Annotated in this window: 206 protein-coding genes, 1 tRNA gene and 5 pseudogenes (1 of these 212 only partly in view); 124 read left to right on the top strand and 88 right to left on the bottom strand. The window is 66.4% G+C overall.

The window, feature by feature from the left end:
• From ctaD to THIX_RS04605, 4 genes and pseudogenes are all read right to left on the bottom strand, one after another.
• Positions 1-236 carry the 5' portion of a cytochrome c oxidase subunit I gene (gene ctaD / locus THIX_RS04620; RefSeq protein WP_112485268.1) on the bottom strand. 1393 nt of this gene lie to the left of the window's left edge, so 236 of the gene's 1629 nt are visible here — the first part of the coding sequence; its start codon is at positions 234-236; its stop codon lies beyond the left edge, outside the window.
• 89 nt (positions 237-325) lie between these two features.
• Positions 326-1162, bottom strand: a pseudogene (gene coxB / locus THIX_RS04615) (cytochrome c oxidase subunit II); the annotation flags it as partial.
• Between the two features lie 42 nt (positions 1163-1204).
• Entirely contained in the window at positions 1205-1699 is a 495-nt protein-coding gene (locus tag THIX_RS04610; protein ID WP_146748444.1) for a DUF2244 domain-containing protein, read from the bottom strand.
• Positions 1700-2031: 332 nt separating this feature from the next.
• A complete protein-coding gene (locus THIX_RS04605) occupies positions 2032-2835 on the bottom strand; it encodes a methyltransferase domain-containing protein (RefSeq protein ID WP_233224398.1) in 804 nt (267 codons plus the stop codon).
• A 245-nt stretch (positions 2836-3080) separates the two neighbouring features.
• Between THIX_RS04605 and THIX_RS04600 the strand changes: the two genes are divergently transcribed.
• A complete protein-coding gene (locus THIX_RS04600) occupies positions 3081-3797 on the top strand; it encodes a ComF family protein (RefSeq protein ID WP_112485264.1) in 717 nt (238 codons plus the stop codon).
• Positions 3798-3835: 38 nt separating this feature from the next.
• Positions 3836-4312: a tRNA (cytidine(34)-2'-O)-methyltransferase gene (locus THIX_RS04595; RefSeq protein WP_112485263.1), complete on the top strand. Its 477-nt coding sequence runs from the start codon at positions 3836-3838 to the stop codon at positions 4310-4312.
• Positions 4313-4345: 33 nt separating this feature from the next.
• Here THIX_RS04595 and THIX_RS04590 read toward each other — a convergent pair whose 3' ends face one another.
• The 10 genes from THIX_RS04590 to argB all read right to left on the bottom strand — a co-directional run bounded on the left by THIX_RS04590 (position 4346) and on the right by argB (position 15116).
• Complete coding sequence (locus THIX_RS04590; protein ID WP_112488166.1) at positions 4346-5110, bottom strand: enoyl-CoA hydratase; 765 nt, start codon at positions 5108-5110, stop codon at positions 4346-4348.
• A 75-nt stretch (positions 5111-5185) separates the two neighbouring features.
• Complete coding sequence (locus THIX_RS04585; protein WP_112485262.1) at positions 5186-6415, bottom strand: acetyl-CoA C-acyltransferase; 1230 nt, start codon at positions 6413-6415, stop codon at positions 5186-5188.
• Between the two features lie 36 nt (positions 6416-6451).
• On the bottom strand, positions 6452-6877 hold the full coding sequence (locus THIX_RS04580) for a PaaI family thioesterase (RefSeq protein WP_112485261.1): 426 nt from the start codon (positions 6875-6877) through the stop codon (positions 6452-6454).
• An 18-nt stretch (positions 6878-6895) separates the two neighbouring features.
• Positions 6896-9292: a 3-hydroxyacyl-CoA dehydrogenase/enoyl-CoA hydratase family protein gene (locus THIX_RS04575; RefSeq protein ID WP_112485260.1), complete on the bottom strand. Its 2397-nt coding sequence runs from the start codon at positions 9290-9292 to the stop codon at positions 6896-6898.
• A gap of 49 nt (positions 9293-9341) precedes the next feature.
• A complete protein-coding gene (locus THIX_RS04570; RefSeq protein WP_112485259.1) occupies positions 9342-11141 on the bottom strand; it encodes an acyl-CoA dehydrogenase C-terminal domain-containing protein in 1800 nt (599 codons plus the stop codon).
• A gap of 50 nt (positions 11142-11191) precedes the next feature.
• The gene (locus THIX_RS04565; RefSeq protein WP_112485258.1) at positions 11192-11920 is read right to left on the bottom strand and encodes a TetR/AcrR family transcriptional regulator; all 729 of its coding nucleotides are present in this window, start codon (positions 11918-11920) and stop codon (positions 11192-11194) included.
• A 176-nt stretch (positions 11921-12096) separates the two neighbouring features.
• Positions 12097-12741 carry a nucleoid occlusion factor SlmA gene (gene slmA / locus THIX_RS04560; RefSeq protein WP_112488165.1) on the bottom strand — a complete coding sequence of 215 codons (645 nt, stop codon included), beginning with the start codon at positions 12739-12741 and terminating at the stop codon, positions 12097-12099.
• Positions 12711-13427: a pyrimidine 5'-nucleotidase gene (locus THIX_RS04555; protein WP_112488164.1), complete on the bottom strand. Its 717-nt coding sequence runs from the start codon at positions 13425-13427 to the stop codon at positions 12711-12713. Before THIX_RS04555 ends, slmA begins: the two co-directional genes overlap by 31 nt.
• Entirely contained in the window at positions 13417-14142 is a 726-nt protein-coding gene (locus THIX_RS04550) for a diphthine--ammonia ligase (RefSeq protein ID WP_233224397.1), read from the bottom strand. Before THIX_RS04550 ends, THIX_RS04555 begins: the two co-directional genes overlap by 11 nt.
• Before the next feature lie 59 nt (positions 14143-14201).
• Positions 14202-15116 (bottom strand): acetylglutamate kinase, encoded by a 915-nt coding sequence (argB, locus tag THIX_RS04545; RefSeq protein WP_112485257.1) that lies wholly within the window; start codon positions 15114-15116, stop codon positions 14202-14204.
• A 137-nt stretch (positions 15117-15253) separates the two neighbouring features.
• Here argB and THIX_RS04540 point away from each other — a divergent pair, with 137 nt between their 5' ends.
• The 6 genes from THIX_RS04540 to THIX_RS04515 all read left to right on the top strand — a co-directional run bounded on the left by THIX_RS04540 (position 15254) and on the right by THIX_RS04515 (position 20363).
• Positions 15254-15658 (top strand): hypothetical protein, encoded by a 405-nt coding sequence (locus THIX_RS04540; RefSeq protein WP_112485256.1) that lies wholly within the window; start codon positions 15254-15256, stop codon positions 15656-15658.
• A gap of 74 nt (positions 15659-15732) precedes the next feature.
• Positions 15733-17277: a TolC family protein gene (locus THIX_RS04535; RefSeq protein ID WP_233224396.1), complete on the top strand. Its 1545-nt coding sequence runs from the start codon at positions 15733-15735 to the stop codon at positions 17275-17277.
• Between the two features lie 26 nt (positions 17278-17303).
• Entirely contained in the window at positions 17304-18671 is a 1368-nt protein-coding gene (locus THIX_RS04530) for a multicopper oxidase family protein (protein WP_112485255.1), read from the top strand.
• Between the two features lie 110 nt (positions 18672-18781).
• A complete protein-coding gene (locus THIX_RS04525; protein WP_112485254.1) occupies positions 18782-19189 on the top strand; it encodes a copper-binding protein in 408 nt (135 codons plus the stop codon).
• 55 nt (positions 19190-19244) lie between these two features.
• Positions 19245-19892: a DUF1345 domain-containing protein gene (locus tag THIX_RS04520; protein ID WP_112485253.1), complete on the top strand. Its 648-nt coding sequence runs from the start codon at positions 19245-19247 to the stop codon at positions 19890-19892.
• Positions 19893-20039: 147 nt separating this feature from the next.
• The gene (locus tag THIX_RS04515; protein ID WP_112488161.1) at positions 20040-20363 is read left to right on the top strand and encodes a hypothetical protein; all 324 of its coding nucleotides are present in this window, start codon (positions 20040-20042) and stop codon (positions 20361-20363) included.
• Positions 20364-20431: 68 nt separating this feature from the next.
• Here THIX_RS04515 and THIX_RS04510 read toward each other — a convergent pair whose 3' ends face one another.
• The 4 genes from THIX_RS04510 to edd form a co-directional block, all read right to left on the bottom strand.
• A complete protein-coding gene (locus THIX_RS04510) occupies positions 20432-22555 on the bottom strand; it encodes a diguanylate cyclase domain-containing protein (RefSeq protein ID WP_112485252.1) in 2124 nt (707 codons plus the stop codon).
• Positions 22556-22756: 201 nt separating this feature from the next.
• Complete coding sequence (locus THIX_RS04505) at positions 22757-23116, bottom strand: hypothetical protein (RefSeq protein WP_112485250.1); 360 nt, start codon at positions 23114-23116, stop codon at positions 22757-22759.
• Positions 23113-23751 (bottom strand): bifunctional 4-hydroxy-2-oxoglutarate aldolase/2-dehydro-3-deoxy-phosphogluconate aldolase, encoded by a 639-nt coding sequence (gene eda / locus THIX_RS04500; RefSeq protein ID WP_112485248.1) that lies wholly within the window; start codon positions 23749-23751, stop codon positions 23113-23115. The genes THIX_RS04505 and eda overlap by 4 nt, the downstream gene beginning before the upstream one ends.
• Before the next feature lie 16 nt (positions 23752-23767).
• Entirely contained in the window at positions 23768-25615 is a 1848-nt protein-coding gene (gene edd, locus THIX_RS04495) for a phosphogluconate dehydratase (protein WP_112488160.1), read from the bottom strand.
• A 292-nt stretch (positions 25616-25907) separates the two neighbouring features.
• Between edd and zwf the strand changes: the two genes are divergently transcribed.
• The 5 genes from zwf to pgi are packed head-to-tail and all read left to right on the top strand — an operon-like array spanning position 25908 to position 31620.
• Complete coding sequence (gene zwf, locus THIX_RS04490; protein ID WP_112485246.1) at positions 25908-27368, top strand: glucose-6-phosphate dehydrogenase; 1461 nt, start codon at positions 25908-25910, stop codon at positions 27366-27368.
• Positions 27355-28083, top strand: a complete 729-nt coding sequence (gene pgl / locus THIX_RS04485) for a 6-phosphogluconolactonase (protein WP_112485244.1) — start codon at positions 27355-27357, stop codon at positions 28081-28083. The genes zwf and pgl overlap by 14 nt, the downstream gene beginning before the upstream one ends.
• Positions 28064-29065, top strand: coding sequence for a glucokinase (locus tag THIX_RS04480; RefSeq protein WP_112485242.1), 1002 nt, complete (start codon positions 28064-28066; stop codon positions 29063-29065). Before pgl ends, THIX_RS04480 begins: the two co-directional genes overlap by 20 nt.
• Positions 29058-29900: an SIS domain-containing protein gene (locus THIX_RS04475; RefSeq protein WP_112485240.1), complete on the top strand. Its 843-nt coding sequence runs from the start codon at positions 29058-29060 to the stop codon at positions 29898-29900. Before THIX_RS04480 ends, THIX_RS04475 begins: the two co-directional genes overlap by 8 nt.
• Before the next feature lie 55 nt (positions 29901-29955).
• Positions 29956-31620: a glucose-6-phosphate isomerase gene (pgi, locus tag THIX_RS04470; RefSeq protein ID WP_112485239.1), complete on the top strand. Its 1665-nt coding sequence runs from the start codon at positions 29956-29958 to the stop codon at positions 31618-31620.
• A 66-nt stretch (positions 31621-31686) separates the two neighbouring features.
• Here pgi and THIX_RS04465 read toward each other — a convergent pair whose 3' ends face one another.
• The gene (locus THIX_RS04465) at positions 31687-32589 is read right to left on the bottom strand and encodes a LysR family transcriptional regulator (protein WP_112485237.1); all 903 of its coding nucleotides are present in this window, start codon (positions 32587-32589) and stop codon (positions 31687-31689) included.
• Between the two features lie 206 nt (positions 32590-32795).
• On the opposite strand from THIX_RS04465, the gene tcuA reads away from it, so the two are divergent.
• The 9 genes from tcuA to THIX_RS04425 all read left to right on the top strand — a co-directional run bounded on the left by tcuA (position 32796) and on the right by THIX_RS04425 (position 43387).
• The gene (gene tcuA / locus THIX_RS04460) at positions 32796-34199 is read left to right on the top strand and encodes an FAD-dependent tricarballylate dehydrogenase TcuA (RefSeq protein WP_112485235.1); all 1404 of its coding nucleotides are present in this window, start codon (positions 32796-32798) and stop codon (positions 34197-34199) included.
• A complete protein-coding gene (gene tcuB / locus THIX_RS04455) occupies positions 34186-35370 on the top strand; it encodes a tricarballylate utilization 4Fe-4S protein TcuB (RefSeq protein WP_112485233.1) in 1185 nt (394 codons plus the stop codon). Before tcuA ends, tcuB begins: the two co-directional genes overlap by 14 nt.
• 191 nt (positions 35371-35561) lie before the next feature.
• The gene (locus THIX_RS04450; protein ID WP_112485232.1) at positions 35562-36866 is read left to right on the top strand and encodes an MFS transporter; all 1305 of its coding nucleotides are present in this window, start codon (positions 35562-35564) and stop codon (positions 36864-36866) included.
• 196 nt (positions 36867-37062) lie between these two features.
• A complete protein-coding gene (locus THIX_RS24755) occupies positions 37063-37545 on the top strand; it encodes a hypothetical protein (protein ID WP_199195233.1) in 483 nt (160 codons plus the stop codon).
• A 14-nt stretch (positions 37546-37559) separates the two neighbouring features.
• Entirely contained in the window at positions 37560-39194 is a 1635-nt protein-coding gene (locus THIX_RS04440; RefSeq protein WP_112485230.1) for a GMC family oxidoreductase, read from the top strand.
• A gap of 101 nt (positions 39195-39295) precedes the next feature.
• A complete protein-coding gene (locus THIX_RS23965) occupies positions 39296-39874 on the top strand; it encodes a hypothetical protein (RefSeq protein ID WP_233224395.1) in 579 nt (192 codons plus the stop codon).
• Entirely contained in the window at positions 39841-41016 is a 1176-nt protein-coding gene (locus THIX_RS04435; protein ID WP_233224394.1) for an aldehyde dehydrogenase family protein, read from the top strand. Before THIX_RS23965 ends, THIX_RS04435 begins: the two co-directional genes overlap by 34 nt.
• Before the next feature lie 101 nt (positions 41017-41117).
• Positions 41118-41798 carry a TetR/AcrR family transcriptional regulator gene (locus tag THIX_RS04430; RefSeq protein WP_158540797.1) on the top strand — a complete coding sequence of 227 codons (681 nt, stop codon included), beginning with the start codon at positions 41118-41120 and terminating at the stop codon, positions 41796-41798.
• A gap of 209 nt (positions 41799-42007) precedes the next feature.
• Positions 42008-43387 (top strand): FAD-containing oxidoreductase, encoded by a 1380-nt coding sequence (locus tag THIX_RS04425; protein ID WP_112488159.1) that lies wholly within the window; start codon positions 42008-42010, stop codon positions 43385-43387.
• Between the two features lie 33 nt (positions 43388-43420).
• Here THIX_RS04425 and selD read toward each other — a convergent pair whose 3' ends face one another.
• A complete protein-coding gene (gene selD / locus THIX_RS04420; protein ID WP_112485226.1) occupies positions 43421-44485 on the bottom strand; it encodes a selenide, water dikinase SelD in 1065 nt (354 codons plus the stop codon).
• Complete coding sequence (senB, locus tag THIX_RS04415) at positions 44482-45462, bottom strand: selenoneine biosynthesis selenosugar synthase SenB (protein WP_112485224.1); 981 nt, start codon at positions 45460-45462, stop codon at positions 44482-44484. The genes selD and senB overlap by 4 nt, the downstream gene beginning before the upstream one ends.
• A gap of 12 nt (positions 45463-45474) precedes the next feature.
• On the opposite strand from senB, the gene senA reads away from it, so the two are divergent.
• The 4 genes from senA to THIX_RS04395 all read left to right on the top strand — a co-directional run bounded on the left by senA (position 45475) and on the right by THIX_RS04395 (position 48708).
• A complete protein-coding gene (gene senA, locus THIX_RS04410) occupies positions 45475-46680 on the top strand; it encodes a selenoneine synthase SenA (RefSeq protein ID WP_233224393.1) in 1206 nt (401 codons plus the stop codon).
• A 54-nt stretch (positions 46681-46734) separates the two neighbouring features.
• The gene (locus THIX_RS04405) at positions 46735-46905 is read left to right on the top strand and encodes a hypothetical protein (RefSeq protein ID WP_233224392.1); all 171 of its coding nucleotides are present in this window, start codon (positions 46735-46737) and stop codon (positions 46903-46905) included.
• A gap of 118 nt (positions 46906-47023) precedes the next feature.
• Positions 47024-47950 carry an ABC transporter ATP-binding protein gene (locus tag THIX_RS04400; RefSeq protein ID WP_112488158.1) on the top strand — a complete coding sequence of 309 codons (927 nt, stop codon included), beginning with the start codon at positions 47024-47026 and terminating at the stop codon, positions 47948-47950.
• Positions 47947-48708, top strand: coding sequence for an ABC transporter permease (locus THIX_RS04395; protein WP_112485218.1), 762 nt, complete (start codon positions 47947-47949; stop codon positions 48706-48708). Before THIX_RS04400 ends, THIX_RS04395 begins: the two co-directional genes overlap by 4 nt.
• A 707-nt stretch (positions 48709-49415) precedes the next feature.
• Here THIX_RS04395 and THIX_RS04390 read toward each other — a convergent pair.
• From THIX_RS04390 to THIX_RS04370, 6 genes and pseudogenes are all read right to left on the bottom strand, one after another.
• Positions 49416-49640: pseudogene (locus THIX_RS04390) on the bottom strand (type II toxin-antitoxin system RelE/ParE family toxin); the annotation flags it as partial.
• A gap of 291 nt (positions 49641-49931) precedes the next feature.
• Complete coding sequence (locus THIX_RS04385; protein ID WP_112485216.1) at positions 49932-50288, bottom strand: DUF86 domain-containing protein; 357 nt, start codon at positions 50286-50288, stop codon at positions 49932-49934.
• Positions 50285-50574 (bottom strand): annotated as a pseudogene (locus THIX_RS04380) (nucleotidyltransferase family protein). Before THIX_RS04380 ends, THIX_RS04385 begins: the two are co-directional and overlap by 4 nt.
• Positions 50575-50583: 9 nt before the next feature.
• A complete protein-coding gene (locus tag THIX_RS23680; protein WP_233224391.1) occupies positions 50584-50724 on the bottom strand; it encodes a hypothetical protein in 141 nt (46 codons plus the stop codon).
• Between the two features lie 7 nt (positions 50725-50731).
• On the bottom strand, positions 50732-51757 hold the full coding sequence (locus tag THIX_RS04375; RefSeq protein ID WP_112488156.1) for an IS30 family transposase: 1026 nt from the start codon (positions 51755-51757) through the stop codon (positions 50732-50734).
• Between the two features lie 318 nt (positions 51758-52075).
• A complete protein-coding gene (locus THIX_RS04370; protein WP_086558171.1) occupies positions 52076-53437 on the bottom strand; it encodes an IS1380-like element ISCARN34 family transposase in 1362 nt (453 codons plus the stop codon).
• 117 nt (positions 53438-53554) lie between these two features.
• Between THIX_RS04370 and THIX_RS04365 the strand changes: the two are divergent.
• The 5 genes and pseudogenes from THIX_RS04365 to THIX_RS04345 form a co-directional block, all read left to right on the top strand.
• Positions 53555-55152: pseudogene (locus THIX_RS04365) on the top strand (catalase); the annotation flags it as partial.
• Between the two features lie 151 nt (positions 55153-55303).
• Positions 55304-56659 (top strand): IS1182-like element ISThsp16 family transposase, encoded by a 1356-nt coding sequence (locus tag THIX_RS04360; protein WP_112484377.1) that lies wholly within the window; start codon positions 55304-55306, stop codon positions 56657-56659.
• 219 nt (positions 56660-56878) lie between these two features.
• Positions 56879-58240, top strand: coding sequence for an IS1380-like element ISCARN34 family transposase (locus tag THIX_RS04355; RefSeq protein WP_086558171.1), 1362 nt, complete (start codon positions 56879-56881; stop codon positions 58238-58240).
• Positions 58241-58628: 388 nt separating this feature from the next.
• Complete coding sequence (locus THIX_RS04350) at positions 58629-60029, top strand: NRAMP family divalent metal transporter (protein WP_371412874.1); 1401 nt, start codon at positions 58629-58631, stop codon at positions 60027-60029.
• Positions 60030-60081: 52 nt separating this feature from the next.
• Entirely contained in the window at positions 60082-60777 is a 696-nt protein-coding gene (locus THIX_RS04345; RefSeq protein WP_112485209.1) for a VIT family protein, read from the top strand.
• 166 nt (positions 60778-60943) lie between these two features.
• Here THIX_RS04345 and THIX_RS04340 read toward each other — a convergent pair whose 3' ends face one another.
• The 6 genes from THIX_RS04340 to THIX_RS04315 form a co-directional block, all read right to left on the bottom strand.
• On the bottom strand, positions 60944-61903 hold the full coding sequence (locus tag THIX_RS04340) for a cation diffusion facilitator family transporter (protein ID WP_112485207.1): 960 nt from the start codon (positions 61901-61903) through the stop codon (positions 60944-60946).
• Between the two features lie 436 nt (positions 61904-62339).
• Positions 62340-64148 (bottom strand): glutamine--fructose-6-phosphate transaminase (isomerizing), encoded by a 1809-nt coding sequence (gene glmS / locus THIX_RS04335; RefSeq protein ID WP_112485205.1) that lies wholly within the window; start codon positions 64146-64148, stop codon positions 62340-62342.
• Between the two features lie 3 nt (positions 64149-64151).
• Positions 64152-65558, bottom strand: coding sequence for a bifunctional UDP-N-acetylglucosamine diphosphorylase/glucosamine-1-phosphate N-acetyltransferase GlmU (gene glmU, locus THIX_RS04330; protein WP_199195232.1), 1407 nt, complete (start codon positions 65556-65558; stop codon positions 64152-64154).
• 184 nt (positions 65559-65742) lie between these two features.
• Positions 65743-66540, bottom strand: coding sequence for a hypothetical protein (locus THIX_RS04325; RefSeq protein ID WP_112485203.1), 798 nt, complete (start codon positions 66538-66540; stop codon positions 65743-65745).
• Between the two features lie 187 nt (positions 66541-66727).
• Complete coding sequence (gene cydB / locus THIX_RS04320; RefSeq protein WP_112488154.1) at positions 66728-67753, bottom strand: cytochrome d ubiquinol oxidase subunit II; 1026 nt, start codon at positions 67751-67753, stop codon at positions 66728-66730.
• 94 nt (positions 67754-67847) lie between these two features.
• Complete coding sequence (locus THIX_RS04315; protein WP_112485201.1) at positions 67848-69245, bottom strand: cytochrome ubiquinol oxidase subunit I; 1398 nt, start codon at positions 69243-69245, stop codon at positions 67848-67850.
• A gap of 282 nt (positions 69246-69527) precedes the next feature.
• Between THIX_RS04315 and THIX_RS22870 the strand changes: the two genes are divergently transcribed.
• The 4 genes from THIX_RS22870 (at position 69528) to ubiA (ending at position 72821) form a co-directional block, all read left to right on the top strand.
• Complete coding sequence (locus THIX_RS22870; RefSeq protein WP_146748443.1) at positions 69528-69710, top strand: hypothetical protein; 183 nt, start codon at positions 69528-69530, stop codon at positions 69708-69710.
• A gap of 269 nt (positions 69711-69979) precedes the next feature.
• Positions 69980-71281 (top strand): MFS transporter, encoded by a 1302-nt coding sequence (locus THIX_RS04310; protein ID WP_112485199.1) that lies wholly within the window; start codon positions 69980-69982, stop codon positions 71279-71281.
• Between the two features lie 106 nt (positions 71282-71387).
• The gene (locus tag THIX_RS04305; RefSeq protein WP_112485196.1) at positions 71388-71909 is read left to right on the top strand and encodes a Dps family protein; all 522 of its coding nucleotides are present in this window, start codon (positions 71388-71390) and stop codon (positions 71907-71909) included.
• A 54-nt stretch (positions 71910-71963) separates the two neighbouring features.
• On the top strand, positions 71964-72821 hold the full coding sequence (ubiA, locus tag THIX_RS04300; protein WP_112485194.1) for a 4-hydroxybenzoate octaprenyltransferase: 858 nt from the start codon (positions 71964-71966) through the stop codon (positions 72819-72821).
• A gap of 160 nt (positions 72822-72981) precedes the next feature.
• Here the strand turns inward: ubiA and THIX_RS04295 are convergent, their stop codons facing one another.
• The 4 genes from THIX_RS04295 to THIX_RS04280 all read right to left on the bottom strand — a co-directional run bounded on the left by THIX_RS04295 (position 72982) and on the right by THIX_RS04280 (position 77416).
• A complete protein-coding gene (locus THIX_RS04295) occupies positions 72982-74274 on the bottom strand; it encodes a Glu/Leu/Phe/Val dehydrogenase (protein ID WP_112485192.1) in 1293 nt (430 codons plus the stop codon).
• Positions 74275-74481: 207 nt separating this feature from the next.
• Positions 74482-75468, bottom strand: coding sequence for an aldo/keto reductase (locus THIX_RS04290; protein ID WP_112488153.1), 987 nt, complete (start codon positions 75466-75468; stop codon positions 74482-74484).
• A 359-nt stretch (positions 75469-75827) separates the two neighbouring features.
• Positions 75828-76298 carry a pilin gene (locus tag THIX_RS04285; protein ID WP_112485191.1) on the bottom strand — a complete coding sequence of 157 codons (471 nt, stop codon included), beginning with the start codon at positions 76296-76298 and terminating at the stop codon, positions 75828-75830.
• 221 nt (positions 76299-76519) lie between these two features.
• The gene (locus THIX_RS04280; RefSeq protein ID WP_371412873.1) at positions 76520-77416 is read right to left on the bottom strand and encodes an alpha/beta hydrolase; all 897 of its coding nucleotides are present in this window, start codon (positions 77414-77416) and stop codon (positions 76520-76522) included.
• A 188-nt stretch (positions 77417-77604) separates the two neighbouring features.
• Between THIX_RS04280 and THIX_RS04275 the strand changes: the two genes are divergently transcribed.
• The 3 genes from THIX_RS04275 to THIX_RS04265 all read left to right on the top strand — a co-directional run bounded on the left by THIX_RS04275 (position 77605) and on the right by THIX_RS04265 (position 79859).
• A complete protein-coding gene (locus THIX_RS04275) occupies positions 77605-78009 on the top strand; it encodes a MerR family DNA-binding transcriptional regulator (RefSeq protein WP_112485189.1) in 405 nt (134 codons plus the stop codon).
• A gap of 121 nt (positions 78010-78130) precedes the next feature.
• Positions 78131-78610, top strand: coding sequence for a PaaI family thioesterase (locus THIX_RS04270; protein ID WP_112485186.1), 480 nt, complete (start codon positions 78131-78133; stop codon positions 78608-78610).
• 70 nt (positions 78611-78680) lie between these two features.
• The gene (locus THIX_RS04265; RefSeq protein WP_112485184.1) at positions 78681-79859 is read left to right on the top strand and encodes an isovaleryl-CoA dehydrogenase; all 1179 of its coding nucleotides are present in this window, start codon (positions 78681-78683) and stop codon (positions 79857-79859) included.
• Between the two features lie 28 nt (positions 79860-79887).
• Here the strand turns inward: THIX_RS04265 and THIX_RS04260 are convergent, their stop codons facing one another.
• Positions 79888-81051, bottom strand: a complete 1164-nt coding sequence (locus tag THIX_RS04260; RefSeq protein ID WP_112485182.1) for an alanine--glyoxylate aminotransferase family protein — start codon at positions 81049-81051, stop codon at positions 79888-79890.
• Between the two features lie 236 nt (positions 81052-81287).
• Between THIX_RS04260 and aceK the strand changes: the two genes are divergently transcribed.
• The 25 genes from aceK (at position 81288) to THIX_RS04140 (ending at position 104584) form a co-directional block, all read left to right on the top strand.
• On the top strand, positions 81288-83108 hold the full coding sequence (gene aceK / locus THIX_RS04255; protein ID WP_112485180.1) for a bifunctional isocitrate dehydrogenase kinase/phosphatase: 1821 nt from the start codon (positions 81288-81290) through the stop codon (positions 83106-83108).
• Positions 83105-84349 carry an acetyl-CoA C-acyltransferase gene (locus THIX_RS04250; protein ID WP_112485178.1) on the top strand — a complete coding sequence of 415 codons (1245 nt, stop codon included), beginning with the start codon at positions 83105-83107 and terminating at the stop codon, positions 84347-84349. Before aceK ends, THIX_RS04250 begins: the two co-directional genes overlap by 4 nt.
• Complete coding sequence (locus THIX_RS04245) at positions 84346-84726, top strand: RidA family protein (protein WP_112485176.1); 381 nt, start codon at positions 84346-84348, stop codon at positions 84724-84726. Before THIX_RS04250 ends, THIX_RS04245 begins: the two co-directional genes overlap by 4 nt.
• Position 84727: 1 nt before the next feature.
• A complete protein-coding gene (locus THIX_RS04240; protein WP_112485174.1) occupies positions 84728-85936 on the top strand; it encodes an acyl-CoA dehydrogenase family protein in 1209 nt (402 codons plus the stop codon).
• A 32-nt stretch (positions 85937-85968) separates the two neighbouring features.
• On the top strand, positions 85969-86571 hold the full coding sequence (locus THIX_RS04235) for a 2-hydroxychromene-2-carboxylate isomerase (protein ID WP_112485172.1): 603 nt from the start codon (positions 85969-85971) through the stop codon (positions 86569-86571).
• Between the two features lie 61 nt (positions 86572-86632).
• Entirely contained in the window at positions 86633-88330 is a 1698-nt protein-coding gene (locus THIX_RS04230) for an AMP-binding protein (RefSeq protein ID WP_112488151.1), read from the top strand.
• 95 nt (positions 88331-88425) lie between these two features.
• The gene (locus THIX_RS04225; RefSeq protein ID WP_112485170.1) at positions 88426-90039 is read left to right on the top strand and encodes a carboxyl transferase domain-containing protein; all 1614 of its coding nucleotides are present in this window, start codon (positions 88426-88428) and stop codon (positions 90037-90039) included.
• A gap of 45 nt (positions 90040-90084) precedes the next feature.
• Positions 90085-90339 (top strand): type II toxin-antitoxin system VapB family antitoxin, encoded by a 255-nt coding sequence (locus THIX_RS04220; protein ID WP_112485168.1) that lies wholly within the window; start codon positions 90085-90087, stop codon positions 90337-90339.
• The gene (locus tag THIX_RS04215; RefSeq protein ID WP_112485166.1) at positions 90336-90734 is read left to right on the top strand and encodes a PIN domain nuclease; all 399 of its coding nucleotides are present in this window, start codon (positions 90336-90338) and stop codon (positions 90732-90734) included. The genes THIX_RS04220 and THIX_RS04215 overlap by 4 nt, the downstream gene beginning before the upstream one ends.
• Before the next feature lie 40 nt (positions 90735-90774).
• Positions 90775-91065, top strand: a complete 291-nt coding sequence (locus THIX_RS04210) for a YciI family protein (RefSeq protein ID WP_112485164.1) — start codon at positions 90775-90777, stop codon at positions 91063-91065.
• 44 nt (positions 91066-91109) lie between these two features.
• On the top strand, positions 91110-91646 hold the full coding sequence (locus THIX_RS04205; RefSeq protein WP_112485162.1) for a DinB family protein: 537 nt from the start codon (positions 91110-91112) through the stop codon (positions 91644-91646).
• Entirely contained in the window at positions 91643-92437 is a 795-nt protein-coding gene (locus tag THIX_RS04200) for an enoyl-CoA hydratase-related protein (protein ID WP_112485160.1), read from the top strand. Before THIX_RS04205 ends, THIX_RS04200 begins: the two co-directional genes overlap by 4 nt.
• Before the next feature lie 19 nt (positions 92438-92456).
• The gene (gene bioB, locus THIX_RS04195) at positions 92457-93473 is read left to right on the top strand and encodes a biotin synthase BioB (protein ID WP_112485158.1); all 1017 of its coding nucleotides are present in this window, start codon (positions 92457-92459) and stop codon (positions 93471-93473) included.
• A gap of 29 nt (positions 93474-93502) precedes the next feature.
• The gene (locus THIX_RS04190; RefSeq protein ID WP_112488150.1) at positions 93503-94207 is read left to right on the top strand and encodes a DUF4126 domain-containing protein; all 705 of its coding nucleotides are present in this window, start codon (positions 93503-93505) and stop codon (positions 94205-94207) included.
• 58 nt (positions 94208-94265) lie between these two features.
• Positions 94266-94403: a hypothetical protein gene (locus THIX_RS23310; RefSeq protein ID WP_158540796.1), complete on the top strand. Its 138-nt coding sequence runs from the start codon at positions 94266-94268 to the stop codon at positions 94401-94403.
• Position 94404: 1 nt separating this feature from the next.
• Entirely contained in the window at positions 94405-96519 is a 2115-nt protein-coding gene (locus tag THIX_RS04185; protein ID WP_112485156.1) for a biotin carboxylase N-terminal domain-containing protein, read from the top strand.
• 37 nt (positions 96520-96556) lie between these two features.
• Complete coding sequence (locus THIX_RS04180) at positions 96557-97507, top strand: glyoxylate/hydroxypyruvate reductase A (protein ID WP_112485154.1); 951 nt, start codon at positions 96557-96559, stop codon at positions 97505-97507.
• Positions 97508-97567: 60 nt separating this feature from the next.
• Positions 97568-98527 (top strand): hydroxymethylglutaryl-CoA lyase, encoded by a 960-nt coding sequence (locus THIX_RS04175; RefSeq protein WP_112488149.1) that lies wholly within the window; start codon positions 97568-97570, stop codon positions 98525-98527.
• A 116-nt stretch (positions 98528-98643) separates the two neighbouring features.
• Positions 98644-99159 carry a YbaK/EbsC family protein gene (locus THIX_RS04170; RefSeq protein WP_112488148.1) on the top strand — a complete coding sequence of 172 codons (516 nt, stop codon included), beginning with the start codon at positions 98644-98646 and terminating at the stop codon, positions 99157-99159.
• A 57-nt stretch (positions 99160-99216) separates the two neighbouring features.
• The gene (locus tag THIX_RS04165) at positions 99217-99453 is read left to right on the top strand and encodes a DUF1289 domain-containing protein (protein ID WP_112485152.1); all 237 of its coding nucleotides are present in this window, start codon (positions 99217-99219) and stop codon (positions 99451-99453) included.
• A gap of 60 nt (positions 99454-99513) precedes the next feature.
• The gene (gene dusB, locus THIX_RS04160; RefSeq protein ID WP_112485150.1) at positions 99514-100569 is read left to right on the top strand and encodes a tRNA dihydrouridine synthase DusB; all 1056 of its coding nucleotides are present in this window, start codon (positions 99514-99516) and stop codon (positions 100567-100569) included.
• On the top strand, positions 100569-100808 hold the full coding sequence (locus THIX_RS04155) for a helix-turn-helix domain-containing protein (protein WP_112485148.1): 240 nt from the start codon (positions 100569-100571) through the stop codon (positions 100806-100808). The genes dusB and THIX_RS04155 overlap by 1 nt, the downstream gene beginning before the upstream one ends.
• A gap of 195 nt (positions 100809-101003) precedes the next feature.
• Complete coding sequence (gene purH / locus THIX_RS04150) at positions 101004-102584, top strand: bifunctional phosphoribosylaminoimidazolecarboxamide formyltransferase/IMP cyclohydrolase (protein ID WP_112485146.1); 1581 nt, start codon at positions 101004-101006, stop codon at positions 102582-102584.
• 40 nt (positions 102585-102624) lie between these two features.
• Positions 102625-103215, top strand: a complete 591-nt coding sequence (gene ruvC / locus THIX_RS04145; RefSeq protein ID WP_112485144.1) for a crossover junction endodeoxyribonuclease RuvC — start codon at positions 102625-102627, stop codon at positions 103213-103215.
• A 205-nt stretch (positions 103216-103420) separates the two neighbouring features.
• Entirely contained in the window at positions 103421-104584 is a 1164-nt protein-coding gene (locus THIX_RS04140; protein WP_233224389.1) for a branched-chain amino acid ABC transporter substrate-binding protein, read from the top strand.
• 213 nt (positions 104585-104797) lie between these two features.
• Here the strand turns inward: THIX_RS04140 and THIX_RS04135 are convergent, their stop codons facing one another.
• From THIX_RS04135 to THIX_RS04095, 9 genes are all read right to left on the bottom strand, one after another.
• Positions 104798-105226: a F0F1 ATP synthase subunit epsilon gene (locus tag THIX_RS04135; protein WP_112485142.1), complete on the bottom strand. Its 429-nt coding sequence runs from the start codon at positions 105224-105226 to the stop codon at positions 104798-104800.
• Between the two features lie 80 nt (positions 105227-105306).
• Positions 105307-106722, bottom strand: coding sequence for a F0F1 ATP synthase subunit beta (gene atpD, locus THIX_RS04130; protein ID WP_112485140.1), 1416 nt, complete (start codon positions 106720-106722; stop codon positions 105307-105309).
• Between the two features lie 36 nt (positions 106723-106758).
• The gene (gene atpG / locus THIX_RS04125; protein ID WP_112485138.1) at positions 106759-107637 is read right to left on the bottom strand and encodes a F0F1 ATP synthase subunit gamma; all 879 of its coding nucleotides are present in this window, start codon (positions 107635-107637) and stop codon (positions 106759-106761) included.
• A gap of 128 nt (positions 107638-107765) precedes the next feature.
• On the bottom strand, positions 107766-109322 hold the full coding sequence (gene atpA / locus THIX_RS04120) for a F0F1 ATP synthase subunit alpha (protein ID WP_112485136.1): 1557 nt from the start codon (positions 109320-109322) through the stop codon (positions 107766-107768).
• 49 nt (positions 109323-109371) lie between these two features.
• Entirely contained in the window at positions 109372-109917 is a 546-nt protein-coding gene (locus tag THIX_RS04115) for a F0F1 ATP synthase subunit delta (RefSeq protein ID WP_112485134.1), read from the bottom strand.
• A gap of 12 nt (positions 109918-109929) precedes the next feature.
• Positions 109930-110400, bottom strand: a complete 471-nt coding sequence (locus THIX_RS04110) for a F0F1 ATP synthase subunit B (RefSeq protein ID WP_112485132.1) — start codon at positions 110398-110400, stop codon at positions 109930-109932.
• Between the two features lie 46 nt (positions 110401-110446).
• A complete protein-coding gene (gene atpE, locus THIX_RS04105; RefSeq protein WP_013107156.1) occupies positions 110447-110695 on the bottom strand; it encodes a F0F1 ATP synthase subunit C in 249 nt (82 codons plus the stop codon).
• Between the two features lie 61 nt (positions 110696-110756).
• Positions 110757-111617, bottom strand: coding sequence for a F0F1 ATP synthase subunit A (gene atpB, locus THIX_RS04100; protein ID WP_112485130.1), 861 nt, complete (start codon positions 111615-111617; stop codon positions 110757-110759).
• A gap of 60 nt (positions 111618-111677) precedes the next feature.
• The gene (locus THIX_RS04095; protein ID WP_233224709.1) at positions 111678-112073 is read right to left on the bottom strand and encodes an ATP synthase subunit I; all 396 of its coding nucleotides are present in this window, start codon (positions 112071-112073) and stop codon (positions 111678-111680) included.
• 511 nt (positions 112074-112584) lie between these two features.
• Here THIX_RS04095 and THIX_RS04090 point away from each other — a divergent pair.
• Positions 112585-113031 carry a CopD family protein gene (locus THIX_RS04090; RefSeq protein ID WP_112485127.1) on the top strand — a complete coding sequence of 149 codons (447 nt, stop codon included), beginning with the start codon at positions 112585-112587 and terminating at the stop codon, positions 113029-113031.
• Here the strand turns inward: THIX_RS04090 and hemB are convergent.
• Entirely contained in the window at positions 113015-114055 is a 1041-nt protein-coding gene (gene hemB / locus THIX_RS04085) for a porphobilinogen synthase (RefSeq protein WP_112485125.1), read from the bottom strand. The genes THIX_RS04090 and hemB overlap by 17 nt on opposite strands.
• A gap of 297 nt (positions 114056-114352) precedes the next feature.
• Between hemB and THIX_RS04080 the strand changes: the two genes are divergently transcribed.
• The 5 genes from THIX_RS04080 (at position 114353) to THIX_RS04060 (ending at position 118466) form a co-directional block, all read left to right on the top strand.
• On the top strand, positions 114353-114793 hold the full coding sequence (locus THIX_RS04080) for a CopD family protein (RefSeq protein ID WP_112485123.1): 441 nt from the start codon (positions 114353-114355) through the stop codon (positions 114791-114793).
• An 11-nt stretch (positions 114794-114804) separates the two neighbouring features.
• On the top strand, positions 114805-115938 hold the full coding sequence (locus tag THIX_RS04075) for a VanZ family protein (RefSeq protein WP_233224388.1): 1134 nt from the start codon (positions 114805-114807) through the stop codon (positions 115936-115938).
• 12 nt (positions 115939-115950) lie between these two features.
• Complete coding sequence (locus THIX_RS04070) at positions 115951-116292, top strand: ferredoxin (RefSeq protein ID WP_112485121.1); 342 nt, start codon at positions 115951-115953, stop codon at positions 116290-116292.
• Entirely contained in the window at positions 116289-116972 is a 684-nt protein-coding gene (locus THIX_RS04065; protein ID WP_112485119.1) for an alpha/beta hydrolase, read from the top strand. Before THIX_RS04070 ends, THIX_RS04065 begins: the two co-directional genes overlap by 4 nt.
• Before the next feature lie 258 nt (positions 116973-117230).
• Positions 117231-118466: a D-alanyl-D-alanine carboxypeptidase family protein gene (locus THIX_RS04060; RefSeq protein ID WP_112488145.1), complete on the top strand. Its 1236-nt coding sequence runs from the start codon at positions 117231-117233 to the stop codon at positions 118464-118466.
• Between the two features lie 72 nt (positions 118467-118538).
• On the opposite strand, the gene miaB is transcribed toward THIX_RS04060, so the two are convergent.
• The 4 genes from miaB to rfbA form a co-directional block, all read right to left on the bottom strand.
• The gene (gene miaB, locus THIX_RS04055) at positions 118539-119891 is read right to left on the bottom strand and encodes a tRNA (N6-isopentenyl adenosine(37)-C2)-methylthiotransferase MiaB (RefSeq protein ID WP_112485117.1); all 1353 of its coding nucleotides are present in this window, start codon (positions 119889-119891) and stop codon (positions 118539-118541) included.
• 96 nt (positions 119892-119987) lie between these two features.
• Complete coding sequence (locus tag THIX_RS04050; protein WP_112485115.1) at positions 119988-120377, bottom strand: hypothetical protein; 390 nt, start codon at positions 120375-120377, stop codon at positions 119988-119990.
• Between the two features lie 133 nt (positions 120378-120510).
• Positions 120511-121080 (bottom strand): dTDP-4-dehydrorhamnose 3,5-epimerase, encoded by a 570-nt coding sequence (rfbC, locus tag THIX_RS04045; protein WP_112485112.1) that lies wholly within the window; start codon positions 121078-121080, stop codon positions 120511-120513.
• A gap of 31 nt (positions 121081-121111) precedes the next feature.
• Positions 121112-122005 carry a glucose-1-phosphate thymidylyltransferase RfbA gene (gene rfbA / locus THIX_RS04040; protein ID WP_112485109.1) on the bottom strand — a complete coding sequence of 298 codons (894 nt, stop codon included), beginning with the start codon at positions 122003-122005 and terminating at the stop codon, positions 121112-121114.
• 604 nt (positions 122006-122609) lie between these two features.
• On the opposite strand from rfbA, the gene THIX_RS04035 reads away from it, so the two are divergent.
• Positions 122610-123587, top strand: coding sequence for a serine/threonine protein kinase (locus THIX_RS04035; RefSeq protein WP_112485107.1), 978 nt, complete (start codon positions 122610-122612; stop codon positions 123585-123587).
• Positions 123588-123697: 110 nt separating this feature from the next.
• On the opposite strand, the gene THIX_RS04030 is transcribed toward THIX_RS04035, so the two are convergent.
• The 3 genes from THIX_RS04030 to THIX_RS04020 form a co-directional block, all read right to left on the bottom strand.
• A tRNA-Met gene (locus THIX_RS04030) sits at positions 123698-123774 on the bottom strand.
• Positions 123775-123848: 74 nt separating this feature from the next.
• Positions 123849-124625 (bottom strand): enoyl-CoA hydratase, encoded by a 777-nt coding sequence (locus THIX_RS04025; RefSeq protein ID WP_112485105.1) that lies wholly within the window; start codon positions 124623-124625, stop codon positions 123849-123851.
• 205 nt (positions 124626-124830) lie between these two features.
• Positions 124831-126690, bottom strand: a complete 1860-nt coding sequence (locus tag THIX_RS04020) for a M61 family metallopeptidase (RefSeq protein WP_112488144.1) — start codon at positions 126688-126690, stop codon at positions 124831-124833.
• Positions 126691-126948: 258 nt separating this feature from the next.
• Between THIX_RS04020 and THIX_RS04015 the strand changes: the two genes are divergently transcribed.
• The 6 genes from THIX_RS04015 (at position 126949) to THIX_RS03990 (ending at position 135266) form a co-directional block, all read left to right on the top strand.
• The gene (locus THIX_RS04015; RefSeq protein ID WP_112485102.1) at positions 126949-127734 is read left to right on the top strand and encodes an EAL domain-containing protein; all 786 of its coding nucleotides are present in this window, start codon (positions 126949-126951) and stop codon (positions 127732-127734) included.
• A 418-nt stretch (positions 127735-128152) separates the two neighbouring features.
• Positions 128153-129460 (top strand): TolC family protein, encoded by a 1308-nt coding sequence (locus THIX_RS04010; protein ID WP_031407551.1) that lies wholly within the window; start codon positions 128153-128155, stop codon positions 129458-129460.
• Positions 129457-131052 carry an efflux RND transporter periplasmic adaptor subunit gene (locus THIX_RS04005; protein ID WP_112485100.1) on the top strand — a complete coding sequence of 532 codons (1596 nt, stop codon included), beginning with the start codon at positions 129457-129459 and terminating at the stop codon, positions 131050-131052. Before THIX_RS04010 ends, THIX_RS04005 begins: the two co-directional genes overlap by 4 nt.
• Positions 131049-134186, top strand: coding sequence for an efflux RND transporter permease subunit (locus THIX_RS04000; RefSeq protein ID WP_112485098.1), 3138 nt, complete (start codon positions 131049-131051; stop codon positions 134184-134186). The genes THIX_RS04005 and THIX_RS04000 overlap by 4 nt, the downstream gene beginning before the upstream one ends.
• 177 nt (positions 134187-134363) lie before the next feature.
• Positions 134364-134906, top strand: coding sequence for a hypothetical protein (locus THIX_RS03995; RefSeq protein ID WP_112485096.1), 543 nt, complete (start codon positions 134364-134366; stop codon positions 134904-134906).
• Between the two features lie 156 nt (positions 134907-135062).
• Positions 135063-135266 carry a hypothetical protein gene (locus THIX_RS03990; protein WP_112485093.1) on the top strand — a complete coding sequence of 68 codons (204 nt, stop codon included), beginning with the start codon at positions 135063-135065 and terminating at the stop codon, positions 135264-135266.
• A 283-nt stretch (positions 135267-135549) separates the two neighbouring features.
• On the opposite strand, the gene THIX_RS03985 is transcribed toward THIX_RS03990, so the two are convergent.
• A complete protein-coding gene (locus THIX_RS03985; protein WP_112485091.1) occupies positions 135550-136269 on the bottom strand; it encodes a DsbC family protein in 720 nt (239 codons plus the stop codon).
• 144 nt (positions 136270-136413) lie between these two features.
• Positions 136414-137610, bottom strand: coding sequence for an FAD-dependent monooxygenase (locus THIX_RS03980; RefSeq protein WP_233224387.1), 1197 nt, complete (start codon positions 137608-137610; stop codon positions 136414-136416).
• 106 nt (positions 137611-137716) lie between these two features.
• On the opposite strand from THIX_RS03980, the gene THIX_RS03975 reads away from it, so the two are divergent.
• Positions 137717-140200 carry an AsmA family protein gene (locus THIX_RS03975; RefSeq protein WP_158540794.1) on the top strand — a complete coding sequence of 828 codons (2484 nt, stop codon included), beginning with the start codon at positions 137717-137719 and terminating at the stop codon, positions 140198-140200.
• 95 nt (positions 140201-140295) lie between these two features.
• Here the strand turns inward: THIX_RS03975 and THIX_RS03970 are convergent, their stop codons facing one another.
• From THIX_RS03970 to THIX_RS03950, 5 genes are all read right to left on the bottom strand, one after another.
• The gene (locus THIX_RS03970; protein WP_112485087.1) at positions 140296-140997 is read right to left on the bottom strand and encodes an ABC transporter ATP-binding protein; all 702 of its coding nucleotides are present in this window, start codon (positions 140995-140997) and stop codon (positions 140296-140298) included.
• 5 nt (positions 140998-141002) lie between these two features.
• A complete protein-coding gene (locus THIX_RS03965) occupies positions 141003-141743 on the bottom strand; it encodes an ABC transporter ATP-binding protein (protein ID WP_112485085.1) in 741 nt (246 codons plus the stop codon).
• Positions 141733-142692 (bottom strand): branched-chain amino acid ABC transporter permease, encoded by a 960-nt coding sequence (locus THIX_RS03960; RefSeq protein WP_233224386.1) that lies wholly within the window; start codon positions 142690-142692, stop codon positions 141733-141735. The genes THIX_RS03965 and THIX_RS03960 overlap by 11 nt, the downstream gene beginning before the upstream one ends.
• A gap of 10 nt (positions 142693-142702) precedes the next feature.
• Entirely contained in the window at positions 142703-143584 is an 882-nt protein-coding gene (locus THIX_RS03955; protein ID WP_112485083.1) for a branched-chain amino acid ABC transporter permease, read from the bottom strand.
• A gap of 137 nt (positions 143585-143721) precedes the next feature.
• The gene (locus THIX_RS03950; protein WP_112485081.1) at positions 143722-144963 is read right to left on the bottom strand and encodes an amino acid ABC transporter substrate-binding protein; all 1242 of its coding nucleotides are present in this window, start codon (positions 144961-144963) and stop codon (positions 143722-143724) included.
• A 522-nt stretch (positions 144964-145485) separates the two neighbouring features.
• Between THIX_RS03950 and THIX_RS03945 the strand changes: the two genes are divergently transcribed.
• From THIX_RS03945 to THIX_RS03915, 7 genes are all read left to right on the top strand, one after another.
• Complete coding sequence (locus tag THIX_RS03945) at positions 145486-146727, top strand: GTP cyclohydrolase II (protein ID WP_112488141.1); 1242 nt, start codon at positions 145486-145488, stop codon at positions 146725-146727.
• Positions 146724-148265 carry a DUF1688 family protein gene (locus THIX_RS03940; protein ID WP_112485079.1) on the top strand — a complete coding sequence of 514 codons (1542 nt, stop codon included), beginning with the start codon at positions 146724-146726 and terminating at the stop codon, positions 148263-148265. The genes THIX_RS03945 and THIX_RS03940 overlap by 4 nt, the downstream gene beginning before the upstream one ends.
• Before the next feature lie 59 nt (positions 148266-148324).
• Positions 148325-148960 (top strand): uracil phosphoribosyltransferase, encoded by a 636-nt coding sequence (upp, locus tag THIX_RS03935; RefSeq protein ID WP_112485077.1) that lies wholly within the window; start codon positions 148325-148327, stop codon positions 148958-148960.
• A complete protein-coding gene (locus tag THIX_RS03930; RefSeq protein WP_112485075.1) occupies positions 148960-149751 on the top strand; it encodes a TetR/AcrR family transcriptional regulator in 792 nt (263 codons plus the stop codon). The genes upp and THIX_RS03930 overlap by 1 nt, the downstream gene beginning before the upstream one ends.
• A gap of 57 nt (positions 149752-149808) precedes the next feature.
• Positions 149809-151083 carry an amidohydrolase family protein gene (locus THIX_RS03925; protein ID WP_112485074.1) on the top strand — a complete coding sequence of 425 codons (1275 nt, stop codon included), beginning with the start codon at positions 149809-149811 and terminating at the stop codon, positions 151081-151083.
• Between the two features lie 245 nt (positions 151084-151328).
• Positions 151329-152753: a cytosine permease gene (locus THIX_RS03920; protein WP_158540793.1), complete on the top strand. Its 1425-nt coding sequence runs from the start codon at positions 151329-151331 to the stop codon at positions 152751-152753.
• A gap of 136 nt (positions 152754-152889) precedes the next feature.
• Positions 152890-154212: a solute carrier family 23 protein gene (locus tag THIX_RS03915; protein ID WP_112485072.1), complete on the top strand. Its 1323-nt coding sequence runs from the start codon at positions 152890-152892 to the stop codon at positions 154210-154212.
• Between the two features lies 1 nt (position 154213).
• Here THIX_RS03915 and THIX_RS03910 read toward each other — a convergent pair whose 3' ends face one another.
• Positions 154214-154495, bottom strand: a complete 282-nt coding sequence (locus THIX_RS03910) for a hypothetical protein (RefSeq protein ID WP_112485071.1) — start codon at positions 154493-154495, stop codon at positions 154214-154216.
• 187 nt (positions 154496-154682) lie between these two features.
• On the opposite strand from THIX_RS03910, the gene ychF reads away from it, so the two are divergent.
• The gene (gene ychF / locus THIX_RS03905; protein ID WP_112485070.1) at positions 154683-155774 is read left to right on the top strand and encodes a redox-regulated ATPase YchF; all 1092 of its coding nucleotides are present in this window, start codon (positions 154683-154685) and stop codon (positions 155772-155774) included.
• A gap of 175 nt (positions 155775-155949) precedes the next feature.
• On the opposite strand, the gene THIX_RS03900 is transcribed toward ychF, so the two are convergent.
• On the bottom strand, positions 155950-157275 hold the full coding sequence (locus THIX_RS03900; protein WP_086558138.1) for an IS110-like element ISCARN20 family transposase: 1326 nt from the start codon (positions 157273-157275) through the stop codon (positions 155950-155952).
• Between the two features lie 545 nt (positions 157276-157820).
• On the opposite strand from THIX_RS03900, the gene THIX_RS03895 reads away from it, so the two are divergent.
• On the top strand, positions 157821-158030 hold the full coding sequence (locus tag THIX_RS03895) for a cold-shock protein (protein ID WP_112488140.1): 210 nt from the start codon (positions 157821-157823) through the stop codon (positions 158028-158030).
• Between the two features lie 122 nt (positions 158031-158152).
• Here the strand turns inward: THIX_RS03895 and THIX_RS03890 are convergent, their stop codons facing one another.
• Positions 158153-158857 (bottom strand): fumarylacetoacetate hydrolase family protein, encoded by a 705-nt coding sequence (locus THIX_RS03890; RefSeq protein ID WP_112488139.1) that lies wholly within the window; start codon positions 158855-158857, stop codon positions 158153-158155.
• A gap of 424 nt (positions 158858-159281) precedes the next feature.
• Here THIX_RS03890 and rarD point away from each other — a divergent pair, with 424 nt between their 5' ends.
• Positions 159282-160163 (top strand): EamA family transporter RarD, encoded by an 882-nt coding sequence (gene rarD, locus THIX_RS03880; protein WP_112485068.1) that lies wholly within the window; start codon positions 159282-159284, stop codon positions 160161-160163.
• A gap of 17 nt (positions 160164-160180) precedes the next feature.
• Here the strand turns inward: rarD and THIX_RS03875 are convergent, their stop codons facing one another.
• A complete protein-coding gene (locus THIX_RS03875) occupies positions 160181-160453 on the bottom strand; it encodes a hypothetical protein (RefSeq protein WP_146748441.1) in 273 nt (90 codons plus the stop codon).
• 174 nt (positions 160454-160627) lie between these two features.
• On the opposite strand from THIX_RS03875, the gene hemA reads away from it, so the two are divergent.
• The 7 genes from hemA (at position 160628) to THIX_RS03840 (ending at position 168331) form a co-directional block, all read left to right on the top strand.
• Positions 160628-161965 (top strand): glutamyl-tRNA reductase, encoded by a 1338-nt coding sequence (gene hemA, locus THIX_RS03870; RefSeq protein WP_112485064.1) that lies wholly within the window; start codon positions 160628-160630, stop codon positions 161963-161965.
• Between the two features lie 88 nt (positions 161966-162053).
• A complete protein-coding gene (gene prfA, locus THIX_RS03865) occupies positions 162054-163133 on the top strand; it encodes a peptide chain release factor 1 (protein WP_112485062.1) in 1080 nt (359 codons plus the stop codon).
• 76 nt (positions 163134-163209) lie between these two features.
• Positions 163210-164127: a peptide chain release factor N(5)-glutamine methyltransferase gene (prmC, locus tag THIX_RS03860; protein WP_371412872.1), complete on the top strand. Its 918-nt coding sequence runs from the start codon at positions 163210-163212 to the stop codon at positions 164125-164127.
• The gene (grxD, locus tag THIX_RS03855) at positions 164115-164429 is read left to right on the top strand and encodes a Grx4 family monothiol glutaredoxin (protein ID WP_112485060.1); all 315 of its coding nucleotides are present in this window, start codon (positions 164115-164117) and stop codon (positions 164427-164429) included. Before prmC ends, grxD begins: the two co-directional genes overlap by 13 nt.
• Positions 164430-164455: 26 nt before the next feature.
• Positions 164456-165061: a UbiX family flavin prenyltransferase gene (locus THIX_RS03850; protein ID WP_233224385.1), complete on the top strand. Its 606-nt coding sequence runs from the start codon at positions 164456-164458 to the stop codon at positions 165059-165061.
• Between the two features lie 63 nt (positions 165062-165124).
• Positions 165125-166279: a carbohydrate porin gene (locus THIX_RS03845; protein WP_158540790.1), complete on the top strand. Its 1155-nt coding sequence runs from the start codon at positions 165125-165127 to the stop codon at positions 166277-166279.
• A gap of 279 nt (positions 166280-166558) precedes the next feature.
• On the top strand, positions 166559-168331 hold the full coding sequence (locus THIX_RS03840; protein ID WP_112485056.1) for an alkaline phosphatase family protein: 1773 nt from the start codon (positions 166559-166561) through the stop codon (positions 168329-168331).
• 104 nt (positions 168332-168435) lie between these two features.
• On the opposite strand, the gene THIX_RS03835 is transcribed toward THIX_RS03840, so the two are convergent.
• The gene (locus THIX_RS03835; RefSeq protein WP_146748440.1) at positions 168436-170562 is read right to left on the bottom strand and encodes a DUF6600 domain-containing protein; all 2127 of its coding nucleotides are present in this window, start codon (positions 170560-170562) and stop codon (positions 168436-168438) included.
• A 299-nt stretch (positions 170563-170861) separates the two neighbouring features.
• On the opposite strand from THIX_RS03835, the gene THIX_RS03830 reads away from it, so the two are divergent.
• From THIX_RS03830 to THIX_RS23730, 10 genes are all read left to right on the top strand, one after another.
• Positions 170862-171722 carry a helix-turn-helix domain-containing protein gene (locus tag THIX_RS03830; RefSeq protein ID WP_112485052.1) on the top strand — a complete coding sequence of 287 codons (861 nt, stop codon included), beginning with the start codon at positions 170862-170864 and terminating at the stop codon, positions 171720-171722.
• A 245-nt stretch (positions 171723-171967) separates the two neighbouring features.
• Entirely contained in the window at positions 171968-174346 is a 2379-nt protein-coding gene (locus tag THIX_RS03825) for a TonB-dependent receptor (protein WP_112485050.1), read from the top strand.
• Between the two features lie 126 nt (positions 174347-174472).
• Positions 174473-175204 carry a MotA/TolQ/ExbB proton channel family protein gene (locus THIX_RS03820; protein ID WP_112485048.1) on the top strand — a complete coding sequence of 244 codons (732 nt, stop codon included), beginning with the start codon at positions 174473-174475 and terminating at the stop codon, positions 175202-175204.
• Between the two features lie 150 nt (positions 175205-175354).
• Complete coding sequence (locus THIX_RS03815) at positions 175355-175762, top strand: biopolymer transporter ExbD (RefSeq protein ID WP_112485045.1); 408 nt, start codon at positions 175355-175357, stop codon at positions 175760-175762.
• On the top strand, positions 175759-176517 hold the full coding sequence (locus THIX_RS03810) for an energy transducer TonB (RefSeq protein ID WP_112485043.1): 759 nt from the start codon (positions 175759-175761) through the stop codon (positions 176515-176517). The genes THIX_RS03815 and THIX_RS03810 overlap by 4 nt, the downstream gene beginning before the upstream one ends.
• Positions 176518-176522: 5 nt before the next feature.
• The gene (locus THIX_RS03805) at positions 176523-177566 is read left to right on the top strand and encodes an ABC transporter substrate-binding protein (RefSeq protein ID WP_233224384.1); all 1044 of its coding nucleotides are present in this window, start codon (positions 176523-176525) and stop codon (positions 177564-177566) included.
• 33 nt (positions 177567-177599) lie between these two features.
• Positions 177600-179327 carry an iron ABC transporter permease gene (locus THIX_RS03800; protein ID WP_112485041.1) on the top strand — a complete coding sequence of 576 codons (1728 nt, stop codon included), beginning with the start codon at positions 177600-177602 and terminating at the stop codon, positions 179325-179327.
• A gap of 3 nt (positions 179328-179330) precedes the next feature.
• Positions 179331-180437 carry an ABC transporter ATP-binding protein gene (locus tag THIX_RS03795; protein ID WP_112485039.1) on the top strand — a complete coding sequence of 369 codons (1107 nt, stop codon included), beginning with the start codon at positions 179331-179333 and terminating at the stop codon, positions 180435-180437.
• On the top strand, positions 180434-181177 hold the full coding sequence (locus THIX_RS03790; protein WP_112485037.1) for a COG4280 domain-containing protein: 744 nt from the start codon (positions 180434-180436) through the stop codon (positions 181175-181177). Before THIX_RS03795 ends, THIX_RS03790 begins: the two co-directional genes overlap by 4 nt.
• The gene (locus tag THIX_RS23730; protein ID WP_199195230.1) at positions 181174-181335 is read left to right on the top strand and encodes a hypothetical protein; all 162 of its coding nucleotides are present in this window, start codon (positions 181174-181176) and stop codon (positions 181333-181335) included. The genes THIX_RS03790 and THIX_RS23730 overlap by 4 nt, the downstream gene beginning before the upstream one ends.
• Positions 181336-181546: 211 nt before the next feature.
• Here the strand turns inward: THIX_RS23730 and THIX_RS23675 are convergent, their stop codons facing one another.
• Entirely contained in the window at positions 181547-181882 is a 336-nt protein-coding gene (locus tag THIX_RS23675) for a hypothetical protein (RefSeq protein WP_162497972.1), read from the bottom strand.
• Positions 181883-182278: 396 nt separating this feature from the next.
• On the bottom strand, positions 182279-184264 hold the full coding sequence (locus THIX_RS03780) for a PhoX family phosphatase (protein ID WP_112485035.1): 1986 nt from the start codon (positions 184262-184264) through the stop codon (positions 182279-182281).
• A gap of 262 nt (positions 184265-184526) precedes the next feature.
• Here THIX_RS03780 and THIX_RS03775 point away from each other — a divergent pair, with 262 nt between their 5' ends.
• Positions 184527-185366: a DUF3014 domain-containing protein gene (locus THIX_RS03775; protein WP_112485033.1), complete on the top strand. Its 840-nt coding sequence runs from the start codon at positions 184527-184529 to the stop codon at positions 185364-185366.
• Positions 185367-185445: 79 nt separating this feature from the next.
• Here the strand turns inward: THIX_RS03775 and THIX_RS03770 are convergent, their stop codons facing one another.
• A complete protein-coding gene (locus THIX_RS03770; RefSeq protein ID WP_233224383.1) occupies positions 185446-186108 on the bottom strand; it encodes an OmpA family protein in 663 nt (220 codons plus the stop codon).
• 158 nt (positions 186109-186266) lie between these two features.
• Between THIX_RS03770 and THIX_RS03765 the strand changes: the two genes are divergently transcribed.
• The 6 genes from THIX_RS03765 (at position 186267) to THIX_RS03740 (ending at position 191937) form a co-directional block, all read left to right on the top strand.
• Positions 186267-187106, top strand: a complete 840-nt coding sequence (locus tag THIX_RS03765) for a ferritin-like domain-containing protein (protein ID WP_112485029.1) — start codon at positions 186267-186269, stop codon at positions 187104-187106.
• Positions 187107-187378: 272 nt separating this feature from the next.
• A complete protein-coding gene (locus tag THIX_RS03760; RefSeq protein WP_112485027.1) occupies positions 187379-187855 on the top strand; it encodes a 4Fe-4S dicluster domain-containing protein in 477 nt (158 codons plus the stop codon).
• An 11-nt stretch (positions 187856-187866) separates the two neighbouring features.
• Positions 187867-189714 carry an aldehyde ferredoxin oxidoreductase family protein gene (locus THIX_RS03755; RefSeq protein WP_112485025.1) on the top strand — a complete coding sequence of 616 codons (1848 nt, stop codon included), beginning with the start codon at positions 187867-187869 and terminating at the stop codon, positions 189712-189714.
• A 110-nt stretch (positions 189715-189824) separates the two neighbouring features.
• Positions 189825-191108, top strand: coding sequence for an NAD(P)/FAD-dependent oxidoreductase (locus tag THIX_RS03750; RefSeq protein WP_112485023.1), 1284 nt, complete (start codon positions 189825-189827; stop codon positions 191106-191108).
• A 95-nt stretch (positions 191109-191203) separates the two neighbouring features.
• Complete coding sequence (locus THIX_RS03745) at positions 191204-191536, top strand: MoaD/ThiS family protein (RefSeq protein ID WP_371412871.1); 333 nt, start codon at positions 191204-191206, stop codon at positions 191534-191536.
• A 92-nt stretch (positions 191537-191628) separates the two neighbouring features.
• Positions 191629-191937 (top strand): hypothetical protein, encoded by a 309-nt coding sequence (locus THIX_RS03740; RefSeq protein ID WP_112485021.1) that lies wholly within the window; start codon positions 191629-191631, stop codon positions 191935-191937.
• Between the two features lie 40 nt (positions 191938-191977).
• On the opposite strand, the gene THIX_RS03735 is transcribed toward THIX_RS03740, so the two are convergent.
• Genes THIX_RS03735 through THIX_RS03725 form a run of 3 tightly spaced genes read right to left on the bottom strand, consistent with a single transcriptional unit; the run spans position 191978 to position 196364 of the window.
• Positions 191978-193147, bottom strand: coding sequence for a galactosyldiacylglycerol synthase (locus THIX_RS03735; protein ID WP_112485019.1), 1170 nt, complete (start codon positions 193145-193147; stop codon positions 191978-191980).
• A 49-nt stretch (positions 193148-193196) separates the two neighbouring features.
• Positions 193197-194603, bottom strand: a complete 1407-nt coding sequence (locus THIX_RS03730) for an AAA-associated domain-containing protein (protein WP_233224382.1) — start codon at positions 194601-194603, stop codon at positions 193197-193199.
• Between the two features lie 48 nt (positions 194604-194651).
• The gene (locus THIX_RS03725; RefSeq protein ID WP_112488134.1) at positions 194652-196364 is read right to left on the bottom strand and encodes an ABC transporter permease subunit; all 1713 of its coding nucleotides are present in this window, start codon (positions 196362-196364) and stop codon (positions 194652-194654) included.
• Between the two features lie 265 nt (positions 196365-196629).
• Between THIX_RS03725 and THIX_RS03720 the strand changes: the two genes are divergently transcribed.
• From THIX_RS03720 to THIX_RS03710, 3 genes are all read left to right on the top strand, one after another.
• A complete protein-coding gene (locus tag THIX_RS03720; RefSeq protein ID WP_112485018.1) occupies positions 196630-197541 on the top strand; it encodes a cation diffusion facilitator family transporter in 912 nt (303 codons plus the stop codon).
• Between the two features lie 248 nt (positions 197542-197789).
• Entirely contained in the window at positions 197790-198422 is a 633-nt protein-coding gene (locus THIX_RS03715; RefSeq protein WP_112485016.1) for a YbhB/YbcL family Raf kinase inhibitor-like protein, read from the top strand.
• Positions 198423-198503: 81 nt separating this feature from the next.
• Positions 198504-198767, top strand: a complete 264-nt coding sequence (locus tag THIX_RS03710) for a hypothetical protein (protein ID WP_112485014.1) — start codon at positions 198504-198506, stop codon at positions 198765-198767.
• A gap of 16 nt (positions 198768-198783) precedes the next feature.
• Here the strand turns inward: THIX_RS03710 and THIX_RS03705 are convergent, their stop codons facing one another.
• Positions 198784-199131: a cytochrome c gene (locus THIX_RS03705; protein WP_233224381.1), complete on the bottom strand. Its 348-nt coding sequence runs from the start codon at positions 199129-199131 to the stop codon at positions 198784-198786.
• 14 nt (positions 199132-199145) lie between these two features.
• Entirely contained in the window at positions 199146-200387 is a 1242-nt protein-coding gene (locus tag THIX_RS03700) for a molybdopterin-dependent oxidoreductase (RefSeq protein ID WP_112488133.1), read from the bottom strand.
• A 361-nt stretch (positions 200388-200748) separates the two neighbouring features.
• Between THIX_RS03700 and THIX_RS03695 the strand changes: the two genes are divergently transcribed.
• From THIX_RS03695 to THIX_RS03675, 5 genes are all read left to right on the top strand, one after another.
• Positions 200749-201579 (top strand): glycerophosphodiester phosphodiesterase family protein, encoded by an 831-nt coding sequence (locus tag THIX_RS03695; protein ID WP_112485012.1) that lies wholly within the window; start codon positions 200749-200751, stop codon positions 201577-201579.
• The gene (locus THIX_RS03690; protein WP_112485010.1) at positions 201576-202343 is read left to right on the top strand and encodes a 5'-methylthioadenosine/adenosylhomocysteine nucleosidase; all 768 of its coding nucleotides are present in this window, start codon (positions 201576-201578) and stop codon (positions 202341-202343) included. Before THIX_RS03695 ends, THIX_RS03690 begins: the two co-directional genes overlap by 4 nt.
• A gap of 96 nt (positions 202344-202439) precedes the next feature.
• A complete protein-coding gene (locus THIX_RS03685; RefSeq protein ID WP_112485008.1) occupies positions 202440-203135 on the top strand; it encodes an ABC transporter permease in 696 nt (231 codons plus the stop codon).
• Between the two features lie 70 nt (positions 203136-203205).
• Complete coding sequence (locus tag THIX_RS03680) at positions 203206-203946, top strand: ATP-binding cassette domain-containing protein (RefSeq protein ID WP_112485006.1); 741 nt, start codon at positions 203206-203208, stop codon at positions 203944-203946.
• Positions 203910-204767: an extracellular solute-binding protein gene (locus THIX_RS03675; protein WP_112485004.1), complete on the top strand. Its 858-nt coding sequence runs from the start codon at positions 203910-203912 to the stop codon at positions 204765-204767. The genes THIX_RS03680 and THIX_RS03675 overlap by 37 nt, the downstream gene beginning before the upstream one ends.
• Before the next feature lie 37 nt (positions 204768-204804).
• Here the strand turns inward: THIX_RS03675 and THIX_RS03670 are convergent, their stop codons facing one another.
• Positions 204805-206082 carry a class I SAM-dependent RNA methyltransferase gene (locus THIX_RS03670; RefSeq protein WP_112485002.1) on the bottom strand — a complete coding sequence of 426 codons (1278 nt, stop codon included), beginning with the start codon at positions 206080-206082 and terminating at the stop codon, positions 204805-204807.
• A gap of 489 nt (positions 206083-206571) precedes the next feature.
• Here THIX_RS03670 and THIX_RS03665 point away from each other — a divergent pair, with 489 nt between their 5' ends.
• Positions 206572-207480, top strand: coding sequence for a hypothetical protein (locus THIX_RS03665; protein ID WP_112485000.1), 909 nt, complete (start codon positions 206572-206574; stop codon positions 207478-207480).
• Positions 207481-207691: 211 nt separating this feature from the next.
• Here THIX_RS03665 and THIX_RS03660 read toward each other — a convergent pair whose 3' ends face one another.
• The 7 genes from THIX_RS03660 to THIX_RS03630 all read right to left on the bottom strand — a co-directional run bounded on the left by THIX_RS03660 (position 207692) and on the right by THIX_RS03630 (position 214915).
• The gene (locus tag THIX_RS03660) at positions 207692-208198 is read right to left on the bottom strand and encodes a hypothetical protein (RefSeq protein WP_112484998.1); all 507 of its coding nucleotides are present in this window, start codon (positions 208196-208198) and stop codon (positions 207692-207694) included.
• Positions 208195-209127 (bottom strand): hypothetical protein, encoded by a 933-nt coding sequence (locus THIX_RS03655; RefSeq protein WP_112484996.1) that lies wholly within the window; start codon positions 209125-209127, stop codon positions 208195-208197. Before THIX_RS03655 ends, THIX_RS03660 begins: the two co-directional genes overlap by 4 nt.
• A 70-nt stretch (positions 209128-209197) precedes the next feature.
• Complete coding sequence (gene gshB / locus THIX_RS03650; RefSeq protein WP_112484994.1) at positions 209198-210172, bottom strand: glutathione synthase; 975 nt, start codon at positions 210170-210172, stop codon at positions 209198-209200.
• Positions 210173-210427: 255 nt separating this feature from the next.
• Complete coding sequence (gene gshA, locus THIX_RS03645) at positions 210428-211720, bottom strand: glutamate--cysteine ligase (protein WP_112484992.1); 1293 nt, start codon at positions 211718-211720, stop codon at positions 210428-210430.
• A gap of 231 nt (positions 211721-211951) precedes the next feature.
• Positions 211952-213352, bottom strand: a complete 1401-nt coding sequence (locus THIX_RS03640) for an ammonium transporter (protein ID WP_112484990.1) — start codon at positions 213350-213352, stop codon at positions 211952-211954.
• 28 nt (positions 213353-213380) lie between these two features.
• On the bottom strand, positions 213381-213719 hold the full coding sequence (locus tag THIX_RS03635) for a P-II family nitrogen regulator (RefSeq protein ID WP_112484988.1): 339 nt from the start codon (positions 213717-213719) through the stop codon (positions 213381-213383).
• 35 nt (positions 213720-213754) lie between these two features.
• Positions 213755-214915: an outer membrane beta-barrel protein gene (locus tag THIX_RS03630; protein WP_112484985.1), complete on the bottom strand. Its 1161-nt coding sequence runs from the start codon at positions 214913-214915 to the stop codon at positions 213755-213757.
• Positions 214916-215417: 502 nt separating this feature from the next.
• Between THIX_RS03630 and THIX_RS03625 the strand changes: the two genes are divergently transcribed.
• Entirely contained in the window at positions 215418-215765 is a 348-nt protein-coding gene (locus tag THIX_RS03625; RefSeq protein ID WP_112488132.1) for an accessory factor UbiK family protein, read from the top strand.
• 3 nt (positions 215766-215768) lie between these two features.
• Positions 215769-217302: pseudogene (locus THIX_RS03620) on the top strand (YifB family Mg chelatase-like AAA ATPase).
• A 140-nt stretch (positions 217303-217442) separates the two neighbouring features.
• Here the strand turns inward: THIX_RS03620 and THIX_RS03615 are convergent.
• Positions 217443-218249 carry a glycine zipper 2TM domain-containing protein gene (locus THIX_RS03615; protein ID WP_112484983.1) on the bottom strand — a complete coding sequence of 269 codons (807 nt, stop codon included), beginning with the start codon at positions 218247-218249 and terminating at the stop codon, positions 217443-217445.
• Between the two features lie 253 nt (positions 218250-218502).
• On the bottom strand, positions 218503-219645 hold the full coding sequence (gene ald, locus THIX_RS03610) for an alanine dehydrogenase (RefSeq protein WP_112488131.1): 1143 nt from the start codon (positions 219643-219645) through the stop codon (positions 218503-218505).
• A gap of 182 nt (positions 219646-219827) precedes the next feature.
• On the opposite strand from ald, the gene THIX_RS03605 reads away from it, so the two are divergent.
• Complete coding sequence (locus THIX_RS03605) at positions 219828-220289, top strand: Lrp/AsnC family transcriptional regulator (protein ID WP_112488130.1); 462 nt, start codon at positions 219828-219830, stop codon at positions 220287-220289.
• Between the two features lie 92 nt (positions 220290-220381).
• Here the strand turns inward: THIX_RS03605 and THIX_RS03600 are convergent, their stop codons facing one another.
• The 3 genes from THIX_RS03600 to THIX_RS24555 form a co-directional block, all read right to left on the bottom strand.
• Positions 220382-220849, bottom strand: coding sequence for a hypothetical protein (locus THIX_RS03600; RefSeq protein ID WP_146748438.1), 468 nt, complete (start codon positions 220847-220849; stop codon positions 220382-220384).
• 209 nt (positions 220850-221058) lie between these two features.
• A complete protein-coding gene (locus tag THIX_RS03595; RefSeq protein WP_112484979.1) occupies positions 221059-222258 on the bottom strand; it encodes an ammonium transporter in 1200 nt (399 codons plus the stop codon).
• A gap of 518 nt (positions 222259-222776) precedes the next feature.
• Complete coding sequence (locus tag THIX_RS24555) at positions 222777-222902, bottom strand: hypothetical protein (RefSeq protein WP_256359955.1); 126 nt, start codon at positions 222900-222902, stop codon at positions 222777-222779.
• Between the two features lie 235 nt (positions 222903-223137).
• Here THIX_RS24555 and THIX_RS03590 point away from each other — a divergent pair, with 235 nt between their 5' ends.
• Positions 223138-224493 (top strand): IS1182-like element ISThsp16 family transposase, encoded by a 1356-nt coding sequence (locus THIX_RS03590; RefSeq protein WP_112484377.1) that lies wholly within the window; start codon positions 223138-223140, stop codon positions 224491-224493.
• The last annotated feature ends 172 nt before the right edge of the window (positions 224494-224665 follow it).

The raw sequence follows: 224665 nt of genomic DNA, 5'->3' as shown, positions 1-224665 counted from the left end.
AACGACAGAAACAACTGGGGATTCAGGAACTGAATCCCCGGCTTGAAGAGTTCTGCGCGGATGCCCATCGCCAGAATGCCGCCCTCGAACAGCATGAACAGCGCGAACACCAGATACATCGTGCCGATGTCTTTGTGGTTGGTGGAGAACACCCATCTGCGCCACCCGTGCGGATGGTCATGGGCATGATCCCCGCCGTGGGCTGGGGCATGGACTGGATCAAGCACTGCGCTCATGCTGCACACTCCTAGCAAAAATACATTAATTATTAAGATCGTTATTGGGTCAAGACGGCTAAATCGGGCGACGCTCAACTTGTCGCGCCTGACGGCGCCAGCGCTCCGCCATCTTTCTTCAACTTGGCTTGCTCGGTTTTGACCCATGCCGCGTAATCCGGCAGGGATACAACCTTGACCACGATCGGCATGAAGGCATGGCCTTTGCCGCAAACCTGGGCGCATTGGCCGTAGTAAGTGCCCACTTGATCGGCCTTGAACCAGGTTTCACGAATAAAGCCGGGGATGGCGTCCATCTGCACCCCGAACGATGGCACATACCAACCATGCAAGACATCCATGGATGTGGTGAGAATGCGAATCTTCTGGTTGACTGGCACAACCAAGTCATGGTCAACAGCCAGGAGGTAGTTGTTGGGCTTGGGGGCGTTGCCGTAGATTTCCGACATCGGGGTGGTGAGCGTGGAATAAAACGAAATGCCCTTGCCGGGGCCGTCGACATAGTCGTAGCCCCACTTCCACTGATAACCCGTCACTTTGATGGTGAGATACGAATCGGAGACGTTTTGCTGCGCCACCACGGTCTTGGTCGCGGGGATGACCATGGCGATCACGATCAGCAGCGGAACGATGGTCCAGGCGATTTCGACTGTGGTGCTTTCGTGGAATTGGGAAGCCACGGCCCCCTTGGATTTGCGGTGCTTGAACACCGAATAGAACATCACACCGAAGACGAGGACACCGATGGCCAGGCAGATGAGCATGACCATGTAGTTGAGGTCGCGCTCGTCACGCGCGATGCTGGTGACGGGATGCTGGAAATCGATGCCGTTGACTTGCGGACCGCCCGGCAGGCTTTGATCGGCAAAGGCCGTGGAGACGAACAGGGCCGAGGCCGCAGTCAGGTAGTACTTCAACTGTTTCATCTTGGATGTCACCTAGTTTTGAAATGGTTCGAGCAGTTTGGCTCAAACTGCCAGCAATGCACGGCGCAAATCGCGAGCCAATTTCTCGCGCCGATCGGGCCGGGTGTAGCGGCCCATGAAAGCCTGCTTGCCCGACCCTGAAATTTCGACCATGCCCTTCTCGTTCACCACAATTCTCGCCCACCGCGGGTTGAACTCGGCCCGCTCGACGCGGCCGGCATTCTCCCACTCCACCACCAGCGACTGCGCCGATACCGTCACCCGTTCGCGATCCGCCGCGTGGCGCGCATAGACATACAACGCCGCGCCAAACGCCAATAGCTCCAACACCGTAAACGGCGGCACCAATGTCGCGCCGCCTTCCCAGCACATCAGCGCCACGAATGACGAGACGAGCGCCAGGGAGACAAAAAAACCGAGCAACTGCTTGGGACTGATCGAACAGTTGCGCTTGAACAGCCACACCAGCGCACCATCTTGCTCAGATGGTGCGCCGAGCAGGCCGAAATCGAGGGTGCTCACCAACTGCGCAGCCATGTGGATCACCTCGTTTCGCTTGCAGACGCCGAAAAACTGCAACCTCTTTCTAGGTATTGATCTTGCTCAACACCAATCCAGCACAAACGTATTAGCGTCGAATTATAGAGATGGAGCCCTGCCATGGCGGGGGGTATGGGGTCATTTGCACTGATTTTGCTCACAATCAACACCGCTCGCCACTCATCACGTTCCTCAGATACAACAATCTTGCGCGTACAGAGGCAAAGCACGTCATTTGCCACCGCCTCGCATCATGCCAGCAAGGCACCAGCCCGGCTTCGGGAATTTCCCCGTATTGACGCCAAGCAGAAGGCCAACATTGGTGCCGATCAGCGTTTGCGCCCGGTCGCCCGCAATTGCTCCAGTGGGAAGCTGGCCACACCCGCGCGAACTGGTTGGGTTGCGGGTTTGAATGCATGACCGTAGACCAGCTCGAAACTGAGCACGACTTCTGTGCGACCCGCCGCTTGCGCCTGGTTGAGCAGCGCATGCTGCAAGGCTTGCCACTGCCGGGGCGTACGCAAACCATGCGCAACGGCCGCGTGTACCGGCCTTCCCAACTCGGCGAGTTCGGCCAGCGCGTCTTTGGGGCTGGCATAGCGCAGATGCAGCATCTCCATGTCCATCACGGGTTCTGCGAAGCCTTGGTGCACCAGCATGTCACCCAAGTCATGCATGTCGGGGTATGCGGGTGGGATAACGCCTAGATCGCGGCATTCCGCTCGTCGCAATTCGCGCAGCGTGTCAGGCCCGAACGTGGTGAACATCAACACACCGTCCGGCAGCAAAGCGCGATGCCAGGCGGCGAACATGGCGTCCAGTTCGGCAACCCAAGGCAAGGCAAGGTTGGACCACAGCATCTGCGCGGCAGGAAGTACTGTCTGCGCGCCAATCGGCCCCGACAATGGCGCCGCGATCACCTGGGTTCGGCCTTGACCACGCAGGCCGCGCAGCCAGCTTCGACCCGCATAGGCCTTGCGCGCCGCATCGGCCAGCAACGCCGATGGCTCCACTCCGACGATCTGCGCTTGAGCGTATTGCTGACGCAGCAAGGCAAGGCCATCGCCCCAGGCGCAGCCCATGTCGAACACGGACTGGGGTTGCAACTTGAGCAGCGGCAAGCGCTCAGCCATGCGGCGAGCGGCCTCTTGCCAGATGAAGGGCGCTGGCCTGCGGGCCAGCCGATCCCGCGCGGAAACTGTGCCAGGCTGCAGGCCCTGGACCGGCGCAGTGGGAGGCGTGGACATATGGCTCGCTGAAGCTTTGAAGTGATGAACGCCCCAGAAGTCCGCAAGCGGACGCCTCCGAGGGGGTCCAGGAAACGCGGGAACGACCCGGCGTTTCCTGGAGAGATCTGGGTGCGCAATATAGTTCGCGTATGCCAACGACGCCCGCCTCGCTGCTGGAACGCATGGGCGCAGCCCTGCGTCCGGCGGGTTTGTGCGAGCTCTGCGCCCTGCCCTCGCGCCAGACGCTGTGCAAACCCTGCACGGGCCAATACCTCGGTGGCATCGAGCCACGCTGCAGCCATTGCGGCCTTGCGCTGGCAGCGGGTGGCTTCACCTGCGGTGCCTGCCTGCGATCGCCTCCGCCCTACATCCGCACCTTGACCCTGGGCGACTATGGCGTGCCCATCGACCGCTTGATTCAGCGCCTGAAATTCGGCAACGAGCCGGCCATCGGCCATTGGCTGGGCCAACTGCTCGCCGCGCACTGGCGTGCCGCTGGCCACCCCCTGCCCGGCCTTGTGCTGCCCATCCCCTTGTCGCCCTCGCGGCTGCAGCAGCGCGGCTACAACCAGGCATGGGAAATGGCGCGCACTTTCGCTCGGGAGCTTCGCGTCGCGGCGCGCAGCGACGTCTTGATGCGCGTGCGCGAGATGCCACCGCAAAGCAGCCTGCCGCTGGCGCTTAGGACCAAGAACGTGCGTGGCGTCTTCGCCGCACCAGGCCGATTGAAAGCTCAACATGTGGTGCTGATCGACGACGTGATGACCACCGGCAGCACGCTGGGTGAAGCCGCCTCGGTGCTGCAGCGCGCAGGGGCAGCAGAGGTCAGCGTGGCTGTCGCCTTGCGGACGCCGCCACCGGGCTGAGCGTCGCCCACCGCTGCAACCCTGTCCCTTGCGCCCTCATGTTCAACATCGTCCTCGTCCATCCCGAAATTCCACCCAACACCGGCAACGTCATCCGCCTGGCGGCGAACACCGGATGCGCGTTGCATCTGGTCGAGCCGCTCGGCTTCTCGCTGGACGACAAGCGATTGCGGCGCGCCGGTCTGGACTATCACGAATACGCCGAGTTGCGCGTGCATCGCGATTGGGCCGCACTGCGGCACAGCGCACATGACCAAGCTGATGCGCCACGCATGTTCGCCTTCACCAAGTTCGCCGGCACGCGGCTTGGGCAGGCCAGCTTCCAGCCCGGCGATTGGCTGGTGTTCGGCGCGGAGACCGCCGGGTTGTCCGCCGAGGTGCTGGACGACTTCGCGCCGCCGCAGCGTCTGCGCCTGCCGATGCGCCCGGGGCAGCGCAGCCTGAATCTGTCGAATGCGGTCGCGGTAGGGGTGTTCGAGGCCTGGCGGCAATGTGGTTACGCAGGTGGTGGCTGACCACGGTCAGCGCAACAGCACCAACCACAAGCGTCAGAGCCCGGAGAAATCCGGCTTGCGCTTGGCCAAAAAAGCGCCGAATGCTTCTTTCGCTGCCGGGCCCTTGAGCAAGCGCTCGAAGTGGGCCGCCTCTTCAGTGATCATGGCATGCACCGCTGCGCGCTGCGGCTGGCGCAGCAGGGTTTTGGTGACCATCAACGAAGCCAGCGGCTTGGCCGCGAGCTTGCGCGCTTGTTGCAAGGCGAAGACGTTGACCTCGGACGGCGGCAGCACGCGGTTGACCAAACCCAGTTCCTGCGCCTCGTCGGCCGTGAACGGCTCGCCGAACAGCAGCTTTTCGTTTGCCGCCGCATGGCCGATGCGCAGCGGCAGCAGCAGGCTGGACGCGGCCTCGGGGCACAGACCCAGGTTGACGAAAGGCAGCGAGAACAGTGCGTTGTCACCTGCGTAGACCAGGTCGCAATGCAGCAGCAAGGTGGTACCGATGCCCACGGCAGGCCCGCAGACGGCGGCAAGGGCAGGCTTGGGAAAGTCGGCGATGGCGCGCAGGAAACGGAACACGGGCGCCTCCATGCTGGCGGGCGGGCGCTGCAGGAACTCGCTCACATCGTTGCCGGCGGTGAACAGGCTCTCCTGGCCCTGGATGACCAGCACCCGGGTTTGCACGTCGCCGGCGGCCTGCTCCAGTTGGTCGGCGAGCGCGGCGTACATCGCGCTGGTGAGCGCATTCTTTTTCTCGACCCGGTTGAAGGTCAGGCTCAGCACGCCATGCTCAAGATAGGCGAGGATTTCGGACATGGCGGCCGCTCCGGATGGATGGTTGTTGAAGGCATTGATGTTGCGCAAGGCTGCGGGCACAGGCCCTGCCGAGGCTCAGACCAGCTCGAAAATGCCGGCCGCGCCCTGGCCGGTACCCACGCACATGGTCACCATGCCGTACTTCAGCTTGTGCCGGCGCATGCCGTAAATGGCGGTGGCCGCGCGGATGGCGCCGGTGGCACCGAGCGGGTGGCCAAGGGCGATGGCGCCGCCCAGTGGGTTGACCTTGGCCGGGTCCAGCCCGCAGGTGTTGATGACGGCGAGGGACTGCGCGGCGAAGGCTTCGTTCAGTTCGATCCAGCCGATGTCGCCGAGCTTGAGCCCGCCGACCTTGAGCGCTGCGGGAATGGCTTCGATCGGACCGATGCCCATGATCTCGGGCGGCACGCCGCGCGAGGCAAAGCTGACGAAGCGCGCCAGCGGCTGCAGGTTGTAGCGCTTGACCGCCGCTTCGGACGCCAGGATGAGGGCGCCGGCGCCGTCCGACGTTTGCGAGCTGTTGCCCGCCGTGACGCTACCCATGCCGGTGGCTTTGCCCGTGGGGTCTTTGGGCGCGGCGAAGGCCGGGCGCAGCTTGGCGAGGGCTTCGAGCGAGGTGTCGGCGCGCGGGCCTTCATCCAGGTTGACGGTGCGGCGGCGCTCGACCACTTTGCCGCTGGCCAGGTCGGGTTGGCGGTCGATTATGTCGATCGGCACGATCTCGTCGCTGAACTCGCCTGCGGCAAACGCCGCCATCGCACGCTGGTGCGATTGCAGCGCGAACGCGTCCTGCTGCTCGCGACTCACCTTCCACTGCTGCGCCACTTTCTCCGCGGTCAGGCCCATGCCGTAGGCAATGCCGAGGTTCTCGTCGCGGGCGAACACCAGTGGATTGAACGAGGGTTTGTTGCCGCTCATGGGCACCATGCTCATGCTTTCGGCGCCGCCAGCCAGCATGACGTCGGCCTCGCCGACGCGAATGCGGTCGGCCGCCATCTGGATGGCGGTGACGCCGGATGCGCAGAAGCGGTTGACCGTGACCCCGCCGACCGAATTCGGCAGGCCGGCCAGCAGCGCGGTGATGCGCGCCATGTTCAGACCCTGCTCGCCCTCGGGCATGGCACAGCCGATGATGGCGTCTTCGATGGCGGCCGGATCCAGCCCCGGCGCCTGCTTGAGCGCGGCGTGGATGGCGGCGATCAGCAGATCTTCCGGGCGGGTGTTGCGGAACATGCCGCGATGCGATTTGCCAATGGGCGTGCGCGCGGCGGCGACGATGTAAGCGTCTTGAACTTGGCGGGACATAGGGGTCTCCTGATTCGGCTACGGGTTCGATCTGGCTCAGCCCCGCTTGCGCGGTTCAGCCAGGTGGGTGATGGTTCCTTGGGCGGCGGCACACAGCTTGCGCTGCGCTCCCTGCGCGGCAAAAATCTCGCAACGAACAACAGCCTGGCTGCGCCCGGCATGCACCACGCTGGCTTCGGCGCAAAGCCGCTCGCCAAGCGCGGGACGCAAATAATTGATCTTGAACTCCGAGGTCACGACCGCGGACCCAAGCGCGCTGCCGCCGGCGAAGGTGAGGGCGTTATCGGCCAAGTAGCACAGCACGCCGCCATGGGCAAAGCCGTTCTGCTGCAGCAACTCGGGGCGCAGCGGCAATTCGAGGATGGCGCGGTTGGCTTCATAGGCAACAAGCTCCGCGCCCATCAGCGCACTGAAAGGCTGCTGCGCCAGCACGGCGCGGCCAAGATCGAGCATGGTGTTCATCGCACGGCGTCCAGGGGCTCAGTTGCGCACCGGCTTGCCGGTTTGCAACATGCCCATGATGCGTTCCTGGGTCTTGGGGTTGTCGAGCAGGGCACAGAAGCGTTCGCGCTCCAGGCGCATCAGCCAGGCTTCGTCGACCACGCTGCCGGCATCGACCTCGCCACCGCACATCACCTCGGCCACGGCGGCTCCGAGGGCGAAGTCGTGGGCGCTGATCTGGCCGCCGTCGCGCATGTTCACGAGCTGGCTCTTGATGGTGGCGGTGCCGCTGCGCCCGGCCACGGTGATGCGCGCCGCAAGCGGCGGGCGCCAGCCGCTGTCGGCCAGCGCACGCGCCTGCGAGCAGGCCACGTGCAGCAGTTCGTCCTTGTGCAGCACGATCACGTCCTCCGGCAGCAGATAGCCCATCTGCCGCGCCTCGATGGCCGACTTGGACACCGCCGCCATGGCCGGCTGCATGTACAGCGCCTTGAGGAAGGCCAGCACGTCGGCGCTGCCGCCATTGGCCTGCGCCAGCTCACTGGCTCGACGGGCGAGATACGTGAGTCCCCCGCCGCCCGGAATCAGGCCCACGCCCACTTCCACCAGGCCGACATAGCTTTCCAGCGCCGCCACGCGGCGCGCGGTGTAGGCGGCCAGCTCGCAGCCACCGCCCAGCGCCAGGCCGCGCACCGCGGCCACCACCGGCACCTGGGCATAGCGCAGGCGCAGTATCACGTCCTGCAGCTTCTTTTCCTCGGGCTCGATGGCCTTGGAGCCACCGGCCATGAAGGCCGGCAACATGGCTTGCAGATCGGCGCCGGCGGAGAAAGGTTCGGCGGTTTGCCACACCACCAGGCCGGCAAAGCGAAGCTCGGCTTCCTCCACCGCCTTGTGCAAACCGGCCACCACACCGGGACCGATGGTGTGCATCTTGGTTTTGAAGCTGGCCACCAGCACGTCGTCGAAACCGGGCGCCGTCCACAGGCGGATGGATTCATCCTCGAACACCGTGGCACCCGCCTTGGCAGGATCACTCGCGGCCTCGCCGAGCACGGTTTGCGGAAACAGCTGCCGCGCCATCACCGGCAATTCGCGGCGCGGCTTGTAGCGGCCTTCGGCGGCCGACCACGAACCCTCGGGCTTGTGCACGGCATCGATCTGCGCCACCCAGGCCGGCAGCGGCGCGCTGCACAGCGCGCGGCCGGCGGCGATGTCCTCGGCGATCCAGTCGGCGATCTGCTTCCAGCCGCCTGCCTGCCAACTCTCGAACGGACCTTCGTTCCAGCCGAAGCCCCAGCGGATGGCGAAGTCCAGGTCGCGGGCGTTGTCGGCCACCGCGCCCAGATGCACGGCGATGTAATGCCACACATCGCGGAACACGGCCCAGAGGAATTGCGCATGTGGGTTGGTCGATTCGCGCAGCAGTTTGAAGCGCTCGGCCGCGGGTTTTTTCAGCATGCGCGCGACGATCTCATCGGCCTTGCCGCCACCCGCCACATAGTCGCCGCCCTTGGGGTCGAAGCGCAGGATGTCGCGGCCCACTTTCTTGTAGAAACCGGCGCCGGTTTTTTGCCCCAGCGCGCCCTTGTCCACCAGGGCCTTGAGCGCCGGCGGCGTGGCGTAGAGCGCGGCGAACGGGTCTTTGTCCGCAGGCAGGGTGTCGGCCATGGTCTTGATCACATGGCCCATGGTGTCCAGGCCGACGACGTCGGCGGTGCGGAAGGTGGCGCTCTTGGCGCGGCCGAGTTTGCTGCCGGTGAGGTCGTCGACCACGTCGAAACTCAGGCCGTAGTGCTCGGCCTCGTGCATCACCGCCAGGATGGAAAACACACCGACGCGGTTGGCCACGAAGTTGGGCGTGTCCAGCGCCCGCACCACGCTCTTGCCCAGGGTGGTGGTGAGGAAGGCTTCGAGCTGGTCCAGCACCTCCGGCGCGGTGGCCGGCGTGGGGATGAGTTCGACCAGCGGCATGTAGCGCGGCGGGTTGAAGAAGTGCACGCCGCAAAAGCGCGCGCGCAAGTCCGCATCGAAGCCTTCGCTCAAGGCCGTGATCGACAGGCCCGAGGTGTTGCTGGCGAACAAGGCGTGCGGTGCCAGATGCGGCGTGACCTTTTTGTACAGGTCGTGCTTCCAGTCCATGCGCTCGGCGATGGCTTCGATCACCAGATCGCAACCCGCCAGCAGCGGCAGGTCGGTTTCGTAATTGGCGGTGCGAAGCTGCACGGCGTCGTCATTCAGGCCGAACGGAGCCGGACTGAGCTTTTTCAGATTGGCCACGGCCTTGTCGGCGATGGCGTTCCTCGAACCGTCCTTGGCGGGCAGGTCGAACAAGATGACGGGCACGCGGGCATTGATGCAATGGGCGGCAATTTGCGCGCCCATGACGCCGGCGCCCAATACGGCGACCTGGCGAATCGGGAATCGGGAAGTCATGTCGGGTCCTTGGTTTGGGTATATGGAGTCGCTGGATGCGAGGCAAGGTTCAGGCGAACACCGCCTCGGTATCCATCAAGGCTTTGGCGCCGCTGCGCGCCATGCGGATGGCGGCGGCCGATTCTGGGTAAAGCCTGGCGAAGTAGAACCGCGCGGTCTGCAGCTTGGCCTGGTAGAAGATCTGGTCTGCTGCGCCCTGCGCCAGTTTGTCTTGCGCGGCCTTCGCCATGCGGGCGAAACCGTAGGCGAACACCAGATGCCCGACCACGCGCAGATAGGGCACGGCGGCAGCGCCCACTTCCTCGCGGTTCTGCATCGACTTCATCGCCAGTTCCATGGCGAGCTTCTGCACCTTGTCGCCCAGGTCGGCCAGGGGGTTGACGAACTCCTGCATCGCCTCGCTCACGCCTTCGGCCTCGACAAAAGCGGCGACGATCTTGCCGAACTTCTTGAGCTTGGCGCCGTTGTCCATCAGCACCTTGCGGCCAATCAGGTCGAGCGCCTGAATGGTGTTGGTACCTTCGTAAATCATGTTGATGCGGGCGTCGCGCACATATTGCTCCATCCCCCATTCGTGGATGTAGCCATGGCCGCCGAACACCTGCATGCACTCGTTGGTGGCGGCAAAACCGTTGTCGGTGATGAAGGCCTTGACGATGGGCGTCAGCAGCGCGACCAGGTCGTCGGCATCCTTGCGCACGTCCTCGTCCGGGTGCAGGTGGGCCTGGTCGAGCATCAGCGCCACCCAGTAGGCGAGGAAGCGCCCGCCCTCGGCCCAGGCGCGGGCCGTGAGCAGCATGCGGCGCACATCGGGGTGAACGATGATGGGATCGGCCGGCTGCTCCGGCGCTTTCGGGCCGGTGAGCGAGCGCATCTGCAGGCGGTCTTTCGCGTAGGCCAGGGCGTTCTGGTAAGCCACCTCGGTCAGGCCCAGCGACTGCATGCCCACACCCAGGCGCGCGCCGTTCATCATCACGAACATGGCCGCCAGGCCTTTGTTGGGCTCGCCCACCAGCCAGCCGGTGGCGCCGTCCAGCGTGATCTGGCAGGTGGAGTTGCCGTGAATGCCCATCTTGTGCTCGATGCCGGAGCAGAAAATGCCGTTGCCCTGGCCCTTGTTGCCGCTGGCATCGGGCAGGAATTTGGGCACGACGAACAGCGAAATGCCTTTGCTGCCTTCGGGCGCGCCGGGCAGCTTGGCCAGCACCATGTGGATGATGTTCTCGGCCAGATCGTGCTCGCCGCTGGAGATGAAAATCTTCTGCCCCGCGAGCTTGTAGCTGCCGCCGTCCTGCGGCTCGGCCTTGGTGCGAATGAGGCCCAGATCGGTGCCGCAATGCGGCTCGGTGAGGCACATGGTGCCAGTCCACTGGCCCGATGCGAGCTTGGGCAGGTACAGGTCTTTCTGCGCCTTGCTGCCATGCGCGGAAAGCAACTCCACCACGCCTTGCGTCAGGCCGGGGTACATGGTCCAGGCCTGGTTGGCGGCGTTCTCCATTTCGTGCACGGCACTGCCCACCAGATGCGGCAGACCCTGGCCGCCATATTCGGGCGCCGCGGTCAGCAGCGGCCAGCCGGCTTCCACATACTGGGCCCACGCCTCCTTGTAGCCCTTGGGCGTGGTGACGGCGTGGGTGGCTGGGTCGTAATGGCAGCCCTCGCTGTCGCCACTCAGGTTGATGGGAAACAGCACTTCGGCGCAGAACTTGCCAGCTTCCTCGCAGACCTGGTTGATGAGGTCGGCATCGACATCGGCATGGGCGGGAAGTTCGCGCAGCGCGGGCACGACATCGAGCACTTCGTGCATGACGAACTGCATGTCGCGCAGCGGTGGGGTGTATTGGGGCATGGTGGTCTCCTGGAATGGGTATGGGTTGTGGGCGCGCGGATGGCGGCGTTTCAGTCGCCGCCGCCGGAGAGGGTTTGCAACAGCTTCATACCGGTCGGGGTGGCATATTGGCCGATCAGCCGCTGGTAGCCTTGCTGCGCCAGTTCGACGCAACCGTGCGCTCGCAACAGCCGCGAATCGTGGTGCAGTGCGAGGATTTGGCCGTGCAGTTCGAACGTCAGCAACTGCGCCGGAGTCTTGGCCTGCAGATGCCCGACCTCGATGGCTTGCAGCACCGCGCGCAACAGGGCGTCGTGCCAGGTCTGCACCATCAGCACCAGGGCGTCGCGTACCGGGCCGGGCCGGTCGTCGAACTCGACGGCGCCGGAAATGTAGATGCAGCCGGTTTCCACCTCGCGGCTGACCTGCTGCACCCAGCGGTCGAACAACATATGCAGTCGCGGAAGGCCGCGCGGCTGCTCCAGCGCAGGGTAGAACACCTCGGCCTCGAACAGGCTGTGGTAGCGGCGAATGACGGAAATCTGCAGCTCTTCGCGCGAGCCGAAATGGGCGAATACACCGGACTTGCTCATGTCCATGCGGTCTGCGAGCATGCCGATGGACAGCCCTTCCAGGCCGATGCGCCCTGCCATTTGCAGCGCGCAATCGAGAATCGCCTGACGGGTCTGGCGGCCCTTGCCCGGCAACTCGGCAGGCTCGCCAGAGCTTGGGGCGACGACCCGCGTGGCGGCAGCAAGCCTTGGGGCGGATCTGACGGCGGATGCAGGTTTACGGGGCATGGCGGCTTGGCTTCAAAAATCGAACGATCGTACTATTTCTGAAACCGCTGGTTTTGTCAACACAAACCTGCGCCCGAACCGGGCTTGGCCGCCTGCGCACGGGCCAGCGCACCGGGCGGCTGACGCCACGATGCGGTGCAAAGGATGTCAGGAATGCGGCAGCATGCCGCAAGTCCTCACGCCAGCAGAACGCCGATGGCGCGCTCGACGCCGCCTGCAGTCAGCCGGCCGGGGCCGTTGCGCGTGAACTGCAGCAGACAGCCGCAGACATAGATGGCCAAGAGCTGGGCGCGCTGCGCAGGGTCGAAGCCTGAGGCCAAGCCTCCCTGCTCCACCGCCAGCTTCAGGCTCTGCCGCAAGGCGGCTTCGACACGCTCGAAAAACTGGTTCATGCGCAGTTGCAATCGCGCGTGTTCGCCAACCAGCGCATCGCCGGCCATGACGCGGCAGAGGCCGGCGTTTTTCTCGGCGAAACCCAGCAAGGCCTGGACGATGCGAGCCGCCTGCTGGGCGCCGGATTCCTGCTGCTGCGTGATCTGGTTGATCAGGCCGAACACGCTGCGTTCGATGAACTCGATCAGCGCCTCGAACATTTGCGCCTTGCTGGCGAAATGGCGGTACAGCGCCGCTTCGGAAACCTGCAGGCGCTGCGCCAGCGCGGCGGTGGTGATGCGCTCCGTACCCGGCTCCTCCAGCATGCCGGCGAGGCATTGGAGGATTTGCTCGCGCCGCTCGCCGGGCTTGGGGCGCTTGCGCGGCTGCGCCGAAGCCGCCAGCGCAGGAGCGGAATTCAACGCGAGATCAAGGAACGCAGACGCCATAGTGAGCCGATTCTCGCACGCACATAGGCTGGGCGGCCATGGCGTGCCCTCGGCTTGGCCGCCGCATGGGGCTGGCGGCGCAGCGCACGGTGGTCGTAGCGCGTGAACCATGCGCCGCGCAGGCCCAGGCGCCGTGCGGACTTGAGGTGCTGCAAAGTATCTTCCACCAGCACGCATTGCGCCGGGCGCAGCTGGTGGCGCCGCAGCACATGGCGCAGCATGCGGGCGTCGGGCTTGGGACGCAGGCGCCCGAACTGGCGCATGTCCTCGATGCTGATGACGCCCTCGAACAACTTGAGCAGCTTGAGCTGGCGCAGCACCCGCAGGGCATAGTCGCGCGGCGCATTGGTCAGCACCCATTTGCGCCCCGGCAGACGGCGAAGAGCCGCACGCTGGCTGGGATCGGCGCGCAGCATGCGGGGCAGCTCGGGGAAGCGATGGGTCTCGGCCAGGAAATGCGCGGCCTTCACGCCATGCTCGTGCATCAAGCCCAGCAGCGTGGCGCCATAGCGCTGCCAGAAATGACTGCGAATGCGGTCGGCCTCGGCCGGGTCGACGCCGAGGCGGCGCTGGATATAAGCGGTCATCTCGGCGTTCATCAGCGGGAACACCTGCCACGAGGCATCGTGCAGGGTGTTGTCCATGTCGAACAACCATGCCGGTGCATGGCTGGCATCACGCCGCATCGGCGCACTCCAGGCGGGCGAAAACATAGCGTCCGCCACCAAAGCGCGCCGGTGCGAAGTGCGGTTCGACGGCGGCGACCGCATGGGCCACGGCCTGGGCAAATCCAGGCCCGTCGAACACGAAGGTGTGGAACTCGCCGTTCTCGCCGCAGGCATCCACGCCCGGCGGCAGCGCGTCGATGAATGCGGTGTCGAACAATCGGCCGCAAAAACTGTCGGGCAGGTGGCGGCTGTCGACGCAGACCACACGGGCGCTGTAGCCCAGGGCGATGAACTCGCGTGCCAGCTCCGACCTCGGACGGCCCCACAGGGGCAGCTCGGCGCGCAGCCCGGCAGCGGCGCAGACCTGCTCCTCCCAATCGCGGTGCGGCTGCAGGTCGATGTCGCCAAACACCGCAGCCAGCGCGCCGCGACCGGCCAGTTCACGCAGCTTGGCGGCGAACACGGCCTGATAGTCGTCCCAGTTCGCGCTGGGCGCCACCAGCTCCAGCCCGAGCGCCACGGCCTGCGCCTGCATCAGCTCCAGAGGCACGCCATGGCTGCGCAGGCGCTCGCCGGATTCGTCGAGCATGGCCAGGAGCCAGCGCACGTCGAGCCCAGCCGCGCGCGCCTGGCGCAAGGCGAGCATCGAATCCTTGCCGCCGCTCCAGGAGGCCAGCGCAGCGCCGCTTGCGGTGGCCTTCGGGCGCTCAAGCAGGCGCCGGGCCGCTCCCAAGCTTGCTCGACCCCCTCGGGGGGCGGGCGCCGCTTGCGGTGACCTGGAGGCCATCACCATCAATGCGAGCGGATCATGGTGCCGAAAGCCTGCTCGGTGAGGATTTCGAGCAGCATGGCGTGGGGGATGCGGCCGTCAATGATGTGCACCGAGTTCACGCCCGAGCGTGCGGCGTCGAGCGCCGAAGCGATCTTGGGCAGCATGCCGCCGGAGATGGTGCCGTCGGCGAACATCTCGTCGATCTCGCGCGCCGTCAGGTCGGTCAGCAGTTCGCCCTGCTTGTTGAGCACGCCGGGGGTGTTGGTCAGCAGCACCAGCTTCTCGGCCTTGAGCACCTCGGCCAGCTTGCCGGCCACCACGTCGGCGTTGATGTTGTAGTTCTCGTTGTTCTGGCCGAAGCCCAGCGGCGAGATCACCGGAATGAACTGATCGTCCTGCAGCGCCTTGACCACCGCCGGGTCGATGGACTCGATCTCGCCGACCTGGCCGACATCGTGTTCGAGTTCGGGGTTGTCGCGGTCGCGCATGCGCAGCTTGCGCGCCTGGATCAGGCCGCCGTCGCGGCCGGTCAGGCCCACGGCCTTGCCGCCGGCGACGTTGATCAGGCCGACGATGTCCTGCTGCACCTGTCCGGCCAAGACCCACTCGACCACTTCCATGGTCTCCTCGTCGGTCACGCGCATGCCTTGAATGAAGGTGCCCTTCTTGCCGATCTTGGCCAGCGCCTCGTCGATCTGCGGGCCGCCGCCGTGCACCACCACCGGGTTCATGCCCACCAGCTTGAGCAGCACCACGTCCTCGGCGAAATCCTGCTGCAGCCCGGCGTCGGTCATGGCGTTGCCACCGTATTTGATGACGATGGTCTTGCCATGGAATTTGCGAATGTAGGGTAGCGCCTGGGCCAGGATCTCGGCCTTGTCGCGCGGGGAGATATGCGTCAACTCGGGCGTGGCATGCGGGTGTTGGTCGGACATGGCGGGTGGTCTGCGGTTGGAGCGTGCGGTCGGGGCGTGGGGTCAGTGGACGCATTCAACACTGAAAGCGGGCGAGCGCATTTTAGGAAGACCCGCGCAGGTTCAGGGTTGGATGGATGATTGTTAAACTTTGTTGCATGAAGACTTGGTCTCGCGTTCTGCTCATCATCATGCTCGCCCTGCTGCCACTGCGCGGCTGGGCGCAAGCCGTGATGCTCGCGGACGGCGAGCCGCTGGCGCCGACCCTGGTGTCGGCGCCAGCGCAGGGCATGGCCGACATGGCCATGGACATGGGCATGCACGATCACGCCGCGATGGCAGCCTCGCAAGACATGGGCAGCCAGCCGCCCGCAAGCGACGCCGACCGCGGTTGCAGCGACCACGCGCACCAACTCTGCGTGGTCTGCGGCATGGCCGCGGCCAGCCTGCCAGCCCCCTTCACGCCCCACCCTGGCCAGGTGCAACAGCTCTGCCCCATGGCAGCTTCCAGCGGCTGGCACAGCGCCGAAGCCCGCGCGCTGCTGCGTCCCCCTCGCCTGTAAACCTCGCGCTGGCGCGCGGCTTGGCGTACCCGAAGCCTTGTGCACCGGGGTTGCCCCAGCCCACAGCACAGTACATGCAAGCCCGGTGCCGCCAAGCGCAGCACCATATCCAGGCCCAGCCGCGTGCGCCCAAGCCGGCCACGCTGCAATGCGAGGTTTTCATGCAATACCCCGTCTTTCACGTTCCCTTGTTCGCCGTGCTGTCGCGTACGGCGCGAACCACGCTGCCCTTCGGCGCCTTGCTGCTCGCCGCGTGCGCACCGCTGCAAACGCAGAACAATCTGCGCGCGGCCAACGCCATCGCCCAACCGCACACCGGCCAGACCGTGGAGTTGCAAACCACGGCCGACGCGCACGCCGAGGCCCAGCGCCGGATCGACGCGCTGCTGGGCAAACCGCTATCCGCCGACGACGCCGTGCGCGTCGCCCTGCTCGGCAGCCCGGCGTTGCAGGCGCTGATCGCGCAGACGCAGGCGGACTCTGCCGCATCCACCCAGTCCGCAAGGCTGAGCAACCCGGTGTTCGGCTTCGAGCGCCTGCTGATTGGCGGTGGCGGGGTGGAAATCACCCGCAGCCTGAGCATCGGCCTGCTCGACCTGCTCACCTTCCCGAGCCGTTCGCGCATCGACTCGGCGCGGCAGGAGCAACTGCGTCTCACGCTTGCCAGCGAGGTGCTGCGCACCGCAGCGCAAGCGCGCATGGCCTGGGTGCGCGCGGTTGCCGCGCAGCAAAGCGCCGCCTACAACCGCGATGTGGAAGACGCCGCGCAGGCCACCGCCACCCTGGCCGCACGCATGCAGCAAGCGGGCAATTCCACGAAGCTCGATGCCGCACAGCAGGCGCTGTTCGCTGCCGATAGCCGCCAGCAGAGCAACCGCGCCGAGCTAGCCACGACCCAAAGCCGCGAGGCCCTGGTGCGGGCGCTGGGCTTGTCGCCCGAGCAAGCCGCACGCCTTGCCTTGCCCGCGCAACTGCCCGCGGTGCCGCGGCAACTTCCAGCCGCCAGCGCAAGGCCGCTGCAAACCGCCCTCGACACCCGGCTGGACGTGCAGCTCGCTCGCGCCGACTACACGGCCACTGCATTGGCGGCGGGCCTGGTGCGCAACACCAGCCTGATCGACCATGTGGAACTGGGCGGGGTGCACAAGACCTACAGCGACGCCGCGCCGCAAAACGGTTTCGACCTCATCCTGCCGCTGCCGCTGTTCGACCTGGGTGATGCCCGCCGCAGCGCTGCCGCCGACCGTGCGCTGGCGGCGCGCAACCGTGCCATCGCCACGGCGCAAAACGCCGCCTCGCAATTGCGCGAGACCGATGCCGCGCTGCGCCATGCCTGGCAGCAGCAGGACATCAGCCGCCAGCAGATCGTGCCGCTGGCGCAGTCCGTGCTCGACGAAAACCAGCTTCGCTACAACGGCATGTTGATCGGCGTGTTCCAACTCGTCGCCGCCGCCGCAGCGCAGGCACAGGCGGTGCGCGGGGGCATAGCCGCGCAGCGCGATTACTGGCTGGCCGATGCCGGCTGGCAGGCGGCGCAACTCGGCGTCGACGTGGGGCTGTCCGCTGCGCTCGACAACCCGTCCGCCAGCGCCGCCTCGCCTTCCGCCGCAGGCCACTGAGCCGCGCACCCCACAAGGAAACCACCATGAATACCCGACGCAACTTCCTCGGCGCCGCCGCAGCGCTCGTCGCCGCGAGCGCTGCCAGCCGCAATGCCCTGGCGACCGCGCCCGAGCCCTACAGCCAGACCAGCGCCGACACGGCAGCGCCCCGGCATCCGCAAGCCGGACGCCCCTACAACCCGGTCGTCACGCTCAACGGCTGGAGCCTGCCCTTCCGCATGAACAACGGCGTGAAGGAATTCCACCTCGTGACCGAACCGGTGGTGCGCGAAATCGCCCCCGGCATGACGGCCAAGCTGTGGGGCTACAACGGCTCCAGCCCCGGCCCGACGATCGAGGCCGTCGAGGGTGACCGCGTGCGCATCTTCGTCACCAACAGACTGCCCGAACACACCTCGGTGCACTGGCACGGCATCCTGCTGCCCAACGGCATGGACGGCGTCGGCGGACTCAACCAGCCGCAGATCAAGCCCGGCCAGACCTTCGTCTACGAGTTCGTGCTCAAGCACCCCGGCACCTTCATGTACCACCCGCACGCCGACGAGATGGTGCAGATGGCGATGGGGGCGATGGGTTTCCTCGTCGTCCACCCGAAAAATCCGCGCTTCATGCCGGTGGACCGCGACTACGTGTTCCTCATCAACGCCTACGACATCGACCCCGGCAGCAGCGTGCCGCGCATCAGCACCATGCTGGACTTCAATCTGTGGACCTGGAACAGCCGCGCCTTCCCCGGCATCGCGCCGCTGGTGGCGCGCACCGGCGACCGCGTGCGCATCCGCATGGGCAACCTCACCATGACCAATCACCCCATCCATCTGCACGGCCATGCCTTCGAGGTGGCCGGCACCGACGGCGGCTGGGTGCCCAAGGGCGCGCGCTGGCCTGAGGTGACGGTGGACATCGCCGTGGGCCAGATGCGCGCCATCGAATTCATCGCCGACAACCCCGGCGACTGGGCCTTCCACTGCCACAAGTCGCACCACACCATGAACGCCATGGGCCACAGCGTGCCCACCATGATCGGCGTCCAGCAGGACGACCTCGCCCCCAAGCTGCAAAAGCTGCTTCCCGACTACATGCCGATGGGCTCGAACGGCATGGCCGAAATGACCGAGATGGAGATGCCCCTGCCGGACAACACCCTGCCGATGATGACGGGGCGCGGCCCTTACGGCTCGGTCGAGATGGGCGGCATGTTCAGCGTGCTCAAGGTGCGCGACAACCTTGCGCCCGGCAGCTACAAAGACCCCGGCTGGTACCGGATGCCTCCGGGGACGCAGGCGCATGCGGTCAGTACCGATATTCCTTCAGCCGCCACCGACCCGAGCGAACCCCGATCCACTCCCGACACATTACAGGTGCGCAAGCCCATGCAGCATCAACACTGACCCCCCAACCCTCCCCACCTGTGGGGGAGGTGTTTCGCCCCCTCCCCACAGGTGGGGAGGGTTGGGGTGGGGAAGCCTCCACCTCGCTCAAACCTCAACCGGAGATCACCATGAAGACCACCGTTCAAACCCTCGCCGTCCTCGCCTTTGCCGCAGCACTGGCCACTTCCGCACTGGCCACTGGCAGCCATGCCGACCACGACCACTCCACCCCTGAAGGCATGGCGCAGCACATGCAGATGATGCAGAGCATGCCCGGCATGCAAGCCGCCTCGCCAACGGCGACCGCCGGGCAGCACGAAACCGATGGCGTGGTGCGCAAGATCGATGTCGCTGCGGGCAAGATCACCCTGCGCCACGGCCCCATTCCCAATCTCGGCATGGGCGCCATGACCATGACCTATCAAGTCAAGGACAAGGCCATGCTCGACGGGCTGAAGGACGGCGACGCGGTGCGCTTCACCGCCGAGCGAATCGACGGTGTCTACACCGTCACGCGTCTCGAACGCGCTCGTTGAGCCAGGCCCGCCCTGCTCCGTAGGCTGCCAGCCGGTGCCCACCTACACTGCAGCCATGCCACGCTTCACACGCCTGCCGATGGTCTTGCTCAGCCGCCCGCGCCTCGGTGCGGCGCTCGTGCTGGGGTTGTCGCTGTTCGTCGCACTCGACACCACGCTGACGACAGGGCACGCCCTGTTGCTGGCGTTCGACCTTGCCTGCGCCGCCTACCTGGGGGCGATTGCGCTGATGATGTCGCGCACCACCCCCGAGGCCATGCGACGGCGCGCCGAGTTGCAGACCGAGGGCCGCTGGACTGTGCTGGTGTTCAGCCTGCTGATCTCGGCCGTCGTGCTGCTCTCGCTCAAGACCGAGTTGCTGGCCAGCAAGCACAACTCGCCGCTGGATTTGCTGCTGGCCGGCGTCAGCATCGTGCTGGCGTGGATGTTTTTCAGCGCGGTGTTCACCCAGGACTACGCCCATGGCGACCACCGCGGCCGCCTGCAAGGCAAACCCTGCCTGCAATTCCCTGGAGACGCCGAGCCGGATTATTGGGACTACCTCTATTTCGCGATGAATCTGAGCATGGCGTTCCAGACCTCGGACGTCAACATTCTCGACCGCTCGCTGCGCCGCGTGGCGCTGCTGCATGGTGTGGTGGCGTTTTTTTTCAATGTGTTCATCGTCGCCCTGATGGTCAACGTGGTCGCAGGGGTGCTGTAGGGAAACGGAGGAAGATCGGCAAATTCGCGAAAAAATCGTCAAGAATGCTTGATGATGATTGAATTTTCAGCCCCCTATCTTTTAATCTTCAGTTCCGGCTCGGTTTTGAGCCTGAACCCAAGTCCCGAGCTCCATCAGGAGGAATCCATGCAATACAAAATGCTGGCCATCGCGGCCGTCGTCATGTCGCTGAGCGCGTGCCAAAAGGCTGAGCAGGCCGCCAGTTCCGCAGCCAGCGCGGCCAAAGGCGCCGCCTCGGCTGCCACCAATGCCGCGGCCAATGCAGCGAGCAACGCCGGCGCCGCCATGAACCACGCGGCCAGCGCCGCCAAGTCCGGCGCGGCAAATGCCGCCAGCGCCGCCCAAAGCGCGGCTTCAAGCGCCATGGGTGCAGCGAAAGACGCCGCCAACAGCGCCATGGGGGCCGCCAAGGATGCCGCGCAGAAAGCCAAGGACGCGGTGAAGAACTGAGTTTCTTCCGGCTCCAAACGGCGGACTTGGTCCGCCGTTTTTTTGCCCGTAGCCAGCATGCCCCAGCCTCAGGTTTGGCCCAGTGGGCGCGTGGGCACGGCGTCGGCATCATCCATCGCCGCTGGCGCTTCGGTCGCCTGCAGCGCGAGGGGCAGGTCCAGGGCGTCATCGCAGGCATGGCTCGGGATGTCGGCGCCGAACATGGTCCAGGCGAACTTGCGTGTGGCCTTGTTGCGCTTGCTGCGATAGAGCGCCCGGTCGGCCAGCATCAGCAGCGCTTCCATGCTCTGCGGTGTTGCACCCAGCCAGACGATGCCCAGGCTGAGCCCGGGAGTGACGACGCCGGATCCGGCAAGTTGCAATGGCCGCTGCACCTGGTCGATCAGGCGGCGCAAAGCGGGGTCGATGTCGGCGGATTCGCGCACCGGGGCGAAGGCGATCACGAATTCGTCGCCACCCAGGCGCACCAGATAGTCTTCCGGACGCAGCGCATGGCGCATGCGCTGCGCCACCTCGCGCAAGAACACATCGCCAGCCTGATGGCCGAAGCGGTCGTTGACCTGCTTGAAATCGTCGAGATCGACCAGCGCCAAGGCGTAGCGCCCAGATGTCCCGGGCCGGGCCCAGCCGGACAGAAATTCGGTTAGGGCGGCGCGGTTGGGCAGGCCTGTGAGCATGTCGTGCAAGGCCCGGTGTCGCTGGCTGTCGCGCTCGTTTGCCAGGGTTTCGCGCAGGCGCAGATTGTCGAGCACCAACTCGATCTGCTGTCGCAAGCGCCAGGCGCCGCGCTGGGTCGCGCGTTGGCGCTCGCTGCCACGGCCGAGCCTGGGAACGCCCTGCAAAACCAGTACGGCCCAGGGTGTTTGCTGCATGCTCACCGGCAGCGCCAAGCCCTCCTCGGGCGTGGCGCCAAGGGCTAGCACCTCTTGCTGCCGGGAATGCAAGGCCAGGGGCAGACATGGCAGTGGCAGTGCCGCCAGGCGCGGCGGCCCCGCATGGGCGAGCACGGCCATGTCGCCCACCTCGTCCACACGCAACAGCCACGCCGAACTGCACAGCCCATGTTCGAGCAGGCTTGCACAAAGCAGGCGCGGCAGATCCTGCAGGCTTTCCGACTTGAGGCCGGCACGCACGACGGCGCTGTAGGTACGGTCCCAGACGGAGCGCACGCGCAACGCCCGCATCATGCTGGCGGCCTGGAAGAAGACACTCCAGGCGAGCACCAGCATCGCCAGGGCCGCAAACCACTGCAGGCGGGTATTGCGCCACAAGGCGATCCATAAATCGCGCTGGGGAATGGTGACGAAGGCCGTGATGCCGAAGGCTCCAACCCGGTGCCAGGCCAGATTGCGCAGCATTTTGTCGGCCGAGACCAAACCACGAACGAAGCCTTGTTGCGCCGCCGGCTCTTGCCGCAAAGTTCGCGCCAGGACGCCTTGACGCGGCTTGCTGTAATCGCCGGGTTGCCGCGCTTCGGCCACCAGCGGGCAGCGCAGCAGCATGACGCCGTCATTGCGGATCCATCCTGCGGCGAAGCCGGGCCACTGCTTGTCTTGCTCCTGACTCAGTTTTTCCACCATGCTGGCCTGGGGCGAAAAATCCATGATCAACTCGATGGTGCCGATGAGCCTTCCCTGCGCATCGCGCACCGGCAAACGCAAGGGCACATGCCAGAGCGTGCTGCCTTCAAGATGCTGCATCGCGCCCACCTCCAGTTGGCCATTCCGCAGGCCGACCATGGCGCGGGCCGCGCCAGGCTCGCGGTGCCGTACCCCTCCAGGTTCGTCGCTCGCCAGCACTTGGCCCTGCGCGCCCAGTATCCGTGTGAACAACACGCGCGGCGGGCTCAGATCGTCATAGGCATCCAGCCACAAGTCGAGCGCGGAAGGGCTGGGTTGGAGCAACTCAGGCTGCGCGCCCAGCCCTTTGGCCAGCAAGTCGCCATATTGCTGCGCCCGGGAAAAATCCTTCTTCATCAACTCGGCCAGCAGCAGGGCATTGGCCTGCAATTGCCCGTTCACTTCGGCTTGTGTGCGGCGCTCGATCTGGAGGGTTGCCCACGCCGTGTAGAGCAAAACCAGCAGGGTGAACGCAACCATCCACAGGCGCAAGCGCCACACCCCCGAGGGAGTCAGTTGGCGCGGCGCAAGAGCGGCAGCGGGTGCTGGCATGAATGAGTGGGCTTCTGGCATGAATGAGTGGGCTTGGCGCGAAGCGCATTGGCTCAAGCATACATAGACCCCATTCGAAAACCCGGCGATCCTGGAAACGCTGTGCCGGCGCAACGTTTCCTGATGACAACGGGCGCGGAATCCGCGCCCGTTCGCGCTCACTGGCCTCGTGACGGCCCTTTGTGACGGCCCCGATGGGCCGTCGATGGGTCGAGAGGGAGGTCAAGCAGGTGCGCGCGTCATGCCGCGATGCGCCTGGGCGAACGCGGCGAAGCCCAGCATGAACAGTCGCAGTTGCTCGCGGACGTTGGCGTCGGACAGCGTGGCGTCTGGCGCGGACACGCTTGGTGCGCGTGGCACCAGCAGGCGGCCTTCGCTCCAGACTCGGCCCAGGCTGCGGGCGTAGTCGCGCCGGGCCTGCAGCCACGCACCTTCGGAGTTGAGCAGCACGCCGTCCATGTCGAAGACGACGGCGCGGATGGTCGTGTCGACCTCGGCGTGCGCCTGGGCCGCTCCGGGCGCCTCTTGCGCGCCCTCCGGGAGAGGGGTGCCTCGGTCCGGGTCGCAGGGCTGCGTGCTCATGCCGCCGCGTGCCTGCCGCCCAGCGCAGAGGCGGCGCGGGCCATCGCGGTGATGCGCGCCCAGTCGCGCGCAGCCAGCGCCTCTTCGGGCACCAGCCAGGAACCACCGACGCACGCCACATTGGGCAGGGCGAGATAGTCGGGGGCGTTGCCCGCGTGGATGCCGCCGGTGGGGCAGAAACGCAACTCGGGCAGCGGCCCGTGGAGCGATTTGAGCAGCGCCCGGCCGCCGGCCGCCTCGGCGGGAAAGAACTTGAGCGCGGAGAAACCCGCCTCGCGCGCGCGCATGGCTTCGCTGACGGTCGCCACGCCGGGGAGGAAGGGAACGGACGCAGCCCGCACCGCCGCGGCGAGATCCCGGGTCAGCCCGGGGCTGACGCCGAACTGCGCCCCGGCGTCGCGCGCTTGCTCCCACTGCGTGCGGTCGAGCACCGTGCCCGCGCCCACCCAGGCGTCGGGGACGGCGTCGCGCATGCGGCGAATGGCGGCCAGCGCCGCCGGTGTGCGCAGCGTGACTTCGAGGGAGCGGATGCCGCCCGCCACGAGTGCCGCGGCCAGATCGGCGGCGAGGCCGGCGTCGTGGACCACGATGACCGGCATCACCGGGCTGAGGTGCAGGATTCCGAGTGCGTCCATCTTGGGTCTCCCGGGCTCAGGCCGCATGCCAGTCGGGGTGGCGAAAGCTCGCCGCACCCTGCTCGGCGCCGTCCACCGCGTCGCGGAACACGGAGAACAATTCGCGGCCCACGCCGAACTGGTTGCCGCGCAGGCTCGCCACGGCGGGCGGGCGCGCCGCCCACTCGGCCTCGGGCACCTCGGCACGCAGGACGCCATGCACGGCGTCCACGGTCATCATGTCGCCGTCGCGCACCTTGGCCAGCGGGCCGCCGCTGGCGGCCTCGGGCGTGATGTGGATGGCTGCAGGCACCTTGCCCGAGGCGCCGGACATGCGGCCGTCGGTCACCAGCGCGACCTGGAAGCCGCGATCCTGCAAGACCGCCAGCGTGGGCGTGAGCTTGTGCAGCTCGGGCATGCCGTTGGCGTGCGGCCCCTGGAAACGGATGACGGCGACCAGATCGCCCGTCAGCTCGCCGCGCTTGAAGGCGCCGAGCAGCGCGTCCTGGCCGTCGAACACGCGAGCCGGCGCCGTGACCACGCGGTGTTCCGGCTTGACGGCCGACACCTTGATCACCGCCCGACCGAGATTGCCCTGCAGCAGCTTGAGGCCGCCGTCGGTGCTGAACGGATCGGACGCCGGGCGCACCACGCTGACATCGCGCGACGCGGTCTCGACCGCGCGCCATTGCACCTGGCCGTCGATGAGGAAAGGCTCCTCGGTGTAGCGACGCAGGCCGGGGCCGGCCACGGTGCGCACGTCTTCGTGCAGCAAGCCGGCGTCCAGCAATTCGCGGATGACGAAGGCCACGCCGCCCGCAGCCTGGAAGTGGTTCACATCGGCCTTGCCATTGGGATAGACGTGCGCCAGCAGCGGCACGACGGCGGACAGGTCGTCGAAGTCGGTCCAGTCGATGGCAATGCCGGCCGCGCGGGCAATGGCCACCAGATGAATGGTGTGGTTGGTGGAGCCGCCGGTGGCGAGCAGGCCGACGATGGCGTTGACCACCGCGCGCTCATCCACCAGTTCTCCGATCGGCATGGGCTCGGCGCCCACGGCCGAAATACGCACCGCCCGTTGCGCCGCCGCGCGGGTGAGCGCCTCGCGCAGGGGCGTGCCCGGGTGGACAAAGGCCGCGCCCGGCAGATGCAGGCCCATGATCTCCATGAGCATCTGATTGGAGTTGGCGGTGCCGTAGAAGGTGCAGGTGCCGGGCCCGTGGTAGGACTGCGTCTCGGCTTCCAGCAGCGCGTCGCGGCCGATCTTGCCTTCGGCGTAAAGTTCGCGGATATGCGCTTTTTCGCTGTTGGACATGCCCGTGGTCATGGGGCCGCCCGGCACGAAGATGCCCGGCAGATGGCCGAAGGCCAGCGCGCCGATGAGCAGCCCCGGGACGATTTTGTCGCACACGCCCAGATACAACCCGGCGTCGAACATCTGGTGGCTCAAGGCGACCGCGGTGGCCATGGCGATGACGTCGCGCGAAAACAGCGACAGCTCCATGCCCGTCTGTCCCTGGGTCACGCCATCGCACATCGCCGGCACGCCGCCGGCGAACTGCGCGCTGGCGCCCACTTCGACCGCTGCCTGCTTGATCCAGGCCGGAAACTCCGCCAGCGGCTGGTGCGCCGAAAGCATGTCGTTGTAGGCGGAGACGATGGCCAGGTTGGGGGGCGACTCGGGCTTGAGCTCGCGCAGCACGATTTTCTCGCGCCCCGGCATGGCCGCCATGGCGTGGGCGAGGTTGGTGCAGGACAGCTGGCTGCGCTCCACCCTGTGCTGGCCGGCTGCGCGTATGCGCTGCAGATAGGCGGCGCGAGGCCCGGCACTGCGGGAAACGATGCGGTCGGTGACGCGCGTGAGAACGGGATTCAAGGGCGACATGGGCATTTCGAATGAAGAGCTTCAAATGTAATATTGTTACGTTCAGGCGATACTATCCCTCACCTGGCCCGAGCGCAAGCGGAAGATCACTCGCATGGATCCGCAGCGCGGCGGGGCGGAGCATCCCCGGGGCGGGTCGATGCCGCTTGCCTATGGCATACCCATCCCATGCGCGCAGGCGAGACCATCCGAGGCCAGGCCGTCGTCCAAGCGCGGGGACATTGACCGAAGGTAATTTAGCTACATACCATATGCACTCGACAAGACAGAAAGCCAACCAGGAGACGCCATCATGACCACTTCCCCCCCCTTCGACATCGTGCTGTTCGGCGGCACTGGGGACCTGGTCATGCGCAAGCTGCTGCCAGCGCTCTATCAGGCGCACAAGGCGGGCCTGCTGCATCCACTGGGGCGCATCCTGGCCCTGGGCCGCAAGGACGCCGACCGCGCCGCTTACCTGGCGCAGATGGAGGCGCAGGCGCGGCCGCATGTGCAGGCCGACTTCGATGCCGCCGTCTGGGGCACATTCGCCGAGCGCATCCTCTATTGCAAGCTCGACGCCGAGCAGCCGGCCGATTTCGACGCCTTGGCGCAGGCGCTCGCCGGCAACGGTGGCCGCATCACCGTGTGCTACCTCGCCACCGCGCCGGCGCTGTTCACCGGCATCTGCGCCCAGCTCGCGCGCGTGGGGCTCAACCACCCCGGCGTGCGCGTCGTGCTGGAAAAACCGCTGGGCCGCGACCTGGCCTCGTCCAACGCCATCAACGCCGAGGTGGGGCGGCACTTCGCAGAAGACCAGCTCTACCGCATCGACCACTACCTGGGCAAGGAGTCGGTGCAGAACCTCATGGCGATCCGCTTCGGCAACACCCTGTTCGAGCCGCTGTGGCGCCGCGAATGGGTGGACAACGTGCAGATCACCATTGCCGAGGACCTCGGCGTGGAAGGCCGCGGCGAGTTCTACGACAAAACCGGCGCGCTGCGCGACATGGTGCAAAGCCACCTGCTGCAACTGCTGTGCATGGTGGCCATGGAGCCGCCGGCCACGCTCGAGGCCAATGCCATCCGCGACGAGAAGCTCAAGGTGCTCAACGCGCTCAAGCCCTTCAGCGAATCCGATGTCGCGACCAACTCCGTGCGCGGGCAGTACCGTGCCGGCGCCATCGGAGGCCAGCCCGTCGTCGGTTACCTGGATGAGGCCCGCATCGCTCCGGGCAGCCGCACCGAGACCTTCACCGCCATCAAGGCCGAGATCGCCAACTGGCGCTGGGCAGGGGTGCCCTTCTTTTTGCGCACCGGCAAGCGCATGCCCGAGCGCCTGGCCGAAGTGGTCATCAGCTTCCGCAAGGTGCCGCTGGCGCTGTTTCCCGGGCCGAGCATGGAGCGCGCGTCGAACCGACTGGTCATCCAACTCCAGCCCGACGAGAGCATCCAGCTCTATTTCCTCGCCAAGGAGGCTGGCGACGGCATGCGACTGCAGCCCACCTATCTGAACCTGGACTTCGACGCCACGTCGCAGCACCGCCGCGCCGACGCCTACGAGCGTCTGTTGCTCGATGTCATCCGCGGCAACCTCGGCCTTTTCATGCGGCGCGACGAACTCGAAGCCGCCTGGCACTGGGTGGAGCCCATACTCGCCGGCTGGAACAACAGCACCCTGCCACCCAAGCCCTACACCGCGGGGACCTGGGGTCCTGCAGCCTCCAGCGCCCTGCTCTCGCGTGACGGCGTGGCCTGGCATGAAGAACTCTGACGCACCCTTCGAGACCTGCGCCGACGCCGCGGACCTCGCCGCGCGGCTGGCCCGAGACCTGGCCGGCGTGCTGCGCGACGCGCTCGCAGCACGCGGCAGCGCGGTGCTGGCGGTGTCGGGCGGACGTTCGCCGGTGCCCTTGTTTCACGCCCTGGCGGCGCTGCCGCTGGACTGGGCGCGGATCACCGTCACCCTGGTGGACGAGCGCTTCGTGCCGCCAGACCACGCCGACAGCAACGCCGCGCTGGTCCGCGCGCACCTGCTGCAAGGCAACGCCGCGGCGGCGCACTTCTCGCCACTGGTCGGGGCCGACGACTTTGCCGCTGTCGCCACGCAAGCCGACACCGAGCGTGCGCTCGCGGCAGCCGTGGCCCGCGCCAACCGCGACGCGCTGCCCATTGACGTTGCCGTGCTCGGCATGGGCGATGACGGCCACACCGCCTCGCTGTTTTCCGGTGCGCCCGAAATCGCGGCGGGACTGAACCCTCGCAACCCCATGGATTGGCTCGCCGTCCATCCCCCGGCCGCACCCCATCGACGCATCAGCCTCACCCTCGCCGCGCTGCTGCGCGTCGGCCATCTGCGCCTGGCCATCTCGGGCGCGACCAAGCGCGCGGTCTACGCGGCGGCCCTGCAGGCGCGGCGCGACGACCTGCCTTTGAGCGCCCTGCTCCATCCACCACACGCCCATTTCCATGTCTACTGGAGCCCTTGACCCCGCACCCCGGCTGATCGCCGACATCGGCGGCACCAATGCCCGGTTCGCCCTGCAGACCCCGCAGGGGCTGGAGGACATCCGCGTGATGGCCTGCGCCGATCACCCCACGCTGGTGGACGCGCTGCGCAGCTACCTGGCCGCCGTCGGCAACCCGGCGGTGCGCCACGTCGCCATCGGCATCGCCAACCCGGTCTACGGCGACCAGATCCGCATGACCAACCACCACTGGGCGTTCTCGACCGAGCAGACGCGGCGCGATCTTGGGCTGGACACCCTCCTGGTGCTGAACGATTTTGCCGTGCTTGCCCGCGCGCTGCCGGTTCTGCCGGCCAACGAATTGACGCAGGTCGGCGGCACGACCGCCGTGCCCGGTGCGCCGCTGGGGCTGCTGGGCGCGGGCACAGGACTGGGCGTATCGGGCCTGGTTCCCACGGGCGCCGGCCGCTGGGTGCCGCTGGCTGGTGAGGGCGGGCACGTGAGCCTCGCATCGTTCGACGAGCGCGAGGTGGAGGTGTGGCGGCTGGCGCGGGCGCGCTACGGCGGGCATGTCTCGGCCGAGCGCGTGCTCTCCGGACCGGGGCTGGAATTCCTGCACCAGGCGCTATGCAGCCTGGCGGGCGAGGCGCCCGCAGCGCGCAGCGCCGCTGACATCAGCCGCCTCGGCCTGGACGGCAGCGACCCGCGCTGCGGCGAGACGCTGGACCTGTTCTGCGCCCTGCTGGGGACCGTGGCCTCCGACCTGGCCGTGACCCTGGGCGCGCGCGGTGGCATCTACATCGGCGGCGGAATCGTGCCACGGCTGGGCGACTACTTCGCCCGTTCCCCATTTCGCGCGCGCTTCGAGAACAAGGGCCGCACCTCGGCGTATCTGGCGGACATCCCGGTGTGGGTCATCCGCAGTCCGTGGCCCGCGCTGCTGGGCGCAGCGGCGGCGCTCGATCAGCATCTCGAACCGCCGGGGGAGTCGCGCCATGCTTGAGCGCATTCGCAACCAGATGCCGCAGCTCTCCGCAGCCGAGCGCCGCGTGGCGCAGTCGCTGCTCGAGCGGCCCAACGACTTCATCCAGGCCGCAGTGGCCGACATCGCCCGCGACGTGGGCGTGAGCCAGCCCACGGTCATTCGCTTCGCCCGCTCGGTCGGCTGTACCGGGCTGCAGGACCTCAAGCTCAAGCTCGCCGGCAGCCTGGTTGGCGGCATACCCTATGTGCATGCCAGCGTGGGCCCCAAAGACTCCACGGCCGTGCTCGCCGCCAAGGTGTTCGACAACGCCATTTCGGCGCTGCTGAACTGCCGCAACGCGGTCAGCCCCGCGTCGCTGGACCAGGCCATCCGCCTGCTGGCCGGGGCGCGCCGGCTGGAGTTCTATGGCCTGGGCAACTCGGGCATCATTGCCGCCGACGCGCAGCACAAGTTCTTCCGCTACGGCACGCCTGCCGTGGCCTATGCCGACCCGCATATCCAGGCCATGGCCGCCACCCTATTGGGACCGCAGGACGTGCTGGTGGCCATTTCCAACTCCGGACGCACCAACGAGTTGCTCGACGCCGTGGACATCGCCCTGCGCGGCGGCTGCAAGGTGGTGGCCATCACCTCCACGGGCTCGCCGCTGGCGCGGCTGGCCAGCGTGGCCCTGCTCGCCGACGCGCAGGAAGACGCCGAGTTCTTCAGCCCCATGCTGACGCGGCTGTTGCACCTCACCCTCATCGACGTGCTCGCCGTGGGCGTGGCGCTGCGCCGTGGGCCTGAACTCGTCGCCCTGCTGGAAAAAACCAAACGCAGCCTGAAGAGCCATCGCCGGCGCAGCGAGAGCTGACCCCCTCGCGCCCTCGCCCGCCTGCGCGCACACCACAGCCTTTCCACTCCATCCCATGCCCACACTCACCCAACTTCCCGCCTGGCGCGCGCTCTGGAAGCATTTCACCCGCGCTCGCGACTGGTCGATGCGCGAGCTGTTCGACACCGATCCCGAACGCGCGCAGCGCTACTGGCTGGAACAGGACGGCCTGATCCTCGACTATTCCAAGAACCGCCTCACCGACCAGACGCTCACGCTGCTGCTGCAGCTCGCCCGCGAAGCCGGCGTGCCCGAGCTCATCGAGGCGATGTTCCGCGGCGACAAGATCAACGTCACCGAAGACCGTGCGGTGCTGCACGTCGCGCTGCGCAACCACGCGGGCACGCCCATTCTGGTCGATGGCGAGGACGTGATGCCCAAGGTGAACGCGGTGCTCGACCGCATGGCGCGCTTCTCACGCGCGGTGCGCTCGGGCGACTGGGTGGGCTACACCAACCAGCCCATCACCGACATCGTCAGCATCGGCATCGGCGGTTCCGACCTCGGGCCGCTGATGGTGTGCGAGGCGCTCAAGCCCTACGCCCATCCGCGCCTGGCCATGCACTTCGTCTCCAACGTCGACAGCTCGCTGCTCAAGGAAACGCTCAAGCGCGTGCATCCCGAAACCACGCTGTTCATCATCGAGTCCAAGACCTTCACCACCAGCGAAACCCTCACCAACGCCCATACCGCGCGCGACTGGTTCCTGAGCAGCACCGGCGGCGCCGGCAAAGTGGCGCGGCACTTCGTCGCCGTGTCCACCAATCGCAAGGCGGTGGCAGACTTCGGCATCGACCCCGCGCACATGTTCGAGTTCTGGGACTGGGTGGGCGGTCGCTACAGTCTGTGGTCGGCCATCGGCCTGCCCATCATGCTCTGCCTGGGCGAGGAGAACTTCCACGCCCTGCTCGACGGCGCGCACGGCATGGACACGCACTTCCGCACGGCGCCGCTGGAAACCAATATGCCGGTGCTGCTCGGGCTGGTGGGCATCTGGTACATCAACTTCTTCGGCGGTGGCAGCCACGTCATCGCGCCCTACGACCAGTACCTGCACCGCTTCCCTGCCTTCATTCAGCAGCTCGACATGGAGTCCAACGGCAAGCAGAGCACCCGCGACGGCAGGCCGGTGGACTACGAGACCGCGCCCATCATCTGGGGCGGCACCGGCATCAACGGCCAGCACGCCTTCTTCCAACTGCTGCACCAGGGCACTCACATCGCGCCCATCGACCTCATCGCCTCGCTCGACGGCCGCGGCTCGCTGCCCGGCCACCACGAAATCCTGCTCGGCAATATGTTCGCGCAAGCCGAAGCCTTCCTGCGCGGCAAGACGCTTGACGAAGCCCGCGCCGAACTGCGCGCAGCAGGGCTTGACGCCGCCGCCGTACGGGCGCTCGCGCCGTTCAAGGTGTTCGATGGCAACCGCCCGACGAACACCCTGCTGCTGCAGCGCCTGGATCCGCGCTGCCTGGGCGCGCTGATCGCGCTGTATGAACACAAAGTCTTCGTCCAAGGCGCGATCTGGGGCCTGAACTCCTTCGACCAGTGGGGCGTGGAGCTCGGCAAGCAGCTCGCCCAGACCATCGTCGGCGAACTCAGCGGCGAATCGGTCCCCGTCCCACACGACAGCTCTACCGCACGGCTCATCGCCCTCTACCGGCAAAAGAACCTCGACGGTGAACCCTCGGTGGAATGACCCGGGGCACGGGCCATCCGCAGCCACCAGCGCCTGGTCGCAGGGCACGACTCGGACGAGAGCCGGTCAGGGGTGAGCTGGCGCAACCGTGTCGAAAAGCTCGAACAATTGCTGCGCGCCTGGGGAAAGACGGCGACCGCGGCGACTGATCAGTCCCATCTTGCGCGTCACGGTGGGCTCAAGCAGCGCAATACCAACGAGCAGGGGATGGTCAGGGCCGGGCATCGCCATCGCTGGCACGGCGGCAATGCCGAGGCCTGCCTCAACGAGGCCGAGCAGCGTGGTGCCGCTCTGCGTTTCGTAGGTGATCTCCGGCCGCACCTCGACACCAGCGAGCGCCTGGTCGAGCAGCAGCCTGTTGCCCGAGGTGCGGGCGACGGCAATGAAGTCATAAGGAGCGAGCTGCGCCCAGGTGACGCGGGGCAGCTTCGCAATCGGATGATCGCGCCTGCATACCGCCACGAAACGCTCCTCGATAAGCGGCTTGAAATCGATGTCGCTTTCGTGCGCGCCCAGGAAGCTCAGGCCGAAATCAGCCTCGCCCTGCGACACCGCGGCGAGCACCTCGTTGGCCTTCGCATCGAACACGGTCACGCGGACCAGCGGATACAGCGCATGGTGCAGGCGCAGCACCTGCGACACGCAGTCATAGACAGACGACGGGACGCAGGCGACGATGATGCGCTCCCGGCGCACGCCGGCGTGGCCGCGAATACCGAGCAAGGCGCTGTCGAGATCGTCAAGAATGGCGCGTGCCTTGCGCTCGAACTCGCGTCCGACCGCGGTGAGCGTCACCCGGCGCGTGGTGCGCTCCAGCAGCTTCACGCCGAGCGCCTGTTCCAGTTTGTCGATGCGCCTGCTGTACGCCGGCTGCGAGAGATGCACCGACTCGGCTGCCTTGCTGAAGCTGCCGAGGTCGGCCACGGCACAGAAGGCGACGAGGTCGTTCAGGTCGAAATGGATGCTCACAGCAGGGCTCGCGGTTGATTGATGCTTATTTTCGATCCATCGATCACTGAATCGCAATTGACGAACAAATCTGCCTGGCCGAAACTGCGGTCTGCGCTTGACTCGATCCACCGCGTCGAACGGAGCCCAGCAGAGTCCTTCCCGGGGAAAGGCTTGCTGCGCCGAGAAGGCTTCGGTTGCGCCCTGAACTTTCCAGAACTCTCAAATTGGTTGATGTCTTGGTCATCGGTGGCGGCAACGCCGCGCTTTGTGCTGCGCTGATGGCGCGCGAGGCCGGCGCCTCGGTCCAGATCCTCGAAGCCTCGCCGCGCGAATGGCGCGGCGGCAATTCGCAGCACACCCGCAACCTGCGCTGCATGCACGAGACGCCACAGGATGTTCTTGCCGACAGCTACACCGAAGAGGAGTTCTGGCAGGACTTGCTCAAAGTGACGGGCGGCCAGACGGACGAGAAGCTGGCACGCCTGGTGATTCGCGCCTCCAGGACCTGCCGCGGCTGGATGCGAAGCCATGGCGTTCACTTTCAGCCTTCCCTGTCGGGCGCGCTGCATACGGCGCGCACCAACGCCTTCTTCATGGGCGGAGGCAAAGCCCTGATCAATGCCTACTACCGAAGCGCCATGCAACTCGGCGTGCGCGTGCGCTACGACGCTCCGGTCGATCGCATCGAACTCGATGGCCTGCGGTTCGCCGCCGCGTACGTGGAGGGCGAACGCATCGAGGCGCGGAGCTGCGTCCTTGCCGCCGGCGGCTTCGAGTCCAACCGCACATGGCTGCGCGAGGCCTGGGGGCGCAATGAACGCGGTGAATACCCGGCCGACAACTTCCTGATCCGCGGCACCCGCTTCAACACCGGCGCGCTGTTGCGCTTCATGATGGACGCCGGCGCCGACACCATCGGCGATCCGACGCAGGCCCACATGGTCGCGATCGACGCCCGCGCGCCCTTGTATGACGGCGGAATCTGCACACGCATCGACTGCGTTTCGCTCGGCATCGCGGTGAACCGCGATGCCGAGCGGTTCTACGACGAGGGCGAGGACTTCTGGCCCAAGCGGTATGCGATCTGGGGCCGACTCGTCGCCCAGCAGCCTGGGCAGATCGCCTACGCGATCATCGATGCCAAAGCCGTGGGGCGCTTCATGCCTCCGGTCTTTCCCGGCGCGAAGGCCGCGAGCCTGCCCGAGCTGGCGCGCCAGCTCGCGCTGGACGAATCCCGTTTCATGCAGACCCTCCACGCCTACAACGCCGCGTGCCGGCCGGGCCACTTCGACCCTACGCGGCTGGACGACTGCCACACCGAAGGGTTGACTCCGGCCAAGACCCACTGGGCGCGCAGCATCAACACCCCGCCCTTTTTCGGCTACGCGCTTCGGCCCGGCGTCACCTTCACCTACCTGGGCCTGAAAACCGACGAAACAGCGGCGGTGCGCTTCGGCGGCGAGCGCAGCCCCAATCTCTTCGTCGCCGGCGAGATGATGGCCGGCAACGTTCTGGGCAAGGGCTACACGGCTGGAGTCGGCATGAGCATCGGCACCGCTTTTGGCCGCATCGCCGGAACGCGGGCAGCCCATGCCGTGCGCCAGGGAGCCGGTCATGCAGCGGCTTGACACCCTGATCCGCGAGGCCGGCGCCTGGGCCGACAACCCTGAGTTGGCGCCGCCCGCGACACCGCTCGGCGGCGAAGCCGAGGTTGCGCGCATGCTGCAGATCTGCAATGCATGCCGCTATTGCGAGGGCTTCTGCGCGGTCTTCCCCGCGATGGCGCGCCGCCTCGAGTTTGGCAACGCCGACATTCATTACATGGCCAACCTGTGCCACAACTGCGGCGCCTGTCTGCACGCGTGCCAATACGCGCCTCCGCACGAATTCGCCGTCAACATTCCCCGCGCGATGGCCAGGGTGCGCGTGCGCACCTACCAGGACTATGCCTGGCCGCGCGTTTCCGGCGCGCTGTACGCGCGCAATGGGCTCGCGCTCTCGGTGGCGCTGGCCTTTGGCCTGGCGCTGTTCCTCGTCCTTGCGCTGGCGCTGCGCGGAACGCTGTGGCGGGCATCGCCTGGTGGCGATTTCTATGCGATCTTTCCGCACACGCTGATGGCGGGCATCTTCGCCCCGGTCTTCCTTGTTGTCGTGTTCGCGCTGGGTCTCGGCATCCGTAGATTCTGGCGCGATCTGGCGGCCGGATCGGCAGGGGTCCCGGCGCTCGCCGAAGCAACGCGCGCGGTCGCGACGCTGAAGTACCTCGACGGTGGTCACGGCCAGGGATGCAACAACGCAGACGACGCCTTCACACTGGCACGGCGCCGCTTTCACCAGTCGACGTTCTACGGCTTTCTGCTGTGCTTCCTGTCGACCTGCGTCGCGACGGTCGACCATTACCTGATGGGCTGGGAAGCTCCCTACGCCTACACCAGCCTGGTGCCGCTCCTGGGCATTGCGGGTGGCATCGCCATGGTCATCGGAACCGTCGGGCTGTGGCGCTTGAATCTGCGGCGCGACCCGATGCAGGGAGAGGTGGCGCAGCAAGCCATGGACCGGGGTTTCATCGCGCTGCTGTTCCTCGTCGCAGCGAGCGGGCTCATCCTCGCTGCGCTGCGCGGGACCGCGGCCATGCCGCTGCTGCTGGCCGTTCACCTGGGTGCGGTGATCGCGTTCTTCGCCATGCTGCCCTACGGAAAGTTTGCGCATGGCCCATTTCGCGGGGCCGCACTGCTGAAGTGGTCGGTCGAGCGCCGCCAACCCAGCAAGCTCATGATCGACGACGAGTCGGCCGCGTGATGCATCCAACTGAGTTCAACCGTCGCTTCGGATCCGCTCTGGATTCGACGCGTCCTGGAACGGCCTTTACAGGAGCTTACTGATCCAAGCGATCGACGTGGAACACGATCGCTATCCAGGCTCGATGCCGCCGCGGCGTCGAGCCCTTCCCCGCGTTTCAAAGCAACAAACACGACGACAAGGAGACAGGCATGACGGCATCGGTCGAAAGTCCATCGCAGAAGCAGATCTACAAGGTTGCGCTCGCCAGCATCATCGGTTCGGTGATCGAGCAGTACGACTTTCTCGTCACCGGCATCATCGCGGCAACGGTATGGGGCGGCGTCTTTTTCAAATTGCCCGCGCTCGCCGCGATCTCGGCTGCGATCGCGGTGTACGGCATCGGCATCGTCATCCGCCCCGTCGGCGCCTATATTTTTGGCAACATCGCCGACCGCGTGGGACGCAAGGACGCGATGGTCTATGCCCTGGTCCTGATGGGGGCGAGCACGCTGCTGATCGGGCTGACGCCGTCGTACAACAGCATCGGCGTGGTCGCCCCCGTGCTGCTCATCGTGTTCCGCCTCATGCAGGGAATCAGCTTCGGTGCGGAGTTCGGCACGGCTTCGACCTGGGTGGTCGAACAGGCGGCGCATTCGAAGCGGCGCGCCTTCTGGGGCGCCTGGGTCGGCTTCGCCATCCCGATCGGGCTCCTCCTCGGCTTCGGCTCCGTCCTCCTCGTCAAGTCGTTGATGACGCCGCAGCAATTCACCGCTTGGGGCTGGCGCATCTTCTTCTTCGCCGGCTTCCTCGTGGCCATTGTCGGCATCGTCATCCGCTCGCGCACGATGGACAGTTTCGTCTTCGAGCGCCTCAAGGCCGACTCGGCCACCCTCAAGAGTCCCGCCTACCAGGTCTGGCGCGAAATGCCCCTGCGCATCCTTCGAACCTCGCTGGTGAACGCGATGTTCGGTGGCGCCTTCTTTCTCAGCTTCGTCTTCGGCACGGGCTATATGAAGGCGGTCGGCTTCAGCGGAGCGCAGGCGGAGAGCATCGGCCTGATCGCAGCAGCGTCGATGCTGGTGTTCATGATCATCGGCTCGCTGCTGGCCGACACGATCAACCGTCGCACCGTTCTGCTGACCTCGGCCGTTGTCTTCCTGGTGTTTGCGATTCCCTACTTCTACCTGATCAACACCCGCAGCTTTCTACTCGCATCGATCGCGGAAATCATCGGCTTCGGCTTTGTGTTCGGTTTCGGCTACGGAGCGATCCCAACGTTTTATACCGAGAACTTTCCGACGCGCTACCGTGCGTCAGGCGCAAGCGCTTCCTACCAGATATCCCAGGTCTACGGCGGAGGGCTGATCCCCATCGTCGCCGGCGTCCTGCTGCACGCCTACGGCATCCATCAGGCCTATATCTACATCGGCCTGTTCGTGATGGTCTACGCGGCGCTGGCGATCTTTGCCATCCTCGCCACGCCTGAAACCAAAGGCATCAATCTCGAGGGCTGAGCGTGCCTCGGCACCGCGCCGCTTCCGAGAAAACAAGGACGGCGGCGCCGCATGCCCTGACGCGAACGCTGTCGGGCGCGCTCGGCGCCTGTGCTGCGGACGCCGAGCGCGTTCATTTCACCGGAGCAGGCAGCCTGCCGTCGGTCTTTGCGGTGACGGATTTCGCGGCCGCCGCAGTGGCGACGCAGGCTTGGGCTTGGCCGTTGCTGAACGGCTCGCACTGGCGCACCGCCCGGCCGCCACCGTCGAGGTCGATCGGCGGCTGTCCTCCATCTGGTTCGCGACGACGCTGCGCCCGATCGGCTGGACCGGGCCGTGGGCCGGACGGCGCGGTTTCGATAGCTTGGTGCAAATGAGTTCGGGAATCGCCGCGACGGGCATGCGCTGGCAAAACGCCACCATCCCGGCCCCTTCCGGTGCAGGCACCCGACCACGCCACGGGCTATTTGATGGCGGCCTGGCGATTCGCGGTTTGACACGCCGGCTCGCGCAGGGCGAGGCGACACGAGGGCTTCCATCCCTTGCGCGTAGCGCCAAGGCGCTGATGGAGTGCGATGCGAAGCCAGACGTGACACGGCCACCGATGTGGGTGGGGCGCTGCCATCGCCGGGGCAAGGGTAAACCAGTTTGGACATGCGTCCAGTCCATTCGTAAAGTTTGGGCGTCACGCATGAAGTGAGACAGCGCAGCAACATGACATTCGACGTTGTGATCGTTGGCGGCGGGTCCGCCGGAGCAACCCTCGCGGCGAGGCTGAGCGAGGATCCTGCTGCCCGGGTCTGCCTGATCGAAGCCGGCGGCGACGGTCGCGGCCTGCTGGTTCGCGTCCCGGCGGGCATCGTCGCCATGCTGCCGGGGCGGCCCAAGATCAACAATTACGCCTACGAGACCGTGCCCCAGCCGAACCTGAACGGGCGGCGCGGCTACCAGCCCCGCGGCAAGGCCCTGGGTGGCTCCAGCGCCATCAACGCGATGCTCTACCTGCGTGGGCATCGCACCGACTACGACGACTGGGCGCGCCAGGGTTGCGAGGGCTGGTCGTTCGACGAGGTGTTGCCCTACTTCAAGCGCTCCGAGGGCAACCAGCGCGGCGACAGTGCGTTTCACGGCGGCCAGGGTCCGCTGCAGGTCGGCGAGCAACAAAGCCCCCGCCCGGTCTCCAGGGCTTTCGTGCAGGCCGCCGTGGAATGTGGGATTGCGCCCAATGACGACTTCAATGGCGCCGAGCAGGAAGGCGCGGGGCTGTACCAGGTGACCCAGTTTTACCGCGGCCCGCGAAGCGGCGAGCGGTGTTCGGCCGCCGCCGCCTACCTGCATCCGGTGATGGGCCGGCCCAACCTGACGGTGATGACGCACACCCAAGCGCTGCGCGTCGTGATGGAAGGCACGCGCGCCGTGGGGGTCGAGGTGCAGCGCCAAGGAAAGCGCGACATCATTCGCGCACGGCGCGAAGTCGTGTTGTCGGGCGGCACCTTCAACTCGCCTCATCTGCTGATGCTCTCGGGCATCGGCGACCCGGACGAGCTGGCCCGCCACGGCATCGCCGTGCGCCACAGCCTCCCCGGTGTGGGCAAGAACCTGCAGGACCACCTCGACTTCATCCTTTCCTATCGATCGAAGGAAACGGATCTTTTCGGCATCGGTGCGGTTGGCGCGGTGAACCTCATCAAGGCCATGCTCGAATGGCGCAGGTCGGGCAAGGGCATGCTCGCTTCGCCGTTCGCGGAAGGCGCGGCCTTCATCAAGTCGAGTCCGCAAGTCGAGCGGCCCGACCTGCAATTGCATTTCGTCATCTCCATCGTCGATGACCACGCGCGCAAACTGCGCCTGGGCTACGGTTTTTCCTGCCATGTGTGCGTGCTGCGTCCGAAGAGCCGGGGCGAGGTGGGGTTGACCGACGCCGAGCCGCTGTCGGCGCCGCGAATCGACCCGAAATACCTCTCGCATCCCGACGACGCAGCGCTGCTGCTGGCGGGCGCGAAGCAGATGCGCATGATCCTGCGCGCACCGGCACTGGCAAAGTACCGCCACAAGGAGCTCTACACCGAAAACGTCGAAACCGACGAGGCGCTGCTGCAGCACATCCGTGCGCGGGCCGACACGATCTACCACCCTGTGGGCACCTGCCGCATGGGCACGGATTCGATGGCGGTGGTCGACCCGCAGTTGCGCGTGCATGGCATCGCCGGCCTGCGCGTGGTGGATGCGTCGGTGATGCCCACGCTCATCGGCGGCAACACCAACGCGCCGACCATCATGATCGCCGAACGAGCTGCCGACTGGATGCGCGCCGACGCTCGCGGCGCTGCCGCCGCCGGCACGGCGTGAACCCGAAAAGGCCGCGTCTCCCCGGGCGGCGGCAAGCCGGCAGCCAGCCGCCCCGGAGCGCGGACCATGCGGTGAATACACAACCGATCCGGAGACTTCCGATGCACAACGCGGCTGACATGCCCACCGCCCACACCGAGCTCGATGCCGCGCTGCAGACGCTCGACGAGCACAAGCGCGCCTGGGTCCAGACATCGGTGCAGGCGCTCCTGGCCCGGATCAAGGAGTGCCTGATGCCGGTGGCCCAGGCCTGGGCCGAAGCGGCTGCTCGCAAGAAGGGCCTTGCGGCTGACTCGCCATTGGCCGGCGAGGAATGGATCTCCGGCCCCTACGCCGTCATGGCGTACTGCAACGCGATGATGCAGACGCTGTCGAGCGTCGAAGGGCGTCGGCATCTCGAAGGCTTGCCGCTGCGCGAGCTGCCCAACGGCCAACTGGCGGCTCAGGTCATGCCAAACTCGGTTTGGGACCGCTTGCTGCTCAGCGGCGTGCGTGCGCACGTGTGGATGGAGCCCGGCGTGACGCGCGCCAACCTGGCGCAGCACACGGCGACGGCCCACAACACCGCGGCAACGCCCGAAGGCAAAGTCGCGCTGGTGCTGGCGCCGGCAACACCGCGGCGATTGCGCCGCTGGACCGCCTGCACATGCTGTTCGTCGAGAACCAGGTGGCGATCCTGAAGATGAACCCGATCAACGCTGACCTGTCCGAGTTCCTGGAGCCGGCGCTCGCGCCCTTGATCAAAGCCGGCTTCCTGCGCATCGTGCCGGGCGACAGCGAGGTCGGGCAGTACCCGTGCAATCACCCCCTCGTCGAGGCCATTCACATCACGGGCTCCGGTGCCGCCCATGACGCCATCGTCTGGGGCCCTGGCAGAGAAGCGACGGACAACCAGAAAGCCGGCAAGCCGAAGAACAAGCGGCCGATCACGTCCGAGCTGGGTGGTGTGGGGCCCACCATCGTCGTGCCCGGGCCATGGTCCAGCGCAGATCTGCACTTCCAGGCCGAGCATGTGGCCACGCAGAAGCTCCACAATTCGGGCCTCAACTGCATTGCCTGCCAGGTCCTGCTCCTGCCCAAGCGCTGGCCCCTCAAGTCGGCGTTCCTGCAGCAGTTGCGGCGGGCGCTCGCATCGTCGAGCCCGCGCCCGCTTTACTACCCCGGCGCCAGTGCGCGCCTCGCGCAATTCCAGTCCGCGATCGGGGCCCCGGCAGACGCCCAGCCGACGCAGGCCGACCAGTGCGTGGTGGCGCCTTTCGACGCCCGGGCCGATTCAGGCGTCGAGTCGTTCGAAGTCTTCGGCCCCGCGATGAGGGCGACCGAACTCGACGCCGAGGATGCCGAGTCGTTCCTCATCGCGGCGGTCGAAGACGCCAACCGCAAGCTCGCTGGAACCTTGGGCGCGAACATCCTGATCCACCCCAAGGCGCTCGGGCGGATCGGCCGCGGGCGCTTCGAAGCCATCCTTGCCGACCTGCGCTACGGCTGTATCGGCGTCAACGCCTGGACGGGTCTCGGATTTCTGTCGCCGGCCGCGACCTGGGGCGCCTTTCCCGGGCATACGCTGGCCGCTGTGCAAAGCGGCATCGGCTTCGTTCACAACACCTGCCTGTTCGAACGCGCGCAGCGCACGGTCATCGAGGCGCCGTTCAAGCCATTCCCGCGCAATCTGCTGAGTCTGTCGTTCACCCTCTTGCCGCGCCCGCCGTGGTTCATCACGAACCGGCGAGCCCATGGGCTCGGCCGGTTGCTGACGCGGTTTCAGTACAAACCGCCGTTCGCCAAGCTGCCGCGCAGCTTCTTCAACGCCCTGCGAGGTTGACTTTGACGACTGCATGCGGATCCGGCGCTTCGCCGGATCCGCATGCAGTCCGCGGCCCGGGTGGGCGGACGTGAAATCCGACATCGCGGGATGAGGCCATCGTGCGCAAGACCTTACAGCCAGAGAGGACCAGCGAAACCGCGCCACCGCGCCAGCCCGGACGGAGCCGTTCGGGCTGGCAATCGGGCAAGCCACCGGACAAGAAGCTGGAGCTGGCGCGGCATGCCCTGGCGAGCCTGGCCGAACTGGGGTTCGCGCGCATCAACCTGCGCGAGATCGCCACCCGCTCGGGAGTTTCCCTGGGCGTGATTCACTACTATTTTGAAGACAAGAATGAACTGTTGATCGACTGTGTCGGCCTCTACAAGGAAGCCTTCGTTCGCGCGCTCGAAGAACGCATCGATGCGGCCGAAAGCGCCAGCGCCCTGCTGAGCGAGTTCGTCGACGTCCTGGTGCGCGCGGTCCAGGATCAGGCCCACACGCACCGTCTTTGGTACGACGTGCGCGCGCAGGCGCTGTTCGACGCATCGTTCCGCCCAGCCGTGGACGATCTGGAAAACCGCATGGTGGGCGTCGTCCAGCGGCTTCTCGACCGAGTGCGGGCACTGGGCGGCGAACTCGACCCGAACAGCCCGATCGATGCCACCAGCGCCTACGTCACGATCGACGGCTGGTTTCGCTATTTTCTTCAGCAGCGCATTGCAGGCGACATGCTGGCCTGCGCCGCGTTGCGTCAACGCCTGGCGCAGGCGCTTTGCCTCGCGGAGGCTCATCGAGCGTGAAACCCGTGGCGGCGTCCACGCCGGCGCCGGTCATGCGGCGTTCGCCGCTTGAGAGCGAATCGGAGCATACCGGCGGCAAGGCGCCGGGCCCATGGAACTCGCCGCTGCAGCCGGCTTCCTGTCCCGGCGCTGGGCGACCATGATCGGCAAGATGGCTCTGCTTGCCGTTGGCGCTGTACGCTGTAGCTTTGTCGACCGGAACAATCGCCATGCCGATCCAGAACTTCGACGCCATCGTCATCGGTGCGGGCCAAGCTGGGCCGGCGCTTGCTGCGCGCTGCAGCAAGGAGGGGCTGAAGACTGCGGTCATCGAAAGGCACGACTTCGGTGGCACCTGCGTGAATGTCGGCTGCACGCCCACCAAGACCCTGGTCGCCAGCGCGCGCGCCATCCGCCTGGCGCAGCGCGGGGCGGAGTTCGGCTTTGACATCGGCCGCCTCCGTGTCGACATGGCGCGCGTGAAGGCCCGCAAGGACGCCATCGTCAAGCAGTCGCGCGAGGGCGTCGAAGCCTGGATGCGCGGCCTGAAGGATGCCGAAGTCATCGTCGGCGATGCTCGCTTCATCGCCCCGGCGACCATCGAGGTCAACGGCCGGCAGCTCACGGCTCCGCGCATTTTCCTCAACGTCGGCGGACGTTCGCTGCGCCCTGCGCTGGCCGGCATCGATCGCGTGAAGACGCTCGACAACGTCTCGATCCTGGAACTGGACGCGGTGCCCGAGCATCTGGTCATCGTCGGCGGCAGCTATATCGGCCTGGAGTTTGCCCAGATGATGCGGCGCTTCGGTGCCGCGGTGACGGTGGTGGAAAAGTCGGCGCGGCTGCTGGCGCGTGAAGACGCCGACGTCTCGGAGGCGATCCGCGGCATCCTCGAAGCCGAAGGCGTGCGCTTCGAACTGGGGGCCGAGTGCCTGTCCCTGGACCAGGACGGTGAGCAGATCGTGGTGGGTGCCGCATGCGGCACGGACAAACCCGTCATCCGGGGCAGCGATGTCCTGCTGGCCGTCGGGCGCCGCCCGAATACCGATGGCCTGGGGCTGGATCTGGCCGGCATCCGTACCGACGAGCGTGGCTACATCGTCGTTGACGATCAGTGCCGCACGAGCGCGCAAGGCGTGTGGGCGGTGGGCGACTGCAACGGTCGCGGCGCCTTCACCCACACGGCGTGGAACGATCATGAGATCGTCGCGGCCAATCTCTTCGACCACGACCCGCGACGCCTATCCGACCGCATCCCCTGCTACGCGCTCTTCATCGACCCGGCGCTCGGCCGCATCGGCCTCAACGAAGCCGAGGCACGCGCCAGCGGTCGCAAGGTGCTGCAGGCGAAGATGCCCATGCAGCGCGTCAGCCGCGCGCGCGAGGCCGGCGAGACACAAGGCTTCATGAAGGTGCTGGTCGATGCCGAAACCCAACTGCTGCTGGGTGCGGCGATCCTCGGGCGCAACGGCGATGAGGTCGTGCACGGCATGCTGGACGTGATGGCCGCCAAGCAGCCCTACACGGTCATCTCGCGGTCCATGCCGATCCACCCGACGGTGAGCGAACTCGTGCCGACCCTGCTGCAGCAGCTCAAGCCGCTGGTTTGAGAGGGTCTGCGTCTCCTTGAGCGGCAGCGCGGCTCAGCTCACCACCAAGCGCGGTGCAGCTTGGGCGGCAGCCACGCTGCCGATGACCGCGGCCTGGGCGAAGCCGTGGCGCTGGAAAACCGCCAGCACCTCGTCCACCGCGTTTGGCGCACAGGACACCAGCAATCCACCGCTGGTCTGCGGGTCGGTCAGCAGCGCCTTGTCCTCGGCCGCGAACGCTGCCGGCAGGATCACGTCGCTGGCATAGCTGGACCAGTTGCGACCGGACGCGCCGGTGACGAAGCCGCGGCCGACAAGCTCGCGCACACCGGCCATCAGCGGCACGGATGCCCACTCCAGCCGCATCTCGCAGCGTGCGCCGCGCGCCATCTCCAGTGCATGGCCGGCGAGGCCGAAGCCGGTGACATCGGTCAGCGCGTGCACGCCGGGCAGCGCCGCAAGGTCCGGGCCTGGTGTATTGAGTTGCGTGGTGGTGGCGACCATCAGGGCGTAGCCGGCGCCGCCGAGTTCGCCTTTCTTCAGCGCGGCCGACATCACGCCGACCCCCACCGGCTTGCCCAGGACGAGCAGGTCTCCGGGTTGGGCGCTCGCATTGCGTTTCACGTGTTTCGGGTGCACCAGACCGAGCGCGACAAGCCCGTAGATGGCTTCCACCGAATCGATCGTATGGCCACCGGCGATCGGAATGCCGGCCGTGCGACACACCGACGCACCGCCTTCGAGGATGCGGCCAATGGTCTGGGTGGACAAGACGTTGATCGGCATGCCCACCAGCGCCAGCGCCAGGATCGGGCGGCCGCCCATCGCGTAGACATCGCTGATCGCGTTCGCAGCGGCGATGCGACCGAAGTCGAACGGGTCGTCGACGATGGGCATGAAGAAGTCGGTGGTGGCGATCAGCGCCTGCTCGTCGTTGAGCTGGTAGACCGCCGCATCGTCGGAGGTCTCGATGCCGACGAGCAAGGACGCCGGAATGGGCATCGCCGCCGTGCCCTTGAGGATGTCGGAAAGCACGCCGGGTGCGATCTTGCAGCCGCAGCCGCCGCCGTGCGAAAGCGAGGTCAGTCGGGGTTCGGTGTGGGTGGCGGGTGCGTTCATCGTCGAATTCCAGGGGTTTGTCGGGCCATCAATGCAGCCACCAGGCTGTGCAAGCTGCTGCTCTCGGCTTCAGCAGAAAAAAGCGGCGCTCGATGCGCGATTTGGCGCTTCAGCCTGTCGAGCATATCGGGATCGTCCCGGGCTTGCTGCAGCAGGGTTGCCAGCGCCGCGTCGTCACCGACCGCGAAGGTTCCGCTGTAGTCCTCGCCCAGCAGACCGACATTGCCGTCGATGCGCGAAGCCAACACCGGCGTGCCGCTGCGGATCGCTTCGATGACGACATGGGCGCCGCCTTCCATGCGGCTGGGGTGCACCAGGACATGCGCGCTCTGGATGCGCCGGCGCGTCGCGGCGTGGGACAAGGCGCCGTGCCAGCGGTAGTTGGACTGCGCGGCGGCCAGGGCAGAAGCCTCGACGCCCAGTTCCGGATCGAGGGCTGCGCCGATGTGGTCGAGCCGGATGTCGGCGCGGTTGGCCAGTCGCCGCGCCGCACGCAAGTAGGTGCGCGGGTCTTTCTCGTCACGCAGATGCCCCACGCTCAGGACGCGCAGATGCTCCCGTGTTTTCGGTAGCGTGCGCCGGGAGGTGCACGACTGCAACAGCACGCGACACTTGGAGCGCAGGGCCTGGGGCAGCCGGTCAGCGCCCAATGCGTTGAGCACCACCAGGAAATCGGCGACCTGCAACGAATGCTGCGCGCTGGCGTCGGCGTCGATGTCGCGGTACAGGTCGGTGCCGGTGAGCGTCAGCAGCAGCGGGCGTTGCGGGTAGGCCGCTCGCCAGGCCGCCACCGATGGAGCCGAGCGGCGCGCGTGCAGCGCGATCATCAGCGCCTCGTCTCCGGCAGCCCACTGCGAGGTCAGACGGATGCTGTATGCTGACCGCAGCATGGCTGCCCAGCGGCGGGCCGTCTGCCAATTGCCGTTGTTGGCGTCCTGCAGCGCCGGTGTCACGATCACGATGGATTCACGATGCATGATGCAAGCCTAATGCTTCCGGCCTTCGCTGCGCGTCAGGGCGGCATCGACGTTCTGGCCGACGCGTTGCAGACGAGCCGGCGCGACACGTTGGCGACATTCGCCGTCTATGAGCAGGCCTTGCCCGGCCTCGGGGTGCCGCTGCATGCCGAACGCAACCCGCCACTGTGGGAGCTCGGGCATATCGGCTGGTTCCAGGAATACTGGCTGGCGCGCAACCCCGAGCGCCACCGCGGCGCGGCTGCGGACCCGGAGCTTGCACGCGGTCGAGCGTTGCGGCCCAACGCCGACGCCCTGTACAACTCCAGCAAAGTGCCGCACGACTCGCGCTGGGAGTTGCCGCTGCCCGACGCCGATAGAACGCGCGATGAGCTGGCACGGCAACTGGCCGGCACCCTGGGGCTGCTGCGTGAAACCCGTGACGCCAGCGACGACGCGCTGTACTTCTTCCGCCTCGCCCTGCTGCACGAAGACATGCACCACGAGGCCGCGCTCTACACCGCACAGGCGCTGGGCATTGCCGTGGAGGACGCGCGCTGGCAAGCTGCGACGTTGCCGGAGCCATCGTCGCCGATCACCTTGCCGGCAGGGCCATGGCGCCTCGGCAGTGCGCCGGACGCAGGCTTTGTTTTCGACAATGAGCTGCAAGCGCACAACGTCACACTGGGGCCAACGACCATCGATGCCCAGGTGGTCCGTTGGATGGAGTTCCTGCCGTTCCTGGAGAGCGGGGGCTATGCGGACGACCAGTGGTGGAGCGCGGCCGGCCGGCAATGGCGCGCGCAGCAGCAACCCGGCGCCCCGCGCTATCTGCGGCGCGTCGGCCCCCATTGGCAACTGTGGCGCCACGGTCAATGGCGGCCACTGAACCTGGCCGAAGCCGCATGTCACTTGACCTACCACGAGGCTGACGCCTGGTGCCGCTGGGCCGGCCGGCGCTTGCCGAGCGAGCCCGAATGGGAGCGTGCTGCGGTGGGTCGGCCTGAGGATTTCCACTGGGGCGACGTCTGGGAGTGGACGGCGAGTCCCTTCCGACCGTATCCGGGCTTCGAGCCTCACCCCTATCGCGACTACTCGGCACCGTGGTTCGACGACCGCCCGGTGCTGCGCGGAGCGTCCTGCATGACGCAGCCGCGCATGCGCCATCCGCGCTATCGGAATTTCTTCCCGCCGCACCGCAACGATATTCCGGCAGGGTTTCGCAGCTGCGCCGGATGACCGGGCCTTGCCTTCCGCCTGGGTGCGCTGGCCGCAGCCTCGGCCGCCGCAGCCTTGCTGCGCGTGAGCCTGATCGACGAGCTGCATCTGGCCGTTCGCCCCATTCTGCTCGGTTCCGGGGAGCATCTTCGGGATGGCCTTGACCTGCATGCCCTGGGCTATGCGCGCACGCATGCGGTTGCCGGCGAGCGCGCGACGTATGTTTTTCTGAGCAAACGGGCATGATCGGCTCAGCGCGCACGGCAAGCCGCCCTGCCCGCTGGCATCGCCTGCACCAACCCAACCCTGATGGATGCAAACCCACGGGCAACCGGACATCTCAAGGCAGACTACGCTCGTCATGATGCAAACCATCCTCAAGGTCTCGAACCTTTCCAAGACGTATGCCTCCGGCTTTCAGGCGCTGAAGAGCGTCAATCTCGACATTCGCCGCGGCGAGATCTTCGCCCTGCTGGGCCCCAACGGCGCCGGCAAGACGACGCTGATCAGCATCATCTGCGGCATCATCAATGCCAGCACTGGGACCGTGCTGGTTGACGGGCACGATATTGCGCGCGACTACCGGGCGTCTCGTTCCCTGATCGGCCTGGTGCCGCAAGAGCTGACCACGGACGCCTTCGAATCGGTCTGGGCCACGGTTTCGTTCAGCCGCGGCCTGTTCGGCAAACCCGCCAATCCTGCCCACATCGAAAAGGTGCTCAAGGCCCTGTCCTTGTGGGACAAGCGGCAGAACAAGATCATGACCCTGTCGGGGGGCATGAAGCGGCGCGTACTCATAGCGAAAGCGCTCGCCCATGAGCCGCAGATCCTGTTCCTCGACGAGCCGACTGCCGGGGTCGACGTCGAACTCAGGCGCGATATGTGGCAGTTGGTGCGCGAACTGCGCGATTCCGGCGTCACGGTCATTCTGACCACGCACTACATCGATGAGGCCGAAGAGATGGCCGACCGCATCGGGGTCATGAGCAAGGGCGAACTGATCCTGGTGAAAGACAAGACCGAGTTGATGCACGAGCTGGGCAAGAAGCAGCTTTGGCTGCAGTTGCAGCAGCCGCTGCAGCAACTGCCCGCCGAACTTGCGAACTATCCGCTGGAGCTGTCGAGCGACGGCAGTGAACTGACCTACACCTATGACACGCAGGACGGGCGCATCGGCATCGTCGATGTCCTCAAGCATCTGGGCGATGCCGGAATCCATTTCAAGGATCTGCGCACCACGCAGAGTTCGCTGGAAGACATCTTCGTGAACCTGGTCAGGGAGGGGGCATGAATCTGCACGCAGTCCGCGCGATCTACGCGTTCGAAATGGCACGGACCTGGCGGACCCTGATGCAAAGCGTCATTTCCCCGGTGATCTCGACCTCGCTGTATTTCGTCGTGTTCGGCGCCGCCATCGGCTCGCGCATGCCAACCGTCGGCGGCATCAGCTACGGCGCCTTCATCGTCCCAGGGCTGGTCATGTTGTCGCTGCTGACGCAGAGCATCTCGAATGCGTCCTTCGGCATCTACTTCCCCAAGTTCACGGGCACGATCTACGAGCTGCTGTCGGCACCGATCTCCACGATCGAGATCGTGCTGAGCTATGTCGGCGCCGCCGCGACCAAGTCCATCGTCCTCGGGCTCATCATCCTCGCCACCGCGGCGCTCTTCGTGCCGCTGCATGTCGAGCATCCGTTCTGGATGCTGACGTTTCTCGTGCTCACGGCGACGACCTTCAGCCTCGTCGGCTTCATCATCGGCATCTGGGCGGATGGCTTCGAGAAACTGCAAGTCGTGCCGCTGCTGATCATCACGCCGCTGACTTTCCTGGGCGGCAGTTTCTACTCCATCGACATGCTGCCCCCGCTCTGGCGCACGGTGGCCTTGTTCAATCCGGTGGTCTATCTGATCAGCGGATTTCGCTGGAGCTTCTATGGCCTGGCCGATGTGAGCATCGGCATCAGCCTGGGGATGACGCTGGCCTTCCTGCTCATGTCCCTGGCGATCGTGGCCTGGATCTTCAAGACCGGGTACCGGCTCAAGGCGTAGCCCACTGCATGCCTGCGACTCCTCGCACAGGCCGCTCAGGCCTTGCGAGATCGCTCCAGCGACCGCTCGGCTGCATCTCGGCGCATCGACCGAGCCGCTCAATCAGCAACGCGTGAACAGCTCGGGGCGGTCTGACGCGAGCGCTATGCCGCCGCTGTGGGTCGTCCAACCCTGCGCGCTAAAAATCAGCTTCGCATGTGCGCGCCGAAACGAACTTGAACATCATGCTGATCTTGCGTTGATCAAGCGCCGCCGGCACCGGCGGCAGGCCTACGAACGCTGCAAGGAACGGCATCCCGCCCCGCGCTAGGCGTGACGGTCAATTTGGTATCGGCGCGCGCAGTGCCTGGGAGATCCGCGTGCCCGCGGGTTGGTTATGCGTTGCGGACAGGTTCGGTGAGCACATCACCTGTTCTCACCAATTAAAGTCGAAAACACGGCCCCAGCATCGGCGCGGCTTGCGCGCCCGCCGCTTCCGTTGGCGTCCCGCCTAAAGTCGAAAACTCCGCCCCGCTTCGATCGCTGGGTCGACGCGGCGGCGCAAATATTGTCGAAAACCACGAGATGGTGGCGCCGCAATGCGGCATCCGCGCATCGCTCATCGATGGGGCAAGCCGTAGCGAAAGCTCATACTTGATCGGCTTACTGGAGTTGGATGCATTGGCACCACTCGCGCCGAACAGCGATCAACTCGCGCAAGGCTTTGCAGCGCTTTTCGCAACACAGAACACTCGGCACGCGCCGCTCGCATCCCGGATGCGGATTTCCTGCACGCCAGGGTCGACGTTGGTCATCGGTTTCCAGTCATCCGGTTCCAGTCCGTTTTGCACCCTGTTGATCTGATGTCCCGCTTCACGCCGCGCATCCTGCGGAAAGGCGCGCAGATCATCGAGGGCGCTTCCCCGGAACTCGGCGGGTTTCAGATCAGACATATCAATGATATCAATGCCATACAAAATTTTATATTTTTACGCCATCCCACCCCAATTTCATCGCCAGCTTCTCCGCCTCAATGTGGGTGTACCGCTTGAGCATGGACGGGGACTTGTGCCCTGTCATGGTTGGCACTTCCATGGTCTCCAAGCCATTTTCGAATCGACGCGACCTGGCCTCAAGGCCAAAGCACCGCGCATACCTGGCGTCAGGCGGGCAGTCAACACCTGCGCGTTCGACCCAGAGCAGGCACTTCAGGCATCCTCGACCCGGCCCCAGCGGGGGCCGATTTATTCGCCGCTGCGCAGCGCGCGGATTGGCTTTGCCAACTCTGGCAAATCGCTTCGGATCGTCTTCCAGACCAGCGACAAGTTGATCGTCATGTAGCCGTGAGAGACGCGGTTGCGCATGGCCATCATGGTGCTCCAGGGGATGCCGTCATGGGCGGCGATGAACGCCGGGGAAGCTCGCTCGATGTTGCGCGCGGCTTCGCCGATGATTTCGATGTTGCGAATCGCGGCATCCTGGACGAGTGTGTTGTGCAAAAAGCCGTCTTCATCCATCCCTGCGGTGTATTCCGCGATGGGCTCGATGGCCTCGAGAATATGGGCGATGTAATCGGGAATTCGCAACTCGGCACGCTTCATACCGCGATAGCCTCGGCAAGCACCAGGGCGCGGAACTTCTCGGGGAGGTCGCCAGGAGTGAGGACATCCACCGGCACGCCAAGCAAGCGCTCTAATTCCACCTGGATGGCCGCAACGTCCATCAGCGTTGTCTCCGCCGTCGGATCGACCAGTACGTCCAGATCGCTGCGGTCGTCATCCTCGCCGCGCACGACCGACCCGAAAACGCGCGCATTGTGGGCACGATGGGCCAGCACGATGCGGTGATCTCGGCGCGGTGATTTTGCAGGGCTTGGGATGGTTTCATGATTGCGCATTATCCCAGCTTCGCGGCCAGCTTCTCCGCCTCGACGTGGGTGTACCGCTTGAGCATGGCAAGCGACTGGTGCCCGGTCTTGCTGGCGGCCTCCATCACGCCCCGGACCGTATCGGCGGTTTCAAGGGCGAAGTGCAACACCCCTTGGTTATTGAATTGAGGAGGGAGCTTCGTGGGTATTGGCCAGCATTCGCGCGAAGACCTCCAACGGGGAATGGAATGCATGGGTGGCCCTTGGTCTGCCGTTGAGGCTGTCGGCGATGGCGTCCAGGTCAGCCTGGGAGTACACCGACAAGTCGGTGCCCTTGGGCAGGTACTGGCGCAGCAATCCGTTGGTGTTCTCGCAGGTGCCGCGTTGCCAGGGGCTGTGGGGGTCACAGAAGTCCACCCGCACGCCGGTGGCGGCGGTGAGTTCGGCATGGCGCGCCATTTCGCGGCCTTGGGTCTGCGTCATGCTCTGGCGCAGCGGCGCGGCAATCGACCGCAGCTTGGCCGTGAAGCCAGCCAGGGCCGAGGTTGCCGTGGCGTCTGGCATCTGGACCAGCAACAGCAGGCGGCTGGAGCGCTCCACCAGCACGCCCACGGCGGACTTGTTGCCGGCGCCCTGGATGAGGTCGCCTTCCCAGTGTCCCGGCATCAGGCGGTCTTCCATCTCGGGGGGACGCACATGGATGCTGACCATCTCGGGAATCTGGCCGTGGCGGTCGGTGCCACGCGAACGCGGCATGCGCTTGCTGTGGCCATGGCGCAGACAGGCCATCAACTGTCTGCGCAACTCCCCACGGGCCTGGGCGTAGATGGCGGTGTCGATGGTCTCATGCGAGACCTGCAGTTCGGGGCGCTCGGGATACATCCGCAGCAGTGTGCCAGCAATCTGCCGGGGCGAATACTTCCAGTCCAGCAAGGCGGTGACCACGCCCCAGAGGATGCCGTCCCGGTGCAGCTTGGGAGACGGGCGTGCGGCATCCCGGCGCGTCGCACAGCGCTGCCGCGCCGTTGCGGGCGCATAGGGCCCCGTGTCCTCGCCATTGTGGCCAAGCTCCCGACTGATGGTCGAGGGCGCGCGCCCCAGTGTTCGGGCCATGGCCCGAACACTGCACCCCTGCTGCATCAAACTGGCCATCGTCATGCGCTCTTCAGCTTGAAGCTGTCGGTACGTCGTCGTCCTTTGCATCGCAACACCTGACAGGCTTGGGGTGTTGCACTTCACAGCTTTGAGGCCGCCACCCAACATCTGGGCGGGCCGACTCAATAACTCCCTGAATCCGTGACTTCCGATAATCCATCGACTTGAAAGCTGATTGTGACGGCCCGATTTTCCCGATTTCCCGCAGGTTCACGGTTCGAGCGCCGTGTCGAAGGGGGCTGTGGGGCTGTGCGCGAACGATCGGCCCCCTTGATCGGTCATTTCGGGTGGGTTGCGCGCAGCCGTTCCCCCGCCGAGCCCTTGTGGCCAGCGTCTTGGGGTGCTGGGAAAGCTTGGACTGCGTCTTCAGCCGCTGGCGGCGAACTGCGCATGCAGATCGCAAAAGGCACGGGCTGCCTTGTCGTTGGCGCCCAGTCCCAACCACAGCCGCCCGCCATGGTTGATCACGCGTGCTGCGCGGATGACAAGTTCCTGGATCACAGTCTTCAGACGCCGTCGCCTGGCCGCATGGCGCACCGGTGCATGCGGCCCCAGCAGCCCTTGCTGCCCCATGAGGCGCAGCACGTTCATCGTCAGGGCCGCAAGCTGGCAGACAAGATCGTTCGTGTCGAACTTCCCCGAGGGCAGTCGCTCCAGATCCATGTCGGTTTTGAATTCCGCATGGAACTGCTCGTGCGTAGCGTGCCCGGCGTACAGGTCGATGATCGCCTCGGCGCTGATGGCCTTGGGCAAGCTTGTCGTCCAGCCCTCCAAGATGATCTCGGGGACCAAAAACTGCTGGCCACGGGCATCGACGGTGCGCTCCGTGATGCGCACAATGCGGCGCAGGCGATGGGCGATGCCTTCGACCTGCACGGCCACCTCCCAAACCGCCACGCGCTTGCCTGCGCGCGGATGCTGCCACAACAAACCCCCTTCCAGTTCCTGCCGTCGCAAGACCTCCAGAGGATCGGTCTTGCGGGGATTCCACTTGATCAGAACATCGACCCGGGGCAGTCCTGGCCTGTTGCAGCGCTGCATGTCGGCCATCAAGGCGGCCGAGCAAAACCCCGCATCCATGCGCACGAGAATCGGCGCCTTGGGGCCTGCGGTCGACAGGCGCTGCGCCATGGGCACGGCCGTCTCGAGGTTGTAGGTCGTCTCCGAAGCCGAGTGCTGCGCGCCCGGACGTAGGGCGAACTCCAGGCAAAACCCATGCGTGCCCAGGTAGGCCGCCAGCGGGCAGTAGCCATCGACCCCCGCGTAGGTGCGGCTCACCCCATCCTTGGCTGTGCCCGAGTTGTCCATCGCGAAGGTGTCGATGTCCAGCGGCACATGACCGCAAGGCAAAAGACCATAGTCCGGTTGGCTCTTGCGCAGCAGCGCTTCAATCGCCTGGGAGGTGAAGTCAAACCACAGGGCGGCCTGCGCATCCAGGCGCTGGCGCAGGGTGGGCGAGGACGGCACACCCACCAGACCCAGCGCCTCCTGGAAGAAACGATCGCCTCGAAAGCCTTCGATGGCATCGAAGTCGCTCTTGCTCTGCGCGAGCAAGCCAACATAGCTGCGCATCAGTGTGCTGGGCGGCAGTCCGCCGCGGCAAGGCCACTGGGCATCCAGGCGTTTGAACAGAGGATCGAGGCGCTTGAGGTGATGACCGACAAGGGCCAGACCGGCCACCGGCGTCAGGTCATAGTCGAGTTGCTTGACGCGAAATCCAAACCCCATGCCATACCCCGGAACGTTCACCCGCTGGGTGAGAAGACAAAGGGGTCATTTTATCGAATAAACCATTATGCATCAACAACTTATGAAAATTCCGCATGCCCGAGCTCACGGATTCAGGAGGATGCCATCAAGTTTCCCGATCTCATTCATGCCGCAAAAATGGAGCCGGACCGCGCGTTTCCCCAGGCAGCCACTGCGCACGACACCTTCTGGGATTACATTTCGCTGACCCCCGAAGCCATGCACATGGTGATGTGGATCATGTCCGACCGCACCATTCCGCGCTCACTGCGCATGATTGAAGGCTTTGGTATCCATAGCTATCGCCTGCTCAATGAGGCGGGTGAATCGACCTTCGTCAAATTTCACTGGCGTCCCAAGCTGGGACTACAGTCCACCATCTGGGATGAAACCGTCAAGATTTCCGGTGCCGATCAGGATTTTCACCGCCGCGATATGTTTGAGGCCATCGAGGCTGGTCATTTCCCTGAGTGGGAATTCGCTGTCCAGTTGTTTACTGAAGCCGAGGCCGAGGCGTTTCCGTTCGACCACCTCGATCCGACCAAGCTGATCCCGGAAGAACTGGTGCCGTTGCAAATCATCGGGCGTATGGTTCTGGATCGCTGGCCGAACAATTTTTTCGCCGAAACAGAGCAGATCGCGTATTGCCCCGCCAACATCGTGCCAGGGATCGATTTCTCCAACGATCCGCTCCTGCAAGGACGCCTGTTTTCGTATCTCGACACGCAGATTTCGCGTTTGGGCTCGTCCAATTTCCACCAGATTCCAGTCAATGCCCCAAGTGTCCATTCGCCAACCTTCAGCGCGATGGCCACATGCAAATGGCGCAACCCAGCGGTCGCGTCAATTACGAGCCGAACTCGCTATCGGACACATCACCACGCGAAACGCCTAAAAACGTATTCAGAACGGTAGCCGTGACTGAGGCAGGCAAAAAAGGCCGCATCCGGCCCGAGAGTTTCGCCGACCATTACAGCCAGGCGCGGCAGTTCTTCCTCAGTCAGACCGAGTATGAGCAAGCGCACATCGCGTCGGCACTGGTATTCGAGCTGTCCAAAGTCGAGCATGTGCATATCCGCGAAGCGATCGTCGGACACTTGCGTAACATCCAGGAAAGCTTGGCGCAGCGCGTTGCGAACGGTCTGGCGATGGACTCGTTGCCCGTCACGCCTCACCCCGCAGCACCGGTGACGGACATGCCGCTTTCTCCCGCCACGCAAATCATCGGCAAGATGAAAGACTCATTGGACGGTCGCGTGGTTGGCATTTTGATTGCAGATGGCTCGGACGGCGCAGCTATTGCCGCCATTAAAAAGGCCGCTATTGCCGCCGGCGCCAATGTCAAGATCGTCGGCCCCAAAGTCGGCCTTGTCAAACTGGTCGGCGGCACGTCGCTAGAGGTGGACAAACAGCTAGCAGGGGCACCGTCGGTGATTTTTGACGCCATCGCTCTGATTCTGTCCGACTCCGGAGCAAAAAAACTAGCCGCGGAAAGCGCTGCAATCGATTTCGTACGCGATGCTTTCGGTCATCTCAAGGCGATTGGTATAGACCGGGGCGGCGCGATGTTATTGAAGGCAGCCAATGTTTCAAACGATGCAGGTGTCATCGACATCAAAGATCAGAAACAGTTTATTGCTGCGGCCAAGACGCGTCAGTGGGAAAGAGAAAAGTCGGTTCGCACTTTGGCTTGATCATGCCGGCAAACCTTGCAAGACCGTGAGAAATGGTGACTATCTGGTGATTCTGACCCCCACGGGCCTAGGAGACTGTCGGACTTTGCGGTCTTCCGGATGAAGACGCTATCCGAGACAATTGCTGCTGCACAACCGAGAGCCCGAGCCGATGAGCCGCTTCGTCCCTGTTGACCGAGACACCGCATATCTGTTGCCACCGTCGGTGGACGAATGGCTGCCCACTGATCACTTGGCGCGCTTCGTGGTCGAAGTCATCGAGCAGCTTGATCTGGGCGATCTGGCCCGACAGTACGCAGGCCGGGGCTCGGCGGCGCACCATCCGGCGGTGCTGCTGGGCCTGCTGATCTACGGCTACGCCAACGGCGTGCACTCCAGCCGCAAGATCGAGCGGGCGACCTACGACTCGGTGGCGTTCCGCTTTGTTGCGGCCAATACCCACCCCGATCACGACACGCTGGCGACGTTCCGCCGCCGCTTCTTGAAGGAGGTGGAGGCACTGTTCGTGCAGGTGCTGGTTCTGGCGCGCGAGATGAAGCTGCTCAAGCTCGGACACATCGCGCTGGATGGCACCAAGATCGACGCCAACGCCAGCAAGCACAAGGCCTTGTCGTGGGCTCATGCCAACAAGATCGAGGCGCAGCTGCGCCAGGAAGTACAAACGCTGCTGGCGCTGGCAGAGAACAGCGACCGCGCGACGGTACCCGACGGCATGGATGTGCCGGCGGAGATCGCCCTGCGTGCAGATCGCTTGAGCGCAATCGCGCAGGCCAAGGCCAAGATCGAGCAGCGCGCCAGCGAACGCCATCAGGTCGAGCAGCAGGAGTACGAGGCCAAGACCGCCAAGCGCCAAGCCCAGCGCGAGGCGGGCAAGAAGCCGCGCGGCAAGGACCCTGAGCCGCCAGAGGCCGGCCCCCGGAGCAGCGATCAGGTCAACCTCACGGATGAAGAGTCGCGCATCATGCCCGTGTCGGGTGGGGGCTTCGAGCAAAGCTACAACGCACAAGCCGGCGTGGACATCGCGACGATGATGGTGATCACCCAGCATGTGAGCCAGGCATCCAACGACAAGCGCGAAGTTGTGCCTACGCTGCAGCAGATCCAAGCGTTACCCGCGGTGCTGGGCGAGGTGCACACGCTCATCACGGACAACGGCTTCTTCAGCCAAGCCAACGTGATCGCGTGCAACGACGCGGGTATCGAGCCGCTGCTGGCGCTCAAGCGGGAGTCGCATCACACGCCGGTGATGGGGCGCTTTGCACCCGATGTGCCCGAGCCCCAGACGACGGATCCGCTCGTGCAGATGGCACACCGCCTGGGCACGCAAGCAGGCCGAGCCCTGTACGGCCTGCGCAAGCAGACAGTGGAGCCGGTGTTCGGCATCATCAAGCAAGTGATGGGTTGGCGCCAGATGAGCATGCGCGGGCTGGCCAAGGCACAAGGCGAATGGAGCTTGGTGACCATGGCTTGGAACATCAAGCGCATGCACGTCCTGCGAGCCGCGTGAGGGCAATAGTGCGCCCCGACCACGCCAAAACCGAGTCCCCAGGCCGCCCCATGTGCCCTCACAGTGTCTCGCCAACCATCGAGAGCGTTCGATCAGCNTTACCTGAATCCGTGAGCTCGGGCATGCGGAATTTTCATAAGTTGTTGATGCATAATGGTTTATTCGATAAAATGACCCCTTTGTCTTCTCACCCAGCGGGTGAACGTTCCGGGGTATGGCATGGGGTTTGGATTTCGCGTCAAGCAACTCGACTATGACCTGACGCCGGTGGCCGGTCTGGCCCTTGTCGGTCATCACCTCAAGCGCCTCGATCCTCTGTTCAAACGCCTGGATGCCCAGTGGCCTTGCCGCGGCGGACTGCCGCCCAGCACACTGATGCGCAGCTATGTTGGCTTGCTCGCGCAGAGCAAGAGCGACTTCGATGCCATCGAAGGCTTTCGAGGCGATCGTTTCTTCCAGGAGGCGCTGGGTCTGGTGGGTGTGCCGTCCTCGCCCACCCTGCGCCAGCGCCTGGATGCGCAGGCCGCCCTGTGGTTTGACTTCACCTCCCAGGCGATTGAAGCGCTGCTGCGCAAGAGCCAACCGGACTATGGTCTTTTGCCTTGCGGTCATGTGCCGCTGGACATCGACACCTTCGCGATGGACAACTCGGGCACAGCCAAGGATGGGGTGAGCCGCACCTACGCGGGGGTCGATGGCTACTGCCCGCTGGCGGCCTACCTGGGCACGCATGGGTTTTGCCTGGAGTTCGCCCTACGTCCGGGCGCGCAGCACTCGGCTTCGGAGACGACCTACAACCTCGAGACGGCCGTGCCCATGGCGCAGCGCCTGTCGACCGCAGGCCCCAAGGCGCCGATTCTCGTGCGCATGGATGCGGGGTTTTGCTCGGCCGCCTTGATGGCCGACATGCAGCGCTGCAACAGGCCAGGACTGCCCCGGGTCGATGTTCTGATCAAGTGGAATCCCCGCAAGACCGATCCTCTGGAGGTCTTGCGACGGCAGGAACTGGAAGGGGGTTTGTTGTGGCAGCATCCGCGCGCAGGCAAGCGCGTGGCGGTTTGGGAGGTGGCCGTGCAGGTCGAAGGCATCGCCCATCGCCTGCGCCGCATTGTGCGCATCACGGAGCGCACCGTCGATGCCCGTGGCCAGCAGTTTTTGGTCCCCGAGATCATCTTGGAGGGCTGGACGACAAGCTTGCCCAAGGCCATCAGCGCCGAGGCGATCATCGACCTGTACGCCGGGCACGCTACGCACGAGCAGTTCCATGCGGAATTCAAAACCGACATGGATCTGGAGCGACTGCCCTCGGGGAAGTTCGACACGAACGATCTTGTCTGCCAGCTTGCGGCCCTGACGATGAACGTGCTGCGCCTCATGGGGCAGCAAGGGCTGCTGGGGCCGCATGCACCGGTGCGCCATGCGGCCAGGCGACGGCGTCTGAAGACTGTGATCCAGGAACTTGTCATCCGCGCAGCACGCGTGATCAACCATGGCGGGCGGCTGTGGTTGGGACTGGGCGCCAACGACAAGGCAGCCCGTGCCTTTTGCGATCTGCATGCGCAGTTCGCCGCCAGCGGCTGAAGACGCAGTCCAAGCTTTCCCAGCACCCCAAGACGCTGGCCACAAGGGCTCGGCGGGGGAACGGCTGCGCGCAACCCACCCGAAATGACCGATCAAGGGGGCCGATCGTTCGCGCACAGCCCCACAGCCCCCTTCGACACGGCGCTCGAACCGTGAACCTGCGGGAAATCGGGAAAATCGGGCCGTCACAATCAGCTTTCAAGTCGATGGATTATCGGAAGTCACGGATTCAGGTTATTGTCCAAAATCTCCAGGCGTCTCTCGAAGTGAAATCTCCAGGGCGGGCGTAAGGTGCACAGCCCGAAGGGCCTCTGCAGTTCTGGCTGCTCGGCCTCCGACGAGTTCGCGGACGGCTGGAAAATGCAGCGCAGCCTATGGGTTCAAGCATGTGACGATCTACACCCGTTCGGTGGAGTTCGCCGTCACGAGGAAGCCAACCAGCAGCGCGTGGTTGCTGGATATTCACTCTGAACGCGCACAGTCGCGCAGGACAATGAAAGCCCCATTGAAAGGCATTCCTAAGCTGGCGAAAACGAAAACTCCAATCGTGCGGCGACTGAGCGCTGGACTGATTGCAGGAGCCGCCGACGACGATCCCAGTGGCATTGCCACATACTCCCAAGTTGGCGCAGCCTACGGCTATGCAACCTTATGGACGGTAGTACTGGCGCTGCCGCTGATGATCGCGATCCAGACGATCAGTGCGCGCATTGGTCGTGTGACCGGTGCCGGGGTCGGCGCCAATATTCGGAAGCACTACCCGCATTTGATCGTGTATGGCGTGGTATTTGCACTGCTGGTTGCCAACGTGATCAATCTCGCGGCTGACATCGGCGCCATGGGGAGCGCCCTCAAACTCTTGATCGGGGGTCCGGCGCTGGCGTATACGGCCGCGTTTGCGCTGCTCTCGCTTGCGCTTCAGGTGTTCGTCCCTTTTTCGTACTACTCGCCCATCCTCAAGGTGCTCACGCTCAGTCTTTTTGCCTATGTAGCAACTGTTTTCGCAATCCAGGTCCCGTGGGGCGACGTAGCGCAGGGGGTTTTCTTTCCGCACATCGCGCTCGATGCCAGATATGCGGTCGCCATTGTGGCCGTCATGGGTACAACCATCAGTCCTTATCTCTTTTTTTGGCAAGCGGCACAAGAAGTGGAAGAAGTACGCGACACGAGTAACGAGCGGCAACCGCTCAAGCGCAAACCGCAGCAAGGTCCGGACGCCTTGCAGCGCATCGGCATCGATACGATCTCGGGGATGGTCTTCTCGCAAGTCGTGGCGTTTTTCATCATCGTCACGACCGCCGTGGTCCTTCACGCGCACGGCGTGACTGACATCAATTCTTCCGCGCAGGCAGCGGCTGCGCTGCGTCCGCTGGCCGGTCCGTTTACTTTCGCCGTGTTCGCCGCGGGAATCATCGGCACCGGTCTTCTCGCCGTGCCCGTATTGGCCGGGTCCGCGGCGTACGGCGTCGCTGACGCACTCGGAAGTCCCAGCGGATTGGAACGCAAACCGCATCAGGCCAAGGTGTTCTACACGGTCTTGATCGTCGCCAGCATGGTCGGAATGGCGCTCAATTTCACCGCCATCGACCCAATCAAGGCGCTCTACTGGAGCGCGGTGATCAACGGAGTTGCCGCGGTACCGATCATGGTCGTGATCATGCTGCTCGGCACGAACCCGCGCATCATGGGCAAGTTCGTGCTTCCGCCCTGGCTGAAGATCCTGGGTTGGATCGCCACGTTCGTGATGGCGGTGGCCGCGATCATCATGTTCGCGACATGGGGGAAGTAGCGACTTGCCCTGCGGCAGTAGCATCCATCCGATTATCCATGAGGCATCAAGAATGGCAGTACACCACAGAGAAAAACACCGCACAGAAAACAGCGGATGGCTGCGCGCGGCGGTATTGGGCGCGAATGACGGTATCGTTTCCACGGCGAGTCTGGTGCTGGGTGTGGCCGCTGCCCACGGAACTCACGGCAACGTATTGGTCGCGGCGGTCTCGGGTCTGGTCGCGGGGGCCATGTCGATGGCCGCAGGCGAATATGTTTCCGTGCACTCGCAGGCCGATACCGAACAGGCCGACATCGAGGGTGAGCGCGCCGAGTTGAAAGCAGACGACAAGGGCGAGCACAAGGAACTGACCGCGATCTATGTGGGCCGCGGCCTCGATCACGCGCTCGCGAAACAGGTCGCCGACCAACTCATGGCGCACGATGCCCTGGGCGCGCATGCCCGCGACGAACTCGGCATCTCCGAGACACTCAGAGCCCGCCCGATCCAGGCCGCCCTCGCGTCGGCCGGCAGCTTCGCCGCGGGAGCGGCCATGCCGCTCATCGTGACCGCCGTGGCTCCGATGGCGAGCGTCATCGTCTTCGTCTCCGGGGCTTCGCTGCTCTTTCTCGCGCTCTTGGGCGCGCTGGCGGCGCGCGTGGGCGGCGCCGGGGTGATGCGGGGCGCCATACGCGTGACGTTCTGGGGGGCGCTGGCCATGGCTGTGACTGCGGGCATCGGGGCGCTGGTCGGGGCATTGCTATGAAACGGGGGCCTGGAGGGGCCACGCAAAGAGTGTGGGCCTGCATCCACACGGCCCGAGAAACCACTGTGCGAGTTCTCCGCGGAGCGCGCTGCGGGAATGGGATTGCCGGTTTTCGGGTTGCCTGCAAGTCCCTTTCGATCGTGACTGAAGCACGCTTCACTGGCGTTCAGAGTGCGTCGATCTCGCGCTCCCGAATCTTGCGACGTTCTCGCCAAGTCTCCGCGGTTTGGGGCTTGATGAACAGTGCGATGATTTCGGCGTGCGCTTCCCGTGCGGCGTTCTCGATGCGGTTGATGCAGTCCTCGACCTCGGGGATGGTCAACGCGTCCTCGAATTCAGCACTCAATGCGACGACCACCTGATTGGGTCCCATCTGCATGGTCAGCACACCGTTGGCCTTGCGTACGCCTGCATCCCCTTGCGCGATGGCGAGAATGGACTCGCGCACCCTCGGGTGTGCCAGTTCGCCGATCAGCAGCCCCTTGCTTTCCCGCGCCAGCAGCATGGCCGAGATGGCGAGAACCGCAGCAATACCGATCGAGGCGGTGCCGTCCAGCCACGGCGCGTCGAACACTTGCGCACCCAAAATGCCGGCGAAGGCGATCAGCAGGCCGATGAGCGCGGCGCTGTCTTCGAGCAGCACGGTAAACATGCTTGGATCCTTGCTCTGCCGAAACGCCTCGAAATAGCCCAGGCGGCCCTTGCGCGCGCGGAACTCGCGTAGCGCAATCGACCACGAGCCGCCCTCGAACACGACCGATATCCCCAGCACGACATAACTGATCCAGGGGTTCTCGATCGGGGTCACGGTGCGCAAATGCATCACCCCTTCGAACAGTGACACACCGGCGCCGACCGCCAATACCAGCAAAGCGACGATGAAACTCCAGAAGTACAGCTCGCGCCCATACCCGAATGGATGCGTCTGATCCGGCGGCGCCTTCGCACGATGGATGCCATACAGCAAAAGCAGTTCGTTGACGCTGTCGACCAGCGAATGCACGCCCTCGCTCCACATCGCCGAACTGCCGGAAAACGCCGCTGCAGCGAACTTGCTCATCGCAATCAGCAGGTTGCCTGCAAGGGCCGCATAGATCACGGCACGGGAACCGGACCATTCAGGCATCGGTGGCAACCCTAAGCGTGCAAGAACATCGCATCATCGGTCGAGCGCGGGTGCAAGTCATTCATTATGGAGCTTCCGTCGTGTCCGGTTAAAACGAGAACAGGATCGGTGGGTTACCGAAGCATTGAGGATGGCCTCTTTCGCAAGCGTGCAAGTCGGCTTTCCTTGGTCGCGGTTATTGACCAGCCAAAAAGGGAACGACAGCAATCAGCCTGGATCTGACGCTGGGCCTCGGTAGCTCGACGACCGCTGATGGCCGACAGCTGCCTGACGCCAACAGGCACGTCAGATCCTATCGCCAGAGCACACACCGTCCGCCATGAAGACTTGGCGGGGGGGCAAATCACTTCGACGAACTTTGCACTACTCCGACTGACTTTATTCTCGCCCGACGGACTTTATTCTTCACAATCAACCCGGGCGTAGCAACGCGCAGTCACTCCACCGTGACACTTTTTGCCAGGTTGCGCGGCTTGTCGACATCGGTTCCGCGGGCCACTGCGGTGTGATAGGCCAACAATTGCAACGGGATGACGTGCACGATGGGGGAGAGCAAGGCGTAGTGCTCGGGTAGGCGGATGGCGTGCACGCCTGGACTGGACTCGATGCGGGTGCCGGCGTCGGTGAAAACGTACAACTCGCCGCCGCGCGCGCGCACTTCCTGCAAATTGCTCTTGAGCTTGTCGAGCAGCGCGTCGTTGGGGGCGACGGCGACCACCGGCATCTCGTCGGTCACCAGGGCCAGCGGGCCATGCTTGAGTTCGCCGGCGGGGTAGGCCTCGGCGTGGATGTAGGAAATTTCCTTGAGCTTGAGCGCGCCTTCCTGGGCGATGGGGAAGTGCATGCCACGGCCGAGGAACAGGGCGTTGTTCTTGCGCGTGAAGGCTTCGGCCCAGGCGATGATTTGCGGCTCGGTCGCCAGTGCTGCCTGCAACGCCACGGGCAAGTGGCGCAGCGCCTGCAGATGCTCAGACTCGGCGTGCTCGGCGAGCCGGCCGCGCTGCTTGGCCAGCGTCAGGGCCAGTAAAAACAGGGCCACCAATTGGGTGGTGAAAGCCTTGGTCGAGGCCACGCCGATTTCAACCCCGGCGTGGGTGAGGAAGCGCAGCGCGGACTCGCGCATCATGGCGCTGCCGGCAACGTTGCAGATGGCGAGCTGGCGCGTCATGCCCAGGCTGCGGGCGTGGCGCAGGGCCGAAAGGGTGTCGGCGGTTTCGCCGGACTGCGACACGCCGATCACCAGGGTGTCGGAGTCGGGCACGCTGTCGCGGGTGCGGTATTCGCTGGCCACTTCCACGTCCACCGGAATGCGCGCCAGGGTCTCGATCCAGTGCCGCGCCACGCTGCCGGCGTAATGGCTGGTGCCGCAGGCGAGGATGAGCACGCGGCGCGTGCCGGCGAGCTGACCAGACTTGTCGCCGAACAACTCGGGGCCGATGGTGGCAATGCCTTCCAGCGTGTCGGCCACGGCGCGCGGCTGCTCGAAAATCTCCTTCTGCATGTAGTGGCGGTAGGGGCCGAGCTCGGCCGCGCCGCTGTAGGCCTCGACGGCATGCCAGTCGCGCTGGGCGGCTCGCTGGCGGGCGTCCACCACCTGAACGGCATCGGGGCTGATGCGCACCACGTCGCCTTCTTCGAGATAGGCGACGCGCTGGGCGGCGCCGGCCAGGGCGAGGCCGTCGGAGGCGATGTAGAAGCCGTCGTGCCCCTGGCCCAGCACCAGCGGACTGCCGGCGCGCGCGCCCACCACCACACCCGGCTCGGCGGTGTGCAGCACGGCGATGGCGTAGGCGCCGCGCAGCCGGCTGGCGGCCAGGCGCACGGCGGCGAACAAGTCGCCGGCGTAGAGGCTGTGCACCAGGTGGGCGATGACTTCGGTGTCGGTCTGGCTGTCGAAGGTGTAGCCGGCTGCCAGCAATTCGGCGCGCAGTTCATCGTGGTTCTCGATGATGCCGTTGTGCACCAGGGCAACCTGGCTGCGCGAGATCATGGGGTGCGCGTTGTGCGTGGCCGGTGCGCCATGCGTGGCCCAGCGCGTGTGGCAGATGCCGGTGAGCGCGTCCAGGTTCTGCGCCTGCCTGCGCAGGTCGGCCACGCGCTGGGTGGTGCGCAGACGGATGATGCCGCCGTCCTTCAGCGCCGCCAGGCCGCAGGAGTCGTAGCCGCGGTATTCCAGCCGCTGCAGGCCCTCCAGCAGGGTGGGGACGATGTTGTGGCGCGCTGCGGCGCCGACGATTCCGCACATGGGTCAGCTTCCTTCGCTTTTTTTGGTTGGCCGCTTCCAGCCTTCCAGGGTCACGGCGCGGGCGCGGGCCACAGTGAGTTTGCCGGCGGGGACGGCGCGGGTCACGGTGGACCCCGCGCCGATGGTGGCACCGGCGCCCACGGTGATGGGCGCCACGAGCACCGAGTTGGAGCCGGTGTGGGCGTCGTCCTCGATGCGGGTGCGGTGTTTGTTGGCGCCGTCGTAATTGGCCACGATGGTGCCGGCGCCGATGTTCACCCGCGCGCCCACTTCGGCATCGCCGACGTAGGACAGATGGTTGGCCTTGGACGACGGGCCCATGCTGGCGTTTTTCACCTCGACGAAGTTGCCGATGTGCACGCCGTCGGCCAGCGTGGCCTGGGGTCGCAGGCGCGCGAAGGGGCCGATCTGCGCCTGGGCGCCGATGGCGGCGCCGTCGAGGTGGCAAAACGGCTGCACGACGCTGCCGGCGCCCACGCGCACGTCGCGCAGCACGGCGTAGGGGCCGATGCGCACGCCGTCGGCCAGTTCCACGCGACCTTCGAACACGCAGCCGACGTCGATGAACACGTCCTGGCCGCAGACCACCTCGCCGCGAATGTCGATGCGCGCCGGGTCGGCCAGGGTCACGCCGGCGGTGAGCAGGGCGCTGGCCTGGCGTGCCTGCACCAGGCGCTCGAGCTGGGCCAGTTGCGCGCGGTCGTTCACGCCCAGGGTGTCGTGGACGTCGGGCGCCGCCACGGCTTGCACCGCCACGCCGTCGGCAATCGCCAGCGCGACGATGTCGGTGAGGTAGTACTCGCCCTGCGCGTTGTCGCAGCGCAAGGCGCCGAGCCAGCGCTTGAGCGCAGCGACCGGCGCGGCGAGGATGCCGGTGTTGACTTCGTTGATCGCACGCTCGGCGGTGCTGGCGTCCTTGTGCTCGACGATGCGCTGCACCGCGCCAGCGGCGTCACGCTGGATGCGGCCGTAGCCGGTGGGGTCGGGCAGATGCACGGTGAGCAGCGCGAGATGTCCGCCGGCGGCAATGTCCACCAGCGGCGCCAAGGCGGCCGGCTGCACCAGCGGCACGTCGCCATACAACACCAGCGCCACGGCCGCATCGTCCAGCAGCGGGACGGCTTGCAGCACGGCGTGGCCGGTGCCCAACTGCGGACTTTGCAGCGCGAAGTCCACCCCCGCACCCTCGAAGCGGGACCGCACCGACTCGGCGCCATGACCGACGACGACGATGCGGCGCTGCGCCTGCAGGGCCTGGGCGGTGGCCAGCACATGGGCCAGCAGCGGCCGTCCGGCCAGAGGCTGCAGCACCTTGGGATGCGCCGAGCGCATGCGCGTGCCTTTGCCTGCAGCGAGGATGACGACCTGCAGCAGCGGCGTCGCGGGAGGATGTGGGGTGCGTTCGGACATGCGGCGATTCTAGGGGTGGCCCCTGGCTTGTCAGCCCCCTGCTGTGCGGGGATGAGGCCGCCGCGCCATGCGCCAACTCCACCCCTGCCGGCGCGGCTTGCGGACATGAAAAAGCCGGTGCGCGCACACCGGCCCGGGAGAGCGGCAACTCAACGCCGCCGCGTGGTGAGCGCGAGCGGAAGGCTCAGGTCGGCAGCGGGTGCTGGGTGGACTTGGATGCGGGCGGCACTTCCGACACCAGGCGCTGCTGCAGGAAGCCGGGCAGGCCGATCCACATGTCGAGCAAAGCCACGCCCATTTCCAGCATGGCGATGGGGCATGACAATGCGCCGCCGACCAGCACCATCCAGGCGAAATCGGGGTTCTGCTTGGTGAGGAACCAACCGGAATAGTCCAGGAGCATGGCGAGGAAAGGCGTGATCACGGAAATGGCCTTGATCTGGTCGTTCACCCGCGTCTGAAGGAAGAGCCAGCCGGCAATCCAGAAGATCACGCCCAACATGGTCAGGTGCACCATGCCGCCCATGAACATGCTGCTGTACGACATGCCGGTGTTGACCTTGGCGACGTTTTTCACGTCCTCATAAGTCACCAGCGGCGGGGTGTGCAACTGCTTGCTCATGGCCACGCTGTGGCACATCAGACAGCTCTTGAGCAGGGGCTGGACGGTGGTGTCGAATTGCGCCTTGGTTTCGCCGCCGACGATCCAGTCGTCGATGGTTTTCTTGAAGGCGGGGCGTTGCGCCTCGGGAATGCCGGCGTTGTTCATCATCGTCGGCAGCACGGTCTGAAGCGTGGTGGAACTGCGATCTCCGTAGTAGGAGATCTGAATGTCCTTGAGTGTCACGCCGCTCTTGCCGTCGAGCCCGGTGTGGGTGACGTAGAGATAGGCCTCGGCGGCCAGCAGGCCGATGCAAACCAAGAAAATAAAGCCGGTGTGCAACAGCTTTTCGGGCAGGTTCAGCTTGTTGAGTGAGCGCATGGTGGGGTTTGCGGACGGTATGTGAACGGATGGCACTGCAACGGAAATTAACGAAACTCAAATCTTCGCTTTGTTCGACATCCTACCCGGTAAAAACCCTAGGTGGCAATGCCAAATATCGCTTGCAGGTATCTGGATATTTCGCGGCTGCGCCGCGGCAAACGCCCCTGGGATCTGCGCGAGGCCCTCAATGCGCGTGCGCCCTCGGCTCGGCATCGTCGGCAATGAACTCGGCCTCGTCGTGCACACGGATCTTGCCGCGAAACACCAGGTACTGATAAGCGTTGTAGCCAATCATCACCGGCAGCAGCATGCCGATGCCGATGAGCATGAACAGCAGCGTGGGCGCGCTGGAGGCCGCCTGCAGGATGGTGATGTGCCCGGGAATCATGGCCGGGTAGATGCTCAACGCCAGTCCGCCGAAAGACACGAGAAACAGCAGCACCGAGGCACGGAACGGGCCGCGCACGCCGCCGCGCTTGGCCGAACGCAGGATGTAGAGGAAGGCCAGCAGCGATATTGCGCCCAGAACCACGAACACCGGCATGCGCTGCGGGTCGAACCAGGCGCTGCGCACCTCGATGCTGGCGAAGGGCGTGGCCAGCGTGAGGATGCCGGCCATGACCACCGTGGTCCAGATGGCCTTGCGCGCATGCCGCCGCGACACCTGCTCCAGGCTGCCGCTGGTCTTCATGACGAGGTAGGTGGCGCCCATGAGGACATAGCCCGAGGCCACGCCCAGGGCGGCCACGGCGGAGAACGCCAGGCCGATCCAGCCGGCGCTGAACCCCGAAATGAGCTGGCCGAGGATGGCGCCCTGCGCCAGCGCGGCGATCAGGCTGCCGGCGCCGAAAGCCCAGTCCCAGCCGCGCTTGTTGCGCGCGGCGTGGCGAAATTCGAACGATGCGCCGCGCAGGATGAGGCCGCCGATCATGAACATCACCGGGCCATACATCGCACTCAGCACCGTGGCGTAAACCGCCGGGAAAGCGCCGAACAAGGCCCCGCCCAGCACCACCAGCCAGGTTTCGTTGGCATCCCACACATGGCCGATGGACTCGAACATCGCGCTGCGGTGGTTTTCGCGCCGGGTGATGAGCGAGAGGATGCCGATGCCCAGATCGAAGCCGTCCGTGATGACGTAGAACGCCAGGATCAGGCCCAGCAAGAAAAACCAGGTGTTGGCGAGGAGGGGTTGCAGGCTGCTGTCCATCATGGTTCCCGTCACCCCGGTTCACCCGGGGCGTTGTGTTGTCGTCGCGCCACCAAGGCCGCAGGTGGCTGTTTTTTGGCGCTGCTGGCAAGGCTCAATGCCCGTAGACCCCGCCCTGCACGTCCAGCACCCGGCGCGGCGCGGCAGGCGGCTCCAGCGTCATGTCGGGCCCGGCACGCAACCAGCGGCGGGCGAAGACGGCGAAGCTGGCGAGCAGCAGCACATAGAAGCCAGCGAACATCACCATGCTGGCGGTGAGCGTGGAGGGCGCTAGCACCGAAGCCGCCTGATCGGTGCGCAGCAGGCCATCGATGATCCAGGGCTGGCGTCCCACCTCACGCACGGTCCAGCCCATTTCAACCGCCACATAGGGCAGCGGAATGCTCAGCACCCAGGCCCACAGCAGCTTGCGGTTCGCCAGCAGCGCATCGGCCTTGCCGCGCGTCTTGCGCCAGATCCATGCCGTCCAGAAGGCCAGAACAACGAACCAGAAACCGATGCCGACCATGATGCGGAAGGCGTAGAACAGCAGCGGAATCATCGGCGGCTGGTCGGCGCGCGGAATGTCGCGCAGGCCGATGACCTTGCCGGTGGTGGTGTGCGTGGCCAGCACGCTCAACATGTCGGGCAGCTCCAGCGCCCAGTCGTTCTTCTGTGCCGCCTGATTCGGCCACGCCAGCAAGGCCCAGGGCGCGCCCTCGCCAGGCTTGTTGGTGACCCAGTGGCCCTCGATGGCGGCGCCCTTGGCGGGCTGGTCCTTGAACACTGCGCTGCCGCTGGAGTCGCCAATCCACACCTGCAGCGGCGCGATCACCACCAATGCCAGCAACGCGATCTTGAAGGACTTGAGGAAGAATTCGGGGTGGCGCCTGTTCAGCAGGTAGTACGCCGAGATGCCGGCGATGACGAAAGCCCCGGTTTCCAGCGCCGCCACATACATGTGGGATACGCCCCAAACCATGTCGGGGTTGAAGATGGCGGCCGTGTAGTCGCTGACGATCAGTTTGCCGTTTTGCAAGGTCACGCCGGCGGGGGTCTGCATCCAGGAATTGGCCACCATGATCCACAAGGCCGAGAGCGAGGCGCCGAAAGCCACCATGACGGTGGCAAACAAATGCGCGCCACGGCCCACCCTGCCCCAGCCGAACAGCATGATGCCGATGAAGCCGGCTTCCAGCATGAAGGCCATGGCCCCCTCGAAGCCGAGGATGTTGCCGAAGAACTCGCCGGCGAAGTTGGAGAAGCCGGCCCAATTGGTGCCGAACTCCATTTCCATCGGAATGCCGGAGACCACGCCCACCGCGAAATTCAGCACCAGCAACTTGGCCCAGAAGCGCGCATGGCGGTAATACGCGACATCCTTGGTCTTGAGCCACAGCGCTTCCACGATCACCAGGAAAGTGGCCAGGCTGATGGTGAGGATGGGCCAGACGATGTGGAACAGGGCCGTCATCGCGAACTGGGCGCGAGAAAGGTCGATCGCGGTTTGCATGCCGATAGTGCCTCGAGTCAGACGGAAACCCTGCCGCGGAAGTCGACCTCGCCTGGATCAGCTGCGCGGCATCTTGGTGTTTACCCGCATCGCATCGTAATGCGGCCCCTCCTGGCGGTCCGATACCTCGCTGCGTATCCATGACGGGCATGGGCCGATGTTGCCGGCTGCAAGCTGCGACCCCCGTACGTCGCACGATACCGGTCCTTGTTTCCATTCAGGGCGTCTTCGTGCAATCCGGCTCGCCAGGCTCTTATGATTGTTTCCGACCCCGCACCACCCATGACACTGACCTCCATTGGCCGCCCGCCACCCTGCGCGCAGACGAGCCCTGGTCCGCCTGGTCAGAAGTTGCGGCCGCCGGCTTTTCCTGCAATAGGCCTGCCTTGGGGTGTCGCCCCGCTCGCCACCCGCGTCTCGGCGCTGTTCACGCCACCGCTGTACGAGGCGCTGGCGCAGAAATAGCGTGAACAGGCCCTAGCCGAAACCGGTCGCGACGGCTCCGGTGCAAGACACGCCTGGCGCATCCGCACCAAGCGCATGTGCCGCGGAAAAACCAGACGCCTGATCCACGCGCCGCGTGGCCTGGGGAGACAAATCCGCAGCGTGCTGCTACGCTTGCCGGCACAACAACACACTCCCCAAGGAAACGACGGGCCGCTCCCGGGTTTCCTTGGCCTCCTCGGGGGCGGGGCGGCACCGCCGCCCCTGGGGGCACACTGCAGGAGACAAGCATGTCGACAGCCCCCATGGCCGCGAGCGGCCCCAGCGCGTTCGAGTCCGCCACCTACACCAAGGTGGGCTGGCGGCTCATTCCCTTCCTGATGCTGTGCTATTTCGTGGCCTATCTCGACCGCGTCAACGTCGGCTTCGCACAGCTGCAGATGAAATCCGACCTGGGCTTTTCCGACGCCGTCTACGGCTTCGGCGCGGGCATCTTCTTCCTCGGCTATTTCCTGTTCGAGGTGCCGAGCAATCTGGTGCTGCACCGCGTCGGCGCCCGCATCTGGATCGCCCGCATCATGATCACCTGGGGGCTGATCTCCGCCCTCACGATGTTCATCCAGACCCCCACCATGTTCTACGTGGCGCGCTTCCTGCTGGGTCTGGCCGAAGCGGGATTTTTCCCCGGCATCATCCTCTATCTCACCTACTGGTACCCGGCGGCAAAGCGCAGCCAGATGACGGCCTGGTTCATGTCGGCCGTGGCGCTCTCGGGCCTGATCGGCGGGCCGGTTTCGGGCTGGATTTTGCACACCTTCCACGGCCACGCGGGCCTGGCTGGCTGGCAGTGGCTGTTCCTGCTGGAAGGCGCTCCGGCCGTGGTGCTCGGCGTGGTGGTGCTGCTCTTTCTGGATAACGGCATCGCCCAGGCGCGGTGGCTGTCGGACGCCGAAAAGACATTGCTGCAAGACCGCATCGCCAGCGAAGCCCAGACGAAAACCCATGTCTCGGCGCTGCAAGCCATGGCAAGCCCGCGCGTGTGGCTGCTGGCGCTGGTGTATTTCTCGGTGGTGATGGGCTTGTACGGCCTGGGCTTCTGGCTGCCGCTGCTGTTCAAGACCACGGGCGTGAGCGACCCGCTCACCATCGGCTGGCTGGTGGCCATTCCCTACGGCGTGTCCATCATCGCCATGATTCTGGTGGGCCGCCACTCGGATGCGAAGCGCGAGCGCCGCTGGCACGTCGCCATTCCGGCGCTGCTCGGTGCCGTGGGGCTGCTGCTGTCCACGCTGTGGACCGACAACACCCTGGGCGCGGTGCTCACGCTGACCCTGGCCACCTGCGGCATCATGACCGTGCTGCCGCTGTTCTGGAGCCTGCCAACTGCGTTTCTCACCGGCACGGCGGCGGCGGCCGGCATCGCCTTGATCAACGCGCTGGGCAATCTTGCCGGTTTCTTCGGCCCCAGCATCGTCGGCTGGGTGAAGCAGGCCACGCACAGCACCAACGGCGGCATTTTGGTGCTGGCCGGTTTCATGGTGCTGTGTGCGCTGCTGGTGCTGGGCCTGCCGGCGCGCGACATCAACCGCTGAAACACGCGGCTTTCGCGCAAGCTGCGTGCCATCGGCAGCGGCGTCGCGTGAATTTCATCTCGAAGTGCGTCCCCATGACCCCTCATGTCCAACCCAAGGAGCCCCGATGAGCAAGACCAGCAAGACCGCCGTGCCCAAGCTGCACGCCACCTCCAGCAATGTGCAAATCGGCATCGCCGACAAGGACCGCGCCGCCATCGCCCAGGGCCTGTCGCACCTGCTGGCCGACACCTACACGCTCTACCTCACCACCCACAACTTCCACTGGAATGTGACGGGACCGATGTTCAACACCCTGCACATGATGTTCATGACCCAGTACACCGAGCTGTGGAACGCGGTGGACCCGGTGGCCGAGCGCATTCGTGCGCTGGGCTATGCCGCCCCCGGCTCCTACACCGCCTACAGCCAGCTCACCAAGCTGGGCGACGTGCCGCTGATCCCGCCCAAGGCCGAGGACATGATTCGCGTCCTGGTGAAGGGCAACGAAGCGGTGGCAGCCACCGCGCGCGAGTTGCTGCCGCTGACGGAAAAGGCCGGCGACCAGCCCACGACCGATCTGCTGTCGGCACGCATGGACATCCACGAGAAATCGGCCTGGATGCTGCGCTCGCTGCTGGAAGGTTGACGCCTCGCCGGCCGCCAACAGCGGCCGGTGGATGGCGCAGGGAATAATGGCGCCATGCCTCGCCGTCTCCAACTCTGGCTCGACCTCATCCGCTGGAACCGCCCCGCCGGCTGGCTGCTGCTGCTGTGGCCCACCCTCTCGGCCTTGTGGATGGCGGCGGGCGGCTTTCCCGGCTGGACCCTGCTGGCGGTGTTCGTGCTCGGCACCATCCTCATGCGCTCGGCCGGCTGCACCGTGAACGACGTGGCCGACGCCGAGTTCGACCGCCACGTGCGCCGCACCGCGCGCCGCCCCGTCACCAGCGGCGCGGTATCCAAGCGCGAGGCCTTGGTGCTCGGCGCGGCGCTGGCGCTGGCCGCCTTCGGCCTGGTGCTGCTGACCAACGCGCTGACCATCGGCCTGTCGTTCGCCGCGCTGCTCATCGCCATCGCCTACCCGTACACCAAGCGCTGGCTGGCGCTGCCGCAGGCCTTTCTCGGCGTGGCCTTCAGCTTGGGCATCCCGATGGCGTTCGCCGCGGTGCGCGGCGACGTGCCGCTGCTGGCCTGGTGGCTGCTGGCGGGAAACCTGTTCTGGGTGCTGGCCTACGACACCGAGTACGCCATGGTCGACCGCGAGGACGACCTGAAGATCGGCATCAAGACCTCGGCCATCACCTTCGGCCGCATGGACGTGGCCGCGGTGATGGCGAGCTATGCGATCTTCCTGGCGATGTGGCTGGCCGACGGGCTGCAACTGGGATTGGCCTGGCCGTTCGCGCTCGGCCTGCTGGCTGCGGCCGGCATGGCGGCCTGGCACTACACGCTCATCCGCGGCCGCGACCCGGCACGCTGCTTCACCGCCTTCAAGCACAACCACTGGCTGGGCTTCGCCGTGTTCGCCGGCACGGCAACCGCCTACGCGCTGCGCTGAGGTTCTCCTCCCCCACGGCGCGGGGGAGGTCGGGAGGGGCATTCGAAACCCGCGAAGCGCTGCCTTCTCCTCCCCCACCCCGTGGTCGGGAGGGGGAAGGTCTCGTCACGCAAACACTCCCCACCCCAGCCCTCCCCATTCATGGGGAGGGCTGGGGTGCTCAGGGATACAGCCCGCGCTCCGCCCTGGCTTCCAGCACCCGCTCGCAAGCCACGACGAAGGCGGCGGTGCGCAGGGTGACCTTGAGCCGGTCGGCGGTGTCCCAGATGTGGAGGAAAGCGCCGCCGAGAATCTTGTCCAGCCGGGCGTTGATCTCGTCCTCGCTCCAGAAGAAGCTGGAGAAGTCCTGCACCCATTCGAAATAGCTCACCGTCACGCCGCCGGCGTTGCAGATGACGTCGGGCACGACCAGCACGCCGCGCTCGGCGAGGATGTCGTCGGCCCCCGGCAAGGTCGGCCCGTTGGCGCCTTCGAGCACCAGCTTGGCCGTGGTCATGCGGGCGCGCGCCTCGGTGACCTGCCCTTCCAAGGCTGCGGGGATGAGGATGTCGCAGGGCACGCTCCAGAAGTCGTCGGGTGCAATGGCCTGCCCGCCCTTGAAACCGGCCACGCCGCCATGCTGCTGCACATGGGCTTGCAGCGCGGCCACGTCCAGGCCTTGCTCGGCCTGCAGCGCGCCGGTGTGGTCTTGCACCGCCACCAGTTTGGCGCCGGCGTAGGCGAACAGTTCAGCGGCGGTGGAGCCGACATTGCCGAAGCCCTGCACCGCCACGCGCGCGCCTTCCAGCGGCAGCTGGATGCGCCGCGCCGCCTCGCGCCCGGTGACGAACACGCCGCGCCCGGTGGCTTTCACCCGCCCGAGCGAGCCGCCGAGCTGCACCGGCTTGCCGGTGACCACGCCGGTGGCGGTGCCGCCGATGTTCATGGAGTAGGTGTCCATCATCCACGCCATGATCTGGGCGTTGGTGTTGACGTCGGGCGCCGGGATGTCCTGCTGCGGGCCGATGATGATGCCGATCTCGCTGGTGTAGCGCCGCGTCAGCCGCTCGAGCTCCTTGCGCGAGAGCCGCGACGGCTCCACCCGGATGCCGCCCTTGGCGCCGCCGAAGGGCAGGCCCACGGCGGCGTTCTTCACCGTCATCCACGCCGCCAGCGCCATCACCTCTTCCAGCGTGACCTGCGGGTGGTAGCGCACGCCGCCCTTGCCGGGGCCGCGCGAGAGGTTGTGCTGCACGCGATAGCCCTCGAAGTGCTGCACCGTGCCGTCGTCCATCTCGATGGGCACGTCCACGATCAGCGCCCGCTTGGGACGCCGCAGGGTCTCGCCCCAGCGGGCGAGGTCGCCCAGATAGGGCAGCACGCGGTCGACCTGGGCGAGATAGGTCTGCCACGGGCTGTCGGGCTGGGGGTCGATGTAGGACAGGGGATTCTTCGGGCTGGCTTTTTGCAGCATGGCGGTTTCCGTGTAGTGCGGCGCTCGTGGCGCCTTGTGGGTGTGGTGGTGTTGTGAACGGCCGGTCGGGCCACCTCCACTCTACGCCCGGGCCAAGTCCGAATCCACCTCGGTTGCGGCAGCTTGGCTGGATTGACGCATGCCGTTCCCCTCGGCGCCCCACGGCGCGAGGGGAACATCGAGCCGGCTCGGGGCCCTGTCGGGCAGCTACCGGTTCACCGCCTTCAGCGCCGCCTCGGGGTAGCGCGTGCCCTGGGCCGCACCCGGAGGCATGGCCTGATGGATGCGCAGCAGGTCGTCGGTGGACAACGGCACTTTCAGCGCACCCAGGTTCTCCTCCAGGCGGCTGATGCGCCGCGTGCCGGGGATGGGAATGATGTCGTCGCCCTGCGCCAGCAGCCAGGCCAGCGCCAGTTGCGCCGCGGTGCAGCCACGCTCGGCGGCCATGTCGTGCAGGGTGTCGGCCAGGTGCAGATTGGCGGCAATGGCGTCAGCCTGGAAACGCGGCGAATGCAGCCGCCAGTCGCCGGGGCTGAGGTCTTCCTGCTTGCGGATCGCGCCGGTGAGAAAGCCGCGTCCGAGCGGGCTGTAGGCAACGAAGGCGATGCCGAGTTCGCGCACCGTGTCGAGCAGTTCGCCTTCCGGGTCGCGGCTCCATAGCGAGTATTCGGTCTGCAGCGCGGCAATCGGGTGCACCTTGTGGGCACGGCGGATGGTGGCGGGCGCCGCCTCCGACAAACCGAGCCAGCGCACCTTGCCGGCATGCACGAGATCGGCCATCGCCCCCACCGTCTCTTCGATCGGCACCTGCGGGTCCACGCGGTGTTGGTAGTACAGATCGATGACGTCGAACTTGAGCCGGCGCAGGCTGGCGTCGCAGGCCTGGAGCACATACTCCGGGCGGCCGTTGACCCCGGCAAAGCTGCGGTCCGGCCCCCTGACGTTGCCGAACTTGGTGGCCAGCACCGCCTGGTTGCGGCGCCCGCGCAGGGCGCGGCCCAGCAGTTCCTCGTTGTCCCCCGAGCCATACATATCGGCGGTGTCGAGGAAATTCACGCCCAGGTCCAGCGCGCGGTGGATGGTGGCGATCGACGCCGCCTCATCCGCTGGGCCATAAAACTCCGACATACCCATGCAGCCCAGGCCCAGCGCGGACACCAGCGGACCGCTGGTGCCCAGATGTCGCATTTGCATAACCATCACCTCCCAAAATGCCAGGCTCCGAAGCTTGGCGCCCGATGCCTGCATCCTAGGAAAAACCACCTGTTCACGCTGCAACAGTTTGTTTGCAGCCGCCGTGAATGATGATGGGAGGGCGATGCGCGAATGCTCCCAGGTACCGTGGCGTTTGCCGCCTTCGGCGCCCAAGGGCTCGCCATGGGGTGGTGGAATGTTGCCAGTGTCTGTCAGCGGCCACGGTCCCGCCAAGAAAAAGCCCGCCTTGCGGCGGGCGAAAGTCCCGGAGATGAGAGAACAACACAACTTGTTCACGCTTCATCTAGCAGATTGCGTGCCAGCTTGTGCCGCACGCGTGCGGCAGCGCGGCTGAGGGGTCAGGTGCAGGAGGTTGGCAGGTACGCGGTGGCGATGGGCTGGCTGCCGCCGGAGACGCAGGTCCAGGCGATGGCGCCGGCGCTGGTGCGGGCGGAGAGCAGCAAGGTGCTGCCCAGGATGTCGCTGTTGGCCTTGCGGCCGTACTGAACCTGAATCACGCCGGCGCTGCGCATGGTGACGTTGCTGACGTAGTTGCCCTGGATGGTGCCGGGCAGGTTGAGCGAGGCATTGCTCGCCGGCAGATAGCCTTTCTGCCCGTAAAAGTCCCCCAGGGCCAGCTTGGCGCCACCCGCAAGGGAGAGCCCCTCGGAGACCTGGGCGCGAATCACATAGGTTTGATAGGCGGGAATGGCGATGGCGGCGAGGATGCCGATGATGGCGACCACGATCATCAACTCGATGAGCGTGAAACCCCCGCTGGCGCTGCGGCGTCGGTTTCGTCGCGGGTGTGGACGCTTGGCTTGCAGCATGGCTGCCTCTGATCTTGGTTTGGATATGGGGTAGCGCTGGACACGCCGCTGGTCCCCAGGTGGGTGCACTGGGCGGGCAGCAAGAGTTGCGCCATGCGGAAATTAGGACTGGACGTGCAACTTGTCACAAAAACGTCGAATTTTTGCGCCGGAAGCCCGTACGGCATGGCCATGTTTTGTCACACTCCGACCGATTTCGCGCATGAATGCGACATAAAGCGTCAGCCGGCTGCGCCGAGCCCCGCATGCTTCGCGAGGGCACGCGCCAGGGCCAACAGCGAACCTTCGGGCCGCTCCAACTCGTGCAGGATGTCGAAGTGGTTGCGCCCGGGCAGCGCGTGGAACTGCGCCGGCTCGCCTGCGGCCTGGAGCGCTGCGGCATAGGCACGGCTCTGGCGCTGCAGTTCAGGCAGTTCGGCCGCGCCGACGGCCACCTCGGTGATGCGACCGGGCCGGATGCGGCGCTGCGGACTGCACTCGGCGATCTCGTCCTCGCTGAGTTGCAAGGCGTCGTTGAGGGCGCCACGCGCAATCGGCGCCAGCTCGAACAGACCGCTGATGGCGAGCACCGCGGCCACCGCCGGGTGGGCACGGTGCATGGCGGCCAGATGACCGCCGGCCGAATGCCCAGCCAGCACGATGCGCGGCGGCTGCCCCTGCGGCTGGCCGAGCCAAGGGTGGGACTGCAGCGCGTCCAGCAGCAAACCGACTTCGGCGACGATGTCGGGCATGCGCACCTGCGGCGCCAGGGTGTACTCGCCCAGCACCACATGGAAGCCGGCTGCCAGCGGGCCGGTGGCGATGCAGGCGAAATCATCCTTGCTGCGCCATTGCCAGTAGCCGCCGTGGAGAAAGGCGAGGATGGGCGCGGCATTGGCGGCGCCGGCCGCTCGCACTGGCTGCGCGGGCGCAAACCAGTCGAACACCTGGCGCGGACCCGGGCCGTAAGGGATGTTGCACCTGCAGTCATGCTGCGCGTACGCGGCGTGGCTGCGTCCCAGCAAATCGTGCAGCAAGGACTGCGCGTTGGACACGGCAGCGGAGTTGTCGTAGGCGGCGCTGTATTGCTCGCGGGTTTGCAGCGGCTCGGACATGGGGTCGGGCATGGACGCAGACATGGGCTGGAATATGGGGCGCAGCAAGGCGGGAGGCAAGGCGCATGGCCAAAGCCGAAATTGTGCGCGCCAGGCCAGGCGGTTTCAGGCCAGGGCCGATTGCCACCCATTGCGATTGGCCGCTGCAGACCTTCTGACTACACTTGACGTATACGTCAATTCGGTCCCGACCTTCCAGGCCCGCGCTCCCCATGGCCAAACCGCTGCCACCCCGCTACACCATCGCCGAACTGGCGCGCGAGTTCGAGCTCACGCCGCGCGCGATTCGCTTCTACGAGGAAGCGGGCTTGCTCCAACCCGAACGCGAGGGACGGCAGCGGGTGTACTCGCAAGGTGACCGCACGCGCCTGAAACTCACGCAGCGCGGCAAGCGCCTGGGGCTGAGTCTGGCGGAGATCAAGGAACTGGTGACGATGTACGAGTCGCCCCGCGACACAGTGCCGCAACTGCGCCGCTTCCTGGACGTCCTGGGCGCGCACCGCCGCGACATCGAGGAGCGCATGGCCGAACTGCAAACCACGCTGGATGAGATTGGCGGCCATGAAGCCGAGACTCGCGCCCTGCTGGCGAAACAAGGCGCCAGAGAGGTCCGGTAGGGGGCAACGCGCGACATCCGCCTCATCCGGCTGCTACGATTGCCGTTAACGTAAACGTCAATCAAATTCTCCATCAACGCGACCATCCATCCGCACCTGCCACCATCCCGGGCACCGAACCATGCAGCAGCCACCCACCGAAACCCAGGGCGCGCAGGAAGCCGCCGCTGCGCTTTCCCCGACGCAGGACGCCGCCGTGCGGCAGAGCTTTGCGCGCCAAGGCCTGATGCGGCATTGGGACGCGAGCATCGAGCATCTGGCGCATGGCAGGGCCGACATCCGGCTGCCGCACTCCGAGCGCGTGAGCCAGCAGCAGGGCAGCTTTCACGGTGGGGCGATGGGCGCGCTGGCCGACATTGCCGCCGGCTACGCCGCGATGACCGTCGCGCCCGAAGGCCTGGAGGTGGCCACGGTGGAGTACAAGATCAATTTCCTGGCGGCCTGCAGCGGCGGCACGTTGCTGGCGCGGGGGCGGGTGGTGCGCGCCGGCCGGCGCATCATCATCACGGCGGCGAACGTGGTTCACCAGGCCGACGATGGCCGCGAGACGCTGTGCGCCGTGATGCAACAGACCATCATGCCGGTGACGAAAAGCTATTGAGCACCACCGCCCGGAGGCGCGCGGCAAACAACGCACGCCACGCACAAGACGATACCCAAGGAGACTCGCGATGAACCTGCCCGGACTGGACTTTCAACTCGGCGAAGACATTGACGCGCTGCGCGAGGCCGTGCGCAACTTTGCGCAGGCCGAGATCGCGCCGCGCGCGGCGGACATCGACCGCAGCGACCAGTTCCCCATGGACCTCTGGCGCAAGTTCGGCGACCTCGGCCTGCTCGGCGTGACCGTGCCGGAGTTGGAGGGCGGCAGCGGCATGGGCTATCTGGCTCACATGGTGGCGATGGAAGAAATCTCCCGCGCCAGCGCTTCGGTGGCCTTGAGCTACGGCGCGCATTCCAATCTCTGCGTCAACCAGATCCGGCGCAACGGCAATGCCGCGCAGAAGGCGCGCTACCTGCCCAAGCTCCTGTCGGGCGAGCATGTGGGCGCGTTGGCCATGAGCGAGCCGGGCGCGGGCAGCGACGTGGTCGGCATGAAGCTGCGCGCCGACAAGCGCGGCGATGCCTACGTGCTCAATGGCACCAAGATGTGGATCACCAACGGGCCCGACGCGCACACCCTGGTCGTGTATGCCAAGACCGATCTGGCCGCGGGCAGCAAGGGCATCACCGCCTTCATCGTGGAGAAGGGATTCAAGGGCTTTTCCGTGGCGCAAAAGCTCGACAAGCTCGGCATGCGCGGCAGCCATACCGGCGAGTTGGTGTTCCAGGACGTCGAGGTACCCGCCGAGAACGTGCTGGGCAGCGTGGGCGGCGGCGCGAACGTGCTGATGAGCGGGCTGGATTATGAGCGCGCGGTGCTGGCTGGGGGGCCGGTGGGCATCATGCAGGCGGTGATGGACAACGTCGTGCCCTACGCGCATGAACGCAAACAGTTCGGCCAGGCGATTGGCGAATTCCAGCTCATCCAGGCCAAGCTGGCCGACCTCTACACCACGCTGCAAGCCGGGCGCAGCCTGCTCTACATGGTGGGCAAAAACCTCGACGCCCTAGGCGACGGCCACGCCAGAGGCGTGCGCAAGGACTGCGCCGCGGTCATTCTCTGGTGCGCCGAAAAAGCCACCTGGATGGCGGGCGAAGGCATCCAGATTTTCGGTGGCAACGGCTATATCAGCGACTACCCGCTGGGGCGGCTGTGGCGCGACGCCAAGTTGTACGAAATTGGCGCCGGCACGTCCGAGATCCGCCGCATGCTGATCGGGCGGGAACTGTTCGCGCAAACGGCCTGAGTCGATGGCTGCGCTCATGCCAAGCGTGTCACGCCATCTGCGGCTGGGTCTGCGGTGCCGGCACCAGGCCCACGGCGTCGAACGCGGCCTCCAGCCGACGCACGGCGGCGGGTACGTCGGCCCATTTGTCCAGGCCGAACAAGCCGAGGCGGAAGCTCATGAAATCGGCCGGCTCGTCGCAGGCCAGGGGCACGCCCGCGGCGATTTGCAGGCCAGCGGCGGCGAACTTCCTGGTGTTCTGGATCTCGGGGTCGCGGGTGTAGCTCACCACCACGCCTGGAGCTTGAAAACCAACTGCCGCCACGCTTTTCACGCCACGGCGTTCCAGCGAGGCACGCACCGCGCGGCCGAGTTCGATCTGCGCCGCCTTGAGCTTGGGCAGGCCGATGGCGAAGGCTTCGCGCATGACATCGCGGGTCTGCTCCAGTGCCTGGGTGGGCATGGTGGCATGGTAGGCATGGCCGCCCTTGACGTAGGCCTGCATGATCTGCTGCCACTTCTTCAGGTCGCAGGTGAAGCTGTCGCTCTGGGTGGTGTCGAGCTTGGCCACGGCGCGCTCGCCCAGCATGGCGAAGCCGCAGCAGGGCGGGCCGCTCCAGCCTTTTTGCGGCGCGCAGACGAGCACGTCCACCAGGTTGTCCTGCATGTCCACCCACATCGCGCCGGAAGCGATGCAGTCGAGCACGAACAGACCGCCGACTTCGCGCACCGCCGTGCCGATGGCGCGCAGATGGTCGTCGGGCAAGATCATGCCGGCGGAGGTTTCCACATGCGGCGCGAACACCACGGCGGGGCGCTCGCGGCGAATGGCGGCGACCACCTCGGCGATGGGCGCGGGGGCGAAGGGCGACTCGCTGGCCTCGGCGGTGCGGCGTGCCTTGAGCACCGTCACCTTGTCGCTGAGTTTGCCCATCTCGATGATTTGCGACCAGCGGTAGCTGAACCAGCCGTTGCGCACGATGAGCGCGCTCTGGCCTTGCACGAACTGGCGCGCCACGGCTTCCATCGCGAAGCTGCCGCTGCCCGGCACGATCACGGCTTCGTGCGCGTTGTAAGCGGTTTTCAGCATGTCGGACAGATCGCGCATGACCTGCTGGAAGCGCTTGGCCATGTGGTTGAGCGAGCGGTCGGTGTAGACGACCGAATATTCCAGCAGGCCGTCGGGGTCGACATCGGGAAGCAGTCCGGGCATGGCGTGTCTCCTGAAAGTGTGAAGATGAATGATGGGGCTGACCGGGCATGGCGCACCGTGCGGCTCGCCGCACCTGCCTTGCGTTGTGCTGCGGCGCAGCGGGCCAGCCTGTCCAACTCAAGGGCGTTCAGCCTAGCACGCAGGCTGCCGCGGGGCATGGCGCCCGGCCCTGTTCCTGAAACTGAAACGCGGGCGCGGGTACAGTCGGAGAGGTTCTTGTTTTGTGGGCGCGCCCGATGAACCAATTTCCACCCCGGCTGGATTCGCATGTCGCGTTCGCCATCGCCCGCGCCATGCTCGACGGCTTCAACAAGCATTACCGCCTGTTCCGTGAGGTCAGCCGCGAGGCCAAGGCGCGGTTCGAGGCGGCCGACTGGGCCGGGCAGCAGCGGGCGCAGCGCGAGCGCATCGCCTTCTACGACACCCGGGTGGACGAAGCCACCGAACGGCTGCAGACCGAGTTCGACGCCGGACATCTGGACACGGCCATCTGGCACCAGGCCAAGCTGCATTACATCGGCCTGCTGACCAACCATCTGCAACCCGAGCTGGCCGAAACCTTCTTCAATTCGGTGACGACCAAGATCCTGCACCGGCAGCATTTCCACAACGACATCCTGTTCGTGCGCCCGGCCCTGTCCACCGAATACATCGAGTACGACGAGCCGGCCGCGCAACCCACCTTCCGCGCCTACTACCCCACACGCGAAACCCTGCGCGACACGCTGGTGCGTATCATCCACAACCACCAGCTGCAGCGCCCGTTCGAGAACCTGGAGCGCGACATCGACCAGGTGCTGGAGGCCGTGGAGCGGCGGCTGGAGGGCGCGCGGCTGCGCAGCAATTTCCAGATCCAGGTGCTGTCCTCGCTGTTCTACCGCAACAAGGGCGCCTATGTGGTGGGCAAGATCATCAACGGCTTCTGGGAGTTCCCGCTGGCGCTGCCCATCCTGCACGACGCGCGCGGCCGGCTCGTCATCGACACCGTGCTGCTGCACGAGGACGACCTGCTGCTGCTGTTCTCCTTCGCCCGCGCCTACTTCATGGTGGACATGGCGGTGCCCTCGGCCTATGTGCAGTTTTTGCGCACGCTGATGCCGCGCAAACCGCGTTCCGAACTGTACAGTGCGCTCGGCCTGGCCAAGCAGGGCAAGACCTTGTTCTACCGCGACTTCCTCTACCACTTGCGGCATTCGAGCGACCGCTTCACCACCGCCCCGGGCATCAGGGGCATGGTGATGCTGGTGTTCACCCTGCCCTCGTTTCCCTTCGTGTTCAAAGTCATTCGCGACTTCTACCCCGCCCCGAAAGACACCACGCGCGAGAAGATCAAGGCCAAGTATCTGCTGGTGAAGCAGCACGACCGCGTGGGCCGCATGGCCGACACGCTGGAGTATTCCAACGTGGCCTTCCCGCGCGAGCGCTTCGATGCCGAGCTGATCGCCGAACTCAAGGCCACTTGCGCCTCGCTGGTGGAAGAGGAAGGCGACTTGCTCATCATTCGCCATTGCTACATCGAGCGGCGCATGATTCCGCTGAACATCCACCTGCAGGAAGCCACGCCGGCGCAACTGGAAGCGGCGGTGATCGACTACGGCAACGCCATCAAGGACCTGGTGGCGGCGAATATTTTCCCGGGCGACATGCTGTGGAAAAACTTCGGCATCACGCGCCACGGCAAGGTGGTGTTCTACGACTACGACGAGATCGAATACATCACCGACTGCAACTTCCGCCACGTGCCCGCGCCGCGCTGCGAAGAAGACGAAATGGCCGCCGAGCCCTGGTACCCGGTGGGCCCGCACGACATCTTTCCCGAAACCTTCGGCACCTTCCTGCTCGGCAACCCCAAGGTACGCGAGGTCTTCATGCGCCACCACGCCGATCTGCTCGACGCCGCGTACTGGCAGCAGCAACAGCAGCGCACGCGCGATGGCCATGTGTTCGACGTGTTTCCGTATGACACGACGCGCCGCTTCGGCCATCGGCATGCGCAGTCCGCGTCCGCGCCGGTGGGCGCGGCACCCCTTTCAACAACCGCTCTGGAGGCATCATGAATTCCGATCCCATCGTCATTGTTTCCGCCGCGCGCACCCCCATCGGGGGGCTGCTCGGCGACTTCGCCGCCGTCCCCGCCTGGGAGCTCGGCGCCACGGCCATCGCGGCTGCCGTGCAACGTGCCGGCATTGCCGGCGACGCCGTGAACGAAGTCCTCATGGGCAATTGCCTCATGGCCGGCCAGGGCCAGGCCCCGGCGCGGCAGGCCGCGCTCAAGGCCGGACTGCCGCAATCCGCCGGGGCCGTGACGCTGTCGAAAATGTGCGGCTCGGGCATGCGGGCGATGATGTTCGCCCACGACATGCTGGCCGCGGGTTCGGCCGATGTGATGGTGGCCGGCGGCATGGAGAGCATGACCAACGCGCCCCACCTGGCCTTCGTCCGCAAGGGGGTGAAGTACGGCGCCACCCAGTTCTACGACCACATGGCGCTCGATGGCCTGGAAGACGCCTACGAGCGTTCGCCAAGCGGCGGCGGCAAGGCGATGGGCGTGTTCGCCGAAAGCTGCGTCAGCAAGTACAGCTTCAGCCGCGCCGAGATGGACGCCTTCGCCATCGCCTCCACCGAGCGCAGCAAGAAAGCGAACGAGGACGGCAGCTTCGACTGGGAAATGGCGCCGGTCACCGTGGCGGGTCGTGGCGGTTCCGGAAGCCCCCACGCTCTCGCCGTCTTGGGGCGGCCCGGCGACGGCGAGGTCCAAATCAACCGCGACGAGCAGCCGTTCAAGGCCAAGCTCGACAAGATTCCCGGCTTGAGGCCCGCGTTCAAGAAAGACGGCGCCATCACTGCCGCCACCTCGTCGAGCATTTCCGACGGCGCAGCCGCCTTGGTGCTGATGCGCCAATCCACCGCCGCCAAGCTGGGCTGCAAGCCCATCGCCCGCATCGTCTCGCATGCGGTGCACGCGCAGGCGCCGGAGTGGTTCACCACCGCGCCGGTGGGCGCGATCCAGAAGCTGCTGGACAAATCCGGCTGGAAGGCGGCCGACGTGGACTTGTGGGAAGTCAACGAGGCCTTCGCCGCCGTCACCATGGCGGCGATGCGCGAATTCAGCCTGCCGCACGACATCGTCAACGTGCATGGCGGTGCGGTGGCGCTGGGCCACCCCATCGGCGCGAGTGGCGCGCGCATCGTCGTCACCCTGCTGGGCGCACTGCGCAAGCGTGGGCTCAAAAAAGGCGTGGCCGCGCTGTGCATCGGCGGCGGCGAGGCCACCGCCATGGCGGTGGAACTGCTGTGAACAAACACATCAGCTCCGGCTCCAGCTTCGAGACCCTTGCCGGCTATAGCCGCGCCGTGGTCGATGACCGCTATGTGCATGTCTCCGGCACCACGGGTTTCGACTACGCCGCCATGACCATCAGCGACGACGCGGCGGAGCAAACCCGGCAATGCTTTCGCAATATCGCCGCCGCCTTGCGCGAGGCTGGCTGCACGCTGGACGATGTGGTGCGGGTGCGCTACCTGCTGACCGACGCCGCCTTGTTCGACCAGCTCGCGCCCATCTTCGGCCGGCACTTTGCCCATGCGCGCCCGGCCGCGACGGCGCAAATCTGCGGCTTGATCGACCCTCGCATGCGCATCGAAATCGAAGTGACCGCCAAGCTGCCCGACTGACATGCTGCTCTCCGACGACCACCGACTCATCCGCGACGCGGTGCGCGACTACGCGCAAGCGGAAATCGCGCCGCACGCCGCCGCCTGGGCGCGCGAGGCCCGCTTCCCACGCCAGGCCTTGCAAGGCCTGGCCGCGCTCGGCTGCCTGGGCATTGCCGTGCCAACACAATGGGATGGCGCCGGGCTGGACTATCTGGCGCTGGCGCTGGCGATCGAGGAAATTGCCGCCGCCGACGGCGCCACCAGCACCATCGTCAGCGTCAACAACTGCCCGGTGTGTTCGATCTTGATGGCCTGGGGCAGCGAGGCGCAGAAAGAGCGCTGGCTCAAGCCGGTGGCGCGCGGCGAGACGATCGGGGCGTTCGCGCTGACCGAGCCGCAAGCGGGGTCGGATGCGTCCAACCTGCGCACGACCGCGAGGCATGCGCCCCCGGAAGCCCGCGAGCGGTCTTCGCCCCCCGAGGGGGCGCGGCAGGCCTGGGGCGTCCCGGCGCTTGCCGCGCGCGCCGGCGACCACTACGTGCTCGACGGCGTCAAGCAGTTCATCACCAGCGGCAAGCACGGCGGTGTCGCCATCGTGCTGGCGGCCACCGACCGGGCTGCGGGCAAGAAGGGCATCAGCGCTTTCATCGTGCCCACCGATGCGCCGGGTTATGTCGTGGAGCGCTTGGAACACAAGACCGGGCAGACCGCAAGCGACACCGCGCAGATCCGCTTCGACGCCTGCCGCGTGCCACTGGAAAACCGCATCGGCGCCGAAGGCGAAGGCTACAAGATCGCGCTCTCCGGTCTGGAAGGCGGGCGCATCGGCATTGCGTCGCAGGCGGTGGGCATGGCGCGTGCGGCGTTCGAGGCGGCCTTGCGCTACGCCCGCGAGCGCAGCGCGTTCGGCAAGCCGATCGTCGAGCATCAGGCGGTGCAGTTCCGGCTGGCGGACATGGCGATGCAGATCGAGGCGGCGCGGCAGCTGGTGTGGCACGCGGCCAGCCTGAAAGATGCCGGCCAGCCTTGCCTGAAAGAAGCCGCGATGGCCAAGCTGTTGGCCAGCACCATGGCCGAGCGCGTGTGCAGTGACGCCATGCAGATCCACGGCGGTTACGGCTATGTGGAAGACTTCCCCGTCGAGCGCATCTGGCGCGACGTGCGGGTTTGCCAGATTTACGAAGGCACCAGCGATGTGCAGAAAATGCTCATCGCCCGCGCGCTATAACGTCGGGAACAGCCCCCCCCCGGAGATTCGCCATGCCCGTCAGCCCCATCACCTTTTATTTCGACTTCACCTCGCCCTACTCCTACCTCGCCAGCACCCGCATCGAGGCGCTGGCGGCGAAGCACGACCGTGGCATCGAATGGGTGCCCATCCTGCTGGGGCCGGTGTTCGCCGCAACGGGCGCCAAGGCGCTGGTGGACCAGCCGATCAAGGGCGACTACGCCCTCATCGACATCCCGCGCTCGGCCCGTTTTCTCGGCGTGCCCTATCGCCATCCCGAGCGCTTCCCCGTGGCCACCTATCAGGCCGCGCGCGTGGTCATCGGGTTGCAACGGGAGCACCCCGACAAGGCCGCGCCCTGGGTGCATGCCTGCTTCGACGCCTACTTTGCGCACAACCGCAACATCAGCGACATGCCGGTGCTGCACGAGCTGGCGCGGAAACTGGGATTGGAGCCGGCGCAGGTGGATGCATGGTGCGGCGATGCGCAGATCAAGGCCCAGCTCAAGGCGAATGTCGATCGCGCGCTGCAAAGTGGCGTGTGCGGCGCGCCATTTTTCGTGGTGGACGACGAGCCTTTCTGGGGCGTGGACCGCCTGCCCCAACTCGACGCCTGGCTGACGGCGAGATTCTGAAGTCTTGCCATCATCCAACCAGACGGTGCCCGAGCGCCGCACCCGAACCCTGGAGACAACCATGACCGACGTTCTCACCACCAGCTATGCCTGCGGCGACAAGCCCGCGCCGCTCATCACCCAGACCCTGGGCGATTTCTTCGATGCGATGGCCGCGCGCCAGGGTGAGCACGAGGCGCTGGTGTCGCGCCACCAGGGCCTGCACCTGAGCTACGCCGAACTCAAGCGCGAGGTCGACCGGCTCGCCAGCAGCCTGTTGCGCAGCGGCCTGCGCAAGGGCGACCGCGTCGGCATCTGGGCGCACAACGGCGTGGAATGGGTGCTGATGCAACTGGCCACGGCCAAGGTTGGCGTGATCCTGGTGAACATCAACCCGGCTTACCGCACATCGGAAGTGGAGTACGCGCTGAACAAGGTGGGCTGCCGCGCGCTGGTGACGATGACGCGTTTCAAGACCAGCGACTATCTGGCCATGCTGCGCGAACTCGCGCCGGAGCTTGCCACTTGCGCCCCGGGTGGACTGCGCGCCGCGCGCCTGCCGGATTTGCGCCTCGTGGTGCATCTTGGCCTGGAAGCCGAACCCGGCATGCTGCGCTTCGCCGACTGGCTCGCGCAAGGCAGCGGCGCCGACCCGATGGTGGCGCAGGCGGCGGCGCAGCTGGCCGCGTTTGACCCCATCAACATCCAGTTCACCAGCGGCACCACCGGCTTCCCCAAAGGCGCCACGCTGACCCACAGCAACATCCTGAACAACGGCTATTTCATCGGCGAGGCCATGCGCCTCACCGCGGCCGACCGGCTGTGCATTCCAGTGCCGCTGTACCACTGCTTCGGCATGGTGCTGGGCAACCTGGCCTGCCTCACGCATGGCGCCACCATCGTTTATCCGAACGATGGGTTCGACCCTTTGCTCACCCTGCAGACCGTGCAGGAAGAGGCCTGCACCGGACTGCATGGCGTGCCCACCATGTTCATCGCCATGCTCGACCATCCGCGCTTCGCGGAGTTCGACATGGGCACGCTGCGCACCGGCATCATGGCCGGCAGCCCCTGCCCGACCGAGGTGATGAAACGGGTGGTGCGCGATATGCACTTGAGCGAGATCACCATCGCTTACGGCATGACCGAAACCGCGCCGGTGAGCTGCCAAAGTTCCACCGACACGCCGCTGGACAAGCGCGTCAGCACCGTCGGCCAGGTGCAGCCGCATCTGGAGGTGAAGATCATCGACCCGCAAACCAGGGCCACCGTGCCACCCGGCACGCCGGGCGAGCTCTGCACCCGCGGCTATTCGGTCATGCACGGCTATTGGGGCGATGCGGAGAAGACGCAAGAGGCCATCGACCCCGAGGGCTGGATGCACACCGGCGACCTGGCGACGATGGACGCCGAGGGCTATGTGAACATCGTCGGCCGCATCAAGGACATGGTGATCCGCGGCGGCGAGAACATTTATCCACGCGAGGTGGAGGAATTTCTCTATCGCCACCCGATGGTGCAGGACGTGCAGGTGGTGGGCGTGCCCGATGCGAAGTACGGCGAGGAGTTGTGCGCCTGGATCATCGCCAAAGCTGGCACGTCTCCCACGGGCGACGACATCCGCGAGTTCTGCAAAGGCCAGATCGCGCACTACAAGATCCCGCGCCACATCCGCTTCGTGCAGAGCTTTCCAATGACCATCACCGGCAAGGTGCAGAAATTCAAGATTCGCGAAGCCATGCAGCGGGAGTTGGGCGTGCAGCCGGAGCGCACGGCCTGAATCCGGCTCGACAACTTCAGGCCATACGGCCAGCGGCCAACCAGCCAACCAGCCAACCAGCAATTCCTTGCCTCCCCCAGGACCGAATTCCCGCCATGCCCCGTCTTGAATCCAGCATCGACCTCCGCAGCGCCGCCTTCGCCGCGAATGCACAAACCATGCGCGCGTTGCTCGACGACTTGCGCGCCAAGCTGGCCGTGGCCGCCCTGGGCGGCGGCGAGGCCGCGCGGGCCAAGCACACCGCGCGCGGCAAGCTGCTGCCGCGCAGCCGCGTGGCCGCTTTGCTCGATCCCGGCACGCCTTTCCTGGAGTTCTCGGCGCTGGCGGCGCTGGGCCTGTACGACGACGCCGCGCCGGGCGCGGGCATCATCACCGGCATCGGCCGCATCCAAGGGCGCGAGTGCGTGGTGGTGTGCAACGACGCCACGGTGAAGGGCGGCACCTATTACCCGATGACGGTGAAAAAGCATCTGCGCGCACAAGACATCGCCCGCGAAAACCGCTTGCCCTGCATCTATCTGGTGGACTCGGGCGGCGCCAATCTGCCCAATCAGGACGAGGTGTTTCCCGACCGCGACCACTTCGGCCGCATCTTCTACAACCAGGCGACGATGAGCGCTGCGGGTGTGCCGCAGATTGCGGTGGTGATGGGTTCGTGCACCGCGGGCGGCGCTTATGTGCCGGCGATGAGCGACGAGTCGGTCATCGTCAAGGGCCAGGGCACCATCTTCCTCGCCGGCCCGCCGCTGGTGAAAGCCGCCATCGGCGAAGTGGTGAGCGCCGAAGACTTGGGCGGCGCCGACGTGCACACGCGGCTCTCGGGCGTGGCCGACCACTACGCCCACGACGACACCGAGGCGCTGGCGATCACCCGCCGCATCGTCGGCCACCTGGCCGCCGCAGCCGCCAAGCGCCAGGGGCTGGAGTTGCGCGAACCACGCGAGCCCGCCTACCCGGCCGAGGAACTGCACGGCCTGGCGCCGCTGGATTTGCGCAAGCCGCTGGACGTGCGCGAGATCATCGCCCGCATCACCGACGGCTCGGAACTCGACGAATTCAAGGCGCGCTACGGCACCACCCTGGTGTGCGGCTTCGCCCACATCCAGGGCATGCCGGTGGGCGTCGTCGCCAACAACGGCATTTTGTTTTCCGAGTCGGCGCTGAAGGGTGCGCACTTCATCGAGCTGTGCTGCCAGCGCCGCGTGCCGCTGGTGTTCCTGCAGAACATCACCGGCTTCATGATCGGCAAAAAAGCCGAGAACGAAGGCATTGCCCGCAACGGCGCGAAGATGGTGACCGCCGTGGCCTGCGCCGCGGTGCCGAAGTTCACGGTCATCATCGGCGGCAGTTTCGGTGCCGGCAACTACGGCATGTGCGGCCGCGCCTACGGCCCGCGCCAGCTCTGGATATGGCCCAACGCGCGCATCAGCGTGATGGGCGGCGAGCAGGCGGCCAGCGTGCTGGCCACGGTGCGGCGCGACGGCATCGAGGCCAAGGGCGGCGCCTGGAGCGCGGCGGAGGAGGAAGCCTTCAAGGCGCCCATCCGCGACCAATACGAAACCCAGGGTCACCCCTACCACGCCACCGCCCGGCTGTGGGACGACGGCATCATCGACCCCGCCGAAACCCGCCGCGCCCTGGCGCTGGGGCTGTCGGCAGCGCTCAATGCGCCGATCCCCGAAACCCGCTTCGGGGTGTTCCGGATGTGAGGCGGAAGCCTACAATGTGTACAAATCCATCATTTCATACACATCATGCGCACGAACATCGACATCGACGACGCACTCATGGACGCGGCGATGCGCGCCGGCCCGTTCAAGACCAAGAAGGACGCGGTGGAGGCCGGCTTGAAGCTGCTGCGCAGGCAGGCGGCCTACCGCGACCTGCTCGCCCTGCGCGGCAAGCTGCGCTGGGAAGATCCCTTGGCCGCGGATGCCGCGCCGCCCATGGTGCAGGCATCGCGCAACGCCCACGGCCCCGCGGCGACCCGGGGCAAGGCGGCGGAATGATCCTGGTGGACACCTCGGTGTGGATCGATTTTTTCAACGGCCGCACCACCCGGCAGACCGACCAGCTCGCGTGGCTGCTCGAAGACATGGCGCCGCTGGCCGTGGCCGACCTGGTGCTGTTCGAAGTGTTGCGCGGTTTCCGCCACGAGCGCGACCACCTCGCCGCGCGCAAGACCCTGGCCGCATTGAGCACGGTGGACATCGGCGGCGAGCACAACGCCCTGCAAGCCGTGCAGCACGACCGCCTGCTGCGCGCGATGGGCTGCACCATCCGCAGCCCCATCGACATCCTGCAAGCCAGCTACTGCATCGAGCACGACCACGCCCTGCTGCACGACGATGCCGACTTCGACGCGATGGAAGACCTGCGCGGCCTCAAGGTCTGGCGGCACTGATCCATACACATCCCCTGCCCTGCAAACGCACACTCAGACCATGTTCCTCATCCTGCTGAAGTACATCCGCCCGCTCGACCAGGTCGAAGTCCACCTCGCCGCGCACCGCGAATACCTGCGCCGCCGCTACGCCGACGGCGGCTTCCTCATGTCCGGCCGCATGGAGCCGCGCACCGGCGGCGTGATCCTGGCGCAGGCCGCGAGCCGCGGCGCGGCCGAGGCCATGATGCACGAGGATCCCTTCTACACGGCAGGCGTGGCCGAATACACCCTGGTGGAATTCCACCCCACCATGACCGCGCCCGCACTGGCGCAGTTCAAGGCGCATTGAGCCCGCTGCCGCCCCCGTCGCCACCGATCCATGGAGCCTCGACCATGACCAACCTGCGCAACCATCTACGCACCATGGCCCGCTACCACGCCTGGGCCACGCGCAAGCTGCTCGACGAGCATGTGGCCGCGCTGCCGGAGGCCGATTACCGGCGCGATTGCGGGCTGTTTTTCAAGAGCGTGCACGGCACCTTGAACCATCTGCTGGTCGGCGAGCACCAGTTGTGGTTCAGCCGCTTCGCGCTCGGCATTTCGCCAAGCGGCATCGCGCTCGACCAGGAAGCCGAGCCCGATCGCGCCCTGCTGGCCCCACGCCTGCTCGCCGCGGCGCAGGCGTGGGGACCGTTCATCGAAGCCTTGCCGGAAGACCGCTTCTCAGGCGCGTTCAACTACACCAGCAGCAAGGGCGTGCCGGTGACCGCGCCTTATGCCGCCACCCTGGCGCATGTGTTCAACCACGGCACCCACCATCGCGGCCAGATCACCGCCGCACTGACGATGATGGGCCACGCCTGCCCCGAACTCGACCTGATTTACATGCTGCAGGCCGAGCGCCGCCAACAGGAGCAGCAACAGCAATGAGCGCAGCACCCATCCACCTTTCCCGCAGCGGCGCCGTGGCCAGCGTGCGGCTGGCGCGCCCCGAGGTGCGCAACGCCTTCGACGCCGCCACCATCGCCGCGCTGCACGCCGCCTTCATCGAACTCGGCGCCGAGGCGCAGGTCCGCGTCATCGTGCTGGCGGCGGAAGGCCCGGCCTTCTGCGCCGGCGCCGACCTGAACTGGATGCGCGAGATGGCCGGCTACAGCGACGCCGAGAACCGCGACGACGGGCTCAAGCTCGCCCGCATGCTGCGCGCCATCGCCGATTGCCCCAAGCCCGTGATCGCGCGGGTGCAGGGCGACGCCTTCGCCGGCGGCGTGGGCCTGGTGGCGGCGTGCGATCTGGCCGTGGCGCTGCAGTCCGCCCGCTTTTGCCTGAGCGAGGTCAAGCTCGGGCTGATTCCCGCCACCATCGCCCCGCATGTGCTGCGGGCGATGGGGCCGCGCGCGGCGCAGCGCTACAGCCTCACCGCCGAGGTCTTCGACGCTCCCACGGCGCGGCAGACGGGCCTGATCCACGAGGTCGCGACGGACGCCGCCGCGCTCGATGCCCAGGTGCAACAATGGTGTGCGGCGCTGCTGGCCGCCTCGCCGCAGGCGCTGGCTGCCGCCAAGCGGCTGTTGGCCGACGTGGCGCACCGCCCGCTGAACGAGGCGCTGCTGGCCGACACCGCAGTACGCATTGCCGAAGCCCGCGCCAGCACCGAAGGGCGCGAAGGCATCGCCGCCTTCCTCGCCAAGCGCAAACCCTCCTGGGCGCAGCCCTCCTGAATTCGTCTCTCAAACCGCCATGACCACGACCACCTCTTCCTCCTGGACTCCCGCGCGCATCGAAGCCCTGCTCGCCCTGCCCCTACCCGAACTGATGTGGCAGGCGCAGCAGACGCATCGGGCCCACTTCGACCCCACCGAGGTGCAACTCTCCTCGCTGCTGTCGATCAAGACCGGCGGCTGCCCGGAAGACTGCGGCTACTGCCCGCAGTCCGCCCACCACGAAGGCGGCGTGAAAGCCGACAAGCTGATGGACGCCGACCTCGTGCTCGCCAACGCCCAAGCGGCGAAGGACGCCGGCGCCAGCCGCTTCTGCATGGGCGCCGCGTGGCGCGAGCCCAAGGACCGCGACATCGACAAGGTGGCCGCCATCGTCGAAGGCGTCAAGGCCATGGGCCTGGAAACCTGCATGACCCTGGGCATGCTCAACGCCCAGCAGGCGCAGCGCCTGGCCGACGCCGGGCTGGACTACTACAACCACAACCTCGACACCTCGCCCGAGTTCTACGGCAGCATCATCACCACCCGCACCTATCAGGAACGGCTGGATACCCTGCACGCGGTGCGCGAGGCCGGCATGCACGTATGCTGCGGCGGCATCGTCGGCATGGGCGAGAGCCGGCGCGACCGCGCGGGCCTGCTGGCGCAGCTCGCCTGGCTCGACCCCTACCCGGAATCCGTGCCCATCAACTCCCTGGTGCGCGTGGCCGGCACGCCGCTGGAGAGTGCGCCCGACCTCGACCCCTTCGAGTTCGTGCGCACCGTGGCCGCCGCGCGCATCACCATGCCGAAGGCCTGGGTGCGGCTGTCTGCCGGACGCAAGGAACTGGGCGACGGCATCCAGGCGCTGTGTTTCCTCGCCGGCGCCAATTCCATCTTCTACGGCGACACCCTGCTGGTGACCGGCAATGCCGATGTCGACGCGGACCGGGCCTTGTTCGCGCGGCTCGGGCTGCGGGCCACGGGCGTGCAGGCCGCTGCGCCGCAAGCTGCCCCGGCTCCACGTCGCGTCATTCCGATGCAGACCGCGCTTTGACGCTTGGATCCACGCAGGCCAGCGCCGCCATGACCCCGCCCGCATCCGACACCCTTCAACTGCTCGCGCTCGCCGCCGCGCTCGGCTGGGCCAGCGGCTTTCGCGCTTTTCTCGTGCTGTTCGCCGTTGGCGTGGCGGGGCTGGCCGGCTGGGTCCATCTGCCGGGCGGGCTGCAAGTGCTCGCCAGTCCGGTGGCGGTGGGCATCACCGGCGTGCTGGCGCTGGCCGAGTTCATCGGCGACAAGATTCCGGGCGTCGACAGCCTGCTCGACTTCATCTCCACGCTCTTGCGCATTCCCATGGGCGCCTTGCTCGCGGCCAGCGTGTTCGGGCTCGACCACGGCTTCGTCGCCGCACTGGCGGCAGCGGCTGGTGGCAGCCTGGCTGCCGTGAGCCACGGCACCAAGCTCACCACCCGCGCCGCCATCAACACCTCGCCCGAACCGTTCTCGAATGTGGGCGCCTCGTTCGGCGAAGACGCGCTGGTGCTCGGCGGCCTGTGGCTGTCTTGGGCGCACCCGCTGGTGTTCTTCGCCGCCCTGGTGCTGGTCCTCATCGCCATGGTGTGGCTGGCGCGCAAGAGCTTTCGCTTCGTCCGCAGCCTGCTCGGCAAGATGGTGCGCCTGTTCAGCGGCCGCCCCGAACCCGGCCCGCCCATGCCGCCCGCCCCCTCGCCGCGCCCGCTGCCGCCGATGCACGATGTGACCGATGTGCATGTTCAAGACAAGCCTTGAGCTGTAAAAGTCAACCATCGGGTTCGCAAACAATTCTTCTTTTCTGAGGCCTGCTGAGATGTTCTCGAAAGTGCTCATCGCCAATCGCGGCGACCAGCGCCCCCGCAGGGGGCGCGCAGCGGCGCAGCCAAACCGGCTGCAGGCGCGCAGCGCCGCGGCAGGCGATCTCGCCGCGCACAGACTGGAGGTCCGCTGACATGTTCTCGAAAGTGTTGATCGCCAACCGCGGCGAGATCGCCTGCCGCGTTGCTGCCACCTGCCGCGAACTCGGCATCCGCACCGTGGCGGTGTATTCCGAGGCCGACGCGCAAGGCGCGCACGTGGCGGCTTGCGACGAAGCCATCTGCATCGGCCCGGCGCCTGCGGCGCAGAGCTATCTCGACGCCGCGCGCATCCTGCAGGCCGCGCGCGACAGCGGCGCGCAGGCGGTGCATCCGGGCTACGGCTTTCTGAGCGAAAACGCGGCGTTTGCGCAAGCCTGCGCGGATGCGGGCGTGGTCTTCATCGGGCCGCCGCCAGCAGCCATCCATGCGATGGGATTGAAAGCCGAGTCCAAGCGCCTGATGCAGGCCGCCGGCGTGCCCCTGGTTCCGGGCTACCACGGCGCGGCGCAGGACGACGCCCTGCTGGCCGCCGAAGCCGCGCGCATCGGCTACCCAGTGCTGATCAAGGCCAGCGCCGGCGGCGGCGGCAAGGGCATGCGCGAAGTCATGGCGGCGGCGGACTTCGCCGCTGCCTTGGGCTCGTGCCGGCGCGAGGCCAAGGCAGCTTTCGGCAACGATGCGGTGCTGATCGAGAAGCTGGTGGCCAAGCCGCGCCACATTGAGATCCAGGTGTTCGCCGACAGCCACGGCCACACCGTGGCGCTGTTCGAGCGCGACTGCTCGTTGCAGCGCCGCCACCAGAAAGTGGTGGAGGAAGCACCCGCGCCCGGCCTCACGCCCGAGCAGCGCGCCGCGCTGGCGCAGGCCGCGGTGGCCGCGGCGCAAGCGGTGGGCTACGTCGGCGCCGGCACGGTGGAGTTCATTGCCGAAGGCGATGGCGCCGGCGGCATCCGCAGCTTTTATTTCATGGAGATGAACACCCGGCTGCAGGTGGAGCACCCGGTGACGGAAATGATCACCGGGCTCGACCTGGTGGCGTGGCAGTTGCGCGTGGCCGCGGGCGAGCCGCTGCCCGCAGCGCCGCAGATGCCGCATGGGCACGCAGTCGAAGTGCGGCTGTACGCCGAGAACCCTGCCGCCGGCTTTCTGCCATCCACCGGCCGGCTTGCACGCCTGGCGCTGCCGCCGCATGTGGCCTTCAAGGTGGACGGCGACCCTGCCGCGCTGCGGGTGGACAGCGGCGTGCGCGAGGGCGACACCATCACCCCGCATTACGACCCGATGATCGCCAAGCTCATCGCCTGGGGAGAAACCCGCGCGCAAGCCCTGGCGCGCATGGCGCAGGGCTTGCGCGCCGTGCGCATCGTCGGGCCCGACACCAACGCGGCTTTCCTGCACCGCCTGGTGCAATCGCCCGCCTTCATGGCCGGCCACATGGACACGGGCCTGATCGCCCGCGAGCAGGGCACGCTGTTGGCCGAAGCGCTGGCGCCCGAACACGCCGCGCTGGCCGCCACCTGCGCCCTGCTGGAAGCCGAGCGCGCGCAACGAACCCTCGACCCCTGGAGCGCCTGCGACGGCTGGAGCAACGGAGTGCTGCCGGCACGCGAGCTGCATTGGCAGCGGGGCACGCATGCGCTGCCGGCCAGCTTGATGCGCGGCGCCGAAGGTGGCTGGCGACTGGCCTTGGCGGCGTCGCAGCCACAGCCGCTGCATTGGCATGCCGCACCCAGCGGCCCGAACGAACTGGCGCTGTCGATCCGCTGGGGGGAGCAGACGCTGCGCGCGCATGTCGTGCGCCAGGACGACAACCGGGATGACAGCCGGAACGACAGCCGCGCAGCCAAACCCGCGCGCCTGCATGTGTTCGCGTCGGACGGCCACGCCGCGCTGTCGCTGCGTCAAGCCAGCACCCATGCCGCCAGCGGCGCGGGCGGCAATGGCCGCTTGAGCGCGCCCATGCCCGGACGCATTGCCGCGGTGCTGGTGGCGCCGGGGCAGACGGTGCAAACGGGCCAGCCGCTGCTGGTGCTGGAAGCCATGAAAATGGAACACACGCTGCAAGCCAGCGATGGCGGCGTGATCGACGCCGTGCTGGTTGCCGTGGGCGAGCAGATTCAGGAGGGCGCTTTGCTGCTGCGCATGCGGGCAGCCGAGGCGAGCGAACAGGACGCCGCCGGAGTCACCACGACCGGCGACGCCGCCTGAGCCCATCGACCCTGGCCCGCCCATCCACCCCTCGCGCATGCGCCTCGCCGTCTGGGATCCTGATGAGCCGTTTCGCCGCTGGCGCGAGGCGCTGGTGCAGCATGCCGCCGACCTCAAGCTGGCGGTCGAGGTCATCGACGCCAGCGCCGAGCCCGAAGCCCAGGCCGATTTCGCCCTGGTGTGGCATCCCCCGAGCGACTGGCTGAGCAGCCAGCTCGGCCTGCGTGCCGTGTTCAACCTCGGCGCCGGAGTCGACGCCGTGCTGCCGCAGATGCAGCGCAGCCTGCCCGGGGTGCCGCTCATCCGCCTGGAAGATGCCGGCATGGGCCGGCAGATGGCCGACTATGTGAGCGAGGCCGTGCTGCACGCCTGGCGCCGCATGGCGGACTACGCCGCGCTGCAACGCCAGGGCCGCTGGGAGCCGCTGGTGCTGCCGCCGCGCGGCAGTTTCAACATCGGCTTTCTCGGCCTGGGGCAGATGGGATTTGCCGCCGCCAAACGCGTCGCGGCGATGGACTTCCCGGTGCTGGCCTGCAGCCGCAGCGGCCAGGCGCGCGCCGGGTTCGACGCCCCCTGGCCGATCTACCCGCTGGACCGGCTCGACGCCTTTCTCGCCCAGACCCGGGTGCTGGTGGTGTTGTTGCCGCTCACCGCGCAGACCCGCGGCTTGCTGGACTACGCTGTCCTGTGCCACTTGCCGAAAGGCGCGCACCTCGTCAACGCCAGCCGCGGCGCCGTGCTCGACCAGGATGACTTGCTCGACTTGCTGCACAGCGGCCACCTCGCCAGTGCCACGCTCGACGTGTTCACCACCGAGCCGCTGCCGCAGGATGACCCGCTGTGGCGCCACCCGCGTGCGCGCATCACCCCGCATGTGGCGGCGCAAACCCTGGTCGGCCCGGCGGCGGCGCAGGTGATGCGCAAGATCGCCGCCATCGAGCGCGGCGAACGTCCCGGCGGCGTGGTGGACGCGCGGCTGGGGTATTGAACACGGCCCGTCCGCCAGGCTGATGTTGTTCGAGAACACGAGGAGATGAGCATGAGCCCGATGACCCTTCCCCACCATGTCAAGCTGGTCGAAGTCGGCCCGCGCGACGGGCTGCAGAACGAAGCCAACCCGGTGCCGCTGGCGGTCAAGGTCGAACTCATCGACCGCCTCTCCGCCGCGGGCTTTGCCAATGTGGAAGCCGCGGCTTTCGTCTCGCCCAAATGGGTGCCGCAAATGGCCGACAGCGCGCAGGTCATGGCCGCCATCCGCCGCCACCCCGGCACGGTGTATTCGGCCCTGGTGCCCAACCTGAAGGGGCTGGAAGCGGCGCTGGCTGCGGGCGCCAACGAAGTGGTGGTGTTCAGCGCCGCGTCGGAGGCGTTCGCCCGGCGCAATATCAACTGCTCGATCGCCGAATCCATCGCCCGCTTCGAGCCCGTGGCGCAAGCCGCCAAGGCCGGCGGCTTGCGCCTGCGCGGCAGCATTTCCTGCGCCCTGGGCTGCCCGTATCAGGGCGAGGTTCTGCCCGCCGCCGTGGTCGATGTGGTGCAACGCATGGCCGCGCTCGGCTGCGATGAAATCGACATCGCCGACACCATCGGCGTGGGCACACCGGGCCGGGTGCAGGCGGTGTTCGAGGCCACGGCTAAAGCCTTTCCCATCGAGCGGCAGTCCGGGCATTTCCACGACACCTACGGCCAGGCGCTGGCCAATATCCTCGCCGCGCTCCAGGTGGGCGTGAGCATCTTCCACGCCTCGGTTGCGGGCCTGGGCGGCTGCCCCTATGCGAAAGGCGCCACCGGCAACGTCGCCACCGAAGACGTGCTCTACATGCTGCAAGGCTTGGGGCTGCACACCGGCGTGGACCTTCGCGCCGTGGTCGATGCCGGCGACTTCATCAGCCGCAGCATCGGCCGCCCGAACAACAGCCGCGCCGGGCGGGCGCTGCTGACGAAGTGGCAAAGTACGGACAACAACGCGCGCTCCGCCCAGGCGCCTGCCGCGCAAACCGCAGCCTGAGCCGCCCCGATGAAGCGCAGCGCAATCTGGAGCGACATGGGACTGCACGCCAGCCTGCATCACCCGGGCTGCCGCCTGCGGCTTTCATCTGCGCGACGTTGGCTGCGACCATTGCCATGACGCATCCTGACTCTGAGGCATCAATCTTCTTGTCGTCCGACTCGGCCCAGCGCGTTGCAGCCGCACTGCAAGCCCTGGGACATGACGCGTCGCCCGTGATGCTCGACGCCGCTGCGCGTACCGCGCAGCAGGCGGCGGACGCTTTGGGCGTGCAGCTCGGGCAGATCGCCAAGTCCATCGTCTTCCGTCATGTCGATAGCGACCGCGCCGTGCTGGTGGTGTGCGCCGGCGACCGGCGCGTGGACGAAGCGCTGGTGGCGCAGCAGGTGGGCGCGCTGGCGCGGGCCGACGCCGGCTTCGTGCGCGCGCGCACCGGGTTCGCCATTGGCGGGGTGAGTCCGGTGGGGCATCGCGAGCCGCCGCTGGCGCTGATCGACCAAAGCCTGTGGCGCTTCGATCGCATCTGGGCCGCCGCCGGCCACCCGCACGCGGTGTTCCCGCTTGCGCCCGACGACCTGCGACGCTGGCTGGGGGCTGCGCCCAGCGCCGTCACGACAGCGCCCGTCGCCTGAGCCCGCAACCGACATGCCCCCGGCCTTGCGCCGCAAGCTTCCACCCAACCTCACGCCATGTCCGTCCCCTCCCCCTGCATCCAGATTTGCACCATGGACACCACCAGCGGCTATTGCCAGGGATGCTGGCGCACACTGGACGAAATTGCCGCCTGGAGCACCCTGGGCGACGCCGACAAGCTGCGTGTGTGGCGTGTTCTGCGCCAACGCCGGGAGACCGCCGCGCAGGCCGCGCCAAAGCCCGCGCAAGACGCGCGAGCGGGAACGCATGGCGGCCCGAACCCGCAGGACTAGAATCCGCCTCCTGCACAAAAAACAGGCAGCGCGGACACCGCGCCCAGGCTCGTTTCTTCCATGTCCTCCCCACGCCCGCAAGCCCCCACCGAAGCCCGCCCGGCCGCGCTGCGCCTGGGCAACTTCGTGCTGCCCAACCGCGTGTTCGCCGCCCCCATGGCCGGCGTCACCGACCTGCCCTGGCGGCAGATGGCGCGCAAGCTGGGCACGGGGCACTGCGTCAGCGAGATGGTCGCGTCCAAGCGCGAGTTGTGGGACACGCTCAAGACCTCGCGCCGCCGCGACCACACCGGCGAACCCGGCCCGGTGACGGCGCAACTGGTGGGCGTGGACCCGGCCGACATGGCCGATGCGGCGCGCGCCAATGTGGAGGGCGGCGCGCAGATCATCGACATCAATATGGGCTGCCCGGCGAAGAAAGTGTGCAGCCGCTGGGCCGGCTCGGCGCTGATGCAGGACGAGACGCAGGCGCTGCGCATCGTCGAAGCCGTGGTGCAGGCCATGCAGCCGCTGGGCGTGCCGGTGACGCTGAAAATGCGCACCGGCTGGTGCGCCACTGAGCGCAACGCGCCGCGCATCGCCCACGCCGCGCAGGACGCCGGCGTGGCGATGGTCGTGGTGCATGGGCGCACCCGCGACCAGGGCTATGGCGGCTGCGCCGAGTACGACACCATCGCCGCCATCAAGCAGGCGCTGCGCATTCCGGTGGTGGCCAATGGCGACATCGACAGCGCCGCCAAGGCGCGCGCCGTCATGCTTGCGACCGGCGCCGACGCGGTGATGATCGGCCGCGCCGCTTTAGGCCGCCCCTGGCTGCTGGGCCGCATCGCCCAGGCGCTGGAAAGCGGCGTCGAACCCGCGCCTCCCAGCATGCAGCAGCAAGGCGCGTGGCTGCTGGAGCACCTGGACGCGCACCATCTTTTCCATGGCGATGCTGGCGCGAAAACAGCCCGAAAGCACGTGGGCTGGGCCGTGGCCGATCTGCCTGGCGCCGCGGCGTTCCGCGCCGGCTTCAACATCTTGACCGAGCCGCAGGCGCAGCGCGACGCCGTGACGGCGTATTTCGACATGCTGAGCAGCGCACGCAGCCCCGACCACCTTCCCTTAGCAGCCTGATGAGCAAGAAATCCTCCCTCGAGCAATGCGTCATCGACAGCCTCGATGCGTATTTCGACGACCTCAACGGCACCGAACCGCATGGCATTCACGCCATGGTGATGCAGACCGTGGAAAAGCCGCTGCTGCAAACCGTGATGCGCCGCACCCAGGACAACCAGTCGCTCGCCGCCGATTGGCTGGGCATCAACCGCAACACCCTGCGCAAGAAGCTGAAGGACCACAAGCTCATCAAATGAGTGCCGTCTTGCGCGCGGCGGGTGTTGCGTGAGGGCATGGTCTGCGCGGCCTGGCCAGGACATGCCGGGCGCATGCCCAAGGGCCAGACCATGCCCCGAACCTCCGCTCCAGCGCACCTCACCTCACCGACGACCCCGCATCACCGACTGCCCCGCATCACTGAAACCCTTCTTTCCAAGTTCTGCCCGACCCCCATGTACGCACTGCTCTCCGTTTCCGACAAAACTGGCGTCCTCGACCTTGCCCGCCGCCTGCACGCCAAAGGCGTGAAGCTGCTGTCCACCGGCGGCACCGCCAAGCTGCTGCTCGAGGCCGGCCTGGCGGTGACGGAAGTGGCGACGCACACCGGCTTTCCCGAGATGCTCGACGGCCGCGTCAAGACCCTGCACCCCAGGGTGCATGGCGGCCTGCTGGCGCGGCGCGACTTGCCGGCGCACATGCAAGCCATCGCCGCGCACGGCATCGCGGCCATCGACTGGCTGGTGGTCAACCTCTACCCCTTCGAGGCCACCGTGGCCAAGACGGGCTGCGCGCTCGAAGACGCGATCGAGAACATCGACATCGGCGGCCCGGCCATGGTGCGTTCGGCGGCGAAAAACTGGCAGGGCGTGAGCGTGCTCACCGATTGCGCGCAGTACGAGGCCGCGCTGGCCGAGTTCGAGGCCAGCGGCGCGGTGTCGCAAGCCACGCGCTTCGCCCTGGCGGTGGCGGCGTTCAACCGCATCGCCCAGTACGACGCCGCCATTTCCAACTATCTGTCCGCGCTGCAGGTCGACGGCACGCAAGCCACCTATCCCGCCCAGCTCAACTCCAGCTTCGTCAAGTTGCAAGACCTGCGCTACGGCGAGAACCCGCACCAGAGCGCCGCGTTCTACCGCGACCTGCATCCCGCCCCCGGCTCGCTGCCGCTGGCGCGGCAACTGCAGGGCAAGGAGCTGAGCTACAACAACATCGCCGACGCCGACGCGGCGTGGGAATGCGTCAAGAGTTTCGCCACGGGCGCCTGCGTCATCGTCAAGCACGCCAACCCCTGCGGCGTGGCGCTGGGCGACACGGCCGAAGCCGCATACCGCAAAGCCTTCGCCACCGACCCCACCTCGGCCTTCGGCGGCATCATCGCCTTCAACCAGGCTGTGGACGAAGCCGCGGCCAAGGCCGTGAGCGGCCAGTTCGTCGAAGTGCTCATCGCCCCCGCCTACAGCGACGCGGCGCTGGCCGTGCTGGCCGCCAAAGCCAATGTGCGCGTGCTCGCCATCGACCTTGCCCAGGTGGACCGCCACGGCGCCACCCCCTGGGCCCAAGGCCGCAACGCGCATGATGTGAAGCGCGTGAACTCCGGCATTCTGGTGCAGACGGCCGACAACGCCGTGCTCACCACCGCCGACCTCAAAGTGGTGACCAAGCGCGCACCGACCGATGCCGAAATCGCCGACCTGCTGTTCGCCTGGACCGTGGCCAAGTTCACCAAGTCCAATGCCATCGTGTTCGCACGCGGCGCCCAGACCATCGGCGTCGGCGCGGGGCAGATGAGCCGGGTCGACGCCACCCGCATCGCCACCATCAAGGCCGCCAACGCCGGGCTTGCGGTAGGCGGCAGCGCCGTCGCCTCCGACGCCTTCTTCCCCTTCCGCGACGGCGTCGACGTGCTCGCCGCCGCCGGCGCCAAAGCCGTGATCCAGCCCGGCGGCTCGATGCGCGACGCGGAAGTGATCGCCGCCGCCGACGAACACGGCCTGGCCATGGTGCTCACCGGCGTGCGCCACTTCCGCCACTGAAACCGAGCCGGCGGACCCTCACCGTGGTGCAATACACGCCATGCGCATCCTCGGTATCGACCCCGGACTCAACATCACCGGTTATGGCCTGCTCGAAACCCGGGGCCAGCGGCTGCATTACCAGGCAAGCGGCGCGATTCGCATTCCGAAGGGCACGCTGCCGGATCGGCTGAAGACGTTGTTCGAGGGCGTGAGTCAGGTGGCGCAGGACGCGCGGGCCGATATCGCGGTGGTGGAAATCGTGTTCGTCAACGTCAACCCGCAGTCCACGCTGCTGCTGGGGCAGGCGCGCGGGGCGGCGATTGCAGCGCTGGTCGCCAGCGGTTTGCCGGTGGTGGAGTACACGGCTTTGCAACTGAAGAAGTCCGTCGTTGGCTACGGCCGCGCCAACAAGGAGCAGATGCAGGAGATGGTCATGCGCCTGCTCGCCCTGCCCGGCCAGCCGGGGCCGGATGCGGCCGACGCGCTGGGCTTGGCCATTTGCCACGCGCACGCCCACCGCGGGCTGACTGCGCTGCAGGTGGCCAGCCCGGACCGCGGCAAGGTTGCCAGAGACGCTGCTTCAGCGGGAACCTTGAGTGCGGCGCAGCTGCGTGGCCTGCGTGTGCGCCGCGGCAGGCTGGTGGATTGAACTGCAGCAGCGCCACTGCCCTGCTGCACAGAGCGCGAGGTCGTCGCGCATGCGCATGGCATGTCCCGTTGCGGCGGTGGGCCATCCCGAATGGCAACACCGCGCGCCCGAATTTTGCTTACGCTGAACCAGCCCTTCATCGCGCGGCTGCTGGTACAAGTCGCCGCCGCGCCTTGCCCAGATGACCTGCTTTCCGGAGATAGCCATGCCGCACACCCCAGCCGTTCGACGCAAACGCACCGTTTTGGCGGCACTGCTCGCACCGATGCTGTGCACCGCAGCCGCGCAGGCTGCCGAGATGCGCGTGGTCATCGGTGTGGCGGTGCCACTGTCGGGGCCGCTCTCTGCCAGCGGCCAGGACGCCGTGAACGGCGTGCAACTGGCCATCGACAAGCTCAATGCGGAGCATGCCCGCATCGCTGGCCAGCCGGTGCGCTGGGTCATGGACGCCGAGGACGATCAGGGTCTGCCCAACCAAGCCACATTGGTGGCGCAGAAATTGGTGGACGAGCAGGTGAACGGCGTCGTCGGCCACCAGACCTCGGGCTGCACCTTCCCTGCGGCCCGCATCTACAGCGCAGCGGGCATCCCGCAGATCACACCATCATCCACCGACCCGAAAATCGCCCAGCAGGACTACAAGACGTTTTTCCGCATGATTGCCAATGACGACGCTCTCGGCGCCGGCCTGGCCAACTATGCCGACCAAACACTGAAAGCCAAGCGCGTTGCGGTGGTGGACGACCGCACGGCCTACGGCGAAGGTGTCGCCGATGTGTTTGCCGCCACGGCGAAACGCGATGGCATGACGGTGGTGGATCACGAATACACCGACGACAAGACCACGCAGTTTTCCGCCATCCTCACCCGCATCAAGGACTTCCACCCGGACGTCGTGTTCTATGGCGGCATGTACAGCCAGGCCGGCCCGCTGTTGCGGCAGATGCGTCAGTTCGGGATGAAGGCCACGCTCATGGGTGGCGACGGCATTTGTGCGCCGGCCATGGCGACGCTCGCTGGCAATGCGGTCAACGGCACGATCTGCGCCCAGGGCGGTGTGCCCCTGAGCCAGTTGCCGAAGGGCCAGGCCTGGAAAGCCGATTACATCCAACACTTCGGCCAAGGCGCTTTCCAGCTCTACTCGCCCTACGCCTATGACGCAGCCATGGTGCTGGCCCATGCCATGATGAAGGCCCGATCGGCGGATCCCAAGGTCTACCTCCACGCCATCCGGGACGTGGACGACGACGGCATCACCAAGTCCCATATCCGCTTCACCTCGACAGGCGAGTTGATGCACCCGAGCATCACCCTCTCGATGTTCGAGCATGGCAAGAAAACGCCGCTCGCGGTGGAACGCGTGAACTGAATCGGCGGGGCAACACGATGAGGCGGCGATGCGATCGCGCGAAGTTTGGTCGCCCAGGAGTCGCCCGGCTCTCCCTGCCCCGTCACAGCGCCGATCCGTGTCGGTTGACCACCGGATCTTGACCTCCAACGGGGCCGGGATTGCGGCGCACACCCCCAACAAAAAGCCCGTTCAGCGCCAGCCAGCGGGCTTTTTGTTGGGGCGGATGCACGTTCAATGGGGTCGGTTGCGCAGCTTGCGGATGGCGGCGAGTTGCGCCGCCAACATGGCAAGCTCACCTTCGACGACGGCAATGTCCTGGGCGTCCTTGGCATTGGCACGATTTTCCTGCGCCAGCTTGAGGGCTTCCTGGGCCTTGGCTTCATCCAGGTCCTTGCCACGGATGGCGGTGTCGGCCAGAACCGTCACATGCTTGGGCTGGACTTCAAGCACGCCACCGGCGACGAAGACGAAATCGTCCTCGGTCCTGGTGCCGTCCGTGCGCTCGATGCGCACCGCGCCCGGTTTGATGCGGGTGATGAGGGGCGTGTGGCCGGGCAGAATGCCGAGTTCGCCGGACTCGCCCGGCAAGGCGACGAAACGCGCTTGCCCGGAATAGATCAGCTCTTCGGCACTGACCACATCGATTTGAAAAGTGTTCATGATGACTCCGGGGGTGCCTCGGGCTGCACGTGCATGCCATGTCGGCGAGCGACTCGGCATGCTCTGGGCAGACGCAGCGGTCAGTTCAGTTTCTTGGCCTTCTCGAAGGCTTCGTCGATGGCGCCGACCATGTAGAAGGCCTGCTCGGGCAGCGCGTCGCACTCGCCGTTGGCGATCATCTTGAAGCCGCGGATGGTTTCCTTCAGCGGCACGTACTTGCCAGGCGAGCCGGTGAACACTTCGGCAACGTGGAACGGCTGCGACAGGAAGCGCTGGATCTTGCGGGCGCGCGACACGGTGAGCTTGTCTTCGGGCGAGAGCTCATCCATGCCCAGAATGGCGATGATGTCGCGCAGTTCCTTGTAGCGCTGCAGAATGCCCTGCACCGAACGGGCGGTGTTGTAGTGCTCTTCGCCCACGACGTTCGGGTCGAGCTGGCGCGACGTGGAATCGAGCGGGTCGACTGCGGGGTAGATGCCCAGCGAGGCAATATCACGCGACAGCGCCACGGTGGAGTCCAGGTGGGCGAAGGTGGTCGCAGGCGAGGGATCGGTGTAATCGTCCGCAGGGACGTAGACGGCCTGGATGGAGGTGATGGAACCGGTCTTGGTCGAGGTGATGCGCTCCTGCAGCACGCCCATTTCCTCGGCCAGCGTCGGCTGGTAGCCCACGGCGGAAGGCATGCGTCCCAGCAGCGCGGAGACTTCCACGCCGGCCAGGGTGTAGCGGTAAATGTTGTCGACGAAGAACAGGATGTCGCGGCCTTCGTCACGGAATTTCTCGGCCATGGTCAGGCCGGTCAGGGCCACGCGCAGGCGGTTGCCTGGAGGCTCGTTCATCTGGCCGAACACCATGGCCACCTTGTCGAGCACGTTCGACTCTTCCATCTCATGGTAGAAGTCATTGCCCTCGCGGGTACGCTCACCCACGCCGGCGAACACCGACAAGCCGCTATGCTGCTTGGCGATGTTGTTGATGAGTTCCATCATGTTCACGGTCTTGCCAACGCCGGCACCGCCGAACAGGCCGACCTTGCCACCCTTGGCGAAAGGGCAAACCAGGTCGATCACCTTGATGCCGGTTTCGAGCAGGTCGACCGAGGGCGAGAGTTCATCGAACTTGGGAGCCTTGGCGTGGATGGAGCGGCGCTCGTCGCAGGCGATGGGGCCGGCTTCGTCGATCGGGCGGCCCAGCACATCCATGATGCGTCCGAGGGTGCCGTTGCCGACAGGCACGGTGATGGGCTCGCCGGTGGCGTCGACCGCCATGCCGCGACGCAGGCCGTCGGTCGATCCGAGGGCAATCGTGCGCACGACACCGTCACCAATTTGTTGTTGCACTTCAAAGGTGATGCCTTTTTCCGCCAACCCCATTTCCTGGTTGTCGGACAGGCGCAGTGCCTCGTACACGACGGGCATGTGCTCGCGCGGGAATTCAATGTCGATCACAGGGCCGATGCACTGAACGATCTTGCCTTGGGTTTGGGCCGTGGTCATCTAGTTCTCCAATATGCAGTGATGGGTGGCAGCGCCTTAAACGGCGGCTGCGCCCCCGACGATTTCAGACAATTCTTTGGTAATGGCGGCCTGGCGACTCTTGTTGTAGACCAGTTGCAGTTCACTGATCACCGTCTTGGCGTTGTCAGACGCCGCCTTCATCGCCACCATGCGGGCCGATTGCTCGCACGCCATGTTCTCGGTCACGGCCTGGTAGACCAGCGCCTCGATGTAGCGCACCAGCAGCGCATCGATCACCGGCTTGGCATCGGGCTCGTAGATGTAGTCCCAGCTGTGTTGCTTGCGCTCCGCATCGGACGTGCTCATGGCCTGCTTGGACAGCGGGATGAGCTGTTCGACCCGCGGCTGCTGCTTCATGGTGTTGACGAAGCTGCTGAACGCGATGTAGATGGCGTCGATCTCGCCACGCTCATAAGCGTCGAGCACCACTTTGACCGGGCCGATGAGCTTGTCCAGATGCGGTTTGTCGCCCATCTGCACCAACTGAGAGACAACGTTGACACCCAGGCGGTTGAAGAATTGCAAACCCTTGTTGCCAATGGCGCAGGCCTGCACGGCAACGCCCTCACCCTGCCATTCCTTGATGTTCTGGGTCAGGGCACGCAAGATATTGGTGTTGAGGCCGCCGCACAGGCCCTTGTCGGTGGTCACCAGGATGACGCCCACCTTGCGCACCGGGCTACGCGCCACCATGAAGGGGTGGCTGTACTCGGGGTTGGCTTGGCTCAGGTTGGCGGTCATGGAGCGCACCTTCTCGGCGTAAGGCCGGGCTGCACGCATGCGCTCCTGCGCCTTGCGCATTTTGGAGGCAGCGACCATTTCCATGGCCTTGGTGATCTTGCGCGTGTTCTGCACGCTCTTGATCTTGACGCGAACTTCTTTCATTCCAGGCATGCAGGATCTCCTTCAGCCATGCGGCGCAATTCGGTCGCAAACGGCCTGGCGGGCCGGGCAAGCTCGGCAACCGGCGACAACGCGATGTGGGCACGCATGGACTGGATCAGGGTGAATGGTGGAATGAATCAATACGCGCCGTTCTTCTTGAATTCGGCGATGGCCGTTTTCAAGAGGGCTTCGTCGTCCTTGCTCAAGTCTTTCTTCGACTCGATGCTCTCCACCAGGGCAGCATGCTTGGACTGCAGATAGTCGTGCAAGCCCTTCTCGAAGCCCAGCAACTGCTTGACGTCGACGTCGTCCAGATAGCCGTTGTTCACCGCATACAGCGATGCGGCGAGTTGCCACACCTGAACCGGTTGGTACTGGGGCTGCTTGAGCAGTTCGACCACGCGACGGCCGCGCTCGAGCTGGCGACGCGTGGCGTCGTCGAGGTCGGAGGCAAACTGGGCGAAGGCCGCGAGTTCGCGGTATTGCGCCAGGTCGGTACGAATGCCGCCCGACAGCTTCTTGATGATCTTGGTCTGTGCCGCACCGCCCACGCGCGACACCGACACGCCGGCGTTGATGGCGGGGCGCACACCGGCGTTGAACAGATCGGTCTCGAGGAAAATCTGGCCGTCGGTGATGGAGATCACGTTCGTCGGCACGAAGGCCGAGACGTCACCCGCCTGGGTTTCGATGATGGGCAGCGCGGTGAGCGAGCCGGTCTTGCCCTTGACTTCGCCATTGGTGAATTTCTCGACATATTCCTCGTTCACGCGGGCAGCGCGTTCGAGCAGACGGCTGTGCAGGTAGAACACGTCGCCGGGATAGGCTTCGCGGCCCGGGGGGCGGCGCAGCAGCAAGGAAATCTGGCGATAAGCCCAGGCCTGCTTGGTCAGGTCGTCATAGATCACCAGGGCGTCGCGGCCGCGGTCGCGGAAATACTCGCCCATGGTGCAGCCGGAATAAGGGGCCAGGTACTGCATTGCGGCCGAGTCGGACGCCGTGGCGGCGACAACGATGGTGTACTCCATCGCGCCGTACTCTTGCAACTTGCGCACGACGTTGGCAACCGTCGAAGCCTTCTGGCCTACGGCAACATAGATGCAGATCAGGTCCTTGCCCTTCTGGCTGATGATGGCGTCCACCGCCACCGCCGTCTTGCCGGTCTGGCGGTCGCCGATGATCAGTTCGCGCTGGCCACGTCCGATCGGAACCATGGCGTCGATGGCCTTGACCCCGGTTTGCACCGGCTGCGAGACCGATTTGCGCCAGATCACGCCGGGCGCGACCTTCTCGACCACGTCGGTCATCTTCGCATTCACCGGGCCCTTGCCATCGATGGGCACGCCCAGGGTGTTGACCACCCGGCCGATGAGTTCCGGGCCAACCGGGACGGACAAGATCTTCCCGGTGCACTTGACCGTGTCGCCTTCGGAGATGTGGCCGTATTCGCCCAGAACCACCGAGCCGACGGAATCGCGCTCCAGGTTGAGTGCCAGGCCGAAGGTGGGCTGACCGTCCTTGTTCGCCGGGAATTCGAGCATTTCGCCCTGCATCACGTCGGACAGGCCGTGCACCCGCACGATGCCGTCGGACACGGACACCACGGTGCCCTGGTTCTTGACGTCGGCGGTGGCACCAAGGCCCTCGATGCGGCTTTTGATGAGTTCGGAAATTTCTGCGGGATTGAGTTGCATGGTGGCCTCGGAAGACTTAGGCGGTGATGGCTTGGACGGTCGGTGCTGCTTAGGCTGTGAGAGCAACGCGCATGGCGTCGAGCCGTGCGCGCACCGAGGTGTCGAGCACCTCGTCGCCCACGGCAACGCGCACACCGCCGATCAGCCCGGGATCGATTTCGACACGGGTGTAGAGCTTGCAACCAAACTTGCGCTCGAGCGCGGGCAACAAAGCCTCGAGCTGCGCCGGCTCCAGTGGAAAGGCGCTGCTGATGACGGCCTCGGCACGGTGCTGCGCGGCGTCTTTGAGCTGGTGAAACTGCTCGGCGATTTCAGGCAAGGCGGCCAGGCGTCGGTTTTCGAGCACGACCTGCAGCAAGTTGCGCACGGCAGCGCCGGCTTGCTGCGGCATGGCCGACAGCAGCAGGGCACCGAGCTTGTCGGCAGGAAGCTGTGGGTCGCCCGCGAGAGTCCGGATTTGCGGGTCGCGCGCGATCACGGCAAGCGCATTCAGCGACGCGGCGACATGCTCCAGCGACTCGGATGCGGGCTGGTTTTGTACGGCCCGGAAGATCGCTTCGGCATAAGGCCGCGCGATGGTGGCGAGTTCAGCCATGACGGGCTCCGATCACAGTTCGGCCTTGAGCCGGGCGAGCAAATCGGCATGAACCTGCGGATTGACCTCGCGGTGCAGGATGGCCTCGGCGCCCTTCACGGCCAGCCCGGCAACCTGGTCACGCAGACTCTCGCGAGCCTTGATCAGTTGCTGGTCGGCCTCGGCCCTGGCCTGGGTGATGATGACCTCGCCGGCTTCCTCGGCCTTCTTGCGTGCATCCTCGATGATGGCTTGCGCGCGGCGCTCGGCTTCGGCCAGACGTTGCGCGCTTTCATGATGCGAACGGGCAAGCTCCTGCTCGACCTCCTTGTTGGCCGAAGCCAGTTCGGCCTTGGCGCGATCCGCCGCAGCCAAGCCGTCGGCGATTTTCTTGGCGCGCTCGTCCAATGCCTTGGTGATAGGTGGCCAGACGAACTTCGCCGTGAACCACGCCAGCAGCAAGAACACCACGAGCTGCGCAATCAGTGTTGCGTCCAGATGCATGGCGCTAACCTTTGCGTTGAATCAGTCGGTGGGTGGTGCGCTGCAATTACTTCAGCACGAAGGGGTTGGCGAAGGTGAACATCATCGCCAGACCGACACCGATCAGGAAGGCCGCGTCGATCAGGCCGGCCAGCAGGAACATCTTGGTTTGCAGTTCGTTCATCAACTCGGGCTGGCGCGCGGCGGATTCGAGGTATTTGCTGCCCATGATGCCGATGCCGATGCAGGCGCCATTGGCACCCAGACCGATGATCAGACCCGCAGCCAAAGCGACATAGCCGAGAACGTGTTCCATGAAATGCTCCTGTTGAAAAGTTGGTAGTCAGTGATAAAGAAAAGGGAAAATCAAACCTGAATCAATGATGGTCGTGAGCCTGGCCGATGTAGACCAGGGTCAGCATCATGAAAATGAAACCTTGCAGCACGATGATCAGCATGCTGAAAACGGACCAGGCGAAACCCGCCACGATATTGCCGAAAAACAGCGTCCACCCGGTCAGGCTGCTCAGACCCGCAGCCCCCATGAGGGCAATGATCATGAACAGGATTTCTTCGGCATACAGATTGCCGAACAGTCGCATGCCGTGCGACAAGGTCTTGGCCAGATATTCGAGCAACTGCATGGCGAAGTTCAACGGCCACAGCAGAAAATGGTTGCCGAACGGGGCGGTGAAAAGCTCATGCACCCAGCCACCGACTCCCTTGATCCGCATGCCGTAATACAAACTCAGCAGCAGAATGGTGATGGACATGCCGAGGGCAATGGACAGGTCCGCGGTCGGCACGACGCGCAGATACATGTGCTCGGGGTTGTGCCCGGCCATGGCGCCAGCGCCTTGCCACAGACGCGGCAGCAGGTCGACCGGCAACAAGTCCATCGCGTTCATCATCACGATCCAGACAAAGGAGATGAACGCCAGCGGCGCGACGAACTCGCGCGACTTGGCGCTGCGCACGATGCCGCGTGCCTGCTCATCGACGAACTCGACCAGGAATTCGACCGCGGCCTGCATGCGGCCGGGCGTGCCGCTGGTCATGTGCCTGGCCACGCGCCAGAGGATGAAGCAGGCGAGCAAGCCAAGAGCCACCGAGACGGTGATCGAGTCGATGTCGACGATGCCAAAATCGATCACACCCGTGCGCGGACCGCTGGTCCAGTGCGTCAGGTGGTGGATGATGTATTCGCCGGCGGTGATGGATTGCTGGTCTGCAGACATGGGTAGATCAGTCGATTGAACGATCGCGGACAGTAAATGGCCGATTCAGTGAGGACAGGCTCAGGCTTTGGGCGCTTTGCCGCGCAGCTTGCCGCGCCATACAAGAGCGATCCAGTACACCTGCAAGGTCGCCACCAGGCCCACCAACATCGCCGGCCAGCTCAGGCCGGGAAGCAGGCGAGGCGCCAGGAGCAAAAGAACCACGGTCAGCGCAATTTTCAGCAGCTCACCAAAAGCAAACCCGAACAGCGCAAATGCTGGTTGCAGCTTCACCAGCCAGGCGCGCATGCCACCGGCGAACAATGCCGCCGGCAACATGACCACGATACAACCATACAAAGCCGACAGCGCGGCCGGAAGACCGGCGATGCCGTACGCCGCAATCGCGACCAACGCGCCCACCAAGGCCTGGAGCCCAACGACGGTCCACACCGAGACACCCGGCTTGGCCAGCATCAACGCCTGCGCCTGCTCACGCGTCAGCGGCTTGCGCTCGGTCTTGTCGGCATCGTCCTGCCAGGAATCGGAAGCTTGCACTTGTCTCACTTGACCAGGGGAATTTCGTTCGTCAGCCACACGCGGCGCCGCTTGGGGCGGCTGACCGGACAGGTGCCCGACAGGATTTGTCGCTCCGTGCGCTGCCGACCCAAGCACGCTGTCGCATGCAAGCCGCCCACGTATATTTGTGTTTGAGTTGTAACAATTCAGAGGGCGACGAAGCAGCGGAAGTATACGGGATGGTTTTTCCCGTTTCATCGCTTTTCAACGTCCCAAGCCTGGATTTGTTGCCCGTCAAGGTTTCAGAGGCGGCGGAGCAACAGCCGCTGTCCGACTTGCGCAACACTGACCTGGGCATGTTCGAATGCGTGCTCTCTCACCAGCAAATCCAAAGGACGGTCCCGAGGTTTGCTAGCCCATGAAGGGGGCGCTGCTTGCAGTGCCCTGCGGGTACTGCCCTGGAGATCCCATGAACGGCTTGCTGATTTTTGTCCACCTGGTGGGCGCGATGGTCTGGATGGGCGGCATGGCCTTCGTGCTGTTCAGCCTCAGACCCGCCGCATTCGCCGCGTTGGAGCCCCCCTTGCGGCCGCGCCTCATCCTCGCGAGTCTGCGGCGCTTCTTCCCCTTAGTCTGGGGCAGCATTGCGCTGCTGCTGGCCAGCGGGTTGTGGCTCATGCTGCAGGCGGGTTTCGCCCATGCCCCACCGGCCTGGCATGCCATGTTCGGCATCGGCCTGGTGATGATGGCGCTGTTCGGGCACATCTATTTCGCGCCGTTCAAGCGTGCGCGCCGCGCGGCTGCGGAGCAGGACTGGAGCCGGGTGGCCCAGTCGCTGCAGCAGATTCACAAACTGGTGGTGATCAATTTCACGCTGGGCTGGATCGCCATCGCGCTGGTCACGCTCTGGCACTGAAGCCAGGCGGCTTCGCGTTCACGCAGGACCCGCGCAGCAAGCGCGCCGCGTCGCGCGCGAAATAAGTGAGGATGCCGTCGGCGCCGGCGCGCTTGAATCCGAGCAGGGACTCCATCATCACGGCATCGCCATCGAGCCAGCCGTTCTGCGCCGCGGCCTTGAGCATGGCGTATTCGCCGCTCACCTGATAGACGAAGGTGGGCATGCGGAAGGCGTCTTTCACCCGCCGCAGGATGTCCAGGTAGGGCATGCCCGGCTTCACCATCACCATGTCGGCGCCCTCCGTGATGTCGAGTTGCACCTCGCGCAGCGCCTCGTCGGAGTTGCCCGGGTCCATCTGATACGCCTTCTTGTCCGACTTGCCCAGATTCTTGGCGGAACCCACGGCATCACGAAACGGGCCGTAGAAGGCGCTGGCGTATTTGGCGCTGTAGGCCATGATGCGGGTGTGGATGTGGCCCTGCGCCTCCAGCGCCTCGCGGATGGCGCCGATGCGCCCGTCCATCATGTCGCTGGGAGCGACGATGTCCACTCCAGCCTGCGCTTGCACCAGCGACTGTCGCACCAGCATGGCCACCGTCGGCTCGTTCAGGATATAGCCGGTGTCGTCCAGCAGACCATCCTGGCCATGGGAAGTGTAGGGGTCCAGCGCCACATCGGTGAGCACGCCGAGCTGCGGAAATTCCAATTTCAGCGCACGCACCACGCGCGGCACCAGGCCGTCGGGGTTGGCGGCCTCGGCGCCATCGGGCGTTTTCAGTTCCGGGGCGATCACCGGGAACAGCGCCAGCACCGGAATGCCGAGCTTGACGCAGTCTTCGGCCACGCCCAGCAGCAAGTCCAGGCTGAGGCGTTCGACTCCCGGCATGGAGGCCACGGCTTCATACCGCTGCCTGCCGTCGAGCACGAACACGGGATAGATCAGGTCATTGACGCTCAGGCTGTGCTCGCGGACCAAACGCCGGGTGAAGTCGTCGCGGCGCAGGCGGCGCATGCGCAAGGCCGGATAGTTGGCGGTAACCATAAAAATTGCATCCTTATGTGACGATGGGAACCTCTTGAGCTTACGCGACTCAAGATGGACAGGTGGCTGCCGCGAGGCGCTTCCTCCCGCTTCTCCTCCCTGAGCGGGGGCCTTGGTTTCAAGGCTATTGACCCCGACACCCCCTGTCGGGGTTTTTTTTGCCGGAACGCTGCCGCATGGCCCCGGCCCATGGTCTGGGAACCCCAGGCCGGCGCTTGAAACACGGGTGCCCAAGGCCTTGGCAACACGGCGCGCTGGCGTGAAATTTAAACTGGCGGCCAACAACAAGGAGCAGTCATGGTTTTTCTCTGGGTCAAGGCTCTGCACATCATTTTTGTCATCTCGTGGTTCGCCGGCCTGTTCTACCTGCCTCGCATCTTCGTCAATCTGGCCATGGTGTCGCCCGGCAGCGAAGCCGAGCGTCAGCGCCTGCTGCTCATGGCCCGCAAGCTCTACCGCTTCATGACCATCCTGATGATTCCCGCAATCGGCTTCGGCCTCGTGCTGTGGCTGTATTACGGCATTGGCCTGCGCGGCCCGGGCAACGGCTGGATGCATGCCAAGCTGACCCTGGTGCTGGTACTGCTGGGCTTCCACCATGCCTGCGGGCGCGTGCTGCGCAAGTTCGAGCAGGGCCGCAACACCCGCAGCCACGTGTGGTTTCGCTGGTTCAACGAGGTGCCCACCATCGCCATGTTCATCATCGTGCCCCTGGTCGTCATCAAGCCATCGTTCTGAGCCCGCATGCGGTGAAGCACGCCCCTTCGGTGTTTTCGCGCTACGCACTGGCGGCTTACTGGCTGCTGGTGCTGTACGCCAGTCTCTATCCCTTTTCCGGCTGGCGCTGGCAGGGCCTGAGTCCGCTCGACTTCGTCATCGCGCCGCTGCCGCGCTACATCACCCTTGGCGACATCTGGCTCAACGTCGCCGGCTATCTGCCGCTCGGCCTGCTGGCGGCAGCCAGCCTGCGCCCGCGATGGACGGGCTGGCGCGCCTGGCTGCTGGCGTCCATCGCTTGCAGCCTGATGTCGTTCGCGATGGAAACCTCGCAGGCCTTCCTGCCGGTGCGCGTGTCGTCCAATGTCGACTGGATCACCAACACTCTGGGCGGGGTGTTGGGCGCGGCGCTGGCGGTGTGGCTGCTGCCACGGCTGTCACTCAGCCAAAGGGTGCGCCAGCTGCGCGAGCGCTGGTTCGCGCGCGATGCCAGCCTCGGGCTGCTGCTGCTGGCGGCGTGGCCGCTGGCCTTGCTCTGGCCGCCTCCGGCGCTGTTCGCCACCGGCCAGGTGGCGGGCAGCCTGGCGCAAAGCCTGATCGACACCAGCCTGACCGCGCCCGATGTCACGGCCCCATTCGCACGCTGGTTCAATTCCGACGCCCTGCTGGCCCTGACCACGCCGCAGCCCATGGGTGCGCAGCAGCAGGCCTGGATCGCCGCGACCATGCTGATGGCGGCGCTGTGGACCAGCGCGGCGCTGACGCACAGCGGCGCGCCACGCGTGCGCATCGGCCTGGCGCTGACGCTGGCTGGGCTGACGGCCATGAGCCTGTCGGCCGCGCTGGGCTTCGGCCCCGAACACGCGCTGGCCTGGGCCACGCCCGCGGCCACGCATGGCCTGGCGCTGGGCCTGGTCATCGGCCTGCCGCTCACCCATCTGCCGCGCCGGTTGTGCGCTGCGCTGGCGCTGATCGCGCTGATCTGCGGGCTGTGGTGGATCAACCAGGCCGGGCCCGATCCGTATTACGCGCAAAATCTCCAAACCTGGAGCCAGGGCCTGTTCATCCGCATGTTCGGCCTGCCGCAATGGCTGAGCTGGCTGTGGCCTTACGTCGCCGGGCTCTATCTGCTGGGGCGCGTCGTGCGGCCTGGCGCAGCAACCTGAACCGTCAACCGCATGAGCCACTACGCCCACCATATTTTCTTCTGCCTCAACCAGCGTGAGGGCGGCCGCCCCTGCTGCGCGGCGCGCGGCGCCGAAGCCGCGTTCGACCACTGCAAACAAGCGGTGAAAGCCGCAGGTCTGTCCGGGCCCGGACAGGTGCGTGTGAACCGCGCCGGCTGCCTCGACCGCTGCGAGGAGGGCCCGGCCTGCGTGGTCTATCCCGAAGGCGTCTGGTACACCTATGTGGACCAGCATGACATCGACGAAATCGTCGAGCGCCACCTCAAGGCCGGCGAGGTGGTCGAGCGCCTGCTGCTGCCCGACGCTGCGCCACTCGCAACACCCGCACCATGAACCGCAACACCCAGCGCGAGCGCATTGCCGGCCCGGTGGGCTGGATCGAGGTGGCGGTCGATACGCCGGCGCAACCGCCGCGCGGCTTGGCGCTGGTCGCCCACCCCCACCCTCTGCACGGCGGCACGCTGGACAACAAGGTGGCGCAGACCTTGGCGCGCGCCTGGCTGCAGCTGGGCTACTGCACCGTGCGGCCGAATTTTCGCGGCGTCGGCGGCAGCGAAGGCAGCTATGACGCCGGGCGCGGCGAAACCGAAGACCTGCGCACCCTGCTACGCCATTACACGGCGACGCTTGCGGCCCGGCTTGAGCTGGAACCGACAACGCTGCCACTTGCGCTCGCCGGCTTTTCCTTCGGCGCCTTCGTCGCTGCGCAACTCGCACAATCGATGCACGCCGAGGGCCGCAGCATCGGCCATCTCACGCTGGTCGGCCCGGCGGTGGTCAGCTTTCCTGTGCCCGCCCTGCGGCAGGGCGACGGCACACAGCTGGCCGAACGCCTGCTCGTCATCCACGGCGAACAGGACGAGGTGGTCCCGCTCACGGCCGTGCTGGACTGGGCGCGGCCGCAGCAGCAGCCGGTGTTGGTGATGCCCGGGGCGGGGCATTTCTTCCACGGCCTGCTCACGCCGCTCAAGGATTGGGTCAGCACCTGGCATGGCACCGCCAGGAGCGATTGACGCGCGCCTCGTCCACCCCATTGGCTGCAGGCATCCGCGCTGCAGATACAGGCCGATGCAATCTCGTCAGCCGCAGGCGAACAATTTCACCGGCGCCGCACTCCAAACCGACATTCTTTTTAACGGCTTGTCATCTGCGGCGCTGCTATGGTGCGCAGTGTCACGACTCGGCTGCACCGGGTCGCCGCAGCCCGCCATGCCCACCAGCCGCTTTGTTCAACTGTTTCCATCTTTCTCGCTCGAACCATGCCTTTCAAGATGCCCCGATCCCTGGCCCTGCTCGCACTGGCGGCAGCGCTGAGCTGCGCCTGCCTCGCCCAGGCCGCCCCGAAACCTGCCGCCGCGCCCGCACCCGCCCCGCTCACCACGGGTGTGGGCAATGTGCCCACCGGGCCCACGGCGGCACTGCTCGAATCCGTGCCGCTGCCCAATATGCAGGCACGCAGCTGGCTGGTGCTGGACATGACCAGCAACCAGATCCTGGCCGAGCAGAATGCCGACCAGCAGGAGGCTCCGGCCTCGCTGACCAAGCTGATGACGGCTTATCTCACCTTCAAGGCGCTGAAAGACGGCTCCGTCAAGCTGAACCAGATGGTGACCGAAACCAACGAGGCCTGGCGCACTGGCGGCTCGCGCATGTTCATCGACCCGCGTGTGCCGGTGTCGGTCAATGACCTGCTGCTGGGCATGATCGTGCAGTCGGGCAACGACGCCGCGATGACCCTGGCGCAGGCCGTGGGCGGCTCGGTCTCGGCCTTCGTCGGCATGATGAACCGCCAGGCGCAGCAATGGGGCCTGAAGGGCACGCACTTCATGGACCCGACCGGCCTGCCCGACCCGGGCCATCACACCACCGCGCGTGACCTCTCCGTCATCGCCGCGCACATCATCCGCGACTTCCCCGCCGACTACACCCGCTACTTCAAGGTCAAGGAATTCACCTACAACCACATCACCCAGCCCAACCGCGTGAGCCTGCTGTTCACCGACCCCTCGGTGGACGGCATGAAAACCGGCTACACCAAGGAGGCGGGCTACTGCATGATCACCTCGGCGCAGCGCAACTTCCCCAACGGCCCGCGCCGGCTGCTGACCGTGGTGATGGGCACGCCGAGCGAGCACGCACGCGGCGCCGAAAGCGAGAAGCTGCTGAACTGGGCGTTCCAGAACTTCGACGACATTCATGTGGCGACGGCCAACAAGCCGGTGCTCGGCGCCCATGTCTGGAAAGGCGAGAAAGACCATGTGCAGCTCGGCAGCTTCGACACCCTGGCGGTGAGCGTGCCGCGCGGCGACGGCGCCAAGATCAAGACCACGGTACAGCGCCCCGACCCCCTGGTGGCGCCCATCGCCCGAGGCCAGAAAATCGGCACCCTGCAGGTCACGCTCGACGGCAAGCCCATTGCCAGCTACCCGCTGGTGGCGCTGGACGCCGTGCCGCAAGCCGGTTTCTTCAAGCGCGTGTGGGATTCACTGCGCCTGGCGATCAAATAACTGGCGCTCGGCGGCGCTGAACAACAGCCCGCCGCGAAATGGTTGACGCCGATGGATGCGAGCCGTGGCGGCTCATGCCGCGATGGCGGCCTCATGCTCCAGCCACTCGCCGCGCAGCGAATGCGGCATCGCCGCGGTGATGCGCACATCCAGCAGCGCACCCACCAGCTCGGTCGCCCGGTGCGCCGGCACGGCGAAATTGACGATGCGGTTGTTGGCACTGCGGCCCTGCAGCTCGGCAGCGTTCTTGCGGCTGGGGCCTTCCACCAGCACCTGCTGCCGCGTGCCGACCATGGCTTGCGATATCGCCTGCGCGTTGGCCTCGATGCGCGCCTGCAGGGTTTGCAGCCGCGCCAGCTTCACCTCGGGTGGGGTGTCGTCAACCAGGTTGGCTGCGGGCGTGCCCGGGCGGGGGCTGAAAATGAAACTGTAGCTGGCATCGAAGCCGACGTCGTCCACCAGCTTCATGAGCTGCGCGAAGTCGGCGTCGGTCTCGCCGGGGAAGCCGACGATGAAATCCGACGACAGCGTGATGCCCGGGCGCACCGCGCGCAGGCGACGCACGATGTGCTTGAACTGCAGCGCGGTGTAGCCGCGCTTCATCGCCGCCAGAATGCGGTCGGAGCCATGCTGCACCGGCAGATGCACATGCGGCACGAGCTGCGCAATGCGGCCATGCGCCTCGATCAGGCGCTCGGTGAACTCGTTCGGATGGCTGGTGGTGTAGCGCAGGCGCTCGATGCGGGGAATGGCTGCGACATACTCCAGCAGCAAGGCGAAATCGCCCTCCTCGCCCTCCACCGGGGCCCGCCAGGCGTTGACGTTCTGCCCCAGCAGGGTGATTTCCTTCACCCCCTGCGCCGCCAGTTCGGCCACTTCGGTCAGCACGTCTTCCAGCGGCCGCGACACTTCCTCGCCGCGGGTGTAGGGCACGACGCAATAACTGCAATATTTGCTGCAGCCTTCCATGATGGACACGAAGGCGGTGGCGCCTTCGGCCCGCGCCGGCGGCAGGTGGTCGAACTTCTCGATTTCCGGAAAGCTGATGTCCACCTGCGCCCGTCCGGTGCGCTCGCGTGCCGCCAACAGCTCGGGCAGGCGGTGCAGGGTTTGCGGGCCGAACACCAGGTCGACAAACGGCGCGCGCGTGACGATGGCCGCACCTTCCTGGCTGGCCACGCAGCCGGCCACGCCGATGCGCAGCCCGGGCTTGCCGGCCTTCAACGCGCGCAGCCGGCCGAGGTCGCTGAACACCTTGTCCTGCGCCTTCTCGCGGATGGAGCAGGTGTTGAGCAGGATGAGATCGGCGTCCTCCGGCTTGTCGGTTTTTTCATAGGACTGGTCGGCGTCGAGCACATCGGCCATCTTGGCCGAGTCGTACTCGTTCATCTGACAACCGAAGGTCTTGATGTAGAGCTTTTTCATGGCGATGCATTCAGGTGGAGCGCCGCAGCGCGACCAGGCGCGCTGCGGCGTAATAGGTGTCAATCTGGCGGGCAGCGACCCGCAGGCCATGCAAATTCAACCCGCCCCGAAGCCGCAGTTCGAGGCGGCATTGGGCACAGTGGCCAGCGAGGGGTCCTTGGGGCTGACGAGCCAAACGCGGAACACGCTGCCAGAGGCGTCGCGCAGAAACACGACCGCGCTCTCCAGGCCAGGCAACTGGCCGGTGAGCACCACGCGCTGCTCGGCGTCGAGCACGCGCACACCTGGACCCAAGGTGTAGGGGACGCAGTTGATGGTGATGTCGGGCCAGGAGCCGAAGCTGGCCATGCCTTTGAGGCTGCCGCTTGGGAACAGGCGTTGCAACTGGGCTTGCGCCATGCCTGCGCTCATCCAGCAAAGCAGCATGGCGAGCCCGAGCCGAAAGCTTGCCGAACGCATGGAGTTGGTGCGAAGCACGCGGTTCATGGTGTTGATCCAGAGGCGTGAAGGTCGTTCGACCCGAACTTGCCGCATGGCCCTAAAGGCACGCAGCGCAGACCAAAATGGTAGCAGCCGGGGCGGCTTGGCAGACGCCCCGCGGGGCTCGACGGGCGCGATCTCAGCCGTACAGCTCGGCGTGCTTGAGGCTGGGCGCTGCCGCGTCCTTGGCCGCCAGGCCGGGTTGCTTCCCCACTGCCGCCAAATCCTGCAGCGGCCAGGCGATGGCCAGGTCGACATCGTTCCACAGCAGACTGCGCTCGTGCTCGGGGTACCAATAATCGGTGGTCTTGTAGAGAAATTCGGCGCTTTCGCTCAGCGTCAAAAAGCCGTGCCCAAAGCCCGGCGGCACCCAGAGCTGGCGCTTGTTCTCGGCGCTCAGCTCGACACCGACCCAGCGGCCGAAATGGGGTGAGTGCCGGCGCAGGTCGACCGCCACGTCCCACACGCTGCCCTGGGTCACGCGCACCAGCTTGCCCTGAGGCTTGACCAGTTGGTAGTGCAAGCCGCGCAGCACGCCCTGCACCGAACGCGAATGGTTGTCCTGCACGAAGTCGGCGTCGACGCCGGTGGCGGTCAGGAAATCGCGGCGGCTGTAGCTCTCGAAAAAGAAACCGCGCGCGTCGCCGAAGACCCGGGGCTCTAGCACGAGCACGTCGGGCAAAGCCGTGGGGGTTGCGGTGTAGGGCATGAGGAATGGGCAGCGACGTTGATGGGCCGAGTCAACGCGCCGGCTCTTGCAGCAGGCGCAGCAGGTATTGGCCGTAGCCGTTCTTTTTCATCGGCTCGGCCAGACGCTGCAATTGCGCGGCGTCGATCCAGCCTTGGCGGTAGGCGATTTCCTCCGGACAGGCCACTTTCAGGCCCTGGCGCTTCTCGATGGTGGCGATGAACTGGCCGGCGTCCAGCAGGCTTTCGTGCGTGCCGGTGTCGAGCCAGGCATAGCCGCGACCGAGGGTCTGCACCTGCAGCGCGCCTTGCTCCAGATAAACGCGATTGACGTCGGTGATCTCCAACTCGCCGCGCGGCGAAGGCTTGAGCGCGGCGGCGATATCGAGCACCGCGTTGTCGTAGAAATACAGCCCGGTGACGGCGTAGCTGCTCTTGGGCCTGGCCGGTTTTTCTTCCAGGCTGACCGCACGCCCCTGCGCGTCGAACTCGACCACGCCGTAGCGTTCGGGGTCTTGCACGTGATAGGCGAAGACCGTGGCGCCGCGCTCCTGGGCGCTGGCCTGCTGCAGCTGCGTCTGAAAATCGTGCCCCCAGAACAGGTTGTCACCCAACACCAGGCTGCTGGGAGCATGGCCGACGAAGTCGCGGCCGATGACGAAGGCCTGCGCCAGCCCGTCGGGACTGGGCTGCACGGCGTATTGCAGATTCAGTCCCCACTGGCCGCCGTCGCCCAGCAGCTGGGTGAAGCGCGGCGTGTCCTGCGGCGTGGAGATGACGAGCACGTCGCGCATGCCCGCCAGCATCAACGCCGACAGCGGGTAGTAGATCATCGGCTTGTCGTACACCGGCAGCAGCTGCTTGCTCACCGCCTGGGTGACGGGATAGAGCCGCGTGCCGGAGCCGCCGGCGAGAATGATGCCTTTGCGTGACTGGGGCAAGTTCATGGACGATCTGCGTTGCATGCGATGGGAGTGAAGGAGCGCCGGGAGCGTACAAAAAAAGCCGCCGACCCAGGCGCGGAACGGGTGCCAGATGTTAAACGCCCGCCTTGCGGGCTGAGCCCCATCGGGTGGCGCTTGAGGCGATCGAATGGATGTCCGATTTCCGAATTCGCCCGCCATGTGCGCCATGCCGGGAGCTGAGGCATTGGCGCCGTGCGGTCAGCCCATGTATGCGCTGCGTCCGGCCCCGTAGTAATGATCGAACACATGCGCATGCGCGCGCGCCAGTGTTTTTCGCTGCGCACGTCCTTTGAATACTGGGCCGGCAAGCGGCGCATCTCCAGCTTGATGGTCTGCATCACCGCCGCCTTGGCCTGTTGTTTATTGTTGCATTGCGCCGAGCCTTCGGTGCCCGCATCAAGGCAGGCGGCCGTGCCGCTCGGCGGGCGAGTGCCGGCGTTGAGCGGGTGGAGCGCAGCCCGGCGCTTGGAGCATTCGGTTATCTTGCTGCGAGCAAGGCAAAGTCGGCGTTCAGGGTGCTGGAGCAGGACACTGGCTCGTTCTCTCAACCGCCTAGGCCCTGGCGCACCTCTGACCATCAAGAAACGTGAATCCCGACACCGCTTATGCCGACCTGACGCCCGATTGCCTACTCAACGCGATCGACAGCCTCGGCACGCGTTGCGATGGCCGGCTGCTGCAGTTGAACAGTTTCGAGAACCGCGTCTACCAAGTCGGGCTCGAGGACGGCAGCCAGCGCATCGCCAAGTTCTACCGGCCCGGACGTTGGAGCGATGCGGCCATTCTCGAAGAGCATGCGTTCACCCTCGAGCTGGCGGAGCAGGAGATTCCCGCTGTACCGCCGCTGTCGTTCAACGGCCAAACGCTGCACCATGGCGAGGGCCATCGTTTCGCGCTGTTCGCCAGGCAGGGCGGCAGGACGCCGGAGCTCGAGCACGACGAGACACTCGAATGGCTGGGGCGTTTCCTCGGCCGCATTCATGCGGTTGGTGCCAGCGGCGCGTACCAGGCGCGGCCTTCGCTCGACATCCAGAGCTTCGGCATCGAGCCGCGCAATGTCCTCGTTGCCGGAGACTGGCTGCCCGAGGACTTGCGGCCGGCCTGGATCAGCGTCGCCGATCAGGCGCTCGAGGGCGTGAGCCGCGCCTACCAGCGTGCCGGCGACGTGCAGACGCTGCGGCTGCATGGCGACTGCCATGCCGGAAACCTCCTATGGACCGACGACGGCCCGCATTTCGTCGACTTCGACGACAGTCGCAGCGGACCCGCGGTGCAGGATTTGTGGATGCTGCTCTCTGGCGACGCGGCGGACATGCGCCGCCAGCTCTCGGCACTGCTGCGCGGCTACGCGATGTTCCGCGCGTTCGACGACCGCGAGCTGCATCTCGTCGAAGCGCTACGCACGCTGCGCCTGATCCACTACAGCGCCTGGATCGCCAGCCGCTGGCACGACCCGGCCTTCCCCGCCGCCTTTCCCTGGTTTGGCAGCGTCCGCTACTGGCAGGACCGCATCCTTGAGCTGCGCGAGCAAGTGGCGCTGATGCAGGAACCGCCGCTGCTCTGAGCGGCCCCAGGGCCAAACCCAGCCCGCCCCCGTGGGGGTCAACACAACTTGGCGCGGCGCGGCGCAAAAAAGAAAAGGGGTGACGATTTCTCGTAACCCCTTGAATTTGCTGGTGGCGCTTCAGGGACTCGAACCCCGGACCTGCGGATTATGATTCCGTCGCTCTAACCAACTGAGCTAAAGCGCCAAACCGTTGATTATAAACATAGCGACGCACCACCTGGAAGCAAGGCGCGCAGCGCATCCCGGCGATCTTCGAAGTCAGCGATTCTCGAAATGTGGCGCGCGCTTTTCCAGAAAAGCGGCCATGCCCTCCTTCTGGTCGTGCGTGGCGAACAGGCTGTGGAAGCTGCGGCGCTCGAACAACATGCCCTCGGACAGCGGCGCCTCAAAAGCCCGGTTGACGCATTCCTTGGCCATCATCACGGCCTGCAAGGGATGGCTGGCGATGATTTGCGCCGCGCCCAGCGCTTCGTCGAGCAGTTTGTCGGCAGCGACCACGCGCGACACCAGGCCGGCACGCTCGGCCTCGGCCGCATCCATCATGCGGGCGGTGAGCACCAGATCCATGGCCTTGCCCTTGCCGACCGCGCGCGGCAGGCGCTGGGTGCCACCGGCGCCGGGGATGATGCCGATCTTGATTTCGGGCTGGCCGAATTTGGCGTTGTCGGCGGCGATGATGAAGTCGCACATCATCGCCAACTCGCAGCCCCCGCCCAGGGCGTAGCCGGCCACGGCGGCAATCACCGGCTTGCGCATGGTGCGCAGGCGCTCCCAGTTGCGGGTGATGAAGTCTTGGCGATAGGCCTCGGTATAGCTTTTGTTCGCCATGGCGGCGATGTCGGCGCCGGCGGCGAAAGCCTTGTCGCTGCCGGTGAGCACGATGCAGGCGATGGCGTCGTCGGCATCGAACGCCGACAGCACCGCGCCGAGTTCATCCATCAACGCGTCGTTCAGCGCGTTGAGCTGTTTCGGCCGGTTGAGGCGAATGAGGCCGACACGGCCCTGGGTTTCAGTGAGCAGGTGCTCGTAGGACATGGCGAGTTCCGTCTTGGGGCTGGCAATGCCGCAAGCATAGGACGGAAACCGGTGGCGCTTGCGGGGTGCGCAACCGCGCCTTGGCGGGTTTGATCTGCGCAGCGGAACAGGCGCTCGAAGTCGGCTTCGGTGCAGCGCAGGGCCAAGGGGCCGACGGTGCCGGCTTCAAGCGCAAGCCAGCTTCTCAGCAGCATGCCGGCACGACTCAAACCCCCAGCCAGCGTTTGCGCCGCCGCGCTGCACCGGCTGCGGCAGTCGCTGCCACGCTGAGCGCCACCGGCCCTGGCGCTGGCGCAGGAAGCATCGCCTGAAGCTGCACCAGGCGTGCATCGCGCATGACATGCGCCTGCCAGACATCACCTCCGCGCCCGCGCGCATGCAGGCGCTTGAGTTGTTCCGGGCTGGCGCGCTGGCCGTTGATGGCAAGCAGGATGTCGCCGGGCGCCAGGCCCGCCTGCTCGGCCCAGCCTCCGGCCAGCACCTGCCGCACCTGCGGCCACCCCTGCGCATCGTCGAGCCGCAGCCCCAGGCTGCTGAGGGCGTCGGGCTTGCCCTGGCTCCAGCGCACACCCACGCTGGCCAGCAGGCGCTTGAGCGGGAGTTCGTCGCGGCCATGCACATGGCGGGCAAACAAGCCGCGCAAATCCAGGCCGCTGACTTCGCGCACCAGCGCGGGCAAGGCGTCCTCGGCAACACCCTGGCCATACAAGGGAGCATCGTCACGGCCGTAGCGCTGCCACAGCAGGCGCATGACATCGTCCAGCGTGGTTTGGCTGCGGCTGCGCAGCGTCAGGTCCAGCGCCAGGGCGAACAAACCGCCCAGGGTGTAGTAGCTGACGGTGGCGTTGGCGGTGTTCTCGTCGGGCCGATAGAACTTGATCCAGGCGTCGAAACTGGCATCGGCCAGGCTTTGCACCTGCCGGCCCGGCGTGGCCTGCACGGCGTTGATGGCACGGGCCAGCAGGTCGAGGTATTGCTGCGGCTCGATCAACCCGGCGCGGCGCAGGATGAGGTCGTCGTAATACGAGGTGAAGCCCTCGAACAGCCACAGCAGGCCGGTGGTGTTTTCGCGCTCCAGGTCGTAGGGCGTGAGGGCTTGCGGGCGGATGCGCTTCACATTCCAGGCGTGGAAATACTCGTGACTGCACAGGCCGAGAAACTGACGATAGCCGGCGCTGCGCTCGGCGCCGTCGCGGGGATGCGGCAAATCGGACTCGGCACAAATCAGCGCGGCGCAATCGGCATGCTCCAGACCGCCGCAACCGCTGGCGGTGGGTGCGAGCAGAAAGGCGTAGCGCTTGAACGGGGCGCGCGGACGTTCCGGCTCGAACAGGGCGATTTCGGTTTCGCAAATGCTCTTGAGATCGGCCCTGAGGCGCTTCGCGTCCACCTCGCCGCGCAGCCGGTCCGCATGGGCGATGACCATTTCGTGCGGCGTGCCATGGGCGCGAAACTGCAGGCGCAGCAAGCGGCCCATTTCCACCGGATGGTCGATGAGCCGGTCATAGTCGCTGGCCTGATACAGGCCGAAGCCGCGCGCGTCAACCTGCGCGGCAGGCAGGGTGGTGGCCACGCTCCAGCCGGGCTGTGACGCGGGCGGCAGAATGTGCAGCGCGTGGGGCTTTGCTTCCCAGCCGGCTGCAGCCAGCAACAGGCTGGACGGGTTGAAGAAAGCGCGCGTGGCATCGAGCCAGGCGGTGCGCACCGAGGCGTCGCGCGCATACACCGTCCAGCTCAGTTGCAGCGGCCCCTGGCATGGCGCGGCGCGCCAGCGGTTTTTGGCCACCTTGCGCAAGGCCACCGGTTTGCCCTGGCAACGCGCTTCGACCCGCAACACATGCCGGGCGAATTCACGCACCAGATAGCTGCCGGGTATCCACACCGGCAGCCAGAACTCCTGGCCCTGGGGGTCGGGCGTGGCCAGCCGCAGCTCCACGGCGAACAGGTGGGCGCGCATGTCGTCGATGCGCACGCTGTAGTGCGGGCCTTCTGCGGCCGCGTTCGCCGTGGCCCGGGCCACGGCGGAACGAGGGCGGAATGCAGGAATTTTGGCGGTCTGGGGCATGGCGTTGGTGGCGTCGGACGTCTTTGTGGCGGTGCTCGATCCCTGGAGGCTGGCGGGGCGAAGCCATGCGACTTGCACGCGGGTTGGCGATGGCGGCGCGGCAACTGTGGGCAACCACGGCATGCCTCCTGAATCCCTGCATTGTTCGCATCTCGCCAAGATTTTGCGCAAGAGCGCATTCTGCTTTGCGTCCAGCCTTCGAAACCGGCGGTGCCATGCTAATCTGGCCGGACATAACGAGAGGCCGACAGGAAAGCCATGGAACGTGACGTGTTCAGCGAAATTGCCATCCATGCCGGCACCGGCTCTCCCTCGCTCGCGTATCAGCCCCAGGTGCAATATCCGAGCGGCGAAATCGTCGGCCTGGAAGTGCTGTTTCGCTGGCGTGCCGACACCGCGCCCAAGCGCCATTCCCCACTCACCTTCCTCCCCCGCCTGTCGCCGTCGCAAACCAGCGAGCTGTTTTTCTGGGTGGTGGACGAGGCCGTGTCGGAAGCCCGCGTGCTGTCGAACTGGACCGGCTGGCGCGGCTATATCTCGGTGAACATCGAGGCCGACCAGCTCGGCGACCCCGACCTCGTGCGCCGCATCGACCAGGTGCTGCAGCGCAACCAGTGGCCGGCCAATCGGCTGATCATGGAGGTCACCGAGCGCCGCCCGATTCCGGTGTTCCCCAGCGTGCTGCGCAACATCACCGCCCTGCAACAGGCCGGCATCCTGATCGCGATGGACGACTTCGGCGAAGGCTACGCCTCGTTCGAATACCTCAAGCGCCTGAGCCCGGCACATATCAAGATTCCCGCCGGTTTCACCACCGAACTGAACACCGATGTGCGCAACCAGGAAATCGTGCGCTCGCTGGTCGCCCTGGCGCAGCGCCTGAACATCATGATCGTGGCCGAGGGGGTTGAAACCCAGGAGAATGCCGAAGCCCTGCACACCCTGGGCCTGCGGGTCATGCAGGGCTATCTGTTCGGCGAGCCGCGCGAACTGGAAGACTGGGCCCAGTTCCTCAAGCAGACCGGCAAGATCACCACGGCTTGAGCGACTCGGCACCGCGATTCGGCCGAGTCGTCACCCCCGATTGACAAGCCTGAACGCATCGCTAAGATGCTCCCACCTGGTTTTCGCCCCTTTGCCCCGATCCAAGTCCATGCAATCCTTTCGAACCTTCCCCCGCATCTGGGCGTTGGTCTGCGCATTGGCATTTTTGCCTTGGACGCAAGCGGCGCTGGTCCAGCGCGTCGTACTGCTGCTGCAAACCCTACCCAGGCCGCCTGCCCGGCAGTCCCTGCGGATCGAGTCGCCACCTCCCTCCAAGCCGCCTTTCCTCGCGGCTCGCCTCCAAGTTTGACCCCTTCGGCAGCACCCGTCCCGGTGAACCTTCACCGGGCGATGTTCGTGTTCGCCTTGCGATCAGCGCTGCGGCCTTGCAGCGTTCCATCCGCCGAAGAGGAAAGCGATGTCCCTCATCCTGCAGTGCCGCCGTGCGCAAGCCCGGCGGTTGTCATCCGTCTGGTCTGAACGCCCGGCGGCCATCCCCGTTCTCGTCACGCTTCTACTGCTCGCCGGCCTGGCCGCACCCGCCCAAGCCGCGCCCCTGACCCTCGGTGCCGCCGAGGCGCAACTGGCGCGGAGCAATCCCAGTCTGGCCGCAGCCGCGCAGCGCATCCGCGCCATCCAGCACCAGGCCGCGGCGGCCACGCAGTTGCCCGACCCGCATGTGTCGTTCGACGCGGTCAACCTGCCCACCAACAGCTTCTCGCTGACGCAGCAGAGCATGACCATGCTCAGCGTCGGCGTCAGCCAGAGCTTTCCGCCGATCGGCAAGCTGGCCCTCGAAGGCGACAAGCTGCAGGCGCAAGCCTCGGAGCAGCACTTCAGCCGCGAAGCCAAACGCGCGCAGCTGGTTCTCGCCTTGCGACGCGCCTGGCTTGCGGCGGTGTACGCGCGCCAGGCCATGGCGACGGTGCAGCGGCAGCAGACGCTGGCGCGTGAGAACGTCGACGCGGCCATGGCCAGCTACCGGGCAGGCAACGGACCGCAGAGCGATGTGTTGCGCGCCCGTCTCGCCGAGGACGAACTGCGCAACGACCAAAGCGCGCTCGCCGCGGATGAAGCGGCGTCCCTGGCCGACATTGCCCAGGCACTCGGCAGCGATCAAACGCCGCAGATCGATCCTGACTGGCCGAGCTTGTCGCCAGGCGCGACGGCTCCCGAGCAAGCGCCCCCGACCCAGCCGCTGCTGCGCATGGCCCAGGCCAAGGTGCAGATCGCCCAGGCTGGCGTGCAGGTGGCCAAGAAGGATTTCCTGCCGGAGATCACGGTTGGCGCCTCCTACGGCAAGAGCTTTTTTCCGGGCTCTCCCAACTTTTTCTCCGCCGGGGTTTCGATGAACTTGCCGATCTTCTCCAGCCATCGGCTGGATCAGGAACTCGACAGCGCCCGCGCCCAGGTGCTGGAAGCCCGCTACGACGAGCAGGACCAGCGGTTGGCCTTGCAGCAGCAGATCCGCACCGCCACGGCGCGCATGCGCAGCCAGCAGGAGAAGTGGCAGCGCATGCGCGCGCACATGCTGCCGCTGGCGCATGCGGCGTACGACTCCACCCTCACCACCTACAGCAACGGCCGCGCCAGCATGAGCGACGTGCTGAAGGCGCAGCAAGCCGTTTTTGCCCTTGAACTCCAGACCCTGCAACAGCGCCGGGATCTGCTGGCCACCCAGGCCGAACTCGACTACCTGACAACGCCTTCGGAGCAGCAGCCATGAATTTGCGAACCTTCACTCTCGGCCTCGGCCTGTTGCTGGTCGGCATCGGCGCGGGCCTCTGGACCAGCCGCTGGCTGCCGCACGGCGCCTCGGACCCCAAGACGCCGAACGCCGCGGCGGCCCCGGCTTCCGCAACAGCTTCCGCAGCAGCGCCGGCAAGCCGCCGGGTGCTGTACTGGGCCAACCCGATGAACGCCGCCATCCACTCCGACCACCCGATGAAAGACAACATGGGGATGGACTATGTCCCGGTCTACGCCCCGGCTGCGGCGCCGCAGCGCCGGGTGCTGTACTGGGTCAGCCCGATGAATCCGGCGATCCATTCGGACCGTCCGATGAAGGACAACATGGGCATGGATTACGTGCCGGTCTACGCCCCGGCCGAAGCCGGCGCCAACGACAGCGGGCTGCGCATCGACCCGCGCCTGACGCAAAACCTGGGCGTGCGCCTGACGACCGCACAGATGCGTCCCATGGGCCAGGCGATCCAGACCGTGGGCACCGTGGCCGTGGACCAGAACCGCGTCACCACCGTCACCCCGCGCTTCTCCGGCTGGGTCGTGCATCTCAAGGTGCGTGCCGTGGGCGACCCGGTGGCGCGCGGTCAGGTGCTGGCGGAGATTTACTCGCCCGAGCTGTACAGCGCGCAGCAGGAATACAGCATTGCGCGCCAGCAAGCCGGCGCGGCCGACGGTCATGCCGACAGCCAGGGCTTGCTGGCCGCGGCCAAACAGCGCCTGCTGCTGCTGGGCCTGCCCGAGGCTGCGCTCAAGCAGTTGGAGGCCTCGGGCCAGCCGATGCGCAACGTTCCCATCCTGGCGCCCGAGAGCGGGGTGGTGACGGCGCTCAATATTCGCCAGGGCAGCTATGTCTCGTCGCAGAATAGCCTGTTCGAGATCGCCAATCTGGATCGGGTCTGGGTCAATGTGGCGCTGTACGACTACCAGATGCCGTGGGTGCGCCTGGGCGACGGCGTGCAGCTCCAGCTTCCGGCCTACCCCGGCAGGAATTGGGATGGGCGCCTGAACTTTCTCTACCCCACGCTGGACCCGCAAACCCGCACCATCACCGCGCGCCTGAGCTTCGCCAACCCCGGCGGCATTCTGCGCCCGGGCATGTATGCCAACGCCACGGTGCAGGCCCAGGCGCAAACCGCGCTGGCGCTGCCGAGCAGCGCGGTGCTGCGCACGCAGGATGGCGATTACGCCATGCTGGCGCAGGCGGGCGGCCACTTCCTGCCGGTGCAAGTTGCGCTTGGGCCCGAGGCGAACGGCTGGGTGGTCATCGCCCGGGGGCTCAAGGCGGGTGACCAGGTGGTGGAAAGCGCCCAGTTCCTGCTGTACTCCGAATCGCAGTTCCAGTCGGTCAAGGCGCGCATGCTCGGTGGTCATGCCGGCACGAGCGGCGCAGGCGGCATGCCCGCCACGGGAACGATGCCAGGCATGCCGCCGGCGAGCGACCCGCAAGCCGGCGCTGCGGGGCCAACGACCCCACCAACGGTCGCACCACCCGCCACGCCGGCAGCCGCGCCCCCGCCCGCCGCCGGGTCGATGGCCGGGATGAACATGGCCCCTGGCCGGAGCGCCCCATGATCCGGCGGCTCATGGAGTGGTGCTTCGAGAACCGCAGCCTGACGGTGATCGGCGCGCTGATGCTGCTGGCCGCAGGCATCCTGGCGGTGCGCAACACGCCGCTGGAGGCCATCCCCGACATCTCCCCCACCCAGGTCATCATCAAGACCTCCTACCCCGGGCAGGCGCCGCAGGTGGTGCAGGACCAGGTGACCTATCCGCTGGAGACCACCCTGCAGTCGGTGCCCGGCGCGCGCGCGGTGCGCGGCTATTCGATGTTCGGCGACTCCTTCGTCTACGTCATCTTCAAGGACGGCACCGACATCTACCAGGCGCGCAACCTGGTGCTGCAGTATCTCAGCCAGGTGCAATCCAAACTGCCGCCTGGAGTGACGCCGGCGCTGGGGCCTGACAGTTCGGGGGTGGACTGGGTTTACATGTACGCCCTGACCGATACCGGCGGCACGCAGGACCTGAGCCAGCTCACCACCCTGCAGAACTGGTTTCTCAAGTACCAGTTGCAGGGCATTCCGGGCGTGGCCGAGGTCGCCACGGTCGGCGGCATGGTGAAGGAATACCAGGTGGTGGTGAACCCGCAGGCCCTGCTGGCCTACAACCTCACCCTGCCGCAGGTGGAAGATGCCATCCGCGCCGCCAATGGCGAGACCAGCGGCTCGGTGGTCGATCTCGGCGAAGCCAGCTATATGGTGCGCACCACCGGCTATATCCGCTCCTTGCGGGATCTGGAGAACGCGCCGCTGGCGGCGCGCGGCGGGGTGCCGCTGACGCTCAAGGATGTCGCCCGCGTCCAATTCGGCCCGGAACTGCCCAACAGCGCCGCCGACCTCAACGGCGAGGGCGCGGTGGTGGGGGGCATCGTGATGATGAACCAGGGCTCGAACGCCGATGCCATCATCCGCCGGGTCGAGGACAAGATCCGCAGCATCCAGCCCTCGCTGCCGCCCGGGGTGAAGATCGTCACCACCTACAGCCAGGCGCCGCTGATCCAGCGCGCCATCCACACCCTGACCGAGAAGCTGCTGGAAGAGTCGCTGATCGTCGCCCTGGTGTCGTTCCTGTTCCTGCTGCGCGCGCGCTCGGCGCTGGTGGCCATCGTGTCGCTGCCGCTGGGCATCCTCGCCGCCTTCCTGGTGATGTGGGCGCAGGGCATTCCGGCCAACATCATGTCCCTGGGGGGCATCGCCATCGCCATCGGCGCGATGACCGACGCCGCGATCGTGATGATCGAGAACATGCACAAGCATATGGAGCAGGATCCCGGCGCCGATCCCTGGATGAAGGCGCGGGTGGCGGCATCGGAAGTCGGGCCGGCGCTGTTTTTTTCGCTGCTGATCATCGCGGTGTCGTTCCTGCCGGTGTTCGCGCTCGGCGGCGAGGAGGGCAAGCTGTTTCGGCCCCTGGCCTTCACCAAGACCTATGCCATGGCCGCGGCCGCCATCCTGTCCATCACCCTGGTGCCGCTGCTGATGGCCTGGTTCATTCGCGGGCATATCCGCCCGGAGGGAAAGAACCCCTTGAACCAGATGCTGATCTGGCTCTACCGCCCCTTGATCCACGGCGTGCTGCGGGCTCCCTGGGTGGTCATCGTGCTGGCCCTCGTCGCCGTGGCCAGCCTGTATTTCCCCTGGAAGCACCTCGGCTCGGAGTTCATGCCGCCCTTGAACGAAGGCACCCTGCTGTACATGCCGGTGTCGCAGGATCCGTCGATCTCCATCGGCCAATCCGCCGCGATCCTGCAGCAGAGCGACCGCATCATCAAGACCTTCCCCGAAGTGGAGAGCGTGTTCGGCAAGGCGGGCCGGGCGCAGACCGCGACCGACCCGACGCCGATCTCGATGTTCATGACGGTCGTGAACCTGAAGGACCGCAGCACCTGGCCGGCCGGCATGACCACCGCCAAGCTGATCGAGAAGATGAATCAGGCGCTGCAGATTCCCGGTGTGTCGAACACCTGGACCCAGCCGATCAAGGGCCAGGTGGACATGCTGACCACCGGCCTGCAAACGCCGCTCGGCATCAAGGTCACCGGCAGCAATCTCGACACGCTGAACCGGCTGGGGCAGGAGATCCAGGCGGCGCTGCAAACCGTTCCGGGCACCCAGAACGCCTATGCGGCGCGGGCCACCGGCGGGCGCTACATCGTGGTCGACACCAACCGGCTGGCAGCCGCGCGCTACGGCCTTTCGGTGGCGGATGTGAACCGCCTGGTCGAGACCGCCATCGGTGGACAGATGCTGTCCACCGCCGTCAACGGCCTGGAGCGCTTCCCCATCAGCCTGCGCTACCCGCGCGAACTGCGCCAGTCGCTGTCCACGCTGATGGAAAGCCGCATCGCCACGCCCGAGGGCAGCCAGATTCCGCTGGCGCAGGTGGCCACGCTGCGCATCGAGGGCGGCCCGCCCATGCTCACCAGCGACAACAGCCGCCTGAATTCCTGGGTGTACATCGACCTCAAACCCGGCACCAGCATCGGCGGCTACGTGGCCGCGGCGCAAGCGGCCCTGGCACAGAAGGTTCATCTGCAGCCCGGTTTCACGCTCGACTGGGTTGGGCAGTACCAGGCGCTGGAGCAGGCCGTGCAGCGTCTGAAGATCGTCGTGCCGGCGGTGATCGGCCTGATCGCGCTCCTGCTGTATTTCAACTTCAAGAACATCACCGAGGTCGCCATCATCCTGCTGACCTTGCCGCTGTCGCTGGTGGGCGGATTCTGGTACGTCGACTGGCTGGGCTACAAGCTCTCGGTTGCGGTGGGCGTGGGCTTCATCGCCACCGCCGGGGTGGCCTCCGAGTTCGGCGTGGTCATGCTGCTGTATCTCGACGCGGCGCTGGAACGGCGCAAGATTCACGACCGCCTCAACACCTGGGACGACCTCAAGCAAACGGTGGTCGAGGGCACCTTGCTGCGGCTGCGGCCCATGGCGATGACCCTGACCATGGTGGTCGGCGGCCTGCTGCCCATCATGTTCAGCGAAGGCGCCGGTGCCGACGTGATGAAGCGCATCGCCGCGCCCATGGTTGGCGGCATGCTGACGGCTGCCTTGCTGGCGCTGCTGGTGATTCCGGCGGTTTACGCCCTGTGGCAGAAGCGGCGCCTGGGGCTGGGCTCAGACCCCAGACAGGAGGCGGCCGCGTGAAGCCCATGATCGTGCGGCCATCGTTCCCGTCTGCGACCCGAACTCGGGAAGGCCCGTTGCAGTCCAACTGGGACGAACTTCCGAGGCCTGCAGCGCCAACGGCGGCGGCCCGAACGAGCCCATCAGCGCCATGCCTCTTTTGTCGTACATCCCCTTTGCTTCAACCTGGAGACCATCATGCAACGTCGCTCTTTCGTGACCACTCTTGTGGGTTTTGTTGGAACCGTCGCGGGCTACTTCACCGGACGTGGCGCCCCGCCCGCCCAGGCCCAGGGGATGACGGGGGGCGGGATGATGGGCGGAGGCATGGGCGGCATGATGTCGCCGGGGAATATGAACGGGCCCATGCGCACCGGCATGGAACTGTTCGAGCGCCACGAACTCATCCGGCGCGAAGTCAAGGAACTGCCCAACGGGGTGCATGACGTGACCACCTCGGCCGACCCCGCCACCGCAGCGCTGATCCAAGAACATGTGGTGGACATGTATGCGCGGCTGGCGCAGGACCGCCCCTTTCCCTACCCCATGAGCAATAGCGTGCCGCAGATGTTCGCCAACCCGACCAAGTACCAGCGCAAGCTCGACATCCTGCCCGATGGCGTGGCCGTGACCGAGACCTCCTCCGACCCGGAGATGGTCGCCGTGATCAAGGCCCACTCCCGCGAACTCGACCGTTTCGCCAAGGAGGGCATGCCGGCCATGATGCGCGGGATGATGTGATGCCTGAATTCGCGGCGCTGTGCAGAGATGGCCGGAACGGTCTGCATGGCGATCCCGGCGAGGCGAAGTCTTCCATGTGGGGTTGCCACAGCAGCCAACCCCATGTCTTGGCTGCTGTGTCAGCGCTGCTGCATTTCAATCATCTGGAGAATTGCCATGAGAACACTGTTGATCGTCATCACCCCCCTGCTGATGCTGGGCGCCGCCTATCCGGCGTTTGCTGCGGACAGCAATGGGGTGCAGGCCCGGGAGGCGCAAATTCAGGCCTGCTTCCGTATGCATTATCAATTGATGGACAGGCCCGCCGTGCGCAATCCGCTGGACTGCTGGAGGACGCATGGATTCTTGATGAAGCAGTGACCAGCCTTGCAGCCATCCCCGTCTGGGGGCAACCCTGCGGGACGGGGGACTGGGCAGATGCAGTGCAAGGCGCGAGCCGTTTGCGGTGCCCAAGCTATGGCGCGGATTTGCAACGCCGCGGACCGCCCGAGGCGCGGACGCGATGCGCACGAGGGACTTGTTCAGCGTCGCCCTCACCCAGTTCGAAGTCATGCCACCAACCAAGGTCCCTGCTGAAGCCCATGAAAAAGCCCGCGATCGCGGGCTTTTTCATGGGCGCGTGGATGGGCCTCGGCCCACGACCTCACTTCATCGCCAGGCGCTTGTCGATCTCGGCAGCGTCCACCGCGCCGGTGATGCGCTGGCCGTTTTCCAGGAACATGGTGGGGGTGCTTTCGACACCCAGCTTCTGGCCCAGGGCAAGGTTGGCTTGCAGCGGCGTGGCACAGCTTGCGGGGGCTTGCGGCGGCTCCTTCTGGTCGTTCATCCAGGCTTCCCAGGCTTTGCCTTTGTCGGCGGCGCACCAGATGTCGCGCGCCTTGGCGGGCGACTCGGGGCGAATGACGGGGAACAGGAACACATGCACCGTCATATTGCTCATTTTCTCCAGCGTCTTGTTGAGCTGATGGCAGTAGGGGCAGTAAGGGTCTTCGAACACGGCGAGCTGACGCTTGCCGTTGCCGTAGACCACCTTGAACGCGTCTTTCAGCGGCAACTCGCTCCACTTGATTTTCCGCAGCTCCTCGACGCGCGTCTTGGTGATGTTGATGCCGTTCTTGGTGTCGAGAATTTCACCGGCGAAGAGGAAGGTGCCGGTGGAATCGGTGTAGAACACGCGGTCGCCGAGGTCCACTTCGTACAGGCCGGCGTAGGGCGTCTTGATGATCTGCGCCGAGGCGGGGAAGTTGGGCAGCACCTTGGACAGCGCCTTGCGCACATCCGCCGTGCTCTGCGCCTGGCTGGCGCTGGCGAACACGGTGCTGGCGGCGAGCAACAGGGTGGCGGCGATACAGCGAAATTTCATGGGAGTTCCTGAACATGGATGCGGCTGGAGCAAGCGGCCGCGCGTTGCATCGAGGACCGTGGGCTCAGGAGTCGATGGGGATCGTCGCAAGGCTCGCTTGCCGCCGCGAGGGGGCGGACCTGGCTTGCGTTGCCTTGGGGACACTCAGGCCATCACGGACAAACCCGAAGCATAGCCCGCCAACAAACGCTTCAAGGGTGTCAGGTGATTGGTGCCGGCCAGCCCGAGGGCACGCAGCGGCGCGAGCCAGGCCATGCCGGGGGCGTAGAGCCGGTGCAGGCCGTCGGTCGCCAGTTCCAGCGCCAGCACCTGCTCGGCGCGGGCGCGGGCATAACGCCGCAGCACCCGCGCATCGCCGACTGCTTGCGCGTCGCCACGCCCAGTCAGCACCGCAACCAGCGCCTGCACGTCCTGCAAGCCGAGGTTGAGGCCATGCCCAGCCAGGGGGTGGATGACATGGCCGGCGTCGCCAAGCAGCGCCGTGCCGGGCGCCACCAGGCTGTGGGCGCGCTGCAGCACCAGGGGCCAGGCGCCAATCTCCCCGGCCGCAGCGAAAGGCGCGAGGCGGGCTGCGCCCAGGGCTTCGAGGTGGGGCTGCAAGCTGGGCACCAGACCTTCGGCGCCGGCTGCGCGCAAGGTCGTGGCCAGGGTGTCGGGGGCGGACCACACCAGGGAAACCTGATGCTCGCCGCCCTGATCGGCCAGGGGCAGCAAGGCGATGACGCCGGCCTCGTTGAACGCCTGGTAGGCGGTGCCGCCATGCGGCAGGGCGCAGCGCAAATTGCACACCAGTCCGGTCTGGCCATAAGGTTTGCTGCGCAGACCGATGCCGGCCCAGTCGCGCACGCGGCTGTGGCGCCCGTCGGCACCCAGCAGCAGGCCGGTGCGCGCCACGCTGCCATCCGCCAGGGTGAGCGCCCATTGCGCGCCGTCGAACTGCGCCTGCTCGACGCCGCCGGGCACGAGCGTGGCGCCGCGCTCGAACTGCAGCGCGAGGTCGAGCGCGCGCTCCACCGCGTCGGACTCGGCGATCCACGCCAGCGCCTCGACGCTTTGCGCATAGGCGTCGAACTGCAGCGCCGCGCCATCGGCCGCAATGCGCATGCGGGCCACCGGCTGCACCCGCGGCTGCGGCAATTGCGACCAGACGCGCAGGCCATCGAGAAAGCGGCGCGACGCGGCGTTGAAGGCGTAGACGCGCTGGCCGTAGCCTTGCGCTGGGGCGGCCGCCGCAGGCCGGGCGCCGCACAGCAGCACGCGCAGGCCGGCCTGCGCCAGCGCCAGGGCGGCGGCCTTGCCGACCAGTCCACCACCGGCGATGACGACATCCTCGCCAGGCAACGAAGGGCCGCTCCCGGGTTTGTTTGGCCCCCGCGGAGGGAGTCCGCTGGCGGGCTTGCTGGGGCGTAGCGTGCGCATCGTCATGCCGTCGATACCTGTGCCTAGAATGAACATCCCTTCATTTTGCGCCCGCCCCGGCGCGGCAGTGCACTGCCGCGCCGAACACACCTCCGATGCAAGGACACTTGAACACACCGAGCTGCGGCAGGCTGCCACCATGGGCAACAAGCTGATCAAGAGCGCCGTCGCGGCGCTGATCGCCATCGGCATCCTGGTGGTTGGCGGGGTGGGACTGGTGCTGCTGGCGTTCGACCCGAACCAGTACAAGGCGGCTCTCATCAGCGCGGTGCAGGAACGCTATCACCGCACGCTGCAATTGCCCGGCACCATCGAGCTGCGGCTGTTTCCGCCCTTCACCCTGAACACCGGGCCCATGCGCCTGAGCGAGCCCGGCAGCAGCGCGCTGTTCGCCCAGGCCAGCGATATGCGCCTGCATCTGAACCTGCTGGCGCTGCTGCAGCGGCAGATCGTGGTCGACCGCATCGTGCTCGATGCGCCACACATCGTCGTGCAGCGCAACGCGCAGGGGCAATTCAATTTCGACGACCTGCTGCCCAAGGCCGATACCGCGCCTTCTTCTGCCGCATCCCCGCCTGCCAGGCCGACCGCGCCGGTGGGCATGCTGGTGCGCAAGCTCAGCATCAACGGCGGCGACATCGCCTTGAGCGATGCCAGGACCGGCGTCAGCGGCCGCTTCAGCGGCTTGAGCCTGGAACTCTCCGGACTGGGCGAACCCGCCTTGAGCCCGATGAGCTTGAGTGCGCGCGCCACGTTCACCAAACCCTTGCTGGACGCGAACTTCAGCCTGAAAGGCCAGTTGCAAGCCGCGCCGCACAACCCGCTGCTGCTGCAAGACTTCATGCTGCGCAGCGACGGCAACATCCTGGGCATCAAGAAACTGTTGAGCAATGTGTCGGGCAGCCTGAGCTATACGCCAGCACCGGCCGCAAGCCCGCTTGCGGCGGCGGCCGGAAAACCCGAGCCCAGGCCACAGCCGGGCAGGGATGGCGGCTTGCAGCTGCAGAATGTGCAGATCAAGGCCCAGGGCCAGAATGCGAAGGGCGAACCGCTGCAATTCGATGCAAGCCTGCCGCTGTTCGACTGGAGCGGCAACAGCATTCAGTCGGGAGCTTTGCAGGCGCGGGCGCTGCTGGGCGCGGCACCGCGCACCCTGCACCTCGAACTCGAAGCCCCGGCCTGTTCAGGACCGGCGGCCAAGCTTGCCATCCCCGGCTTGCGCTTCGATCTGCAGCAAGGCCAGGGGCCGCAGGCGCCGGGCCTGCACGCCAGCTTGCAGGGCGCGCTGAATCTGGATCTGCCCGGACTGCAAGCCAGCTTCGACGCCGCCCGGCTGCAAGGCAGCTGGCGGGCGGACAGTCCGCAGGCGCAAGCGCTCACCTTCGACCTGCAAGGCCGTCTGAGTTACGCGCAGGCGGGCGCCGAAGCCAGCTTTGCCCTGGCCGGACAGGCCGGTCCGGCCAAGGTGCAGCTCACCGGCGCCAGCCAGCAAGGCGCCATCACGCTGCAGGCCGACGCCGACCGGCTCGATCTCGACGCTTTGCTCGGCACCCACGCCACCGTCGCCTCGGCGCAGCCAGTTGCAAGCAAGCCAGCACCCAAGGCCGGCACGCCCGCGGCAGCACCCATCGACCTGTCTGCGCTCAAGGGCCTGCAACTCGATGCCCGCCTGCGACTGGGAAGCCTGCGCTTCAAGGGCATGCAATGGAACGCTTTGACGGCGCATGTGCGCGACGACGGCGACACCCTCAGCGTCGATCCGTTTGCGATGCAGGGCTATGGCGGCACGCTGGGCGGCACGCTGCAGGTGGACCTGAACCATGCCGGCTACGCCCTGATGCAGACCGCCCGGCACCTGCAAATCCAGCCCATCATCCAGGCCTTGAGCGGGTATGACCTGCTGCTCGGCACGGCCGACGCCCAGCTCGCGCTGACGACGCGCGGTGCGAGCACCACCGCCCTGCTCGGCGCGCTCGACGGCACGGCGCAATTCGAGGTGCGCAACGGCGCCATCAAGGGCTTCAATCTGGCGCAAAGCCTGCGGCAGGCCGGCAACCTGCTGCGCCTGCGGCAAGACAGCCTGGGCAGCACCAGCGGCCAGGAGCGGACCGATTTCTCATCGCTCTCGGTGAGCTTCCAACTCGCTCAGGGCGTGGCCTCCAGCCGTGACCTCAACGTGCAAAGCCCGCTGCTGCGGGTGGGCGGCGAGGGCCGTGTCGACCTGCCCGCCCGCACGCTCGACTATGTCTTGCGTCCCACGCTCGTCGGCACCCCCGCCGGGCAGGACGGCCCACAAGCGGCCGCCCTCAAGGGCCTGACCGTCCCGGTGCGCATCAGCGGCGCCTTCTCCCGGCCGCAGTACGCGGTGCTCTGGTCGCAGGCCGCGGGCGGCGCCATCGAGAGCGCGCTGAAAAACCGCGCCGAGCAGGAACTGCAAAAACGCCTCGGCGTGAAAGACCGGCAGCAACTGCGCGAGCAGCTGCAAAACCGGCTCAAGGGTTTGTTGCGCTGAGGTCCGTGGCGCGCCTCTCAAGGAAACGCGGGGCCGCCCCAAGTTTCCTTGCCCCCCCCGCGGGGGGCGGGCCGGCGGGCCGACCCTGGGGGCGCTCACAAGCCGAAATAGGTCTCGCGCACGGCGTCGCTCGCCTCCAGCTCGGCGCGGGTGCCCGAGAGTTTGACCTTGCCGTGGTCGATGAGGTAGCCGCGATCGGCCAGTTCGAGGAAGGCGACGTTCTGTTCGGCAATCAGCAGCGAGGTGCCGTGTCCGATGCTGGTCTTGAGCACCTGGATCACCTGCTTGACGAACACCGGCGCCAGCCCCGACGAAGGCTCGTCCATCAGCAACAGCTTGGGCTCGGCCACCAGCACCTTGGCGATGCCCAGCATCTTGCGCTGCCCGCCCGACAGGGTGCCGGCGGCGTCACGGCGCTTGGCGGCGAGATCGGGGAACAGCTGGAACAGGCGCTCCTTGCGCTGGCGCACCTTGGCGTCGGGCAGGAAGTAGCCACCGAGAGCGATGTTCTCGTCGATGGACAAGGAGGGGAACACGCCGAGCTCGGACATGAAGGCGATGCCACGGCGAATGCGCTGGTCGGGAGCCCATGCATCGATGCGTTCGCCCACGAAGCTGATGCTGCCGCGCCAGCAGGGCAGCAGGCCGATGAGGGTGCGCAGCAGGGTGGACTTGCCGGCGCTGTTGGCGCCGAGCAGCAGCACGGTTTCGCCCGCGGCGACGTCGAGATCGACACCCCACAGCACCTGCATCGCGCCGTAGCCGGATTGCAAACCCTGGACTTCGAGCAAGGCCATGGTCCTCAACCTCCGATGAATGCGGCGACCACTTCCGGATCGCGCGAGGCGGCGTCGAGCGAGCCTTCGAACAACATGCGGCCGGCGCCGAGGACGATGACTCGCGCGGTGATGTTGTTGAGGAACGCCATCAGATGTTCGACCACGATCAGGCTGATGCCGCGCTGGGCGAGTTTGAGCAGCAGCTCGGCGATGCCGCCGAGTTCGGCAGGGTTGAGCCCGGCGCCGATTTCATCCACCAGCAGCAGCTTCGGTCCGGTGGCCAGGGCGCGGCCGAGGTCGAGCAGCTTTTGCTGGTTGACGGTGAGCGAACCCGCCAGCTTGTCGGCCTGGGCGAGCAGGTTGATGTCGCGCAGGACGGCTTCGACGTCGACCTGCTGCTGCGCATGGCCGAAGTAGGCGGCGACTTCGATGTTTTCACGCGCGGTCATGTCGCGGAAGTTCTTGGGCACCTGGAAGGTGCGGTTGATGCCCAGCCGCGCCAGCTTGTGCATGGGTACCTGGTGCACGGGCTGGCCCGCGTAGGTGATGCTGCCGGCGTCGGCCCGGTACAGGCCGGAGATGACGTTGATGGTGGTGGTCTTGCCCGAGCCGTTGGGGCCGACCAGACCGACGATTTCACCCGGAGCGAGACTGAAGCTCACGTCGTTCAACACCACGTGGCCGCCGAAGCGCTTGTTCACGCCTGCGAGTTGCAAAATGGGCTCGGCGCCGCCCGCGGCGCTTGCGGGGGTTTCAGAAAACACGCACACCCCTCCGCGTGAACAGCGACAGAATGCCGCCGGGCAGGAACAGCACCAGCAGCACGATGAGCAGGCCGTAGATGAGCTGGAAATACTGCGGCGTGGAAATGCCGATGGCCGCGTACAGCGTGTACAGCACGGCCGCGCCGATGATGGGGCCGATGACCGTGCCGACACCGCCGAACAGCGCGAAGACGATGGCGAATACCGAGATCTGCAAGGTGAACACCGCCTCGGGGTAGAACACCGAGAGGTTCCATGCATAAGCCCCGCCGGCCAGACCGGCAACGCTGGCCGAGATCAGCCAGGTGAGCAGGCGTGCGCGCACCACGTCGATGCCGGCCATGCTCGCGCTCACCGGGTCTTGCCGCATCGCCCGCAGCCCCATGCCGAAGCGCGAACTGCGGAACCACGCCGCCAGGCCCGTGGCCAGCAGCAGCACGGCCAGCATGGTGTTGTAGCTGGCGCCGGGCGCATACACCTGCTCGATTTTCAGGCCGTAAGGTCCGCCGGTGATGTCCGCGAGATTGGTGTTGGAGACGACGAAATACAGGATTTGCGACGCCGCCAGACTGGCGATGGAAAAGTACGCCCCCGACAGGCGCAGCAGCGGGCCGAGGACGAGCGCCATCAGCGTTGACGCCACGCCGCCGCCCAGCACGCAGAGCAGCACCGGCAAGCCGCTGTGCAGCACCAGCAGCGAGGTGGCATAGGCCCCGCAACCGAAAAACCCGACATAGCCGAAGGGCAGGTAGCCGGTGAAGCCGTACAGCAGGTTCAAGCCCTGCGCCAGAACGATGAACGTCATCAGGGTGAACAGCAGCGTCTCGTTGCCGTACACATGCGGCAGCAGCAGAAACACGACGGCCAACAGCAGCAGCACGATCAGCCCGGGCCGCAGGCGCCGCAGCCGGGAAGGCCCGGGCATGGAAATGGCGATAGGTTCGGCCATGGGGGTCGGTTCAGGCATTGCGCACCGCCTTGCCCAGCAGGCCGGTGGGACGGATGAGCACGATGATCAACAACAGCACGTAAGGCACGAGGTTGGACCAGGAGGAGTAGTAGGTTTGCATCAGCATCGTGCCCAGGCCGAACACCAGGCCGCCGATGACCGTGCCCAGCGGGTTGCCCAGCGAGCCGATGATGACGATGGCGAACGAGGTGGTGGTGAGTTCGTTGCCCAGGTCCGGCGAGACCGAGCCGAGCAGATACGGCAGGAACACCCCGGCCGTGCCGGCCAGCGCCAGGCCGGCGACGAAGGCGATGACCGAGACGCGGTTGACGCTGATGCCGGTGGCCAGCGCCTCGTCGCGGTTGGCCATGATGGCGCGCGTGGCGTAACCCAGCTTGGTGTGCGCGAAGTACAGATACAGCCCGGCGATGGCGGCCAGGCTGAAGACCGCGGCCACCCACCAGCTGTCGGGAAATTGTTGGCCGAGCAGGCCGATGTTGCCGGAACCCAGCGCCTCGCTCGGCAGCGAGCGCTGGTCGGCGCCGAAGGCCAACCCCGTGAGCGCTTCGAGCATCTGGCCGATGCCGAAGAACAGGATGAAGGACAGCATCTCCGGGTCACCGCTGCGCTGCAGGCGCGGCACCACGGCGTAATACAGCGGATAGCCGATGACGACGGCACAGGCGATGGACAGCGGCACGCCCCACAGCGGGTTGAAACCGAAGTGCCGCGAGACGATCCAGGCGGCATAGCCACCGAGCACGATGAACTGCCCATGCGCCAGGTTGATGATGCGCATGACGCCAAAAATCAGATTCAGCCCGATGCCGATCAGGCTGAAAAAAATGCCGTACAGAATGCCGCCGATGATGGCGTATGCGAGCAGTTCCAAACGCTCTCCCTGATCGATGCTTCAAGCAAACGTCCGCAACGCTTCCCCGCCGGCCGGCACCTGGGTGCGGGCGGCTTGTTCACCGCCCCGGGGGAGGGGCGGCCACAAGGGAAGCGTCGGGCCGCGCGGCCCGTGACTTACGGCTTGGGCGCCGGATACACGGCTTTGCCAGTCGCCTTGTCCTGCGGGTAGACCACGACCACCTTCATGCTGCCGGCCTCGGGCACCAGCTGCGCCACCGGGAAGGGCTGGCCGAGCTGGGCGCCGTTGGCGTTGATCTTGAACTCGCCGAGCAGGGTGGTGGTCTTGCCCGACATGTCCATCAACGCCTGATGGAAGTCAAGCTGGGTGAACTTGGGCGCCATGTCCAGCATGTGCTGGATGATGAGGCCGGTGTTGTAGCCCGCCGCGTCCAGGAAATTGGGCGCCTTCTTCTTGGCGGCCGTGAAGGCGTCGACGAACTGCGCCGTGTTCTGCCCGTAGCTCACCTTGTCGTACTTCACCAGCGGCGGCGTCGGATAGGTGTAGGTGTAGGCCAGCCCCTTGGCCCCGACGTTCTTGGTCAACAGACTGAGCAACTGCCCCGGGAAGATGGTGAAGGTCATGGGGAAGTGCAGCCCGCTTTGCGACAGCGCCTTGAGGAAGGCAATGTCATTGGGCGGATAGCCGAACTCCAGCACCGCGTCGGGGTTGCTCGCGGCGATGGTGTGCAGCAGCACGGTGTAGTTGGACTCGCTGGTGGACACGCCGTGGTAGTACACCGGGGTGACGCCGCCCTTGGCCAACTCGTCCTTCATCGTGGTGGCCTGCGAGGCGTCGAAATCATTGGCGTCGTAGACGATGGCGATGCGCTTGATCTTTTGCTGCAACAGGTATTTGGCCAGAGGAACCGGCCAGACCTGCGACGACGGAATGCTCACATCGGCCAGGTAGTTGGTCGGCTTGGTGAAGAAATTGGCGCCCGAGCCGGTGGGGTCGATCAGCAGCATGTGGTGCTCGGCCGCCAGCGGCACGGCCACCGAGGTGAGCACCGAGCCGAAGTCGGCCACCAGCACGTCCACCTTGTCCTGGGTGATGAGCTGGTTGTAGAGCGTGGTGGCGGTGGAGGTGGAGCTTTGATCGTCGTAGGCGATGATCTTCACGGGGATCTTTTTGTCGTAGGCCTTGACGAACAGGCCGCCGTCCTTGTTGACGGCGTCGACCCAGTATTGCAGGCCCTCGTACTGGCCTTGGGACGCCACGGCGAAGGCGCCGCTGCTGGCATACAGGGTGCCGATCTTGATCACCGAGGGCGCGGCTGCAGCGTGCGCGGCAACTGCCGCCACGCTCATTGCCATGCCTGCGGCGGCACGTTTCCATGCATTGGGCATGCTGGTCATGATGTGAGTCTCCGGAGTGTCCCGCCCGAGCTTCAAAGCCCTTGTACAACCCCAAAGTCAGGGCCGGGTCGTGGTTGAAATGTCGTGATTCATTCTCGGTTTCGACGCATTGGGAGTCAATGCGTCGGTGCACGCAAGTGCAACAGCATGCTTCAACGGCTTGGCTTGCAGACGCGCCAGCCCTCGGATTGGCGCCGACGTGACAATTTGTTTTGTGCGCGGCGTGTCTCCGGCAAGGCGCGGGCGCGCAAGAATGAAGCAGCGCAGATGACCGGCGAGGGCGTCAGCCGCCTCGCCCACGGGGTCGAACCCCTCGTTGGCCGTGCCATGCACCAAACAGGCGCAACGGTGCACCACGAGCGGTTTGAACGCCGCTGCGCACAGCAGCCCTCAGGTCTGCGCTCCCAGGCAAGCGGCTTCAAGCGCACCGCGAAACGCACGCGGCCAGCGGGAAAACCCGGCACGATGCTTGCATCCATCGCCGTATATTCTGACCAATCGGTCAAGTTTTTGGAGCCCTTCATGTCCAGTCACGTCGTGCTCTCATCGCATCCCGGCCAGGGCAGCATGGTGCAACCGCCTGAAATCCATTGGGACGCCGCCACGGCCGCTGCGCGCGGTCCGGTGGTGGCCACGCTGACCGACCCGCGCCGGCGCAACGCCATCGGCACGCATGCGGGCGCCTATGCCTTGTACCGCGCGCTGGCGGTGGCCTCGGGCGCGCTCGACCGCGACCACCGGCCCGACTTCACCGACACCGCGCCGGCCGCCGCCATCGGCCCGCATCCGCAGTGGGCCGAGCCCGGCAAGATCGTTTCGCTCGACCCCTGGGGCCATCTGGTGCCCGAGGTGTTCGCCGCGCAGATCGCCGCCGGGCTGGACCTGCGCCCGACCATCGCCGTCACCCGCGCGCACATCAACATGCCCGAGCTGAAAGACGCCATCGCCACCGGCCGGCTCACGCCCGACGGCGCCATCCTGCACGCCAACGGCGACGTGCGCGTGACCAAGGCCGCGGTCGATCCGGTGTGGTGGCTGCCGGGCATTGCAGCGCGCTTCGGCGTGCGCGAACCGGCGCTGCGCCGCACCCTGTTCGAGCAGACCGGCGGCATGTTCCCGGAACTGGTGACGCGGCCCGACCTGAAGGTGTTCCTGCCGCCCATCGGCGGCATGACGCTGTACTTCTTCGGCGACGTCGCCCAGCTCGGCAAGACCGAGACCCGCGTGGCCTGCCGCGTGCACGACGAGTGCAACGGCTCGGACGTGTTCGGCTCCGACATCTGCACCTGCCGGCCCTATCTGGCGCATGGCATCGAGGTCTGCATCGAGATGGCGCAGCAGGGCGGCGTCGGCCTCGTCGTGTACAACCGCAAGGAGGGCCGCGCCCTGGGCGAGGTGACCAAGTTCCTGGTCTACAACGCGCGCAAGCGCCAGCTCGGCGGCGACCGCGCCGAGACCTATTTCGAGCGTACCGAATGCGTGGCCGGGGTGCAGGACATGCGCTTCCAGGAGCTCATGCCCGACGTGTTCCACTGGCTGGGCATCACCCGCATCGACCGCTGGGCGTCGATGAGCAATATGAAACTCGGCGCGCTGACCCAGGCCGGCATCGAGGTCGTCGAGCAGGTGGCCATTCCCGAGGACCTGATTCCGCCCGATGCGCGCGTGGAAATGGACGCGAAAAAAGCCGCCGGCTACTTCTCGCACTACACGCCGAGCGAGGAAGAACTGGCGCTGCCGAAGGGTCGGGGGCTGGAGGAATGAGTCATCGCAAGCCGCCCCTGGGCGACGCCCAAGCTCCCCTCCCCAGCCCTCCCCAACGATGGGGAGGGGGTGAATTCACGTCTCCTGCGCGAGGCGAAGGCGCCGCCCTCTCCTCCCTCGAGCAGGCGCAAGATCGCGCGTGCTCCTCCCCCACCAGTGGGGGAGGCCGGGAGGGGGAGGTTCGCCAAACGACGCGCGCCCAGAATGCCGGCGCCACGCTGGCGCAAAGCCTGCTGAGCGCCGCCGCCGTGCGCAGCCATGCGGCGCAAATCATGGCGCATGCGCGGCGCGGCGAACTGGCGCATTTCACCTGGCATCCCGAGCGCATGGGCGCCACGGCCGACTATGTGGTCGACACCATCCGCAGCCGCCACCCCGATTTGCGCGTGCCCATGCACAGCCGCTGGCGGCATTTCGAGGCGGGCGGGGTGGATCGCTTTGGCGGGCTGGTCGATGCAGGCATCCCGGGCAGAACGGCCACGGCGCGCAGGGGAGCGCAGGGCCGCTCCCAAGTTTCCTTGTCCCCCTGGAGGGGCGGGACGGCGCAGCCGATCCCTGCGGGCGCGTATGAACGTTCCCGCATCGCCATTGATCTGGTGATTCCCAGCGTGCTGCTCGACGCCGGTGCCGGCCCGCAGTGGCGCTATGCCGACGCCGGCAGCGGCCAGACCCTGGCGCGTTCCGAAGGGCTGGGCGTGGCCAGCCTGGCGCTGTTCGCCAGCGGCCGGCTGTCGGACGACCCGGCCCAGCCCCTGCGCTGCGACGCCGCCGCGCTGCGCCGCTGCGACGCCGCCGCGCTGGCGCAGGCTTTCCAGGTCGGCCCCGACAACCCATTGGTGGGGCTGGAAGGTCGCGCTCAACTGCTGCGCAGTCTGGGCGAAGCCATGCGCGCCGCGCCCGCCGTGTTCGCCGACCCCGAGCGCCCCGGCAGTCTGCGCCTGGGGCGCTTGTTCGACCATTGGCTGGCCCATGCCGCGGCGCAGGACGAAGCTGGAAGCATCAGCGTGCGCGCCGACACCCTGCTGTCCACCCTGCTGCGCCTGCTCGGCCCGGTGTGGCCGGGCCGGTTGACGCTGGCTGGCGTGAACCTGGGCGACTGCTGGCATCACCCCGCCACGAGCGACGGCTATATGCCCTTCCACAAACTGACGCAGTGGATGAGCTATTCGCTGATCGAGCCGCTGCAATGGGGCGCCCTGCAGGTGCGCGAACTCGACGCCCTCACCGGCCTGCCCGAATACCGCAACGGCGGCCTGCTGCTCGACCTCGGCCTGCTGCAGCCGCGCGACGCGGCGCTGGCGAGCAAGCCCCTCACCGTGGACAGCGAGCCGGTGGTGGAGTGGCGCGCCCTCACGGTCGCGCTGCTCGACGAACTCGCCGACGCCGTGCGCGCGCGCCTTGGCGTGAGCGCGGCGCAATTTCCACTGACGCAGGTGATCGAAGGCGGCGCCTGGTTCGCCGGCCGCCGCATCGCCGCCGAGCGCCGCGCCGGTGGCGGGCCGCCGCTGCGCATCGTCAGCGACGGCACGGTGTTTTGACGCCTCCCAGACCGCGCCCCGCTCGCCCCATGACAACACAGCATGAACGGAGAACCCGCATGAACGATCCCCTGGTCCATGTCGTCAACCACCCGCTGGTGCAGCACAAGCTGACGCTGGCGCGCAGCAGGGACACCACCACCGACAACTTCCGCCGTCTGGTGCGCGAGATCGCCGCGATGCTGGCGTTCGAAGCCACGCGCGACCTGCCCACCGAGGAGGTGGACGTGGTCACCCCGGTGGCCGCCTGCCGCATGCCGCTGCTCAGCGGCAAGAAGCTGTGCCTGGTGTCCATCCTGCGCGCCGGCAACGGCATGCTCGACGGCATGATCGACCTGCTGCCCAACGCCCGCGTCGGCCACATCGGCCTGTACCGCGACCCGGACACGCTGGAGCCGGTGGAGTACTACTTCAAGGTGCCCGACGACATGGCCGAGCGCCTGGTCATCGTCGTCGACCCCATGCTCGCCACCGGCAACTCCGCCGCTGCGGCGCTGTCGCGGCTGAAGGAAGCCGGCGCCACCACGCTCAAGCTCGTCAATCTGCTGGCCGCGCCCGAAGGCGTGCGCACCGTGCGCGCCGCCCACGCCGACGTGCCCATCACGCTGGCCGCCATCGACGAGCGGCTCAACGAGCACGGCTACATCGTCCCCGGCCTGGGCGACGCCGGCGACCGGATTTTCGGGACCAAGTGATGGCGGCCGAGCCGGCGCCGATCGCTGCGGCAGCGCCCCGGCGGCGCGCTGCGGCGCCGGCCGTGCCGGCCGCGGGCCGCATCCGCCAGTCGAACGAAGCCGGCATCGTGCGCGCAGCCGAGGCCGTGTTCGCGCGCGATGGTTTTCGCGGGGCCAGCATGGCCGAGATTGCGGCGCAGGCCGGGGTGGCCAAGGCGAATATCCACTACTACTTCCGCACCAAGCGGCAGCTCTACCGCGCGGTGCTGGAGGGCATGCTGCACGACTGGCTGGCGGAGACCGACAGCATTCGCGCCGATGCCGACCCGGCGCAGGCGCTGGGCGCTTATGTGCGCGCCAAGATGACGCTGGCGCAAACCCGGCCCGAGGCCTCGCGCGTGTTCGCCGGCGAGATGCTGCGCGGCGCCCCCGAGATGCAGGACATTCTGCGCGGCGAACTGCGCGAGCTGGTGGCGCGCAAGTCGGCCGTGATCGAGGGCTGGATCGCGCAGGGGCGCATGGCGCCGGTCGATCCGCCGCATCTGTTTTTCACCATCTGGGCCGCGACCCAGACCTATGCCGACTTCGCCCCCCAGGTGCGCGCCGTGCTGGGCGCGCGCAGCCTGCGCGGCGCCCCCTGGCAACGCGCCACCGACCACGTGGTCAGCCTGGTGCTGCGCGGCTGCGGGCTGACCGAGCTTGCAGCGGAGACGGCGCCGAGCCGTGCGCCTGGCGGCTTGCGCACGCCAGGCGCTCCCCACCCCAGCCCTCCCCGCTTGCGGGAAGGGAGCAAAACATCCAAGCAGGTCTGAGGACACGCCTGGGCAAGCCCTGACCAAGCGATTGAAGCAACCCGGAAGGAACGCACGATGCTGGACCTCATTCTTCGCAACGCCGCCTTGCCCGACGGTCGAATCGGGATCGACATCGGCATCGAGCATGGCCGCATCGCCGCGCTGCAACCGCATCTGCCGGCGCCGGCCGGACGCGAAATCGACTGCGGCGGCCAGCTCGTCACCGCGCCCTTCGTCGATGCCCATTTCCACATGGACTCCACGCTCAGCCTCGGCCTGCCGCGCGTGAACCAGAGCGGCACCTTGCTGGAGGGCATCGCGCTGTGGGGCGAACTCAAACCCCTGCTGACGCAGGAAGCCCTGGTCGAGCGCGCGCTGGCGTATTGCGACTGGGCCGTGGCCAAGGGGCTGCTCGCCATCCGCTCGCATGTGGACGTGTGCGACGACCGACTGCTGGCGGTGGAGGCGCTGCTGCAGGTGCGCGAGCGGGTCAAGCCCTACCTGGATCTGCAGCTCGTCGCCTTCCCGCAGGACGGCGTGCTGCGCTCGGCCAACGCCCTGGCCAACCTCGAGCGCGCGCTCGACCTCGGGGTGGACGTGGTCGGCGGCATTCCGCACTTCGAGCGCACCATGCAGGCTGGCGCCGAGTCGGTGCGCATCCTGTGCGAACTCGCCGCCGAACGCGGGCTGATGGTGGACATGCATTGCGACGAAAGCGACGACCCGCTCTCGCGCCACATCGAAACCCTGGCCTTCCAGGCCCAGCGCCTCGGGCTGCAAGGGCGCGTCACCGGTTCGCACCTCACCTCCATGCACAGCATGGACAACTATTACGTCAGCAAGCTGCTGCCGCTGATGCGCGAGGCGGGTGTGGCCGCCGTCGCCAACCCGCTGATCAACATCACCCTGCAGGGCCGGCACGACACCTACCCCAAGCGCCGCGGCATGACCCGCGTGCCCGAGCTGCTGGCCGCCGGCGTGCCGGTGGCCTTCGGCCAGGACTGCGTGATGGACCCCTGGTACGGCCTGGGCAGCGGCGACATGCTCGAAGTGGCGCACATGGGCCTGCATGTGGCGCAGATGACCGGGCAGGAGGCGATGCGCCAATGCTTTGCCGCCGTCACCACCACGCCCGCCGCCATCCTCGGGCTGCAGGGCTACGGCCTGGAGGTGGGCTGCCGCGCCGACCTGGTGCTGCTGCAAGCTGGAGATCCGGTCGAAGCCATCCGCCTGCGTGCCACGCGGCTGGCGGTGATCCGCGGCGGCAAGCTCATCGCCGCCACGCCGCCCGCGACCGCAGCACTGCAGTTGCCAGGGCGGCCTGCCACGGTGGATTGGCGCCGTGGCTGAGGCCGGGCCAGCGCCACTTGCGCGCGTGTTCGACCTCGGCGGCGGCCTGGGGGTGACGAGGGCCTGTTCACGCTATTCCTGCGCCGCGACGATACCCGGCAAGAAAAGCCGCGCAAGGCCGGCGTCTTGTCAGGATGGCCGGGAATGAATTTTGCTTGGTTTTTGTATACGATTTGGCGTCATTCGGGACGCGCCAAACAGACACCCGCACGACATACCCCTGGCCCGCACAACGAGGACTCTCCATGAACAGTTCCATCGCCCCACCCGCTCTGCCCGGCTACGAGCCCGGCATCGAAACCCGCGGCATCGAGCGCGTGCCGCCGAATCAGCGCGCGCATGTGCGCATCTTCGACAACTTCACCATGTGGCTGTCGGCCAATCTGGTGATTTCCACCGTGGCGCTCGGCGCGCTGGCCATTCCGGTGTTCGGCCTGGGCTTCTGGGACAGCGTGGCGGTCATCGTCGGCTTCAACATCCTGGGCGTGCTGCCGGTGGCGTTCTTCTCCACGCTGGGCCCCAAGCTCGGCCTGCGCCAGATGACCATCTCGCGCTTTTCCTTCGGCTGGAACGGCGCCAAGGTCATGGCGCTGTTCAACGTGGCGGCGTGCATCGGCTGGTCGGCGGTCAACGTCATCGTCGGCGCGCAGATCGTCACGGCCATTTCCGGCGGCGCCGTGCCGACCTGGGCCGCCATCCTCATCATCGCCGCGCTCACCACCGTGGTCAGCATCTACGGCTACCGCTACGTGCACCGCTACGAGCGCTACGCCTGGATGCCCATGGCGGCCATCTTCCTCATCGTGCTGTTCACCGCCGGCGGCCAGATGCAAACCCTGCCAACCCCGGTGTGGACCATGGCGCATGTGGCCTCGCTGGTGTCGTTCGGCGGCGCCATCTTCGGCTTCGCCACCGGCTGGAGCTCCTACGCCGCCGACTACAACGTCAACCAGCCCGAGGACACGGCGCCCTCGCGCGTGTTCTGGCTCACTTTCCTCGGCGTGTTCATTCCCTGCGTGCTGCTGGAAATTTTCGGCATGTCGCTCACCACGGTCGCGGCCTACGGCAAGGCCAGCGCCAACGGCGGCGGCGCCCTGCTCGCCGCGGTGCTGCAGCCCCTGGGCGGCGCGGGCAAGCTGCTGCTGCTGCTGCTGGCGCTGTCGGTCATCGCCAACAATATTCCCAACGACTACAGCCTGGGCCTGTCGATGCAGGTGCTCGGCAAGGGCTTCCAGAAGATCAACCGCGCGGTTTGGACCCTGATCGGCGCCGTGGTCTACATCGCCATCGCCATTCCGTCGGCCGCGCACTTCAACGCCACGCTGGAAAACTTCCTGCTGCTGGTGGCCTATTGGCTGGGGCCCTGGGCCATCATCCTCATCCTGGAACATGCCATGTTCCGCCGCGGCCGCTACAACGTGGACGACTGGAACACCCGCAGCAAGCTGCCCGTGGGCTGGGCCGCCGCCATCGCCATGGCTGCCGGCCTGTTCGGCGTCTACCTGGGCGCGGCGCAGACCATGTTCGTCGGCCCCGTCGCCGGCCTGTTCAACCCGCCCTACGGCATGGACATCGGCTTCGAGCTCGGCGTGGTGGTCGCCGCCGTGGTGTACCTCGTGCTGCGGCGCATCGAGCTGCGCGGCAGCGCGCTGCGCGGCAGCGCGCCCTGAGTCTGCCGCACCAACACAGGCTGCCGCCGCAACGCACGGCGGCAGCCGAGCAAGCATTCCTGAAAACCCGCACATCACTTACAACGGGGCCGCTTCGCTGACGCAGGCAAGCCCGACAACCCAGGGAACTTCAACCATGGCCGAGTCCTATTTCCCCAAGTGGCGCGTCAAAACCAGCGGCGTCATCGCCCCCGACGAGCGCATGCCCGTGCCGCAGACCCTGGCGATGGGCCTGCAGCACGTGGTGGCGATGTTCGGCTCCACGGTGTTCGCGCCGCTGCTCATGGGCTTTTCGCCCAACATCGCCATCCTCATGAGCGGCGTGGGCACGCTGATCTTCTTTCTCGTCGTCGGCGGGCGGGTGCCCAGCTACCTCGGCTCCTCGTTCTCCTTCATCGGCGTGGTCATCGCCGCCAGCGGCTACGCCGGCTCGGGCGCCAACCCCAACATCGCCGTGGCGCTGGGCGGCATCGTGGCTTGTGGCGTGGTGTATGCGGCCATCGGGCTCGTCGTCATGGGCATCGGCACGCGCTGGATCGAGCGCCTGATGCCGCCGGTGGTCACCGGCTCGGTGGTCGCCGTCATCGGTCTGAACCTCGCGCCCATCGCCATCAAAAGCCACGGCGCGAGCAACTTCGACGACTGGATGGCCGTGGTCACCTTCGTCAGCGTCGGCCTGGTCGCCGTGTACACCCGCGGCATGGTGCAGCGCCTGCTCATCCTGGTGGGGCTGCTGGTCGCCAGCGTGATCTACGCCCTGCTCACCAACGGCCTCGGCCTGGGCGTGCCGATGGACTTTTCCGGACTCGCCAACGCCGCCTGGTTCGGCATGCCGGCCTTCACCGCGCCGGTGTTCGAATCCAAGGCCATGAGCCTGATCGTGCCGGTGGTCGTGATTCTCGTGGCCGAAAACCTCGGCCACATCAAGGCCGTCACCGCCATGACCGGGCAGAACCTGGACCGCTACATGGGCCGCGCCTTTCTCGGCGACGGCATCGCCACCATCGTCTCGGGTTCGGCCGGCGGCACCGGCGTCACCACCTATGCCGAGAACATCGGCGTCATGGCCGCCACCAAGATCTACTCCACCGTCATCTTCGCCACCGCCGCGGTCATCGCCATCGTGCTCGGCTTCAGCCCCAAGTTCGGCGCGCTCATCCACCTCATCCCCTTCCCCGTGCTGCGCGGCGTGGCCATCGTCATCTTCGGCCTCATCGCCGTGTCCGGCGCGCGCATCTGGGTGGACAACAAGGTGGATTTTTCCGACAGCCGCAACCTCATCATCGTCGCCATCACGCTGATGCTGGGAACCGCCGACTTCACCCTGAAGTTCGGCGGCTTCGCCCTCGGCGGCATCGGCACCGCCACCTTCGGCGCCATCCTGCTCTACGCCCTGCTCGGGCCCAAGGACGGGCCAGCGACGAAGGTGGACGACAAGGTGCTGAACGCGGTGCAGTGACCTAGCCCTGCATGGCTGCTCCCGCCAAACCCAAAGCCCGCAACCCTGCCGCCAGCCAGGCCCATGACTGCCAGCGCAAGGTTTCGCTGAGATCATCCGGCGGCAGGGTGGACGGCGGGTCCAGGCTCTGGAACTGGCCGAGGGCGTAGAGGGTTTCGCCCGGCAGGATCAGCTCCTCGGTATGGCAGTGCCCACCGTCGCCGGACCACAGCACCGCGCCCGGAGCCTCGGGCACGAACCGGGGCGTCGCGCCCACCCGCACCCGCTTGTTGCCGGCGCGCACTCGGCGCCGTCGGGGCCGATCAGCAGGGCGATCAGGACGACGGGGAACATGGCGGGATCCGGCAGGGCGGGCGCGAAAGCGCAGGCGTCACCAACCCCAACAAGCCGCGGTTGCGGCGCCGCGCCACCCGCGCCGCCCGCAACGGGCGGCCTCCTACAATGCGCGCTTTGCCCCCACGCCACCTGCCATGAGTCTCAAATGCGGCATCGTCGGCCTGCCCAACGTGGGCAAGTCCACCCTGTTCAACGCGCTGACCCAAAGCGCCATTCCTGCCGAGAACTACCCCTTCTGCACCATCGAGCCCAATGTCGGCGTGGTGGAGGTGCCCGATGCGCGCCTGCAGCAGCTCGCCGCCATCGTCAAGCCGCAGCGCGTGGTGCCGGCGGTGGTGGAGTTCGTCGACATCGCCGGTCTGGTGGCGGGCGCGTCGCAGGGCGAGGGCCTGGGCAACCAGTTCCTCGCCCACATCCGCGAAACCGACGCCATCGTCAACGTGGTGCGCTGCTTCGACGACGAGAACGTGATTCATGTGGCTGGCCGCATCGACCCGCTGGCGGACATCGGCGTGATCCAGACCGAGTTGTGCCTGGCCGACCTCGGCACCGTGGAAAAGTCCATCCACCGCATGAACAAGCAGGGCCGCGCCGGCGACAAGGAAGCGCTGAAAACGGCCGAACTGCTGCAACGCTGCGAAAAGGCGCTGAACCAGGCGCAGCCCGTGCGCGCCATGGGCCTGTCCGACAACGAGATGGCGCTGATCAAGCCGCTGTGCCTGATCACCGCCAAGCCGGCGATGTTCGTCGGCAACGTGATGGAGGACGGCTTCACCGACAACCCCCACCTCGAGCGCCTGCGCGAGTACGCCGCGAAAGAAAACGCGCCGGTGGTGGCCATCTGCGCCAAGCTGGAGAGCGAGCTGGCCGGCATGTCGCCCGAGGAAAAGAAAGAATTTCTCGCCGAACTCGGGCAGGACGAGCCCGGCCTGAACCGCCTCATCCGCGCCGGCTACAGCCTGCTGGGCCTGCAGACCTATTTCACTGCGGGCGTGAAGGAAGTGCGCGCCTGGACCATCCCCATTGGCGCCACCGCGCCGCAGGCCGCCGGCGTGATCCACACCGACTTCGAGCGCGGCTTCATCCGCGCCCAGACCATCGCCTTCGACGACTTCATCAAGTACAGCGGCGAGCAAAGCGCCAAGGACGCCGGCAAGATGCGCGCCGAAGGCAAGGACTACGTGGTGAAAGACGGTGACGTGCTGAACTTCCTGTTCAACGTCTGAGCACCCTCGGGCCGCGCTTCGGCGCTGTCACCACAGATGCCACGTGGCTTTCCCCGCGCCATGCCCTCTCAAGGAAACGCAGGCCGCTCCCGAGTTTTCTTGCCCCCCTCGGGGGAAGTCCGCTTGCCGACTGCTGGGGGCGCTCTCAAGAAACAAAATGGGTTGAAGGCCGGTTTCATGCTGGCACCGGGTTTGGATGGATCTGGAAGCCAAGGGCAGCGGCGCGGCGCTTGAGGGCGACGATTGAGCGCTCGCGCTGCTGATCTTCATAGCGCTGCTGGCCTTGATCGACGAACGCCTCGCCACGCGTCAGCATGAAATACACCATGCGCGCCAGCTTGTGCGCGGTGGCGGTATTGGCACGCGGCTTGTCCATGCGGCCCGACAAGCGGCGGTAGAACGCGCCGAGGGCCGAGTCGCTGTGCGACAGGCTCATCGCGGCCATCTTCAGCGCCTGCCTGACCCGATTGGCGGATCGCCGGGTCTTGGCTGACAGCACCTTGCCGCCGCTGATCTTCGTGCCCGGACACAGCCCCAACCAAGAACAGAAGTGCTTGACGTTGGCAAAGCGACTCAGGTTGGGGCCGACCTCCGAGAGGATCTTCATCACCGCAGCCAGACCCAGGCCGTTGATGCGCGTGAGATCGACGCCGGCCCAGTTGGCCAGAATCTGGCGTGCGTCGAACTGCGCGCGCAGCTTGCTGCCTGCACGAGGCGTCTTGCCCAGATCGACCTTGGCCGCGCCAAGCTGGCTCAGCAGTCCTTGCAGCTTGGCGTCGCATTCGCCCAGGTGCCGGGCAATGTCGTCATACATCGCCAGCGCCTGGCGCAGCACGAACAGGTGCTCATCGCGCCAATTGCCCGTCAAGGCCTTGGCAATCTCCGTCTCACTGGCCTTGACACGAGCGTTGCGATACCGGGCCAGCGTCTTGGGGTCGCGCTCGCCAGCGACGATGGCGCGGATGATGGCTTGTCCCGTCAGTCCCATGACATCGGTCAGAACCTCGGTGAGCTGGATGTTCATCTGCACCAGCGCCTTTTGCATGCGCTGCACCCAACTGGCCTGCTCGGCCAAGAGCACGTCGCGCTGACGGGCCACGGCACGCACCACACAGACCTCATCGGTCGGGCGGAACGCCGCGCGCAAGAACCCCAGGCTCATCAACTTCTGCAACCACTGGCAGTCCTGCACATCGCTCTTGCGCCCAGGCACATACTTCATCTGCCGCGCATCGACCAAAAACACCGTCAAGCCGCGTTGCTCCAGCACCTCGAACACCGGGATCCAGTACACCCCGGTGGACTCCAGCGCCACGGTGTCGACCCCACACGCGAGCAGCCAGTCGGCCATGGCGTGCAGATCGTCGGTCATCGCACCGAACTCGCGCACCGGTTCGTCGCAGGCTTGCCGGGGTACCGCCACCCAGTGGCTCGACCCTCCTACGTCGATACCCGCCGCGTTGGGGAAGACCAGATCATCATCTCGCTTGCGCATCGCCATCGTTTGCTCCAAGATTGTCAACGAACGGCAGCGCCATGGGAGTCGTCGAATTCGACTCGATCTCTCAAACGGGATGCACATCGCTGTGCTCACCACTGTCGCCGACGATTCCCGGACCATGCTCACGAGCGGGCTCACCTCACGGCGTCCTACAACGCCGCAGGCTCGCACCAATGACTTGTCGGTCATCTCGGCACTGCCGTTCACCTTGTAGCCCAAAGATCGTTTCTTCGCGAACGCCGGGCGCCCCCAGGGGCTTGGGATGCTCATGAGAAAACGCGCGGCCGCCCGAAGTTTTTTCCTCCCCTCGGGGGGTCTGACGCGAAGCGGCAGGTTTGGGTTCTCTGCAAGGCATCCAACGCGATGGGCTCGCATCCGGTATACTTCGAGTCGTAGGTATGCACAAGGTTGTCGTTTTGCAGGTTTTTGCTGTTTACTGCCGCTCCCCGCGGCAAGCCCGGTTGAATTCCCCAAGTGATGTTCTTGCGTGTCTCTGCACTGCGGCGGCATGTGCTGCGCAGCATTTGAAAAAGTAAGGAATGATCATGGCGACCCAAACGGGCATTGTGAAATGGTTCAACGAAGGCAAGGGCTTCGGCTTTATTGCCCAGGATGGCGGCGACGCTGACCTGTTCGTCCATTTCAGCGAAATTCAAGGCAGCGGCTTCAAGACCCTGACCGAAAACCAACGCGTCGAATTCGAAGTCAAGCAGGGCCAGAAAGGCCTGCAGGCTTCCAACGTGCGTCCGGTCTGATTCTCGACCCAGCCGTTGGCTGAAAAACCGCGACTTCGGTCGCGGTTTTTTTTCGTCCGGGTTTTGCATCGGCACCGCTGCAAGCGTAGTGCTGCAGATCCACGATCCAACCCGAGGACGCCTCAGGCCCCGACGCTGATGTCCAGCGCACCCACGCCATCCACGCCGCCGCGCAGGCGGTCGCCGCGCTGCACCGGCCCGACGCCGGCGGGCGTGCCGCTGAAAATCAGGTCGCCAGGCTCCAGCCGGAACAGGCGCGAGAGATGGGCGATGATTTCGGGCACGCTCCAGATCATGTCACCCAGCTTGCCACGCTGGCGCGATGCGCCGTTCACCTCCAGCCAGATCGCCGCGCTGGGTGCAAGCGCGGCGCCCTGCGCCGGCAACAGCGCCGAGCAGGGCGCCGCCGCATCGAAAGCCTTGCCCACTTCCCACGGACGGCCGAGCTTCTTCGCCTGCCCCTGCAAGTCACGCCGTGTCATGTCGAGCCCCACGGCATAGCCCCAGACATGGCCGAGCGCCGCGTCCACCGCGATGTCGCTGCCGCCTTGGCCGATGGCCACCACCAGTTCAATCTCGTGGTGCACGTCACTGCTGGCCGGCGGATAGGGAAACACGCCGCCGCTGCCCAGCAGCGCGTCGGGCGTTTTCATGAAAAAGAACGGTGGTTCGCGTTCGGGGTCGTGGCCCATTTCACGCGCATGTTCGGCGTAGTTGCGCCCCACGCAATAGACCCGGCGCACCGGGAAGCGCTGGGCGCTGCCCGCCACCGGTAGGCTGGGCACCACGGGTGCAAAGACATAGCTGGGTTCGGCTTGCAGCGGCATGGCTGATGGCTCCGTGTTGATGGGGTCGTGACGCATCTGCCCCGGCTTGCCGACCGGCACGCGGCCAGCTGGTGCGTCCACCCGAAAGCTTAAGGCAACGCTGAACAAGTCCCTCGTGCGCATCGCGTCCGCGCCTCGGGCGGTCTGCGGCGTTGCAAATCCGCGCCATAGCTTGGGCTATGGCTGTGGTTTGCGCCTTGCATCCCATCCCGATGCAAGGCGCGCTGCATCACGGGAACTTGTTCAGCGTCGCCTTAGGGCGACACCCGCCATCCATGCCCGACACGAGCGCGTTCGTCGCTTCGCCCGCGATGGGCTTTCACCGCGATTCCGAGACCAGGACGCTTGCCTCGGCGCTGGCGTCGGCAAAAGACTGGCGGCCCACGTACGATGGCGAGTTCCCGTTCACACACTCCAAACAAACATGAATCCCGGCGTGGCTTACGCCCTGGGCGCCTACACCCTGTGGGGCCTGTTTCCGCTGTATTTCAAGCTGCTGCACCAGGTGCCGGCCCTGCAAATTCTGGCTCACCGCATGGTGTGGTCCTTGCTGCTGGTGTTTCTCATCCTGCTGGTGCTCAAGCGCTGGGCCTGGATGCGCCTGCTGCGCGAACAGCCCGCGGTGCTGGCCCGCTTTGCCGGCAGCGCCTTGCTGCTGGCCTGCAACTGGGGCACGTATATCTGGGCCGTGAACCACGACCATGTGGTCGAGGCCAGCCTGGGCTACTACATCAACCCGCTGTTGAACGTGGCGCTGGGCACCTTCATCCTGCACGAGCGCCTGCGGCTCGTGCAATGGCTTGCGGTCGGCATCGCGGCGCTGGGGGTGGGCTGGATGACGACCGAAGTGGGCCATGTGCCGTGGATCGCCCTGACCCTGGCCTTCAGCTTTGCCGGTTACAGCCTGCTGCGCAAGACGGCGCCGCTGGGCTCGCTCGAAGGCCTGGCCGTGGAAACCGCGGTGCTGTTTCCGCTGGCGCTGGCCTATCTGGCCTGGGAAAGCGCGCAGGGTGCGAATGTGTTCGCCAGCAGCGACTGGAGCCTGCGCTGGCTGCTCGTCGCCGCCGGGCCGGTGACCACCATTCCGCTGCTGCTGTTCGCTGCCGGAGCGCGGCGCATTCCGTTCTCGCTGCTGGGCATCCTGCAATACCTCACGCCCACCATCCTGCTGGGGCTGGGCGTTTGGCTGTACCACGAGCCTTTCGGCACGAACAAGGCCATCGGCTTCGGCCTGGTGTGGGCCGGCATTGCCGTGTATGTGGTGGAGGGTTTGCTGGCCTTGCGGGCAAGGCGCTACGCCGCCTGAACTTGAATCGGCCCGCCTCAGCGGCGGGCACGCCGGCAAGCCAGCGCGCTGGCGGCGACGGCAGCGGCCAGCACGCTGGCGTAATCGAGGACTGCACCGTCACGCAGCAAGCCGCTGCCGACCAGGACGAGATGCGTCACGAGTGCGGCCAGCGCCGCCCAGAACACCTGTCGGCCCAGCCTCGAAGCGCAGGGCCGCAGCACCCTCAGGCTGACCGCGCCGATGGCGCCGCCCACCACCAGCGGCATGACGCTGGTGCCCGCCAGCCACATCAGCAACAGGCTCAGCATGCGGCGGACATCCAAAACCGCTGCTGGAGCGTTATGCCCCTTGGAGACGCTGATGGGGGAAAAAAAATGGTCATGGTCGAGTTTGCGGCGTGAATGGGTGCCTGGCATCGACAGCTGGATTGACCTGTATCAGCCGCACGGAGTGTCATCCATTCGTAAAATAGCGAACTCACTATGTTATTAGCCGCCGTCGGAGTCAACCACCAGACCGCGCCACTCGATGTGCGCGAGCGTCTCGCATTTTCAGCCGACGGCCTGAAGGATGCGCTGCGCACGCTGCGCGACAGCCTGGCTGCGCGCCGCGGCGGCGGCGAAGGCGCGGTGGAAGCCGCCATCCTCTCCACCTGCAACCGCACCGAAATTTACTGCGCCGCCGAGGCCGACCCGCGCGAGGCGCTGGTGCATTGGCTGGCGCAGTCGCGCGCGCTGCGCGAGGGCGACCTGATCGACCACAGCTACCGCCTGGTGCAGGACGACACCGTGCGCCACGCCTTTCGCGTCGCCAGCGGGCTCGACTCCATGGTGCTGGGCGAGCCGCAGATCCTCGGCCAGATGAAAGACGCGGTGCGCGCCGCGACCGACACCGGCACCCTGGGCAGCACCCTGGGACAGATGTTCCAGCGCACCTTTGCCGTGGCCAAGGAGGTGCGCAGCACCACCGAGATCGGCGCGCATTCGGTGAGCATGGCCGCCGCCAGCGTGAAGCTGGCCGAAACCGTGTTCGAGAACCTGGCCGACTGCCGCGTGCTGTTCATCGGCGCCGGCGAAATGATCGAACTCGTCGCCACCCATTTCTCGGCGCGCAAGCCGCGCCACATGGCCATTGCCAACCGCACGCTGGAGCGCGGCTCCAAGCTGGCGGCGCAGTTCGGCGCCGAAGCCATGCGCCTGGCCGACGTGCCGCAGCGCCTGCCCGAATTCGACGTGGTCGTCACGTCCACGGCCAGCACCCTGCCCATCATCGGCCTGGGCGCGGCCGAGCGCATGGTCAAGCAGCGCCGCCACAAGCCGGTGGTGATGGTCGATCTGGCGGTGCCGCGCGACATCGAGGCCGAGGTCGGCGAGCTGCCCGACGTCTACCTCTACACCGTGGACGACCTCACCGAGCTGGTCCGCACCAACAGCGAGAAGCGCCAGGCCGCGGTGCAGCAGGCCGAGTCCATCATCGAGACCCGGGTGCAGGGCTTCTTGCAGTGGATGGACAGCCGCGAGCAAGTGCCGCTGATCCTGCAATTGCAAGACGTCAGCCGCCAGTGGCAGGCTGCCGAGCTCGACCGCGCGCGCAAGCAACTGGCGCGTGGCGAAGACGCCGAGGCGGTGCTCGACATGCTGGCGCGCAATCTGTCGCAAAAATTCATGCACAACGCCTACGCCGCCATGCACCACAGCGACCCCGCCCACCGCGAGCAAGTCGCGCGCGCAGTGCAGCGCCTGTTTCTCACGCCGCACCGCGGCTGCGGCAGCAACGGCGACAGCGGCGACGGCCACGGCAGCGACGCCAACAACACCTAGCTGAACCGGCGGCGCGTGCCGGGCTGCAAGCCTGCGCCGCGCGCTGCCCGAGTTCGCGCGTCCGCTCCGCACATCCGCACACAACCCCATGAAACCCTCCCTGCGCGACAAGCTGGCCGCCATGCTGCGCCGCATGGACGAGATCGACGCCCTGCTCGGTGCGCCCGACAGCGCCGCCGACCCAGTCCGCCTGCGCGCCCTGGGCAGCGAGCGCGCCGAGCTCGCGCCGCTGGCCGCGCTCTACGCCGAGTTGCTGCAGGCCGAAGCCGAGCACGCCGACGCCCAGGCGCTGCTGGCCGAGCCCGAGATGCGCGCCTTGGCGCAGGACGAAATCGCATCCACGCAGCAGCGCATCGCCACGCTCGAAGCCGAGCTGCAAACCGCCCTGCTGCCACGCGACCCGGACGACCGCAAGCCCGCTTTCCTCGAGGTGCGCGCCGGGACCGGGGGCGACGAATCCGCCCTGTTCGCCGCCGACCTGTTGCGCATGTACACCCGCTATGCCGAGCGCCGCGGCTGGCGCTGCGAAGTCATCAGCCATGCCGACAGCGACCTCGGCGGCGTGAAAGAGGCTGTGGTGCGCATCAGCGGCGAGGGCGTGTACGGGCGGCTCAAGTTCGAGAGCGGCGGCCACCGCGTGCAGCGCGTGCCCGCCACCGAGTCGCAAGGGCGCATCCACACCAGCGCTGCAACCGTGGCGGTGATGCCCGAGCCCGACGCGCAGGCCGCGGTGCGGATCAACCCGGCCGAGTTGCGCATCGACACCTTCCGCGCCTCCGGCGCCGGCGGCCAGCACATCAACAAGACCGACTCGGCCGTGCGCATCATCCACCTGCCCACCGGCCTGGTGGTGGAGTGCCAGGACGACCGCTCGCAGCACCGCAACAAGGCGCAGGCGCTGGCCGTGCTGGCCGCCCGCCTGGAGCAGCGGCAGCGGCAGGAGGCGCAGGCCAAGGAAGCGGCGCAGCGCAAGAGCCTGGTCGGCAGCGGCGACCGCTCCGATCGCATCCGCACCTACAACGTGCCGCAAGGGCGCATCACCGACCACCGCATCAACCTCACGCTGTACAAGATCGACGCCATCCTGAACGGCGATCTCGACGAACTGCTCGACGCCCTGCACGCCGAACATCAGGCCGAGTTGCTGATGGCGCTGGGCGAGGCATGAACCGGAGCGTTGTGATGGCTGCAGCCCATCGCCACCATCGCTACGCCATGGCCAGTCGCACAACATGGCAACGTCCATGCCCATGACCCTCGAAGCCTGGATGCGCCAGGCCGGCCTGGCGCGCATCGACGCGCTGGTGCTGCTGCGCGAGCTGGCTGGCATCAGCCACGCCACCTTGCTGGCGCATCCCGAAGCCCTGCTCGACGCCGCGGCCCTCAAGCTGCTGGACGCCGCCGCCACGCGCCTGCGGGCCGGCGAGCCGCTGGCTTATGTGCTGGGCTGGCGCGAGTTCTACGGCTTGCGCTTCACGGTGAGCCCGGCCGTGCTGGTGCCGCGGCCCGAGACCGAGTTGCTGGTGGACTTCGCCCTGGCGCGCATGCCGCACGACGGCCACGCCACCGTGCTCGACCTCGGCACCGGCAGCGGCGCCATCGCCGTGGCGGTGGCCCATGCGCGGCCGCAAGCCGAAGTGTGGGCGGTGGACAGCAGCGCCGACGCGCTGAAGGTGGCCGCCGGCAACGCCCAATCGCTGTTGCCGCAACGGCGCCCCGGCGGCCCGCTGCGCCTGCTGGCCGGCGACTGGTTCGCCGCGCTGCCGATGCCCGCGCCACGCTTCGACCTCATCCTCGGCAACCCGCCCTACGTCGCGGCGGGCGATGCGCACCTCGCCGCACTGGCGCACGAGCCGCAACTCGCCCTGGTGGGCCGCGCCAGCGCCGACGGCCTGGCCGACATCCGCCGCATCGTCGCCACAGCGCCCGCGCATCTGGCCGCCGGCGGCTGGCTGGCCTTGGAGCATGGCCACGACCAGGCCGCGGCCGTGCAGGCGCTGCTGCTCGCGGCGGGTTTGATGGCGGTGCAGACCCAGCCCGACCTCGCAGGGATTGCGCGCCTGACGGCCGGCCACGCGCCAGCCTGGCCCAAAACCTACAATTCCCCCCATGCGGCCAAGTCCGCGTTCACCGATTTCCAGAGGCCCCCATGTCCGACGTGATTCAACGCATTGACCAACTCGTCAAGTCCAACGAGGTGGTGCTGTTCATGAAAGGGACGCCGCAGTTTCCGCAATGCGGCTTTTCCGGGCGCGCGGCGCAGATTCTCAAGGCTTGCGGCGTGAACCAGTACGCCAGCGTCAACGTGCTGGAGGACCAGGAGGTGCGCGAGAGCATCAAGCAATACGCCAACTGGCCGACCATTCCGCAGCTTTATGTGAAGGGCGAATTCGTGGGCGGCTCGGACATCATGATGGAGATGTACGAGAGCGGCGAGTTGCAGCAACTGCTGGCGCAGCCCTGAGCGCGGCGGCACATCCGGACCGCCGCGTGCGCCTGATCGTCGGCATCACCGGCGCCACCGGCGCCATCTATGGTGTGCGGCTGCTGCAGCACCTGCGCCGGCTGGGCGGGGTGCATGCGCATCTGGTGGTCAGCAGCGCCGGCTGGCTGAGCGTGAAGGCGGAGCTGGACCTGGGCCGGCGCGAGGTGGAGGCGCTGGCCGACGAAACGCACCCGATTGGCGACGTGGCCGCCAGCATCGCCAGCGGTTCGTTCGCCACTGCCGGCATGGTGGTGGCGCCGTGTTCGATGAAGTCGCTCGCGTCCATCGCCCACGGCATGTCCGACAACCTGCTGGCCCGCGCCGCGGACGTGTGCCTGAAAGAGCGCCGCCGCCTGGTGCTGATGGTGCGCGAGGCGCCGCTGAACCTGGCCCACCTGCGCAATATGACGGCCGTGGCCGAAATGGGCGGCACCATCTTCCCGCCCGTGCCCGCGTTCTACCAACGGCCGCAGACCCTGGAGCAGATGGTGGACCACACCCTGGGCCGGGTGCTGGAGCAGTTCGGCATCGCCCACGATCTGGCGCCGCAATGGCAGGGCTGGCCCGAGACCGGGCCGGGTGCGGCAACGGGTGCGAACGCGGGCGGCTGACCGCGGCCGACTCATCCACGCCTGCACGGCATGCCGCCTGCCACATCGCCATCCGCTCCACACTTGCTCGCCGTCGGCCTCGCGCTGCTCGGCACACTCGGCCCAGCCGGCAAGGTGCTGGCGCAAACCCCGCCTGACCCCGCGCCGCAGGGCGGCGAGTTCCAGATCGCGCCCTACAACGCTCCCGCGCTGCCGCCGTTCAAAACGCTGGAAAACGGCTTGTCGTTCTCAGGCCATCTCGACACCGAAGCGGTTGGCGTGGCGGCCGGCGGCCGCCACCACCAACTGGCGAGCGACGCGCTGCTGCAGTTCGGCGGCAGCCTCGACACGGCCAGGGCCGGCCTGTGGACCGGCGGCAAACTGGACTTCAGCCTGATGGGCGTGAAGACCAACGGCAACTTGCCGGCGCAGACCGGCGCGGTGCAAACCACGAGCAACGACTGGGCGCCCAACTTCTTGCGGCTGTACCAGTTCAGTTACCAGCAAGACCTGGCCGCGGGCTTCGTGCGCGCCGGCATCATGGACGTCAACTACTACTTCGCCACCGTCGGTCTGGCGGGGCAGTTGCTCAATGCCTCGTTCGGCCCCGTGCCCACGCTCACCAGCAACGCCGACATCGCCACCTTTCCCAACCCCGGCCTGGGCTTGATGGGCGGTGCCGATCTGGGCGACGGCTATGCGCTGCAGACCGGCGCATGGCAGGCCAACCCGCCCAAGTTCAGCGGCGTGCTGCAATCGGGAGCGCTGGCGCTGGTGGAAGCGAGCAAGAGCATCGGCACCCTGGCGGACGGCCAGCCGCGCCAGATGTTCAAGCTCGGGCTGTGGCATATGCGCCAGAACGACCCGCTGCTCGGGCCGTCCACCGGCGGGGTCTACGGCATTGGCGAAACCCGCTGGGATGTGGCCAATGGACCGCATTACGGCGCCTTCGTCCAGTTGGCGGCGAGCAACGGCCGGGTGAACTCGCTGCCGTACTACCTGGGCCTGGGCCTGCGCGTGCAGCGGCCCCTTGCCAGCCGGCCGGACGACAGCCTCAGCATCGGCCTGGCCCGCGCCAGCCTGCGCGCGCTGCACCCGGAGACCGTGCTGGAGGTGAACTACGCCTACAAGGTGGTCCGTGGCGTGTATGTGCAGCCCGACGTGCAGCGCATCTGGAATGCCGGCGGCAACGGCCCGGCCGCCATGGTGCTCGGGGTCAGGCTGCACCTCGAGTACTGATGACGCGGGCGCGCGCGCCGCATGGCCTGCGGACCCGGACGACTCGAGCACTCGCGTCCCGGCTGGCCCGGCGCGCCCTTGCATGCCCGCCGGGCGCACAGGCCCATGGCCGCGCTGCGGCGCGCGGCAAAAAGTCACAAAACCTTGCCACAAATCCTTCATCGTTCCTTCATGGAGTCATCACACGCGGACGCTACGTTGCGGATCACCGGGGCCCGGAACACGGCAGGGGCCTGCCGATGAACCGGCCCCGGTGCCCCCACACAGGAGAACCTGATCATGCGTAGACCCAACCTTTTCTCGGTGACGGCCTTGAGCGCGATGCTGGCCTGGCACCCCATGCCCGCCAGCGCCGAGTCCGACACCCATACCGCCACGCCGATCGAGCACCTGATCGTCATCGTCGGCGAGAACCACAGCTTCGACAATCTGTTCGCCACCTACAAGCCCAAGCACGGCCAGAGCGTGCGCAACCTGCTGTCCGAAGGCATCGTCAACGCCGACGGCACGCCGGGGCCGAACTTCGGCAAGGCCGCCCAGTGGCAGGCCAGCGATACCGACGTGTATCGCCTCGACCCCACCAAGACCCAGCCCTACGCCACGCTGCCGCAGCCCAACACGACCTACGCCAACGGCCAGCCCCCCGGCGTGCCGGACCAGCGCTTCCCGGCCAACCTGCCCAACGGCCCGTTCCAGATCACCAAGTACGTGCCGTACGACTCCTACACCGGCGACCCGGTGCACCGCTTCTTCCAGATGTGGCAGCAGGTGGACAAAGGCCGGCACGACCTGTTCACCTGGGTGGCCCAGACCGTGGGCATCGGCGGCCAGAACACGCCGCCCGCGACCCCGGCCGACACCTACCAGGGCGGCGTGCAGATGGGCTTCTACAACATGAGCACCGGCGACGCGCCATACTTCAAGCAGCTCGCGCGCGAATACGCCATCAGCGACAACTACCACCAGGCCATCATGGGCGGCACGGGCGCCAACTTCATCTCCATCGGCACCGCCGGGGACGCGGCGTTCTACAACACCGACGGCATGCCAGCCATGCCGCCGGTGAACCAGATCGAGAACCCCGATCCCGTGCCGGGCACCAACAACTTCTACAAGCAGGACGGCTATGCCGGCGGCTCCTACGTCAAATGCGCGGACCCGCAGCAGCCTGGCGTGACGGCGATCATGGATGCCCTCCACGCCCAGTCCAACAAGCCCTTCAACGGCGGCAACTGCGCGGCCGACACCTACTACCTGCTGAACAACTACGGCCCCGGCTACAACCCCGACGGCACGCCCGCTCCGCTGGGGCCGACCCATTTCACAGTGCCCCCGCAAACGGTGCCGATGCTGGCGGACGCGATGACGGCCAGGGGCATCACCTGGAAGTGGTACAGCGGTGGCTGGAACAATGGCCACCCCACCAGCGAGTACTGCTCGATCTGCGACCCGTTCGTGTTCTCGAAGTCGGTCATGACCTCGGCGCAGCGCAACAACCTGCAGGGCATGACCCTGTTCCAGTCCGACGTGAAGTACGGGACGCTGCCGGCGGTGTCCTTCGTGCGGCCCTATGAAAGCCAAGCCGGCCACCCGGCCGACTCCAACCCGTACCACTACGAGCAGTTCGTCAAGAGCGTGATCGACCAGGTCAAGAGCAACAAGCGGCTGTGGGCGCACACAGCCATCATGATCACCTTCGACGAAGGCGGCGGCTACTACGACTCGGGCTATATCCAGCCGATCGACTTCTTCGGCGACGGCACGCGCATCCCGATGATCGTGGTGTCCCCGTACTCGCGCGGCGGCGATGTCGACCACACCTACACGGACCACGCCTCCATCGCCAAGTTCATCGAGGCCAACTGGGGCTTGTCGCCGCTGTCCAAGCGCAGCCGCGACAACCTGCCCAATCCGCTCCCCGCCTCTGGCGACCCCTATGTGCCGCGCAACAAGCCTGCCATCGGCAACATGATGACCCTGTTCCACTTCGGCCACGGCGATGGTCATGAAGACGGCCATGGGGGTGGGCATTCGAACGCGCAGGACGACTGACCCCGCGCGGCGCGGTTCCAGACTCGCCACGCAGGCGGAATGCGCCTGCTGCAGCGCGCCGGAAAGGCTAGGACACCACTGCGCCCGGGTCCAGGGCGCCCGGCTCAAGGCGGAGCCATGCCGGCGCGCTGCAGGGGGCCGGGCACGCCCTGTGGGGCGCCGGGCGGCGGGGCACGGCTCTCGGACCCACGCTCGGGTACGCCCTCAGGTCTGCCTGAGCGCCCGGCTTCGCCCCGCGAACTGGGTTCGAAGCCGGGCGCGAGCGCGCGGAAATGGGGCTGGAACTCAGGCTGCACATGCTGGCGCAATTCCGGCGCTGGTCGTTCGAGGCGCTGCGGCGCTTCACCCGGGCGCTCGATCGACGGAGGCGGCCCGGCACCGCGCTCGGGCGCGGAAAAGCCAGACGGCCTCGGCCGGGGCAGCGGGGCGAAGCCTGGCTGCTCCAGGCGCGGCTCGGGGCGTTGATCGAATCTTTGCGCGGGGTGTTCAGGAAAGTGGGGCATGGGGCGCGAAAACCCGCGATCCCGTTGCGCTGGTTCCGGGGTTTGCAGCGGCGGCCGGGGAGCTTGCGGCTGCGCCGCCAACGGGGATCGCGGCTGCGGGATGAACACACGCGGCGACTCGGACCGCCCGGACTCTCCCGGCTGCGGCTGCAAGCCGGGCTGCGGTCTGGGTGACGGCTCCGCCGCCGGAGGCTGGCCAAGACGCATCGATGGCGGCGTTACGGGTTGGCGCTGCACCGGGACCGGCACGATGCGCACCGGAGCCCGTTCGGGCGACGTGTTGTTCGCGGGCAGGCCCCGGTATGTGCCCGGGGGCCGCAGCCCGCCTGTCTCGGGCATGCTGGAGCGCTGCGGCAGCGGCCCGGGCTCGCGCGTGGCCAGCACCGGGCGCGGCCGGAACCCCGTGGGCCAGGGCATGGGACGCGCCCCGGCGGTGACGCTGGCCGCCAACGGGTGCGCGTCGGGCGCCGTGGCCAGCGGCAGGATGTGCGCGGGCAAGGCGGGCAGGCGATGCACATGATCCTGCACCGGCAGGCCCTGAACGAAGGCGGTGCGCGGCACCAGGGTGAGGGCGTGGGGCGGCAGGCGGCGCGGGTCGAGTTCGCGGCGCACATTGATCCAGTCATGGTCGCGGCCGCTGATGGGAGTGCAGCGATTCACCGCCACGAGGTAAGCCGGGGTGTAGGCGTAGGGCGGGCGGTAGATCTGCCCCGGGCCGAGTGGGAACCAGCCCACGGCCGGAGCGCCGCCGGCCACGCCGAAGGAGAAGGTGACGCCGGGCGCGGCGCCGACGAAAGCCACCAGCGCCGGGGCGTACACCGGGCGCACCAGCACGGGCCCCGGCACCCAGACCCAAGCCGAATCGACCCAGGCCCAGCGGCCGTAGTGGAAGGGCGCGAAGCCCCAGGGTTCGGCGGCAATCCAGGTCCAGCCCCAGGGTGGCACCCAGGCCCAGTGGCCGTTGCGGTAGGGCACCCAGCCGGGGGCGACGCGCGGGTACCAGACGGGCCCGTATTGCGGGCTCTGGGTCCATTGGCCCCAGGCGTCGAGCCCCTGGTAGCCGGTGACCCAGGGCGAGACATAGCGCGCGGAGATGGAGGCGTCTTCGCGTGCGTTCAACTGCCCCACCCACTGGTCGAAGGCGTCGGCCGGCGGATTGTCTTCGGCGGCCACAACGGTGAGGTTCTGCCCGGCAAAGCGCACCCTCTGCCCGGCCTCCACAGCATAGGGCGCGGCGCTCTCGCCATAGGCCGCGCCCTGGCCGGCGCGCAGCGTGGCGGTGGTGGTGTCGGCGGCCGGATTCACGTCCAGGCGCATATCGCCGGCACTTTGCAACTGAAAGGCGAGGTTGGGCGTGTCCACCTCCACCCGCTGATCCGGTCCGAAGGCGCGTACCTGCAATTGCGCCGTGCCTTGCGACAGCGACAACTGCACGTCCTGCTCGCGCAGATCGAGCACCGTGAGATCGGTGCCCGGGCCCAGCCGGATCGCATCCGGCCCGGCGACGATGTCGGCGCGCCCGCCCGGCGGCACCCACAGCCGGTCGCCGATGGTGATGGGCCGGTTCAGGCTGGCCGCGATCCAGCTGCTGGCGCCGGCCGGCAGCAGACTCACCTCGCCTTGAAACTCGGCGATGCGGCCGACCAGTGCGGGCGGCTCCCCGGCATGCGCGAGGGGTGCCGAACCGACGATCACGACCGCGAACAGGCTGGGTAAAGCTCGGTGCAAGCCCCATCGCAAACAGCCGAGCCAACGGACAAGGTGTGGGAGCACGTTCATGGTTGTCGGCTTGGGCGAGAACCCTGGAATGGGTTGCTTTCAACATCAACGAACGACATGCGTGCGCGCATGACAGCGGCTTGCATGCGCGCACTGCCAGATGTAACCCGTGACCCACAAGCCAGGCGCCGGGCTCAACGGCACGCCGGGGCCGGTCCATGCCTTGCGCCAGCGACGCCACGGCCACGTCATGGCAGACGCAATGCCGCAAGCGTCGGGCTGTCATCCGCTTGTCATCGGCCTGACACATGAATAACCGAGATTCGGGCAGCGCCCACGCCACCATCCTGCGCCCTCCGCACCCCATGAATCACACGGTCAAGCACGCTGTCCTGCGCGTGCGCTTCGCCTCGGCCACGGCGGATTGCGACGATACCAATTCCCAACCCATCGCGCCCGGCGAGGCTTTGTTGCGCCTGCGCGAAGGCGACTCCTGGGCAGCGCTGCTCAGCAGCGGCCACGACGTGCGCGAGCTGACCGACTGGCTCATGCTCCTGCGCCACCAGCCCGGCGGGCGCCTGCCAGGCGTGCTTGCGCTGCTGCCCGACGTGGCTGACCCCGGCGCCCTGGCGGCACTGCGCGCCGGCGCCGATGCCGTGCTGCACCTGGGCAGCACGGCCGCCTTGATCCGCGCACAACTCGGCCGGCTGCGCGAGCGCGTGGCGCCGCAGCCCGACGGCTGGCTGCAGCTGGATGACGACCTGGCGCTGGATGGGCAGGCCCGACGCCTTTATCTGAGCGCCCCCAGCAGTCCGCAAGCGGACTCCCCCAAAGGGGGTCAAGGACATTTCGGGGCGGCTCTGCAATCCCTTGAGGGCACGCAGACTCTGGCGCTGCCGCCGCAACTCTTCCACCTGCTCTGGACCCTTGCGGCGCAGGCCGGGCATGTGCTTGGCCCCCAGGCGCTGCGTTTGGCGATGGACATTCCTGCCCGTGCCCAGGCCGACACGGTGCACACCGCCGTGGGTCGCCTGCGACGCGCGCTGCGCCCGCTCGGGCTGCACAACCATGTGCAGACGGTGCATGGTGTGGGCTACCGCTGGCACAGAACCTTGCCGCCGGGGCAAACGACCCCAAGCGTTGACAACGCTGCGCATCGACAAACCTGAGTAGCCCTGGCTTGTTGACACACTCAGCGCGCCCAGACGCGTCAATCGGCGCCGGCCGAATCTGCTCCTGGTGTCGATAAGCGTTCGCAACGTCAACGTTTATGTACAAGTTTGACGCCGGCGGTCAGATCTTCGTCAGGTTTATGCAACCGGCGCGTCACGCGCCCTGGCTGCAATAGCGCTCTGTACCCGTGGGCCAGACAGCCTCGCGGACAAGCCGAACCCGACCCACCCCGGAGGATTGCATGCAGCACCCGATCACGCCAACCGCGCGTCCCGCGTTCAAACCCAGCCTGCTCGCGCAGGCGCTGTTCGCCACTCTGCTGGCAGCTCCCATCGCTGCCCAGGCCCAAAACGCGCCGACCGACCTCGGCAGCGTACAGGCTGGCTCTCAAGGCGCTGTCGCCAAGAAGAGCCACGAGCAAAAAAAACTCGAGGCTGCTCATGTATTCAAGTCAGGACAAGCAACCAAAGTCATCACTAAGACGGAGTTAAAAACAGCAGGACCATTCGGTGGCAGCGCCCAAGCGCTCGCCCTGGTTCCTGGCGTCGGAGTCTCAGGTTATGGCTCGACCGGCGCGACCAAGAACTCCATCAGCATCAACGGAATCAAGCAGGGTTGGGGTGGTTTCAGCGGCGCCCAGATCGACAACGGCTCGATTTCAGTCACCTTCGACGGGGTACCGATGGTCAACCCATCGAGTGGTTTATGGGCGACGCCGCAGATCCCACAACTCGGATTGTTGCAAGGCGTCGGCGTCACTTATGGCCCGGGGAACCCCGAGGACCGCTGGTACAACAACATCGGGGGGCAGATTGCGTTTGTTCCCCTACAACCAAGTGACAAGGCTGGCGGTTCAATCGGCCTTAGCGTCGGCAGCTATGGCGCACGCAACCTCGACTACGTGCTCAACACCGGCGAACATGACGGTTGGTCAACGATTCTGGCCGGTGGCACCGGTTCGGCTAACAGCTACCGCAGCGCTCCAGATGGCTTCGACAGCCGCAGCCAGAACTATGCGGTGTTCCTGAAGACCCGTAAGCAATTCGAACAGGGCGACTTCTCCATTGGCTTTTACCAAGCACGCGGCACTGGTTACCGCCCGATGGCTGTGCCAACGACAACCATCCCTGACGTCACCCAAAACGGCACGGCCAACTCGCCGCTGTATAGCCAGCCGGCATCGGGTTTTTACAGCACGGTACCAGGCAAAGTATGGAACAAGAACGACACCAACAAAACCCGTCTGATCTACGGCAAGCTCAACGTCGCGCTTGATGCCAACGTGACTCTGCACAACCTGCTCTGGTATCGCCTTGGGGAACGCGTGCATGATCACTACGCCAATTATGGATTGAGCAGCCCAGCGAATTTATTCGAACACAACAACCCGAGCACTTCGGTCTACGGCGACAAGATTTGGGCCGACCTCAGCCTTCCTCATAATCTGATCAGCGTCGGCGGCTTTTTCCTGAAAAGCACCTACAACACCCGCAACGCTTTCTATAACCCAGCGGATTTGGTTGGATCGTCGACGACTGTCTACGGCAGTCAGACTGTGCCCAACGCAAAGTATCGCAGTGATTATTTCAACCAGACCGATTTGGCGGTTTTCGCTCAGGACAAGATCAGCCCGCTGGCCAACCTGGATGTGACCCCTGGCATCCGATTCATCAGCGACCAGACTGTCTATTCACCCGGAGGCCAGACCGATTTTGCCCAAGCCTACGCTCTCGACCCCTCTGCTGATCAGGGCACGCTGCCAGGTGCAAACGTCACTCACCACGATGTTGAACCCTCGATCAGCGTCAACTTCCGACCCTTACCGTGGCTGGCGACCTTCGCCAACTATGCGGTGGCCTATAAAGAGCCACAAGTTGGCGGCGGCGGCGGTCTGTACCAGTCAACCCCGCCCATCTACAACTTGGAAAAAAGCCAAGATTACAACGTCGGCTTCAAGATCCATGTTGAAAACAGCCAGTACCTGCATCACTTCCTCTTGTCGGCCTCGTATTACCACCTGCATTACAGCAACCAGTACATCCCACTCACCGACGCCAACGGCAACTACATCGGTGACGCGAACGGTGACTCCAGTTACAAAGGCATCAACATTGCCGTGGCTGACGATCTTCTCTACAACTTGGGGGTATTCGCGAACGTGAACTTCGAGAAGGCGGATTTCAATAACTACACCACCGGCGGAGTCAGCTACGCCAACCTGCCGGTCTCGAACGTCCCGAACCGAACCCTCAATGTCGGCATCAATTACAAGATCTATAGCAACGGCATGCTCTGGGTTCCGGCCATTTCTTACCAGTACACCGGCGCGCAGTACATGTGGAGCGACTACACCAACACGCCAACCTCCCAACAAGCGCCGGCCTACGGCCTGTTGAATTTGACCCTGGATGGCACGGTACCGTTGCACCAGTCGCTGCTGCGTGACTTGCACTTCGGCTTTGGCGTTCTGAATGCGACGAACAAGGAATACAACGCCAATCAGTTCGTCAGTTTTGACGGAGAGTGGGTCGGCATGGGCAACAACCCGAACCAGCAATTTGTCTTGGCGACCCCAGGAGCGCCCCGCACATTCTTCGCCAGCCTGTCGGCCGACTTTTGATTGATGCGGTTCATCCTGGACTCCTATCCACACTCAGGAAAACCAAACGGGGTGAAAGTTCGAAGAATCGTCACGAACTTTCGCTACCGTTGCTGATTTTCCCGACCCCATTTCCGGAATCAAACCATGTCATTCGACACGCTCACCCACATCGCCCAGACTTCGGGCGGCATTCTCTACATCATGCTGGTCTTGCTGTTCGTGGCTCTGGCGGTGACCGTGGAGCGTTTCTGGACCCTCTCGCGCATGCTGGACTCGGCCAAGACCTGGGTGCGTGAACTGAAGGGCCACGCGCATGTGGACGCCAAATCACTCAAAGGCCTGGTCGAGGCGAACGCCGATACACCGGCGGCGCAGGTGGTGGCCGTGGCGCTGCATCACGATATGAGCGACGCCATCGAGCACTTTTCCAGCCGCCTGGAAGAGGCCGTGATGGACCAGGCGCCGCGCATCGACCACGGGCTGTGGGTGCTCGACACCATCGTCACCCTGGCGCCGCTGCTGGGCCTGCTGGGCACCATCATCGGCATGTTCAACACCTTCTCGGCGCTGGCCAATCCGGGGGCGGCTTCGCAGGCCGTCACCGGCGGCGTGGGCGAGGCGCTGGTGGCCACGGCCGCCGGGCTGTTCATCGCCGTGCTCGGCCTGGTGGCGTTCAACGCGCTGAACCAGCGCGTGCGCCTGCTGATGCACCAGCTCGAACGCATCAAGCTGATGCTGGCCAACCGCATGGTGCCGCACTACCGCGAAGGCGGCGTGCGCGGCCCCGCGCGGCATCCGGTCGTCACCCCGGTCAGCCCCAACCGCGTCGCGCCTGCCGGCGCCCTGGGCCAGGCGCTGCAACAAAAAATTGCCTGACCTCGGCACGGTGCCATTCCAGGCCTCGGATCAACGCGCCAGTTCGCTCCTCACACCCTTTCCATCACACCCTTTCTACAAGCAAGCGCGCATTCTCCGTCCGCTTCCGCCGCGGCGCCCTCGCGCTGCGGCACTTTTCCTTGAGTTGCCATGAAGTATTTCGAAGTCAAGAAAGCCCGCATCGAGATCATTCCGATGATCGACATCATGTTTTTCCTGCTGGTGTTCTTCATCATGGTGACGCTGCACATGATTCCCGACGCCGGCATCGCCTCGCGCCTGCCCACCAGCGCCACCGCCCAGGCCATGCCCAAGCCGCAGATCACCCTGGCGGTGGACAAGGCGGGCGTGATCCATTTCGACCAGAGGGCACTCACCCCGGCGCAGCTCACCGCCATGCTCAAGAGCCGGCCGCAGCCGGGTGCACTGCAGGTGACCCTGGCCGGAGACAAGGACACCTCGCTGCAGCAGCTCATGGCGGTGATGGACGCCTGCCGCCAGGCGGGAGTGACGAAGATCGGCCTGGCGACGCGGCAGGGCGGAGGCAGCGGCTCATGAGCGCCGTGCTGCAGCACGCCCCGCAGCATTGGCGTGAGCCGCATGACGGGCAGCGCTGGCCGCTGGCGGCGGGCGCTGCGCTGCTGCTGGAGGTTGTCATCGTCGGTGCTCTGCTCTGGCTGGCCGACCATGCATCGGCGCCACCACCGCCTGCGCCGATGCAAATCGTGCTCGACGCCCCGAAGCCGGCGCCCCAAACGGTCGCTCCGCCAACGCCCAGGCCGCCCGTGCCCAAGCCGCTGCCGAAGCCCACCCCCAAACCCGTCGTCAAGCCGCGGCCCAGGCCGGTCCTCCACAAGGTCGCCCCCAAACCCGCGCAGCCGCCGCCACCGCCGCCGGTGGCGACGCCGAAGCTGGAGGCCCCGCCCGCACCGGTGCCCGACACCAAGCCGGCCATGCCGGTGGCGGCGCCCACACCGCCTGCTCCGCCGCAACCGCCGGCACCCCCGGCACCCGACGCCGCCTCGATCAAGGCCGGCTTCGAGGCCGCGTTGCGCAGCGCCATCCAGGCGGCGGTGCGCTATCCGCAAGCCGCGCGCCTGATGCGGCTCTCCGGCAAGACGCTGGTGGGTTTCGATTTCCGCGACGGCGTGGTCAGCCACTTGCGCGTGGTCACGTCCAGCGGTGCCGGCCCGCTGGACCACGCCGCGCTCGATGCCGTGCGCAACGCCCCCTATCCCGCCACACCCCGTGTGCTGCAAGGCAAAGCCATGGCCTTCACCATTTGGGTGCGGTTTCACCTGAACGATCAATGACTTCCATGGCCTCGACATCACGCCGCACAAGCAAGCTGGCTTGCCGCTTTGCACGCCAGCTTGCCACGGCCACGCTGCTCGGCCTTGGCGCGTCAGCGCAGGCACAAGCCGCCACCCTCACCGTCTATGGCGCGATGGGCTACGACCAGCATGTCGCGCAAGCCTTCACCCAGGCCACCGGCATTCCCGTCAACCTCATTCACCTCAGCACCGGCCCGCTGCTGGCGCGGGTGCAGGCTGAAAGCGGCAACCCGCAATGGGACGTGCTCTGGCTGGACGGCAACCAGGCGATGCAGACCTTCGCCACGCAAGGCCTGCTGCAATGCGGCTGGACACCTGCCGTGCGCTACACCGCGCTGGGCCGGCAACTCGTGCCGCCCAGCCATTGCTGGCAGCCGGTGGGCGTGACCTATGCCGGGGTCATCCTCTACAACCCCAGGACCATCGCGCAGGCCGATTGGCCCAAGACCTGGGCCGACCTCGCCAAGCCCGCGCTGCGCGGCAAGGTGGGCATGGACAACCCGGCCATCTCCGGCCCCACCTATCCGCTGGTCGCGGGCCTGCTGCAACACCTGGGGGACACGCCGGGCAAGGCATATTTCGAGCGTCTCAAAGCCAACGGCTTGAAGGTGTTTCCCACCAACAGCGTGACCCTGCGCGCGCTGCAGTACGGCCAGATCGACGCCGCCGTGGTGCAAAGCTCGGCGGCCATCGGCTTCCTGCACGAGATGCCCGCGCTGCACATTGCCACACCCGCACCCGCCACCGTGTTGCCGTCCGATCTGGCCATCGGCAAGCAGGTGTCGGGCACGCTGCAGCAGCAAGCGCGGCGCTTCGTGCAATGGGTGCTGTCGCCTGCAGGACAGGCCGCGATGCAGCAAGGCGACGCCGATGCCGACTCCAACGATCTGCCCTTGCTCGAAGGCGTCGCGCCCCTGCCCAGCCTGAAGCTGCTGGGCAGGGTGCAGCCGCTGGTGCTCGACCCGGCCGTATGGGGATTGAGAGAGCCGCAGGTGATCGACTGGTTCACCGCGCAGATCGCACGCTGACCGTCCACTGAGCGCCCGCTGAACACCGCGCCCATGACTGCCCGCAATCCAGACCTGCGCTGGCTGGCCGAACCCGCCTTGGCGTCGACGCACGCGCCCAGCGGCACGCGCACCGCTGGGCGCCGCTGGGGCTTGCGTGTCGGCTTACTGCTGGCCACTGTGGCGTTTGCCGCACTGTGGGCCTATCCCCTGCTGGGCTTCTTGTTCACGGCTTTCTTGCCGCATGTACTGCAGGGTGATCTGCGGCCAACGCTTGCCCCGCTGCGCCACGCCTTCCAGGGCTATGAACTGCATGCGCTGTTCAACTCGCTGTGGGTGGCGCTCACCGTGGGCGTGCTTTCGCTGCCCTTCGGCCTGTGGTTGGCCTGGCTGCGCGAGCGCACCGATCTGCGCGGACGCGGCTGGATCGAAGCCGGGGTGTGGCTGCTGCTCATCTTCCCGGACTTTTTCCTCGCCTCGGGCTGGATGCTGCTGGCCGCGCCCATCGGCCCGCTGGCTGCATGGCCCACGGCCTTGCACGCCGCGCAACTGCTGCTGGGCCCGGTGGGCATCATCCTCACCCTGGCCCTCAAGGTCGTGCCCTATGTATTTCTGGTGGCGCAAGGCAGCCTGCGCAACAGCAGCGCCGCGCTGCAGGAAGCCGCGCGGGTGCACGGCCTGTCGCGTCTGTGGCGGCTGCGCCTGGGGCTGGCCGCGCTGCTGCCCGCACTGGCCGCCGGCTTCGCCATGGCCTACGCCGAGTCGCTGCGCAACTTTGCGGTGGTGGCCACGTTGGGAGCGAGCAGCGGCTTCACCATGGGCACGTATGCCATCTATCAGGCGGTGAACGGCATGCCGCTGAACTTCCCCTTGGCGGCGGCAACGTCCTGGCTGCTGCTGGCGCTGGTGCTGCCCGCACTGGTGCTGCAAAGCCGCGTGGGGCGGCGCGCCCGCCAGCATCAAACCCTGGGTGCCAAGCACCGGCCTGCCGCGCGGGTGCGGCTGCAAACCAGCCACCAACTGCTGCATGGCGCTTTGCTCTTGGCGCTGGCCTTGTTTGCATTGGCTTTACCCACTTTCGCGGCGCTCGGCGTGGCGTGGCCGAAGGCGGGCTGGGCGCAGATTGCCGCTTCGCTCCCTCCATTGCTTGCCGCCATCCGCTATTCGCTGCAACTGGCTTGGGTCGCAGCCAGCATCACCGTGTTCATTGCCCTGCCGATGGCCTGGCTGACTGCCCGCCCTGGGCGCTTGGGCCGCGTGCTCGATGTCGCCTTGCTGGCGATGATGGCGCTGCCGCTCATCGTCCTTGCCGCCGCCTATCTGCAGGCCTACAACCAGCCGTATGCGCCGCTGTATGGCGGCAGTCTGCTGCTGGGCATGGCTTATGTGGCGCTGGCGGTGCCGGCCACCAGCCGGGTGCTGCTGGGGCCGGTGGCGCAGTTGCACCGCTCGCTGGCCGATGCCGCCCGGGTGCATGGGCTGTCGCGTCTGCAGACCCTGCGCCATGTGCATCTGCCGCTGCTGGCCGGCTCGCTGTTCTACGGCTGGCTGCTGGCGGTGCTGTCGATTGCGTTCGAGCTGCCCGCCTCCGAATTGCTCTACCCCGCAGGACACCCGCCGCTGGCCGTCGCCCTGCTGCAATATGCGGGCGGCTTCCAGCTGCACCAGCAGGCGCGCTTGCAGGTGCTGGGCATGGCCGTGCTGCTGGCCTTCGCCTTGCTGGCGCGCTGGGCCTATCAGCGCCTCACCCCCGTGGCCTGGCGACAACTCGGCACCCCCTGAACCATGACCCTGCTGCACATCGACTCCGCGCGCAAGCGCTTCGGCGCGACCATCGCGCTGCACGACGTCAGCCTGCAATTGCAGGAAGGCGAAATCCTCTGCCTGCTCGGCCCTTCCGGGTCGGGCAAGACCACGCTGCTGCGCCTGGTCGCCGGGCTGGAGCGGCTGGACGGCGGCAGCATGCGCCTGGGCGCCACCGTGGTGGACGCGGCGGACGGCCCCTTCCTGCCGCCGGAACAGCGGCAACTGGGCATGGTGTTTCAGGACTACGCGCTGTGGCCCCACCTGAGCGCCCTGGACAACGTCGCGCTGCCTTTGCATCGCCTGGGGCGCGAGCCATCGCGCGCACGCGCCCGTGCCATGCTGGCCGATGTGGGGCTGGCCGACCTGGCTGACCGCCATCCGCATGCCCTGTCGGGCGGGCAGCAGCAGCGCGTGGCGCTGGCGCGTGCGCTGGCGGTGCGACCCCGGCTCTTGCTGTGCGACGAGCCACTGTCCAACCTCGACGCGGGCTTGCGTGAGGAGCTGCGCGACCTGATTGGCAGCGTGGTGCGCGAGCACGGCATCAGCGCCCTCTACATCACCCACGACCACCGCGAGGCGCTGGCCCTGGCCGACCGCGTGGGCGTGATGGCGCAAGGCCGCCTGCTGCAACTGAGCGCCCCGCGCGACCTGCTGCGCCAGCCCGCCACGGCGTTTGTGGCGCGCTTCACCGGCGCGCTTGGAGCCTGGCCGGTGCGCCTGCAGGCGGGCCGTCTGCAGGCGCCCTGGGGCGAGGTGGCTGCAAGCACCGCTCAGGCGGAGCAGCCCGACGGCGAATACACCCTCTACCTGCGCGCCTCGGCGCTGCATCTGCCACACGCCCACTTGAATGTCGACACACCGTGCTGGTCAGCGCAGGCGCGCGTGCTCGGCCACCTCACCGTGGGCGAACACGCCGAACTGCGCATCGACCTGTCTGGAGTGCCGCTGCGCCTGCCCGTGCCGGACGCGCTGCCCGACGCTCTGCGCCACGCGGCGGGCAGCACCATCACCCTGCGCATCGCCGCCGCGCAGGCTTTGCTTTACCCTGCGACGACAACGACAACAACCGAGGAACTGGCCGTATGAATGCAACCCAATGGGGCGGGATGACCGCCGTCTTCCTGGCCTCCGCCGTCGAGTGGGTGGAGGCCTTCACCATCGTGCTGGCGGTGGCGCTGTCCATCGGCTGGGCACGCGCCGCCGGAGCCGCCGCTGCGGCCTTGGCCGTGGTCGCAGCGCTCATCGCCGTGACCGGCGCGGGGCTGAACGTGGTGCAGGCCGACATCAACATCATCCGCGCCGCCATCGGCCTGTTCCTGCTGCTGTTCGGCCTGCGCTGGTATGTGAAGGCCATCCGCCGCTACGCCGGTCGCACCAAGCTGCACGACGAAGCGAAAGAGTTCGCCGAAACGCGCGAAAAGATCGACCACGCCGAAGCCCGCGTCGCCTGGGCGGTGGCCTTCAAAGGCGTGCTGCTCGAAGGCCTGGAGGTATGGCTGCTGGTCGTGGCCCTGGGCCGCTCCATCAGCTACGGCCAGGCCGCTGGCAGCGCCGTGGCCGCGCTGCTGGCCGTCATCGCCGTGGGTCTGGTGCTGCGCAAGCCGCTGACCAAAGTGCCGGAGAACACCCTCAAGTTCACCGTCGCCTGCGCCCTGCTGGCCTTCGGCACCTTCTGGAGCCTGGGCGGCCTGCTCGATGAAGCCAAGGTCTGGCCCCTGGGCGACGCCACGCTCTTGCTGCTGTTCACGGTCTATGCGGTGGCCGGGCGGCTGTCCGCCTTCAAGTTACGCGTGCCGCAACTCGCCACGCAAGGAGCGCGCACATGAAAAAGGTCTTCCAGCTCATTTTTGGCGACGTCCGCAATGTCGCCTCGGTCATGCTGGCCGTGGCGCTGGCCTGGATGGTTGCGCAATGGATGCCTTCTGCCAGCGGCTGGGTGTTGGTGGCGGCGCTCTTCGCCGCGGCGTTCTGGCAGGCGGCGTGACGCCTCGCCCAGGCAGGCGCCATACAACCGGCAACGCAGGCTGAACCAGCGCCGGCCGTACAGCTCGAACGACCTGAAGGCGAGTCTTCGCGCCTGTGAGGACTCTCAAGGAAACGCAGGGCCGCCCCAAGTTTCCTCGACCCCCACGGGGGGCGGGGCCGGAGAGCCGACCCCGGGGGCGCTCAAAGGCGGCGGGAATGCGGCGGCGAATTTACCGCCCGTCGAGCGGCTGCGGCCAACCCTGGCGACGAGCCTGGTCGTGGCGGCGCAGGTCCTGCAATGTTGGCATGGCGTCGCTCTGCACAAACTCTGGCGGCAGCGTCAGCCCAAGCGCCCGTGCAACCTTGAGAGGCCTGGGCTGCTTGCGGCTCGCTAAAACCAGTGCCGCTTCGCGCAGTGGCTGCGCTCCAAGCCGCGTTCGCAGCCAGGCGGCCAGGCGCGCATCAGCGGCGCTCTCGATGCGTAATCCCAGCGACCACAGCCCTGCCGATTCATGCGTGTCGAACATCACAGACCTCCGGGAAATTGGCGACTCTTCGGCCGCCATGCCCAAGCCTAAGCCCGCGCATCAGGCTGGCGCAAGCCGCCGCCGGACCCCCTTCGAAAGCCCGTTTGTCGAATTGCAATTCCCATGGTTATTCATGCCTTTACGCAAGGCTTCGCGACAGGGCGACATCATCACCTTGCAGGTCACTCGGAATCATGGCTGGCTGTGGGAATCGATGGCCATGCATCAATCCGGGTTCCTCGCCAAGGACGCGCAAACCGCCATGCCGATCCGCGGCCAGATCGGCATGGCGGTCAGACAAGCCTCTCAAGGAAACGCAGGGCCGCCCCAAGTTTCCTTGACCCCCACGGGGGGCTGGCCGGCGAGCCGACCCTGGGGGCGCTCAAAACCGCCGCCACGCTGGCTGGGCAACACACCGGCTGGCCAGGCCACGCTTCAAGCCTTGGTTGTTTGCGGCAGCCCGGTGATGTAACCGACTGCCGCACCGTAGCGGTCTTTGTAGTTGGCCCTGATCAGCGGGTCGAGCGTGGACTTGATCTTGTCGTGCAATGGCGTTTCCCAGTCGGCCGGGTGCTGGAAATTGCTCAGGATGTAGGTCCAGCCGTTGACGTCGTCCACGCCTTGCAAACCGGTGGACTCGGCCCCCGCGGGGCACGACAGAATGCGGCTGAGTTGCCTGGTGTCGACGTTGTAGGCCCACAGGAAGTTGTTGACGTGCATGCCACTGTCTTCGCCGATGAACAGGGTGCGCAGCTTTTCCGAGAACTTGAGGTTGTCGGGGTTGGCGACCTTGTCGGCGTTGGCCAGATTGCCCAGCGCGTCCGGTGCGGCCAGATCCTCACCCACCAAGGCGGCGGGCGGCGCCATGTCCACCGGCACCCAGTCGCTGGCAATCGCCATGGCGCTCACGTCCTTCTGCCCCGTCTTCAGGTTCATCGCATAAGTAGCGCCTGCACGCGGGCCCTGGACCTTGATGTCGGTGGTGCCATCGATCATCGAGGCCTGGATGTAGCTCATCGCGATGTAGGCGACCTTATCCTTGGCATTGACCGTCGTGCCTTCCCATTTGGTAAAGCTCATCGATCCGCCCACCAGCGCCGCATAGCGGTGCGTCTCAAGGAAGGCTGCCGCTTTGTCCATGCCGGGCTTGAGCCTCACCCAGTTGTCCTTGCCGGACAAACGGATCTTGGTGAAGCTCGGATCATTGGGATTGGTCGTGGCCACGTCCATGATGTCGGTGGGCTTGAGGGTCTTGGCCAACTGCTCGATTTCGGCGCTGGTGGCACTGCCAAGCTTGATCCAATTGAGCGTGAATGCGCCAGGACCGTTGCCCAAGGTCTGCGTCGCCTTGGCCACGTACAGCGTGCCCGAGGACAGATCGGCCGACTGATCGGCGACGAACATGAAGGCCCCGCCGTTGGTCGCGTCGTCGCCCATCAGCACGGTGCGCTGATCCGGGCAGACGTGCACCAGCTCGTGCGAAATGCGGCCCAGACAGAAATGCTTGACCACGCTGCCGGTGCCGTCGGGGTTGACCTTGACCTCGGGCAGGTGGCCGTAGAGGTAGGGGTTGGCCTTGACCGGATCGCTCACGGCGTTGGCGTCGCCGTAGAGATTGGTGATGAACGCCTTGAACTGGCTGTTGTTGGCGATGGCGAAGGCGTCGGGCTCGTATTCCTCGCTGCTGAGGTGTGTGTTCCACGGCGACAGGCTGGCGCCGCAGGTGATCCACAGGCCATACGCCGGCTTGGTCGGCACGTTGGAGTACCTGGCCAAGGTGAGCTTGCCGGTGGTCGGCTCTTGGTCGAGCGTGAGCACGGCGATCGGCGAGAGCAGGCGGCCGTACTGGCTGGCTTGCGCCTGGTCGCGCGTGGTGTACTCGAACTGCACGACGGCAAACACCACATTGCCCTTGACGCCGAGCTTGGCCTTGTCGGCGCCGGCAATCGTCTGCAACAGGCTCATCCCATCGGGACAGTCGGAATAGAACGGGCGCTCCTGCCCGGGTACGGATTTGTCGATGATGGGGTTGCCGTCGATGTCGAAACAACCGCCGGCGAGGATGGTGCCGCCCAGCAGATTGGGCACCTGGTCTCCAGTGATGAACATCGGCTGGTAGCCAAGCTTGTAGGTTTGCGTGCTGCCATTGCTGTATGCCACTCGAAGGCTGGAGGCCACGCTGGTGGTGGCCATCGCGGCGGCATCGGCCAGAGCCGGGGCGGCCATGGAGCTGAAACTGGCCGCAGTGGGCGTGGCGGCCTGGGCTGGGCCAGGTTGCGGTGTGGCCGCCGCGGTGCCGGAACTGCCGCCGCAGGCCGTCAAGAAGGAGGCTGCGCTGAGGCCGCCGGCCAGCGGCAACAGGGGGGCGCCGGTGAACAGCTTGAGTGCTTGCCGGCGCGACAAGGTGGGGATTTGGGTCATGGCACGATCCTTCGGTCAGGGTGAGCGGATGGGAATGAAGCCGCTGGGCGGTGTCGTCTGTCGGTGGTGTCACGTTCACTGACATGGCTCACAAGAAGTTACATGACTGACGTGACAGGAATTTGACAGTCGGCTCGCACCCGGTCCGCGCTTGTGATGCAAGCCAAGCTGGGCTATACCTGCGGCAGGTATTGCAGCGAATCACCCGTGCCTTATCGGTCATGCGCATCGAAGTCGATGGCATCACCATCGAAGGAAGACCATGAAAAACCCCTTGCTCATCGTCGCCGTTGTGCTCGTGGCACTGGTGGCTGCCATCGGCTATTTCAATTGGCAGCGCGGCCACCTGCCGGCTACGCTGCACCCAAGCGCCAGCGCTGCGGCCACAGCGGCGCAGAGTCAGCCAGTCGCCGGGCCGGCCTCGGTGCCGGCATCATCGCCGGCGTCGGCACCGCAACTGGAGTTGCCGCAACAGAACGCGGCCAACTTGCCCAAGCTCGACCAGAGCGATGGCGCCATCGGCCAGGCGCTCGCCGGCCTGATCGGTCACAAGGCCTTTGCGCAATGGCTGATTCCGCATCGCCTCATCCTGCACATCGTCGCCACCATCGACAACCTGCCGCGGCAGCAGGCGCCGGTGAAGGCGTGGCCGGTCGGCCCGGTGCCTGGCTTGTTGCGCACCAGCGGCACGGGCGCGGACCTGGCCATCAGCCCCGACAACGCGCAGCGCTATGCGCCCTATCTGCAAGTTCTGCGGCAGGTCAAGCCGGAACGACTCGTGGAGGTCTACCTGGAGTTCTACCCGCTGTTCCAGCAGGCCTACACCGAATTGGGCTATCCGCACGCCAGCTTCAACAACCGGCTGCTCGTGGTCATCGACAACCTGCTGGCCGCGCCCGAACCCAGGCCGCCGGTGCTGCTGGTGCAGCCGAAAGTGCTGTTTCAGTATGCCGATCCGCGCCTGGAGTCGGCCTCGGTCGGACAGAAAATATTGATGCGCCTGGGCCCTACCGGTGAAACCGAGGTCAAGGCCAAGCTACGCGCCATCCGGCAGGCCTTGCTGGAGAAGATGCGGCCAGGCACATCGACCCCTGCTGGCTGATGGCACGCCCTGCGGCTGGCAGACGTCGGCGGACCCGTGGGCCGACGGCCGCTGCCATGCCACAACGGCTCGCGCCCGCTCAGGGATGCGGTGGGTAGGCGACGTAGATTTCCACGCGCCGGTTCAGCGCCCTGCCTTGCGGCGTGGCGTTGCTGGCCACCGGGTTTTGCGGGCCCATGCCCTGGGTGGCGATGCGCTGCGGTTGCACGCCACGCGATACCAGGTAGTTCTTCACGCTCAAGGCGCGGTTTTCCGACAAGGGGTAATTGATCGCGTCGGTCCCGGTGCTGTCGGTATAGCCCAGAATTTGCACCGATTCGGTCGGGTTCTGCATCAGCCCCGTCGCCAACTGCGTGAGCGCGGGGTACAGGTTGCTGTTGATCTGGGCGCTGCCGGTGGCAAAGCCGGCATCTGCCGGGACATTGATCTTCAGGCGGTTGTCGGCCGTTTGCGTCACCTGCACTCCGGTGCCGGCGGTGGCCTGTTCCATCTGCTGCTTCTGCTTTTCCAGGTGCTGGTTCCACAGATAGCCGCCCAGGGCGCCGACCGCGGCGCCGGCAGCAGCGCCCGTTGCGGCGCTACGGCCGGTGTTTCCGCCCGCCGTCAGAGCGCCAAGGGCGGCGCCCGCCAAAGCACCGATGCCGGCTCCCTGCGCCGTGCTTTTTTGGGATTGATTCATGTCGGCGCAGCCCCCCAAAACCAGGGCGCCGGCCACGGCGATGACAAGCGTTCTTTGCAGCATTTTGATTCTCCTCATGCGGGGTCAAACATCGGCCTGTCAGTTTACCGGGCAGCGTCCGCACAGGCGCCGAAGTCACGCTGGCGCCCGAGCCATCCAGGAAAACCCGAACTAAAGTAGGGTAAGGGGTGTCCCATCCACAACCTCTTGGGAGATCGACCATGCAAGACGCATCACTTGACGCATCGCACAGCCCGGATTTGCGCTGGCGCCTTGAAGACCTGGACTTTGGGCCCATCGACTGCGCCAGCCTGCGCGAGCGCGACGATCTGTTCCTGCTGGTGTGCAGCGCCTCGTTCATTGAAAGCGGCACCGACACCTACACCCGCAACCTGGTCGACTACTTTGCCGATGATGCCGAGATCGGCACTTGGCTGATCGAGCACTGGGAGCCGGAGGAACTGCAGCATGGCCGCGCCTTGAAGGCCTATATCCACCATGTCTGGCCGGAATTCGACTGGGACGGCGCCTATGCCGACTTCTTCAGCGAATACGCCAAGCTCTGCACCGCGGAGCAACTCGAGCCCACGCGCGGCCAGGAAATGGTGGCGCGCTGCATCGTGGAAATGGGCACGACCACCTATTACCAGGCGCTCAACACCGTGTGCGGCGAGCCGGTGCTGCGCGAGCTGACCTGGCATATCCGCAACGACGAGGTGCAGCACTACAAACACTTCTACCACTACTTTCTCAAGTACCGCGAGCGCGAAGCCCTGGGTCGTCCGAAGGTCATGGCGGCGCTGTGGCGACGCGTCGCCGAGCTGCGCCAGAGCGACGCCGACATCGCCCTGCGGCATGCCGCGGCCTGGTATTTCCGCGGCCGCGAACAGCCGCCTTCGTTCAACGCCGTGAGTCGACAGGTATACGCGCTGATGAGCGCGCAATACCCCGTTGACCTGGCCGTGCGCATGGCGCTCAAGCCCCTGCTGCTGGGCGGCCGCATGCAGCGCTGGGCCGAACGCCCACTGGCAGCGGTGGCCCGACGCGTCCTGCTGAACTGAGCCCGATGCCTCCCGGCGCCACGGTGTCAGTTTGACGTCAGCCTGGCGATAAACCTGAGGTGGATGACGCTCGGATCGATACCCGAGAAACGCGATCGGATACTCGGCGCGCGTGGCTTCCAAGGCCTCTCAGCGCGGTCTATAGTGGGTCGGGAGTCGAGGCTTGTGGCGGTCTTTGGTGGCCTGCCGCCGTTGCGCTCGACGCTGGTGGTCTACGAACTGCGGCCAGTCCATCCGAGCTGTGACCGCGACAACAACCGAGGAGACGCAAGATGCAAAAGTCCCTGCATATCGACCCGGACAAGTGCACGGGTTGCCTGCAATGCGAGATGGCCTGCTCGTACGAAAACTACGGCATCTTCAACACCGCCAAGAGCCGCATCAAGGTGTTCGACTTCCACGAAACCGGGCGCAAGGTGCCCTACACCTGCACCCAGTGCGACGAGGCCTGGTGCCTGCACGCCTGCCCGGTCGAAGCCATCAAGCTCGACGCCGCCACCGGCGCCAAGATCGTGCTGGAAGATACTTGCGTGGGCTGCAAGGTCTGCACCATCGCCTGCCCGTTCGGCACGGTGAACTACGTGGCCGATACCGGCAAGGTGCAGAAATGCGACCTGTGCGGCGGCGAGCCGGCCTGCGCCGAGGCCTGCCCCACCGGCGCCATCACCTATGTCGACGCCGACTGGACGGGCTTGTCGCGCATGCAGCAATGGGCCGGCAAGCTGGGCAACCAGAACACTCAAGCCTGAAGGAGACGACCATGACCTGGGCCGGAAAAATTCTGCGCGTGAACCTCACGCAAGGCACCACCAAGAGCGAGCCGCTGAACATGCAGTGGGCGCGCGACTACATCGGCCAGCGCGGGCTGGCGACCAAATACTTCGTCGAGGAGGTCGACGCCAAGGTCGATCCGCTGTCGCCGGACAACAAGATCATCTACGCCACCGGGCCGCTGACCGGCACCATGGTGTCCACCGGCGGGCGCTATTCGGTCATCACCAAAGGGGCGCTGACCGGCGCCATCGCCTGCTCCAACTCCGGCGGCTATTTCGGCGCCGAACTCAAGATGGCGGGCTGGGACATGATCATCGTCGAGGGTAAATCGCCCAAGCCGGTCTACCTCTACATCGAGAACGACAAGGCCGAGCTGCGCGACGCCGCGCCGATCTGGGGCAAGACGGTGTGGGAAACCGAACCCTGGATCAAGAACCATCACCAGGACCCGCTGATTCGTGTCAACTCCATCGGCCGCGCCGGAGAAAACGGCGTGATGTACGCGGCCGTGGTCAACGACCTGCACCGCGCCGCCGGGCGCTCCGGCGTCGGCACCGTCATGGGCAGCAAGAACCTCAAGGCCATCGCGCTGCGCGGCACCCTGGGCGTGGGCCATGTGCGCGACCCCAAGGCCTTCATGGCGGCGGTGAGCGCCGGCAAGAAGGTGCTGCACGACAACGCCGTCACCGGCCAGGGTCTGCCGAAATACGGCACCCAGGTGCTGATGAACGTGATCAACGAAATCGGCGCCCTGCCCACGCGCAACCACCGCGACGTGCAGTTCGACGGCGCCAAGGACATTTCCGGCGAGGCCATGCACGAGCCGCGCAAGTCCGACGGCAAGCCCAACCTCGTCACCAACCAGGCCTGCTTCGGCTGCACCATCGCCTGCGGGCGCATCAGCAAGATCGACGCGCACCACTTCTCCGTGGAGAACAAGCCGCAGTACTGGGGCGCCTCGGGCGGCCTGGAATACGAGGCGGCCTGGGCGCTGGGCGCGGCCAACGGCGTCAACGATCTGGAAGCGCTCACCTACGCCAACTTCATCTGCAACGAGGACGGCATGGACCCGATCACCTTCGGCGCCACCGTGGGCGCGGTGATGGAGCTGTACGACATGGGCCTCATCACCAAGGAGCAGCTCGGCATCGAGGCGCCGTTCGGCTCGGCCAAGGCGCTGGCCTACTTCGCCGAGATCACCGCGCGCGGCGAGGGCTTCGGCAAGGAAATCGGCCTGGGCAGCAAGCGCCTCACCGCCAAGTACGCTCACCCCGAGCTGAGCATGAGCGTCAAGGGGCAGGAGTTCCCGGCCTACGACTCGCGCGGCATTCAGGGCATGGGGCTGGCTTATGCCACGAGCAACCGCGGCGCCTGCCACCTGCGCGGCTACACCGTGGCGTCGGAAGTGCTGGGCATTCCGGTGAAAACCGATCCGCTGGTCACCGAGGGCAAGCCCGAACTGGTGAAGGCCTTCCAGGACGCCACGGCGGTGTTCGACTCGGCCGGCGTGTGCGTGTTCACCACCTTCGCCTGGACCCTGGCCGACCTGCAGCCGCAGCTGGCCGCAGCTTGTGATGAGGGTTTCAGCATGGAGAACCTGAGCACCATCGGCGAGCGCATCTGGAACATGGAGCGCGACTACAACAACCGCGCCGGCTTCACCGCGAAGGACGACACCCTGCCGCCCCGCCTGCTGAAGGAACCGGCCAAAACCGGTCCCGCCAAAGGCATGGTCAACAAGCTGCCGGAAATGCTGCCCAAGTATTACGAGCTGCGCGGCTGGACGCCCGAGGGCACGCTCAAGCCCGAGACGCGGTCGCGGCTCGGCCTGTGAAGAAACGGCGCAAAGTTTCGCTCGCTTTGCTCGCACGATCCTTTGCGCCGTTCTCGTCAGCCAAGCTGGCCTGGGGCGGCCCTGCGCCGGCTTGGAAATGGGGAACCCACATGAACCACCATGTCATCATCGGCAACGGCCCGGCCGGCGTCGTCGCGGCCGAAACCCTGCGCAAGAACGCACCGGCGGCCGACACCATCACCCTGATCGGCGACGAGGACGCGCCGCCGTATTCGCGCATGGCCATTCCCTATCTGCTGCACGGCGACATCACCGAGCGCGGCATCTGGCTGCGCAAAGACCCGCACCATTGGCAGCAGCTCGGCATCGCGCTCAAGCGCGACCGGGTGAAAACCGTGGACCCCGCCGCCAAAGCCCTGGCGCTGGAATTAGGCGGCACGCTGGCCTTCGACACCTTGCTGATCGCCACCGGCTCCAGCCCGGCACTGCCCCCCATCCCCGGCATTCACGCCCAGCGCGTGAACACCTGCTGGACGCTGGACGATGCGCGCGCGATCGAGAAGTTCGCCGTGCCAGGGGCGCGGGTCATCCAGCTCGGCGCCGGCTTCATCGGCTGCATCATCATGGAGTCGCTGGTGCGCCGTCGCGTGCAGCTCACGGTGGTGGAGATGGGCGACCGCATGGTGCCGCGCATGATGGGTGAAACCGCAGGCGGCATGATCCGCGACTGGGTGCAGGCCAAGGGCGTGACGGTGCACACCGGCGCGCGCATCGAATCCATCGAATCCAACCCCGCCGATCTTCAAGCGCCCCTCGCGGTGCGCCTGTCCACGGGTGCGCGTCTGCCCGCCGATCTGGTGATTTCCGCCGCCGGGGTCAAGCCCAATATCGGCTTCCTCGAGGGCTCGGACGTGCGCTGCCTGCAAGGTGTGCTGACCGACGAGCGCATGCAGTCCAATGTCCCCGGCATCTTTGCGGCGGGCGACTGCGCCGAGGCGTTCGACGCGATCTACGGCAAGCCCATCGTCAGCGCCATCCAACCCAATGCCGTCGACCAGGCCTATGTCGCGGCGATGAATATGGCGGGTAAGCACGCCCAGTTGCGCGGCGTGACCCAGATCAACGTGCTCGACACCCTGGGCCTCATCTCCTGCAGCTTCGGCCAGTGGCAGGGCGTTCCCGGCGGCCAGGGCGTGGAGTTGACCGACCGCCCCGGGCATCGCCACTTGAGCCTGCAGTTCGACGGCGACGTCATGGTCGGCAGCAACAGCATCGGCACCACCGCCCACATCGGCGTGCTGCGCGGGCTGGTGGAAGGGCGGGTGAAACTCGGCGGCTGGAAAGACAAGCTGCTGGCCGACCCGACGCGGTTGATGGACGCCTATCTCGCCTGCGCCCAGGCGCAAGACCACCGCAGCCTGCTCGCGGCCTGAGGGTGCCCGAACTGCGCCCTTCCCGGCTTCCTGCGCCAACGTCCTTTCGCACAGCCAGCCTTCCCACCAACACCAGCCCCGTTCCTTCGCCCCGCATGCGTACCGCCCCAGCCGATCAGCCCGCCACCTCCGACGCCGCGCCCGCCAGCGCCACCGCTGTCGCCGCGGCGCAGACGGTGCGCATCCAGCTCAAGCTGATGGCCACGCTCACCGACTACCTGCCGCAGCCGCGCCAGGGCCACCAGATCAGCCTTGAGCTGGCCGCCGGCACCACCATCCAGAACGTGGTCGAACGCTTTCGCCTGCCCTGGCAACTGGTGCATCTGGTGCTGGTGGACGGCGTCTACATCGATCCCGAACATCGCGACACGCGGGCGCTGCTGGACGGCGAAACCCTGGCGATCTGGCCCCCGGTTGCCGGCGGCTGAACCGCATGAGAAAACGCAGGGTCGCTCCTAAGCTTTCTCATCCCCCTGGGGAGGCCTGACGCGTACGCGTCAGGTCCGGGGGCACTCACAAGATGTTCGGCCCCGACGCGCCGGCCAGCGCAACCCTGGACATGGCCATCACCCGCGCCGAATTCGCGCGCCAACTCGCGCAAGCCTTCGGCCCGTTGCAAAGCCCGCCGCCCCATCTCCCCGACATGTTTGCCGGTTGCCACGACGGTTGCGCCTGGCGCATCGCCCTGCACCCGATCCAGCCCGCCCGCCTGGGGCTGATCGTGCTCGAACGCTGGTCGGTGCAGATCGAACTCGATGCGCCAACGCCTGAAATCCGAGCTCGCTGGTGGCGGCGCTTCACCGCGTATTTTCAGAAGGGCGGCGGCTGAAACGCGTTGCCGATGTCGTGACCCGTCCGATGCCCACCACTCACCAGGCTTGAGCGCTTGCATCGCCAGAAGCCGGGCTGAACGGCTGCTGCGCAGCGTCGAGGATGGACGCCAGGATGCCGGGCAATTCGAACACCGCGCGGTTGCGGTAGGCGGCCACGCGTTCGCGGTAAGCCGGCAGCGCGGCGAGCAGTTCGGGCAGCGCGGCGTCGATGCCGCGAAAGCTGCGCAGCACCAGACCGAAGCCGTTGTCGCGCACCCAGTCGGTGTTGTAGCGCTCCTGCGGCATGGTCCAGGCGTTGCGCGCGACGACCACGGGCAGGCCGAGCTGCAGGGCTTCGCTCAAGGCGCCAGGGCCGGGTTTGCCGATGAAAAAGTCACCCAGGCGCATCCACTCGGCCACGTCCGGCGTGAAGCCCAGAATCAGGCGCGGCGCCGTGGCCGGCAGGGCGCGCAGCTTGTCGGCAAGCCTGGCATTGTGGCCGCACATCACAATGAGTTGCACCTCGGGCAGGCGCTGGGCGATGCCCAGCATGCTGCGCGAGCCGTGGCCGCCGAACATCACCACGCCGGTGGGACGGGCCGGGTCCAGGCCCAGGGCTTGCAGCCGCGCGGCGCGGTCGAAGCTGGCGGGCTCGCAGTAGAAATCCGGCCGGATGATCATGCCCGATGTGGGGTGGATGTACGCCGCTGGATGGCCGGCCTCGCGGGCCTGTTGCACGGCGCGGGCGCTGCCGCAAACCACATGCTGGGCCAGCCCGGGTTCGATCCAGAAATGCGGCGGATGATCGGCCAGATCGGTCAGCACGGTCACAAAAGGCACGCCCGGCAGGCTGGCCGCGAGGCTCTCGCAGAGAGCGCGGTTGAAGTTGGGGATGAGCGAGACCACCATGTCCGGCTCGGTGCGCAGCCAATACTGCTGCAGGGACTTGAGCATGGGCTGGTGCGCTAGGCGGATGAGCGCCTGCAGCAGCTTGAGTTCCTGCGCCAGGCCCAGCGTCAGGCCGTGCGCCAGACGCTTGTTGTACAGGTCTTCCGGGGCGATGCCGGTGAGCTTGCGAAAACTGCTCTGCGGGTCGAGCACCTCGGTGAGATTGACCAGCCGCACGGTCCAGCCCAGGCCGCTTGCGGCGATCGCCTGCTGCAGTGCCAGGGCCGAGGCGCGGTGGCCGCCGCCGGCGTTGAAGTAGACGAGATCGACGCTGGGCATGGGCGGTGCTCTCTTGGCGCGGCGCGGGCAGCGGCGTCAACCACCCGCCTCAGGCGGCCAGGCCTTCGGCCTCGTCCTCGCCGGGGTTCTCCAGGCTGAAGACATCGGCGTTGTCATCGTAGGCATAGACCTCGGCGTAGCGGCCCCAGTCGATGGCGGTGTCGAGCACGCGCTCGGCTTCTTCCTCGCTGAAATGGTCTTCCAGTTCGTTGCGAAAGCGCGCGCCGGGTGCGAGGTGGTTGTGGCGCTCGTCGAGCACGGCGCGAATGCGCGCGGCCAACGGCACGCGGTCGATGAGGTGGCGCGCGAACAGGGACTTGCGCTCCTGCACATCGGCCTCGACGAAGACGCGGCCGGCGGGGGTGAGTTCGATGTCGCCCTCCAGCACCTGGGCGAAACCGAGCAGCTCCACCGCCTCGATCAGCGGGAACAGATCGTCCACCGAGAAGTGCATGTCCTCGGCCAGCTCGGGCAGGCTGATGCGGCTGTTGCCGCTGCCCTGCTCCAGCGAAACCAGTTCTTCGAGCAGGCCGGCGATCTGGTTCATCGACACATGCGGCAGGCGGTGGCCGATGCTGATGGCGCCGCGCTGCGCCACATTCACGCTGGCGGCGGGGCGGGCGGTCATGATGCCGTAGATATGCTCGACCAGATCGCGGAACTCCTGCGACTCGCGGTCGCGCGGCTGCGGCAACTGCACCGGAATGTCGGCGCGCACGCGCCCGGGATTGGAGCCGAGGATGAGAATGCGGTCGGCCATCAGCACCGCTTCCTCGATGTTGTGCGACACCAGCAAAATGCCGCGTGTGGGAATCTTGCGCTCGGCCCAGAGGTCGAGCAGGTCGGTGCGCAGGGTCTCGGAGGTGAGCACGTCCAGTGCCGAGAACGGCTCGTCCATCAGCAGCACATCGGGGTTGATGACCAGGGCCCGGGCGAAACCCACGCGCTGGCGCATGCCGCCCGACAGCTCGCGCGGATAGGCCGACTCGAAGCCGTCCAGGCCGATCAGGTCGATGGCGGCGAGCGCACGCTGCCTGCGCTCGGCCGGCGGCACTTTGAGCGCCTCCAGCCCCAGCTCGACGTTCTGCAGCACCGTGAGCCAGGGGAACAGGGCGAAGCTCTGGAACACCATGGCCAGCCCCGGCACCGGGCCGTCGATGGGGCGGCCGCGATGCAGCAGGGCGCCGCCGCTGGACGGAATCAGCCCGGCGAGCATGCGCAGCAGGGTCGATTTACCCGAGCCGGAACGCCCCAGCAGCACCAGGATTTCACCCTCGCGCAGGTGCATATTCATGTCGTCGAGGATGAGCAGATCGGTGCCGTCTGGCGCCTTGAAGGCCTTGCGCACATGCTCGGCGCGGAAGATGTCGACACCCTCGTGCGGCTGCGGCGCAAGCCCGGGGGCGGCCTCGGCCGCGGTGGGCTGGGGATGCAGGGTTTGCGGAACGGCGGCCATGGGTCTTGTCTCCGTGCGGTGCGGCTTCAGGTGCGGCAATCAGCGCACTCAGTCCAGGCGCACGCGGCGCACGGACAACTCGTACAAACGGTGCCAGAATAAACGATTGATCAGGATCACATAGAGCGACATCACGCCCACGCCAAGGGCAATCTGCGCGCTCCGGCCCTGCGCCGTGGCCTGGCTGATGAAGGCGCCCAATCCGGTGGCCACCAGGGTCTTGTCGCCCCAGCTGACCACTTCGGCAACGATGCTGGCGTTCCACGCCCCGCCCGAGGCCGTGATGGCGCCGGTGACGAAGCCGGGAAACACCCCCGGCAGATACAGCCGCTTCCACAGCAGCCAACCGCGCAATCCCAAATTTTGCGCGGCTTCGCGCATGTCGGATGGAATGGCCGACGCCGCCCCCACGACCGAAAACAAGATGTACCACATGCTGCCGAGAACCATCAGCGGGGCGCTGAACACGTTCACGTTCAAATGCCAGTGGACGATGGCCACCACCACCAGCGGGAACAGCAGATTGGCCGGGAAGGCGGCGAGAAACTGCGCCAGCGGCTGCGCCGCCTGTGCCCAGCGCGGCCGCAGCCCGATCCACACGCCCACGGGCACCCAGATCAGCGCCGACAGCGCCACCAGCACGAACACCTTGAAGCCGGTGATGAGGCCCAGCCACAGCACATGGCCCACCAGCGGCCAGCCAAAGTCGCGCGGCAGCACTTGCACCAGCCGCACCACGGCCCACACGGCGATCACCACCACGGCGGCATAGAACACGCCGTCGCCCCAGCGCCGGCGCGCGGCAGGCGCTGGCGCTTTCTGCGCCACGCGCGGACTCAGGCGCACCGTCAATTCCCACAGCGCCGCGGGGATCACCGCGAGTTGACGCAGCACACGGGTGCGTCTCAAGTAGTCGAGCACGGCCGAGCGCGGAGCCTCGCCGGAGGACGTCATTTCGAACTTGAACTTGTCGGCCCAGGCGACGATGGGGCGGAACATCAGCGTGTCGTACAGCAGGATGATGACGATCATCGCGCCGATGGCCCAGCCGATGGCGCCGAGGTCTTTCGCCTCGATGGCCCGGGCGATGTAGGAGCCGATGCCGGGGACGGTGACCGTCTGGTGCGCCACGGTGATGGCCTCCGACGCCACGACGAAAAACCAGCCGCCCGACATCGACATCATCGTGTTCCACAACAGCCCGGGCATGGCAAACGGCAGCTCCAGCTTCCAGAATCGCTGCCAGGCGTTGAGGCGGTACAGCGTGGCGGCTTCCTGCAGGTCGCGTGGCACGGTTTTCAGCGACTGGTACAGGCTGAAGGTCATGTTCCAGGCCTGCGAGGTGAACACGGCGAAGATCACCGCCAGTTGCACCCCCACCAGACTGCCCGGAAACAGCGCCATGAAGCCGGTGACGGTGATGGACAAATAGCCCAGGATGGGCACCGACTGCAGCACGTCCAGCACCGGCACCAAAAGACGCTCGGCGTAGCGGTTGTGCGCCGCCAGCCAGGCGTAGCCCAGGGTGAAGACGAAAGACACCACCAGCGCCGCCAGCATGCGCAGCACGGTGTACAAGCCATACTCGGGCAGGGCCGTGGGCGAGAGCGAGATGGGGATGTTCTGCCCCAGCCGATAGGGCACCGCCATCTGGTGCCCGGCATGGCTGACGATGAAGAACAGGGCGATGACCAGCGGCAACGCGATCAGGTCGCGTCGGTTGGGCACGGGCAGCGGCAGGCGGCGCAGGGCGAATGACATGGGTGTGCGGGCGGGCACCGGGCCGCCAAGGCGCGGCCGGTGAACCTTGCAGTCTATCGGCAGCATTGTGACAAGGCGGTGGCGTCTGATGAGAAAGCGCAGGGCCGCCAGCGCCTGTGGGCTGCGATGCAAAGGCGAATGTTCCGCGTTCCGCCCCGACGTGAAAGCGTCATGCCGGCCATGCACAATCCGTCTGCGGCGCCAAGGCTTAGCCCAAGCGAAAGCCTTGGCCCGATGGACGCTCGGCCCCCACAATCCCTGACTCATGCACATACGCCGTTACCTCTACGTCTCGCTCGCCACCGCAGTGCTGGTGATCGCGCTCAAGATGCTGGCTTTCCGGCTGACCGGCTCGGTGGGCTTTCTGTCGGATGCGATGGAGTCGATGGTGAACGTGGTGGCCGCAGGCTTCGCGCTGCTCATGGTCAGCATCGCCGGCCGCCCGCCGGATGCCGACCACCCCTACGGCCACTCCAAGGCGGAGTACTTCTCCAGCGGCATCGAGGGTCTGCTCATCGGCGTGGCCGCGGTGCTCATCGTCGTCGAGGCTGCGCAGCGGCTGATGGCGCCGCAACCGGTGGAGTCGGTGCCGCTGGGTGTGGCGCTCATCGCCCTGGCCACCGCCATCAACGCCGGCGTGGCCTGGTGGATGCTGCAGGGCGCCAAGCGCCTGCGCTCCATCGCGCTGGAGGCGGACGGCCGCCATCTGCTCACCGACGTGTGGACCAGCTTCGGCGTCATCGTCGGCGTGGTGCTGGTGCCCATCACCGGCTGGCTCTGGCTCGACCCGCTGGTCGGCATTGCCGTGGCCTTGCACATCCTGCGCGAGGCCTACAGCCTGGTGGCGCGCTCGGTGGACGGGCTGATGGACAAATCCCTGCCGGACGACGATCTGGTCGCGGTGGAGCAGGTGCTGGTGCGCTACCGCAGCAAGGAGATGCGCTTCGACCATGTGCGCACCCGCCGCGCCGGCACCCGCCGCTTCGTCAGCATGCACCTGCACATGCCGGCGCAGTGGACCCTGGGCCGCGCCGCACATTGCCGGCTGACGGTGGAAAAAGCGCTGATGGACGCCATTCCCGGCATCGGCGTCACGATTGAAACCCTGCCGCAGGACGAGGAAACCCACCAGGAGGAATGCGGCCAGCCGAACGCCACCGCCAAATTGCCCGAATGACGCCCCACAGTCCGTTGCGCCCGTTGCAGCCGCCGCCCCCGGCGACAACAAGGCCGCAGCAAAACCCCCGCGAAGCCACGACGCCAGGCCCTCAAACCAGGGCTGCGCGGGTGCGTTCGCTGCGCTAAATTCGAGCCAGGGTTGACGCACACCCGCCGCCACACGGCCCCGACGACAGCCCCATCGCGCATCCACTTCTTGCGCCACACCACGACACCTCGACCCCCTGCCCAGAACCGGAGTCCACCATGCAACTCAGCAGCCAGTCTTTCCAGGACCAGCAAGCCATTCCGATCCAGTTCGCGTTCTGCAAACCGTCCGCGGTGGGCCATGTGGCCCTGTCGGACAACCGCAACCCGCAACTGGCCTGGAGCGGGGTGCCGGCCGGCACGCAAAGCTTCGTCCTCATCAGCCACGATCCGGACGTGCCCAGTCGCGCCGACGATGTCAACCTCGACGGCCGCACCGTGCCCGCCGACTTGCCGCGGGTGGATTTTTTCCATTGGGTGCTGGTCGACATTCCGCCGGACTGGCGCGCCATTGCCGAAGGCGCGATGAGCGCCGGCGTGACCCCGCGCGGTAAGCAGCCGCTGGCCGAATCCGCGCCGCGCCACGGCATCAACGACTACACCGCCTGGTTCCAGGGCGACCAGGACATGGCCGGGCTGTACTACGGCTACGACGGCCCCTGCCCACCGTGGAACGATGCGCTGCTGCACCACTACATCTTCACGCTCTACGCGCTGGACGTGGCGCATTGCGCGGTGGACGGCGCATTCACCGGCCAGCAGGTGCGCGCCGCCATCGCCGGCCATGTCTTGGCGCAGGCCAGCATCAGCGGCACCTACACCCTCAACCCGGCTTTGCTGCACGCCGCCTGAAGGCGGGGCCGGAACCGGGGGCCGGGCCCTAAACTGCGCCGCTGCGCCCCGCAACGCCACGCCATCTGCCAGCCCACTGCCATGACCCAGGACAGCATCAGCCCGAAGAAACCGCTCAACGTGCAATGGCAGGGGCTCATCGGCATCGGCGTCGGCATCCTGGTGCTGGTCATCATCCTCGGCCTGCTGCGCTGGCGCCGCGACGGCCTGCCGGTCGACCCCGCCGAGCTGGAGATGAGCGCCTCCACACCTTGCATGGCGCAGGCCATCAACGCCGCCACCGTTGGTGGCAAGCCCATCACCTACAGCCAGCTCGACAAGCTCAAGGCCCAGTGCGGGCAATGAGCTTGTCCCTCACCCCTTACTTCTTGCCCTTGATGCCGTCGATATAGTCGGCGATGACGGCAACCTGGTCCTCGGGGATGGGCGCCTTGAAGACGTTCTTCATCTTGTTGACCTCCACCAGCCAGGCGGCCTTGCCCAGATCGGGCTGGTTCATCACCATGCCGACCGAGTGGCACATCAGGCAGTAGCTGTTGGCGGCCTTGGCGCCGGCCGAGTCGCCCGGGAACACGCGCGTGCTTTCGGGCAGCTTGACGCTGGTGCTTTTGAGGGTGACGGCCTGGGCCGGGCTGGTCAGCAGCAAGGCCGTGGCGGCGAATGCGGCAAGCGCCAGGCCGAGTGCTGTGATGCGTTGTCTGTTGTTCATGCGGGTCTCCTCGTTCAAACGGCCATCACGGGGGTGGTTTCCACCACGTTGCGCATGAAGCCGCCCGGGTTCCAGTTCGGCGTCATGGGCTGCTGCAGGCCGTCGCTATTGGTGCAGCGGGCCATCAGCGTTTGCGCGCCCTTGTCCAGCTTCACATGCGTGGTCCATTGGCGGAAGCTGTATTTGCCGTAGTCCTTGCCGAGTTGGGTCGGCATCCAGGTCTTGCCGCCGTCGATCGACAGCTCCACCATCTTCACCCCGGTGTCGCCACCGAAAGCGATGCCGCGCACCAGTTCGGGCCGGCCCGCCGGCACCTTCGCGCCCGTCGTGAGATTGGTGACGAAGGAGCGCGGCACCATTTTGTTGATGGGCACGAACTTCACGTCTTTCTCGCCCGGCGTCATGTTCGCCTGCGGCCAGTTGTCGGGGATGGTGTAGGCCGGATGCATCCAGAAATTGGTGTCCTCGTGGTCGAGCACGGTGATGTGCTGCAGCATCTTGGTCCAGTACGTGGCGTACCAGCCGGGGACGATGAGGCGGAACGGAAAGCCATTGAGCAGCGGCAGCGCCTGGCCGTTCATTTCCCAGGCGATCATCACTTCGCCATCGCGGGCATGGTCCACGTTGAGCGATTTCTTCAGGTTCGGCGCGGTGGGAATCACCGGCCGCTCGGAGCCCTCGAACTGCACCTGCACCGCGCCGGGTTTGACGCCGGCTTCGTCGAGCACGTCCTTGAGCCGCACGCCCACCCAGCGGGCATTGCCCATGGCGCCATTGCTCCACTCGCCGCCGGCCACGCGCGGCTGGAAGTAGCCACGCGAATTGCCGGAGCACTGGTTCACCGCCGCCAGTTCCACATGCTTGAACTTGCGCATGAGGTCGAACACGGTGAACTTGAGTTCCTGGTTCACATGCCCGCTGATGGTCACGGTATGGGTCTTGGGGTCCATGTGCGTGGGAATGTCGGCCCAGTGCCAGCGCACGTAAAACTCGTTGACCGGGGTGAACACACCCTTGTCGTAGACCGAGAACGGCGTCTCCAGCAACGGCGGGCGGGTGCGCTGCAAAATCATCGTGCCCTTTTGCGGGAAGGCGTTGGTGAGACGTCGCTCATCCGGCCCGCCGGGCAGCGGCAGCTTGACCATGTCGGCGGCCAATGCGCTGCGCGCCAGCAGCGCGGAGCCTAGGCCAAGCGCGCCAGCCTGCAACAATTGCCGACGCACAATGGTGTCGATTTCGGGTTTCTTGGATGTCATGATGAATGCCTCCTCCGGGTTCACTCGGCCACTGCGGGCCTGGAATCCGCCCAAGTGGCGGATGGATGCATTTCAGGTTGTTTCGCGGCCGAACACAAACCACTGTTTTCGATGGAATCAATCAAGTTTTCTGGGCAGTGAGTTGCCAGCCTGGCTTTCTTTGGCGCACATCGTTCAACGTGCACATATGCGCGATGGTGCATAAACGAGTCTGCATGCGGTTCCGGGGTTGATGCGCGTGTGCTGCGCTGGAGAGAATCGGGTCTGGCGAAGGCTACTGCCACCTGTATTACTTTATATTTAAGTAGATATAACGCATACCGAGTAGAGTTACAGCGAGTCACATCTTTCGCAAGCCGTCATGGGGAACCCGTTCATCTCGACTGCACCCTGCCAGCGCATCGCTCACCGCGGCGGCGGCTGGCTGGCTCCCGAAAACACGCTCGCCGGATTCAAAGCCGGCCTGCAGGCAGGTTTCAGTGCCTTTGAATGCGATGTCAAACTGAGCGCCGACGGCGTCCCCTTCCTGCTGCACGACGACCTGCTCGGCCGCACCACCGAGGCCAGCGGCCGCGCCAGCTGGCAGCCCTGGGAACGGCTGGCGCGGCTTGATGCGGGCGCCGCGTTCAAACCGCGCTTTGCTGGCGAGCGCCCCCCGGCAGGAGTCCGCTTGCGCACGGCTGGGGGCTCAGATCAGCGCATTCCATCGCTGGAAAGCGTGGCGGCGTTACTGGCCGGACAGGACATCTGGCTCAATCTGGAAATCAAGCCCGATGCCGACGCCAGCGCCGCGCAGCAAGCCGACTGGGGCGCTCGCATCGCCCAGGCTGCGGCTAGGCTCTGGACCGATGCCGCGCAGCCGCCCTGTCTGTCTTCATTCTCCATCCCGGCCTTGCAGGGCGCGCTGCGCACGGCGCCCCAACTGCCCCGCGCCTGGCTGTGCGCAGCCTTGCCGCAGCACTGGCGCGAGGCCGCGCAAACCCTGGCGCTGCAGGCCCTCCACCTCGATGCCAGGGCGTGCACGCCAGAGCTGGTGCATACCGTGCACGCCGCCGCTTTGCGACTGCGCCTCTACACCGTGAACGACGCAGCCGCGCAGGCGCAGTGGTGCGCGGCGGGTGTCGATGGCCTGTTCACCGACGCGCTCGACCTCGGCCCAGCACCCTCGCCAGCGGCCGCCTTCGACTCATGAGCGAACCTTCCCGCCTGGGCATTTTGTGTGCCATGCAGCCCGAGCAGCAGATGCTGCTGCAACAACTCATCCCCACGCAGCCGCAGCGGCTGCACGGCAAGCGCGTTTATCACCGCGGCCGGCTGCACGGGCACGAGGTGGTGATGGCGCTGTCCGGCATCGGCAAGGTCGCAGCCGCGACCAGCGCCACCAGCCTGATCGCCGAGTTCGGCTGCGACGCCCTGCTGTTCACCGGCACCGCCGGCGGTTTGGACGCGGCGGTCAAGATCGGCGACATCGTCGTCGCCCGCGACCTGCTGCAGCACGACCTCGACGCCTCGCCGTTGTTCCCGCGCTACGAGGTGCCCCTCACCGGCACCAGCCGCTTCGCCGCCGATGCCCTCTGGTCGGCGCGTTTGCTGCTCGCCGCGCAGGCCGCCATCGCCGGGGCCTTGCATGGCGCCGCCGGGCAGGCGCGCCTGAAGCTGCTGGGCATCGATGCACCGCGCGTGCATCACGGCCTGTTGCTGAGCGGCGACCGCTTCGTCGCCGGCCCGGCTGACGCACAACGCCTGCGCGCAGCCCTGCCCGACGCGCTGGCGGTGGACATGGAAAGCGCCGCCGTGGCGCAAGTGTGCGCCGACTACGGCGTGGCCTTCGCCGCGGTGCGCAGCATCTCCGACCGCGCCGACGCCGGCGCCCACCTGGATTTCGACCGCTTCACCACCGAAGTGGCGCGGCATTACAGCGCCGAGGTGCTGCGCCTGGCCTTGCTGCCGGGCTGAGGCCTGCAAGACCCTTTTTCGGCCTGCAACGTGAATGTGTTTGGCTGTAAGCGTTAGTATGCGAATGTTCATCGCTGCATGCGCCCACATCTCTCCATGCTCTCTCAAATCTGGCAACTGCTGGCCGCGGGCGATACGGCCGCCTGGCACATCGTCGGCGTATCGCTGCGCGTCAGCGGCTCCAGCGTGCTGCTCGGTTTGCTGCTCGGCCTGCCGCTGGGAGCGTGGCTGGCGGTGCATGCGTTTCCCGGGCGCGGCACGCTGGTGGCGCTGCTCAATAGCCTGCTCGGCCTGCCCTCGGTGATCGTCGGCTTGCTGGTGTATCTGCTGCTCTCGCGCAGCGGGCCCTTGGGCGGGCTGGGTTTGCTGTTCTCGGTGCCGGCGATGATTCTGGCACAAACCCTGCTCACCACGCCGCTGATTGCCGCCGTGACGCGACAGATCGTGGCCGAATCCTGGCGACTGCACGGCGACCCCCTGCGCTCGCTGCGCCTGCGCGCCTTGCAGCGCGTGCGCTGGCTGTTGTGGGACTGCCGCCATGCCCTGCTGGTCGCAGCGCTCGCCGGGTTTGGCCGGGCGGTGTCCGAGGTCGGTGCGGTGATGATCGCCGGCGGCAATATCGAGGGCTACACCCGCACCATGACCACCGCCATCGCGCTGGAAACCAGCAAGGGCGATCTGCCGCTGGCGCTGGCGCTGGGCACGGTATTGATGGCGCTGGTGCTGCTGGTCAATGCCGCCGCCGCCCTGCTGCGCCAGCATGCGGCAGCGCGGTACGGAGAGGGCGCATGAGCCCGCAGAGCCGCCTCAAGGGCGAATTCCCTCTCGGAGGGACGGCTCATGGCGCCAAGGGAGCCCAACGATGACCGAAGGCTCGCTGTTCCCCATCACCCTGCACGGCGTGGGCCTGCGACGGGGCGCGAACTGGGTGTTGCGCGACCTCGATCTGCAGTTGGAGCGCGGCGGCATCACCGCGCTGGTGGGACCGAACGGCGCGGGCAAAACCAGCTTGCTGCGGCTGATTCACGGTCTTGACGTGCCGAGCTGCGGCAGCTTGCACTTCGCCGGCGAGGCGCCCCCGCAGGACGGCATGGCCTATGCCGCGCAAGCCATGGTGTTTGCGCACACGCCCTTGCTGCGCGCCTCGGTGGAAGACAACTTGCGCCTGGCCTTGAGTGCGGCTTCGACCCACAACCGCCGCGCCTTGCTTGATGCCGCGCTTGCCCGCGCAGGCCTCAAGGAACAAGCGCAGCAAAGCGCCGCCAGCCTGTCGTCCGGCCAGCGCCAGCGTCTGGCGCTGGCGCGCGCCTGGATGTTGCAGCCCGAGCTGCTGCTGCTCGACGAGCCCTGCAGCCATCTCGACCAGCAGGCCAGCGCAGCCATCCTGCAAGACGTGCAAGACCTCGCCGTGCAGGGCATCACGGTGCTGCTCAGCACCCATCGCCCGGAAGAGATTGCCCTGGCGCAGCGGGTGCTGCGCCTCGAACACGGCCGCCTGCAAACCAACCACGAACCGCATCAACCCGCGCCGCGACACGGCGGCACAGACATCCAAGGAGAGGTCTCATGTTCACCCGCCTACGCCTGCGCGCCGCAGGCCTGATCAGCGCCGCAGCGCTGGCCCTGTTCCCGCTGGCCGCGCAGGCGCAAGTCCAGAAAGAAGCCGCGCCCAGCATCGTCGTCGCCTCCACCACCTCGACCGAGCAGTCGGGCTTGTTCGGCCACATCCTGCCGCTGTTCACCAAGGACACCGGGATTGCCGTGAAGGTGGTGGCCGTGGGCACGGGGCAGGCGCTGGACATCGGCCGGCGTGGTGATGCCGACGTGGTGTTCGTGCACGACCGCGCGGCCGAGGATCGCTTCGTCGCCGAAGCTTGGGGCGTGGACCGGCGCGACGTCATGTACAACGATTTCGTCCTCGTCGGCCCGAAGTCCGATCCGGCGGATGTGGCGCAGGCCAAGACCTTGGCGGACGCGTTGCGACGCATCGCGGCGAAGCAGGCGCTGTTCATCTCGCGCGGCGACAAGAGTGGCACCCACGCCGCCGAGCTGCGCGTCTGGAAGCAGGCGGGCGTCGATCCGGTGGCCGAGGGACGCGGCAAGTGGTACCGCGAAATCGGCGCGGGCATGGGACAGGCGCTCAACACCGCTGCGGCTTTGGGCGCATACACACTGAGCGATCGCGGCACCTGGCTGGCGTTCAAGAACCGGGGTGATCTGACCATCGTGCTGCAAGGCGACCCGGCCCTGTTCAACCCCTATGGCGTCATGCTGGTCAACCCCGCCAAACACCCGCAGGTCAAAGCCGCGCAGGGCCGCGCGTTCATCGACTGGCTCACCTCGCCGGTCGGCCAGCAGGCGATTGCCAGCATCAAGATCAACGGTAAGCCGCTGTTCTTCCCCAGCGCCAAGCCCGGGCCTTGAGCGCCCCCGGGACGGGGCTCATCCTCCCTGAACATTTTCAGGCTGGCGCCGCCTCGGCCTTGCGCGGCGGCCGGCCGGCCACCAGGGCGAAGGTGAACAAGCGGCATTCGATCGGCCCGTTGTAGACCACGTGGCGCCGCGCCGGCTTCAGGCGCAGGGCCTTGTCGGCCTGCAGGTCGGCCAGCAGCAAGGCGGCATGCCAGCCGACGAAGCGCTGCTTGAGCACGTCGCCCAGGCGCGGCAGAAAGTCTTCGGCCTCGCGGCCCTTGGCCTCGATGCGCTCGGCATACGGCGGGTTGGTGACGATGTGCCCCGCCTGACCCGGCGCCAGTTGCACTGGCGGCACCGCGTCCATCACATCGGCCTGCTGGAAGCGGATGGCGCCCTCCACCCCGGCGCGCTGCGCGTTGGCGCGCGTGAGCTGCACCATGCGCGGGTCGATGTCGGCGGCGATGATGGCCGCTGGTGGCGCACGCCGCGCCGCATTGGCGGCCTGGCGCAGGCCGATCCAGACGCCGCGGTCGAAGCCTTGCAGGCGCTCGAAGCCGAAGCTGCGGCCCAGGCCCGGAGCGATGTTGCACGCCATCTGCGCCGCCTCCACGGCCAGCGTGCCGGCGCCGCACAGCGGGTCGAACAGCACGGCGTCCGGTGTCCAGCCCGAGAGCCTCAACAACCCGGCGGCAAGGTTCTCCTTCAGCGGCGCCTCGCCATGCTCGGTGCGCCAGCCGCGCTTGAACAGCGCCTCGCCCGAGGTGTCGAGATACAGCAGGGCTTCGCTGGCGGTGAGGTGCAGTTGCACCCGCACATCGGGCTGTTCGCGGTCCACGCTGGGGCGCTCTTCGCCGCGCGCGCGGAAGTGGTCGCAAACGCCGTCTTTCGCGCGCAGGGCGGTGAAATGCAGGCTGTCGAGAAAGCCGCCGCTGCGAGCGGGGCTGTCGTGGCCGCTGCGGGCCGTGGCCGGCCACACCGGTTTTTTGCTGGGTGCGCGCTCCGCTGGAATGCGCTCGGCCGTGACGTCCACCCGCAGGGTTTGCGTCGGCTTGAACCAGCGCCCCCAGGGCAGCTTGAGCGCCAGCCGGTACACCTCGTCGGCCTGCGTCACCGGGGCCTGACCGAGGCAGAGCAATACACGCGAGGCAATACGGCTGTGCAGGTTCAGGCGCATCACATCGTCGAGCGTGCCACGCGCTGGCACGCCGCTGGCCACCGCGTCGCCAACCTGCAGCGTGGCGCTGCCGAGCTGCTGCATTTCCGCCACGAGCACGGCTTCCAGCCCGCGCGGGCAGGGCAGAAACAGGGCGTGAAGATCGGACATGGCGGGCTCGCGGACAAAGCCTGCAGCTTAAGGCAACGCTGAACAAGTCCCTCGTGCGCATCGCGTCCGCGCCTCGGGCGGTCTGCGGCGTTGCAAATCCGCGCCATAGCTTGGGCTATGGCTGTGGTTTGCGCCTTGCATCCCATCCCGATGCAAGGCGCGCTGCATCACGGGAACTTGTTCAGCGTCGCCTTAACGCTTGGGCCTTGTCGTGGCACGCCTGCTGCTGGCGCTTGTGAACCGGAACGACCTATCCAGACGTCCGAATATTGCGGGTGCTGCATTTCGGCGGCGGGGGTCTTGGGCGTGGGGACGATGCTCGGTGGTGCACGCAGGCCAGGATGGCATCAGGATTAAGCTAGTAGTGCGCTGTCCAGAAACCTGCCATGATTCATTCTTGGTGCTGACGCCCGATCTCCATCGGTGAGTTTTTTCCGTCACTGCCACTGTCCTGCACCAGCAACGATTCCCAAAAATCACCCAAATGCCATGAAGCGACTGACCCTGCCCACCACGAATCTGCTGTTTTCAATGCTGCTGGGCCTGGCGCCAGCTGCGCATGCGGCGCCAGCACCGACTTCGCCAACGCTGATGCTGGGCATCCAGAATGGACTGGTGCAGGAAAACGCGGTGGCGCTCGGCAACACCGCGCAGGAACTCGCTGACGTGATCGGCGCCGCAGCGGGGCGCAAAGTGATTTGGGAGGCCAACTATTCCAAGGCTGATGCCGGCAAGCAAGCATCTGAAGGCAGCCACTTTGACTTTGTCTTCAGCAAACCGCCCAACCTGAGCGCGGCACTCCTGAGCAAGGGCTGGCAACTCGTGGCGACGGCGAAATCCCCCGTGGAGTTCGGCACCGACTTCATCGCCCAGCCCTGCCCGGGCAAACCCGGCGAGGTCTTGCTGGGCGGGCCGACACTCGCCATCCTCGGTGTGGAACGTGTGCCGCCGGCAACCTGCGTGGCCGCGGCCGATGCCTGGAAGTCGCCAGCCGCACTGCTGCTGACACCCACCAAGGGCAGCCTGGTGGACAAGGTGGCCACCAAGCTGTGGCTGCAGCGCGCGGGTACGCCGCCGAAGGTCATTTATGTGGCGTACCAGAATGCGGTCACGGGTTTCATGCAGACCACGCACGCGGCCGTGATCGGCGCGGTCACGCCCCTCGTATCGAAAAAGTGGAAAGCTGAAGGTGGCATCGTTCTGGCCCATCAGTCCATGCCCTTCTGGGCGTTGCTGGCTGCTCCCGGCACGCCTGCCGCGACCGTGGACAAGGTGCGCGCCGCCATGCTCGGCAACCCGTCCCAACGTCTCAACGAGATGTTGCACATTCCCGGCTGGGAAGCTGGCAGCCCCAAGCCTTATGCGGAATTCATGCAGTGGCTCAAGGCCAAGAACTGAAAACGCGGCAACGGGTCATGCCGCCCAGGGCCGGCCTTCCCGGCTTTTGTGCGGCATCGTGGCGGCTGCCGATTCCCGGGTTGGCACCGGCCAGTCGATGTCCACCTGCGTGCCGGCTCCAGGCGCCGTTGCCGTGGGCGCCTCGGCCCCATCTCCACCACGAGGGCGGCGCGTGAGCGCCAATGCACCTCGCCACCCAGGGCGCGGGCGCCTATTGCGCAGTCCCTGCGCCCTCGTAGACCTGGTCGGGGTCGAAGCCCGCGCCATCATCACCAATGCGCAGGTGCAGGTTGTGCAAGGCGGCGGCGTCGAGCTGCCAATCGAGCTGCAAGCCGGCCCGTTCCAGGCGCTGCCGCGTGTCGTGGCGCAGATCGGCGAGGAAGTCGCCGAGGGTTTGCTCGGTTTGCGCCAAGCCGCGGGCGATGCGGCCGCGCTCCTGCCCGACGCCGCGCACATAGGCATGGCGTTCGCCGGCCGCCTTGTCGAGCAGGCCGCAGAACGATTGCGCGAACGCCACGTCCTGCGGTGAAAAGAGCTTGATCCCGGCACTGCGGCCCACCAACAAGCGCGCATCCAGGCCGCCCGCGGCGGGCACCAGCAACTCCAGCCCTTCGGGGCGCAAGGCCGCAACCGAACCTGCCTCGGGCTGCTGCGGCGGCAGTTGCAGCGGGCCGTACAGGCTTTGCAGCACAGTCAGCCAACGCTGTTCGCGCGTCATGGCATGGGGGTGAAGGCCACCTCGGCCGCCGTCGGCAAGGCCTGCTCCATCGGCAGTGCCGGACGTTGCACCATGGGCCCCAAAGCCATTGGCGCAGCGGAAGATACAGAGGGCGCCGCAGACCAGCAGGGTGAGCGCCAGCGAGGAGCCGGGGTTGAAGCCGACGCCGAAGGCCAGCACGAGGTCCAGGGACAAGACGCTGGCCACAGCAGCAGACGAAAAGCCCAGCGGTCGAGGTCGAACAGGCGGCAGCGTTCCACGCCGAACGCCAACCCGCCGAACAGCACGAGGAAAAAGCCGAAGGCGTAGCCCTGCGGCATGGGCGAAAACAGGCCCAGCAGAATGGGCAGGCGCCCTCCCCCAGTTCTGGTCGGGCATGATCTGCCAGGTGTGTCGCACCCACCAGGACAGGAACACCAGTGGCAGCACGCGCAGGCTGGATGGAGGCGCCAAGGGGCGCGGATACATATCATGAACAAGCCGACCAGGCTCATGCCGAAGCTGACGGCACCCGGATGGGATGGCCGATAGCCCGCGAAACACCCCCCCTTCGGCAGCGCCAGCTCACGTGCGCTGTAAACGGCTGCGGCCGCGGTGGTGGCGAGCAGCAGCAAGCCGGCAGCGGCCAGCATGCGCGCTGCCCAGTCGTGCGGGCGCAAGACCCAGACCCAGGCGCTGAGCAGCCTGGCCAGGGCACCCACGGCCAACTGGAACCAGAACATCGGCGTCAGGCTCTGCGGCGGGCGCCACGGCGCGGGCGTGAGCCGCGTGTCGTGCGGCTCGCCGCCGGCGCCGACCCGGCGCAGCAGCACCGGGCCACGGAGCATGACGGCAATGCGTTCCTGGCGCGCAAACAGGCGGCGCATCTTGGTGTAGCCGTCGAAAACATCGGGCTCTTCGCAAGGAGATAGGCTGGAATCGCACAGCATGGCTGCCCGCAGATGTCTCATCCCCTGGCAGGAGCGACTGCCGCAGGGCAGCCGCATCAGGAGAGGAGCCTCAGCTCTGGGCCTGCAGCGCGTCCAGGAAGCGTGCGGCCACGTCAAAGCCGGTTTGCTGGGTGATTTCGACGAAGCAGGTGGGGCTGGTGACGTTGATCTCGGTGAGTCGCTCGCCGATGATGTCGATGCCCACCAACAGCAAGCCGCGCGCGGCCAGCGTCGGGCCGAGCGCTTCGGCCATGGCGCGGTCAGACGCAGTGAGCGGCTGGGCCACGCCCAGGCCGCCGGCGGCAAGGTTGCCACGGGTTTCGCCATGTTGCGGAATGCGCGCCAGCGCGAACGGCACCGGCTCGCCGCCGATGATGAGCACGCGCTTGTCGCCCTGCGCAATTTCGGGAATGAAGCGCTGGGCCATGATGCTGCGCCGGCCCCAGTCGGTGAGGGTTTCCAGCACCACGCCCAGGTTCACGTCGGGGCTGCCGCCGGCGCCTGCGCGCAGGCGGAAAATGCCGGCGCCGCCCATGCCGTCCAGCGGCTTGACGATGATGTCGCCGTGCTCGGCGGCAAAGGCGCGCAACTGCGCCATATCGCGGCTCACCAGCGTGGCCGGAATGAACTGCGGCCATTCCAGGATGGCGAGTTTTTCCGGGTGGTCGCGCAGCGCACGCGGCGCGTTGAACACGCATGCACCCTCGCGCTCGGCCTGCTCCAGCAAATGGGTGGCGTAGAAGAACTCGCTGTCGAACGGTGGGTCCTTGCGCATCAGCACGGCGTCGAAGTCGTGCAGCGCGCGTTCCACCTGTTCGATCTCGCTGAACCAGGGCTTGGCCGCGTCCAGCACCTGGATGTGGCGGCACAGTGCGCGCACCGGGCCTGCCTGCGCCGCGCCGGCGCCGCCGGCCCAGTGCAGGTGGCGTGGTTCGCACGCCCACACCGCGTCGCCACGGCGCTGCGCCTCGCGCATCATTGCCAGGGTCGAGTCCTTCTTGGGGTTGAAGGCTTCCAGCGGGTCGGCGACGACGAGCAGATTCATGGGCAGCGCCGGCGGTATGAGCGCCCCAGGCCGCCGCCATGCAGCGGCCGCCCCCCGAGGGGGATGAGCATGGACCAGCGAACAGGCCTGCGCCGGTTCGCGCGCCAGGCGAATGGCCCCGGCGCATGCTCCGCGCCGCGCCTCCCGAGCAAACTTGGGGCTGAGTACCGCGGCTCCGAGCCCGCCAGTGCAGGCTTGGACGGCACGAAGGCCAGACGACTCAGGCGGCTGGCGGCCCGGCGTTTTCTCATGGGTTCAGACCGTCTCGGCCTCGGGGTCGGTGCGCTCCAACTCGTAGCTGGCCGCCACCAGCGCCAGGCGGGCGATCACGCCGTACATGTAGAAGCGGTTCGGGCCGTTGGTGCCGGGCTTGGCTTCCGGGTGGGTGACGTTGAACTGCTCGTCGAACGCCAGCGGCACGAAATGCATGCCGGGGGAGTTGAGGTTTTCGCTCGGGCCGCGGTCGGCGTGCACGCGGTAGAAGCCGCCCACCACATAGCGGTCCATCATGTAGACCACGGGTTCGCACACCGCTTCCTGCAGGCGCTCGATGCTGGGGATGCCTTCCTGGATGATGACGTCGTGCACCTCCATGCCTTCCTTCACCACGCTCATCTTGTTGCGCGTCTTGCGATTGAGGTCTTTCACTTCCGATGCGTCGTGCACCATCATCACGCCCATGCCGTACGTGCCGGCGTCGGCCTTCACGGCAACGAAAGGTTTTTCGTGGATGCCGTACTCCTTGTACTTCTTGCGCACCTTGGCCAGCACCGTGTCCACCGCGTCGACCAGGCAGTTCTCGCCCTGGCGCTCCTGGAAGTCGATGTTGCCGCAATGCGCGAAATACGGGTTCAGCATCCAGGGGTCGACGCCAATGAGCTTGGCGAAGCGCTTGACCACATCGTCATAGCTCTTGAAGTGGGTGGTCTTGCGCCGCGTGGTCCAGCCCGCATGCAGGGGCGGCAGAACGTACTGCTCATACAGGCCTTCCAGATTGGCCGGCACGCCGGACGACAGGTCGTTGTTGAGCAGGATGGTGCAGGGGTCGAAGTCCTTCGTTCCCAAGCGGCGCTTGCCGCGCACGAGGGGCTCGAGCAGCAGACTGTCGCCGTTGGGCAGTTGCACCGACTTGGGCTCGGTGATGGCCTCGTCCACCGTACCCACATGCACCTTCAACCCGGCCTGGTGGAAGATTTGCGTCAGCTTCGCCAGGTTTTCCAGGTAGAAGGTGTTGCGCGTGTGCTTCTCGGGAATCAGCAGCAGGCCCTTGGCCTCGGGGCAGATTTTCTCGATCGCCGCCATCGCCGCCTGCACCGCCAGCGGCAGCATTTCGTCCGACAGATTGTTCCAGCCGCCGGGAAAGAGATTGGTGTCCACCGGGGCGAGCTTGAAGCCGCCGTTGCGCAAATCCACCGAGGCGTAGAACGGCGGCGAATGCTCCATCCACTCCAGCCGGAACCAGCGCTCGATGGCGGGCTGGGCTTCGAGAATGCGCTGCTCGAGTTCGAGCACCGGGCCGCTTTCAGTGGAGATGAGATGGGGAATCATGCGAGAACGTATCGTTGGAGTTTGGGGGCGGCTGCATCAAGAGCCAAAGGCCGGGCGTCGAGCGCGGAAACTCGCAAATTGTGACAGAGGCGCGTGACTCCTGCCCGCGCACGTCTGACGGCGCCCCATCAAAAAGCCCGGCTCGAGGCCGGGCTGAACATTCCGCTGGAGATGCGGCCGGGGCGAGAGGATCACCCCGGATGAAAGTCAACTTGCATCTCAGGCCATGGCTCAGAGCACCTGCTCGCCATGCAGGCTGATGTCCAGGCCTTCGCGTTCCTGCTCTTCGGTCACACGCAGGCCGATGGTCATGTCCACCAGTTTGAGGATGATGAAGCTCACGACCGCGTCGTACACGACGGTGACCGCCACGCCCTTGGCCTGGATCAGCAGCTGGCCGAGATTGCCTTCGAGCACGCCGGCGGTGCCGCCGATGGCCTTGACCGCGAACACGCCGGTGAGCAGGGCGCCGAGGGCGCCGCCGATGGCGTGCACGCCGAAGGCGTCGAGCGAGTCGTCGTAGCCGATCATTTCCTTCATATAGACGGCAGTCCAGAAGCAGACCACACCGGCGGCGATGCCGATGGCCAGCGCGCCGGTCGGGCCGACGAAACCGGAGGCGGGGGTGATGGCCACGAGGCCGGCCACCGCGCCGGAGCAGATGCCCAGGATGGTGGGTTTGCCGCGCGACATCCACTCGGCGAACATCCAGCCCAGCGCGGCGGCGGCGGTGGCGATCTGCGTCGCGGCCATCGCCATGCCGGCGCGGTCGCTGGCGGCCACGGCCGAGCCGGCGTTGAAGCCGAACCAGCCCACCCACAGCAGCGAGGCGCCGATCATCGTCAGGGTCAGGTTGTGCGGCGGCATGGCTTCCTTGCCGTAGCCCACACGCTTGCCCAACACCAAGGCCGCCACCAGGCCGGCCACGCCGGCGTTGATGTGCACCACGGTGCCGCCGGCGTAGTCGAGCACGCCGTCGCCGCCCAGCCAGCCCCCGGGGCCCCACACCATGTGGGCGATGGGCGCGTACACGGCCAGCAGCCACAAACCCATGAACCACAGCATGGCGGAGAACTTCATGCGATCGGCGAAGGAGCCGACGATGAGCGCCGGGGTGATGATGGCGAAGGTCATCTGGAAGGTCATGTAGGTCGACTCAGGGATGGTCGGCGCGAGCGGATTCGCCGCGTCCAGGCCCATGCCATTGAGGAAGAACCGACTCAGGCCGCCGATGAAGCCACTGCCCGGGGTGAACGCCAGGCTGTAGCCGACGATCATCCACAGTACCGTCACCAGGCAGGTGATGGCAAAACTTTGCATCAGCGTGGCCAGCACATTTTTCTTGCGCACCATGCCGCCATAGAACAGCGCCAGGCCCGGGATGGTCATCATCAGCACCAGCGCGGTGGAGGTCAGCATCCAGGCGTTGTCGCCGGAGTTGATGAAGGCCGCGGGGTTGGGGGCTGCAGGCGCGGCTGCGGGGGCTGCCGCAGGTGCCGGCGCGGGAGCCGCTGCCGGTGCTGCCGCAGCGGGTGGCGTCGAAGCCGGGGCGCTGGCCACCTGCGCCCAGACTGGCGCTGCGGTGGTCAAGGCGACCAGGCTCAGCGCGAGAGATGCGAGAAACTTTTTCATGTTGAGGACCTTTCTAGGAGGGCAGGTGTCAGAGCGCGTCGCCACCGGTCTCGCCGGTGCGGATGCGAACCACCTGTTCGAGAGCCGAGACGAAAATCTTGCCGTCGCCAATCTTGCCGGTGCGGGCTGAGTTTTCGATCGCTTCGATGGTGCGTTCGACCAGGGTTTCGGGCACGGCGGCCTCGATCTTCACTTTCGGCAGAAAGTCGACGACATACTCCGCGCCGCGATACAGCTCGGTGTGACCCTTCTGCCGGCCGAAGCCCTTGACCTCGGTGACGGTGATGCCCGTCACGCCGATGCCTGACAAGGCTTCACGCACCTCGTCGAGCTTGAACGGCTTGATGATGGCCATGATCATTTTCATGGGTTGCTCCTTCCTGATGGGGGTGGGGTGGGTGCTCAGAACGAATAGACGCCTTGCAACTCGAGCGAAGTTTGCTTGGTGGTGGAAGCGCCGTTCTTGGTGAAAACTGCCGCGTCGGACTTGTCTTGACGAATCTCCGCCGTGAGCTTGAAGTTCGACATGGGTGTGTAGTTCAGCGCCAGGGTCAGTTCCTTGAGCTTGTTGGACAACACGCCAGCAGGCAACACACCGCCAGCGTTCGTTGTCACGATGCCGTTCTTGTCGTCGATGTATTCACCCCGAGCCGACAGCATGAACTGAGGATTGATGGCGTAGTTGGCATACAGGGCCAGTCCGTTGGCTTTGCCGGTACCCGTCGTGCCGTCGGGAAGCAGGGTGTTGTCCTTGGACAGAATGTCGACGTTGCCGACAAAGCTCAGGCTATCCGTTGCATTGATGGTGCCGACCAAGTCCAGCAGTTGCAGAACTCCGGTGGTGCTGCCGCCGTACAGCGGCGACTGCCCGCGGTAATACGCGCCGGAGTACGAGAACATCTTGTTCGGCGAGCCCGATGCGCCAAGCTCGATCGTCTTGGCGGTGCCGGCGGGCGAACTGGTGAAGTTCCAGCCGTTATTCACGCCAGCCGTCAAGGTCAGCGCGCCCGAAACGGCATAAGCCGCACGCACACCGGTGTGGGTTCCGGGCTCCATGTCCCAGAACAGCAGCGAGCGGGAAATCTCGTTGTCGACCGCCGGATTGAGCACCTCGGCCCCGGCCAGGGTGGAGAACTTGCCGGCCATCACCGTGAGCGGGCCGGTGGCGTATTGCACGAAGGCGTTGTTGAGGTCGAACTGGCTGGCTGTGGTGTTGAACGGATAGGTTTCACCCTGGCGCAGGATTTTGGCATCCGAACCGGCGATGGCGGTCACCTCCGCGCCAGCGCCGGATGTCGGCAGATAGGCCAAGGTCACCGCCGCCTGGTTGAGCTTGAAGCCGTTCTGGCTGGTGTCGAAAGCGCGCAGTGCCGGCGTCGTATCGAAGTGGGTGTAGGTGGAAGCCACATACCCCGTGATGCTCAGTCCCGGTGTGGCCGCGAGCACCGCGCCCAGACTGGGGGCTGCAGGAGCTGCAGGAGCAGCGGGTGCGGTCTGAGCGGAGGCGAAACCGGTGTAGCCGTAAGCAGCAGCGATGCAGGCAGCAAGCAGTATTTTTTTCATCAAGATTCTCCCGAAACGTGGGCAAGCATTGGAGTGGGGGGACAGTGGGACGGCGGGACAGTGGTGAGCCCAGGCTTGGCTTTGCAGCTTTCGTGCCAGGCCAGTCTGAATGCCTCCAAGCCCCTCCAGACCCGTTCTTTCGGCCATGAAGGCCCAGTTTTTGGGCAAAACGCCCATGCGCAGTGCGTTTTCTGGTGCGCCGCATTCACAGGGCGCACGCATTCCGGGCTGTGCGCCGTTGTTGTGCGCACAGGATTTCCCGTATGACGCTTGGCTCCGAATGCGAGGCTTCCATTCCAAATCGGCTGCGGCGTCTGGCCTGGATGGCTTGGCGCCAGCCACCTCGCATCGTTGCCTCCAACCCCGCACGGCGCTGCCGATCCCCGGTTGCGACAAGTTCCTTTCGCCGGATTTGCCTGTGCTGCTGCGATTACCGCCACAATGGCGGCTGACTCACCGGTTCATCGCCTCACAACGCCCTTACGCCACCCCTTTCGCCACCATGACCACATCGACCCCCAACTCGCCCAAGGCCTTCTTGCGCCGCGCTGCCGAGGCGCTGGACAAATCGCCGCTGAAAGACATGCAGCGCAATGCTCGCGCGCTGGCGCAGTCCGCCGCGGGACGCCTGGATTTGGTGACGCGCGACGAGTTCGACGCGCTGCAAGCCATGCTGGCCGCCTCCAGCCAACGCATCGCGCAACTGGAGGCGCAGGTTGCCGCGCTGGAAAACCCCCAGCAGTCCGCAAGCGGACTCCCCCCGGGTGGGGATGGGAAAACTTCGGGCGGCCAGGCGTTTTCTCCTGAAGCGTCGCTGGCCACGCCCAGCGACAAACCGGCCGCGCCCTGACGCATGGCCCTGGCCCAGGTTGCCAGCCGCGCCCTGCTGGGGCTGGAGGCGCCGCCGGTTCAGGTGGAAGTGCATCTGGCCAACGGCCTGCCGAGCTTTTCCATCGTCGGCCTGCCCGAGGCCGAGGTGCGCGAAGCCCGCGACCGCGTGCGCAGCGCCCTGCTCAACAGCGGCTTCGCCTTCCCGGCGTCGCGGCGCATCGTCGTCAATCTGGCACCGGCCGATTTGCCGAAGGAGTCGGGCCGCTTCGACCTCCCCATCGCCCTCGGCCTGCTGGCTGCCGAGGGCACGATACCGCCGCAAGCCCTGGTCGGCCATGAGTTCGCCGGTGAGCTGTCGCTGTCGGGCGCGTTGCGCCCGGTGCGCGGCGCGCTGGCCATGGCCTTTGCCATGGCGCGACAGGACACCAGCGGCAACAACGCGCTGTGCTTCGTGCTGCCGGCGCAGAGCGCCGCCGAAGCCGCATTGGTCGCGCCCGACGCCGTGCTCGGCGTGCGCCATTTGAGCGAAGTGGTGGCTTACCTGTGCAAGCAGTGCGAGGCCGCCAGCCTGCGCCCCGTTCCGCAGTCCCCAGCCCAGACACCGGAAGTGGCCGATATGGCCGAAGTGCGCGGCCACAGCGCCGCCAAGCGTGCGCTGGAAATTGCCGCCGCCGGCAACCATCACGCGCTGATGGTGGGGCCGCCGGGCAGCGGCAAATCCATGCTGGCGCAGCGCTTTGCCGGCCTGCTGCCGCCGATGCAGCCCGACGAGGCGCTGGAAAGCGCGGCGGTGCTCAGTCTGGTGGGCCGCTTCGACGTGGCGCGCTGGGGGCAGCGGCCCTTCCGCAGCCCGCATCACACCGCCTCTGCGGTGGCCCTGGTGGGTGGCGGCGGCGGTTCCGTGCTGCGACCGGGCGAAATTTCACTCGCGCACCAGGGAACCTTGTTTCTCGACGAACTGCCAGTCGGAGTTCGATCGCAGCGTGCTGGAAAGCCTGCGCGAACCGCTGGAAAGCGGGCGCATCCATATTTCGCGCGCGGCGCGCCAGGCGGAATTCCCGGCGCGCTTCCAGTTCATCGGCGCGATGAACCCCTGCCCTTGCGGCTACCTTGGCCACGCCACACGCACCTGCCGCTGCACACCCGAGCAGGTGGCGCGTTACCAGAGCCGCATCTCCGGGCCGCTGCTCGACCGCATCGATATCCAGGCGGAGGTTGGCGCGCTGGAACCCGACGAACTGCTGCGCCTGCCACGGGGGGAATCCAGCCACGCCATTGCCGCGCGGGTCGCTGCTGCGGCCGAACGGCAGATTCAGCGCCAGGGCTGCATGAATACGGCGTTGACGGGTGCGGCGCTGGATGACCATTGCGCGCTCGACGCGCATGCATCCAACTGGCTGGCGGGCGCCCTCAAGCGCCTGGGCTGGTCGGCACGCGCCGCGCATCGCGTGCTGAAAGTGTCCCGCACCATCGCCGATCTGGCGGCCCAGGAGTCCATCGCCCTGGCGCATTTGGCTGAAGCCATGCAATACCGCCGGGTGATGTCCGGTCGCTGACGAGCACCCCGGAGTGGCACGTTGCCGCGCCCGTGATGGGGGTGTGGGGAATTCGGCAGCGTGGCCCGGGCGGCCCTTGAGCGTGGAAACTGCTCAGGCCGGACGGAATGCGGCCGCCCGCAAGCCAGGGCTTGGCGCCCTCAGGGCAGGGGATTGAGCCCACCATTCGCACCGAACTGCACGCGCTGGCCCATGGGCGGGGCCGCCCCCAGGGTTGTGGTGCGCACTTGACCGTCGTCCATGCGCACTTGCACGCGGTAGACGGTCTGGGCATTGACGCGTTTTTGCACCTCGTTGCCGGCATAGCCGCCGCCCAGAGCACCGATGACCGTCGCCGCGGTGCGGCCGTTGCCACCGCCGACCTGATTGCCGAGCAAGCCGCCGACGACACCGCCAACCACGGCACCGATGCCGTTGGCGTGGCCGGGCTCCTGCACCGGCGTGACGGCAACCACGGTGCCGCAACTGGCGCAGACCGGTGCTTGCGGCGCGGGGGCCGGAGCCTGCCCCGGTTGCGGCGCGAAGGTTTGCGGGGCGAAGGTTTGCGGGGCGGCGTTGTTAGCGCGATCGGCCACGGGCTGGGTTTGCCGCTGCGTCTGGGTCACGCGGTTCGGCCGCTGCGACTGCGAATTGGCCGACTGCGAATTGGACGGCTGCAGCGGCGCGAACTGCGATGCCCCGGTGGCAGCCGGGATGGCGTTGGTCACGGCCACCGCCGATTGCGCCCCGGTGCCGCCAGCCTGCGCCGGGATTGCTCCCGCCGGTATCGATGCGGTTGCCGTGGGCGCCAGTGGCTCGGCAGTCGGCGAGGCGGGGCCGGCGCTCAGCTTGTAGAGCACGGCGGCCAGCAGCACGACGATCAGGGTCCCGAGGACGCCGGCGGCGATCCAGACGGTTTTGGGTGCGGAGCTGCCAGTCGGTGGCTGTGGAGGAGTTGGAGTTTGCATGGTGCGTTCAGGAGTCACGAGCAAGGTGCAGGATAGCCCCGTGGCCGTCTGCGCTGGAGGGCCAGCGCTTCGGGAGGATTCGAAGATCCTCGGTGCCGAGGTTCGGCGGGGCGCTTGTGAGCCTGCCCCCGGGCCAGCTTGTGACGGCCTACGGCCTAGGGGCGGGCTGTCCTGTTGTAACGAAATGGCGTGGGCAAAGTTGACGCCTGCCTCACGGCGGGAGCCTCACGCCACGCGAGGGCTCCTTCAGCCTTCAGGCCACCAGCAACGCCGTCGGCTGGTCCAGCAACGCTTCCGCGGCAGCGGTGTAGGGCAGGTTCAGGGCCTGGGCCACGGCGGCGTAGGTGATGCGCCCGGCATGCACGTTGAGGCCGGCGCACAGATGCCGGTCTTCGGCGCAGGCTTGTTTCCATCCCTTGTTGGCCAGCGCCAGCGTGAACGGCAAGGTGGCGTTGTTCAGGGCATAGGTGGAGGTGCGTGCGACGGCGCCGGGCATGTTGGCGACACAGTAGTGCACCACGCCGTCGACCACATAGGTCGGGTCTTCATGCGTGGTGGCGCGCGAGGTCTCGAAGCATCCACCCTGGTCGATGGCGACGTCCACCACCACGCTGCCTGGACGCATGCGTCCGAGCTGTGCGCGCTTCACCAGCTTGGGTGCTGCGGCGCCGGGAACCAGCACGGCGCCCACCACCAGGTCGGCCTGGGTGACGGCGGCGTCGAGCGCGTGCAGGGTGGAGTACTGGGTAGTGACGCGGCCGTCGAACAGTTCGTCCAGCTGGCGCAGGCGGGGTAGCGATTTGTCGAGGATGGTGACGCGCGCGCCCAGGCCCACGGCCATGCGCGCGGCATGCGTGCCCACGGTGCCGCCGCCGATGACGACCACGTCGCCAGCCGGCACGCCAGGCACACCGCCGAGCAGCACGCCACGGCCGCCACTGGCTTTTTGCAAGGCCACGGCGCCGACCTGCACGGCCATGCGCCCGGCCACTTCGCTCATCGGCGCCAGCAGCGGCAGGCCGCCCTGGGCGTCGGTCACGGTCTCGTAGGCGATGGCGGTGCAACCGCTGGCCATCAACAGTTTCGCCTGCTCGGGGTCGGGTGCCAGATGCAGGTAGGTGAACAGCAACTGGCCGGGGCGCAGCATGCGGCATTCGGCCGCCTGCGGCTCTTTCACCTTGACGATCATGTCCGCCTGCGCGAAGACGCTGGCAGCGTCGGGCGCAATGCCGGCGCCGGCTTCCTTGTAGTCGGCGTCGCTGGCGCCGATGCCGGCTCCGGCGCCGGCTTGCACCAGCACGCGGTGGCCATGGTGGCTGAGTTCGCGCACGGCGTCCGGCGTGAGGCCGACGCGGTATTCGTGCACTTTGATTTCCTTTGGTACGCCGATTAACATGATGTTTTCCCCTTGGTTGTGCGTGGTTCTTTGCCGCTCGCAAAGATGGGGAAAGTATCGGTCCATGGACACGAAATCCGATTGCAAGATCGATGGGTCAAACCCCTGATGGGCGCAATTTTCTGTGGATTTTTAGGGCTGATACGGCGCAGAATTGCGCACATTCGCCCGATGCCGCCGCCATGACCGAACTTGACCGTTACGACCGTTCGATTCTCACCCTGCTGCAGGCCGACGGCCGCATGCCCAATGCGCAACTGGCCGACAAGGTGGGGCTGTCGGCTTCAGCCTGCTTGCGCCGGGTGCAGCGCCTGGAACAAACGGGGGTGATCGCGCGCTATGTGGCGCTGCTGGATGCGCGCGCCATCGACCGCGCCACCACCGTGTTCATCGAGGTGACGCTGGACAGCCAGCGCGAGGAGGTGCTCGCGGCGTTCGAGAAAGCCGCGGCGGCCAGCCGCGACATTCTCGAATGCCAGCTGATGGCGGGAGATTTCGACTACCTGCTGCGCGCCGCGGTGGAGAACCCGCAAGACTATGAGCGCCTGCACAAGCAGGAGCTGTCGCGCCTGCCGCATGTGGTGCGCATCAAGAGCAGTTTTGCGCTGCGCACCGTGGTCAAGCGCACGGACTACCCGGTGTGAGGATGGCAGCCTGAAAACCGGATGGGCCCGGAACCGGCGCGGCAAACCTGGCGCCAGGCAAACGCCAGGAACGCTTCAAAAACGTCCATGCCTCAATGCGACAAGCGGCGCAGGATGTGCACGTAATAGTTGTTTTGCGCTTCGCCCTGCTCCAGCCCGGCGCGACTTTGTTCCACCACGAACAGCTCTTCGGCCATGCCGCGCTGTTTGACTCGGCGGCTCAAGCGGTAGGTGCCGTGCGTGGGCAGTTGCTCGGTGGCAACGAGGGCGATGTAGCCCTGGCCGTCGTCGTCCACGACGATGGCGTCGAAGCCCTGGGATGCGGCAACCGCCTGAATGGTGACCGGCTCCAGCCGGCACATGCCGAGGTGGTCGATGTAAATCTGCGCGATTTGCGCGATGTGCTCGCAAGTGAACCGCTGCCCGGCGACGAAGCCTGCTTGCGCCCTCGCAGCGCGCACGGCGTTCGAGGGGACTTGGGGGTCGTCCGCTGGGGGATCGTTCAGCGCCACGGGCGTGTGTTGCGCCGAGAGATTCTTGGAGGCATTGGTATGGGCCATGATCTTCATCCTTCGCTGCAATGGTGGGAGCCGGAGACCAGCCGCCTGGGCCGATCACATGGTTTGCACTGTAGGAATGAAGCCTGGAAAAGACTGTGAACGATTTCACGGAAAGACCAGAAACATCGCCGTCCTGCTTTCATGCTGTTGCGCACCTGCGCATCGGCTGCGCACGGCCGTCCGATGCGTTCTCGTTCCTTCGGCGGCGCTCACCAGCTGACTTCGCGCTCGGGTGCGGAGCTGATTTTGTGGATCGCCAGATCGGCCCCCTCGAATTCGGCCTCGGCGTCCAGCCGAATGCCCATCGCCAGCTTGAGCAGGCCGTAGACCACCAGCCCCGAAAGCAGGGCCCAGACCACGCCAGCCAGCGTACCCACCACCTGGCCCCAGAAGCTCACGCCGCCGATGCCGCCCAAGGCCGTCTGGCCGAAAATGCCGGCGGCGATGCCGCCCCAGGCACCACACAAGCCGTGCAGTGGCCAGACGCCGAGCACGTCGTCCATCCGCAAGCGGTTTTGCGTCAGGGTGAACATCCACACGAACAGCCAGCCGGCCACCGCTCCGGTGACCAGCGCGCCGAGGGGGTGCATGATGTCCGAGCCCGCGCACACCGCCACCAGCCCGGCGAGCGGGCCGTTGTGGACGAAACCCGGGTCGTTGCGCCCGGCCACCAAAGCCGCCAGGGTGCCGCCCACCAGGGCCATGAGGGAGTTGATGGCCACCAGGCCGGAAATCTTGCTGATGTTCTGCGCGCTCATGACGTTGAAGCCGAACCAGCCGACGATCAAAATCCACGAACCCAGCGCGAGAAACGGAATGCTGGATGGGGGATGCGGATTGACCCGGCCGTCCTTGTAACGTCCACGTCTCGCGCCCAGCAACAGAACGGCGGGCAACGCGATCCATCCGCCCATGGCGTGCACCACCACGGAACCCGCGAAGTCGTGGAAGGAAGCACCGAAAACCTGCTCGAACCAGGCCTGCACGCCAAAGCGATTGCCCCACATCGCGCCCTCGAACAGCGGGTAGACCACGCCGACGATGGCCGCGGTGGCCATGAGTTGCGGATAGAACTTGGCACGCTCGGCGATGCCGCCGGAGACGATCGCCGGAACCGCCGCGGCAAAGGTCAGCAGGAAGAAAAAGCGGGTGAGCTCAAAGCCGTCGTCCAGATTGAGCTGGGCGGCGGGCACCAGGAAATGCACCCCATAGGCAATGCCATAGCCGACGAAAAAATAGGCCAGCGTGGCAACCGCAAAATCGACCAGGATTTTCACCAGGGCATTGACCTGGTTTTTCTTGCGCACGGTGCCGAGTTCCAGGAAGGCGAAACCGGCATGCATGAACAGCACCAGGATGGCGCCGAGAAGAAGAAACAGGACATCACTGCTTTGTTGCAAGGCTTGCATGGAGGGCTTCCTTGAGGTCGGTTTTGCGCGGCAGCGGGCAGGCATCCCGCAATCGGTGCAAAGGCCCAGAAAGCATGCAAGATTCGTTCCATTTCAGTGCATACGCCCCTTGTTGGCGCTCATCGCGTGCCAGATTGATTTTTACATTGCACAAATCCGCCACAAATAGGCGCAATGCCCCGTATCCGTGCGCATGTGTCTCACATGAATGCATTTATTTGGGGCATTGAAAGCCGTAATGCACCATTAAAGTGCTATAGCCTGTTAACGCCTGGATGGGCAACGACGCGGCAAGACAATTAGAACCAGCCGCGTAATATGCGCGGCGCGGCGAGTGTTCCGGGCGCACAACAGAGACTGCAGGCTGCGAGCAAAGCGCACCTGCTCATCATCGCCACCGCTCAACGGCCTGGATCTGCGGCCTCGTCAAGTTTGAGCGGCGTCATGCGGCACTGAGACGGCACCGAGGCCTGGGGTCAAGCGCAGCGCTCGACGCACCTGCGAAGACGGCCCGGGCCTCAGCCCCGCAAATCGCGATTTGCGCGCGAAGCGCGCATGGTGTGGCGCAGGGCGAGGAAGACGCCACCAACCAGGGTGATGGCGGCAGCAGCGACGAGATAGGCAAATAAGGGATAAATCGACATGGCTGATTCCGAATCAATCCGGTTCGCTCATCAGGAGCGCGGACTCTCACGTTTCATGCCGAAGGCTTGCGCGCACGGCATCCAATTCGGGCAGCGCGTCCGTTCGCACTGTGCCCCATTGTAAGTCCCGAACTGGGCGGCGAAGTTCCGCCTAGGAGACTGTCGGACTTTGCGGTCTTCCGGATGAAGACGCTATCCGAGACAATTGCTGCTGCACAACCGAGAGCCCGAGCCGATGAGCCGCTTCGTCCCTGTTGACCGAGACACCGCATATCTGTTGCCACCGTCGGTGGACGAATGGCTGCCCACTGATCACTTGGCGCGCTTCGTGGTCGAAGTCATCGAGCAGCTTGATCTGGGCGATCTGGCCCGACAGTACGCAGGCCGGGGCTCGGCGGCGCACCATCCGGCGGTGCTGCTGGGCCTGCTGATCTACGGCTACGCCAACGGCGTGCACTCCAGCCGCAAGATCGAGCGGGCGACCTACGACTCGGTGGCGTTCCGCTTTGTTGCGGCCAATACCCACCCCGATCACGACACGCTGGCGACGTTCCGCCGCCGCTTCTTGAAGGAGGTGGAGGCACTGTTCGTGCAGGTGCTGGTTCTGGCGCGCGAGATGAAGCTGCTCAAGCTCGGACACATCGCGCTGGATGGCACCAAGATCGACGCCAACGCCAGCAAGCACAAGGCCTTGTCGTGGGCTCATGCCAACAAGATCGAGGCGCAGCTGCGCCAGGAAGTACAAACGCTGCTGGCGCTGGCAGAGAACAGCGACCGCGCGACGGTACCCGACGGCATGGATGTGCCGGCGGAGATCGCCCTGCGTGCAGATCGCTTGAGCGCAATCGCGCAGGCCAAGGCCAAGATCGAGCAGCGCGCCAGCGAACGCCATCAGGTCGAGCAGCAGGAGTACGAGGCCAAGACCGCCAAGCGCCAAGCCCAGCGCGAGGCGGGCAAGAAGCCGCGCGGCAAGGACCCTGAGCCGCCAGAGGCCGGCCCCCGGAGCAGCGATCAGGTCAACCTCACGGATGAAGAGTCGCGCATCATGCCCGTGTCGGGTGGGGGCTTCGAGCAAAGCTACAACGCACAAGCCGGCGTGGACATCGCGACGATGATGGTGATCACCCAGCATGTGAGCCAGGCATCCAACGACAAGCGCGAAGTTGTGCCTACGCTGCAGCAGATCCAAGCGTTACCCGCGGTGCTGGGCGAGGTGCACACGCTCATCACGGACAACGGCTTCTTCAGCCAAGCCAACGTGATCGCGTGCAACGACGCGGGTATCGAGCCGCTGCTGGCGCTCAAGCGGGAGTCGCATCACACGCCGGTGATGGGGCGCTTTGCACCCGATGTGCCCGAGCCCCAGACGACGGATCCGCTCGTGCAGATGGCACACCGCCTGGGCACGCAAGCAGGCCGAGCCCTGTACGGCCTGCGCAAGCAGACAGTGGAGCCGGTGTTCGGCATCATCAAGCAAGTGATGGGTTGGCGCCAGATGAGCATGCGCGGGCTGGCCAAGGCACAAGGCGAATGGAGCTTGGTGACCATGGCTTGGAACATCAAGCGCATGCACGTCCTGCGAGCCGCGTGAGGGCAATAGTGCGCCCCGACCACGCCAAAACCGAGTCCCCAGGCCGCCCCATGTGCCCTCACAGTGTCTCGCCAACCATCGAGAGCGTTCGATCAGCGCGCCGCTGTCAAAAAAAACGCGTCGCACTGATCAATCGGATTCGCTCGGGTTCAAGTCCGACAGCCTCCTAGGC

This window comes from Thiomonas sp. X19, from assembly GCF_900089495.1.
GTDB lineage: Bacteria > Pseudomonadota > Gammaproteobacteria > Burkholderiales > Burkholderiaceae_C > Thiomonas_A.
This window is presented reverse-complemented; position numbering and strand designations above follow the sequence as displayed.

What these genes read in the sequence shown, in the direction of transcription:
- THIX_RS04610 (WP_146748444.1), bottom strand. Translation starts at nt 1,699, where the DNA reads ATGGCTGCGCAGTTGGTGAGCACCCTCGATTTCGGCCTGCTCGGCGCA.
- THIX_RS04605 (WP_233224398.1), bottom strand. Translation starts at nt 2,835, where the DNA reads ATGGCTGAGCGCTTGCCGCTGCTCAAGTTGCAACCCCAGTCCGTGTTC.
- THIX_RS04600 (WP_112485264.1), top strand. Translation starts at nt 3,081, where the DNA reads ATGCCAACGACGCCCGCCTCGCTGCTGGAACGCATGGGCGCAGCCCTG.
- THIX_RS04595 (WP_112485263.1), top strand. Translation starts at nt 3,836, where the DNA reads ATGTTCAACATCGTCCTCGTCCATCCCGAAATTCCACCCAACACCGGC.
- THIX_RS04590 (WP_112488166.1), bottom strand. Translation starts at nt 5,110, where the DNA reads ATGTCCGAAATCCTCGCCTATCTTGAGCATGGCGTGCTGAGCCTGACC.
- THIX_RS04585 (WP_112485262.1), bottom strand. Translation starts at nt 6,415, where the DNA reads ATGTCCCGCCAAGTTCAAGACGCTTACATCGTCGCCGCCGCGCGCACG.
- THIX_RS04580 (WP_112485261.1), bottom strand. Translation starts at nt 6,877, where the DNA reads ATGAACACCATGCTCGATCTTGGCCGCGCCGTGCTGGCGCAGCAGCCT.
- THIX_RS04575 (WP_112485260.1), bottom strand. Translation starts at nt 9,292, where the DNA reads ATGACTTCCCGATTCCCGATTCGCCAGGTCGCCGTATTGGGCGCCGGC.
- THIX_RS04570 (WP_112485259.1), bottom strand. Translation starts at nt 11,141, where the DNA reads ATGCCCCAATACACCCCACCGCTGCGCGACATGCAGTTCGTCATGCAC.
- THIX_RS04565 (WP_112485258.1), bottom strand. Translation starts at nt 11,920, where the DNA reads ATGCCCCGTAAACCTGCATCCGCCGTCAGATCCGCCCCAAGGCTTGCT.
- slmA (WP_112488165.1), bottom strand. Translation starts at nt 12,741, where the DNA reads ATGGCGTCTGCGTTCCTTGATCTCGCGTTGAATTCCGCTCCTGCGCTG.
- THIX_RS04555 (WP_112488164.1), bottom strand. Translation starts at nt 13,427, where the DNA reads ATGCGGCGTGATGCCAGCCATGCACCGGCATGGTTGTTCGACATGGAC.
- argB (WP_112485257.1), bottom strand. Translation starts at nt 15,116, where the DNA reads ATGTCCGACCAACACCCGCATGCCACGCCCGAGTTGACGCATATCTCC.
- THIX_RS04540 (WP_112485256.1), top strand. Translation starts at nt 15,254, where the DNA reads ATGAAGACTTGGTCTCGCGTTCTGCTCATCATCATGCTCGCCCTGCTG.
- THIX_RS04535 (WP_233224396.1), top strand. Translation starts at nt 15,733, where the DNA reads ATGCAAGCCCGGTGCCGCCAAGCGCAGCACCATATCCAGGCCCAGCCG.
- THIX_RS04530 (WP_112485255.1), top strand. Translation starts at nt 17,304, where the DNA reads ATGAATACCCGACGCAACTTCCTCGGCGCCGCCGCAGCGCTCGTCGCC.
- THIX_RS04525 (WP_112485254.1), top strand. Translation starts at nt 18,782, where the DNA reads ATGAAGACCACCGTTCAAACCCTCGCCGTCCTCGCCTTTGCCGCAGCA.
- THIX_RS04520 (WP_112485253.1), top strand. Translation starts at nt 19,245, where the DNA reads ATGCCACGCTTCACACGCCTGCCGATGGTCTTGCTCAGCCGCCCGCGC.
- THIX_RS04515 (WP_112488161.1), top strand. Translation starts at nt 20,040, where the DNA reads ATGCAATACAAAATGCTGGCCATCGCGGCCGTCGTCATGTCGCTGAGC.
- THIX_RS04510 (WP_112485252.1), bottom strand. Translation starts at nt 22,555, where the DNA reads ATGCCAGAAGCCCACTCATTCATGCCAGCACCCGCTGCCGCTCTTGCG.
- THIX_RS04505 (WP_112485250.1), bottom strand. Translation starts at nt 23,116, where the DNA reads ATGAGCACGCAGCCCTGCGACCCGGACCGAGGCACCCCTCTCCCGGAG.
- eda (WP_112485248.1), bottom strand. Translation starts at nt 23,751, where the DNA reads ATGGACGCACTCGGAATCCTGCACCTCAGCCCGGTGATGCCGGTCATC.
- edd (WP_112488160.1), bottom strand. Translation starts at nt 25,615, where the DNA reads ATGTCGCCCTTGAATCCCGTTCTCACGCGCGTCACCGACCGCATCGTT.
- zwf (WP_112485246.1), top strand. Translation starts at nt 25,908, where the DNA reads ATGACCACTTCCCCCCCCTTCGACATCGTGCTGTTCGGCGGCACTGGG.
- pgl (WP_112485244.1), top strand. Translation starts at nt 27,355, where the DNA reads ATGAAGAACTCTGACGCACCCTTCGAGACCTGCGCCGACGCCGCGGAC.
- THIX_RS04480 (WP_112485242.1), top strand. Translation starts at nt 28,064, where the DNA reads ATGTCTACTGGAGCCCTTGACCCCGCACCCCGGCTGATCGCCGACATC.
- THIX_RS04475 (WP_112485240.1), top strand. Translation starts at nt 29,058, where the DNA reads ATGCTTGAGCGCATTCGCAACCAGATGCCGCAGCTCTCCGCAGCCGAG.
- pgi (WP_112485239.1), top strand. Translation starts at nt 29,956, where the DNA reads ATGCCCACACTCACCCAACTTCCCGCCTGGCGCGCGCTCTGGAAGCAT.
- tcuB (WP_112485233.1), top strand. Translation starts at nt 34,186, where the DNA reads ATGCAGCGGCTTGACACCCTGATCCGCGAGGCCGGCGCCTGGGCCGAC.
- THIX_RS04450 (WP_112485232.1), top strand. Translation starts at nt 35,562, where the DNA reads ATGACGGCATCGGTCGAAAGTCCATCGCAGAAGCAGATCTACAAGGTT.
- THIX_RS04440 (WP_112485230.1), top strand. Translation starts at nt 37,560, where the DNA reads ATGACATTCGACGTTGTGATCGTTGGCGGCGGGTCCGCCGGAGCAACC.
- THIX_RS23965 (WP_233224395.1), top strand. Translation starts at nt 39,296, where the DNA reads ATGCACAACGCGGCTGACATGCCCACCGCCCACACCGAGCTCGATGCC.
- THIX_RS04435 (WP_233224394.1), top strand. Translation starts at nt 39,841, where the DNA reads ATGCTGTTCGTCGAGAACCAGGTGGCGATCCTGAAGATGAACCCGATC.
- THIX_RS04425 (WP_112488159.1), top strand. Translation starts at nt 42,008, where the DNA reads ATGCCGATCCAGAACTTCGACGCCATCGTCATCGGTGCGGGCCAAGCT.
- selD (WP_112485226.1), bottom strand. Translation starts at nt 44,485, where the DNA reads ATGAACGCACCCGCCACCCACACCGAACCCCGACTGACCTCGCTTTCG.
- senB (WP_112485224.1), bottom strand. Translation starts at nt 45,462, where the DNA reads ATGCATCGTGAATCCATCGTGATCGTGACACCGGCGCTGCAGGACGCC.
- senA (WP_233224393.1), top strand. Translation starts at nt 45,475, where the DNA reads ATGCTTCCGGCCTTCGCTGCGCGTCAGGGCGGCATCGACGTTCTGGCC.
- THIX_RS04400 (WP_112488158.1), top strand. Translation starts at nt 47,024, where the DNA reads ATGCAAACCATCCTCAAGGTCTCGAACCTTTCCAAGACGTATGCCTCC.
- THIX_RS04395 (WP_112485218.1), top strand. Translation starts at nt 47,947, where the DNA reads ATGAATCTGCACGCAGTCCGCGCGATCTACGCGTTCGAAATGGCACGG.
- THIX_RS04385 (WP_112485216.1), bottom strand. Translation starts at nt 50,288, where the DNA reads ATGAAGCGTGCCGAGTTGCGAATTCCCGATTACATCGCCCATATTCTC.
- THIX_RS04375 (WP_112488156.1), bottom strand. Translation starts at nt 51,757, where the DNA reads ATGCAAAGGACGACGACGTACCGACAGCTTCAAGCTGAAGAGCGCATG.
- THIX_RS04370 (WP_086558171.1), bottom strand. Translation starts at nt 53,437, where the DNA reads ATGGGGTTTGGATTTCGCGTCAAGCAACTCGACTATGACCTGACGCCG.
- THIX_RS04360 (WP_112484377.1), top strand. Translation starts at nt 55,304, where the DNA reads ATGAGCCGCTTCGTCCCTGTTGACCGAGACACCGCATATCTGTTGCCA.
- THIX_RS04355 (WP_086558171.1), top strand. Translation starts at nt 56,879, where the DNA reads ATGGGGTTTGGATTTCGCGTCAAGCAACTCGACTATGACCTGACGCCG.
- THIX_RS04345 (WP_112485209.1), top strand. Translation starts at nt 60,082, where the DNA reads ATGGCAGTACACCACAGAGAAAAACACCGCACAGAAAACAGCGGATGG.
- THIX_RS04340 (WP_112485207.1), bottom strand. Translation starts at nt 61,903, where the DNA reads ATGCCTGAATGGTCCGGTTCCCGTGCCGTGATCTATGCGGCCCTTGCA.
- glmS (WP_112485205.1), bottom strand. Translation starts at nt 64,148, where the DNA reads ATGTGCGGAATCGTCGGCGCCGCAGCGCGCCACAACATCGTCCCCACC.
- glmU (WP_199195232.1), bottom strand. Translation starts at nt 65,558, where the DNA reads ATGTCCGAACGCACCCCACATCCTCCCGCGACGCCGCTGCTGCAGGTC.
- THIX_RS04325 (WP_112485203.1), bottom strand. Translation starts at nt 66,540, where the DNA reads ATGCGCTCACTCAACAAGCTGAACCTGCCCGAAAAGCTGTTGCACACC.
- cydB (WP_112488154.1), bottom strand. Translation starts at nt 67,753, where the DNA reads ATGGACAGCAGCCTGCAACCCCTCCTCGCCAACACCTGGTTTTTCTTG.
- THIX_RS04315 (WP_112485201.1), bottom strand. Translation starts at nt 69,245, where the DNA reads ATGCAAACCGCGATCGACCTTTCTCGCGCCCAGTTCGCGATGACGGCC.
- THIX_RS22870 (WP_146748443.1), top strand. Translation starts at nt 69,528, where the DNA reads ATGACACTGACCTCCATTGGCCGCCCGCCACCCTGCGCGCAGACGAGC.
- THIX_RS04310 (WP_112485199.1), top strand. Translation starts at nt 69,980, where the DNA reads ATGTCGACAGCCCCCATGGCCGCGAGCGGCCCCAGCGCGTTCGAGTCC.
- THIX_RS04305 (WP_112485196.1), top strand. Translation starts at nt 71,388, where the DNA reads ATGAGCAAGACCAGCAAGACCGCCGTGCCCAAGCTGCACGCCACCTCC.
- ubiA (WP_112485194.1), top strand. Translation starts at nt 71,964, where the DNA reads ATGCCTCGCCGTCTCCAACTCTGGCTCGACCTCATCCGCTGGAACCGC.
- THIX_RS04295 (WP_112485192.1), bottom strand. Translation starts at nt 74,274, where the DNA reads ATGCTGCAAAAAGCCAGCCCGAAGAATCCCCTGTCCTACATCGACCCC.
- THIX_RS04290 (WP_112488153.1), bottom strand. Translation starts at nt 75,468, where the DNA reads ATGCAAATGCGACATCTGGGCACCAGCGGTCCGCTGGTGTCCGCGCTG.
- THIX_RS04285 (WP_112485191.1), bottom strand. Translation starts at nt 76,298, where the DNA reads ATGCTGCAAGCCAAGCGTCCACACCCGCGACGAAACCGACGCCGCAGC.
- THIX_RS04280 (WP_371412873.1), bottom strand. Translation starts at nt 77,416, where the DNA reads ATGTCTGCGTCCATGCCCGACCCCATGTCCGAGCCGCTGCAAACCCGC.
- THIX_RS04275 (WP_112485189.1), top strand. Translation starts at nt 77,605, where the DNA reads ATGGCCAAACCGCTGCCACCCCGCTACACCATCGCCGAACTGGCGCGC.
- THIX_RS04270 (WP_112485186.1), top strand. Translation starts at nt 78,131, where the DNA reads ATGCAGCAGCCACCCACCGAAACCCAGGGCGCGCAGGAAGCCGCCGCT.
- THIX_RS04265 (WP_112485184.1), top strand. Translation starts at nt 78,681, where the DNA reads ATGAACCTGCCCGGACTGGACTTTCAACTCGGCGAAGACATTGACGCG.
- THIX_RS04260 (WP_112485182.1), bottom strand. Translation starts at nt 81,051, where the DNA reads ATGCCCGGACTGCTTCCCGATGTCGACCCCGACGGCCTGCTGGAATAT.
- aceK (WP_112485180.1), top strand. Translation starts at nt 81,288, where the DNA reads ATGAACCAATTTCCACCCCGGCTGGATTCGCATGTCGCGTTCGCCATC.
- THIX_RS04250 (WP_112485178.1), top strand. Translation starts at nt 83,105, where the DNA reads ATGAATTCCGATCCCATCGTCATTGTTTCCGCCGCGCGCACCCCCATC.
- THIX_RS04240 (WP_112485174.1), top strand. Translation starts at nt 84,728, where the DNA reads ATGCTGCTCTCCGACGACCACCGACTCATCCGCGACGCGGTGCGCGAC.
- THIX_RS04235 (WP_112485172.1), top strand. Translation starts at nt 85,969, where the DNA reads ATGCCCGTCAGCCCCATCACCTTTTATTTCGACTTCACCTCGCCCTAC.
- THIX_RS04230 (WP_112488151.1), top strand. Translation starts at nt 86,633, where the DNA reads ATGACCGACGTTCTCACCACCAGCTATGCCTGCGGCGACAAGCCCGCG.
- THIX_RS04225 (WP_112485170.1), top strand. Translation starts at nt 88,426, where the DNA reads ATGCCCCGTCTTGAATCCAGCATCGACCTCCGCAGCGCCGCCTTCGCC.
- THIX_RS04220 (WP_112485168.1), top strand. Translation starts at nt 90,085, where the DNA reads ATGCGCACGAACATCGACATCGACGACGCACTCATGGACGCGGCGATG.
- THIX_RS04215 (WP_112485166.1), top strand. Translation starts at nt 90,336, where the DNA reads ATGATCCTGGTGGACACCTCGGTGTGGATCGATTTTTTCAACGGCCGC.
- THIX_RS04210 (WP_112485164.1), top strand. Translation starts at nt 90,775, where the DNA reads ATGTTCCTCATCCTGCTGAAGTACATCCGCCCGCTCGACCAGGTCGAA.
- THIX_RS04205 (WP_112485162.1), top strand. Translation starts at nt 91,110, where the DNA reads ATGACCAACCTGCGCAACCATCTACGCACCATGGCCCGCTACCACGCC.
- THIX_RS04200 (WP_112485160.1), top strand. Translation starts at nt 91,643, where the DNA reads ATGAGCGCAGCACCCATCCACCTTTCCCGCAGCGGCGCCGTGGCCAGC.
- bioB (WP_112485158.1), top strand. Translation starts at nt 92,457, where the DNA reads ATGACCACGACCACCTCTTCCTCCTGGACTCCCGCGCGCATCGAAGCC.
- THIX_RS04190 (WP_112488150.1), top strand. Translation starts at nt 93,503, where the DNA reads ATGACCCCGCCCGCATCCGACACCCTTCAACTGCTCGCGCTCGCCGCC.
- THIX_RS23310 (WP_158540796.1), top strand. Translation starts at nt 94,266, where the DNA reads ATGTTCTCGAAAGTGCTCATCGCCAATCGCGGCGACCAGCGCCCCCGC.
- THIX_RS04185 (WP_112485156.1), top strand. Translation starts at nt 94,405, where the DNA reads ATGTTCTCGAAAGTGTTGATCGCCAACCGCGGCGAGATCGCCTGCCGC.
- THIX_RS04180 (WP_112485154.1), top strand. Translation starts at nt 96,557, where the DNA reads ATGCGCCTCGCCGTCTGGGATCCTGATGAGCCGTTTCGCCGCTGGCGC.
- THIX_RS04175 (WP_112488149.1), top strand. Translation starts at nt 97,568, where the DNA reads ATGACCCTTCCCCACCATGTCAAGCTGGTCGAAGTCGGCCCGCGCGAC.
- THIX_RS04170 (WP_112488148.1), top strand. Translation starts at nt 98,644, where the DNA reads ATGACGCATCCTGACTCTGAGGCATCAATCTTCTTGTCGTCCGACTCG.
- THIX_RS04165 (WP_112485152.1), top strand. Translation starts at nt 99,217, where the DNA reads ATGTCCGTCCCCTCCCCCTGCATCCAGATTTGCACCATGGACACCACC.
- dusB (WP_112485150.1), top strand. Translation starts at nt 99,514, where the DNA reads ATGTCCTCCCCACGCCCGCAAGCCCCCACCGAAGCCCGCCCGGCCGCG.
- THIX_RS04155 (WP_112485148.1), top strand. Translation starts at nt 100,569, where the DNA reads ATGAGCAAGAAATCCTCCCTCGAGCAATGCGTCATCGACAGCCTCGAT.
- purH (WP_112485146.1), top strand. Translation starts at nt 101,004, where the DNA reads ATGTACGCACTGCTCTCCGTTTCCGACAAAACTGGCGTCCTCGACCTT.
- ruvC (WP_112485144.1), top strand. Translation starts at nt 102,625, where the DNA reads ATGCGCATCCTCGGTATCGACCCCGGACTCAACATCACCGGTTATGGC.
- THIX_RS04140 (WP_233224389.1), top strand. Translation starts at nt 103,421, where the DNA reads ATGCCGCACACCCCAGCCGTTCGACGCAAACGCACCGTTTTGGCGGCA.
- THIX_RS04135 (WP_112485142.1), bottom strand. Translation starts at nt 105,226, where the DNA reads ATGAACACTTTTCAAATCGATGTGGTCAGTGCCGAAGAGCTGATCTAT.
- atpD (WP_112485140.1), bottom strand. Translation starts at nt 106,722, where the DNA reads ATGACCACGGCCCAAACCCAAGGCAAGATCGTTCAGTGCATCGGCCCT.
- atpG (WP_112485138.1), bottom strand. Translation starts at nt 107,637, where the DNA reads ATGCCTGGAATGAAAGAAGTTCGCGTCAAGATCAAGAGCGTGCAGAAC.
- atpA (WP_112485136.1), bottom strand. Translation starts at nt 109,322, where the DNA reads ATGCAACTCAATCCCGCAGAAATTTCCGAACTCATCAAAAGCCGCATC.
- THIX_RS04115 (WP_112485134.1), bottom strand. Translation starts at nt 109,917, where the DNA reads ATGGCTGAACTCGCCACCATCGCGCGGCCTTATGCCGAAGCGATCTTC.
- THIX_RS04110 (WP_112485132.1), bottom strand. Translation starts at nt 110,400, where the DNA reads ATGCATCTGGACGCAACACTGATTGCGCAGCTCGTGGTGTTCTTGCTG.
- atpE (WP_013107156.1), bottom strand. Translation starts at nt 110,695, where the DNA reads ATGGAACACGTTCTCGGCTATGTCGCTTTGGCTGCGGGTCTGATCATC.
- atpB (WP_112485130.1), bottom strand. Translation starts at nt 111,617, where the DNA reads ATGTCTGCAGACCAGCAATCCATCACCGCCGGCGAATACATCATCCAC.
- THIX_RS04095 (WP_233224709.1), bottom strand. Translation starts at nt 112,073, where the DNA reads ATGCTGGCCAAGCCGGGTGTCTCGGTGTGGACCGTCGTTGGGCTCCAG.
- THIX_RS04090 (WP_112485127.1), top strand. Translation starts at nt 112,585, where the DNA reads ATGAACGGCTTGCTGATTTTTGTCCACCTGGTGGGCGCGATGGTCTGG.
- hemB (WP_112485125.1), bottom strand. Translation starts at nt 114,055, where the DNA reads ATGGTTACCGCCAACTATCCGGCCTTGCGCATGCGCCGCCTGCGCCGC.
- THIX_RS04080 (WP_112485123.1), top strand. Translation starts at nt 114,353, where the DNA reads ATGGTTTTTCTCTGGGTCAAGGCTCTGCACATCATTTTTGTCATCTCG.
- THIX_RS04070 (WP_112485121.1), top strand. Translation starts at nt 115,951, where the DNA reads ATGAGCCACTACGCCCACCATATTTTCTTCTGCCTCAACCAGCGTGAG.
- THIX_RS04065 (WP_112485119.1), top strand. Translation starts at nt 116,289, where the DNA reads ATGAACCGCAACACCCAGCGCGAGCGCATTGCCGGCCCGGTGGGCTGG.
- THIX_RS04060 (WP_112488145.1), top strand. Translation starts at nt 117,231, where the DNA reads ATGCCCCGATCCCTGGCCCTGCTCGCACTGGCGGCAGCGCTGAGCTGC.
- miaB (WP_112485117.1), bottom strand. Translation starts at nt 119,891, where the DNA reads ATGAAAAAGCTCTACATCAAGACCTTCGGTTGTCAGATGAACGAGTAC.
- THIX_RS04050 (WP_112485115.1), bottom strand. Translation starts at nt 120,377, where the DNA reads ATGAACCGCGTGCTTCGCACCAACTCCATGCGTTCGGCAAGCTTTCGG.
- rfbC (WP_112485112.1), bottom strand. Translation starts at nt 121,080, where the DNA reads ATGCCCTACACCGCAACCCCCACGGCTTTGCCCGACGTGCTCGTGCTA.
- rfbA (WP_112485109.1), bottom strand. Translation starts at nt 122,005, where the DNA reads ATGAACTTGCCCCAGTCACGCAAAGGCATCATTCTCGCCGGCGGCTCC.
- THIX_RS04025 (WP_112485105.1), bottom strand. Translation starts at nt 124,625, where the DNA reads ATGTCCTACGAGCACCTGCTCACTGAAACCCAGGGCCGTGTCGGCCTC.
- THIX_RS04020 (WP_112488144.1), bottom strand. Translation starts at nt 126,690, where the DNA reads ATGCCCCAGACCGCCAAAATTCCTGCATTCCGCCCTCGTTCCGCCGTG.
- THIX_RS04015 (WP_112485102.1), top strand. Translation starts at nt 126,949, where the DNA reads ATGGAACGTGACGTGTTCAGCGAAATTGCCATCCATGCCGGCACCGGC.
- THIX_RS04010 (WP_031407551.1), top strand. Translation starts at nt 128,153, where the DNA reads ATGTCCCTCATCCTGCAGTGCCGCCGTGCGCAAGCCCGGCGGTTGTCA.
- THIX_RS04005 (WP_112485100.1), top strand. Translation starts at nt 129,457, where the DNA reads ATGAATTTGCGAACCTTCACTCTCGGCCTCGGCCTGTTGCTGGTCGGC.
- THIX_RS04000 (WP_112485098.1), top strand. Translation starts at nt 131,049, where the DNA reads ATGATCCGGCGGCTCATGGAGTGGTGCTTCGAGAACCGCAGCCTGACG.
- THIX_RS03995 (WP_112485096.1), top strand. Translation starts at nt 134,364, where the DNA reads ATGCAACGTCGCTCTTTCGTGACCACTCTTGTGGGTTTTGTTGGAACC.
- THIX_RS03990 (WP_112485093.1), top strand. Translation starts at nt 135,063, where the DNA reads ATGAGAACACTGTTGATCGTCATCACCCCCCTGCTGATGCTGGGCGCC.
- THIX_RS03985 (WP_112485091.1), bottom strand. Translation starts at nt 136,269, where the DNA reads ATGAAATTTCGCTGTATCGCCGCCACCCTGTTGCTCGCCGCCAGCACC.
- THIX_RS03975 (WP_158540794.1), top strand. Translation starts at nt 137,717, where the DNA reads ATGAACATCCCTTCATTTTGCGCCCGCCCCGGCGCGGCAGTGCACTGC.
- THIX_RS03970 (WP_112485087.1), bottom strand. Translation starts at nt 140,997, where the DNA reads ATGGCCTTGCTCGAAGTCCAGGGTTTGCAATCCGGCTACGGCGCGATG.
- THIX_RS03960 (WP_233224386.1), bottom strand. Translation starts at nt 142,692, where the DNA reads ATGGCCGAACCTATCGCCATTTCCATGCCCGGGCCTTCCCGGCTGCGG.
- THIX_RS03950 (WP_112485081.1), bottom strand. Translation starts at nt 144,963, where the DNA reads ATGACCAGCATGCCCAATGCATGGAAACGTGCCGCCGCAGGCATGGCA.
- THIX_RS03945 (WP_112488141.1), top strand. Translation starts at nt 145,486, where the DNA reads ATGTCCAGTCACGTCGTGCTCTCATCGCATCCCGGCCAGGGCAGCATG.
- THIX_RS03940 (WP_112485079.1), top strand. Translation starts at nt 146,724, where the DNA reads ATGAGTCATCGCAAGCCGCCCCTGGGCGACGCCCAAGCTCCCCTCCCC.
- upp (WP_112485077.1), top strand. Translation starts at nt 148,325, where the DNA reads ATGAACGATCCCCTGGTCCATGTCGTCAACCACCCGCTGGTGCAGCAC.
- THIX_RS03930 (WP_112485075.1), top strand. Translation starts at nt 148,960, where the DNA reads ATGGCGGCCGAGCCGGCGCCGATCGCTGCGGCAGCGCCCCGGCGGCGC.
- THIX_RS03925 (WP_112485074.1), top strand. Translation starts at nt 149,809, where the DNA reads ATGCTGGACCTCATTCTTCGCAACGCCGCCTTGCCCGACGGTCGAATC.
- THIX_RS03920 (WP_158540793.1), top strand. Translation starts at nt 151,329, where the DNA reads ATGAACAGTTCCATCGCCCCACCCGCTCTGCCCGGCTACGAGCCCGGC.
- THIX_RS03915 (WP_112485072.1), top strand. Translation starts at nt 152,890, where the DNA reads ATGGCCGAGTCCTATTTCCCCAAGTGGCGCGTCAAAACCAGCGGCGTC.
- ychF (WP_112485070.1), top strand. Translation starts at nt 154,683, where the DNA reads ATGAGTCTCAAATGCGGCATCGTCGGCCTGCCCAACGTGGGCAAGTCC.
- THIX_RS03900 (WP_086558138.1), bottom strand. Translation starts at nt 157,275, where the DNA reads ATGGCGATGCGCAAGCGAGATGATGATCTGGTCTTCCCCAACGCGGCG.
- THIX_RS03895 (WP_112488140.1), top strand. Translation starts at nt 157,821, where the DNA reads ATGGCGACCCAAACGGGCATTGTGAAATGGTTCAACGAAGGCAAGGGC.
- THIX_RS03890 (WP_112488139.1), bottom strand. Translation starts at nt 158,857, where the DNA reads ATGCCGCTGCAAGCCGAACCCAGCTATGTCTTTGCACCCGTGGTGCCC.
- rarD (WP_112485068.1), top strand. Translation starts at nt 159,282, where the DNA reads ATGAATCCCGGCGTGGCTTACGCCCTGGGCGCCTACACCCTGTGGGGC.
- THIX_RS03875 (WP_146748441.1), bottom strand. Translation starts at nt 160,453, where the DNA reads ATGCTGAGCCTGTTGCTGATGTGGCTGGCGGGCACCAGCGTCATGCCG.
- hemA (WP_112485064.1), top strand. Translation starts at nt 160,628, where the DNA reads ATGTTATTAGCCGCCGTCGGAGTCAACCACCAGACCGCGCCACTCGAT.
- prfA (WP_112485062.1), top strand. Translation starts at nt 162,054, where the DNA reads ATGAAACCCTCCCTGCGCGACAAGCTGGCCGCCATGCTGCGCCGCATG.
- prmC (WP_371412872.1), top strand. Translation starts at nt 163,210, where the DNA reads ATGCCCATGACCCTCGAAGCCTGGATGCGCCAGGCCGGCCTGGCGCGC.
- grxD (WP_112485060.1), top strand. Translation starts at nt 164,115, where the DNA reads ATGTCCGACGTGATTCAACGCATTGACCAACTCGTCAAGTCCAACGAG.
- THIX_RS03840 (WP_112485056.1), top strand. Translation starts at nt 166,559, where the DNA reads ATGCGTAGACCCAACCTTTTCTCGGTGACGGCCTTGAGCGCGATGCTG.
- THIX_RS03830 (WP_112485052.1), top strand. Translation starts at nt 170,862, where the DNA reads ATGAATAACCGAGATTCGGGCAGCGCCCACGCCACCATCCTGCGCCCT.
- THIX_RS03825 (WP_112485050.1), top strand. Translation starts at nt 171,968, where the DNA reads ATGCAGCACCCGATCACGCCAACCGCGCGTCCCGCGTTCAAACCCAGC.
- THIX_RS03820 (WP_112485048.1), top strand. Translation starts at nt 174,473, where the DNA reads ATGTCATTCGACACGCTCACCCACATCGCCCAGACTTCGGGCGGCATT.
- THIX_RS03815 (WP_112485045.1), top strand. Translation starts at nt 175,355, where the DNA reads ATGAAGTATTTCGAAGTCAAGAAAGCCCGCATCGAGATCATTCCGATG.
- THIX_RS03810 (WP_112485043.1), top strand. Translation starts at nt 175,759, where the DNA reads ATGAGCGCCGTGCTGCAGCACGCCCCGCAGCATTGGCGTGAGCCGCAT.
- THIX_RS03805 (WP_233224384.1), top strand. Translation starts at nt 176,523, where the DNA reads ATGGCCTCGACATCACGCCGCACAAGCAAGCTGGCTTGCCGCTTTGCA.
- THIX_RS03800 (WP_112485041.1), top strand. Translation starts at nt 177,600, where the DNA reads ATGACTGCCCGCAATCCAGACCTGCGCTGGCTGGCCGAACCCGCCTTG.
- THIX_RS03795 (WP_112485039.1), top strand. Translation starts at nt 179,331, where the DNA reads ATGACCCTGCTGCACATCGACTCCGCGCGCAAGCGCTTCGGCGCGACC.
- THIX_RS03790 (WP_112485037.1), top strand. Translation starts at nt 180,434, where the DNA reads ATGAATGCAACCCAATGGGGCGGGATGACCGCCGTCTTCCTGGCCTCC.
- THIX_RS23730 (WP_199195230.1), top strand. Translation starts at nt 181,174, where the DNA reads ATGAAAAAGGTCTTCCAGCTCATTTTTGGCGACGTCCGCAATGTCGCC.
- THIX_RS23675 (WP_162497972.1), bottom strand. Translation starts at nt 181,882, where the DNA reads ATGGCGGCCGAAGAGTCGCCAATTTCCCGGAGGTCTGTGATGTTCGAC.
- THIX_RS03780 (WP_112485035.1), bottom strand. Translation starts at nt 184,264, where the DNA reads ATGACCCAAATCCCCACCTTGTCGCGCCGGCAAGCACTCAAGCTGTTC.
- THIX_RS03775 (WP_112485033.1), top strand. Translation starts at nt 184,527, where the DNA reads ATGAAAAACCCCTTGCTCATCGTCGCCGTTGTGCTCGTGGCACTGGTG.
- THIX_RS03770 (WP_233224383.1), bottom strand. Translation starts at nt 186,108, where the DNA reads ATGCTGCAAAGAACGCTTGTCATCGCCGTGGCCGGCGCCCTGGTTTTG.
- THIX_RS03765 (WP_112485029.1), top strand. Translation starts at nt 186,267, where the DNA reads ATGCAAGACGCATCACTTGACGCATCGCACAGCCCGGATTTGCGCTGG.
- THIX_RS03760 (WP_112485027.1), top strand. Translation starts at nt 187,379, where the DNA reads ATGCAAAAGTCCCTGCATATCGACCCGGACAAGTGCACGGGTTGCCTG.
- THIX_RS03755 (WP_112485025.1), top strand. Translation starts at nt 187,867, where the DNA reads ATGACCTGGGCCGGAAAAATTCTGCGCGTGAACCTCACGCAAGGCACC.
- THIX_RS03750 (WP_112485023.1), top strand. Translation starts at nt 189,825, where the DNA reads ATGAACCACCATGTCATCATCGGCAACGGCCCGGCCGGCGTCGTCGCG.
- THIX_RS03745 (WP_371412871.1), top strand. Translation starts at nt 191,204, where the DNA reads ATGCGTACCGCCCCAGCCGATCAGCCCGCCACCTCCGACGCCGCGCCC.
- THIX_RS03740 (WP_112485021.1), top strand. Translation starts at nt 191,629, where the DNA reads ATGTTCGGCCCCGACGCGCCGGCCAGCGCAACCCTGGACATGGCCATC.
- THIX_RS03735 (WP_112485019.1), bottom strand. Translation starts at nt 193,147, where the DNA reads ATGCCCAGCGTCGATCTCGTCTACTTCAACGCCGGCGGCGGCCACCGC.
- THIX_RS03730 (WP_233224382.1), bottom strand. Translation starts at nt 194,603, where the DNA reads ATGGCCGCCGTTCCGCAAACCCTGCATCCCCAGCCCACCGCGGCCGAG.
- THIX_RS03725 (WP_112488134.1), bottom strand. Translation starts at nt 196,364, where the DNA reads ATGTCATTCGCCCTGCGCCGCCTGCCGCTGCCCGTGCCCAACCGACGC.
- THIX_RS03720 (WP_112485018.1), top strand. Translation starts at nt 196,630, where the DNA reads ATGCACATACGCCGTTACCTCTACGTCTCGCTCGCCACCGCAGTGCTG.
- THIX_RS03715 (WP_112485016.1), top strand. Translation starts at nt 197,790, where the DNA reads ATGCAACTCAGCAGCCAGTCTTTCCAGGACCAGCAAGCCATTCCGATC.
- THIX_RS03710 (WP_112485014.1), top strand. Translation starts at nt 198,504, where the DNA reads ATGACCCAGGACAGCATCAGCCCGAAGAAACCGCTCAACGTGCAATGG.
- THIX_RS03705 (WP_233224381.1), bottom strand. Translation starts at nt 199,131, where the DNA reads ATGAACAACAGACAACGCATCACAGCACTCGGCCTGGCGCTTGCCGCA.
- THIX_RS03700 (WP_112488133.1), bottom strand. Translation starts at nt 200,387, where the DNA reads ATGACATCCAAGAAACCCGAAATCGACACCATTGTGCGTCGGCAATTG.
- THIX_RS03695 (WP_112485012.1), top strand. Translation starts at nt 200,749, where the DNA reads ATGGGGAACCCGTTCATCTCGACTGCACCCTGCCAGCGCATCGCTCAC.
- THIX_RS03690 (WP_112485010.1), top strand. Translation starts at nt 201,576, where the DNA reads ATGAGCGAACCTTCCCGCCTGGGCATTTTGTGTGCCATGCAGCCCGAG.
- THIX_RS03685 (WP_112485008.1), top strand. Translation starts at nt 202,440, where the DNA reads ATGCTCTCTCAAATCTGGCAACTGCTGGCCGCGGGCGATACGGCCGCC.
- THIX_RS03680 (WP_112485006.1), top strand. Translation starts at nt 203,206, where the DNA reads ATGACCGAAGGCTCGCTGTTCCCCATCACCCTGCACGGCGTGGGCCTG.
- THIX_RS03675 (WP_112485004.1), top strand. Translation starts at nt 203,910, where the DNA reads ATGTTCACCCGCCTACGCCTGCGCGCCGCAGGCCTGATCAGCGCCGCA.
- THIX_RS03670 (WP_112485002.1), bottom strand. Translation starts at nt 206,082, where the DNA reads ATGTCCGATCTTCACGCCCTGTTTCTGCCCTGCCCGCGCGGGCTGGAA.
- THIX_RS03665 (WP_112485000.1), top strand. Translation starts at nt 206,572, where the DNA reads ATGAAGCGACTGACCCTGCCCACCACGAATCTGCTGTTTTCAATGCTG.
- THIX_RS03660 (WP_112484998.1), bottom strand. Translation starts at nt 208,198, where the DNA reads ATGACGCGCGAACAGCGTTGGCTGACTGTGCTGCAAAGCCTGTACGGC.
- THIX_RS03655 (WP_112484996.1), bottom strand. Translation starts at nt 209,127, where the DNA reads ATGCTGTGCGATTCCAGCCTATCTCCTTGCGAAGAGCCCGATGTTTTC.
- gshB (WP_112484994.1), bottom strand. Translation starts at nt 210,172, where the DNA reads ATGAATCTGCTCGTCGTCGCCGACCCGCTGGAAGCCTTCAACCCCAAG.
- gshA (WP_112484992.1), bottom strand. Translation starts at nt 211,720, where the DNA reads ATGATTCCCCATCTCATCTCCACTGAAAGCGGCCCGGTGCTCGAACTC.
- THIX_RS03640 (WP_112484990.1), bottom strand. Translation starts at nt 213,352, where the DNA reads ATGAAAAAGTTTCTCGCATCTCTCGCGCTGAGCCTGGTCGCCTTGACC.
- THIX_RS03635 (WP_112484988.1), bottom strand. Translation starts at nt 213,719, where the DNA reads ATGAAAATGATCATGGCCATCATCAAGCCGTTCAAGCTCGACGAGGTG.
- THIX_RS03630 (WP_112484985.1), bottom strand. Translation starts at nt 214,915, where the DNA reads ATGAAAAAAATACTGCTTGCTGCCTGCATCGCTGCTGCTTACGGCTAC.
- THIX_RS03625 (WP_112488132.1), top strand. Translation starts at nt 215,418, where the DNA reads ATGACCACATCGACCCCCAACTCGCCCAAGGCCTTCTTGCGCCGCGCT.
- THIX_RS03615 (WP_112484983.1), bottom strand. Translation starts at nt 218,249, where the DNA reads ATGCAAACTCCAACTCCTCCACAGCCACCGACTGGCAGCTCCGCACCC.
- ald (WP_112488131.1), bottom strand. Translation starts at nt 219,645, where the DNA reads ATGTTAATCGGCGTACCAAAGGAAATCAAAGTGCACGAATACCGCGTC.
- THIX_RS03605 (WP_112488130.1), top strand. Translation starts at nt 219,828, where the DNA reads ATGACCGAACTTGACCGTTACGACCGTTCGATTCTCACCCTGCTGCAG.
- THIX_RS03600 (WP_146748438.1), bottom strand. Translation starts at nt 220,849, where the DNA reads ATGGCCCATACCAATGCCTCCAAGAATCTCTCGGCGCAACACACGCCC.
- THIX_RS03595 (WP_112484979.1), bottom strand. Translation starts at nt 222,258, where the DNA reads ATGCAAGCCTTGCAACAAAGCAGTGATGTCCTGTTTCTTCTTCTCGGC.
- THIX_RS24555 (WP_256359955.1), bottom strand. Translation starts at nt 222,902, where the DNA reads ATGTCGATTTATCCCTTATTTGCCTATCTCGTCGCTGCTGCCGCCATC.
- THIX_RS03590 (WP_112484377.1), top strand. Translation starts at nt 223,138, where the DNA reads ATGAGCCGCTTCGTCCCTGTTGACCGAGACACCGCATATCTGTTGCCA.